The organism is Croceibacterium sp. TMG7-5b_MA50 (assembly GCF_039830145.1).
Lineage (GTDB): Bacteria > Pseudomonadota > Alphaproteobacteria > Sphingomonadales > Sphingomonadaceae > Croceibacterium.
On the sequence record NZ_CP156082.1, the window covers coordinates 1,836,115 to 2,065,153 of the forward strand.

General features: G+C 67.5%; 201 protein-coding genes, 3 tRNA genes and 1 other RNA gene (2 of these 205 running past the window's edge). 91 read left to right on the top strand and 114 right to left on the bottom strand.

Annotation, left to right across the window (positions count from 1 at the left end):
- Together V5740_RS08825 and V5740_RS08830 are read right to left on the bottom strand one after the other, a co-directional pair.
- On the bottom strand, positions 1-1,415 hold the 5' portion of the coding sequence (locus tag V5740_RS08825; RefSeq protein WP_347302115.1) for a heparinase II/III family protein. It extends 940 nt beyond the left edge of the window; 1,415 of the gene's 2,355 nt are visible here — the first part of the coding sequence; the start codon lies at positions 1,413-1,415; its stop codon lies beyond the left edge, outside the window.
- 114 nt (positions 1,416-1,529) lie between these two features.
- Positions 1,530-4,439: a TonB-dependent receptor gene (locus V5740_RS08830; RefSeq protein ID WP_347302116.1), complete on the bottom strand. Its 2,910-nt coding sequence runs from the start codon at positions 4,437-4,439 to the stop codon at positions 1,530-1,532.
- A gap of 298 nt (positions 4,440-4,737) precedes the next feature.
- Here V5740_RS08830 and V5740_RS08835 point away from each other — a divergent pair, with 298 nt between their 5' ends.
- The 4 genes from V5740_RS08835 to V5740_RS08850 all read left to right on the top strand — a co-directional run bounded on the left by V5740_RS08835 (position 4,738) and on the right by V5740_RS08850 (position 8,807).
- Positions 4,738-6,366, top strand: a complete 1,629-nt coding sequence (locus tag V5740_RS08835) for an alpha-D-glucose phosphate-specific phosphoglucomutase (protein ID WP_347302117.1) — start codon at positions 4,738-4,740, stop codon at positions 6,364-6,366.
- A 1,049-nt stretch (positions 6,367-7,415) separates the two neighbouring features.
- Positions 7,416-7,676 carry a type II toxin-antitoxin system prevent-host-death family antitoxin gene (locus tag V5740_RS08840; protein WP_347302118.1) on the top strand — a complete coding sequence of 87 codons (261 nt, stop codon included), beginning with the start codon at positions 7,416-7,418 and terminating at the stop codon, positions 7,674-7,676.
- Positions 7,673-8,056, top strand: coding sequence for a type II toxin-antitoxin system VapC family toxin (locus V5740_RS08845; protein ID WP_347302119.1), 384 nt, complete (start codon positions 7,673-7,675; stop codon positions 8,054-8,056). Before V5740_RS08840 ends, V5740_RS08845 begins: the two co-directional genes overlap by 4 nt.
- Before the next feature lie 133 nt (positions 8,057-8,189).
- Positions 8,190-8,807, top strand: coding sequence for a tyrosine-type recombinase/integrase (locus V5740_RS08850; RefSeq protein ID WP_347302120.1), 618 nt, complete (start codon positions 8,190-8,192; stop codon positions 8,805-8,807).
- Positions 8,808-9,299: 492 nt separating this feature from the next.
- Here the strand turns inward: V5740_RS08850 and V5740_RS08855 are convergent, their stop codons facing one another.
- The 5 genes from V5740_RS08855 to V5740_RS08875 all read right to left on the bottom strand — a co-directional run bounded on the left by V5740_RS08855 (position 9,300) and on the right by V5740_RS08875 (position 14,294).
- A complete protein-coding gene (locus tag V5740_RS08855; protein ID WP_347302121.1) occupies positions 9,300-10,016 on the bottom strand; it encodes an SDR family NAD(P)-dependent oxidoreductase in 717 nt (238 codons plus the stop codon).
- A gap of 10 nt (positions 10,017-10,026) precedes the next feature.
- On the bottom strand, positions 10,027-12,201 hold the full coding sequence (locus V5740_RS08860; RefSeq protein ID WP_347302122.1) for a molybdopterin cofactor-binding domain-containing protein: 2,175 nt from the start codon (positions 12,199-12,201) through the stop codon (positions 10,027-10,029).
- A complete protein-coding gene (locus V5740_RS08865) occupies positions 12,189-12,854 on the bottom strand; it encodes an Isoquinoline 1-oxidoreductase subunit (RefSeq protein ID WP_347302123.1) in 666 nt (221 codons plus the stop codon). Before V5740_RS08865 ends, V5740_RS08860 begins: the two co-directional genes overlap by 13 nt.
- Positions 12,851-13,315, bottom strand: a complete 465-nt coding sequence (locus tag V5740_RS08870; protein ID WP_347302124.1) for a (2Fe-2S)-binding protein — start codon at positions 13,313-13,315, stop codon at positions 12,851-12,853. The genes V5740_RS08865 and V5740_RS08870 overlap by 4 nt, the downstream gene beginning before the upstream one ends.
- A gap of 79 nt (positions 13,316-13,394) precedes the next feature.
- On the bottom strand, positions 13,395-14,294 hold the full coding sequence (locus tag V5740_RS08875; RefSeq protein WP_347302125.1) for an SDR family oxidoreductase: 900 nt from the start codon (positions 14,292-14,294) through the stop codon (positions 13,395-13,397).
- A 98-nt stretch (positions 14,295-14,392) separates the two neighbouring features.
- On the opposite strand from V5740_RS08875, the gene V5740_RS08880 reads away from it, so the two are divergent.
- Complete coding sequence (locus V5740_RS08880; protein WP_347302126.1) at positions 14,393-15,241, top strand: helix-turn-helix transcriptional regulator; 849 nt, start codon at positions 14,393-14,395, stop codon at positions 15,239-15,241.
- Positions 15,238-16,470 carry an MFS transporter gene (locus V5740_RS08885; protein ID WP_347302127.1) on the top strand — a complete coding sequence of 411 codons (1,233 nt, stop codon included), beginning with the start codon at positions 15,238-15,240 and terminating at the stop codon, positions 16,468-16,470. The genes V5740_RS08880 and V5740_RS08885 overlap by 4 nt, the downstream gene beginning before the upstream one ends.
- A 3-nt stretch (positions 16,471-16,473) precedes the next feature.
- Here V5740_RS08885 and V5740_RS08890 read toward each other — a convergent pair whose 3' ends face one another.
- Positions 16,474-17,421 carry an oxidoreductase gene (locus tag V5740_RS08890; RefSeq protein WP_347302128.1) on the bottom strand — a complete coding sequence of 316 codons (948 nt, stop codon included), beginning with the start codon at positions 17,419-17,421 and terminating at the stop codon, positions 16,474-16,476.
- A gap of 71 nt (positions 17,422-17,492) precedes the next feature.
- Complete coding sequence (locus V5740_RS08895; RefSeq protein WP_347302129.1) at positions 17,493-18,416, bottom strand: AraC family transcriptional regulator; 924 nt, start codon at positions 18,414-18,416, stop codon at positions 17,493-17,495.
- 605 nt (positions 18,417-19,021) lie between these two features.
- Here V5740_RS08895 and V5740_RS08900 point away from each other — a divergent pair.
- The 3 genes from V5740_RS08900 to V5740_RS08910 all read left to right on the top strand — a co-directional run bounded on the left by V5740_RS08900 (position 19,022) and on the right by V5740_RS08910 (position 22,048).
- On the top strand, positions 19,022-19,807 hold the full coding sequence (locus V5740_RS08900) for a MipA/OmpV family protein (protein ID WP_347302130.1): 786 nt from the start codon (positions 19,022-19,024) through the stop codon (positions 19,805-19,807).
- 12 nt (positions 19,808-19,819) lie between these two features.
- Positions 19,820-20,995 carry a VTT domain-containing protein gene (locus V5740_RS08905; RefSeq protein ID WP_347302131.1) on the top strand — a complete coding sequence of 392 codons (1,176 nt, stop codon included), beginning with the start codon at positions 19,820-19,822 and terminating at the stop codon, positions 20,993-20,995.
- A 90-nt stretch (positions 20,996-21,085) separates the two neighbouring features.
- Complete coding sequence (locus V5740_RS08910; protein ID WP_347302132.1) at positions 21,086-22,048, top strand: AraC family transcriptional regulator; 963 nt, start codon at positions 21,086-21,088, stop codon at positions 22,046-22,048.
- Here the strand turns inward: V5740_RS08910 and V5740_RS08915 are convergent.
- The 5 genes from V5740_RS08915 to V5740_RS08935 all read right to left on the bottom strand — a co-directional run bounded on the left by V5740_RS08915 (position 22,045) and on the right by V5740_RS08935 (position 30,480).
- Positions 22,045-24,216 (bottom strand): xanthine dehydrogenase family protein molybdopterin-binding subunit, encoded by a 2,172-nt coding sequence (locus V5740_RS08915; protein ID WP_347302133.1) that lies wholly within the window; start codon positions 24,214-24,216, stop codon positions 22,045-22,047. The genes V5740_RS08910 and V5740_RS08915 overlap by 4 nt on opposite strands.
- Positions 24,213-25,232 (bottom strand): xanthine dehydrogenase family protein subunit M, encoded by a 1,020-nt coding sequence (locus V5740_RS08920; protein ID WP_347302134.1) that lies wholly within the window; start codon positions 25,230-25,232, stop codon positions 24,213-24,215. The genes V5740_RS08915 and V5740_RS08920 overlap by 4 nt, the downstream gene beginning before the upstream one ends.
- Positions 25,232-25,870 carry a (2Fe-2S)-binding protein gene (locus V5740_RS08925; protein WP_347302135.1) on the bottom strand — a complete coding sequence of 213 codons (639 nt, stop codon included), beginning with the start codon at positions 25,868-25,870 and terminating at the stop codon, positions 25,232-25,234. The genes V5740_RS08920 and V5740_RS08925 overlap by 1 nt, the downstream gene beginning before the upstream one ends.
- A 680-nt stretch (positions 25,871-26,550) precedes the next feature.
- Positions 26,551-28,734, bottom strand: coding sequence for a P-loop NTPase fold protein (locus V5740_RS08930; protein ID WP_347302136.1), 2,184 nt, complete (start codon positions 28,732-28,734; stop codon positions 26,551-26,553).
- Positions 28,735-29,181: 447 nt separating this feature from the next.
- Positions 29,182-30,480: a hypothetical protein gene (locus V5740_RS08935; RefSeq protein ID WP_347302137.1), complete on the bottom strand. Its 1,299-nt coding sequence runs from the start codon at positions 30,478-30,480 to the stop codon at positions 29,182-29,184.
- Positions 30,481-31,131: 651 nt separating this feature from the next.
- Here V5740_RS08935 and V5740_RS08940 point away from each other — a divergent pair.
- From V5740_RS08940 to V5740_RS08965, 6 genes are all read left to right on the top strand, one after another.
- Positions 31,132-31,719, top strand: a complete 588-nt coding sequence (locus V5740_RS08940; RefSeq protein WP_347302138.1) for an abortive infection family protein — start codon at positions 31,132-31,134, stop codon at positions 31,717-31,719.
- Positions 31,720-32,063: 344 nt separating this feature from the next.
- Positions 32,064-33,182: a hypothetical protein gene (locus V5740_RS08945; RefSeq protein ID WP_347302139.1), complete on the top strand. Its 1,119-nt coding sequence runs from the start codon at positions 32,064-32,066 to the stop codon at positions 33,180-33,182.
- 4 nt (positions 33,183-33,186) lie between these two features.
- Positions 33,187-35,091 (top strand): hypothetical protein, encoded by a 1,905-nt coding sequence (locus tag V5740_RS08950; RefSeq protein ID WP_347302140.1) that lies wholly within the window; start codon positions 33,187-33,189, stop codon positions 35,089-35,091.
- Position 35,092: 1 nt separating this feature from the next.
- Entirely contained in the window at positions 35,093-36,205 is a 1,113-nt protein-coding gene (locus tag V5740_RS08955; RefSeq protein ID WP_347302141.1) for a hypothetical protein, read from the top strand.
- Positions 36,202-38,157: an HAD hydrolase family protein gene (locus tag V5740_RS08960; RefSeq protein ID WP_347302142.1), complete on the top strand. Its 1,956-nt coding sequence runs from the start codon at positions 36,202-36,204 to the stop codon at positions 38,155-38,157. The genes V5740_RS08955 and V5740_RS08960 overlap by 4 nt, the downstream gene beginning before the upstream one ends.
- Before the next feature lie 7 nt (positions 38,158-38,164).
- The gene (locus tag V5740_RS08965) at positions 38,165-39,097 is read left to right on the top strand and encodes a PfkB family carbohydrate kinase (RefSeq protein WP_347302143.1); all 933 of its coding nucleotides are present in this window, start codon (positions 38,165-38,167) and stop codon (positions 39,095-39,097) included.
- An 8-nt stretch (positions 39,098-39,105) separates the two neighbouring features.
- On the opposite strand, the gene V5740_RS08970 is transcribed toward V5740_RS08965, so the two are convergent.
- Positions 39,106-39,618 carry an NADAR family protein gene (locus tag V5740_RS08970; protein ID WP_347302144.1) on the bottom strand — a complete coding sequence of 171 codons (513 nt, stop codon included), beginning with the start codon at positions 39,616-39,618 and terminating at the stop codon, positions 39,106-39,108.
- Between the two features lie 46 nt (positions 39,619-39,664).
- Between V5740_RS08970 and V5740_RS08975 the strand changes: the two genes are divergently transcribed.
- Complete coding sequence (locus tag V5740_RS08975) at positions 39,665-40,021, top strand: helix-turn-helix transcriptional regulator (RefSeq protein WP_347302145.1); 357 nt, start codon at positions 39,665-39,667, stop codon at positions 40,019-40,021.
- Between the two features lie 560 nt (positions 40,022-40,581).
- On the opposite strand, the gene terL is transcribed toward V5740_RS08975, so the two are convergent.
- The 7 genes from terL to V5740_RS09010 form a co-directional block, all read right to left on the bottom strand.
- Positions 40,582-42,114 carry a phage terminase large subunit gene (terL, locus tag V5740_RS08980; protein WP_347302146.1) on the bottom strand — a complete coding sequence of 511 codons (1,533 nt, stop codon included), beginning with the start codon at positions 42,112-42,114 and terminating at the stop codon, positions 40,582-40,584.
- Positions 42,111-42,563 carry a DUF5681 domain-containing protein gene (locus tag V5740_RS08985; protein WP_347302147.1) on the bottom strand — a complete coding sequence of 151 codons (453 nt, stop codon included), beginning with the start codon at positions 42,561-42,563 and terminating at the stop codon, positions 42,111-42,113. The genes terL and V5740_RS08985 overlap by 4 nt, the downstream gene beginning before the upstream one ends.
- The gene (locus V5740_RS08990; protein WP_347302148.1) at positions 42,556-43,863 is read right to left on the bottom strand and encodes a DNA methyltransferase; all 1,308 of its coding nucleotides are present in this window, start codon (positions 43,861-43,863) and stop codon (positions 42,556-42,558) included. The genes V5740_RS08985 and V5740_RS08990 overlap by 8 nt, the downstream gene beginning before the upstream one ends.
- Positions 43,864-43,915: 52 nt before the next feature.
- Positions 43,916-44,236, bottom strand: coding sequence for a hypothetical protein (locus V5740_RS08995; RefSeq protein ID WP_347302149.1), 321 nt, complete (start codon positions 44,234-44,236; stop codon positions 43,916-43,918).
- 790 nt (positions 44,237-45,026) lie between these two features.
- Positions 45,027-46,193 carry a DUF1501 domain-containing protein gene (locus V5740_RS09000; protein WP_347302150.1) on the bottom strand — a complete coding sequence of 389 codons (1,167 nt, stop codon included), beginning with the start codon at positions 46,191-46,193 and terminating at the stop codon, positions 45,027-45,029.
- Positions 46,194-46,197: 4 nt separating this feature from the next.
- Positions 46,198-47,592 (bottom strand): DUF1800 domain-containing protein, encoded by a 1,395-nt coding sequence (locus V5740_RS09005; protein WP_347302151.1) that lies wholly within the window; start codon positions 47,590-47,592, stop codon positions 46,198-46,200.
- A gap of 100 nt (positions 47,593-47,692) precedes the next feature.
- Positions 47,693-48,805, bottom strand: a complete 1,113-nt coding sequence (locus tag V5740_RS09010; protein WP_347302152.1) for an S-(hydroxymethyl)glutathione dehydrogenase/class III alcohol dehydrogenase — start codon at positions 48,803-48,805, stop codon at positions 47,693-47,695.
- Between the two features lie 129 nt (positions 48,806-48,934).
- Between V5740_RS09010 and V5740_RS09015 the strand changes: the two genes are divergently transcribed.
- Positions 48,935-49,948, top strand: a complete 1,014-nt coding sequence (locus tag V5740_RS09015; RefSeq protein ID WP_347302153.1) for an SDR family oxidoreductase — start codon at positions 48,935-48,937, stop codon at positions 49,946-49,948.
- 52 nt (positions 49,949-50,000) lie between these two features.
- The gene (locus V5740_RS09020) at positions 50,001-50,978 is read left to right on the top strand and encodes an asparaginase (RefSeq protein ID WP_347302154.1); all 978 of its coding nucleotides are present in this window, start codon (positions 50,001-50,003) and stop codon (positions 50,976-50,978) included.
- Here the strand turns inward: V5740_RS09020 and V5740_RS09025 are convergent.
- Genes V5740_RS09025 through V5740_RS09035 form a run of 3 tightly spaced genes read right to left on the bottom strand, consistent with a single transcriptional unit; the run spans position 50,975 to position 53,320 of the window.
- Complete coding sequence (locus V5740_RS09025) at positions 50,975-52,375, bottom strand: PepSY domain-containing protein (RefSeq protein WP_347302155.1); 1,401 nt, start codon at positions 52,373-52,375, stop codon at positions 50,975-50,977. The genes V5740_RS09020 and V5740_RS09025 overlap by 4 nt on opposite strands.
- A 39-nt stretch (positions 52,376-52,414) precedes the next feature.
- Positions 52,415-52,807, bottom strand: coding sequence for a hypothetical protein (locus tag V5740_RS09030; RefSeq protein ID WP_347302156.1), 393 nt, complete (start codon positions 52,805-52,807; stop codon positions 52,415-52,417).
- A 48-nt stretch (positions 52,808-52,855) separates the two neighbouring features.
- A complete protein-coding gene (locus tag V5740_RS09035) occupies positions 52,856-53,320 on the bottom strand; it encodes a MaoC family dehydratase (RefSeq protein ID WP_347302157.1) in 465 nt (154 codons plus the stop codon).
- A gap of 89 nt (positions 53,321-53,409) precedes the next feature.
- Here V5740_RS09035 and V5740_RS09040 point away from each other — a divergent pair, with 89 nt between their 5' ends.
- Genes V5740_RS09040 through V5740_RS09060 form a run of 5 tightly spaced genes read left to right on the top strand, consistent with a single transcriptional unit; the run spans position 53,410 to position 58,460 of the window.
- On the top strand, positions 53,410-53,718 hold the full coding sequence (locus V5740_RS09040) for an I78 family peptidase inhibitor (RefSeq protein WP_347302158.1): 309 nt from the start codon (positions 53,410-53,412) through the stop codon (positions 53,716-53,718).
- Positions 53,711-54,748 carry an enoyl-CoA hydratase/isomerase family protein gene (locus tag V5740_RS09045; protein ID WP_347302159.1) on the top strand — a complete coding sequence of 346 codons (1,038 nt, stop codon included), beginning with the start codon at positions 53,711-53,713 and terminating at the stop codon, positions 54,746-54,748. The genes V5740_RS09040 and V5740_RS09045 overlap by 8 nt, the downstream gene beginning before the upstream one ends.
- 42 nt (positions 54,749-54,790) lie before the next feature.
- Positions 54,791-55,732, top strand: a complete 942-nt coding sequence (gene cysD, locus V5740_RS09050; RefSeq protein WP_347302160.1) for a sulfate adenylyltransferase subunit CysD — start codon at positions 54,791-54,793, stop codon at positions 55,730-55,732.
- On the top strand, positions 55,732-57,669 hold the full coding sequence (gene cysN / locus V5740_RS09055; RefSeq protein ID WP_347302161.1) for a sulfate adenylyltransferase subunit CysN: 1,938 nt from the start codon (positions 55,732-55,734) through the stop codon (positions 57,667-57,669). Before cysD ends, cysN begins: the two co-directional genes overlap by 1 nt.
- Complete coding sequence (locus V5740_RS09060; RefSeq protein ID WP_347302162.1) at positions 57,666-58,460, top strand: 3'(2'),5'-bisphosphate nucleotidase CysQ; 795 nt, start codon at positions 57,666-57,668, stop codon at positions 58,458-58,460. Before cysN ends, V5740_RS09060 begins: the two co-directional genes overlap by 4 nt.
- Here V5740_RS09060 and V5740_RS09065 read toward each other — a convergent pair.
- The 9 genes from V5740_RS09065 to bamE form a co-directional block, all read right to left on the bottom strand.
- Positions 58,438-59,769 carry an alkaline phosphatase PhoX gene (locus V5740_RS09065; RefSeq protein WP_347302163.1) on the bottom strand — a complete coding sequence of 444 codons (1,332 nt, stop codon included), beginning with the start codon at positions 59,767-59,769 and terminating at the stop codon, positions 58,438-58,440. The genes V5740_RS09060 and V5740_RS09065 overlap by 23 nt on opposite strands.
- 91 nt (positions 59,770-59,860) lie before the next feature.
- Positions 59,861-62,416: a DNA ligase D gene (gene ligD / locus V5740_RS09070; RefSeq protein ID WP_347302164.1), complete on the bottom strand. Its 2,556-nt coding sequence runs from the start codon at positions 62,414-62,416 to the stop codon at positions 59,861-59,863.
- Positions 62,417-62,419: 3 nt separating this feature from the next.
- Entirely contained in the window at positions 62,420-63,322 is a 903-nt protein-coding gene (locus V5740_RS09075) for a Ku protein (RefSeq protein WP_347302165.1), read from the bottom strand.
- A 61-nt stretch (positions 63,323-63,383) separates the two neighbouring features.
- Positions 63,384-64,406, bottom strand: coding sequence for a phytase (locus V5740_RS09080; RefSeq protein WP_347302166.1), 1,023 nt, complete (start codon positions 64,404-64,406; stop codon positions 63,384-63,386).
- On the bottom strand, positions 64,406-67,222 hold the full coding sequence (locus V5740_RS09085; protein WP_347302167.1) for a TonB-dependent receptor: 2,817 nt from the start codon (positions 67,220-67,222) through the stop codon (positions 64,406-64,408). Before V5740_RS09085 ends, V5740_RS09080 begins: the two co-directional genes overlap by 1 nt.
- 132 nt (positions 67,223-67,354) lie before the next feature.
- Complete coding sequence (gene hslU, locus V5740_RS09090) at positions 67,355-68,656, bottom strand: ATP-dependent protease ATPase subunit HslU (protein WP_347302168.1); 1,302 nt, start codon at positions 68,654-68,656, stop codon at positions 67,355-67,357.
- Between the two features lie 33 nt (positions 68,657-68,689).
- Positions 68,690-69,778, bottom strand: a complete 1,089-nt coding sequence (locus V5740_RS09095) for an FAD-dependent oxidoreductase (protein ID WP_347302169.1) — start codon at positions 69,776-69,778, stop codon at positions 68,690-68,692.
- Positions 69,779-69,806: 28 nt separating this feature from the next.
- Entirely contained in the window at positions 69,807-70,388 is a 582-nt protein-coding gene (gene hslV, locus V5740_RS09100) for an ATP-dependent protease subunit HslV (protein ID WP_347302170.1), read from the bottom strand.
- A gap of 45 nt (positions 70,389-70,433) precedes the next feature.
- Complete coding sequence (gene bamE / locus V5740_RS09105; RefSeq protein ID WP_347302171.1) at positions 70,434-70,919, bottom strand: outer membrane protein assembly factor BamE; 486 nt, start codon at positions 70,917-70,919, stop codon at positions 70,434-70,436.
- Between the two features lie 170 nt (positions 70,920-71,089).
- Between bamE and V5740_RS09110 the strand changes: the two genes are divergently transcribed.
- Both V5740_RS09110 and V5740_RS09115 read left to right on the top strand, forming a co-directional pair.
- The gene (locus tag V5740_RS09110; RefSeq protein ID WP_347302172.1) at positions 71,090-71,611 is read left to right on the top strand and encodes a ubiquinol-cytochrome C chaperone family protein; all 522 of its coding nucleotides are present in this window, start codon (positions 71,090-71,092) and stop codon (positions 71,609-71,611) included.
- Positions 71,608-72,117: a YceD family protein gene (locus tag V5740_RS09115; RefSeq protein ID WP_347302173.1), complete on the top strand. Its 510-nt coding sequence runs from the start codon at positions 71,608-71,610 to the stop codon at positions 72,115-72,117. Before V5740_RS09110 ends, V5740_RS09115 begins: the two co-directional genes overlap by 4 nt.
- Here V5740_RS09115 and V5740_RS09120 read toward each other — a convergent pair.
- From V5740_RS09120 to V5740_RS09130, 3 genes are all read right to left on the bottom strand, one after another.
- Positions 72,059-73,180 carry a DUF1440 domain-containing protein gene (locus tag V5740_RS09120; RefSeq protein WP_347302174.1) on the bottom strand — a complete coding sequence of 374 codons (1,122 nt, stop codon included), beginning with the start codon at positions 73,178-73,180 and terminating at the stop codon, positions 72,059-72,061. The two genes, V5740_RS09115 and V5740_RS09120, sit on opposite strands and share 59 nt — an antisense overlap.
- 128 nt (positions 73,181-73,308) lie before the next feature.
- Positions 73,309-73,500, bottom strand: coding sequence for a hypothetical protein (locus tag V5740_RS09125; protein WP_347302175.1), 192 nt, complete (start codon positions 73,498-73,500; stop codon positions 73,309-73,311).
- Between the two features lie 72 nt (positions 73,501-73,572).
- Entirely contained in the window at positions 73,573-74,583 is a 1,011-nt protein-coding gene (locus V5740_RS09130) for a nitronate monooxygenase (RefSeq protein WP_347302176.1), read from the bottom strand.
- Between the two features lie 71 nt (positions 74,584-74,654).
- Here V5740_RS09130 and V5740_RS09135 point away from each other — a divergent pair, with 71 nt between their 5' ends.
- Positions 74,655-75,437 carry an enoyl-CoA hydratase-related protein gene (locus V5740_RS09135; RefSeq protein WP_347302177.1) on the top strand — a complete coding sequence of 261 codons (783 nt, stop codon included), beginning with the start codon at positions 74,655-74,657 and terminating at the stop codon, positions 75,435-75,437.
- A gap of 208 nt (positions 75,438-75,645) precedes the next feature.
- Here V5740_RS09135 and V5740_RS09140 read toward each other — a convergent pair whose 3' ends face one another.
- From V5740_RS09140 to V5740_RS09150, 3 genes are read right to left on the bottom strand one after another with little or no spacing between them, the layout of a single operon-like run.
- Positions 75,646-76,449 carry a class I mannose-6-phosphate isomerase gene (locus tag V5740_RS09140; RefSeq protein WP_347302178.1) on the bottom strand — a complete coding sequence of 268 codons (804 nt, stop codon included), beginning with the start codon at positions 76,447-76,449 and terminating at the stop codon, positions 75,646-75,648.
- A gap of 17 nt (positions 76,450-76,466) precedes the next feature.
- Positions 76,467-77,777, bottom strand: coding sequence for a glycoside hydrolase family 130 protein (locus V5740_RS09145; protein WP_347302179.1), 1,311 nt, complete (start codon positions 77,775-77,777; stop codon positions 76,467-76,469).
- On the bottom strand, positions 77,728-80,010 hold the full coding sequence (locus tag V5740_RS09150) for a glycosyltransferase (protein ID WP_347304488.1): 2,283 nt from the start codon (positions 80,008-80,010) through the stop codon (positions 77,728-77,730). The genes V5740_RS09145 and V5740_RS09150 overlap by 50 nt, the downstream gene beginning before the upstream one ends.
- Positions 80,011-80,401: 391 nt before the next feature.
- Between V5740_RS09150 and V5740_RS09155 the strand changes: the two genes are divergently transcribed.
- Entirely contained in the window at positions 80,402-81,583 is a 1,182-nt protein-coding gene (locus tag V5740_RS09155; RefSeq protein ID WP_347302180.1) for a two-component regulator propeller domain-containing protein, read from the top strand.
- A 4-nt stretch (positions 81,584-81,587) separates the two neighbouring features.
- Here the strand turns inward: V5740_RS09155 and V5740_RS09160 are convergent, their stop codons facing one another.
- The 3 genes from V5740_RS09160 to gyrB form a co-directional block, all read right to left on the bottom strand.
- Complete coding sequence (locus tag V5740_RS09160; protein WP_347302181.1) at positions 81,588-82,349, bottom strand: alpha/beta fold hydrolase; 762 nt, start codon at positions 82,347-82,349, stop codon at positions 81,588-81,590.
- Positions 82,346-83,500, bottom strand: coding sequence for a DUF3182 family protein (locus V5740_RS09165; RefSeq protein WP_347302182.1), 1,155 nt, complete (start codon positions 83,498-83,500; stop codon positions 82,346-82,348). The genes V5740_RS09160 and V5740_RS09165 overlap by 4 nt, the downstream gene beginning before the upstream one ends.
- Before the next feature lie 112 nt (positions 83,501-83,612).
- A complete protein-coding gene (gene gyrB, locus V5740_RS09170; protein WP_347302183.1) occupies positions 83,613-86,114 on the bottom strand; it encodes a DNA topoisomerase (ATP-hydrolyzing) subunit B in 2,502 nt (833 codons plus the stop codon).
- 98 nt (positions 86,115-86,212) lie between these two features.
- On the opposite strand from gyrB, the gene V5740_RS09175 reads away from it, so the two are divergent.
- Together V5740_RS09175 and guaA are read left to right on the top strand one after the other, a co-directional pair.
- On the top strand, positions 86,213-86,917 hold the full coding sequence (locus tag V5740_RS09175) for a zinc transporter (RefSeq protein ID WP_347302184.1): 705 nt from the start codon (positions 86,213-86,215) through the stop codon (positions 86,915-86,917).
- A 428-nt stretch (positions 86,918-87,345) separates the two neighbouring features.
- Positions 87,346-88,926: a glutamine-hydrolyzing GMP synthase gene (guaA, locus tag V5740_RS09180; RefSeq protein WP_347302185.1), complete on the top strand. Its 1,581-nt coding sequence runs from the start codon at positions 87,346-87,348 to the stop codon at positions 88,924-88,926.
- 28 nt (positions 88,927-88,954) lie between these two features.
- On the opposite strand, the gene V5740_RS09185 is transcribed toward guaA, so the two are convergent.
- From V5740_RS09185 to V5740_RS09215, 7 genes are all read right to left on the bottom strand, one after another.
- Positions 88,955-89,818, bottom strand: coding sequence for an amidohydrolase family protein (locus V5740_RS09185; RefSeq protein ID WP_347302186.1), 864 nt, complete (start codon positions 89,816-89,818; stop codon positions 88,955-88,957).
- A gap of 22 nt (positions 89,819-89,840) precedes the next feature.
- Positions 89,841-90,572: a DJ-1/PfpI family protein gene (locus tag V5740_RS09190; protein WP_347302187.1), complete on the bottom strand. Its 732-nt coding sequence runs from the start codon at positions 90,570-90,572 to the stop codon at positions 89,841-89,843.
- An 84-nt stretch (positions 90,573-90,656) separates the two neighbouring features.
- Entirely contained in the window at positions 90,657-91,328 is a 672-nt protein-coding gene (locus V5740_RS09195) for a spermidine synthase (RefSeq protein WP_347302188.1), read from the bottom strand.
- Positions 91,325-91,651 (bottom strand): DUF6481 family protein, encoded by a 327-nt coding sequence (locus V5740_RS09200; protein ID WP_347302189.1) that lies wholly within the window; start codon positions 91,649-91,651, stop codon positions 91,325-91,327. The genes V5740_RS09195 and V5740_RS09200 overlap by 4 nt, the downstream gene beginning before the upstream one ends.
- 94 nt (positions 91,652-91,745) lie before the next feature.
- Complete coding sequence (locus tag V5740_RS09205) at positions 91,746-92,318, bottom strand: DUF924 family protein (RefSeq protein WP_347302190.1); 573 nt, start codon at positions 92,316-92,318, stop codon at positions 91,746-91,748.
- Positions 92,302-92,733 carry a hypothetical protein gene (locus tag V5740_RS09210; protein ID WP_347302191.1) on the bottom strand — a complete coding sequence of 144 codons (432 nt, stop codon included), beginning with the start codon at positions 92,731-92,733 and terminating at the stop codon, positions 92,302-92,304. Before V5740_RS09210 ends, V5740_RS09205 begins: the two co-directional genes overlap by 17 nt.
- An 89-nt stretch (positions 92,734-92,822) precedes the next feature.
- A complete protein-coding gene (locus V5740_RS09215) occupies positions 92,823-93,104 on the bottom strand; it encodes a zinc-finger domain-containing protein (protein ID WP_347302192.1) in 282 nt (93 codons plus the stop codon).
- A gap of 97 nt (positions 93,105-93,201) precedes the next feature.
- Here V5740_RS09215 and V5740_RS09220 point away from each other — a divergent pair, with 97 nt between their 5' ends.
- Positions 93,202-94,146: an ABC transporter ATP-binding protein gene (locus tag V5740_RS09220; RefSeq protein ID WP_347302193.1), complete on the top strand. Its 945-nt coding sequence runs from the start codon at positions 93,202-93,204 to the stop codon at positions 94,144-94,146.
- 564 nt (positions 94,147-94,710) lie between these two features.
- Complete coding sequence (nadB, locus tag V5740_RS09225) at positions 94,711-96,303, top strand: L-aspartate oxidase (RefSeq protein WP_347302194.1); 1,593 nt, start codon at positions 94,711-94,713, stop codon at positions 96,301-96,303.
- 1 nt (position 96,304) lies between these two features.
- Here the strand turns inward: nadB and V5740_RS09230 are convergent, their stop codons facing one another.
- Positions 96,305-96,508, bottom strand: coding sequence for a hypothetical protein (locus V5740_RS09230; RefSeq protein ID WP_347302195.1), 204 nt, complete (start codon positions 96,506-96,508; stop codon positions 96,305-96,307).
- A 360-nt stretch (positions 96,509-96,868) separates the two neighbouring features.
- On the opposite strand from V5740_RS09230, the gene V5740_RS09235 reads away from it, so the two are divergent.
- The 5 genes from V5740_RS09235 to V5740_RS09255 all read left to right on the top strand — a co-directional run bounded on the left by V5740_RS09235 (position 96,869) and on the right by V5740_RS09255 (position 102,805).
- Positions 96,869-98,833, top strand: a complete 1,965-nt coding sequence (locus V5740_RS09235) for a ribonucleoside-diphosphate reductase subunit alpha (protein ID WP_347302196.1) — start codon at positions 96,869-96,871, stop codon at positions 98,831-98,833.
- A 222-nt stretch (positions 98,834-99,055) separates the two neighbouring features.
- An RNA gene (rnpB, locus tag V5740_RS09240) (RNase P RNA component class A) lies at positions 99,056-99,464 on the top strand.
- A 242-nt stretch (positions 99,465-99,706) separates the two neighbouring features.
- Positions 99,707-100,540, top strand: coding sequence for a WecB/TagA/CpsF family glycosyltransferase (locus V5740_RS09245; RefSeq protein WP_347302197.1), 834 nt, complete (start codon positions 99,707-99,709; stop codon positions 100,538-100,540).
- Positions 100,541-100,548: 8 nt separating this feature from the next.
- Positions 100,549-101,631 carry a glycosyltransferase family 4 protein gene (locus V5740_RS09250; RefSeq protein WP_347302198.1) on the top strand — a complete coding sequence of 361 codons (1,083 nt, stop codon included), beginning with the start codon at positions 100,549-100,551 and terminating at the stop codon, positions 101,629-101,631.
- 73 nt (positions 101,632-101,704) lie between these two features.
- Positions 101,705-102,805, top strand: a complete 1,101-nt coding sequence (locus tag V5740_RS09255) for an acyltransferase (RefSeq protein ID WP_347302199.1) — start codon at positions 101,705-101,707, stop codon at positions 102,803-102,805.
- 9 nt (positions 102,806-102,814) lie between these two features.
- Here the strand turns inward: V5740_RS09255 and V5740_RS09260 are convergent, their stop codons facing one another.
- The 5 genes from V5740_RS09260 to V5740_RS09280 form a co-directional block, all read right to left on the bottom strand.
- Positions 102,815-104,071 carry a hypothetical protein gene (locus V5740_RS09260; protein WP_347302200.1) on the bottom strand — a complete coding sequence of 419 codons (1,257 nt, stop codon included), beginning with the start codon at positions 104,069-104,071 and terminating at the stop codon, positions 102,815-102,817.
- A complete protein-coding gene (locus tag V5740_RS09265) occupies positions 104,068-105,420 on the bottom strand; it encodes an O-antigen ligase family protein (protein WP_347302201.1) in 1,353 nt (450 codons plus the stop codon). The genes V5740_RS09260 and V5740_RS09265 overlap by 4 nt, the downstream gene beginning before the upstream one ends.
- A 73-nt stretch (positions 105,421-105,493) precedes the next feature.
- Complete coding sequence (locus V5740_RS09270; RefSeq protein WP_347302202.1) at positions 105,494-107,893, bottom strand: hypothetical protein; 2,400 nt, start codon at positions 107,891-107,893, stop codon at positions 105,494-105,496.
- A 198-nt stretch (positions 107,894-108,091) separates the two neighbouring features.
- Positions 108,092-109,174 carry a glycosyltransferase family 4 protein gene (locus tag V5740_RS09275; protein WP_347302203.1) on the bottom strand — a complete coding sequence of 361 codons (1,083 nt, stop codon included), beginning with the start codon at positions 109,172-109,174 and terminating at the stop codon, positions 108,092-108,094.
- A 58-nt stretch (positions 109,175-109,232) separates the two neighbouring features.
- Positions 109,233-110,324, bottom strand: a complete 1,092-nt coding sequence (locus tag V5740_RS09280) for an acyltransferase (RefSeq protein WP_347302204.1) — start codon at positions 110,322-110,324, stop codon at positions 109,233-109,235.
- A 192-nt stretch (positions 110,325-110,516) separates the two neighbouring features.
- On the opposite strand from V5740_RS09280, the gene V5740_RS09285 reads away from it, so the two are divergent.
- From V5740_RS09285 to V5740_RS09295, 3 genes are read left to right on the top strand one after another with little or no spacing between them, the layout of a single operon-like run.
- Positions 110,517-111,080, top strand: coding sequence for a polysaccharide biosynthesis/export family protein (locus V5740_RS09285; protein WP_347302205.1), 564 nt, complete (start codon positions 110,517-110,519; stop codon positions 111,078-111,080).
- Between the two features lie 4 nt (positions 111,081-111,084).
- Positions 111,085-112,413 carry an outer membrane beta-barrel protein gene (locus tag V5740_RS09290; RefSeq protein ID WP_347302206.1) on the top strand — a complete coding sequence of 443 codons (1,329 nt, stop codon included), beginning with the start codon at positions 111,085-111,087 and terminating at the stop codon, positions 112,411-112,413.
- An 8-nt stretch (positions 112,414-112,421) separates the two neighbouring features.
- Positions 112,422-114,569, top strand: a complete 2,148-nt coding sequence (locus tag V5740_RS09295) for an AAA family ATPase (RefSeq protein ID WP_347302207.1) — start codon at positions 112,422-112,424, stop codon at positions 114,567-114,569.
- Here the strand turns inward: V5740_RS09295 and V5740_RS09300 are convergent.
- From V5740_RS09300 to V5740_RS09315, 4 genes are all read right to left on the bottom strand, one after another.
- A complete protein-coding gene (locus V5740_RS09300) occupies positions 114,557-115,975 on the bottom strand; it encodes a peptide MFS transporter (protein WP_347302208.1) in 1,419 nt (472 codons plus the stop codon). The two genes, V5740_RS09295 and V5740_RS09300, sit on opposite strands and share 13 nt — an antisense overlap.
- Positions 115,976-116,341: 366 nt before the next feature.
- Entirely contained in the window at positions 116,342-117,721 is a 1,380-nt protein-coding gene (gene der / locus V5740_RS09305) for a ribosome biogenesis GTPase Der (protein WP_347302209.1), read from the bottom strand.
- A gap of 49 nt (positions 117,722-117,770) precedes the next feature.
- Positions 117,771-118,211, bottom strand: a complete 441-nt coding sequence (locus tag V5740_RS09310) for a VOC family protein (RefSeq protein ID WP_347302210.1) — start codon at positions 118,209-118,211, stop codon at positions 117,771-117,773.
- A gap of 131 nt (positions 118,212-118,342) precedes the next feature.
- Positions 118,343-119,176 carry a TorF family putative porin gene (locus tag V5740_RS09315; RefSeq protein WP_347304489.1) on the bottom strand — a complete coding sequence of 278 codons (834 nt, stop codon included), beginning with the start codon at positions 119,174-119,176 and terminating at the stop codon, positions 118,343-118,345.
- A gap of 262 nt (positions 119,177-119,438) precedes the next feature.
- On the opposite strand from V5740_RS09315, the gene V5740_RS09320 reads away from it, so the two are divergent.
- Both V5740_RS09320 and V5740_RS09325 read left to right on the top strand, forming a co-directional pair.
- Positions 119,439-120,239, top strand: a complete 801-nt coding sequence (locus tag V5740_RS09320; protein ID WP_347302211.1) for a metallophosphoesterase family protein — start codon at positions 119,439-119,441, stop codon at positions 120,237-120,239.
- A 141-nt stretch (positions 120,240-120,380) separates the two neighbouring features.
- Complete coding sequence (locus V5740_RS09325; protein ID WP_347302212.1) at positions 120,381-121,406, top strand: calcium-binding protein; 1,026 nt, start codon at positions 120,381-120,383, stop codon at positions 121,404-121,406.
- A 98-nt stretch (positions 121,407-121,504) separates the two neighbouring features.
- On the opposite strand, the gene V5740_RS09330 is transcribed toward V5740_RS09325, so the two are convergent.
- From V5740_RS09330 to V5740_RS09345, 4 genes are all read right to left on the bottom strand, one after another.
- Positions 121,505-123,436: a BCCT family transporter gene (locus V5740_RS09330; RefSeq protein WP_347302213.1), complete on the bottom strand. Its 1,932-nt coding sequence runs from the start codon at positions 123,434-123,436 to the stop codon at positions 121,505-121,507.
- A gap of 359 nt (positions 123,437-123,795) precedes the next feature.
- Entirely contained in the window at positions 123,796-124,299 is a 504-nt protein-coding gene (bfr, locus tag V5740_RS09335) for a bacterioferritin (RefSeq protein ID WP_347302214.1), read from the bottom strand.
- Positions 124,300-124,451: 152 nt separating this feature from the next.
- Positions 124,452-124,643, bottom strand: a complete 192-nt coding sequence (locus V5740_RS09340; protein ID WP_347302215.1) for a ferredoxin — start codon at positions 124,641-124,643, stop codon at positions 124,452-124,454.
- A gap of 94 nt (positions 124,644-124,737) precedes the next feature.
- Positions 124,738-125,547: a hypothetical protein gene (locus V5740_RS09345; RefSeq protein ID WP_347302216.1), complete on the bottom strand. Its 810-nt coding sequence runs from the start codon at positions 125,545-125,547 to the stop codon at positions 124,738-124,740.
- 347 nt (positions 125,548-125,894) lie between these two features.
- On the opposite strand from V5740_RS09345, the gene V5740_RS09350 reads away from it, so the two are divergent.
- Entirely contained in the window at positions 125,895-126,593 is a 699-nt protein-coding gene (locus V5740_RS09350; protein WP_347302217.1) for a hypothetical protein, read from the top strand.
- Between the two features lie 2 nt (positions 126,594-126,595).
- Here the strand turns inward: V5740_RS09350 and V5740_RS09355 are convergent, their stop codons facing one another.
- Positions 126,596-127,828, bottom strand: coding sequence for a dihydroorotase (locus tag V5740_RS09355; protein ID WP_347302218.1), 1,233 nt, complete (start codon positions 127,826-127,828; stop codon positions 126,596-126,598).
- Positions 127,825-128,841 (bottom strand): aspartate carbamoyltransferase catalytic subunit, encoded by a 1,017-nt coding sequence (locus tag V5740_RS09360; RefSeq protein WP_347302219.1) that lies wholly within the window; start codon positions 128,839-128,841, stop codon positions 127,825-127,827. The genes V5740_RS09355 and V5740_RS09360 overlap by 4 nt, the downstream gene beginning before the upstream one ends.
- A gap of 157 nt (positions 128,842-128,998) precedes the next feature.
- Here V5740_RS09360 and sppA point away from each other — a divergent pair, with 157 nt between their 5' ends.
- The gene (gene sppA, locus V5740_RS09365; RefSeq protein ID WP_347302220.1) at positions 128,999-130,891 is read left to right on the top strand and encodes a signal peptide peptidase SppA; all 1,893 of its coding nucleotides are present in this window, start codon (positions 128,999-129,001) and stop codon (positions 130,889-130,891) included.
- 68 nt (positions 130,892-130,959) lie between these two features.
- Positions 130,960-131,034 (top strand) — tRNA-Val (locus tag V5740_RS09370).
- 79 nt (positions 131,035-131,113) lie between these two features.
- On the opposite strand, the gene V5740_RS09375 is transcribed toward V5740_RS09370, so the two are convergent.
- Positions 131,114-131,770: a LamG domain-containing protein gene (locus tag V5740_RS09375; protein ID WP_347302221.1), complete on the bottom strand. Its 657-nt coding sequence runs from the start codon at positions 131,768-131,770 to the stop codon at positions 131,114-131,116.
- A 92-nt stretch (positions 131,771-131,862) separates the two neighbouring features.
- Entirely contained in the window at positions 131,863-132,138 is a 276-nt protein-coding gene (locus tag V5740_RS09380; protein WP_347302222.1) for a hypothetical protein, read from the bottom strand.
- Between V5740_RS09380 and V5740_RS09385 the strand changes: the two genes are divergently transcribed.
- The 4 genes from V5740_RS09385 to V5740_RS09400 all read left to right on the top strand — a co-directional run bounded on the left by V5740_RS09385 (position 132,137) and on the right by V5740_RS09400 (position 139,314).
- Complete coding sequence (locus V5740_RS09385) at positions 132,137-133,663, top strand: pectate lyase (RefSeq protein WP_347302223.1); 1,527 nt, start codon at positions 132,137-132,139, stop codon at positions 133,661-133,663. The two genes, V5740_RS09380 and V5740_RS09385, sit on opposite strands and share 2 nt — an antisense overlap.
- Before the next feature lie 42 nt (positions 133,664-133,705).
- Positions 133,706-134,233 (top strand): hypothetical protein, encoded by a 528-nt coding sequence (locus tag V5740_RS09390; RefSeq protein WP_347302224.1) that lies wholly within the window; start codon positions 133,706-133,708, stop codon positions 134,231-134,233.
- A 101-nt stretch (positions 134,234-134,334) separates the two neighbouring features.
- Complete coding sequence (locus V5740_RS09395; RefSeq protein WP_347302225.1) at positions 134,335-136,134, top strand: YbhB/YbcL family Raf kinase inhibitor-like protein; 1,800 nt, start codon at positions 134,335-134,337, stop codon at positions 136,132-136,134.
- A gap of 216 nt (positions 136,135-136,350) precedes the next feature.
- Positions 136,351-139,314 (top strand): amidohydrolase family protein, encoded by a 2,964-nt coding sequence (locus V5740_RS09400; RefSeq protein ID WP_347302226.1) that lies wholly within the window; start codon positions 136,351-136,353, stop codon positions 139,312-139,314.
- A gap of 48 nt (positions 139,315-139,362) precedes the next feature.
- Here V5740_RS09400 and V5740_RS09405 read toward each other — a convergent pair whose 3' ends face one another.
- On the bottom strand, positions 139,363-142,494 hold the full coding sequence (locus tag V5740_RS09405) for a TonB-dependent receptor (protein ID WP_347302227.1): 3,132 nt from the start codon (positions 142,492-142,494) through the stop codon (positions 139,363-139,365).
- A 307-nt stretch (positions 142,495-142,801) separates the two neighbouring features.
- Here V5740_RS09405 and V5740_RS09410 point away from each other — a divergent pair, with 307 nt between their 5' ends.
- Complete coding sequence (locus V5740_RS09410; RefSeq protein ID WP_347302228.1) at positions 142,802-144,688, top strand: gamma-glutamyltransferase; 1,887 nt, start codon at positions 142,802-142,804, stop codon at positions 144,686-144,688.
- A gap of 3 nt (positions 144,689-144,691) precedes the next feature.
- Here the strand turns inward: V5740_RS09410 and V5740_RS09415 are convergent, their stop codons facing one another.
- On the bottom strand, positions 144,692-145,984 hold the full coding sequence (locus tag V5740_RS09415; protein WP_347302229.1) for a BNR repeat-containing protein: 1,293 nt from the start codon (positions 145,982-145,984) through the stop codon (positions 144,692-144,694).
- Complete coding sequence (locus V5740_RS09420; protein ID WP_347302230.1) at positions 145,981-147,102, bottom strand: glycoside hydrolase family 88 protein; 1,122 nt, start codon at positions 147,100-147,102, stop codon at positions 145,981-145,983. Before V5740_RS09420 ends, V5740_RS09415 begins: the two co-directional genes overlap by 4 nt.
- A 152-nt stretch (positions 147,103-147,254) precedes the next feature.
- Here V5740_RS09420 and V5740_RS09425 point away from each other — a divergent pair, with 152 nt between their 5' ends.
- Positions 147,255-150,518, top strand: a complete 3,264-nt coding sequence (locus tag V5740_RS09425; RefSeq protein ID WP_347302231.1) for a glycoside hydrolase family 2 TIM barrel-domain containing protein — start codon at positions 147,255-147,257, stop codon at positions 150,516-150,518.
- A 3-nt stretch (positions 150,519-150,521) separates the two neighbouring features.
- Here the strand turns inward: V5740_RS09425 and V5740_RS09430 are convergent, their stop codons facing one another.
- From V5740_RS09430 to V5740_RS09450, 5 genes are all read right to left on the bottom strand, one after another.
- Positions 150,522-151,925, bottom strand: a complete 1,404-nt coding sequence (locus tag V5740_RS09430; RefSeq protein WP_347302232.1) for an efflux transporter outer membrane subunit — start codon at positions 151,923-151,925, stop codon at positions 150,522-150,524.
- Positions 151,926-151,933: 8 nt separating this feature from the next.
- Positions 151,934-155,116: a multidrug efflux RND transporter permease subunit gene (locus tag V5740_RS09435; RefSeq protein WP_347302233.1), complete on the bottom strand. Its 3,183-nt coding sequence runs from the start codon at positions 155,114-155,116 to the stop codon at positions 151,934-151,936.
- 26 nt (positions 155,117-155,142) lie between these two features.
- On the bottom strand, positions 155,143-156,354 hold the full coding sequence (locus V5740_RS09440; RefSeq protein WP_347302234.1) for an efflux RND transporter periplasmic adaptor subunit: 1,212 nt from the start codon (positions 156,352-156,354) through the stop codon (positions 155,143-155,145).
- Between the two features lie 240 nt (positions 156,355-156,594).
- Positions 156,595-157,191, bottom strand: coding sequence for a TetR/AcrR family transcriptional regulator (locus V5740_RS09445; protein WP_347302235.1), 597 nt, complete (start codon positions 157,189-157,191; stop codon positions 156,595-156,597).
- A gap of 122 nt (positions 157,192-157,313) precedes the next feature.
- Positions 157,314-157,400, bottom strand: a tRNA-Leu gene (locus V5740_RS09450).
- A 124-nt stretch (positions 157,401-157,524) separates the two neighbouring features.
- Between V5740_RS09450 and V5740_RS09455 the strand changes: the two genes are divergently transcribed.
- On the top strand, positions 157,525-158,541 hold the full coding sequence (locus V5740_RS09455) for a complex I NDUFA9 subunit family protein (RefSeq protein WP_347302236.1): 1,017 nt from the start codon (positions 157,525-157,527) through the stop codon (positions 158,539-158,541).
- Here the strand turns inward: V5740_RS09455 and V5740_RS09460 are convergent, their stop codons facing one another.
- The 3 genes from V5740_RS09460 to typA all read right to left on the bottom strand — a co-directional run bounded on the left by V5740_RS09460 (position 158,542) and on the right by typA (position 161,883).
- A complete protein-coding gene (locus V5740_RS09460) occupies positions 158,542-159,021 on the bottom strand; it encodes an NfeD family protein (RefSeq protein ID WP_347302237.1) in 480 nt (159 codons plus the stop codon). It lies immediately after the preceding gene.
- Positions 159,021-160,004, bottom strand: a complete 984-nt coding sequence (locus V5740_RS09465; protein ID WP_347302238.1) for an SPFH domain-containing protein — start codon at positions 160,002-160,004, stop codon at positions 159,021-159,023. The genes V5740_RS09460 and V5740_RS09465 overlap by 1 nt, the downstream gene beginning before the upstream one ends.
- Before the next feature lie 67 nt (positions 160,005-160,071).
- Entirely contained in the window at positions 160,072-161,883 is a 1,812-nt protein-coding gene (gene typA / locus V5740_RS09470) for a translational GTPase TypA (RefSeq protein ID WP_347302239.1), read from the bottom strand.
- Between the two features lie 299 nt (positions 161,884-162,182).
- Between typA and V5740_RS09475 the strand changes: the two genes are divergently transcribed.
- On the top strand, positions 162,183-163,010 hold the full coding sequence (locus V5740_RS09475; protein ID WP_347302240.1) for a dienelactone hydrolase family protein: 828 nt from the start codon (positions 162,183-162,185) through the stop codon (positions 163,008-163,010).
- A gap of 68 nt (positions 163,011-163,078) precedes the next feature.
- Positions 163,079-163,630, top strand: a complete 552-nt coding sequence (locus tag V5740_RS09480; RefSeq protein WP_347302241.1) for a hypothetical protein — start codon at positions 163,079-163,081, stop codon at positions 163,628-163,630.
- On the opposite strand, the gene V5740_RS09485 is transcribed toward V5740_RS09480, so the two are convergent.
- From V5740_RS09485 to V5740_RS09515, 7 genes are read right to left on the bottom strand one after another with little or no spacing between them, the layout of a single operon-like run.
- Positions 163,621-164,634 (bottom strand): aldo/keto reductase, encoded by a 1,014-nt coding sequence (locus tag V5740_RS09485; RefSeq protein WP_347302242.1) that lies wholly within the window; start codon positions 164,632-164,634, stop codon positions 163,621-163,623. The genes V5740_RS09480 and V5740_RS09485 overlap by 10 nt on opposite strands.
- The gene (locus V5740_RS09490; RefSeq protein ID WP_347302243.1) at positions 164,631-165,587 is read right to left on the bottom strand and encodes a Gfo/Idh/MocA family oxidoreductase; all 957 of its coding nucleotides are present in this window, start codon (positions 165,585-165,587) and stop codon (positions 164,631-164,633) included. The genes V5740_RS09485 and V5740_RS09490 overlap by 4 nt, the downstream gene beginning before the upstream one ends.
- Positions 165,588-165,609: 22 nt before the next feature.
- Complete coding sequence (locus V5740_RS09495) at positions 165,610-166,485, bottom strand: class III extradiol dioxygenase subunit beta (RefSeq protein WP_347302244.1); 876 nt, start codon at positions 166,483-166,485, stop codon at positions 165,610-165,612.
- Positions 166,486-166,488: 3 nt separating this feature from the next.
- Positions 166,489-166,893, bottom strand: a complete 405-nt coding sequence (gene ligA / locus V5740_RS09500; RefSeq protein ID WP_347304490.1) for a protocatechuate 4,5-dioxygenase subunit alpha — start codon at positions 166,891-166,893, stop codon at positions 166,489-166,491.
- An 8-nt stretch (positions 166,894-166,901) separates the two neighbouring features.
- On the bottom strand, positions 166,902-167,207 hold the full coding sequence (locus V5740_RS09505; RefSeq protein ID WP_347302245.1) for a DUF2218 domain-containing protein: 306 nt from the start codon (positions 167,205-167,207) through the stop codon (positions 166,902-166,904).
- The gene (locus tag V5740_RS09510; RefSeq protein ID WP_347302246.1) at positions 167,204-168,229 is read right to left on the bottom strand and encodes an amidohydrolase family protein; all 1,026 of its coding nucleotides are present in this window, start codon (positions 168,227-168,229) and stop codon (positions 167,204-167,206) included. Before V5740_RS09510 ends, V5740_RS09505 begins: the two co-directional genes overlap by 4 nt.
- Complete coding sequence (locus tag V5740_RS09515; protein WP_347302247.1) at positions 168,226-169,014, bottom strand: DUF1932 domain-containing protein; 789 nt, start codon at positions 169,012-169,014, stop codon at positions 168,226-168,228. The genes V5740_RS09510 and V5740_RS09515 overlap by 4 nt, the downstream gene beginning before the upstream one ends.
- Before the next feature lie 175 nt (positions 169,015-169,189).
- On the opposite strand from V5740_RS09515, the gene V5740_RS09520 reads away from it, so the two are divergent.
- Genes V5740_RS09520 through V5740_RS09530 form a run of 3 tightly spaced genes read left to right on the top strand, consistent with a single transcriptional unit; the run spans position 169,190 to position 171,790 of the window.
- On the top strand, positions 169,190-169,864 hold the full coding sequence (locus tag V5740_RS09520) for a 4-carboxy-4-hydroxy-2-oxoadipate aldolase/oxaloacetate decarboxylase (protein WP_347302248.1): 675 nt from the start codon (positions 169,190-169,192) through the stop codon (positions 169,862-169,864).
- Between the two features lie 2 nt (positions 169,865-169,866).
- Positions 169,867-170,928, top strand: coding sequence for a 4-oxalomesaconate tautomerase (locus V5740_RS09525; protein WP_347304491.1), 1,062 nt, complete (start codon positions 169,867-169,869; stop codon positions 170,926-170,928).
- Positions 170,921-171,790 (top strand): amidohydrolase family protein, encoded by an 870-nt coding sequence (locus tag V5740_RS09530; RefSeq protein ID WP_347302249.1) that lies wholly within the window; start codon positions 170,921-170,923, stop codon positions 171,788-171,790. The genes V5740_RS09525 and V5740_RS09530 overlap by 8 nt, the downstream gene beginning before the upstream one ends.
- A 130-nt stretch (positions 171,791-171,920) precedes the next feature.
- On the opposite strand, the gene V5740_RS09535 is transcribed toward V5740_RS09530, so the two are convergent.
- The 4 genes from V5740_RS09535 to V5740_RS09550 all read right to left on the bottom strand — a co-directional run bounded on the left by V5740_RS09535 (position 171,921) and on the right by V5740_RS09550 (position 175,772).
- On the bottom strand, positions 171,921-173,030 hold the full coding sequence (locus V5740_RS09535) for a 5-methyltetrahydropteroyltriglutamate--homocysteine S-methyltransferase (protein WP_347302250.1): 1,110 nt from the start codon (positions 173,028-173,030) through the stop codon (positions 171,921-171,923).
- Positions 173,031-173,115: 85 nt separating this feature from the next.
- Entirely contained in the window at positions 173,116-173,661 is a 546-nt protein-coding gene (ssb, locus tag V5740_RS09540) for a single-stranded DNA-binding protein (RefSeq protein WP_347302251.1), read from the bottom strand.
- A 15-nt stretch (positions 173,662-173,676) separates the two neighbouring features.
- Positions 173,677-175,524, bottom strand: coding sequence for a ferrous iron transporter B (locus tag V5740_RS09545; RefSeq protein WP_347302252.1), 1,848 nt, complete (start codon positions 175,522-175,524; stop codon positions 173,677-173,679).
- A complete protein-coding gene (locus V5740_RS09550; RefSeq protein ID WP_347304492.1) occupies positions 175,521-175,772 on the bottom strand; it encodes a FeoA family protein in 252 nt (83 codons plus the stop codon). Before V5740_RS09550 ends, V5740_RS09545 begins: the two co-directional genes overlap by 4 nt.
- Positions 175,773-175,966: 194 nt before the next feature.
- Here V5740_RS09550 and V5740_RS09555 point away from each other — a divergent pair, with 194 nt between their 5' ends.
- Positions 175,967-176,131, top strand: a complete 165-nt coding sequence (locus V5740_RS09555; protein WP_347302253.1) for a hypothetical protein — start codon at positions 175,967-175,969, stop codon at positions 176,129-176,131.
- Between the two features lie 18 nt (positions 176,132-176,149).
- On the opposite strand, the gene V5740_RS09560 is transcribed toward V5740_RS09555, so the two are convergent.
- Both V5740_RS09560 and V5740_RS09565 read right to left on the bottom strand, forming a co-directional pair.
- The gene (locus V5740_RS09560; protein WP_347302254.1) at positions 176,150-176,839 is read right to left on the bottom strand and encodes a COQ9 family protein; all 690 of its coding nucleotides are present in this window, start codon (positions 176,837-176,839) and stop codon (positions 176,150-176,152) included.
- Complete coding sequence (locus tag V5740_RS09565; RefSeq protein WP_347302255.1) at positions 176,839-177,489, bottom strand: ankyrin repeat domain-containing protein; 651 nt, start codon at positions 177,487-177,489, stop codon at positions 176,839-176,841. Before V5740_RS09565 ends, V5740_RS09560 begins: the two co-directional genes overlap by 1 nt.
- 99 nt (positions 177,490-177,588) lie before the next feature.
- On the opposite strand from V5740_RS09565, the gene V5740_RS09570 reads away from it, so the two are divergent.
- Genes V5740_RS09570 through V5740_RS09595 form a run of 6 tightly spaced genes read left to right on the top strand, consistent with a single transcriptional unit; the run spans position 177,589 to position 181,436 of the window.
- Complete coding sequence (locus tag V5740_RS09570; protein ID WP_347302256.1) at positions 177,589-178,173, top strand: SCO family protein; 585 nt, start codon at positions 177,589-177,591, stop codon at positions 178,171-178,173.
- Positions 178,161-178,664 carry a YcgN family cysteine cluster protein gene (locus V5740_RS09575; RefSeq protein WP_347302257.1) on the top strand — a complete coding sequence of 168 codons (504 nt, stop codon included), beginning with the start codon at positions 178,161-178,163 and terminating at the stop codon, positions 178,662-178,664. The genes V5740_RS09570 and V5740_RS09575 overlap by 13 nt, the downstream gene beginning before the upstream one ends.
- Positions 178,661-179,380 (top strand): M48 family metallopeptidase, encoded by a 720-nt coding sequence (locus V5740_RS09580; RefSeq protein WP_347302258.1) that lies wholly within the window; start codon positions 178,661-178,663, stop codon positions 179,378-179,380. Before V5740_RS09575 ends, V5740_RS09580 begins: the two co-directional genes overlap by 4 nt.
- A gap of 37 nt (positions 179,381-179,417) precedes the next feature.
- On the top strand, positions 179,418-179,849 hold the full coding sequence (locus V5740_RS09585; protein WP_347302259.1) for a hypothetical protein: 432 nt from the start codon (positions 179,418-179,420) through the stop codon (positions 179,847-179,849).
- Entirely contained in the window at positions 179,839-180,807 is a 969-nt protein-coding gene (gene ribD, locus V5740_RS09590; RefSeq protein WP_347304493.1) for a bifunctional diaminohydroxyphosphoribosylaminopyrimidine deaminase/5-amino-6-(5-phosphoribosylamino)uracil reductase RibD, read from the top strand. Before V5740_RS09585 ends, ribD begins: the two co-directional genes overlap by 11 nt.
- Before the next feature lie 11 nt (positions 180,808-180,818).
- Entirely contained in the window at positions 180,819-181,436 is a 618-nt protein-coding gene (locus V5740_RS09595; protein WP_347302260.1) for a riboflavin synthase, read from the top strand.
- 45 nt (positions 181,437-181,481) lie between these two features.
- Here V5740_RS09595 and V5740_RS09600 read toward each other — a convergent pair whose 3' ends face one another.
- The 3 genes from V5740_RS09600 to V5740_RS09610 all read right to left on the bottom strand — a co-directional run bounded on the left by V5740_RS09600 (position 181,482) and on the right by V5740_RS09610 (position 184,522).
- The gene (locus V5740_RS09600; RefSeq protein WP_347302261.1) at positions 181,482-182,666 is read right to left on the bottom strand and encodes an aromatic amino acid transaminase; all 1,185 of its coding nucleotides are present in this window, start codon (positions 182,664-182,666) and stop codon (positions 181,482-181,484) included.
- Positions 182,667-182,739: 73 nt separating this feature from the next.
- The gene (locus tag V5740_RS09605) at positions 182,740-183,519 is read right to left on the bottom strand and encodes a DUF1134 domain-containing protein (protein ID WP_347302262.1); all 780 of its coding nucleotides are present in this window, start codon (positions 183,517-183,519) and stop codon (positions 182,740-182,742) included.
- A 91-nt stretch (positions 183,520-183,610) separates the two neighbouring features.
- Positions 183,611-184,522 carry a hydrogen peroxide-inducible genes activator gene (locus V5740_RS09610; protein WP_347302263.1) on the bottom strand — a complete coding sequence of 304 codons (912 nt, stop codon included), beginning with the start codon at positions 184,520-184,522 and terminating at the stop codon, positions 183,611-183,613.
- A 183-nt stretch (positions 184,523-184,705) separates the two neighbouring features.
- Between V5740_RS09610 and argB the strand changes: the two genes are divergently transcribed.
- The 5 genes from argB to V5740_RS09635 are packed head-to-tail and all read left to right on the top strand — an operon-like array spanning position 184,706 to position 187,871.
- On the top strand, positions 184,706-185,614 hold the full coding sequence (argB, locus tag V5740_RS09615) for an acetylglutamate kinase (RefSeq protein ID WP_347302264.1): 909 nt from the start codon (positions 184,706-184,708) through the stop codon (positions 185,612-185,614).
- Positions 185,615-185,619: 5 nt separating this feature from the next.
- The gene (locus V5740_RS09620; protein ID WP_347302265.1) at positions 185,620-186,147 is read left to right on the top strand and encodes a hypothetical protein; all 528 of its coding nucleotides are present in this window, start codon (positions 185,620-185,622) and stop codon (positions 186,145-186,147) included.
- 43 nt (positions 186,148-186,190) lie between these two features.
- A complete protein-coding gene (locus tag V5740_RS09625) occupies positions 186,191-186,490 on the top strand; it encodes a YggT family protein (protein ID WP_347302266.1) in 300 nt (99 codons plus the stop codon).
- Positions 186,490-187,251, top strand: coding sequence for a hypothetical protein (locus V5740_RS09630; protein WP_347302267.1), 762 nt, complete (start codon positions 186,490-186,492; stop codon positions 187,249-187,251). The genes V5740_RS09625 and V5740_RS09630 overlap by 1 nt, the downstream gene beginning before the upstream one ends.
- Positions 187,252-187,253: 2 nt before the next feature.
- Entirely contained in the window at positions 187,254-187,871 is a 618-nt protein-coding gene (locus V5740_RS09635; RefSeq protein WP_347304494.1) for a MarC family protein, read from the top strand.
- Between the two features lie 21 nt (positions 187,872-187,892).
- Here V5740_RS09635 and V5740_RS09640 read toward each other — a convergent pair whose 3' ends face one another.
- The 3 genes from V5740_RS09640 to V5740_RS09650 all read right to left on the bottom strand — a co-directional run bounded on the left by V5740_RS09640 (position 187,893) and on the right by V5740_RS09650 (position 189,717).
- Positions 187,893-188,117 (bottom strand): hypothetical protein, encoded by a 225-nt coding sequence (locus V5740_RS09640; protein WP_347302268.1) that lies wholly within the window; start codon positions 188,115-188,117, stop codon positions 187,893-187,895.
- A 65-nt stretch (positions 188,118-188,182) separates the two neighbouring features.
- Positions 188,183-188,797, bottom strand: a complete 615-nt coding sequence (locus V5740_RS09645) for an LON peptidase substrate-binding domain-containing protein (RefSeq protein WP_347302269.1) — start codon at positions 188,795-188,797, stop codon at positions 188,183-188,185.
- 11 nt (positions 188,798-188,808) lie between these two features.
- Complete coding sequence (locus tag V5740_RS09650) at positions 188,809-189,717, bottom strand: tetratricopeptide repeat protein (protein WP_347304495.1); 909 nt, start codon at positions 189,715-189,717, stop codon at positions 188,809-188,811.
- A 169-nt stretch (positions 189,718-189,886) separates the two neighbouring features.
- Here V5740_RS09650 and V5740_RS09655 point away from each other — a divergent pair.
- From V5740_RS09655 to V5740_RS09665, 3 genes are all read left to right on the top strand, one after another.
- Positions 189,887-189,961 (top strand) — tRNA-Gly (locus tag V5740_RS09655).
- 152 nt (positions 189,962-190,113) lie between these two features.
- A complete protein-coding gene (locus V5740_RS09660) occupies positions 190,114-190,761 on the top strand; it encodes a methyltransferase domain-containing protein (RefSeq protein ID WP_347302270.1) in 648 nt (215 codons plus the stop codon).
- Entirely contained in the window at positions 190,758-191,363 is a 606-nt protein-coding gene (locus V5740_RS09665; protein ID WP_347302271.1) for a hypothetical protein, read from the top strand. The genes V5740_RS09660 and V5740_RS09665 overlap by 4 nt, the downstream gene beginning before the upstream one ends.
- On the opposite strand, the gene V5740_RS09670 is transcribed toward V5740_RS09665, so the two are convergent.
- Positions 191,352-193,004, bottom strand: coding sequence for an aminotransferase class III-fold pyridoxal phosphate-dependent enzyme (locus V5740_RS09670; protein WP_347302272.1), 1,653 nt, complete (start codon positions 193,002-193,004; stop codon positions 191,352-191,354). The two genes, V5740_RS09665 and V5740_RS09670, sit on opposite strands and share 12 nt — an antisense overlap.
- Positions 193,005-193,036: 32 nt before the next feature.
- Here V5740_RS09670 and asd point away from each other — a divergent pair, with 32 nt between their 5' ends.
- Positions 193,037-193,903 (top strand): archaetidylserine decarboxylase, encoded by an 867-nt coding sequence (asd, locus tag V5740_RS09675; RefSeq protein WP_347302273.1) that lies wholly within the window; start codon positions 193,037-193,039, stop codon positions 193,901-193,903.
- Positions 193,904-193,912: 9 nt separating this feature from the next.
- Here asd and pyk read toward each other — a convergent pair whose 3' ends face one another.
- Positions 193,913-195,382, bottom strand: coding sequence for a pyruvate kinase (gene pyk / locus V5740_RS09680; RefSeq protein WP_347302274.1), 1,470 nt, complete (start codon positions 195,380-195,382; stop codon positions 193,913-193,915).
- A gap of 50 nt (positions 195,383-195,432) precedes the next feature.
- On the opposite strand from pyk, the gene V5740_RS09685 reads away from it, so the two are divergent.
- The 5 genes from V5740_RS09685 to V5740_RS09705 all read left to right on the top strand — a co-directional run bounded on the left by V5740_RS09685 (position 195,433) and on the right by V5740_RS09705 (position 197,904).
- Positions 195,433-195,753: a DUF1244 domain-containing protein gene (locus V5740_RS09685; RefSeq protein ID WP_347302275.1), complete on the top strand. Its 321-nt coding sequence runs from the start codon at positions 195,433-195,435 to the stop codon at positions 195,751-195,753.
- A gap of 78 nt (positions 195,754-195,831) precedes the next feature.
- Complete coding sequence (locus V5740_RS09690) at positions 195,832-196,068, top strand: DUF2312 domain-containing protein (protein WP_347302276.1); 237 nt, start codon at positions 195,832-195,834, stop codon at positions 196,066-196,068.
- A gap of 87 nt (positions 196,069-196,155) precedes the next feature.
- A complete protein-coding gene (locus V5740_RS09695) occupies positions 196,156-197,037 on the top strand; it encodes an SDR family oxidoreductase (protein WP_347302277.1) in 882 nt (293 codons plus the stop codon).
- Positions 197,038-197,098: 61 nt separating this feature from the next.
- Positions 197,099-197,416: a heavy metal-binding domain-containing protein gene (locus tag V5740_RS09700; RefSeq protein ID WP_347304496.1), complete on the top strand. Its 318-nt coding sequence runs from the start codon at positions 197,099-197,101 to the stop codon at positions 197,414-197,416.
- 8 nt (positions 197,417-197,424) lie between these two features.
- Positions 197,425-197,904 carry an arsinothricin resistance N-acetyltransferase ArsN1 family B gene (locus V5740_RS09705; RefSeq protein WP_347304497.1) on the top strand — a complete coding sequence of 160 codons (480 nt, stop codon included), beginning with the start codon at positions 197,425-197,427 and terminating at the stop codon, positions 197,902-197,904.
- Positions 197,905-197,944: 40 nt separating this feature from the next.
- Here the strand turns inward: V5740_RS09705 and V5740_RS09710 are convergent, their stop codons facing one another.
- From V5740_RS09710 to V5740_RS09735, 6 genes are all read right to left on the bottom strand, one after another.
- Positions 197,945-198,814, bottom strand: coding sequence for a WcbI family polysaccharide biosynthesis putative acetyltransferase (locus tag V5740_RS09710; RefSeq protein ID WP_347302278.1), 870 nt, complete (start codon positions 198,812-198,814; stop codon positions 197,945-197,947).
- Positions 198,798-199,775, bottom strand: coding sequence for a GSCFA domain-containing protein (locus V5740_RS09715; RefSeq protein ID WP_347302279.1), 978 nt, complete (start codon positions 199,773-199,775; stop codon positions 198,798-198,800). The genes V5740_RS09710 and V5740_RS09715 overlap by 17 nt, the downstream gene beginning before the upstream one ends.
- A 190-nt stretch (positions 199,776-199,965) precedes the next feature.
- Positions 199,966-200,853 carry a bestrophin family ion channel gene (locus V5740_RS09720; RefSeq protein ID WP_347302280.1) on the bottom strand — a complete coding sequence of 296 codons (888 nt, stop codon included), beginning with the start codon at positions 200,851-200,853 and terminating at the stop codon, positions 199,966-199,968.
- On the bottom strand, positions 200,850-201,095 hold the full coding sequence (locus V5740_RS09725) for a hypothetical protein (RefSeq protein WP_347302281.1): 246 nt from the start codon (positions 201,093-201,095) through the stop codon (positions 200,850-200,852). Before V5740_RS09725 ends, V5740_RS09720 begins: the two co-directional genes overlap by 4 nt.
- Positions 201,096-201,199: 104 nt before the next feature.
- Positions 201,200-202,183, bottom strand: a complete 984-nt coding sequence (locus tag V5740_RS09730; protein ID WP_347302282.1) for an agmatine deiminase family protein — start codon at positions 202,181-202,183, stop codon at positions 201,200-201,202.
- 4 nt (positions 202,184-202,187) lie between these two features.
- On the bottom strand, positions 202,188-203,807 hold the full coding sequence (locus tag V5740_RS09735) for a M28 family metallopeptidase (protein ID WP_347302283.1): 1,620 nt from the start codon (positions 203,805-203,807) through the stop codon (positions 202,188-202,190).
- A gap of 132 nt (positions 203,808-203,939) precedes the next feature.
- On the opposite strand from V5740_RS09735, the gene V5740_RS09740 reads away from it, so the two are divergent.
- The 4 genes from V5740_RS09740 (at position 203,940) to V5740_RS09755 (ending at position 208,686) form a co-directional block, all read left to right on the top strand.
- Positions 203,940-206,579 carry a glutamine-synthetase adenylyltransferase gene (locus tag V5740_RS09740; protein WP_347302284.1) on the top strand — a complete coding sequence of 880 codons (2,640 nt, stop codon included), beginning with the start codon at positions 203,940-203,942 and terminating at the stop codon, positions 206,577-206,579.
- A complete protein-coding gene (locus V5740_RS09745; RefSeq protein ID WP_347302285.1) occupies positions 206,580-207,044 on the top strand; it encodes a peroxiredoxin in 465 nt (154 codons plus the stop codon).
- Positions 207,045-207,057: 13 nt separating this feature from the next.
- On the top strand, positions 207,058-207,846 hold the full coding sequence (locus tag V5740_RS09750) for a ferritin-like domain-containing protein (RefSeq protein ID WP_347302286.1): 789 nt from the start codon (positions 207,058-207,060) through the stop codon (positions 207,844-207,846).
- Positions 207,847-208,002: 156 nt separating this feature from the next.
- Positions 208,003-208,686 carry a M23 family metallopeptidase gene (locus V5740_RS09755; protein ID WP_347302287.1) on the top strand — a complete coding sequence of 228 codons (684 nt, stop codon included), beginning with the start codon at positions 208,003-208,005 and terminating at the stop codon, positions 208,684-208,686.
- 131 nt (positions 208,687-208,817) lie between these two features.
- On the opposite strand, the gene metK is transcribed toward V5740_RS09755, so the two are convergent.
- The 6 genes from metK to hisS all read right to left on the bottom strand — a co-directional run bounded on the left by metK (position 208,818) and on the right by hisS (position 215,972).
- Positions 208,818-210,035 (bottom strand): methionine adenosyltransferase, encoded by a 1,218-nt coding sequence (gene metK, locus V5740_RS09760; RefSeq protein ID WP_347302288.1) that lies wholly within the window; start codon positions 210,033-210,035, stop codon positions 208,818-208,820.
- Positions 210,036-210,071: 36 nt separating this feature from the next.
- Positions 210,072-211,640, bottom strand: a complete 1,569-nt coding sequence (gene lnt, locus V5740_RS09765; RefSeq protein ID WP_347302289.1) for an apolipoprotein N-acyltransferase — start codon at positions 211,638-211,640, stop codon at positions 210,072-210,074.
- A gap of 30 nt (positions 211,641-211,670) precedes the next feature.
- A complete protein-coding gene (locus V5740_RS09770) occupies positions 211,671-212,507 on the bottom strand; it encodes a DUF4167 domain-containing protein (RefSeq protein WP_347302290.1) in 837 nt (278 codons plus the stop codon).
- 235 nt (positions 212,508-212,742) lie between these two features.
- Entirely contained in the window at positions 212,743-213,573 is an 831-nt protein-coding gene (gene prmC / locus V5740_RS09775) for a peptide chain release factor N(5)-glutamine methyltransferase (RefSeq protein ID WP_347302291.1), read from the bottom strand.
- The gene (prfA, locus tag V5740_RS09780) at positions 213,566-214,633 is read right to left on the bottom strand and encodes a peptide chain release factor 1 (protein ID WP_347302292.1); all 1,068 of its coding nucleotides are present in this window, start codon (positions 214,631-214,633) and stop codon (positions 213,566-213,568) included. Before prfA ends, prmC begins: the two co-directional genes overlap by 8 nt.
- Positions 214,634-214,754: 121 nt before the next feature.
- A complete protein-coding gene (hisS, locus tag V5740_RS09785; protein WP_347302293.1) occupies positions 214,755-215,972 on the bottom strand; it encodes a histidine--tRNA ligase in 1,218 nt (405 codons plus the stop codon).
- Positions 215,973-216,024: 52 nt separating this feature from the next.
- Here hisS and V5740_RS09790 point away from each other — a divergent pair, with 52 nt between their 5' ends.
- The 8 genes from V5740_RS09790 to V5740_RS09825 all read left to right on the top strand — a co-directional run bounded on the left by V5740_RS09790 (position 216,025) and on the right by V5740_RS09825 (position 226,265).
- Positions 216,025-217,734, top strand: coding sequence for an MFS transporter (locus V5740_RS09790; protein WP_347302294.1), 1,710 nt, complete (start codon positions 216,025-216,027; stop codon positions 217,732-217,734).
- Between the two features lie 26 nt (positions 217,735-217,760).
- Complete coding sequence (locus V5740_RS09795) at positions 217,761-218,891, top strand: HlyD family secretion protein (protein ID WP_347302295.1); 1,131 nt, start codon at positions 217,761-217,763, stop codon at positions 218,889-218,891.
- On the top strand, positions 218,888-220,294 hold the full coding sequence (locus V5740_RS09800) for an efflux transporter outer membrane subunit (protein WP_347302296.1): 1,407 nt from the start codon (positions 218,888-218,890) through the stop codon (positions 220,292-220,294). The genes V5740_RS09795 and V5740_RS09800 overlap by 4 nt, the downstream gene beginning before the upstream one ends.
- 48 nt (positions 220,295-220,342) lie before the next feature.
- Positions 220,343-222,310 (top strand): peptidase M61, encoded by a 1,968-nt coding sequence (locus tag V5740_RS09805; protein WP_347302297.1) that lies wholly within the window; start codon positions 220,343-220,345, stop codon positions 222,308-222,310.
- Positions 222,311-222,441: 131 nt separating this feature from the next.
- On the top strand, positions 222,442-223,017 hold the full coding sequence (ppa, locus tag V5740_RS09810) for an inorganic diphosphatase (protein WP_347302298.1): 576 nt from the start codon (positions 222,442-222,444) through the stop codon (positions 223,015-223,017).
- 155 nt (positions 223,018-223,172) lie between these two features.
- The gene (lptB, locus tag V5740_RS09815; protein WP_347304498.1) at positions 223,173-223,934 is read left to right on the top strand and encodes an LPS export ABC transporter ATP-binding protein; all 762 of its coding nucleotides are present in this window, start codon (positions 223,173-223,175) and stop codon (positions 223,932-223,934) included.
- A 24-nt stretch (positions 223,935-223,958) separates the two neighbouring features.
- A complete protein-coding gene (gene rpoN / locus V5740_RS09820) occupies positions 223,959-225,437 on the top strand; it encodes an RNA polymerase factor sigma-54 (protein WP_347302299.1) in 1,479 nt (492 codons plus the stop codon).
- Positions 225,438-225,569: 132 nt separating this feature from the next.
- Positions 225,570-226,265, top strand: coding sequence for a response regulator transcription factor (locus tag V5740_RS09825; protein ID WP_347302300.1), 696 nt, complete (start codon positions 225,570-225,572; stop codon positions 226,263-226,265).
- Positions 226,266-226,271: 6 nt separating this feature from the next.
- Here V5740_RS09825 and V5740_RS09830 read toward each other — a convergent pair whose 3' ends face one another.
- The gene (locus V5740_RS09830; protein ID WP_347302301.1) at positions 226,272-226,652 is read right to left on the bottom strand and encodes a hypothetical protein; all 381 of its coding nucleotides are present in this window, start codon (positions 226,650-226,652) and stop codon (positions 226,272-226,274) included.
- A 114-nt stretch (positions 226,653-226,766) separates the two neighbouring features.
- On the opposite strand from V5740_RS09830, the gene mdlC reads away from it, so the two are divergent.
- On the top strand, positions 226,767-228,323 hold the full coding sequence (gene mdlC, locus V5740_RS09835) for a benzoylformate decarboxylase (protein ID WP_347302302.1): 1,557 nt from the start codon (positions 226,767-226,769) through the stop codon (positions 228,321-228,323).
- Here the strand turns inward: mdlC and V5740_RS09840 are convergent.
- Positions 228,320-228,871: a superoxide dismutase family protein gene (locus tag V5740_RS09840; RefSeq protein ID WP_347302303.1), complete on the bottom strand. Its 552-nt coding sequence runs from the start codon at positions 228,869-228,871 to the stop codon at positions 228,320-228,322. The genes mdlC and V5740_RS09840 overlap by 4 nt on opposite strands.
- 134 nt (positions 228,872-229,005) lie before the next feature.
- On the opposite strand from V5740_RS09840, the gene V5740_RS09845 reads away from it, so the two are divergent.
- Positions 229,006-229,039 carry the start of an NAD-dependent succinate-semialdehyde dehydrogenase gene (locus tag V5740_RS09845; RefSeq protein WP_347302304.1) on the top strand. It continues 1,418 nt past the right edge of the window, so only the first 34 of its 1,452 coding nucleotides appear in the window; it begins with the start codon at positions 229,006-229,008; its stop codon lies off the right edge, out of view.

Below are 229,039 nucleotides of genomic sequence, written 5' to 3' on the forward strand. Positions count from 1 at the left end.
GTCGCGACGTTGTGGGCGATGCCCTGCCGGTAGTAGCTGTCATATTCGGGCGTGGCGTAGGACGAATTGCCGGAATCGATCAGCAGCGGCTTGCCATGATGATACAGGACGAACGATCCGGCATCGGCATGGTTGTGGTTCCAGGTGAAGCCCGACCGCACCGCCAGCATGGTCGCATCCTGCGCCCAGGAGCTGCGCATGGTAGCCCAGCCCATGTCTCGGTCCCACAACCAGGTCGGCAGGTCCGGCATCTCCCCCTTCCCGCCCTCTTCGGATGCTAGTGGCAGGTGGGCCAGGTAGCGAGGTTGCCGGCGCAAATCGCCGGCGCCGGCGAACGCATTCACGTACCACAAGTAGCGCGGCTGCCGGTCGCCCGTCAGCCACATATTGGCGGCCGTGCGCGCATACGACTTCTGGTGCCCCCCGTCGCCGAAGTTCACGCTGTATGGGCCGGTACTGGCCGGGTAGAGATTGTGGATCAGGAAATCGACCGCATTCGGCAGCAGGGGGATTGCCGCCGGCGCCTGCTCGAACGTCTCCTGCCACGCGATGCGGTAATTCAGGTAGGTGCCCACCGCCAGCTCGGCATAGTTCACCGATTCCGAAAAGGCCCCCTGCGCTCCGAAGGTGGCGATCTTGGATTCCAGCCGGTTGCCTGCGAAGGCCCACCATTCCGAACCCGCCTGGTCGAGCCGGTCGAGGTAGCGTAGCGCCTCGGGCGCGTCCCGGGCTACACCGATTAGCCCCGCGCCGGTGCCGAACACGATGTGCGCCCACCAATTGTGCCCCATCGTATCGAGCGTGTGGATACGCCGGCGTCCGTCTATCCAGTCGTTGAATACCGGCTGAACCCCGCGCTGCATGAACGATGCGATCAGCTGTTCACGCTCGGCCGGACTCAATGTGTCACGGATATTGGAATAGATCAGGCCGAACATCTCGGCCGTGGTCCCCATCTGCAGGTCTGAGTTCCACGGCGGATCGCGGCGCAGCAGCGGCGCATCGGTGACCCAGTTCTCCACGCCTGCCATCATGAACAGGATGTCGCGCAGCTTGGCAGCATAGCGCGCTTCGCCGGTCATTCGGTATGCGAGGATCAGCGGCTCCGCCTGTTCCGTGATCCGCCGCGGATGGCCGGTGATCGCCGCGGGGGTCTGCCCCAGCATAGTGTCGGCGTCTGCCAGCACCGCGCGCCAGCTGCGCCGCACCTCCGCATTCGTGGCAACCCGCTCGCGAAACTGCGCCATTGTCGCATCGTCAAACCCGAGCTGCCCGCCGCCCGCCTTGACGGTCAGATCCCGCGGCGCGATCACGCTCAATCCGGTGGGCGCCGCCATTTGCCCGCTCGCGGCTCCCGTCGGCGCCATAAGGACCATCGGAACGGTCAACAGCGGCAGAGCAAGCTTCATCATCATGCCAAGTACCTTGCGCCGTCATGAGAGAAAAAGCGGCTCCCGACGGTATCGCCGGGAGCCAGGAGGGGGACCTGAAAGCAAACCGGCGCCGTTTGGCCGGGAGCCTGCGACAACTCAGGAGCCGAAGCTGTAGCGGACCGATGCGCCGAACACCCGGCCGTTGGTGAAGTGCTGCCGCTCGATGGGCGTGGCGTAGCCGTTCGGCTCCCCGACATAGCGGTTAGGCGCGGTGTCGAGCAGGTTGGAGGCCTGCAGGTTGAGGCTCAAAGCCTCGGTCAGGTTCACGCCGATGGAGGCATCCAGCACCCCGAAGCCCTTGATATAGCGCCCGTCGATCGGATTGCCGGTCACGCCGAACAGGATGTGATCCGAACGCCAGGTATAGACCACCCGCGCTTGGATCAGATCGTCCTCGTACAACCCCGTCAGGGAGTAATTGTACTTGGACGTGAACGGCTGCTGCGTGACGATCTCCTGTCCGTTCAGCGTCACCGGCACCTCGGTATCGACATAGGTGAAGGAGGCGGAGGCGCCGAAGCCGTGGAGCGCGGGGGGGACGAAGTCGAAGTCGAAGAAAGTCTGCCCGGCGACCTCCACGCCCTTGGCGTTCCCGGCGCTAGCATTCACGTTGCGGGTGATCCGGTACTGCCCGGCCGGACACGAATTCAACACGCCGGTGGCAGGCGCCGGCGCCAGAGGCACCGTCTGGCACTCCTCGATGCCGGTGAAGAAGCCGTCGATCCACTTGTAGAAGCCGTTCACCGCCACATAGCTACCACCGGTGAAGTAATGCTCTAGCGCGATGTCCACGCTCTCGCCGACCTGTGGCCGCAGGTCGGGATTGCCTTGGGTGCCGAAGCCGGTGGTTTGGGTGACGATCACCTGAGGATTGAGGTTGGAGAAGCTCGGCCGGGTGAGGCCGCGGCCGTAGCCGAACCGCAGCAAGGTGTCGGGCGTCAGATTGTAGACTGCGTTGAAGCTCGGCAGCACGTTCGTGTAGTCGCTCGAACTCTCCACCGGCACGATGTCGCCGCTTGCGGTCCGCACTTGCCCGCGAGCGAAGATGTCGGTCCGCACCACCCGCACGCCGATATTGCCGCGCAGCCGGTCATCGAGCAGCGCGTAATCTGCCTCGGCATAAGCCGCGTAGGTGTCTTCCTTGAAGTACCGGCGCGAGATCAGGTTTTCGGCCAGCGAGTCTTCCGGCAGGATCCCCGCCTGGCTGAACCGCGCCCGGACATTGTCGCCCAGCAACGCCTGTGGGTCGAAGGTCAGGAACCCGCCCGCATAGCCGCCTTCGTGGTCCAGGAAATTATCCGGTGCGAGCGCCAGCAGGTCCTGGAACGCGGCTGCGCTGATGCGGTTGGATCCGTCGGCCGCAGGAGCCAAGCCGTTGGTCGTCAGTTGCCGGTCAAAGGTGTAGTTGCGGTAGCGGTCCGCCTGATAGGCATAACGCAAACCCGCTCTGATCGTGCGCAGTGGACCGTCCGGCAGCTCGTATTCCGCATCGAAGCGGGCGGCCAGGCCATCATCGTCGAAGGTCTGGTTAGTGCCGTTGCTGTAATTGTTGAACACGAAGTTCGCCGGGCTGCTGAGGTCAGGTCCCTCGAACTGCACTCCATGCGGCACCGCGGCGATATCGCGAGTAATGTTCCAGCTGAGACCGGCGACAGGGTCCAGGCGGACGGAGCGGTTATCCTGCGACTGAGAGGCATCGACGTAGGAGATGTCCGTGCTCAGCATCAGCCGGTCGGTGGGACGCCAGACGACATTAGCCGCGATGATCCCGGTCTCATACAGGCGGTGCTCGTCGCCGCCCTGGGTGAACAGGCCGGAATTCAGGAACGTGCCGCCGGCGATGCGCCGCCCGGCAACCAATTCGTTCGGCCCGCCATTGGCGTTCCGATTCGCCAGCCCTTCATCCACGGTGAAGGGGAGCGTGGACAGGTTCTGTACGTACGAACTGTTGCTGGTGACGATGAACTGGTAATCCTGGTCGTACAGGTACGAATTGTAGAGCCCGGTAAGGTTCACCTCCAGATTGCTGCTCGGCTCCCATTGCACGGCAATGTTGAGGCCCTTGCGGGTCCGCTCGTATGACTCAGTGAATACATTGTGCGTGTCGGTGACGGCGGTGAACAGCTCCCCGCGTTGCGCTTCCGACATCGCCAGCGCCTCGCCCAGCGAGACCGGCAGCAGGTAGCTGACATCGGCCCGGCCGACGTAAGCCCGGTTGAGACTGGGATTGGCGGCATATTCGGCGCTGTTGCCGCTGATAGCCCGGCGCAGGTTGAGCCCGCCATTGGCGGCGGTGCTGTCCCCGCGGTTGAAGCTCTGCTGATAGCTGCCGGCCACCAAGATGCCCAGTTCGCCTGCCGCGCCCAGATCGAACTTCTTGGAAATCAACCCGAAATATTCCGGCCGCACGTTCTCGGCCAGGTCGTTGTAGCGCAGGGTGGCGCCGGCCGCCCCCGCCAGATCGTCGCGGAAGTCGAGCGGCTTGCGAGTGCGGATGTTGATCAGCCCGCCAATGGCGCCTTCGATGTGTTCGGCGGTGGGGTTCTTGAACACGTCGAGGCCGGCGACGATACCCGGGATCGCGCCCTCGATATTGAATTCGCGGCTGCCGGCGGTGAAGAAGGCGCGCCCGTCGATGCGGGATGCGGTCAAGTTCGACAGTCCCCGGATGGTCAGCCCGCTGCCCTCGCCCACTGGCGAGGCGGTCTCGCCGCCAAACCGATAGCCCTGGACACCCGGGATACGCGTCAGTGTCTCGGCTACATTGGGATCAGGCAGCTTACCGATGTCGTCGGCCGTGATCGAGTCCACGACCTCCAGCGTGTTGCGCTTGGTCTGCGCCGCATTGGCCAGGCTTTCGCGCAAACCGGTGACGACGATCGCCTCGCCTTCCACCGTCGGCTCCCCCGCTGGCGTGCTTGCGGCCTGTCCATGTGCCGCACCGGTCATCCCGAACATGGTGGAACCCGCCAGGACGCCGGCCAAAACCTTGTATCGCCTAATCATCTTCAATCTCTCCCTTTGGGCCGCCTGCTCTTCGACAGTTCCGACCTGACTAATTGCAGCGTGGCTTTTGCAGACGCTGCGTTCTGCCTCGCCGTGACTCAGATCGCTTGCTTCGGAGATAAATCCATCTGGTATCGATAGCAACGCTGTTTTTGTCCGCTGTAGCGGTATCCAAACGCCAAGTCACTTCATGCTGGCAGAATTTTAAGCTGCGCTGTGAGCTATCGATAACATAGGGGCGAACTGGTATGCCGCCCTGCCCACTTTACCTGTCATGTTAGTCTGCCAAGGTGACGCCATGACCTTGACGATCGCGACCACCCCTTTCGCCGACCAGAAGCCCGGCACCTCCGGCCTGCGCAAGAAGGTGCGGGTCTTCCAACAGCCGAACTATGCCGAAAACTTCGTGCAATCAGTGTTCGACGTGCTCGAGGGCTATGCCGGACAGACGCTGGTGCTGGGGGGCGACGGTCGCTTCCTCAACCGGGAGGTGATCCAGACAGCGATTCGCATGGCGGCCGCAAACGGTTTCGGCCGGGTGCTGGTGGGCCTGCGCGGCATCCTTTCGACCCCGGCGGCCAGCAACGTCATCCGCAAGTACGAGGCGTTCGGCGGCCTGGTCCTGTCCGCCAGCCACAATCCCGGCGGGCCGGACGAGGATTTCGGCATCAAGTACAATATTGGCAACGGCGGCCCGGCACCGGAAAAGATCACCGACGCCATTTACGCCCGGACAAAGGTGATTGATCGTTATCTGACAGTTGACGCGCCCGATGTTGATCTCGACTGCTTGGGCGAGACGCTGGTGGCGGGGATGATCGTCGCGGTGATCGATCCGGTCGCCGACTATGCCGAGCTGATGGAGCAATTGTTCGACTTCGACGCGATCCGCGATCTGATCGCGGGCGGCTTCCGCCTCAGCTTCGATGCGATGCACGCGGTCACCGGCCCCTATGCGCAGGAGATCCTTGAGCGGCGGCTGGGTGCGTCGGCGGGCACGGTGGTGAACGGCACGCCCCTGCCGGATTTCGGCGGTCACCATCCCGATCCCAACACGGTCCATGCGCACGAGCTCTTCGAACGGATGTTCGGAGCCGATGCGCCCGATTTCGGGGCTGCTTCGGATGGTGATGGCGACCGCAACCTGATCCTCGGGCGCAACATCTTCGTGACGCCGTCGGATTCGCTTGCGGCCCTCGCCGCCAACGCTCATCTGGCGCCTGGTTATGCGTGCGGTCTTCGGGGCATCGCCCGATCGATGCCGACCAGCGCGGCGGCCGACCGGGTGGCGCAAGCCCTCGGGCTGCCGTTGCACGAGACCCCGACCGGCTGGAAGTTCTTCGGCAACCTGCTTGACGCCGGTATGGCGACGATCTGCGGCGAGGAGAGCGCCGGGACCGGGTCCAACCATGTCCGCGAGAAGGACGGGCTGTGGGCGATATTGCTCTGGCTCAATATCCTGGCAGTGCGACGCGAGAGCGTGGCCGCGATCATGGAGAGCCACTGGGCTCGCTTCGGACGCAACTACTACGCGCGGCATGATTATGAAGGGGTGGACGCGGTTGCGGCAGAGCGGTTGATCGCCGAGCTGCGGGCGGCACTGTCCATCCTGGTCGGCCGTATGGTTCAGGGCCTGACCGTCGTGAGCGCGGACGAATTCGAATATCTGGACCCGGTTGATGGCTCGCTCAGCCGCAATCAAGGCTTGCGAGTGCAGTTCGAAGGCGGCGCCCGCATCGTATTCCGTCTATCCGGAACGGGCACCAGCGGCGCAACGCTGCGCGTCTATCTCGAACGTTACGAGTGGCCGGACGGCATCCTGGATGCCGACACCACTGTGGCCCTTATCGATCTGGTGGCCGCTGCAGATGACCTTGCCGGTATCACCCGGCACACTGGCCGTTCCGCTCCCTCCGTCATCACCTGACCATCTAAGCCTCGGCACGTTGTCATAGTGCTGACTGGGTCATTAGATAACCGGTCGGTCCATATGAGCGGGGTATCGGCTCAACCCCATAGCGGCGTTCAGGGCGGCCTTGTCGCTTCCCGAAAGCCGCCACTCATTCATGTCACTCGATAGATGACGGGTTCAGGGATTCTGGAGAGGATGGCTTGGGGTCTGATCGAACTGGTTTGGTAGTCGCTGGCTTGGCCGTGCTTCTCACCTTCAATCGTGCGTCGAGGGAAGAACGGCAGAACTTTGTAACTGGGCGCTGCCGTGCGACCATAGGTATAACCCCAAGATAGGACGGCCGTGATGCCGCTCATCGCTACCCTTCTCGCGATTGCCCCGCCGGAGACGGTAAGCCCGCAGCCGACAGTGTGCGAGCAAGTCGCCACCGCCTTTCGGTCAGCGATGAGCTGCAATTCGGAAGCTTGCTACGGCTAGGAACATCCACAAAGAGGCGAGACCAGCCAGGCTGCCACCTGGCTCAAGACTCCCGAGTGGACGTTCAGCACCAGATCGTCGCTTCTCCGAAGCTGCCGTTCATTCAACGCGGTCCTTTGCCCGCCTGTCCGTGCTTGCCATCTCAAACCGAATGAACTCTAAACGAGCCCTACGCTAAGGCAGATCAGAGCTTTATTCCGCGCTTCGCTATCTCTACGACGCAATCGTTGCTCTCGTGGCCCGCGATAAATTTATGAATATGTCAGCGAGGTCGAGAAGATCGTTGTCATCGAGAGCAACGATGGTCGCTTCAATCTCTGCGAGCTGCTTCTTAGCGCGTCTATCCTGATTGGAACGCCAGTATTGTCTATTCTGCACCATGCTCGCTGCCTTAGCACGTCGCCTTGCAATTGGGAGTTGCAAACTCAACGATCCAGCGACCTTGACCCCATTTCGGACGTTCAGGCCAGCCTTCTTGCTCGCCAACTCCGGACGTTTGTTCAGCCCGAAGAATGCGCCGCTACGACCAGGCTCGGAGTTGCTTCGGACCATTAGATGGTCTATTTGCTTGAATGTTCGGAGGACCGATGATGCAGGTATCAGTGACGGATGCGAAGGGTCAGTTGACGGACCTGGTACGCCGTGCCGAGGCAGGTGACGAGATAGTTCTGACGCGTCACGGCCGTGCTGCTGTGCGGCTTGTGCCCATGGAACCGAAGCGCGATGTGGCAGGTCGCCGCGCACTGATGGAGGCCGTACAACGGAGCGCGGCAAGTCATCGCAAGCCCGGTCCGAGCGCCGCGCGCAGCCATGACGATCTCTACGGCGAGGATGGCCTGCCCAAGTGATTGTTGTCGACACGTCTGCCTTGATGGCGATCCTGCTCGGCGAGCCTCAAGCTGATGCCTGCATGGATGCGCTGTCGACCGCTGAAGCTCTGTCGATCTCTGCTGGGACAGTAGCGGAAGCACTGATCGTCGCAGATCGGCGTGGTCTTGGGCCAGAGATGCGCCGCCTGGTGGATGAGCTCGGCTTTACGGTCGCGCCGGTCACACCCGCTATGGCGCGGCATGTGGCCGATGCTTACGGCCGCTGGGGCAAGGGCATCAATCCCGCAGGCCTCAACTTTGGCGATTGCTTTGCTTACGCACTGGCGAATGAGCATGCATCTCCGCTCCTGTTTGTCGGTCACGACTTCTCGGCGACTGACCTGCAATCCGCCATTTAGCCAAGCGGACCAAGTTGCGCGAACCAGATGAAGACTGCGCTTGACGTACACAAGAAAAGCGCGCGCATTGTCTTCCTAGCCGAGCCGATGTCGACTCACATAGGCAAAGAGGTGAGTGATGGGACACTCGTCTATGGATCCGGCTTTTCACGAGCTTCGTCCCTGGAACGAGGGGCGCTTGCTCGGCGCAAAACGCGCCCTCAAGCCGCAGCAGGTCTGGGCCATTCGCTTCTGGCTGGACCAGCACCAGCGCTTGCGTGACCGGGCGCTGTTCGACTTTGCGATCGATAGCAAGCTGCGCGGATGTGACGTGGTCAAAGTGCGCATCGGCGACATCGTCGCTGGCGGGCGCATTCGCGACCGTGCCGTGGTGGTGCAGCAGAAGACCAAGCGACCCGTGCAGTTCGAGATTGTCGAGCCGGCTAGGCGGACATTGTTCGCCTGGCTCGAACGACGCGGTGGCACGCTGAACGACTACGTGTTCCCGAGCCGCAACGACTACATGGACCATATGAGCACCCGGCAATATGCCCGCCTTGTGCGGGAATGGGTCACCGGCATCGGGCTGCAGGCAGAAGACTACGGCACCCATTCGCTACGGCGGACGAAAGCTTCGATAATCTACAAGGCGACTGGCAATTTGCGGGCCGTGCAGATCCTGCTGGGCCATGCGAAGATAGAGAGCACCGTCAGGTACCTGGGCGTGGACGTGGAGGATGCGCTGGAACTGGCAGAGCGGGCGGAGGTGTGATGTAATGACAAGGCTCAACCTGGATCGAAAGCATGATGAAGAAGGCGGTCATGACCACGCTCTTCATGCGCCTTCTCACCTGGCCGAAGAAGCTGACTTTCTCCTACCCGACCTCATCAGGCATGCTCAGGCTCTCGCCAGCAAGTATGCCAACCAGCCGGGCGCTTCCGTTGACGACTTCCTCGCTGATCGCTGTCAAGACAGCGGGGAGTAGCCGGCTTACGCGGCCTCTGGCGAGCAGCAGAACCCCATAGCGGACGCTTAGCGGCTCTTCTTCGCTCACCCGAAGCGGCCCTTCGTTCATTTGGCCTTTTCGCCATCTAATTGGATGGATCGGTAACGCGGAGTCGACTTGTGTTGGAACTTTTCTGCCGCTCTCGTGTGAGTGTCGAACGTGACCAATGCCTCGCTGGCGCGCAGCATGGGTTTGCGGCCGACCATCAGCACCGTCTACCAGGCGGCGGGCGAAGGCTGCTGTAGCCTACCGCGATCCTACCAGGACACGGGGCCTTCAGGGCTGTCGAAGCGGCCGCTGACCGGCTCCGCCGTCAGCGCATAGTGCACCGGCAGCCGCGCCCCCTCCGCCGGACTCATCGTGCCCTGCCCATCGGTCAGGTCGGTCTGCACGAAGCCGGGCACAACCGCGTTCACCGTGACGCTGCTCCACGCCAGATCGGCGGCAAGCTGTAGCGTTAGTAGGTTCAGCGCCGCCTTGGAGCTGTTGTAGCCGACCAGCCGGTACGCGTTGAAGGGTGAGGACGGGTCGCCCGCCACCGCCAGCGAGCCAAGCGGACTGCTCAGGTTGACGATCCGCCCTCCGGCCGAGCGGTGCAGCAGCGGCAACATGGCCTGCGTCACGGCGAGGGCGCCCAGGAAGTTGGTTTCGATGGTTTGTCGCACTGCGGCGATGCAGGCGCGGGCGGGCGTGCCATCCTCTGCGGAAAAGATGGCGGCATTGTTCACCAGGACGTCGAGACGGCCATGCTCCACTGCGATGGTGTCGGCGGCCGCGGCGATGCTGTCGGTTTTGGTCACGTCGAGCGGCAGGAAGGTGGCCCCGGCGATCTCCGCTGCAGCGGACTGCCCCCGTGCCGGGTCACGGGCGCCGAGCAGGACGGTAACGCCGGCTTCGGCGAGTTGCCGGGCGATCTCGCGCCCGATGCCCTTGTTGGCGCCGGTGACGAGGGCGATGCGTTCGAGCTGTGCCATGGATGTCCCTTCAGGCGGTGGTGATATCGAGTTGGATCGCGTGCGTGCCGGTCAGGAACGGCAGTCTGCGGGTCGGCCGGCCGGTCAGCGCGAACAATGCGTTGGCGACGGCCGGTGCGATCGGGGCGACGCCGGGCTCGCCCATGCCGCTGGGCGGGTTGGTGGATGGCATGATGTGCGTCTCCACCACCGGCATCTCGTTCATGCGCAGGACGGGATAGGTGTCGAAATTGGTCTGCTGCACGATCCCGTCCTGCAGCGTCACCGCACCGTACATGGCGGCCGACAACCCGAAGCCGATGCTGCCTTCCACCTGGGCCGCGATCTGGTCGGGCGAGATGGCGATGCCGCAATCCACCACCGCGGTCACGCGGCGGACGATCGGCCGTGTGCCTTCCAGCCTTACCTCCGCCATCTGGCCGACGATCGTGCCGAAGCTTTCGTGAACCGCCATGCCGCGCGCCCAGCCCGGTTCCAGCGGGGTGCCCCAGCCGGCGCGGTCGCATAACTCGTCCAGCACGGCCAGCCTGCGAGTGGTGCCCGCAGCACGATACAGCACCCGCCGATACTCGGCCGGATCGTGCCCTGCCCGGCGGGCGAGCTGGTCGATGATGTGCTCCATCGCCATCGCCGTGTGCGAGTGGCCGACCGATCGCCAGAAGGACACGGGCACCGGCACGTCCGGCGTGCTGATGCGGCAGTCCAGCACCTGCGCGGTCACAAAGTAGGGCGATCCTGCCACACCTTCATAATTCTGTGCGTTAGGCCCGACCGGCAGCAGCCCCTGCGACACGATGTGGTGGCGCCAGTCGGCAGGGTAGCCATCCGGCCGCAGTGCAATGGTCGCGCGATGGTGCACCATGGGTCGATAATAGCCGGCGGCCATCTCGTCCTCTCGCGTCCACATCAGCTTGACCGGGCGGCCTCCGGTGCGCCGGGCGATGCGCATGCATTCCACGACGTAATCGCCCCAGACGACCCCGCGCCGCCCGAAGGAGCCGCCGGCGGCAAGCACATGCAGGTTGACCCGTCCCGGTATGGTATGGGCCGACAGTGCCGCATGCACCTGATCGATGGAGGCGTTGTGGCAGCCCGACCAGATGTTCACATCCCAGCCGTCCACCTGCGCGACGCAGTCCAGCGGCTCCATCGGGGCGTGCGCCAGCCATGGGAAGTCAAGCGTGGTCTTGAAGATGTCGCCCGCCTGGGACTGTTGGAAGTCGCCGCGTTCCTCAAATCGGTCGAAGTCCAGTTCTTCCAGCCCTTCGGCCACTGCGCGATACCAGTCGGCGATCTCGGCGGAGGAGCGGGTCTCCGCTGCGCTGTCATCCCAGCGCAGACTCAGCGCCTCTCGCCCGCGAATGGCCGCGAACGTGTTGCGGGCGACCACCGCCACCCCCGTTTCGATCGCGAATACGTCCACTATGTCCGGAACCTCGCGGGCCGCGCGATCGTCGAAGCCGGCCAAGCGTCCGCCGAACCGCGGCGAATGCGCGACCATCGCCACCAGTATACCGGGCAGGTGGATGTCCTGCGTGTAGACCTGCTGACCGGTGCTCTTGGGCAGGCAGTCCTTCCGCCGGACACGGTCGGTGCCGATCAGGCGATAATCCATGGGATGTTTCAGCACCGGCTGCTGCGGCGGGGTCTGCCGGGCCGCATCCACCAGCAGGTCGACAAAGGTCGCCGATCTGCCGCTCGCCGCGTGCGACACGATCCCGTCCTGCACGGCCAAGTGGCGGGGCGGAACCTGCCAGCGCAGCGCGGCGGCATTGACGAACATCGCACGCGCCGCCGCGCCGGTCTGGCGCAGCCGGTCCCAATGGCTCGCGACATTGTTCGATCCGCCGGTCGCCTGCACGCCGAAGCGGGTGAAATCCACCGGCGCGGTAACGATCCGCACGCGGTCCCAATCGGCGTCGAGTTCCTCCGCGATCATCGCCGCCAGCGCGGCGTGGATGCCCTGGCCCATCTCCTGCTGCGGATTGACGATCGTCACCCAACCATCAGGCTCCACGCGGATGTAGGGGCCGAACGGGCCGGGCTCTGCCTCCGTGCCGCCCGCCGTCAGCGCCGCACCCAGCACCTCCAGCGGGTGCGTGACGGTGTAGCCGACGACCAGCGCGCCGCCAGCCAATGTGCCGCCAAGGATCATCTTGCGGCGGGTCATTTTCATGCGGGGCATGCGGCACCTGTCTCCAGCCAGGCATCGATCAGCGCGCCGAAAGCGGCCTGCGTACCCGGTGCGGGGGTTCGATCGCCGCCGGGGTGCCACGCCCAGGCGACCAGTTCGTCATGCGTCACATGATGCAGCAACTCGGCCCGGGTCATGTGGGAGCGGGCGGGATCAAGCAGCTGGCGGCAGATCTGCCCCAGCGTGCGGCCCTGCCACGCCTGCTCGATGGGTGCGAGCTGCCACTTGGGATTGCCGGGCACGCCCGATGCGGCGAAGTTCGCACTGTTGTGGCAGGTCGTGCAGCGCAGCAGGGGATCGCCGCCATCGTCCGGCCCGCGGGTCACGGCCGGCATGTGCGGGCGCATGGTATCGGTTTGGGTCGGACTATCGCTGCGCGGGTGGCAATTCATGCACCGAGGATGCTGGATCACCCGCCCCGCCTCCTGGAACAGGGCGACGGAACGCATGGCAGGATCGGTGATGCCGGCGAAACTGGCCACGGTGCGGAGCTGCTCAGGCGCGAGCGCGCTCGCCTCCTCCGCCAGCGGTCGGGCCTCCGGCAGGGGAGGCGAGCGCAGGGCGATGATCGCGGCCAGCAGGATGATAGCCAGAACCAGCAGCGTCAGCGGCAGGCAGCCGATCCGGACGCGCCACAGCCTCACGATGCAGCCAGCGCCCTGGCGGCATCATGGATGCCGGCGCGGATACGCGGATAAGTGGCGCAACGGCAGATATTGCCGCTCATCGCCCGGTTGATGGCGGCATCGTCGGGCGCCGGATCGGCCCGCAGCAGCGCCACCGCGCTCATGATCTGGCCCGACTGGCAGAACCCGCATTGCGGCACCCCACGCGCGACCCAGGCGGCGCGGATCGCCTCGGCTTCTGGACCGGCGACCGCCTCGATCGTGTCGATCCGGCGGCCAACGGTGGTAGCTACGGGGATCGAGCAGGAGCGCACCGGCCGCCCGTCCAGATGCACGGTACAGGCCCCGCACTGCGCCTTGCCGCAGCCATATTTTGTGCCGGTCAGCCGCAGCGTGTCACGGAGGACCCATAGCAGCGGCGTGTCGCCATCATCGGTGACCTGATGCAGTTCGCCGTTGACGGAAAGAAGTTGGGTCATGCGCCGATGGTACGGTTTGCAGGATCGGGTGCGAACGCCGGATACTCGGCAAGGCTTGCCCAATCCTACGACCGCGCATTCAGACGGGCGGAGCGGCGTAATTCATCGCCTGCAGGTCGGCGACGAGTCCCGGCCCGTGCGGCTGCCAGTCGAGCTGCGCGCGCGTCCAGGTGCTGCTGGCGGCGCCGTTGCGGCCGATGAAGGCCGCCAGCCAGCCGAAATGGTCGGCCGCATCCGTTGCCGGCAGGGCTACGGCCGGCACGTCCAGCCCTGTGGCAACGGCTTCCGCCACCTGCCGGAACAGCACCCCTTCCTCCGCCGCGGCATGGTAGCGCGCGCCCGCCTTCCCATGCGTCAGCGCCAGCGAGTAAAGGCGGGCGACATCGGAGACATGCCCCGCCGACCAGCGATCCGCCCCTTCGCCGACATAGCCGGCCATGCCGTGCCGGCGGGCATGGTCGATGTAGAAGGTGATCAGGCCCTGCCTCACCGGATCATGGACCTGCGGCAGGCGGACGACGCGCGCGTCCACTCCCATCTGCAGCACGTCCTCCACCGCCCGTTCGGTGGCCGCGCGCGGCGCTGGGGAGGAGGGATCGAACACTGATTCAAGCGCCGGGGCGCCGTCGCCCGCATCGCCTAGCGTGCAGGCGGACGTCACGAGAAAGGGCCGGTCCGACCCCCGCAGCACCGTGCCCATGGCCCGGATCGCTTCCCTATCGGCGGCGCAATTGGCGGCATAGGTGGTGAAGTCGTGCACAAAGGCGGTGTGTATGATCGCGTCGGCCTGCTCGGCACCGGCGCGCAGACTGGCGAGATCCGCGACAGTGCCGCGATGGATCCCGGCGCCGGCCTCAGCCAATTGGCGCGCACCGGCATCGGAACGCGCAAGCCCCAGCACCTGATGACCTGCGGCCAGCAGTTCGGGCACGATCCGCGAACCGACGAAGCCGGTCGCGCCGGTCAGGAAAATGCGCATGTTTGCTTCTCCATTCTTGTCCGAAGCAAGTAATCAGGGCACAGTGCATCCTGTTAAAGTAGTGATCGCATCCTAGTATAACCTTCAACCGGATCGCCATGCCTGCACCCGCTGCCACCCCCCTCGCCACCTTCCTGCGCGATCGCCGCACGCGCATGGACCCGGCCGCATTCGGCTTCGGTGGACGGCGGCGCACGCCGGGATTGCGACGGGAGGAGGTGGCGCAGCGGGCCAACATTTCCGCCACATGGTACACCTGGCTGGAACAGGGGCGTGGTGGCGCGCCATCGGCCGACGTGCTGGACCGGATCGCCACCGGCCTGATGCTCACCGCGCCGGAGCGGGAGCATCTGTTCATGCTCGGCCTCGGTCGCCCGCCCGCGCCCAGCTACCACGCGGATGATGGCGTAACGCCGCGACTGCAGCGGGTGCTGGACGCGCTGACGCTGAGCCCGGCGATCATCAAGACCGCTACGTGGGACGTGCTGGCATGGAACCGCGCTGCGGCGGTGCTGCTGACCGATTATGCGCGATTGCCGCGCGAGGAGCGCAACGTATTGCGGCTGATCTTCACCAATCCGCGCACCCGCGCCGCGCAGGAAGACTGGCTTGCGGTCGCGCGGTATGTCGTGGGTGCCTTCCGCGCCGATGCCGCGCGGGCCGGCGCCGGTGCGGAGATCACCCGGCTGGTGGCCGAACTCTCCGCCGCCAGCTCTGAATTTGCTGCCCTTTGGCGGGAAAACGACGTGGTCGGGGAAGGTGCCGGCCACAAGCGGCTGCGCCACCCGGCATACGGGCTGATCGAACTGGAATTCTCCAGCTTCGCGGTAGAGGGGCGGTCGGACCTGGCCATGGTGGTCTACAATCCGCTCGATCATGCGGCGGCCCGTCGGGTGGAGGCAGTGCTGGCCGCCGCCGCACCTTCCGCCGGTGGGCCGCCGGCGTGACCGGGGCAGCGTACTTCACCGGCCCGCGCGCGGCCGTGCTGCTGGCGGCGCTGTTTGCGATCAGCGTGTTCGCGCAGATCGACCGTATCCTGCCGTTCATCCTGGCGGAGGCGATCAAGGCGGAGCTGGCGTTGTCCGACACGCAGGTCGGTCTCGTCACCGGTCTCGCTTTCGCGGTCTGCTACACCCTACTATTGCTCCCGCTCGCCCGACTGGCGGACCGGGGCTCGCCGCGCGCCGTGCTGGTCGGTTGCACGCTGGTATGGAGCGCGATGACCGCGCTGGGCGGAGCCGCGACGGGCTTCGCCTTCCTGGCGCTGACCCGAATTGGAGTGGCGGTGGGTGAAGCAGGCGCGGTCCCATCCGCCCACGCGCTGATCGCCCGGCGGATCGCGCCGGAGCGGCGCGGCCTTGCCATCGGCATTTTCTCAATGGGCATACCGCTGGGCGCGATGGCCGGCTTCGCCCTGGGCGGCGCGGTCAGCGATGCATGGGGCTGGCGCACGGCGCTGGTCGGCGCGGGTATGCTGGGCGTGCTGGTGGCGCTGTTCGCCCTGGCAGCCGCCGGACCGACGTTGCCGGAGCCCGGTGCAGGCCGGCCGCCCTATCTGCGCGAAAGCCTGCGCCTGCTGGCCGCGCCCGCGTTCCGCTGGCTGTTCGCCGGGGCGATTGCCACCGGCTTCGCCGCGGCACCGTTCTACGCCTTCGTCGCACCGTTCCTGATCCGGGTCCACGGCTTCAGCGCGACGGAGGCAGGGCTGGCGTTCGGCGGATTGCAGGGGCTGATGGGCATCGCGGGCACCTTGCTGGGCGGGCGGGCGTATGATCGGGCGGCCCGCGCCGGGCGCCACCATCTGCGCGGGCCGGCGATGCTGTTCGGACTTGCGGCCGTCACCACCACCGCAGCCCTGCTGGCGCCGGACAGTACGATGGCGGTCGCGCTGCTGGCGCCGGCGATGTTCGCCTTCACCTATGTCCTGCCGCATGCCTTTGGAACTGCGCATCTGCTGGCGGGGCCAGGGCGGGAGGCGATGGCATCCAGCCTGATACTGATCGGGACCGGCCTAGTCGGGCCGGCGCTTGGTCCGCTGATCGTCGGCCTGGTCAGCGACGCGGCGGCCGGCGCGGGCCTGCCGCGCGGCCTGGCGCTGGGTCTGATGATCGTGCCGCTGGCCAGCGCCCTGGCCGCCCTGGCCTGCCGCGCCGCCGACCGACGCATCGCCGCCTGACGATCAGGCGGCAGCGATGCCGACGGCGATCGCCGGGCGACCGAAGCGGACACTCGTCAGCCGTTCGGATTCGTCCCACAATCGCCGGGCCACATCCCGGTCCAGTGCCTGCGGCGGCACCTTGGCTGACGTGGGATGCCCGCGTGTGCCGCCAAGTCGATCCGGCCCGTAATAGCCGCCACCGTCCGCCTGTGATGCAGTCGCCGCATAGAGCGTCGGCAGAGCACCCTGTGCCGCCGGCTGGAACAGAAACGGCATGGTCGTGAGCAGCAGACCGTTGAGGCTGCCCCGGCCCGAACCATTGGGAATCAGCTCGGTGCGGCTGACGCCCGGATGGGCGGCAATGCTGCGGATCGGCCAGCCCGCCGCCTCTGCCCGGCGCTGCAGCTCGAACGCGAACAGCAGGCAAGCAAGCTTGGACTGAGCGTAGACGGGGAAGGGTTTGTAATCCCGCTCCGAATTGAGGTCATGGAAATTGATCGCGCCGCTGGGCGCCGCGATGCTGGACAGGCTGACCACCCGCGAGGACCGCCCATTGCACAGCAGCGGGAGCAGCAATCCGGTCAACGCAAAATGGCCGAGGTGGTTGGTGCCCAGTTGCAGCTCGAAGCCGTTGGCGGTCACCCGTCGCACGGGCGGAGCCATCACGCCGGCATTATTGACCAGCAGATCGATACACCGGCGATCCCGCCCGATCCGCTCAGCAAAGGCGCCGATGGAGTCGAGATCGGCAAGGTCCAGTTGCTCGAAGCTGACGGCGGCCCCCGGCACCGCATCGCGGATGCTGTCGACCGCGGTGGCACCCTTGTCCGGGTTGCGGCCGGCAACGATCACCCCCGCCCCTGCACGCGCCAGGGCAAGAGCTGTCTCGTAGCCGAGGCCGCCAGTGCCGGTGACGATGGCCAGGCGGCCGTTCTGGGACGGAATGTCCGATGCAGTCCAACGGGGCATGACAGGCTCCTTTCACGATACCCGCCAAAGCTAGTGCCGGTGCCGTCCGGCACCATGCCCGATGCCAGCCGTTACATGCCCGATCCTCCGGCGGCGGCGCGCCGCTCCCCCGGCTGGCGTGCGGCGGCCGCCAGCAGCGCGCGGAAGTTCATGACGTCCCGCTTGGGCGCGACACCGAAGGCGCGCGTATACTCACGGCTGAACTGGGACGCGCTCTCGTACCCGACCTGGAACGCCGCCTCCGATACGTTGGCGGCATTGGTCACCATCAGCCGCCGCGCCTCCAGCAGGCGCAGTTGCTTCTGGAACTGGACCGGCGTCATCGATGTCATCTGCTTGAAGTGGTGATGGAAGGACGACGGGCTCATGTTCGCCACCTCCGCCAGTTGTTCTACCCGCAGCGTCTCGGCGAACTTGCGATGCAGCATCTGGATGACGCGGGCGACCCGTTCGGTATTGGTTTCGGGCAAGGCCAGCTTGGCCATCTCGCCGCCATGCGGCCCGGTCAGCAGCCAGTAGCAGATTTCCCGCATGATTGCGGGGTAGAGCACCGGCACGGCATCGGGCGTCTGCGTCAGGCGCACCAGCCGCGTGATGCAATCGGCCAGCGGTTCGTCCACCCGCCCGATGAACACGCACGGCACGTTGGCAGCGGAGGGCACGGGCGGGCTCGCCATCTGCTGCATCACCTCGCGCAGCATGGCGACGTCGAAATCGACGGTGACACCGAGATAGGGCTTTTCTGGAGTGGCGCCGACCATGCGACCCTTGGCCGGCAGCTCCACGCTGACCACCAGGCATTCCATTTCCCGGTAAGCGAGCGCGGTGTCGCCAAACATGATTTCCTTGGCGCCCTTCACCACCACGCAGAGCGACGGACGGTAGATGTTGCGGATCGGCATGATCTCCTGACAGGATCGCACGATCCGCACTGCATCCATCGGCGTAAGGAACTGACCCTCGCCGCCGCCCTGCGCCGCGATCACCTCCATCATTGCCGCCACCAGGGAAGGCGGCGAGAGGCGTGCCCCGCCGTTCTCCGCGGGGTGCGCTTGCCCTGCAGGAAAAGGCAAGATCTTCGCTGTATCTGATATTCTGTTCATCGACCGGTCCCTCTAGCTTGAGCATGCGAAAACCAAGCGGGACGAGAGCATCATGGCAGAACGTCGCTTAAGGTCAATGGTACTTCAAAGTACTGCGGATGATGTCGGCAACAGGCCGGGTCGAAATCTGCATTATGGTTGGCAGATCTTGCCTGTTTACCCATTCCCTATTCTCTTGAATCCTTTGTGCCTATTGCCGGACAAGGGATAGGCTTGGCGCGTTCCTGCGGCGACCCAACCCGATACGATGGCTGCGCACTTTGCCGGCCCTCGAAAGCGACCCGCTGATCTCGTCCGGCAACGACTCATCCTAGCACCGAAAGCGGCAGCGCCAATGGCTGCCGCGCCAAGCCGACCCGTTTCGGCCGGCGATCAGTCACCCCCAACCCGCCGGTCCGATCGGCGCCTGCCTGCCCCGGAGGCGCCGGCCACTGGGGGCTTCCGCCCCATTGCAGCACCCGGTGGCTCCCCTCCCCTGCCCCAAGGAAACTGTCCGTATGCGTCACATCCTTCCCCCTCTGTTCGCCACCTGCTGCGCCATTCCCGCCGCCGCGCAGGAGGCACCCTCCGCCGGAGGCCTGCACGGGCAGGTCGCCGTGGGTGCCGGCGTCGCACCCGAATATGACGGATCGGACGACATGCGGGTCATTCCGCTGCTGTTCGGCGATCTGCAATTGGGCGACGTCACGCTGGAACTGCGTGGCCTGCGTGCCCGGGCCGACCTGATCGCCGATCCGCGCCTGTCGCTGGGTCCTGTCATCGCCCCCCGACTGGAACGCAACGACGTGGATGGGCCGGTCGGCTTGCTGCCGGAGATCGACACGGCAGTGGAGGCGGGCGCATTTGTCGGCTACCGCCTGGGCGGCGATGCGCGCGGACAGGGGGCAGTGCAGGTGGAGCTTACCGCCCTGCATGACGTGTCCGATGTCCATAACGGATCGTTGGTAACCGGCAGTGCCAGCTATGCGGCGATCAGAAGGCTCGACCTGTTCGTGTCTCTGGATGCGCAGGCGACCTGGGCCGACGCCGATTATACCCGAATCTATTTCGGCATTGCTCCCGCCGCCGCAATGGCCAGCAACCTCGCCCCCTACGATCCCGGTGCCGGCTTCCGGGATGTGGGCGCCGGAATCACCGTCGGTTACTACTTCAGCCGGCGCTGGGGCGTGATCGGCCGGGCCGGAGCGAACTACTTGATCGGCGACCCGGCAGACAGTCCGGTCACCGATGAAGGCCGCCGCTGGCAGCCCCTCGCCGGCGTCGCATTGTCGTATCGGTTCTGAGCGGCCACGCCCATGATCGCCGCCGATCCGATCGCCGCCGCGCTGCTGCTGGTGGCCCCGTTGGGCCTGCTTGGCGTGTTCACGCTCTCCCTTGTGGAGCGGGTGGTGCCGGTGCTGCCTTCGCAAGGTCTGTTCGCGGCCATCGGCATGGCATCGGCGCAGGGCCATTGGAACCTGCCTGCGGCCCTGTCGCTATCGGTGCTGGGCAGCAGCGTCGGCGCGGGTGCCTGCTTCGTCGCCGGCTGCGCCATGGCCCGATCGCGCCGCCTGCGCCTGCCGCGCGGACTTCGGCGCCGGTTCGGCCTCGGCCGGAGATTGCCGCATGGGAACGGTGCAACGCTGCCCTTCAGCGCGCAGATGGTGCCGGCCGTGCGCTTACTGGCCCCATTGATGGGTGGCGCAATGCGGGCCGATCCGCGACGATTCCTGCTCTGGACACTGGCAGGGCTGAGCCTGTGGAACGCCGCCTTCATGACGCTGGGCTATCTACTTGCGCAGCCGGGACGGGCACCGAACATGACGCTGGTGTGCCTAATGCTGGGCGCCGCGTCGGGCCTGCTCCTCCTGCTGCTGCGGATTACCGCACGATGGCGCCGACTGACAGCGAGCCGCTGGTCGGACCGCCTGCGGTTCTGGCGGGCGTGGCTGCGCGATCCACTGGCGGTGGCGGCGCTGGCACCGTCGGGCCGCGCACTCGCGGCGCTGATCACGCGGGAGATCGCGCCGGGCACCGGCCCCGTGCTCGAACTCGGCAGCGGCACCGGCGTGTTCGCCCAGGCGCTGCTGGCCCGCGGCGTGCCTGCATCGTCACTGACCCTGGTAGAACGGGATCCGGACCTTGCCGCTCTGCTGCGCCGGCGCTTCCCGGACGCGAGAATCCTGTCGATCGATGCGGCCGCGCTGGCGCAGAACGGCATGACCGGGCCCATGCCGTTCGGTTCCGCCGTCTGCGGCCTGGGCCTGCTCGCCATGCCACCGGCGCAGGTGGAGTCGATCCTGAGAGCGACTTTCGCCCGCCTCGCCCCCGGCGCGTCCCTGTACCTGTTCACCTATGGTCGCCAGTGCTCCGTGCCGGATACCGTCTTGCAGCGCCTCAGTCTGACATCTCGACGCATCGGAACCGCATGGCGCAATCTTCCGCCCGCGACAGTGCATCGCCTGCGCGCGACAAGCCCGCTCGAAGCATGAGCTTTCCAAGGTTCGACCGCCGACAATCCGTCTCCTTGCCACATCCACCCTGCCCTTTGTCGGAAACGACCGAATGCTTCCGCTTGGGCCATGAACGACCACATCTGCGCCATGACCACGCCTGTTCGCCCGTTTGACAATGACCGCCTGCTGGCCGCCGTGCTGCAGCATGCCGACCGCTGTGCCGACGCCGACGGTGTGGTGCTGACGCCTGTGCCCGGCTTGCGCATGATGCGGACCTGGCGCCTGCAGGGTCCGATGCGGTCCATCTACCGGCCGCTGATCTGCCTGGTGCTGCAGGGCCGCAAGTCGCTGCTGGTCGGGCAGGAAGAGCGCCTGCTGCATGCCGGGCAGTCCATCATCGTCGCGGCGCATATGCCGGTCACCGGCCATATCGTGCAGGCGACGCCCGCCGAACCCTATGTCGCTGTCGCCATCGAGCTGGACCTAGCGCTGCTGCACACGCTGGCGCTGGAGATCGGGGATGCGCCGGCGACGGGGTCGGTGAGCACGCCGGTCTTTTCCGAAACGCTGGACCAGACGATCATCGATTGTGCCACCCGGCTGCTGCGCCTGATCGATCATCCGGAGGCGATTGCGCCGGTACAGCCGGCGATCATGCGCGAGCTGCATTACTGGCTGTTGCGCAGCCAGCATGGCACGGCCCTGCGGCACCTGGCGATCCCGAGCGGGGAGCAGCAGCGGCTGACCCGCGCGATCGACCTGCTGCGCCAGCGGTTCCGCGAACCGATCGGCATCGACCGGCTGGCGGCGGCGGCGAACCTCAGCCCATCCGCCTTTCGCCGTCATTTTAAGGAGCTGACCAGCCTGTCCCCGCTCCAGTTCCAGACGCACCTGCGGCTGACCGAGGCCCGGCGGCTCATGATCGCCGAAGCCATGCCGGCCGGGCTCGCCGCGCTGGAGGTCGGGTATCAGAGCGCGTCGCACTTCTCGCGCGACTTCGTGCGGATGTTCGGCGCCCCGCCCCGGCGCGACCGGGTGGCGCGCACCGCGCCCCTCCCGGCCGCAACGCTGGAGCCTGCCGGCAGCTAGAGCAGGTCCTCGATCCGGAACGGCATCTCACGCAGGCGGGTACCGGTGGCGTGATGGATGGCGTTGGCGACCGCTGCGGCGCAGCCGACCATGGCGACCTCGCCAAGCCCCTTGGCGCCAAGGCTGTTCACCACCGGATCGGGCTCGTCGATGAAGCTGACGTCGATCTCCCCGATGTCGGCGTTCACCGCGACCACGTAATCGGCCAGATCGTTGTTCAGCCACCCGCCATAGCGCGGGTCCACCTCCGTTTCTTCCCGCAGCGCGGCGCTGATCGCCCAGGTGACGCCGCCGCGCACCTGGCTGGCGGCGGTGCGCGGGCTCATCACCCGGCCGCAATCGGCCACGCTGACGACGCGCGGCACCCGCACGCGGCACGTGCGCGGTTCCACCCGCACCTCCACGAAGTGCGCGATGTAGCTGAACGTGGTGAAGGCAGGGAAGAACGGCCCGGCCAGCGCCATGCCACCCTGCCGGAAGGTGGCCAGTTCTTCCGCCCCCTGCCCGTGCGGGATATGGGTTACCTCCACGCTAAGCGACGGGCGGCGCACGGCCGCGAGCTGGCGATGGAGGTCCCCCGCGACCTGCCGGGTGGCCAGCAGCTCGGCCATCGCCGCCTTGATCCGGCCTGCCGCCTCCAGCGCGGCCGGCACGACGCTCGCCGTGCCCCACGACCCGGCCGTGGTGTGCTGCGCCGCGGCGGAGGTGTCGCCGATGGCGAGTTCCAGCCGGGCGGGATCGATGTCGAGTTCGCGCACCAGCACCTGCTCGATCGTGGAGCGGATGCCCTGCCCCATCTCGTGCGCCGCGGCGGCGAAGCGGGTGGTCCCGTCCGCCCGCACGGTCAGGGTGGCGATATTGGGGTGGATATGCACCGGGTACGCGCCGGCGGCCACGCCCCAGCCCACCTGCGTCCCGTCCGCCAGCCGCATGGAGCCGGGCGCCGCGCTGCGCCGGTCCCACCCGAACCGGCGCGCGCCTTCGCGCAGGCATTGATGCAGGTGGTTGGACGATTGCGGCCGGTCATGGATCGGGTCGTGGTTCGTGCCGTGGCGCAGGCGGTATGCCACCGGGTCCTGTTCCAGCATCGCCGCCAGTTCGTCCACCGCGCTTTCAAAGGCGAAGCAGGACGGGTGCGGGTGCGGCGCGCGCATGTAGCCCGGCGATTGCGTATCGATCCGGATGTTCGCGGCGGTGCCGTGGAAGTCAGTCAAGCCGTACATCTGCGGCGCCGCCTCCAGATATTCGGCCGGCGAAAACTGCCCGGTGCGCGACTGCTGGTGATCGGCGTCGTAACGGACTGCGATCATCTGCCCCGACGCGTCCGCGCCGATCTCAACCCGGTGGCGGCTGCGCGGGCGGAACGAAGCATTGTGGAAGATCTGCCCGCGCGGCAGGACCAGCTTGACCGGCCGGCCGGTCAGCATCGCCGCATGCGCCACGATGGCGGTCTGCCGCTGGGGGGTTCCCTTCTGCCCAAACCCGCCGCCGATTTGCGGGCTCTTCGCCACCACCTGATCGGGTTCGAGCCGCAGGTTGCGCAGGACCGCACCCTTGGCCCCGCTGGTGCTCTGCGTGCCTTCATGCACGGTCAGCACGCCGTCGCGCCAGAACGCGGTGGTGGACAGCATTTCGATCGGATTGTGATGCTGCGCGGGGGACACGTATTCGGCCCGCAGGCGCGTGGTCGCCCGCGCCATGGCCGCATCCGCATCGCCGGTCGTGACCGGCTCGACCGGCTCCGCCCGATGCCCCGCGCTGTCGATCAGCGGGGCGAACGCATCGTCGGGCGTGTAGCGGGGGCGGATCGCCTCCCCTCCCTCGATCGCGGCCTCCAGCGTCTCCGCCAGCACCAGCGCGACCGGCTGCCCGCGATAGGCGATCTCGGCCGTGATCATCGGCGGGGGTGGCGGCGGGCCTTCGGCACCTGCGGTGGGCGACGGCACGGGCGGTGGAAAGTCCGTGGCGGTCAGCACGCGGACGACCCCCGGCACCTGCAGCGCCGCCTCCACCGGCACCGCATCGACCCTTCCCTTCGCGATGGTAGCGGGAACCATCATGGCGTGCAGCAGGTCGGGGAAGGCGAAATCGGCGGCGTAGAGCGCCGCGCCACGAACCTTCTCGCGCGCATCGACCCGAGCACGATCGGGAAAGGGTGCGATACTCATGCCCGGTTCCTTTCAGCGGCGATCAGAATGGCATCGGCAACCGTGCGTGCTCCCAGTTCGATCTTGAAGCCATTGTGATGCCCGGCCCGCGCGCCCTCCATCGCGGCGCGCCCGGCCGCCAGCACGGCCTCCGGCGTGACCGCCTGCCCTTGCAGCACCTGCTCCGCCGCCGCGGCGCGCCACGGCCGCGTGGCAACCCCGCCCAGCGCGACATGCGCGCGGCGGATCACCCCGCCGTCCAGATCCAGCGCCACCGCAGCAGACGCGATGGCGAAGGCGTAGCTCTCCCGATCGCGGATCTTGTGATAGGTGGAATGGCGCCCGGCACGCGTGGCTGGCACGATGATGGCAATGATCATCTCGCCCGGCAGCAGGGTGAATTCCAGGTGCGGCGTATCCCCCGGCAGCCTGTACAGATCGGCCACCGGCACCGTGCGCGCACCCTCCGGCCCGGCCAGCTCCACCTGCGCGTCCATGGCGGTCAGCGCCACGGGCCAGTCGCCAGGACTGACCGCATTGCACGCGGCGCTCTGCCCCAGCACCGCCTGTCCCCGGTCGATCCCGTCCTGCGCGGCGCAGCCGGCGCCCGGCTCCCGCTTGTTGCAGGGGTAGATGTTGGCGGTGGACGCGCTGCCCGCGCCGTTGCGGTAGTATAGGCACCGCGTGCGTTGCAGCAGGTTGCCGCCGACGGTCGCCATGTTGCGCAATTGTTGCGATGCCGCCTTAGCCAGACTTTCCGCAAAAACCGGATAATCGCGCTGCACCGCGCGGTCTGCCGCCACGTCGCTCATCAGGGCGAGCGCGCCGAAGCGCAGCGTGTCGCCATCCGTGTCGATGTCGTCCATGCCGCGGATCGCCGTGATGTCGATGAGCTGCGCCGGTTGCTCCACGCGAAGCTTCATCAGGTCGTACAGCGTCGTGCCGCCGGCAATGTAGCGGGCGCCGCTGCCCGCCTGCGCAAACACCTCGATCGCGGCGGCGGCGCTGTCGGGCCGGGCATAGCTGAAGGCGCGCATCAGGCCTGCCCCCCTTGCGCCACCGCCTCGATCGCGGCGACAATCCCGACATAGGCGCCGCAACGGCAGATATTGCCGCTCATATATTCGCGGATGCTGTCGCGGCTGGTGGCGTGTCCTTCCTGGACGCAAGCGATCGCCGCCATGATCTGCCCTGGCGTGCAATACCCGCATTGCAGCGCATCGTGATCGATGAAGGCCTGCTGCATGGGATGCAGCTCCTCCCCATCGGCCAATCCTTCGATTGTGGTCACGAACCGCCTGTCCACTTTAGCGGCCAGGGTCAGGCAGGATGCGACGCGGCGCCCGTCGACATGGACGGTGCAGGCGCCGCACTGCCCATGGTCGCAGCCCTTCTTGGCCCCGGTCAGGTGAAGCTGTTCGCGCAGCAGGTCCAGCAGCGACGTGCGCGTGTCGATCTTCATCCGCATCGCCTGCCCATTGATCCGCGGGGCGATCGTCATCGCGATCCCAGCCGGTGCCGCTGCTTCCGCCGTCGCGGCCGCCGCGCCCGCCTGCGCCCGGGCCGCTTGGCCGGTCGCGGAGATGGTTGCAGCCGCGCCCAGTCCGGCTGCGATGACCGTGCGCCGGTCCAGTTCAATCAGCGGGGTGGAAATTTTCTGTCCGGTATCGGTCATCGGTCGCAGTCTCGCAGAGCAATCGGCGTTGATCACCGATCCTAACGTACAACGCGGGAGCACCACATGCCGGAACCGGGCCAATCCTTGCCCGATCGTAGGCGGGCTCTGCGCGAGGCTATTCGAAGGCGGCTCACCGATGGACGCGCTCAAGCCATCGGGCAACACTGACATGGCCAGCACCCGGTAAGAAGCGGCGGAAGAAAGGTGTTGGACCGCTCATTCAGCGAGAGCGTGCAAGATCAGCTCCAGCTCACCTTGAGAAGGCTGACCCCATAGCGGACGCTCAGACCACCGCTTTCGCATCCCAACTTCGGCCATTCGTTCATCACGATCTTACAATTGCTCTCCGGTGCTCTAATCGGGGCAATGAACGGCAAAGTCTGTGTGGTCAGACGCCGTTTGTCCGGGTCACAGAGCAGTGGACCCAAACTCCGGCCGACGGGAACGGTCGATCGACAAACGGGCTGCTCTTCATTTTGAGGTTAGAGCACCACATGGTCACCGTTTCGATGGCCTCGACATAGAGCCATTCAAACAACGAGGTGCTAGTCGATATGTGCGGCACGGTCACCGCACCGCAACCGAGTTGTCGATCTCGTCCTCGTTTCAGGCGTTCATATGCGTCCCAAGGTCAATTGACACGGGAGGTCACGGACAAGCGGGCATGGATGCGATACTTACCCCTTGGCGCGACTGAGACTGGCCAAGCCGGTCGACAGGGCCCTAATCCTGGCGCGCTCGATATCATTTAGATCCTCCGAGTCGATAAAGGCGCGGCATCCCTCCTCGATCGCATCGAGATCATAGAGTTCGTAAAAATCGGACTCTACCGACCGGTAGACGCCAAATCTTGTCGTGGTGCCATCGTGCGAACTGCCGAGCATGCCCTTGGAGAGCTTGGCGAGCGTGTGGCCGTTGCGCCTTGCCTCGTTGGCGAGCCACGCACGCGCCTCTTCCGCACCCCCGAGATGCGACCAAGCCCTTGCCACCTCGTAGTAGTGCGGCAGAGCGGTAAGCTGGCCGGCTTTCGCTGCCGCCTCAATCTTAGGGAGCAGGACGGGTCCAAGCGCCTCAAAGCTTTCGAGGTGCATATAGTCACGCCGGCTGGCCCCATCGGTCTTCATCACGCCGAGCGACCGCGCGAGGTCCACATAGAGGGCGCTTAGCGCTCCGGCGTCCTCCGATGTCGCGAACAGGTCGGCCACGACGTCGCCGGTAGTGCCGGGTCCGAGTGTGCTCATGATCGCATTGACGAGGACATGATGCGCGGAAGCAGGACCGAAGGTCCCGGCCTCGCTGTTTGCCTCGTACACGGCGACACTCTCGTCGACGAGTGCTTTGAACAGCTCAAACTTTGCATCTGGCGAGAGCGTATGAAGGCGGTAGCCGAGCTCCTGGAAGTACTCGCCCACAAGGCTGGCGCCCTGCTCGTCTCTAAGGCCAATCGCATGCGTGATGTATTCGCGGTGCTTCTCGCGGGTGACATCGGCACCCGCTGCTAGTTCGACCATCGCTCTCGGAACGGCGTACGGCGATGGCGAGAGACTGAAATAGGCGGTGTAGCCGGCCTTGGTCGCCAGCCCGCGTCGGGCCGCGGCCTCGTTCCACGTCTCGTGCGACAGGCTCGGCCGGCGGCCGAACACATTCGATCTGTTGGGAAACAGAAGTCGCAGCATCGGGATCGCGTCGGCGCGCGAGTCCTCGCTCAGCGTGCGGCCAAGCTCGTCGGCGGCCGCCTCCTTCTCGTCTTCCGTGCCGAAGGCCGGGTAGCCCTCTCCAAGAAGGAGGTCGCGATTGTCGCGCACCCACTCGAAGAGCTTGCGATCGAAGAGGCGCATCGCCTCCATGCAGAGCACGTCGTAGGAATCGACCTCGTCCTTCAGCGCGGCCAAGGCGAAGTGCATGGCGTTGGAGAGCCGCACGACGTCGCGTGGGTGGCGGATCCAACGGTTCAGGCCGACCTGCACCATCTCGATCCATCTGGCGCCCGTCGGAGTACCCGGCAATTCCGGGAGGCTCGCATCGAGCATGCGCATCAGTCCGGTGCGGCTCGGGACCGGGACTTCGGCCTCGTGCTGCACGATCTTCTCCGCATAGCCTGAGCGCGCGCCTTCTCTGGGCGCGAGCTCCTCGAGGGCGGCCCAGACGATCTGGCGATCGTAGGAAAGGCAGTAGGTGACGTTGGGCAGCCGGCCGACCGTCTTCACCATCTGCATAAGTGATCGGATCTCGGTCGAGGTCAGCCGGTCGATGTCATCGACGAATACGATAAAGCGCTTGCGGGATGCCCTTAGCCGGATGACGAGCTCGTCGTAAATCTTCTGCACGGAAGGCTCGGATAGCCACTTCTCTGCCGCTTTGGCCAACCCCTGCTTGGCAAGGGTGGCGCCGACCTTTGACGCGGTCCCACCGGTATGATCAATCACCACCCCAAGACTCGCGGCGGCGTCGACGATCTTGCCGCCACCGGCTTCTAAGACGCTCTTGGCCACGCGCCTGATTGACGCTTTCCGATCGGCGCCGTCGGAGAGGTGCTCCGACATGACCTTGAAGAACGCCGCCGCGAGATCCTGGTGGCCGGAAACGATCCATGGTTCGAAGGAGAACCAGTCCAGACCATCCACGTCGGCGCTCTCCTCCTCGCGCCACTTTTGAAAATGGCTGCGAACGAAGTTCAGCACAGTGGACTTGCCGGATCCCCACTCGCCGTGCAGGCCGAAGACGTAGCCGTTGGGCGCGCTCTGCCGGGCGAGTGCTTCGGCCAGCCGTCGCGAGAACGGGGCGAACCCGAGCGTGTCCTCACTCCATGGGTTAGACCGTGGAGCGTCGTCTGCGAACTGATGCAATTGGTCCCATGTCATGCGTGTCTGATAATCGCAGACGTCTCTCTGGTGAACTGGCGCAAACGTCGCAGCCACGGATTGCAGATCCCACGCTCAAGGAAACGCCTAGCCTACAAACGGCTGCTGCTCGACTTGATCCATCGCGAGCATAACCTGATGGTACGGCAGGTCGAGGTGGGGGTGCAATGGGGCGAGAACGGCTAGCCAGCTCCGCAGATGGGTGACCCCAAACCGGCCATTCAGCCCTCTTGGCGGAGTGCCCAGCCTCGGACGCTCGTTAATGTAAGCCGCTCGGAACTCTAGGGGTCATATTGAGGACGCGCGGCGGCGAGAAGTGGGACTCACCCGCCATTCTGAAGCGCGGTCAACCACAGCGTTTAGCAACTGTTGGCCTCCAGGCATTCGCTTATTCTGGCCAGTTGAATTAGTAACTTTGGCGGCTTTTTACTGGTTGATATTGATGTTTCAACCCTCTGCAGTTTGGATGGTGCGCTTATAAACCTTCAGATGATGCTCATCTAAAAGTGCCTCTAGATCATAGTCGCTTATTGGGTTTTTGTCGTAAAGCAGGCTTATGAACTCTCGGAAGCCATGGCTGCCGCGAAGGTCTGCTCCGTTATGAGAAGCCTCAAGCACTAGGGCGATGTCTTCGGCAGAGAAACGGTCAGCTAGCGGGTTGGCGAGGCTCGTAGCAAGCGTGTTGGCTTGGTCCCAAGTGACGGCGGTTGCGTAGATTTGAGCGGCGCGTGTGATCATCTCGGGCGTAGGTTCGGGGACGCCAGCCAATTGGTCGGCACTCAACGAGGCGAGAGCCTGTAGAGCTTTGGCACGCCACCAATCTATCTGCAGCGCTCGCTTTATCGCATGACCTTTATCATCGAACGTCTCCTGCAGAAGCCAGGTCTGAAGCACCACCTGGGTGGCGGTGTCGACCTGCTCGCCTGCTTCGCTGATACGCAGGGACGCTGCGCCGGCGAAGAGCACTGCGTCAGGAACACCGCTTTTTACCAACTTCTCAATTGCGGTGATCAACCGAGGCACCGCAATAGGTCGGTGCAATTCGACGGTCGCCTCAATGGCGACAAGCACGTTTGTATTCAGATGATAAGGGTGGGTCGCATCCGGCCACCCGAAAACGAGATCGTCGACAAAGGCGCGCACGAGCGCATCACGGGCATTCCCAATTTCAGCTCCACGCAGACGAGCTACAGCGTCGTCCAAGGCCGTTGGAAAGTAGGGCGATACAATCACTGCTTGAAGGCTCGCGAGTGCTGCTTTGCCTTGCCGCGCCTGCTGCGACAAAACGTAAGTCAGAGCAGAACGGATGTGCAGTCGCGCAAGCTCGGCTGCTGGCGCATAGGGTTGGGCGTCATGTGAGAAGGTTGGGTGGGCGCAGCGGTTGCGGTCAGCCCGGAGCCGACTTAGCTCCTCAAACTCCTGATGGCCGAAGAAGTCGAACTTATCCCTAAAATCCTCAAGCAGGTTGCGCTCAATCTCGAGTAGCCCCTTGATCGCCTGCACGCTTCCGCTTCGCTGCTGCTCTTGGAGTGCATCAAGCTGCGTCACGAGGGTAACGGCTTCTTGGTCCCCATTAGAAGCTAGCCCGCGCAGCTTCGCAATTAAGTCGAAGCATACGGCTACATGCGTCGAGACAATCGCGGCACGATAAGCTCCGGCCTCGTAACAGCGCACAGCTTCCCGAATATGCGCTTTCGCGTCGTCACCGACGCATCGAAGGATCAGTTCTTCGAAGCCAAGTATCACAGCAGCGCCTCATCCGGTGAGTGAAGGCCGCTCGCGCGGCGTCCATGAGCGCTTAGCGCAATGAAGAGTGCTTGTCGCGACAGACGGAAAACTCATCAGGCTTGAGACTCCCGCGTGGCAGTATCACGGGCGGCGCGTTGCCGACCTGCAGCTCGTCGGCAATTGAATGACTTGTTTCCGGCAGGAGCGTTCATTCAGCCTAGATCTTGGAATGGACGAGATTGGTCGCGAGCCGCCCATCGTGCGCCCCTCTGGCATACCCCTTTGCGGCCATTCGCGGCTCGTTTCCGGCTCACCAACTTCAGCCATCCATTCACCAGCCAGGCGAGGCCGATTGAGGCTGGCGGTAACGCCGTTGGATGAGATCATGCTTGGGTGTAACTGCTCTGCAGCGGATTTCATGGGAGTGTACGAATGCCAACAAGCCGACGTGTTCCGAGGCACGTACGTGATGACAGTGGGCTCACAGCTCGATTTCGCGTCAAATTGGCTGAGGCCACAGCTGCACGCCTAGACGTTAGCGAGTGGCGGAAGTTCGTAGTCCTCCATCAACTCGAAGCATGGGCGGAGCATCAGTACAGGTTCTTTCGGAGCATCGAGTGGGGAGATGCTGACGCCGAAGGCAACATCCTGAGGTTGATTTCGTACATAGTGGATCAGCAGAACGATGACGCGGTTCTCGATCTTTTCGAGCGACCGACTGTGCAGCGCTGGTTCAAGCAGAATGACCCGACTTTCCTGGACCTATGGAAAGGGCAACAAGATCCACTGCTTGAAGCGTTAGGCCACGGTCTCGCGGAGATCCAAGACGTTAACGATGTTATCGATCTTAGTCAGTACGCCGCGCGTCTCCGCGCAGCCCTGCCCGCCGACCCTCAGCTGGCAATTGGGACCACCAAAGATCTCCTCGAGGCAACAATGCGTACGATCTTACAGCGTCGCGGCTTCAAAAACCTGGAGGCGCTGGCTTTTCCCGATCTCGCGACGCGGTGTCTCAACGAGCTCGGTCTAGTCGGAACGACTCCGCCAACGACCAAGCGCGAGCGAGCCATACGAAAAATCGCGAGTAGTGCCCGCACCATGATCGACACAGCGAACGAGCTCCGAAATGCAGCGGGAACGGGGCATGGAAAGGTGGTTGATGAAGAAGAGCCGATCAGCGCAGATGACGCCAGCCTTGTCGCGTCAAGCGGGCTGATCCTTGCCGCGTGGCTCATTCGACACGGCAAAGAGACGTAGCTCTACCAACGTTAATCGGGGCGACCCAACGTCGACGTTCAACCCCATTTCGGCTTCCCAATATATACCGTTCGTTCATGCGAAATTCCGGCCTGTGGCGCTCGTAAGACGCCTACCAAGTCGAGCTGCCGGAGTTGGGCCGCTTGCCGCGCGACAGGTTCTGGGTGACAGGCAGCTTAAGCAGACACCCACTTCGGAAATGCTCGGTTTCGTAACCCCGCCGCCGAGCGAAAATTGCATGGTGCTCTTTGAGCAACTCGCTAAGCTCCAGAACCAACGTGCGATGTGCGGGATCAAGGGACGCCCTCGAAACTCAGGGCCGACGGAGGGGTGATTTAGGCTCGATGATTAACGCCCTTGCGCTGAACCTCATTGCAGACGTCATGAGCTGGGATACCGAGGATGCCACAAAGGAATATGCGTGGCTGCGCCTCATGTCCGCTGTCAAGTATGACGGCTACTCGGATTTTCGGGCGGGCGTACGCTTTCTTGAGAACCTCGCTACCTGGCTGCGTCAGTTCCAGCCAACGGACCGGCCTGCCGCTTATGATTTTGTGAAGACGAGGCTCGTCTACCTCTCTCAGGCCGAAATGCAGAGGGTCATCGAGGTTTTTATCCCCGAGACGGTAACGCCGCATCTCAGAAAGGCCGCCGCCGCTGAGGCTGGGATCAAACCATGGGAGGTTTGGGGAAACCAGGGCGGAGTGGCGGCCTTCAATCGGCTGCTTCGCCGAAGCCTGTTCGTCGGTCTCAGCGACGGCAGCCGCATCGACATCCTCCGCCGGGCGAACTCGCCGCGCCTCGTGCAAGACCAGTTCGTACCGATGCTCGACATCGGCGACGAGAAGTGGCTCGATCTAGGTAAGGAGCTGATCGGCTCGCTCGGGCAGGATGCCCGCTTCGACAACGTCTACCTGATCGACGACTTCACCGCCTCAGGCACGACCTTCATCAGGCAGGTCGAGGGCAAGTGGAAGGGCAAGCTGAAGAAGTTCAACGATCTCGTGATCAAGGCGCGGGAATCGATGAAGGAGCAATTTCCCATCGCCGAAGACTACGCCCTCCACATCCACCATTACGTTTCCACCGAGCAGGCGCGGGTGGCGCTGGACGAACGTGTCGCAGACGCCAAGGCCAACCTGGAGAACCGCTCGTTCGACGAGGTAACGATCACCGAGGGCCTTCTTTTGCCATCGAGCCTCAAAATGGTCGGCGGTCACGACACGGCGATACTCGACTTGTGCGAACGCTACTACGACGACCATCTCTATCAGCGTTTAAAGAAGCATTGCGATGAGGCCGGACAGAGCGACATGAAGCGGGGCTACGCGAGTTGCGCCCTACCGATCGTGCTCGAGCACAACGCCCCCAACAACGCCATCCCGCTGCTCTGGGCAGAGACGACCGGTCGCAATGGCCATCCTATGCGCCCCCTCTTCCGTCGCCGCGATCGGCACGGCTAACCATATGGCCAACCCCTTTCTCCGCCGCGCCACCGAGTATGTCCGCGACGACGCCTCCTTTCTGGCGATCGTGAGCCCGGCGCCGCTCACGACATTCCTCGCAAAAAGCAAGCACAAGGACGAGATGTTCGAGCTGCCTGTCCGCATCATCGGCGAACCGGGCAGCGGAAAAACGATGCTAGCGAAGCTCGCCGAATTTCGAATGGTCGACGCGATCGCGCGGGATTTGTCTAGTTCGATCAATCGCGATCTCGCGGGAGCTCTCGGCAATGCGGGCTTTCTGGTTGGCGGCGTGCCGCGCGTCGCGGCCGTCCGCGAGCCAATGGAATCCGACTACCGAGACTTCTGGGAACTGCCCTACGACGAGGCGGTCAAGACGAAGCTCGCCTTCTGGTTCGCGCAGGCGCGATCGGTATTGGGCCTCATCCGCAACCTCACCGTTAACCGTCGGCGCGGCCTATCCGACATCCGGTTCGTCGCACGGGATGCCTCGGAAGCCCAGGTCGAGCAGATCGGCGGTCTCGATCCGGCCGGCATTCGCGAGCGTGCCCTCGAAGTCCAGAAGGCGATCTACTCGGTGGTGGCGGGACTGCGGCCGCCAAGCATCGAGAATCTGCCGCCCGCTGCGACAGCCCCCTACAATCCCTTTGAGGCGATCAGCCAGGTCGAGATTGAATGGAAGGGCGAGACCATCGCCCTCAGTCCGCTCGTCATGTTCGACGACGTCCACGCCCTCCATCCGAAGCAGCGCGACGGCCTGTTCGCCACGCTCGCCCGACGCGAGATCCGCTTCGGCCGATGGCTGATGATGCGGCTCGACGCCCTTAGCCCCGGCGCTGTCCTTGGCCAGCCCGGCGCGCAGGAAACACACAACCTCGCGACCGGCCGGGACTATGTCGAGATCAGGATGCAGGGCACCTCAGCGAGGGGCGCCGAGCGGCGCCAATTTCGGACCATGGCGCTCGATATGGCGAACCGGTACCTGCCATCTGTCCAGGTCCTTAAAAGTCGCGGCGCGACCGACTTCCAGGCTTTGCTGCCCGGTGAGGTCGGCACGATGACGGCGGCCCGGATCAAGGAGCTGGCCGGTCTGGCGAACAAGGATCAGCGCCGGCTCGAGATCACCGAGGCGCGGCGCCGCGAGCTAGAGGCGTTGGTGGACGAACATCTATCCGGCGCATCGTCACACGACCGGTCGGAAGAGCTGAGGCTAGCCATGACTCGGATCCTCATGCACCGCTATGCCAACCGGACGCAGCACCTAACTCCCTCTCTTTTCGAAGCCTTTGACCCGGATCCGAAGACGCCGATAAAGGTCAACGCCGGCGTCGCGGACGGTGCGAGGCTTCAGCTCCACCACGCCTACAAGCGGCCGCTTCACTTCGGCGTTGACGATCTCTGCGACGCGAGCAACGAGAACGCCGAGATCTTCCTCCAGTTCGCCGGAGCCCTAGTCGCCCGAATGGAGACGCGGGCGATCAGGAACCAGACGCCGGCGCTCACGGCATCGATGCAGGAGAGCGCTTTAGTCGAGAAGGCAAACGCGATCATGGACGGCTGGTCTTTCGCCTACGCCGCCAGGATTCGGAGGATGGTCGACGCTATCGCGAAGGAATGCGTGGAGGTCTCGCTCTCGCCGAACGCCCGTCTCGGTGCAGGCGCCAACGCAATCGCGATTCCCGAGGCCGAGATGCAGCAGCTTCTATCCAAAGAGGACGATCTCGCGATCTTGATGAAGCACGCGCTGGCCAACGGCACGATTGTGGTGACGCGCAATTATGGTCAGGGCGGCAAATCCTGGTGCCTGATCGAGCTGTCGGGCACCGTGTGTATCGCTTACGGGCTAACGCTGAAGCGCGGGGGGTTCCTCGAGAAGCGCCTCGCCTATCTACGCGAGGTCAGCGATTAGGATGGCAAGGGACCACTGGAGCAACTGCATCACCCACTTCGACGACGACGTCGGAGCGTTCGTGCGGGATTATTTCGCCGACCAAGGCAGGCGCTGCCTGCTCGTCGCCGCGGCCGGCTTCGACCCCAGATCGCAGGTCATCGCGAAGATGCTGTCCGAGACGCTGGGCGACCGGCTCGGCGCGCTCTTCATACGCGAGGAACGGGGGCGACCCGACGCGAACCTCATCGCCGACGCCGATGCGAACGAAGAGGCCCTCGCTGCGATCGTGCCGAACTATCGCGTTGAGCGGATCAACATATTCGGAGATGACGGCGCCGCCATCGGCGGCTCAAACGTCGCCGCCATGCTGTCGAAGACGGAGGTGGATCCCGCCACTACTGACGTCGTGCTGGACATGAGCGCACTCTCCATCGGTATCGGCTTCCCGGTCGCCAAGCTTCTACTCCTGGATTGCGAAGCCGCCGCGAACAGGGCATTTCACATTCTCATCGTCTCGAACCCCGAACTCGACGATCGGATTTCAAGCGAACCCGCCGAGCGCGCGATGCCGGTGAAGGGCTTCTCCGGTCAGGGCAGCCTCTCGCAGACGCTGAATCCGGCTCGCATCTGGATTCCCCAGCTCGCTCGGGGGCGCAAGGCTGCGCTGACGAACATCAGCCTGCAGGTCGGCGACTGCTACAAAGTCTGCCCGGTCCTTCCCTTCCCCGCCCGTGATCCGAGGCGGGCGGACGCGCTTGTCGGCGAATACGAGAACGAGCTCGTCAACGAGTGGCAGGTCGATCCCCGCGACCTGGTCTATGTGTCGGAGAGGAACCCGCTCGACAGCTACCGGACGATCTCGACGCTCAAGGAACGTTATGATCGCACCGTTGAGGGCACATACGAGCCGCTCGTCATCCTGTCTCCGATTGGCAGCAAGGTCATGGCGGCCGGTGCGTTGATGGCCGCAATCGAGCACGATCTGGCCGTCCAATACATCGAGACGGCACGTTACGAATTTGACGGCGCCGACCGTCGAGAAGATGACCCCAAGGACATGATCGTACACGTGCTACTCAGCGGGCCAGCATACGGTGACTACGGATGCGTCGCCTCCGCCGAACCAGAATGAGCCCGGTTTTCTCCGAAAAGCTCGACGGGCTCGACGATACCGTTCGACTGCTGAAGGCTTTCGACGCCGGCTCCATCTCGGGCGCACTCTCCGAAGGCCGCGGGCGTCATGCGCTGGCCGTCGGCTCGGGTGGATCTGCGATCGCCGCCAGCTTCCTGTCTCGATGCCGCGACACGCTAGGTCTCGGCCCAACGACCATCGAGACCCCGATGGATCTCGTTCTGGGCGGCTACGATCTCAGCGGCTCAGACGTCTGGCTGTTCAGCGCAGGTGCGGACAACGCCGACATCGTTGCAGCGGCGGTCTCGGCGCGTCAGCGGCGGTGCCGACGACTCCATATCGTAACGCGTGGGCCGTCAGGCGCTGCGGCCGAAATCGTGGCGGCCAGCGGTGGCACTGTCCATGCCGTGCCGGCGGCCACCATCCAAGACGGCTATCTCGCCACACATTCCATGATTGCAACCGTCGGCGCTCTCCTTTTGGCGTCGGATGCCGTGGCCCATGACGCACGCGGGCGTGACGAACTCGTGGCCGCCCTGCTTGTCGGGCTTGCCGAGAGCCGTACGGCGGCCGCCCGGTCGGCGATGGCCGAGCGCTTCGCCTCGCTCGGCCGTCGCGACACGATCCTGATCCTCGCGGACCCGCAATTAGGGCCCATTTCGACCCTGATCGACACGTCCATCTGGGAAGCATCCCTCTGCTCCGTCCAAAGGGTCGATTTCAGAAACTTTGCGCATGGACGGCACGGCTGGATCCATCATCGGGCGGACGAGACGCTAATCGTCGCGCTCACCGCCATGGAGACGCGGGAGGTCTGGGCGCCGATCGCCTCCGTGCTCCCGCCGACGATCCGGGTGCTTAGCTTCGACCTCGGCGATGGCGGACGTCTATCGAACGCCCTCGGCATCATCGATGGTCTCACGATGATCGAGGCAATGGGCCAAGCGGTCAGCGTAGACCCGGGAAAGCCCGGATATGGCCAGTTTGGGCCAGCGATCTACGACAATCGCTCGCTTGAGGCGGTCGCGAGCGGTATGCCGGCAAGCGTTCGTCACAAGCGCGCCGCAATGGCCCGCTCTGACGAGAGGGGTGCCGCACCGGATCCGCTCCTGATCCATGCCCGGAACCGTCTCGAAAAGCTTGTCGCCGCGACGATCGGTGGTCTCGTCTTCGATTATGACGGCACCCTCGTCGCCACGGCCGAACGGTTCTCCCCACCCAGGGCGGAGATCGTCGAGCAGCTCGTCAGGCTCGATGCGGCCGGTGTCAGGCTCGGCATCGCCACAGGTCGAGGCAACTCGGCGGGCAAAGATCTGCGGAAGGTGCTTCCGCCAGACATGCATCCTCGCGTAGTAGTAGGTTACTACAACGGCAGCCACGTCGTGCCGCTCGATGTGGACATCGAGCGCGAGCCGCCAATCGCAGATCCGATCATTGCTGCGACGGCCGACTGGTTGCGCTCGCACCAAGACCTGTTCGTCGCCTCGAACTATAAGGTGGGGCCGCTCCAGATCACAATCAACGCGGAGCTGCTTCGGCGCCCCTACCGGTTCCGGCGCGACATGGTTGAATGTCCCCTCATTCAAACCGGTCAGGTGCGGGTCACTGGATCAGGCCACAGCTTCGACATCATCGCCGCTACGGCAACCAAGCTCAGGGTGGTAGAGACGATCCGGAATGCGCTCTCCAGAGAGAAGGAAATCCTCTGCTTCGGCGACAGCGGCTCAAGGAGTGGAAATGATCATGCGCTCCTCTCCCACCCTTTCGGGATCAGCGTTGGAGAGGTATGCGGCGCGCCAAACGGTTGCTGGTCCCTGTTCGGCGACCATCCCTCCGGGCCCGATGCGCTTCTTAATGCGCTCTATGCTCTGGTACCCTTCCCACCTGATGACGGGATTCGACTCGATGTCCACTCGATGGCTCTCGACACCCCATATGCAAATGGAACATAATAAGAACATGGGCGCAGCGACTCGTTTTAACCATTGTGTCGACATAGCGGGGACGGGCTTCACGGTGCTCGATCGCATCTACGCGGACGGCGCCCTGGCCGACGAGAGTCTAGGCGGCTCGTGTGGCAACGTGCTCCTCTCCCTCGCAATGTTGAACCGTCAAGTGGCTCCCGTTCTCACTCTTGGTGACGACGACGAAGGTGAGCGGCTTGTCTGTGAGTTCGTCAGCGCTGGAGCATCAATCGAGTACATACACCTGCGGAACGATATTCGGTCGCCCGTTCTCGCCCAGGAATTGGACACCGCCTCCGGCATCCACGGGTTCAGCTTTGTGTGTCCTGAGACGAGGGTCCAGCTTCCGCGATACCAACCGATCGGCCAGGCCGAGCTTGCGCTTGCCCTGCCCGTCCTCACCCACTGCTCGGTCTTCTATGCCGACAGACTGTCCGACAGCATCATCGAGGCGATGAAGACGGCGTGGTCCGCTGGCGCGATCATATTCTTCGAGCCGTCCGAGATCGAGGATGACACGATGTTCGATGAGGCGATGCGTATGGTCTCCGTTCTCAAATATTCGGTAGACCGGCTCGGCGAGCGGCTCTCCAACATCGCGCACCACTGCGTGTGCATCGTCACGCACGGCGCGGCGGGTCTCGAAGTGAAGCACGGCGAGATCGCCCGCTGGTGCCACGCCATCGACGCCCCCGTCGTCCTCGACACCTGCGGTTCCGGCGACATGGTGAGCGTGGGGGTCATCGACTGGATGATCTCCAATCAGATAGGGCCAGAACGTCTGACCGCCGTCGACTTAATCGGCGGGATCGTCGCCGGGCAGCGGCTTGCGGCAGAGAACTGCGCCTATGCCGGTGCCCGTGGAGTCTTTCGAAAGCGCGGTGCTAGTTACGTTCGGCAAATGCTCTGCGAAAACACCTCCTTCTGATCGTCGCGCTATTCCGCGGCGACCATGTATGGGGTCGCATCGCCGCCGGCCTCTGCCGGTGTCTGTTCCTCGGATCGAAGCTCGGCGCGAAGCTCCATCAACATCACGCCCAGCATATTCTTGCCGACGCCGCCGACCTCACCCCATAGCCGGTTGACCTCGTTGTCGACCGTCGCGCTCTCAACCAGGCGAGCGTGGCCCGTGGATAAAAGCAGATCGCGAAGATCATCGTGCTGGGTGAACTTGGCGCGAAGGACTGCCCGCATCCGGTCGAACTTGGTCTTCGACCAGCCGGGAGCCACATCCCAGTAGTAGAGCCCATGGGCCGCCATCGCGAGTAGCGATGGGGACGGTGCCTCCATGAGCCATCGACGGACACTCGGCTTCCTGGCCTTGCCTGCTTGATAGGCATGCTCGCTTGTCGCGAACTCCTCCCCCTCGAACTCGATCATACGCCGGTAGAGATTGCTGAACGGGCCGTAGGGCTTGTCGCTAGCCCGGTAGAAGCGGATCTCGTCCATTAACATGTCCTTGCAAATCTGCAGTGCTCTAGCCATGCTGATTTGCATGAAACCAAGCAACAAGCAATTAGAGTTGGTGTCCGATTCGATCGCGGCGGCCTATGCCGACCAGAAGCTGTCGAACGCGGAAATCGGTAGAATTGCTGGCGTTCACCCGAGCCAGGTCGGTCGGATCTGCTCCGGGAAGTTCAAGACGTTCAGCCATAACGTCGTGCAGATCTGCAAGGCGCTAGGCGTGAAGGTGCCACGCTTGGAGCCTGATGCTGGCGAGACAGATCCCGAATGGGCGCAAGCGCAGTCTAGCATGCGCCGCGTATGGGACGAGACCCCCGAGGGTGCGCGGGTTATCGCACGGATGCTCAACGCGGTCGCCGAGTTGCAGGCGAAAAGCGATCCTCGGTAAATCTCACGCGATTAGAATAAGCCTCTGCCCTTCGATCACGCCCGAAATAATGAACAGGCACCCGTTTTCATGCATGGCATCGGCAGCAATGAATGACGACAAATGGGGCGCCTAGCTGCCGTGCATAGGTGCGCCAACTAATGTCCGCTCCCCGGGGAGCCGCTCCAACCCGGTCAGTTCGCAATTGATCCCCGCTAGGGTTGGAGCTCCCTGCTCCCCGCCTGAACAGAAGTCCGCTTACGCCGGCCAAGCGCTCAAAAGCAGCCGTTCCGCTTCCCACCCGGTGAGCCATGCAAAGTGCTCTATTCCAAAGTGATTGAGAGGAAGGCCGACCGGTACGATAGCTGGCATGCAACGGCTGATGAAGCCCGAACGCTGCCGATGCCGGCTCTATCGGAGCCGGTCTGCTGGGAAGACTATCAAAGCCGTGCCACCCGCCCGGTCCGGGGCGTTAACGACCGAGCCGCGTCGCCACAGGAGCTACGATCTAGTCGCAGAACGCGTCCTCCGTGTGGTTCATCTCGCAACCGCGAGATGCCGCTGCAGGTTGTCGCTTATGCCTACAGCCAAGGATCATTGGGACGGATGTTCTCGCTAGCAAAGGCGTCCTCCTCGCTGCTGTGGGTCACACCATCCTCATCTGCATAAATTAGGATTGGACCTGCAAAGATGTACTCTGAATAGTGCTGATCGCGCAGCGCCCAGCTCATCAGCTGCGTGAGCGCATCCACCTGGTCGTCATGGCGACCAGATGGGAAACTCAGCAGCTCGCTCTTGAACTCCGCGAGCCAAGGCGCATCGCGGGGCAGCAGCAGCTGCCCCCCTTCAATCTGGCCGGAGACACCTAGCATACGCGACAGCTTGTCGCCTTCGGGCTTGCGCGCGATCGGCGCAGGAACATGCCGCGGCTTCTCGGCGCGCAGGGTCTGGATAAGCTGCTGGCCGGAGGCCTGATCCTCGATCAGCAGCACGGTTGCGTGGTGATGCTGCGCGAGCCGGATCACGTGTCGTTTGAGCTCGGGGAAGTTCAGCTTGCGGCGGAACACATCCAGGATGCGGACCATACCCCGGTGCACATGGGCGGTGATCCCGACCGAATAGTCGTTGAGCGCGCCGTCCTTGGAGGCGGTATCCCATGATTGCACAATCCGTCCGGCAGAGGCCGGATCGAAGCTGTCCTCATAAGATCGAAGCCAGTCGGCCTTGACCACGTTGCCCTCGGCCGGAACCGGGGTCTGCTGGTACTGGGCCTCGAAGTACACCGATCCCTGCAGACGCTTGATGTCCATCAGCGCGGCCAAGGGCTCATGTGCGGCGTGAAGCACCTCGCCGCTCCGGCGATGGTAGGTACGCCCTCTGGTGAGCGAAACCGTAACGGGCTCCGGCGCTATCGCGGGCAGAGACAGATGGTCCCAGCCACCAGCTTCAAGCAACATCCCGGCCAGATCATACTGGTGCAGGCGCTGCATGACGGTGACGATCGCCCCGCGGCTCTTGTCATTGAGCCGGGAGGCCAAGGTGGAACCGAACCAGTCATTCACCCCGTCGCGTAACGTTTGCGAGTTGGCCTCCTTGGGATTGATCGGGTCATCCAGGATGATGATGTCGCCACCGCGCCCCGTCAGCGTGCCGCCCACCGAGGTTGCTAGCCGGCCCCCAATGCGGGTCGTCTCGAAATCATGCACCGCCGAGCGGTTGGACGCGATCACGGTCCCGGGGAATAGCGCCTTGTACCAACGGGTCTGTATCAGCGAACGGCAGTCGCGCGCGTGTTTCAGCGCCAGCTCCTGCGAATAGCTCACGCACACGAAGCTGAGCGTGGGGTCCCGACCCAGGCACCAAGCAACCCAAGCCACCGACACCATCACCGACTTCAGATTGCGCGGCGGCAGCGTAATCAGCAGCCGGCGCGAGACGCCGCGGTGAACCTGGTCAAGCTGGTGCGATATAGCATCATGGTGCCAGTTGCTGAGGAGATTGGCCCCGCCATGGATCTTGGGAAAAGCGCCGATCAGGAACGAGCCGAAGTCGCGGCGCTGTAGTTCCTCGATGAAGGCCTCGGCGTTGCCGATGCCGGGCGGGAGCGGGCTCATGCCCGCCTGTCCCCATCCGCGTCGTCGTGCTCGTCGCCTCCTGCCGCTGGCAACGGCTCGGCCGCATTGCCCTCGGCCGCGTGGCCGGTGAGGAACTGCTCCAGGATCAGGGCCTCCGTATCGGACAGGCGGCGCTCAGCGGGCCGCTCGTCTTCAAAGCCTTCTGCCTGGATGACGAGGGAGAGGAGCTTGTCGGCGGCCGCCACATTGCCCTTCGCCGCCTTGGCAGCGAGCGCCTTGATGATCAGGCGGCGCTTGCGCAGCCGCCGTGGCCGGCCGTTCTCCGTCACAGTCACATATTCATCGAGCTCGGACTTCAGCTCCGCCTTCAACCCTCGCGCTCCGCGGGGACGACCCTTGGGGTTGCCGGAAACGCCCGGCTGGAACCGGCTGTGCCGGGGCGGCTTGCCGTAGCCAACCTCGTAGCCGTCCTCGCGATCATCAGCCACGCGCCGCCTCCCCGCTGGCGCGGGCGGCCGCAACTTCCTCGAAGCTGCGCCCATCGGCATGCTGCGGCTGTAGCCCCGTCGCTTGCGTCAGCCGGCGGAGCGCCACATCGACATAGAGCGGATCGAGTTCGATCGCGGCACCGCGCCGCCGGGTCCGGTGCGCTGCAAGGAGCGTGGTCCCCGAGCCACTGAACGGGTCGAGGATCAGGTCACCGTGATTCGAGCAGTCAAGTATGGCATCGGCCACCAGCGCGACCGGCTTCACGGTGGGGTGATCAGCGAGGTCCTGCGCGCGGCCCTTGCGGAAGGTGTTGGCGCCGGCGACCTCCCACACATTGGTGCGGTACCGGCCCTTCTCACCGAGCCCGAAATTGTTGATGTGCTTGCCGGTCCCCGACTTGAACACGGATACGAGCTCATGGCGTGAACGGTAGAAGGTGCCCATGCCGGCATTGTTCTTGACCCAGACCACCAGCTGCTTGAACTCGGTATAGACACCGTCGCCAGCATCAAACACCTCGCGCAGGTGGCGCCAGTCCATGCAATGATAGTGGATCGAACCCGCTACGGAGAACCGGGCGCACAGGCGGAATACCACCCGCAGGAACCCAGTGAACTCGGCCGGGCTCATCTCGCCGGCCGCTTCGAGGAACTCGCGGTGCTGCACCGCGCCCAGCCCGGAGACGTGACCGGCGATCGGCACGTTATAGGGCGGATCGCTGAACACCATAGTGGCGCGTTCGTCCACGAGCAGCGCCTCGTAGCTGGCCGCATCCCGCGAGTTGCCGCAGTACAATCTGTGCTCACCGATCAACCACAGGTCGCCGGTGCGCGACACGGCCACGGCATCGGCCATGGGCAGTTCGACCGGCGGCTCGGGCTCGTCGGTCGTGACCCCGAGATCCAGATCGCCGAGCGAGAAGCCGGTAACATCGAGATCGTAGTCCTGTTCGAAGAGGAAAGTGAGCTCACCCTTGAGCGCCTCGTCATCCCAATCCGACAGCTCGGCCAGGCGATTGTCTGCCAGCGCAAAGGCTCGGCGATCGGCTTCGCTGACGAACCTGACGCGGATCACCGGCACCAGCTCGAGCCCGCGCAGGAGCGCTGCCTGTCGGCGGCCGACGCCCGCGGCGATAACGCCTTGGTCATCGATGATGATGGGGACGATAAAGCCGACCCGGTCGATTGCCCGCGCGATCTGCTCGATCTGCTTGCCGCTGTGCTTGCGGGCATGGGTCGACGCCACCTGCAGGGTGGCGGGATCGACCATCTCGATCCGGGGGTGGTTCAGGCCGTGCATGATCTGCTCCTCACAAGGGGAGCGAGCCAGTTACGGCACGGACGAAGGCAGCTTAAGAAGAATAAATCGGCGTTATCGGCACGAATTGCTCCACGCGGTAGCCTGGTCCGGGAACAGGCAGCCCGGTCTCAGGATCAATGCTGCCGCTTTCGAAGGGGAAGAAGTCCTCGAAGCGCTTGCCCTTCACCGCCCCGGTTGCGTGCGCATCCTTCACGATGTTCGCCATCGCTGTGAGCGTAGCGCGCTGGTCAACTGCGTGGAATATCTGCAGCAGCACTTGGTCTATCGGTGGGGCGAAGCCAGGCTCGTACGCACCATCCTTCACAATCCTGGCGCGCAGATCGCTCCCGCAAGTCTGTCGATAGAGCGCCATGAATGCGTGCAGATGCAAGCGAAGCAGGTAATTCGCTGGCCGGCCGCGTTGGGGCGCGAGCTCCTTCACCAGCTCGGACGCAGCTTGCCTGACATCTTCGCCCTCCAGTTTGGGAGCCAGAGGATCGCGGGCGCTGGCCAGCTGGAGCCCACGGTGGTTGATCGCCAGCTCGAGAGCGGGATTGATGCGCGTGCGTTTGGAGCGCCGCCGAGACCGCGGGTTCAGCTGTCGCTCTGCGTCTGCTAGCGACTCGTTGAAGGTGGGCCTGCCCTGCTGTGCCGTGAACGCAGCGGCGAAACTCCTCTGCAAATAGTGCAGGCGACCTCAGAACTGCGCCCCGAGGCGAGCCTCTCGCTGCTCCGGAGTCTCCGAGATTGCCGTGGCCGGCAAAACGGCCATCGTAATCACCTCCTCGTGCCAATTAAGTGTTGCTGTGAGCGGCTGCTAGCTGCCTGCTTTCTAATCCTAGATCCCTGTTAACCGGGCTAGGGAATTTGCCGTGAGAACCGCACTTTCTCGGGGATAGCGCCTCACCGTTGCGTCCAAACCTGGCCCGAAATCTCGACCTTCTCTGTTTGTACCCTGCAAAACAGCGATATGCATGCGAGACGGGTTCGCTCCAGACTGCAAGCCGCACCATGGAACATCGGACAGCCCTCACTTTGACCTGCACGCGGGCCACCGTCGTTTCGGCAGGCCGTAGGCTGAGCCACAGTGCCGCGCCACATCTTGCTTGTCCTAAACAGCTCGCGCGCTTGTGCTCATTCGTCCGCCATATTGCGCGCGCAAGTCAGGCTGCCACCAACCCTGCGATCGCCCGCTCGCCGGTGGCGTTGGGGAACAGTCCGGGCATCGCCTGCTCCGGTTCGATGCCATATGCCCCGGCAACGGCACCGGCTATCAGCGCATCGAGCCGCATGGTGGGCCTGAGATCGCGCTCCTCGTACAGCTGACCTGGCGCAAGGCCCGGCCAATCGGCCAGCACGCGCCCGCCGGCGACCCGCCCGCCCAACAGCATCGCCGCGCTTGCCGTACCGTGATCGGTGCCGCCGGTGCCGTTGACCGCCACCGTGCGGCCGAACTCCGTGGCGATCAGCACGATCGTGTCGGCCCATGCCGGACCAAGACCTTCGCGCAACGCCGCCACCAGCGCGTCCAGCCCGCGCAGATTGGCTGCCAACCGCCCCTTCTGCTGGGCATGGGTATCCCACCCGCCGGTCTCGATCATGGCGATCCGCGCGCCGTCCGCCGGCTGCAGCAGCCGCGCCGCCAGCGCGCCGGTCGCGGCGGCGTTGCGGCCATTGTCGCCCGCAAGATCGCCGGTCAGTTCGCGCGTGGACAGCGCCTCGCTCCACAGCCCGTGCAACTGGCTGTCGCCTTCGTACAGCATGGCGACACGCGCCAGCAGGTCGTCCGATGCATCAGGCAGCGCCGACGGGGCGTAGCTCGCCACCGGCTGCGGGCCACGCAGCGCCAGCGGAACCGTTGCGGTGATCGCGATCGCGCGCGCCTGTTCCTCCGGCAACAACGCCAGCATCCGGTTCAGCCAGCCGTCCTTCAACTGGTAGGCACTGGCCCCGCCGGTCTCCAGCACGTTCTGCCCGTCGAAGTGCGATCGTTCGCGGTAAGGACTCGCGACAGCCTGCGCCAGCAGCGCCTGTCCTTCGCCATACAGGGTGGACACGGTGCCGAGCGCCGGGTGCAGCGCGAACATGCCGTCCAGCTTCGGCGCCGCCAGCAACTCCTCCGCCAAGGCGCCGCGATGCCCGGCATAGGCCGGGTCACCAGTCGGGGCGACGATGTGCAGCCCGTCTGCGGCGCCCCGCTGTATGATGAATACGAAGCGCCGGTCGGTCGCCGCGCGGGCGAATGCCATGCGCGGCGCAACTCCCATGGCGAGTGCGGTGGCGCCGGCGCTGACGAGCATGGTTCTACGATCAAGGGTCGTGGGGATCATCGGACTATCTCCGCATCATCTCGGGCGCGACCAGCAGCAGCGCCACGGCCTGGCTGCCGCTTTCGGCGCGCGCGATCGCCTGCGCGGTGGCGGGCGAGAGGGCATCGGGGAACAGGCTGGCGGCGAGCGCGCGCGCATCCGGCTCACCGGCGCGGGAAGCCAGCCGCTCGGCCGCCTCCACCCGGCGCATGATCGCGTCCGGCCCGGCCCAGCTCGGTGCCAGATCGTCATATCCGACCGGCTGCCCCGGCCGCCAAACCGGCTGGCCCAGTTGCGTCATCAGCCCCGCCATCGCGCGCGGCTGCACCTCGCCGATACCCAGCGCGCGATGGGTGCCGATCGCCCATTCCCAAGGGTTGCGGAACTTGGCTGGCGCGGGTGTCCATGCTTCCGGACTGGCAACCAGCGCGCGGTATATCGTGGGCAGATCGCCCCCACTCGCCGTCCAAGCCGCCTCCAGCCGGTCCACCATTGGTCCGGGGGGCGTGTCGCCGGCGAAATGCCGCGCCAGCTTGGTGGCGAGATGACGGGCGGTGGCGGGGTGCGCGGCGAGGTCCGCCAGCACTGCCTGCCCCTGCTCCTCGCCACCGGCGGCATAGCCCTTGTCCATGATCGTGCGCCCGCCCGGCTGGTGGATTCGGCCGTCGAACATAAAGCTACCCGGCTCCGCTTCGCGCTGCCGCGCACCGCCACGGCGGGCCAGACCGCCAACCGTCCAGCCGGTCAGCGCGCGCGCCAGTTCGGTCACATCCGCCTGGGTATATCCGGTGCGCACGCCCAGCGTGTGCAATTCCATGATTTCGCGCGCGAGATTCTCGTTCAACCCACGCTGGCGCTGGCGTCCCGCCGCACGCTGCCCCGCCGGGCTGTCGGGACCGACGGACTGCGCCTGATCCAGATAGAGCAGCATCGCCGGGTGCCGCTCCACCGCATTCAGCATGTCGCCAAAGCGGCCCAGCAGATGCGGGCGCACCGCCTCGAACTCCAACGGGCCGGCGAGGCCGTTCAGCTCCAGCCGGTCGGCGGAGACCGCGAAGTGATTGGCCCAGAAATGCACCAGCCGCTCCGCAAACGGCGCGGGGCTGGTCAGGGCGGCATTGGTGCGCGCCGCGACGGCAGCCGCGTAATCGCCCCGCGCGTCCTGCGCCGCCTCCCGCCGCGCAGCCATCTGCGCGCTGCGATCATCGCCCGCCTGGCCGCGCAATTCACGCTGGCGGGAACGGAAGTCAGCAATGTTGCGTGCGGCATCGGCGCTGCCGGGCGCGGCGGCGATGGCCGGCGGGCGGGGGTCATAAAGGTCAAGCTGGTCGATCAGCCATTGGCGTGGATTAGCCGGCGGAGCCTGGCCCGGGATGGCACCCAGGCCGAAACGATTGAGGGCAATACTGGCCTCGCTCATGCGCGAACCTCCTTCCACCGCCCGGTCAAGCCAGATCGGCGTGCTGCTCTCCTTCCCGCTCTCCGTCTACGCCGCCCAATGTGAACCCAGCCTGCCGATGTCAGTAGACGACGACGCTGCGGATGCTTTCCCCCGCATGCATCAGGTCGAAGCCCTTGTTGATCTCCTCCAGCGTCAGAACGTGGGTGATCATCGAGTCGATCGCGATCTTGCCGTCCATGTACCAGTCGACGATCTTGGGCACGTCGGTCCGCCCCTTCGCGCCGCCGAACGCCGTGCCGCGCCAGTTGCGTCCGGTGACGAGCTGGAATGGCCGCGTCGCGATCTCCTTGCCCGCCTCGGCGACACCGATGACGATGCTGGTGCCCCAGCCGCGATGGCACGCCTCCAGCGCGGTGCGCATTACCTCGGTGTTGCCGGTGCAATCGAAGGTGTAGTCGGCCCCGCCATCCGTCAGCGCGACGACCTGCGCCACGACCTCGTCCCGGCTCATCCCTCTGGTGTTCAGGAAATGCGTCATGCCGAACTGCCGGCCCCACTCTTCGCGGTCGGGATTAATGTCGACGCCGACGATCATGTTCGCGCCCGCCAACCTAGCACCCTGAATGACGTTGAGGCCGATCCCGCCGAGGCCGAACACCACCACGTTGTCGCCCACCTGCACCTTGGCGGTGTTGACCACGGCGCCGACGCCCGTGGTGACGCCGCAGCCGATGTAGCAGCTGGTCTGGAACGGTGCGTCCGTGCGGATCTTCGCCACGGCGATCTCCGGCAGCACGGTGAAGTTGCTGAAGGTCGAACAGCCCATGTAGTGGAAGATCGGCTGCCCCTTGTGGCTGAAGCGCGTCGTCCCATCCGGCATCAGCCCCCGCCCTTGCGTCGCGCGGATCGCGGTACACAGGTTCGTCTTGCCCGACAGGCACGACTTACACTGCCGGCATTCGGGGGTGTACAGCGGGATCACATGGTCGCCCGGAACCACGCTGGTCACGCCCGCCCCGACCTCGCGCACGATGCCGGCGCCTTCGTGGCCCAGCACCGACGGGAAGATGCCCTCGCTGTCGAGACCGTCCAGCGTGTAGGCATCGGTATGGCAGATACCGGTCGCCATGATCTCCACCAGCACCTCGCCGGCCTTGGGACCTTCCAGATCCAGCTCGACGATCTCCAGCGGCTGCTTGGGCGCAAAGGCGACGGCGGCACGGGTCTTCATGGGGCAGGTCCTTCCAAAGTGCTGCCCCGCGGGTACCCCCGCGCCGCGCCCCTCGCAAGCACGTCACCCGGACACTTGTGCCGCGCCCGCCGTTTACCCTGCCGACACAGATAGTTGGCGGAGCGAGAGATGCAGGATTACGAGACCACGCGCCGCACGGTGCTGGGCGGCACGGTGCTGGGGCTGGCGGCGGGCGCGATGGGTGCGGGCCCGGCTGCGGCGCAGGAAGGCGGCGCACCGGGGTCGGGCGGGGCCGGGCAGCGCCGGCTGCGGGATCCCCGCAACGCCTATACCCGCGAACCCTTCCCCGAACAGAAGCAGGAGTGGCCCGGCCTGGCCAGCCAGATGACGCCCCGCCCCGATCATGGGGAGACCAGCTATCGCGGTTCGGGCAAGCTGACGGGGCGCCGCGCGCTGATCACCGGCGGCGACAGCGGCATCGGCCGGGCCGCCGCCATCGCTTTCGCCCGCGAAGGGGCAGACGTCGCCATCAACTACTACCCGACGGAGGAGCCCGATGCGCAGGAGGTCAAGCAGCTGATCGAGCAGGCGGGCCGCAAGGCGGTGCTGCTGCCCGCCGACATCCGCACGCTGGCCGCATGCGAGCAGACGGTGGCCAAGGCGATCGAGGCGCTGGGCGGGCTCGACATCCTGGTAAACAACGCCGCCTACCAGCAAAGCAAGGCCGACATCCTGGAGATCAGCGACGAGCAGTTCGTCCGCACCTACGAGACGAACATCTTCCACACCTTCCGCTTCAGCAAGGCGGCGATCCCGTCCATGCCGCCCGGTGCCGTCATCATCAACACGATCAGCCAGAACTCCTACGACCCGGAAGAGGAGATGATCGATTATGCCAGTACCAAGGCGGCGATCCAGAACCTGACGCGCGGCATGGCCAAGCAATTGGCGAAGAAGGGCATCCGGGTGAACGCGGTCAGCCCCGGCCCTATCTGGACCCCGCTGCAGGTCGCGGGCGGGCAGCTGCCGGGAACGATGGGCGAGTTCGGGCAGGACACGCCGCTGGGCCGCGCGGGGCAGCCGGCCGAACTGGGCGCGCTGTATGTCGCGCTGGCCAGCGACGAGACGACCTTCTCCACCGGCACCGCCGTCGGCGCGCACGGGGGCAGCGGCAACCCTTGAGCCCGGGCGGCGCAGGATGCATGGGCGATCCCGTTGTTGAAGGGGATTGCCCATGACCGCCGAACCCGCATTGCTGCTGATCGATGCCGGCGGCACCATCGCCTCCGTGCCGGACGACCACGGCGTGCTGGTCGGCCGCGAAGGCAGCGCCGGCCTCACCGCCGCGCTGCCGCCGGTGCCGTATCGGCTGACGGAGCGGCAGGCCTATGCCGGCCTCAGCGAGGACATGGCCTTGGCCGACGCGCTGCGGATCGCCGACATGGTCGCCGTGGCGGAACGGGAGGGCCTGGCTGGCGTGGTGGTGGCGCACGGCACCGACACGATGGAGGATGTCGCCTTCCTCATCGACCTGCTGCATCCCGGCGCGATCCCGGTGGTGTTCACCGGCGCGCAGCGGGCGCCCGGTGCGCCCGGGGCGGACGGGATGGCCAACCTGCTGGATGCCCTCGCCGTGGCGGCGCATCCGGCGGCGCGCGGCATCGGCAGCGCGATCGTGTTCGGAGGGCGCATCCTGTCCGCGCCCGTTGCCATGAAGCTGGACAGCAGTGGGCCGGAGGCGTTCGGCCCGCAAGGCGCCGCCATCGGCCGGGTGGACGAATATGGCGTCCGGCTGGAACTGCTGCCCCGCCGCCGTCCGCCCTTCGATCCGGTCACGCCCGAACCGGAGGTGGAGATCGTCGCCCTGGGCCTTGGCAGCGGCGGGCGGCAGGTGGACCTGCTCGTGCAGGCGGGCGTGCGCGGCATCGTCGTGCAGGGCTTCGGGCGGGGCAACGTACCCGGCGAAGTGCTGCCCGCGCTAGAACGCGCCAAAGCGGCGGGCGTGCTGCTGGGCATTGCCACCCATTGCATCGGCGGCGGCACCGCGCCGTCCTATGCCTCCGGCGCCGCGCTGGCCCGACTGGGCGCGGTACCCGCCGGGCTGCTCAGCGCCCGCAAGCTGCGGCTGCTGCTGGCCGTGGCGCTGGGCGATGGACGCCCGGCTGCCGAGGCGGAGCGGCTGGCGCGTGATTGGCTGGCGCCGCAGGCCTAGCCCGTCCGCAGGCCCAGGAAGCGGCTGGCCCGGGCGGACCGGCGCAGCACGCTTTGTTCCAGCGCCACCAGCACCGCCAGGCTTATCCCGAACAGCGGCACCACGAAGCCGAGCAGCACCGTCAGCGCCACCAGCGCCCAGCTATGGCGCAGCTGCCCCTGCGGCGGCGGCGCGCCCAGTCTGCCGGTGGGCCGCCGCCGCCACCACAGGACGAGGCCGGCCACCGCCATGAGTGACAGGCCGGCTACCACCGCCAGGCCCAGCAACTGGTTGGCCCAGCCGAACAGCGCGCCTTCATGGATGGCGATGCCATAGCCGACCGCGCGGTCGATCGGGTGCCGGTCGGCGAAATCGAGCCTGCCGACGACCTGCCCGGCGGTGCCGTCCACCTCCACCGCGTCACGCAAGGGGCGATTGACGGAATTGCTGGCCGCCCGCCAGATCATGCTGCCGGCCTCCGCCGGGGGAGTGACATGGACGGGGCCGGCGAGATCCAGCCCGGCCACCGCCGGCACCACCTGGTCGAGCTGCGCCAGCGCTGCGGGCGCGGCAGGCTGCACCATCCCGTGATGCGCGTGATCGTCCGCCCGTGCGCCACGCGCCGCGCGGTCCAGCGCGGCGCGGCTGGCGGCCTCCGCCGCGGAGCCTTGCGACCAGTCCACCGGCCCGGCGCTCTGTCCCGTGACCTGCCGCACATGTGCTAGGTAATCGCTCCAGCTCAGCGCCCAGGGCAGGCCCGACAGGATCAGGAACGCGGCGGCGAGTGACAGCCAGACGCCCGTCACCGCGTGCAGGTCGCGCCACACGATCCGCCCGCGTGCGGTCAGCCGGGGCCACAGCACGCCGGCCCAGCCCTTGCGCCCGCGCGGCCACCACAGGAACAGGCCGGACAGCAGCAGAATCACCGTCCAGCTCGCCGCCAGTTCCACCAGAGCGGAGCCGGGGCGACCCGCCTTCAGCTCCCCATGCAGGCGCGCGATGAAGCGCATCAGCCGCGCCTCCTCCGCCACCCGGTACAGCACGGCGCCGGTCGCGGGGTGGAGGTAGACCCGCGTCTCCACCGCGCCCACGCCCACGATCACGCGCTGCGCGTCGTCCGGTTCGTCGGGCAGGATGAAGCTGTGCAGCACCGACCCCGGCACCGCGCCTTCCGCCCGCAGCGCCAGTTCGGATGGCGGCAGGCGCGGCCCCTCCAGCCGGAGCGTGTCGTATGGCCGGTCCAGCCACGCCTCGATCTGCGGTTTGAACAGGTAGATCGCGCCGGTGGCGGACAGCCACAGGATGAACGGCGCGGCGAACAGGCCGGCATAGAAGTGCCAGCGCCACACGGTGGCATACCAGCGTTCCGCGCGCATGGGCGCGCGCTCGGACGGGGAGGACATGAGAAAGCGATCCACTACTGACGGGAACACGGGCCGCGCACCGGCGGCAGGCGGTCAGTGGTGGGGCGGGGGTCCGGTGGCGGGCGGTGGCGGGGCGGCGAGGCCGCGGCCGATCATCACGGATCGCGGCAGCGGCGGCACACCCATGTCCGGGAACGATGCGTCTGACAGCGCGACGGGCGGCGATGGCAGCAAAGCGGCGGATGGCAACGCGGCATGGGGGCAGGTCTTGCCGTCCGCATCATCGGCGCCGTCATCGTCCAGCGCCGCCGCCAGCAGGCTGTTCGCGGCCGCCAGTGCCTGCTCCCGCGCTTGACCGTGCAATCCGGCGGAGCACAGCGTGATCGTCACGCCGGCGGCGGAGGCTCGCGGCATCCACCCGCGCGGCACAGCAACGCCCGCCAGCACGGCCAGCAGCAGGAGCACCAGCCCGCTACGCCGCACCACGCCAAGGATCGCTCCGTGCCCCATCGATCGGTGGTCTAGCCGGTGCTGCTACGCCTGACCATCCACCGGGCGGCAGCGTTGCAACCCGGTGCGGCGGCACTGCGCCACCAGCTCGCCGCGCTGGTTGAAGGCCCGGTGCGCGAAGGTGACGATACCCTGATCCGGCCGCGACCTGCTGGGCCTCAGTTCCAGCACCTCCGTCTCGATCCGCAGCGTGTCCCCGACGAACACTGGCCGCGGGAACCGCACCTCGTCCCATCCTAGATTGGCGACCGCGGTGCCCAGCGTCGTGTCGCCGACCGACACGCCCACCATCAGCCCCAGCACGAACACCGAATTGACCAGCACCTGCCCGAACTCGGTACCCGCCATGTATTCCGCATCGAGGTGCAATTGGGCGGGATTGTGCGTCAGGGTGGAGAACAGCAGGTTGTCCGTCTCCGTCACGGTGCGGCGGATCGGGTGGGCGAAGACCTGCCCCACCGCCAGTTCGTCGAACCACAGGCCCGCCATTGTCTCGCCTCCATCTCCCGTGCCAAGGCGTTAGCCTGGGGGGAGCGGGCGCGCCACCCATGCGTTGCCGCTGCCAAAGGAGAACGATCATGACCAACCGGCTGCCGCTGATCCTGCTTGCCGCCCTGTCGCTGACCGGCTGCAAGGCGCACTGGGACAATGTGCGCGAGGAAATGGCCCATACGCGGGACGATCCCGCCTGCGATGCCAGCGGGGTGCAGGGGCTGATCGGCCAGAAGGTCGACACCGCCATGGGCGAACGCCTGCGCAAGGGGACCCGTGCGAAGGACCTGCGCTGGGCGCCGCCGAACTCCGCCCTGACGATGGATTACCGGCCCGACCGGCTGACCGTCGCCTATGACGAGGATATGGCCATCACGCAGATCACCTGTGGCTGACAGAAGCGGGGTCGGCATCTGGCGGCAGGGCGCCGTCGGGCGCATCCGGCTGGCGCGCGGCGGGGCGCTGAACGCCCTTACTCCGGCGATGGTCGCGGCGATGACGGCGGCGCTGCTGGAATGGTGGGATGACGATACGCTCGGCACCATCATCCTGGATCACGACCCGGCCCATCGTGGCTTCTGCGCCGGGGGCGACGTCGCCTGGATGCGGCGGCAATTGCTGGCGGGTGAGCGGGCGGAGGTGCGGCGGTTCTTCCGCGACGAGTACCGCCTGAACCACCTGCTGCACACCTGTCCCAAGCGGCTCGTCTGCTTCATGGACGGGCCAACGATGGGCGGCGGCGTGGGTCTGGCGCTGCCGTGCCTGTACCGCATCGCCACCGAGAACACGGCTCTCGCCATGCCGGAAGGATCGATCGGCCTGTTCCCCGATGTCGGCACCGGCTGGTACCTGCCGCGCCTGCCACATCATATCGGGGCCTTCCTGGCGCTGACCGGCGCACGGCTGGACGGGGCGGAATGCCTGTGGGCTGGCCTTGCCACCCACTACCTGCCGGCGGCAGCGCTGGAGGACGCGATCGCCGCGATCACCGCCGATCCCGACGCGATAGAGGATGTGCTGGAACGCCTTGCCGCCGAACCCCCGCCCGCGCGGCTGGCGGGCAATGCCGAGAAGATCGAGCGGCTGTTCGCCGGCAGGTCGCTCACCGCGATCCGCGCCGCACTGGCGGCGGACGACAGCCGCTGGGCCGGGAAGGAACTGGCGGCAGTGGATGCGCGGTGCCCCACCAGCGCCGCGGTCGCGCTGCGGCTGTTCGCCACGCAGGTGCCGGACTTCGCCGCGCAGATGGCGCAAGACTACCGGATCGCCATCCGCATGATCGACCGCCCCGACTTTGCGGAGGGCGTGCGCGCGGTGCTGGTGGACAAGGAAGGGGAGCCGCTCTGGCAACCTCCGCCGAACGCGGCGGAGCTGGAAGCGCTGTTCGCGCCGCTGGCTGACGGGGCGGAGTGGACGCCGCTGTAGCGCCCTTGCCCGCCCCCAAGAAAATCTGCCCTGCCCGCCCGCTTGTGCAACGGCTGCGCAAGCGGCACTTCGCGCCCCGATATGCACCGCCTGACGCACCTCCAGCGGCTTGAGGCCGAATCGATCCACATCATGCGCGAGGTCGTGGCGGAGGCGCAGCGACCGGTGATGCTGTATTCCATCGGCAAGGACAGCGCGGTGATGCTCCACCTCGCCCGCAAGGCCTTCCACCCCGCGCCCCCGCCCTTCCCGCTGCTGCATGTCGACACGACGTGGAAATTCCGCGCCATGTACGCCATGCGCGAACGCGCGGCGGACGCGGCGGGCATGCAATTGCTGGTGCACCACAACCCGGAGGCGATGGAGCGCGGCATCAACCCGTTCGACCACGGCCCGCTGCATACCGACATGTGGAAGACGCAGGGGCTGAAGCAGGCGCTCGACAAATATGGGTTCGACGCGGCCTTCGGCGGCGCCCGCCGGGACGAGGAGAAGTCCAGGGCGAAGGAGCGCATCTTCTCCTTCCGCACGGCGAACCATGGCTGGGATCCCAAGAACCAGCGGCCGGAACTGTGGAACCTCTACAATGCGCGCAAGCACCGGGGCGAGAGCATCCGGGTGTTTCCGCTCAGCAACTGGACCGAGCTCGACATCTGGCAGTACATCATGGCTGAAGGGATCGACATCGTTCCCCTCTACCTCGCCGAACCGCGCCCCACGGTGGAGCGTGACGGCATGCTGCTGATGGTGGATGACGACCGCTTCCCGCTACTGCCGGGGGAGGAGCCGGTGATGCGTTCCGTCAGGTTCCGCACGCTCGGCTGCTACCCGCTGACGGGCGCGGTCGAGAGCGGGGCCGCGACGCTGCCGGAGGTCGTGCAGGAGATGCTGCTGACCACCACCAGCGAACGGCAGGGCCGCGCCATCGACAAGGACGAAGGCGGCGCCGGCATGGAGAAGAAGAAGCAGGAGGGGTATTTCTGATGGCCACCCTCCCCGACGAGACCCGCGCCTACACCCCCGACGCCCTGATCGCGGAGGATATCGGCGCCTACCTGCAGCAGCACCAGAACAAGGGGCTGCTGCGGTTCATCACCTGCGGCAGCGTGGATGACGGCAAGTCCACGCTGATCGGCCGCCTGCTATACGACAGCAAGATGATCTTCGAGGATCAGCTCGCCGCGCTGGAGGCGGACAGCGCGCGTGTCGGCACGCAGGGGCGGGAGATCGACTTCGCCCTGCTGGTGGATGGCCTCGCGGCGGAGCGCGAGCAGGGCATCACCATCGATGTCGCCTACCGCTTCTTCTCCACGGAACGGCGCAAGTTCATCGTCGCCGATACGCCGGGGCACGAACAATACACCCGCAACATGGTGACCGGCGCCTCCACCGCCGACCTGGCGGTGATCCTGGTCGATGCGCGCAAGGGCGTGCTGGTGCAGACGCGGCGCCATTCCTTCCTGTGCCAGCTGCTGGGCATCCGTCATCTGGTGCTGGCGGTGAACAAGATGGACCTGGTCAGGTACGATCAGCCCACCTTCGACGCGATCGTCGCCGATTACCGCGCCTTTGCCGCCAGCATCGGGGTGGAACAGTTCACCGCCATCCCGCTGAGCGGGTTCAGGGGCGACAACATCACCGCTGCCCCCTCCGCCAACACGCCGTGGTATGCCGGGCCCAGCCTGATGCACCACCTGGAAACGGTCGAGGTCGGCAACGATGTGGCGCAGGAACGCGCCTTCCGCATGCCGGTGCAATGGGTCAACCGGCCCAATCTCGACTTCCGCGGCTTCGCCGGGCAGATCGCCAGCGGCGTGGTGCGTCCGGGTGACGCGGTGCGGATCGTGCCCTCGGGCCGCACCACCACGATCAAGGCGATCGAGACCTTCGATGGCCCGCTGGACCAGGCGGTCGCTGGCCAGTCGGTCACGCTGACGCTGGCGGACGAGGTCGATTGCAGCCGCGGCGACGTGATCGCCGCGGCGGAGCATCCGCCCGAAGCGGCCGAGCAGTTCAAGGCCAGCATCGTGTGGATGGGGGAGGAGGCGATGATCCCCGGCCGCGCTTACTGGCTGAAGCTTGGCACGCAGATGGTCAGCGCCAGCGTCGCCGCCCCCCGTTACGAGATCGACGTGAACACGCTGGAACATCTGGCCAGCCCCACGCTGTCGTTGAACGGCATCGGCGTGGCGGAGGTCACGGCCGACCGGCCGCTGGTGTTCGAACCCTATGCCGACAGCCGGGCGCTGGGTGGCTTCATCCTGATCGACAAGCTGACCAACGCGACCGTCGCCGCCGGCCTGTTGCAGAACGCGCTGCGCCGCGCGCAGAACATCCACTGGCAGGCGCTGGACGTGGATCGCCACGCCCATGCCGCGCTGAAGGGGCAACAGCCGCAGGTGCTGTGGTTCACCGGCCTGTCGGGCAGCGGCAAGTCGACCATCGCCAATCTGGTCGAAAAGAAGCTCCACGCCGCCGGGCGCCACACCTTCCTGCTGGATGGCGACAACATCCGCCACGGGCTGAACAAGGATCTGGGCTTCAGCGAGGTCGACCGGATCGAGAACATCCGCCGCGTGGGCGAGGTCGCCAAGCTGATGACCGATGCCGGGCTGATCGTGCTGACCGCCTTCATCAGCCCCTTCCGGGCGGAGCGGGAGCTGGTGCGCGGCCTGATCCCCGATGGCGAGTTCCTGGAAATCTTCGTCGACACCCCGCTGGAAGTCGCCGAGGCGCGGGATACCAAGGGGCTGTACCGTCAGGCACGGGAGGGCAAGCTGCCCAATTTCACCGGCATCTCCAGCCCGTACGAGGCGCCCGAGCGGCCGGAACTGCGCATCGACACCACCCGTATCACGCCCGAACAGGCGGCGGAGATGATCGTCGCGCGGGTGCTGGGCGAATGGAGCCCGGTTCTTTGACCCCGGACCTTGCCGCCGACGCCGAACTCGCCGCGAAGCTCGCCCGTGCGGCGGGGCGCATCCTGCTCGAAGTGCGCGGCTGCGATCTGCTGGGCGGCAAGCCGCTGGGCGGCGCCGGGGACAAGGTGGCGAACACCTGGCTGGTGGAAACGCTGCGATCCCTGCGGCCGGATGACGGCCTGCTGTCGGAAGAGACGAAGGACACGCCCGACCGCCTGACGAAGGATCGGGTATGGATCGTCGATCCGGTGGACGGCACCCGTGAATTCGGGGAGTCCCGCTGGGACTGGGCGGTGCATGTAGGGCTGGCGGTGAACGGCGTCGCTGCGGCGGGTGCGGTGGCCCTGCCCGATTGCACCGGGCCGGAATGCGAGAACGGCCGCGGCCTGGTCTTCTCCTCCCACGCACCCGTACCGCTGCCTGCCGCGCAGGCCGTTCCGCGCATGGTCGTCAGCCGCACCCGCCCCGCGCCCGAGGCGCTGGCCGTCGCCGAGGCGATCGGGGCTGAGCTGGTGCCCATGGGCAGCGCCGGGGCGAAAGCCATGGCGGTGGTGCGTGGGCAGGCGGAGATTTACCTCCATTCGGGCGGGCAGTACGAATGGGACAATTGCGCCCCCGTCGCCGTGGCACAGGCCCACGGTCTGCACTGTTCGCGGATCGACGGCAGGCCGTTGCACTACAACAATCAGGACACCTGGTTGCCCGACCTGCTGATCTGCCGCCCCGAATGGGCGGACCGGGTGCTGGAGATCGTGGCCGGGCTGGCGCTTACGCCGTCCACGGCCCGGTAATCGCCACCGTCTTGGCCGGGCTGTAGAAGTTCACGAACAGCGTTCGCCCATCCGGGCTGAAGCAGGCGCCGGCCAGCTCGGTCTGTTCGCGCAGGAACGCGATGGGGTAGGCTTGCCCGTCCGGCGTGATGCCGCGCAGGTGGTTGGCGACCACATCCGTGTACTGGTCCTCGCACACCACCAGATGGCCATTGGGCCCGACCGTCAGGTTGTCGCCGTAATCGAACTGGTCCTTGCTCTCGCTTTCGAAGAACAGGTCCAGCGTGTCGCTGGTCCCATCCGCCGACGGACGCAGGCGGAAGATCTGCCCCAGGCCGGCCGCGCCGCCGCTGGTGCAGCAGAAGAACAGCTCGCCCTCGCCCATGTGGATGCCCTCTCCCCGTGCGAAGATCGCCGCGCCGGCGGCAGCGCCGCGATGGCGCAGATCGTCCTGCGGGCTTTCCACATTGTCGAGGTCGATCCAGCGCACGGCGCGGGCCTGCCCGCGCACGGCACCGGTCCGCCCTTCCCAGTTGCGCGTGTCGGCCGGCCCGTCGACCAGCGCCAGCGCCTGCAACTGCCCGCCATCGGCCAGCTTGCCGCGCGTGGTGGGGACGAAGCGGTACAGCAGGCTGTCCTTCACATCTTCCGTCAGGTAGACGAAGCCGGTCGCCGGATCGACCGCCGCCGCCTCGTGATTGAAGCGGCCCATGGCCTTCAGCGGCACCGGATCGACCAGCCCCGTGGCATTGGCCGGCACTTCGAACACCCAGCCATGGTCCTGGTTGATCTTGCCGTCGGCGCGCGCGACGTTCTCCTCGCAGGTCAGCCAGCTGCCCCACGGCGTGATGCCGCCCGCGCAATTTCGGATCGTGCCCGCCAGGCTGCGGTGCTGGCCCTGCAATTCCAGCGTCGCGGCATCCAGCACCAGCGTCGTCGTCCCGCCCGGCAGTGGCACCAGGCTGCGCGCCTGCGTGTCGAAGGCCGGCCCGGCCACGCCGCCGCCATCATTGGTCGGCATCAATTCGTGGTTTCGCACCAGCGCGATGCGGCCATTGCCGAGGTCGAAACAGCCCATGCCGTCCGCCCGGTCGGGCACGGTGAAGCCGTCGTCCATCGTGTCGCCCAGGCTGGAGATCACCCGATAGGTGAAGCCCCGTGGCAGATCGAGCAGCCCCGCCGGATCGGGCTGCAACGGACCGTAGCTGAAGCCGGCACCGGGCGCGGTCGTTGCACTCAGCGGCACCCGCATGCAGCCGCTGGCTGCCAGCGCGGCAAAGGCGCTGCCGGTAGCGGCAAGGAAGCGGCGGCGATCGGCGGCGAAGGTCATGGCAGCATTTTTCCGTGAGATGATGTGCGACGCGAACGGTTTCGTTAGCGCGGCGCCATGAACCGGCCATGTGTCAGGATCAAGAAGCCAGCTAGATCTCCGGCAGCGCCTGCTCGGCAAAACCCCATCCGGCCAACGCCTTGCCCCGCGCGCGGGCGAGCAGTTGCCGCGTGTCGCCGATGCCGAACGGGTGCGCGTGGTCAAAATCCTTCAGCTCTCCCCAGGCGATCGGCACCGCCACCGGCGCACCGGCGCGGGCGCGGGCGGAATAAGGCTGCACCGCCGTGCTGCCGCGCTGGTTGCGCAGGTAATCGATGAAGATCCGGCCAACCCGCTTCGCCTTGCTGAGGTTGGCGGTGAACCGTTCAGGCTCCGCCATGCTCAGCGCCTCGGCGAAGCGCTTGCTGAAATCCTTGTGCGCGTCCCACGAATGGCCCGGCGTCAGCGGCACCACCACATGCACGCCCTTGCCGCCCGACAGCATGGCAAAGCTGGCAAGGCCGATATCGGCCAGCCGGTCACGAATGTCGGTCGCGGCCTGCTTCACGTCAGCGAAGGCCAATCCTTCGTCCGGGTCGAGGTCGAACACCATGCGGTCGGGCGCCTCGACATCGGCGATCCGGCTGCCCCAGCCATGGAATTCGATTGTGCCCATCTGCACGCAAGCGGCGAGGCCGGCGGCATCCTCGACATACAGGTAATCCTCCGTGCTGCCGTCCTTCTCCCGGATCGGCACATGGTGGACGTGGTCGCCGAAACTGCCGCTGTCATGCTTCTGGAAGAAACACTTCTTCGCCCGGCCCTGCGGACAGCGGACCAGACTGATCGGACGCCCTGCGGCAAAAGGCAGCAGCAGAGGGGCGATCGTGGCATAATAGTCGGCCAGCTCGCCCTTCGTCTGGCCGCTTTCGGGAAAGATCACCCGCTCGCGGCTGGATATCCGCACCGCCTCCTCCGCCGGGGCGGGTTCGGGCGTTTCCGGCGCGACATCGGCTACCGGCTTGTCGCCGCGCAGGCCCAGGAAGCTGCCATGCCGGATCGCGCCCTCCCCAGTGAACTCGGCGAAGGCGACCTCCGCCACCAGCTCCGGCTCCACCCAGGTGACGCCGCGGCTGGCTACTCGATCCACCTCCGCCGGGGCGGTCTTGCGGGTCAGCTTCGCCATGCGGGCGGCGAGATCATCCAGCGTGGCAGCGTCGAAGCCGGTACCGACATTGCCCTTGTAGACCAGCTTGCCGCCTTCATGCTGCGCCATCAGCAGGCTGGCGAAGGGCCGCGCCTTGGCGCTCGACTTCTTCCAGCCGATGATGACAAATTCCTGCCGCCGGGTGCATTTCACCTTCACCCACGCCTTGCCCCGCGTGCTGCTGTACTTGCCGTCGATCCGCTTGGAGATGATGCCCTCCTGCCCGGCGGCGCACATCGCCGCCAACAGGTTCTCGCCCGCACCGATCACATGATCCGCCACATGGACGGGCGGCTTCGCACCGGCGAGCAGCGCCTCCAGCCGTTCCTTGCGCTCGATGTTCGTCAGGCCGGTCAGGTCCTCGCCCTCCACCCCCAGCAGGTCGAAGGCGTGGAAGCTCAGCGCATCCTTGTCGGTCTGCGCGCCGTGGCCACGCTTCAGCACCGCCTGCAGGGTGGAGAAATCGGGATTGCCGTCCTTGCCATAGGCGACGATCTCCCCATCGATCAGGCAGGGCGGCAGGTCCAGCGCCTGCAACTTGGCCACCAGCGGCCCGAACTTGTCCGTCCAGTCCAGCCCGTTGCGCGTGTACACCACCACCTGCTGCCCGGCGGCGGCGACCAGCGCACGGTAGCCGTCGAACTTGATTTCGTGCAGCCAGCCATTGCCGGTGGGCACGCTGTCCACCAGCGTGGCGAGTTGGACTTTACGGAAGGCGGGCGGCTTGCCGGTGGCCTTCCTGCGCTTCATCCCCGGCTTGACCGCTGCCTTGACCTTGCGAGCGTTACGCTTCGCCGCCTGCGTCATCTCCGCGGTGAAGGCATCGCCCTTCTTGCCCGCCAGCGAGTAGGCACCCGCCGTATCCGCGGCGATCTCCGCCATGGAGCGCCCGGTCAGCACGCTGGTGAGGCCGCGTTCCACCAGCATGTCGCCTTCCTGCGCATGGGCATCGGCGATCTTGCGCAGCAGCCAGTTCTCGCGCTTCTCCCCCGGGCGGGGCTTCAGCCGGATCAGCAGCCACTCGCCCTGCATCCGTTCGCCGTCGATGATGAAGTGCAGGTGCCCCTCGTCCAGGTCCTTGGCACTCTTGCCCGCGATCGGCGCCCAGGTGCCGCGATCCCACAGCATCACCGTGCCGCCGCCATATTCGCCCTTGGGGATGACGCCCTCGAACTCGGCATAGGATAGCGGATGATCCTCGGTCCGCACGGCCAGCCGCTTGTCGGCGGGATCGGGCGAAGGGCCGCGCGTCACCGCCCAGCTTTTCAGCACGCCGTCGACCTCCAGCCGCAGATCCCAGTGGAGACGGGTGGCGTCATGCTTCTGCACAATGAAGCGATTGCCGGTGCCGGGTGCGACTTTTCCCGAAGGTTCAGCCGTCTTTGTAAAATCGCGCTTGCGGTTGTATTCGGCCAGCAGGTCGGCGGCGGGGTCAGCCTTTTTGCGTGCCCGCGTCGCCATGGCTCAGGCGCTCTTGCGGGTGCGGGATGCGGCGGGTTTTTTCGCCGCCACCGCCGGCTTCTTGGCCGCCGCTTTCTTCGCGGCGGGCTTGGCCGGGGCCTTCTCCGCCCCGGCGCCGCTGCCGACCGATTTCTTCAGCGCCGCCATCAGGTCGATCACGTTGGACTTGCCCGATGGCTTGCCGTCATCCGGGTCCTCGACGATCCGCTTGTTGCCCTTCGCCTTGGCCTTCTTCTCGATCAGCCGCATCAACGCGTCGGCATAATTGTCGTGGAAGGTGGCGGCGTTGAAGGGCGCGGTCTTCTTGTCGATCAGCGTGGTGGCAAGGTCCAGCAACTCCGCATCGGGCTTAACATCGTCGATGTCGCTGAAGAAGGACTGCCCGCCGCGCACCTCATCGGCATAGCGCAGCGTCTCCATCAACAGGCCCTTGCCGCAGGGCTTGATGGCGACCAGCTGCTCCTTGCCGCGAATGGACAGCTGCCCCAGCGCGATCTTCTTCGCCCGGCGCAGCGCCTCGCGCAGCACGACGAACGCCTCCTCCGCCAGGTCGTCCTGCGGGGCGACGTAATACGGCTTTTCGAAATAGAGCGGGTCGATCTCGTGCGCCTCGACGAACTGGACCAGTTCCAGCGTCTTGCGGCTCTCGATCTTGACGCTCTCGATCTCCTCGTCATCCAGCAGGACGTAATTGCCCTTGGACAACTCGTAGCCCTTGATGATCTCGTCCCGGTCGATCGGGCCGATGCCTTCGACCACCTTTTCGTAGGAGACGGGCTTGCCGCTGGGTTCGTGGATCTGGCGGAAGCTGATCTTCGACGCGGTCTTCACCGCGGAATAGACCTCCACCGGGATCGACACCAGCGCCAGACGGATCTGGCCCTGCCAATAGGCGCGTGCTGCCATGCGCTGACCTCCTTTGCAGGCGAGTCAGCGCATGGCGCGGTGAATCGTTTCCGTCAGCCGATCAGAGGCCCAGCGCCGCCCTGATCGCAGCCCACGACACCAGCTTGAAGTTCTGCGCCGCGGGCTGGTTGTGCCCGTCCTGCGCGATGAACAAGCCCTCCGGATAAGCCGGGCCGAAATCGCCGGCGATCACCTCCAGTCCGTCCGTTTCCTCGCTGCCGCCGATCGTGCCGGGCACCACGGCGAAGCGGCCGGTCGGCGCCATGTCGGGCAGGCGGAACAGGGCATAGGCATTGTCGCCCTGGCTGCTGGCGACCAGCCAGCCGCCATTTGCGTCTTCCGGCACCAGGCCCAAGCCTTCGACATCGGCGACGAGGTAGCGATTGTCGACCGCGGCGACCATCTCGCCCGTCCCTGCGCCGGAACGGAAGCGCCAGATGCCGGCATCCTCCTCCCCCACATACAGCGTGCCGTCGCGATGATCGACCACGCAGCCTTCGGGCTGGGTCGCGACCTTCAGCGTGCGCAGATTCTCCGCCGTCAGCGTGGCGCCCAGCGTGATCCGCTGTTCGTAGATCGCGCCTTCCTTCACCGGGCTGTAGATCAGCAGCGTACCATCGCGGCCGGTGGCGCACATGCCATAAGCCTCCCCCGCGCCGACCGGGAGGATCGCCAGCTGGGTCAGGGTGGCCGTTGCGGGATCGAGGCGGAACAGCTGCGCCTTGGCCGCGGTCACGTCGTTGCGGTCGCTGGCGATGACGATGATGCCCTGCTGCCCCATGTCTACCAGGTCGACATTGTTGACCCGGCCGCTATCCGTGAAGCTGCGGATCGCCCCATCCAGGCCATAGACATACAGGCCCGCCTTCTTGTCGGTCGCCACGATCAGGCTGGCGGCGGGGTTCGCCGCATTGCGCCAGATCGCCGGATCGTCCGCCGCGTCGGCATTGTTGGTGCCGACGGGCGCGGTCTCGCCTGTCGCGGTGACGGGCACCGGCGGCAGGCCGGTGATCGCCGGCGTCGTTGCGCAGGCCCCGGCCAGCATGGGCAGCAGCCCGGCGGCAAACAACGGCAATACCCGCATCAGAAGCTCACCCGCATGCCGGCCTTCATGGTCCAGTTGTATTCCTCGTACTGCAGCAGGTTACGCCGCTGGGCGACGTTGTTGTAGGCGAAGTACTTGGCGTTGTTGATGTTGATCCAGTCATAGAACAGCTGGATGCGGTCGCTTGCGCGGTAGCGGACGGTCAGGTCCACCTGGAAGTGGTTGTCGACGATGCGATCCTCCTCCGCCGTGGCGCCCAGCTCGTCCAGGTACTTGTCGCGGTACGTTCCCGCCAAGCGGAAGGAGACCGGCCCCTTGTCGTAGCCGAGCGCGGCGTTGAAGGTGTGGCGGCTCGTCGACGGCAGCGTGATCTGCCGCAGATTGGCCGGATCGCCATCCACCGGCACGTCGCCGGTCGCGTCCGTCCAGGTATAGTTCAACTGCGTGATCAGGCCGTCCAGCGCACCGGGCAGCATGGTCCATTGCTGCGCGAAGCCGACCTCCACGCCATAGATCGTGGCGCTGTCGCCGTTGATCGGCAGCGTCGCCTCGTCCACCGGTACGCCGGCATATTCGGTTTCCTGGATCAGCGTGTCGACGATGTAGTCCTTAACGTCCTTGTAGAAACCAGCCACCGTCAGCGCGCCGTTGCTGGTCATGTACCATTCGGCGGAGGCATCGAAGTTCCATGCGCGATACGGGCGCAGGTTGGGATTGCCGAACTCGCCCTCGCGCTCGCCGCCATCCGATTCCTCGATCACGAACCGGGGCGCCAGTTGCGCCAGGCCCGGCCGCACCAGCGAGCGGTAGCCCGCGGCGCGCAGCACCAGGTCTTCGCTGGCTTCGAACCGTACGTTCAGGCTGGGCAGCCACTGGTCGTAATCGCGCTGGAACAGCACGGGGGCCACGGTCACGGTATCCTCGTCCTCGCCCTCGATCAGGGTGACGGTGTTGCCGCGGATGACGTTGTCGGTCCGTTCGTAGCGGACACCGCCGATCACGCGCAGCGTGTCGCTGTCCCACCGCCCCAGCAGGTAACCGGCGGCGATATCCTCCTTGATGGAGTAATCGGACGCCGCACTGTCTAACGCGGTATCGACCGGCTCCACCTCGAATGCGTCGTTGTTCGCCGCCAGGAAGCGGCGCGGCGACAGCTTGTCGACCACCGGCCCCATGTCGACCAGGCGGTAGGTCTGCCGGCCACCGAAATCGGCGAGCGTGATGTCCGCCCCTTCGATATGGGTGGTGTTGTTGTTGTACCGCTTGTCGCGCCAGCGCATCTTGCCGCCCGCCTGCACGGTGAAGCTGCCGCCCGCCATGGGGAAGCTGCGGGCGACGTCCAGCCGCCCGGCCCATTCGGTATCCTCCGCATCGGACAGGCTGGTGATCTGCACCTCGTCCAGTTCGTAGGACGAAGGGTCGAGGGCGTCGTTCGGCCCGGCAGCGATCGAATAGATCGGCACGCGCACGTCGCTGTAGTCGGCGTTCACCGCCAGCCCTTCTCCGGCGTAGTCGCGGGCGAAGGTGATCGGGTCGATGGAGCCGTCCTCCAGTTCCGTCGACCGGGCCCAGCTGCCCGAATATTCAACATGCCAGGTGTCGGTGTCGGTCTCGCCGCCGACCACCACGGTGCGGACGCGCTGCGTCTCGAAGCGGTCCTTCAGGTCGCGCTCGATCGTCAGCTCATATTCGTCATCCGGGCTGGCGGCATCGCCATCGGCGAAGGTGACGCCGGTCGCGCCATTGGCGGTCACGAACGCATCACCCGTGCCGAAGATGGTACGGCGGCGGTACTCGTGATCCTCGAACTGGCTGTACAGGCCGCGGGCATACAGCGTGGTGGTGTCCGTCGCGCGCAGGTCAAGGTTCAGCGAGGCGCTGGTCCGTTCGCGCTGCACGTCGTAGTCGCGGTATTCCAGCCCTTCGGCATAGATCGCGCCGTCGTCACCCTCGACCCAGTCCTCCGCCTCGACATTGTCGCTTTCGAAGCGGCGCTGGTAATAGGACAGGCCGCCGCTAATCCCGAAATCGGGCGTGACGCGCACGGCGAAGTCGACCGCGCCCTTGGGCGTCACTTCACCGACATAATCGTTGTAGCTCGCCTCCGCAGAGACGTTCAGCGCATCGCGACGGCGGGCGAAGGCGCTGGTCGTCTCGATATCGATGGACGCGCCGATCGTGTCGGCATCCATGTCCGGGGTCAGCGACTTGGTGATCTCCACGCTCTGGATCACATCGCTGCTGATGACGTCCAGCGCCACGCCCCGAATGTCACCCTCGGGCGAAGGCACCCGCACACCGTTCAGCGTGGTGGAGTTGAGGTTGGGGTCGAGCCCGCGGACGGAGACGAAGCGCCCCTCCCCCTGATCGTTCAGCACGTTGATGCCGGGCAGGCGGCGGATCGATTCCGCGACGTTCTGGTCGGGGAATTGCCCGATCGCGTCGCGCGTCAGCACGTCGCTGACCCGGTCGTTCTCCCGCTTGCGCGACAGGGCGCTGGCCTGGTTCGCGCCATAGCCGGTGACCAGGATCGCACGATCCGCGTTGCCCAGCGCGAAGTCGGCGCGCACGGTGCCGGTGGCCGGCACGGTCAGGGTCAGTTCCTGCGTTGGCGCGCCGACATAGGTGGCGACCAGCGTATAGGTACCCGCGGGCACTTCACCGAAGAGGAAGGATCCGTCCGCACCCGTCACCGCCTCTCGCCCAAGCTCGGCGATGCGGATGTTCGCGGACCGCAGCGCGATCGTGTCGGTGGCGTCCGTCACCGTACCGGCGACTTCCCCGGCGATCGCCGGCGCGGCGATCAGTGCAAGGGCGATGCTGCTGCTGGCCAGCAGCGGGCGGATAAGATGCATGTGCGTGTTCCCCGATCCAATGACCGGGGCCGCTAACCAGCATCAATGACGGTTACGGGGCAGAACCATTACCGATTTATGGCAGCGGATGGGTGTTGCTGCACTGCACCACCCATCCGTTCCAGCGAGAGGTCAGAGGATGTACTTGCTGAGGTCGGCATTGCCGGCCAGCTCGCCCAGCTTCTCCGCCACATATGCCTCGTCGATGGTCACCGTCTCGCCCCGGCGATCCTCCGCCTCGAAGCTCAGCTCCTCGAACAGCTTCTCCATCACCGTCTGCAGGCGGCGGGCGCCGATGTTCTCGACGCTCTCGTTCACCTGCGCGGCGATCCGCGCGATCGCGTCCACCGCCCCCGGGGTGATCTCCACCTGCAATTCCTCGGTCCCCAGCAGGGCGCGATACTGCGACACCAGATTGGCGCGCGTGTCGGACAGGATGGCGACGAAATCCGCCTCCGTCAGCGCCTTCAGCTCGACCCGGATCGGCAGGCGGCCCTGCAATTCGGGCAGCATGTCGGCGGGCTTGGCCACATGGAACGCGCCGCTGGCGATGAACAGCACATGGTCGGTCTTCATCGGCCCATGCTTGGTCGATACGGTCGTCCCCTCGATCAGCGGCAGCAGGTCGCGCTGCACGCCTTCCCGGCTGACGGAGCCGCCGCGCACGTCGCTGACCGCGATCTTGTCGATCTCGTCCAGGAAGACGATGCCGTTCGTCTCGGCAGCGGTGATGGCGGAGCGGGCGACATCGTCCTGGTCCATCCGCTTCTCGGACTCCTCGTCCACCAGCTTGTCCCAGGCATCGGGCACGCGCAGCTTGCGGCGCTTCATCGGCGTCTTGCCAAATGCCTTGCCCATCATGTCGCCCAGATTGATCATGCCGACGCCGCCGCCCATGCCGGGGATCTCCATCGGCATGGCGGGGGCTTCCTCCACCTCGATCTCGACCTCAACCTCGTTCATGGCGTTTTCGGTGATGCGGCGGCGGAAGCTCTCGCGCGTCGCCTCGCTGGCGCTGTCGCCGACCAGCGCGTTCAGCAGGCGCTCCATCGCGGCCTTGCTGGCGGCCTCGCGCACGGACTCACGCCGGCGCTCCTTCTCCAGCCGGATCGCCTCCTCCACCAGGTCGCGGGCGATCTGCTCCACGTCGCGGCCGACATAGCCGACTTCGGTGAACTTGGTCGCCTCCACCTTCACGAACGGGGCATCGGCCAGCTTCGCCAGTCGGCGGCTGATCTCCGTCTTGCCGCAGCCCGTGGGCCCGATCATCAGGATGTTCTTGGGCGTAACCTCGTCGCGCAGCTCGGCCGGCAGGCGCTGGCGGCGCCAGCGATTGCGCAACGCGACGGCGACGGCGCGCTTCGCCTCCCGCTGGCCGATGATGTGTTCGTCGAGGGCGGAAACGATCGCCTTGGGCGTCAGATTGTCATTCATCGCGGGCGAAATTGGGGTGGCGCCCGACCGGGTTCAAGCCATGCAGGCTTGCGAGTTGACGCGGGTATGGGTGGCCATGATCCGCGCGATCCCTTCGGGCGTGGTCACCGCGTCCCACTGCCCCTGCTCCCATGTCCCGCCCAGCAGGATGCCGTCGGCCCGCGGAAACATGTATCCACCCAGCATGTAGGCATAATCGATTTCCGCCTGAGGCAGCAGCACCGCCAGCTGCCCGCGCTTGGGCCCAAGGTGCGCGTCGTCGAACAGGTGATGGCTGCCAAGCCCGGTGCAGTTGAACACCAGCCGCTCGGGCAGCGCGGCGACATCCTGCGGCGTGGCGAAGCGCCGAACCACGATGCGCCCGCCCGACGCCAGGAACTCGGCGGTGAGATAGCGCAGGAACCGGCCGACCTCGACATACATGGTCTGGTAGCGGCTGACGGGACGGCCAAACGGGCTGTCGGCGGCGGACAGCACTTCGCGCCCGGCCATGAACCGCGCCATCGTGGGGGAACTCGGCGGGCGCGTCCCCTCGTCATAGGTCGCCAGCCAGCGGACGCCGGTGTCGCTGCCGGTCAGCAATTGCCAGCGATGCCAGGTGAAGGCGCACGCCGCCTCGAACTGCGCCAGCCACGCGGCATCGACATGCTCGCGCTCGAACACGCTGGCCGGCACGATCTGCCCGCCAGCGATGTTGCTGGTGGTATCGGGCGGCAGCGCGGCGGCGTAAATCGTCACCTGCCGCCCACGTTCCTGCGCCAGCCGTGCGGTGGTCAGGCCCGCGATCCCCGCGCCCAGCACCACCACGGCGCCTTCCCGCGCCGGCAGGCCGATCTCGGTCGCCAGACTGGCGGTTCCCCAGGACAGCGTGATCCCGCCGCCCCCATGACCGTAATTGTGGACCACCAGCGTCCCGCCCAGCGGCTCCGCCCGGACCACGAAGCCGCTGGGGCGATAGGGGCGCAGGCCCGCGATCGTGCGGATCACCCGTTCGGGCGAGACCATCACGCGCGGCAGGCAAGCCCCGCCAACCTGCCCGGCCACAAGTGCCGGGCGAATGGTGGTGCAGCCGCCAAGCAGGCCCGCTGCGGCGAAGGCGGAAAGGAAGTGGCGCCGGTCCATAGGTGGACCAGCCTAATGCGCGCGGGCGTCAGCCGCCAATCGTTTCAACCGTCACCCGGTCATTGGTGAACACGCACACCTCCGCCGCGACGGCCATGGCGCGCCGGGCGATCACCTCGGCATCCTGCTCGTAGTCAGACAGCGCCCGAGCCGCGGCGAGCGCGTAATTGCCGCCGCTGCCGATCGCGGCGATCTCGCCCTCCGGCTCCAGCACGTCGCCATTGCCGGTCAGCACCAGCAGCGTATCAGCATCGGCGACGATCATCAGCGCTTCCAGGTTGCGCAGGTACTTGTCGGTGCGCCAGTCCTTGGCCAGCTCCACCGCCGCCCGCAGCAACTGGCCGCTGTGCTGCTCCAGCTTGCGCTCCAGCCGTTCGAACAGGGTGAAGGCATCGGCAGTCGCCCCGGCGAAGCCGGCGATCACCTTGGGCACACCGTCCGGCCCGGCGGCACCGATCCGGCGCACCTTGCGCGCGTTCGGCTTCATCACCGTGTTGCCCATCGACACCTGCCCGTCGCCCGCGATCACGGTCTTGCCGTTCCGCCTGACGCCGATGATGGTGGTTCCGTGCCACTGAATCAGGCCGTGGCTTGCCCTGCTATCGTCCATGGCGCGGCATATGGGGCCACGGCCGGACGCTTCAAGCAACCTGCCTTACGGGCCGGTCGCGCCACCCGGCTGCTGCCCGCCCATCCCGGCCGCGCCCACCTGGCCGATATTGCCGAACAGATCCTCCAGGAAGCTGCGGTCACGGCCGAGCGTCGGGGTAGCGGCACCATCGGGGCTCAGCCGCACGACATCGTCCATCCCGCTCCGCTGCGCGCTGGCGACATTGCCCGCCTCGTCGAAGGTGACGGCAAGGACCGTGTGCTCCACGAAGCGCGGGTCGGTGAACGGCGCCTGCGCCGTCGTGCTGCCGATATAGTACCACACCGGCTGCCCGAACTGGCTGGTGAAGGTCGGCTGGCCCAGCGTCCGTTCGACGGACACGCGGTTGTCCACGCCCGGCTGGACCGACCCGATCAGCACCGGATCGGTGATGTAGCCGCGATGCTGACGAATGGAACTGCACCCGCCTGTCGCCAAGGCCATCGTCCCGGCCAGCGCCAGCAGCAGCCCAACCCGTGTCACACCCTGCATCGCTCGCCTTCCAACGCTTCCGTCACCAGCCCCGTCACCTATATAGGTGCCGCCTATATCGGGAAAGCGCCGGCCATAGAGGCGGGCCTGCCCTGTGGCAACACACGGGTAAACCCTGCCGTTGCGAGGCGCGCATTGAACCACCGGTGAATAGGAGGCAAAGCCGCCCGATGTCCGCCCTCTCCCGCCTGTTCCGTCCCCGACCCGACCCGCGCGGGCAATTGCGGCCGCTGTGGCATCGCGTCGTGGAGGTCTCCCGCGCAGAACGCTGGTACCGGCAGGGCGGCGTCGCCGACAGCGTCCCCGGCCGGTTCGACATGATCGCGACGATCCTGGCGCTGGTGCTGCTACGGCTGGAGGCGGCGGATGCCCCGCCCGAACATGGCGTTCACCTGACCGAACTGTTCGTGGCCGACATGGATCGGCAATTGCGCGAGAGCGGCGTCGGCGACCTGGTCGTCGGCAAGAAGATCGGCCGCCTGGTCGCCGCGCTCGGCGGGCGGCTGGGCGCGCTGCGCGATGCCTTCGCCCCCACGGCCGATCCCGCGCTGCTGGAGGATGCGGTGCGCCGCAACGTCACCCTGAACGATGGCGCGGAGGCCACGCCGCTGGCGGATCTGCTGCGGCAGTACCACGCCGCGCTCGCCACATATTCGCCCGATACGATCCTCGCCGCGGAGCTGCCGCAATGACCGACGCGCCCGAACTGTCCCGCATCATCGACCGCCGCCACCTGACCGCCCGCCCGGTGCGGGTCGAGGCGGATGCTGACGAGCGCAAGCGGCTGGCCACCCGCTTCGGCCTGGTCGCCGTCGACCGGCTGGAGGCGGAGCTGGCCCTGGTGGCCGAAGGGGAGCGGGTCACCGCCACCGGCCGCCTCACCGCTGCCATCGTGCAAAGCTGCGCGGTCTCCGGTGACGACCTGCCGGCGACGATCGACGAGAAGCTGACGCTGGTCTTCGTGCCCGAGCAGCCGATCGAGGCGGAGGAGGTCGAACTGGAAGAGGCCGAGTTGGACGAGATCGCCTATACCGGCACCACCTTCGACTTGGGGGAAGCGATGGCGCAGAGCCTGGCGCTGGCGATCGACCCCTATGCCTGCGGGCCGGAAGCCGATCGCGTGCGGGAGGAGGCGGGCCTCAACCAGCCGGGTGCGGGTGGACCGTTCGCGGCGCTGGCGCAGCTGCGGAAGAACTGAGCGCCGCGTTCCGGGCCGCCTCCAGCCGCTGCTGCCGCGCCTCCCGCCGGCGCTTCAGCACGGCGAAGCCGGTGATCGCCGCGGTTCCGGCCAGGCACATCGTATCCTCCACCACGCCGACAGGCAGGTCGCGCCCCAATGCGCGGGAGGCGAAGGCGCGCACGCGGTAGCCGAGGTACGCCCCGGCAACCGCACCCGCCGCGCCGATCAGCGCCGCCTGCGTCCGCTCCTCCGGCCGGGCGATCGCCGCCGCCGACAGGGCCGCGCCCGCCATTCGCCCGCCGATCGCCATCGGGTCGGTCCGGTCGGGCGTGCCCGGCTGCACATCGACGTAATATTCCGCCGCCGCGCCGATCGTGAACAGGCCGGCGGTCAGCGGATGCGCCAGGAAGGCGAGACGGCTGCCGTCCAGCTTCAGCGCGCCACTCGCCGCCGCCAGGCTGACGATGGCCGGCGGCGTCATCGTGCGCTGGCCATTGGCCATGCCCAATGCGAAGGGCAACGCGGCCTCCTCCAGCGGCAGGGGCGTGTAGTCGCGGCTCTCGGCCGCATCGGGCCGATCGCGTAGTGCCCGGCGCACCGCCTCCGTCGCCATGCCGAACACGACGTGGGACAGGTAGGCATAGGCGTGGGTGCGCAGGCTGTAATGCCAGGCCGGCCGGGCAAGCCCGGTCAGCGGCACGGCCAATTGGTCGATCAGCGTGGCGCTGGCGATCCCGAACAGCGCGCCGCGTCCGGCGGTCGCAGGACGATACCGCTCCGCCAGCAGGCCGTACACGGCCCCGGTCAGCCCGCCGATCACGTAATGCACAGCGCTGCCGGCGGCGGCCCGATCGCGCTTGGGCACGTCGCTGCCGCTCACCAGCCGGGCGACGATATTGGCCGCCTTCTCCGGTGCGGGCGTCTGGTCGCCGTGATCGGGGCCCGACGGCTGGAACAGCGGGATCACCGCGCTCTGGAACCGGTCCATGGCCCACGACGCGGCGAGGCCCGCCGCGAGGCCGCCGGCCGTACCGCGCATGTCGTCCAGCGCGCGGGGTGCCGGGATGGGATTGCTGGCCATGGGAGAACTCCTGCTGTGTGGCCTGTCTACCCGGCGGAGAGGCGGCGGTTCCGCCGCCATTCAAACAAGAAAGGGCGGCACCCTCGCGGATGCCGCCCAGTCCTGTATTGCGCGGATGGCAGGTGCGATCAGCGCTTCTTGCCCATCTGGCTGGCGGCATAGCCACCCAGGGCCAGCGCCACCAGCTTGAACGGACCGACGCGCCGGAGCAGCGGAACCGCCAGCGCGCCGACCAGTGCACCACCGGTGCCGCCGATCCCGCCACGCGCCTTTTCCGCCACCCGCGCGCCGATCGCGGCGCCAATCATCTTGCCGATCATGCACAGATCTCCTTCGATTACCTGTGGCAAGCGCGGGCCGTGGCGTTTGGTTCCGGCAGGATGCGTGATGCCTCAGCGCCGCAGCAGCGCGGCCTCGCACTGATCCATCAGCGATTGCATGATCGTGGCCACCGGCTCCTCCTGCGTGACCATGCCGACGGATTGCCCGGCCATCAGGCTGCCATTCTCCACATCGCCGTCGATCACCGCGCGGCGCAGCGCACCGGCCCAGTAATGTTCGATCTGCAATTGTGCCTCGGCCATCTCCAGCGCCTCGGAGTCGAGTTGCCCGGCAACCTCGCGCTGCTTGGCGGTGAACAGCTCCGTCCCCTTGTTGCGCAGCGCCCGCACCGGGATCACCGGCAGGCGGGCATCCACCTGCACACTCGCCACCGCATCGCGCGCGCCGGCGCGGAAAAACGCCTTCTTGAACGCAGGATGCGCGATGCTCTCGCTCGCGCAGGCGAACCGGGTGCCGAGCTGCACGCCGACGGCGCCCATCTCCAGATAGCCGGCGATCGCCTCGCCCCGGCCGATCCCGCCGGCGACGAACACCAGGTGATCCTCGGCCAGCGCGGGCAGGAATTCCTGCGCCAGCACGCTGGTGGACACGGGGCCGATATGGCCGCCCGCCTCCATCCCCTCGATCACCAGCGCATCGCCGCCGCTGCGCAGCAGCTTCTTGGCCAGGGCCAGCGTGGGCGCGAATACGATCACCTTGCCGCCGAAGGCCTTGATCGCCTCCACGCTGCCCTTGGGCGGAATGCCGCCCGCCAGCACGACGTGGCCGACCTGATGGCGACCGCAGACCGCGATCAGGTCGGTCAGCTGCGGGTGCATGGTGATGAGGTTCACGCCGAACGGCTTGTCGGTCAGCGCCTTGGTCGCGGTGATCTCCGCATCCAGCAGGTCCGGGCTCATCGCCCCGCAGGCGATCACGCCGAAGCCGCCGGCATTGCTGATCGCGGACACCAGGTTGCGTTCCGACACCCAGCTCATCGCCCCGCACAACACCGCGTGTTCGGTGCCCAGGAACGCGGCCCCGCGGCGCATCAGCGCATGGGATTTGGGATAGGCGGACATGATTTGACCTCGACACAAGGAAGCCGCGCGCCTTAGGCAGACGCGGCGCACAGGGCAAGGAGAAGGCAGCGATGGCCGATTACCGCACGATCAAGGTCGCGACCGACGGTGCCGTCACGATGGTCACGCTGAACCGGCCGGAGGCGCTGAACGCGCTCTCCTCCGCCGTGCTGGAAGACCTGATCGCCGCCTTCACCGCGTTCGAGGCAGACGATACGCAGCGCTGCGCGGTCGTGACCGGCGAAGGCAAGGCGTTCGCCGCCGGCGCCGACATCAAGGAACTGGCCGCGACCTCCGCCGCGCAGTTCTACGCCAGCGACGGTCTGTCCCGCTGGCAAAGCCATCTCGTGCGCGCCACGCGCAAGCCGTGGATCGCCGCGGTCAACGGCTTCGCACTGGGTGGCGGGTGCGAGCTGGCGATGATGGCAGATCTGATCATTGCCGCCGACAGCGCGAAGTTCGGCCAGCCGGAGATCAAGCTGGGCACCATTCCTGGCATGGGTGGCACCCAGCGGCTGACCCGCGCGGTGGGACAGGCCAAAGCCATGGAACTGATCCTGACCGGCCGGATGATGGATGCGGCAGAAGCGGAAGCCGCCGGGCTGGTCGCCCGCGTGGTGCCCGCGGCGGAGCTGATGGACAATGCGCTGGAGACCGCCCGCACCATCGCCGCCATGCCCCCGCTGGCGGTGCTGGCGGCCAAGGAAACCGTCCACGCCGCCGCCAACCTGCCGCTGGAGGACGGCCTGGTGCTGGAACGCCGCCTCTTCCACCTGCTGGCCGGAACGGAGGATAAGGCGGAAGGCATGGCCGCCTTCATCGAGAAGCGCAGCGCGAAGTGGCAGGGGCGGTAGGCTTGCACCTCCTCCCTCGCCGGGGAGCTTGACGCCCACAATCGGGTTAAGGCTGTCCTACATTCTGCAGTGCTGACATAGCAGGCCGATGCCGCGCTATCCCCTCTCCACGCCTGTTGTCACCCGCCGACTGCCGCGTCATCCCGGCGTCAGGGAGGTGTAAACTTAGTGTCAACTTCCGGCGTAAGTGGCCGGTTTGCGACGATTATTACGCCAGCGGCTGCGTGATCAGGCAGCTGCCATCCGCAGCGAAGCGAACCGCCTCGATCGACGATGCCAGCGCGCAGCCGCCCGGCTCCACGCTCTCGCCATCAACCACCGCCACGCCTGCGCGCGGGATCACCAGCAAGGGGCCCGAATACCGTGCGCCCGTCGCCGCGTCTGGGGTGCCATCCACCCGGTCCACCCGGAAGTGCGGCCCATCCACCAGCGCCACGTCGCCATGGTCGGGCAGATGCAGCCGGTTGGCAGGATCGTGCACTCCGGCCTGCGCCACTGCCACGCCATCGTCCAGGTGCAGCTCACGCGGGCGGCCGTAATCGTACAGGCGGTAGGTGATGTCGCTGTTCTGCTGAACCTCGATGATCGAGACCCCGCCGCCGATCGCGTGCACCGTGTTGGCGGGGATGTAGAAAAAGTCGCCCGCCTTCACCTGGTGCCAGACCATCTTCTGCTCGATGGAACCGTCTTCCGAAGCCGCCCGCAACTCGTCATCGCTCAGCTGGTGATCGAAGCCGATACCCAGTGTCGCGCCCTCGTCGGCATCGATCACCAGCCAGCATTCCTCCTTGCCCTGCTGGCCCAGGCCCATGGCCTGCGTCTGCGTGTCGGAGGGGTGGACCTGGATCGACAGCTTCTCGCCGGCGAAAATGTACTTCACCAATAGCTGCGGCAGCTCGGCTGGCGGGTCGAACCAGATCTCCCCGATGCGCTTGCCCTCGGGCGCGGTGAACGGCGCGGGCAGCGTGTCCATGCCCCAGGGCTTCTCGACCGTCTTGGTGGGCAGCAGCATCCTCGTCCCTGTTCTCGTCAGCGCATCAAGCGCAGCAGTTCGTCGATCTCGACCGTGGCGAAGCCGACCGCGCTGTCGGAGATGCCGTAGGGGATCAGCAGCCGCTCCCCCACTTGCAGCGCGCCACAGGTATAGACCACGTTCGGGACATAGCCCGACCGGTCTGCATCCACCGCCGTCAGCACCGGCTCCGGCGTGCGGCCGATCACCTTGCCGGGATCGTCGAGGTCCAGCAGCGCTGCGCCCAGGCTGTACTTGCGCATCGCGCCCACGCCATGGGTGAACAGCAGCCAGCCGGCATCGGTGCGGATCGGGCTGCCGCAATTGCCGATCTGGATGAACTCCCACGGATATTTGGGCTCCATCAGCAGCGTGCCCTCGTCATCCCAGCGGTCTAGCCGGTCCGACTTCAGCAGGAACAGGTTCTTGCCATCTTGCCGGCTGACCATGGCGTACTGCCCGCCAATCTTCTCGGGAAACAGCGCCATGCCCTTGTTCCGGGCGGCGCGGCCCTGGATGGGTTCCAGCAGGAACCGGCGGAAATCGCCGGTGCGCAGCAGTTCCGACCGGATCGAACTGCCGGAATAGGCGGTGTAGGTCCCGATCCATTCGTACTCGCCGCCGCCATGGTCGAACCGGACCATGCGCAGGTCTTCCAGCCCGTTGCGCTGCTGTTCGGTGATGGGGAAGATCACCGTGTTGCTGAGGCTGGAGTCGGAATGCCGATGGACAGTGACGCCCGCGTCGCTGTCGCTCAGCGTCGCATCGTCAAGCTCCACGCTGGTGGCGAAGGTACTCTGCGGCCAGAGGCTGAAGCGGCCGTCCGTTTCCACGATCCCTTCGCGAAAGGCGATGGAGCTGATGTGCCCTTCCCCGACGGCGCGCAGTGTCATGACGAAGCGGCAGGCGCCATCGACCATGCCGGACTGGTCCGGATGCGGAACGATGGACGGGTTCATCAATGCCGCCGCGGCATAGGTGTATTCGTGGCAGAAATAGGCGCCGACCAGACGCCTGCGGGCGAGCGAGAAGTCGCAGCACTGTTCCGGCAAGGTCTGCTGCACGTCGGCGAAGCGTTCCTCGAACATCTTCTCCGTCTGCCAGTGCCGCGCCACGAAGTCGCGACGGACGCGGGCATATTCCGCATCGACCTCCGCATCCGAAAGCGCGGCGATATCCTGGACCAGCTTCAGCGCACGCCCGCCCGGGGCGTTCCATGCCGACCAGCCGAGATGGAAGGGCCGTAGCACGACCCGCGAGGGGTCGGCATGCAGGCGCTCATCCAGGATTTGCAAAGGACTGTTCTGCCAGCCGCCCTCGAAACCCACACTCATCTCCCGTCGAATCACGCAATTCCGCTCCGGCCAGCGCTAGAACGGAATAATGGGCCAATTGGAAGGCGAGGATCGATTCCGCCCCGCAATTGGCGTTGGCGCCGCGCGGGTTGATCCCGTCACGGCAGCGTCCGCTGGCAAGGTCGGCCAGCACCGCGCCGCGATCATTGGCGCCGAAGAACCAATTCCAGGCGCACCGGGCATGATCGATCCACTTGCCATCCCCGGTGGCGGTATAGGCCGATCGCGCCGCTTCGATCGCGGCCTGCGCCTCCAGCGGTTGCTGGTCGAACGGCAGGTGGCCGTGCTCCGTCCCGAAGGTGTCCGATCCGATCGGTCGGAAATGACCGCTGGCGGCGATCTGCTGTCCCGCGATCCATTCCAGCGTTTCCACGCCATCGGCCGTCCAGGCGGGGCTTTCCAGCAGCAGGCCAGCCTCGATCAGGGCCTGAGACAGGCGCGGATTGTCGTAGCCGAGCACGGTCTCGAACCACGCCCAGTCCGGTCGGCGCGCGCCGCCCAGCAGGCGGTGCAGGAAGTCGGCACCGGCGGCCAGCGCCTCCCGCGAGGCGCCGTGATCCGGCCGCGCCCGCAGCGAACATGCGGCACCCAGCATGGTGAAGGCGATCGCCCGCGGACTGCCGAGAGCGCGCATATGCGGCAGCGCGGTGTCGAACATCCACAACGCCCATTCGCGCATGTCGGCGGTAGGCGCATGCTCCAGCGTGTGGCCCAGGGCCCATAGCGCACGGCCGTTCGAATCCTCCGATCCTGCATCTTCGCACCAGCTCCGGTCGAAGCGCATGAAGTTGCGGAACAGTCCGATGTCGGGGTTCCATGCGTGATGCATGAAGCTGCCGTAGGTCATCGACCAGCGCAGTTGTTCCGCCCCATCCAGCCCCTCGGCGACATTCATCAGCATCAGGGCGCGGGCATTGTCGTCCAGACAATAGCCGTGGCGGCGATCGGGCACGATGCCGATCGCATGCTGGAACATGCCGGTCCCGTCGCTCATCTGCAGCACACCCGACAGACCGGGCGTGGCAGTGGCAGGCGGGATGCGGCCGACGGGTGCAACCGCCGCCTCCACCAAGGCCGCGGCGCCATCGGCGAAGCGGGGCCAGATCGTCTCCCGCCCACGGGCATAGGCGCGGCGCTGCAGTGCCAGCAGCTCTTCCGGCGCGTCCAGCAGGCGGTTGACGGCGTTGGCGATGGCCGGTGCGCTGCCAGGTTCGATCAGGACGCCGGCATCATCGGCCAGCAGCTCCCGCGCATGCAGGTATGGCGTCGACACCACCGCCTTGCCCAGCGCGACCGCGTAGCTGAGCGTGCCGGATGTCGATTGCTGCAAGCCGGGATACGGCGTGACGTAGATGTCGCACGCCTCCAGCTGATCGAGCAGCTCGTCGTTGTCGAGGAAGCGATTGTCCCACACGATGTGGTCGGCAACGCCCAGTTCGGTGGCGAGGGCGACCAGTCGCTCACGATAAGCCTCGCCTTCCCGTGCCACCAGGTTTGGATGCGTGGCACCGACAATGCGGTAGACTATCTCCGGATGCCGTCCGGTGATGGCGGGCAGTGCCTCGATCACCTTCTCCAGCCCCTTGCCCGGTCCGAGCAGGCCAAAGGTCATCATCACCTTGCGTCCGTCCAGGCCAAGCTGCTGCTTGAAGGCGCGATTGCGGCCGAACGGGCGATCGGGCGCGCCATGGGGGATGACCTGCAGCAATTCGTGCGGCGCGCCATAGATGCGCGCCAGCAGGTCGCGCGAATGGCTGCTCATCACCATGATGCGGCTGGCCCGCGCAATCAGATGCGTCAGGATCGCCCGTTGCCGCTGCCCCGGATCGGCCAGCACGGTGTGCGGCGTCAGGATCAGCGGTGCGGCGATCCGGTCGACAAAGGCGCTGACCATCTCGCCATCGACGCCGCCGAATATGCCGTATTCGTGCTGCAGCCATACCGCATCCACGCCGCTCTCGTTGATGCGCCGCGCCGCGCGGGCATAACTGGCGGGATCGTTGCGATCGATGGTACCGCCGATGCCCGTATATGCCAACGGACTTTCCGGATCGTCCAGCGCCCAGACATCGACCTGGATGCGCGGGTGAAATTCACCCAGCTTGTCGAATACATCGCTGGTGAAGGTGGCAATGCCGCACTTGCGCGGCACGAAATTGCCGACAAGCGCGATGCGCCGGACCGGACGCCGACCCGACGTCAGCATCCCGTCCGCATCCGCCCGCCCCGCGGCACGCGGAGCGGAGAAGATCGACTGAACCTGTCCGCCAGGCAGGTGCTGCTGATCACCCATGCTCGCAATAATCCTCGAACCCCTTGCACTGTCCCGGCTTCCCACCTCCGCCAGAGGGTTTATGCTGCATCGCACCACAGACCTTCTGCTGGATCAAGAACGTTGCACCGGGAATGGCGACAACAAACTGCCAACACATGCAAAATAGCGATCAGATCGCGCCGGAGGCTCTTTCGCAGCCGCACAATCATCTCTTGATTAACGCAACCGTCAGCAAAGCCATTCGGTTCCTGTAGGCTGGCGCAGCTTACGCCCACCTGCCAGTGTGGCGGGGCTGACCGCAAGATTCGCCAAAGGACCCGCCATGCTGCGTCGCATCCTGCCGATCACCGCCTTGCTCGCCGCCTCGCCTGCAATGGCCGACACGCTGGTGCCGATCGCCGCGGAGAGACTGAACGATGCGGTGCCGTTCCCCACGTTCCAGGCTGACGCCAGCTGGCCCCGGGTGCCGGACGACCTGATGATCGGGCAGGTACCGGGCGTCGCGGTGGCGCCGGACGACACGATCTGGGTGCTGACGCGCCCCGGATCGCTCACCGCCACGGATGTCGGGCTGGAGACGGACCCGCCGCAGGCGCTCGGCTGCTGTCGTCGAACAGGCCACCTGCTGCGCTTCGACCAGGATGGCAGGCTGATCGCACAATGGGACGGCACCAGCGATGCGCCGGTGATCGACGGCGTGTCGCAATGGCCCGAAAACGTCCACGGGCTGCACGTCGACAAGCAGGGCACGCTGTGGATCGGCGGCAATGGCGAGGGCGACCACGTCATCGTCAACTATACGCCCGACGGCAAGTTCATCCGCCAGATCGGCCGGCGCGGCGTGACGGAGGGCAATCTGTCGCAGACCGCGCTTGGCAACCCGACCGATGTGAACGCCGATGGGGCCAGCGTGCTGGTGTCGGACGGCTACATCAACAAGCGGGTGATCGGCTTTTCGCCCGGCAATCTCGACTTCGTCGGCTTGATGGGTGCTTACGGCCGCCCGCCTTCCGCTCCCGTGCGAGAGGGCGCCTTTGACCAGAGCCAGGCGACCTCCACTGGTGATGGTGGCCCCAATCCGGCCAGCGAAAGCTTCGGCGACATCGTCCACTGCGTCGTCCGCGGGCCTGACAGCACGCTGTATGTCTGCGACCGGCGCAACAATCGGGTGCAGCTGTTCCGCGAAGGAGAGGACGGCGCGGTCGAGTTCGTGCAGGATATCGTGATCGGCGACGGCACCGGCGGCACGCGTACGGCCACCGATGTCGGCTTCAGCCCCGACGGCACCTATGTCTATGTCGCCGACATGATGAACGGGCGCATCTGGGTCCTGCTGCGCGCCACGCACGAGGTCCTGGGCTGGATGGGCAAGAACGGCCGCTATCCGGGGGAATTCATCTGGCTGCATAGCCTGGACGTGGACAGCCAGGGCAACATCTACACAGCGGAAGTCTCGACCGGCCGCCGCGTACAGCGCTTCGTGTTCACCGGACTCGCGGACTGAGCCGCTATTCCGCCGCCGTCGCCCATGGGCGGGAACGACGCGCGGTGCGGACCATCTCCTCCACCCAGCGATTCAGCAGCGTCTTGTAGATCTGGCGATGTTCGGGCGTACGCATCGCGTGATCGGCGCCGCGGATCACCCGGTGACTGAGCGAACTCGCCCGCTGGAACGCACCCATATATGACGCGATTGCAGTATGCGGGACATGGTTGTCGAATTCGGATTCGACGATCAGCGCATCCCCCTCGAACTCCGCGCAGGCATGCAGCGCCCGGTCGCGCCGCGGGGTCTGGAACCGGTTGCGGTATGCCCATACCTTCTGCTTGTCGAGCAGCGCCTTGGGCGTCTTCCAGTCCTTGTCGGGATAGAGCGCCGGGACGCGCAGCGCCAGCCAGCGGACCGGCCGCTGCGCCGTCAACAGGGTGGACAGGTAAGCGCCGTAACTGACGCCGATCACCCCGATCGCCCGCCGGTCCACCAGCGGATGGGAGACGAGGTGATCATAGGCCGCGATCACGTCCTGCAAGCCATCTTCGCGCGTGACCTCGCTCTTGGCGGCATCACTGGCCGAATGGCCGCGTAGATCGAAGGTGAAGCACAGACAGCCCAGGCGCGCGATATCCTCCGCGCAATCGAGGTCATCCTCCTGCTTGCCGCCCCAGCCATGCACGAACAGGAAGCCGGGGATCAGCATGTCGGGGGTCAGCAGCGTCCCCCGCAGATGCTGGTCGGCAATGCGAAAATCGACTGGGCCTTCCTCGATCATGCGATGCGCTGTGCCCACTTCGCCATCCGGCCGACATGGGGATCGATACCGTTGAAATACACGGTGGCGCCATCGGGTATCACGGCCTCGCCATGGACCTCCACCGTGGCGGTGGTGACGCAAGTTAGAGTCGGATCGGCGGCGAAGGCCTCCATCGCCGCGAGCTCCGCCCCGCTCGCCCCGCCGGCGCGCCATGATTGCTCCAGCAGCGCGACGCGCCGGATGCCGAGTGCATCTGTACCTTCGATCACGTCATAATTGCGGCGGGAGAGGCACAGGCCGGGATAGACCTCCTGCGCAACGCGGTCGAACTGCGCCGCCTGAGCTACGACGTGGCGGATCAGCGGATCGGGCGCCGCGTCGAGCAGCGTGGCCAGGTCGCCCGGCACTGCATGCAATTCACTGCCGCCATAGACCTCCTCGCCATGGCGGTTGGTGGTGAGGCTCTGCGTACCCCAGTAGCTGATCCGGTGTTGGCCAATGATGGCCACGCCCACAGAGTAGGTCACGACGTCCGTCAGGTTCTCCTCCAGACAAAGGCCATATTCAGCCAGCTCGTCCGGGTCATGCGCGGCGACCACAGCCGCAAGATCACCGGCATTCTCCACCACCACCTGCCCGACGCCGGCCTTGCCGCGCACCGGCTTGACCCGAACGGGTCCACGCGCGAGCAGCCGCTCCCCCGCGATCGCCGCGTCGGCGGCGTCGAACACGGTGAAGCCGCACAACACCGCCTCGTGGATCGCAAGCGTCATGGCGTCGGACCAACCGGTGGGACGGGTCGCGGCGGGCGAGACCAGACCATGCGTGATGGCCTTGGTCCCGGCGAACGGAAAAGGCACGACCCCACCAAAGAAACGCTTAGGATCGCGCAGCTGGAGCGCATGGCCCTCCTCGGCCTCCAGCGTATCGGCAGGCACCAGGTACAGCGCACCCGCCGCGCCATCCGCCGGATAATGCCGACCCACGAACGGGACGCCCAGCAGGCTGGCAATCCGGGTTGACAGCACCTCAAGGGTGTCATGCTCATGGGTGCCCGGATTGGACCGACTGGCGATGGGCAGCATTGCCAAGCCGACGACGCCTTCCGGATGGATCGAGGCGCGGGGCTGCAATACGCCACCGGTGGCGTGGAACGCATCGGGGATCATGGCATCTCCTACCAATCAACACCCTGCAAACGATCGGGTGCGCAATTGGCACCCGATCGGCAAACAATGCTGGGACGAGGCGGGCCGCAGGCCGATCGCCCGTGCCGTGCCGCTATACGTCCAGGTTGGCGACGTTCAGCGCATTCTCCTGGATGAAGTCGCGCCGCGGTTCGACCACATCGCCCATCAGACGGGTGAAGATCTCGTCCGTGACGTCAGCGTCCTCCACCTTCACCTGCAGCAGCGCGCGGTTTTCGGGGTCGAGCGTGGTTTCCCACAGCTGGTCCGCATTCATCTCGCCCAGGCCCTTGTAGCGCTGGACCGACAGCCCCTTGCGCCCGGTCTCGAGCACCGCGTCCAGCAGCTGGCTGGGGCGGGTGATGGTGCCGTCAACCGGCCGAGCCGGCTGCGCCTCGACCGCGCCGGGCTCATCCGTCTCCGGTTCGGCGGCTTCCTGTTCCGGTGCCGAAGCGCCCTTGGTCAGGCGCGCGGGGAAGGCGTAGGCCTCCGCCTGCTCACCCGCCAGACGGTGCAGCTTGCGCGCCTCCGCACTGCCGATGAACCCGCCTTCGATGAGGTGCGCGTCCGTGACGCCGCGCCATACCCGGTCGAACCGGATCAGCCCGTCACCCCGTTCGCTCGCGCTCCAGTTCGCCTCCGGATCGCTTAGCTGGAGCTGCGCCGCTGCGCGCTGGAGGGCGGCGGCGCGGGTCGCGCCATCCGCCTCCGGATCGAGTGCGCCGGCCAGCGCCATCGCCTCCACTACCGCCGAGTCATACCGGCGCGGCACGAACGCCATCAGGTTCTTCATGCGCAGCGCGTGTTCGACCAGCGCGGTCAGATCCGGCCCGCTGCGCGCACCGCCAGCGCCTTCCAGCACCCGGCCTTGCAGCCCGGCCTCTATCAGGTAGCGGTCGAGCGCGGCCTGATCCTTCAGATAGACCTCCGACCGGCCTTTCGCGACCTTGTACAGCGGCGGCTGCGCGATGAAGAGGTGCCCGGCCTTTACAATCTCCGGCATCTGCCGGTGGAAGAAGGTCAGCAGCAGCGTGCGGATATGCGCGCCGTCCACGTCGGCGTCCGTCATGATGACGATCTTGTGGTACCGCAGCTTGTCGAGGCTGAACTCGTCGCGCACGCCCGTACCCATCGCCTCGATCAGCGTGCCGACCTCCTTCGACGAGATGATCCGGTCGAACCGCGCACGCTCCACGTTCAGGATCTTGCCCTTCAGCGGCAGGATCGCCTGCACGTGGCGGTCGCGGCCCTGCTTGGCCGAGCCGCCCGCGGAGTCACCCTCCACCAGGAACAGTTCGCACTTGCTGGGGTCGCGTTCCTGGCAATCGGCGAGCTTGCCCGGCAGGCTGGCGATGTCCATCACGCCCTTGCGCCGCGTCAGCTCGCGCGCGCGCTTCGCCGCCTCGCGCGCTGCGGCGGCGTCGATCACCTTGCCGATGATCTCCTTTGCATGGCCGGGGTTCTCCTCCAGCCATTCGGACATCTTGTCGCCCATCAGCGCTTCCAGCGGCTGGCGAACCTCGGAGGAGACGAGCTTGTCCTTCGTCTGGCTGGAGAACTTGGGGTCGGGCAGCTTGACGCTGACGATGGCGGTCAGCCCCTCGCGCATGTCCTCTCCCGAGAGCGTCACCTTCTCCTTCTTCATCAAGCCGGAGGAAGCGGCATAGCCGTTCAGCGTGCGGGTCAGCGCGGCGCGGAATGCAGCCAGATGCGTGCCACCGTCGCGCTGCGGGATGTTGTTGGTGAAGGCGAGGACGTTCTCGTAATACGAGTCATTCCATTCCAGCGCCACGTCGATGCCGATCCCGTCCTTCTCGGCCGAAATGGCGATCGGGTCCGGCATCAGCGCCTGCTTGTTGCGGTCCAAATACTTCACGAACGCCCCAATGCCGCCTTCGTAGAACAGGTCGTGCTCCACAGGCTCCTCGTGCCGCTTGTCACGCAGCAGGATGCGCACGCCCGAATTCAGGAACGCGAGCTCGCGGTAGCGGTGCTCCAGCTTCTCGAAATCGAACTCGGTGACGTTCTTGAACGTGTCGGTGGACGGCAAGAAGGTAACCTTGGTGCCCTTCTGCCCGGGCGCCGCGTCGCCGCGTACCTCCAGCGGCCCTTCCGCATCGCCATGGCGGAAGCGCATCCAGTGCTCCTTGCCGTCGCGCCACACTGTCAGCTCCAGCCATTCGGACAGGGCGTTCACCACTGACACGCCGACGCCATGCAGGCCGCCCGACACCTTGTAGGCGTTGTCGTCGCTGGTGTTCTCGAACTTGCCGCCCGCATGCAGCTGGGTCATGATGACCTCCGCCGCGCTGACGCCCTCTTCCTTGTGAATGTCCACCGGTATGCCGCGGCCATTGTCGGTCACGCTGACAGACCCGTCGGGATTGAGTTCGATCAGCACCAGGTCACAATGACCGGCCAACGCCTCGTCAATGGCATTGTCGCTGACCTCGAACACCATGTGGTGCAGGCCCGATCCGTCATCGGTGTCGCCGATATACATGCCGGGCCGCTTGCGCACGGCATCCAGCCCCTTCAGCACCTTGATCTGGTCGGCGCCGTAACTGTTCGACTTGGTGTTCTCGCTCTCGCTCATGCCCATCATATAGGAATCCGGCGCCCCGGGGGAAAGCGCGAACCGCCCTGGTCCACAGCCTTTTGACAGCGCTGGCACCTGCGCGCATCACCCACGCCATGATGATGACGCTGATCGTGGTGCTGGTCGTCTCCGGCGCCCTGCTCGCCGGCGCGGCATGGGGCCTGTTCGGCCGGCTGCACGAACGCACCGAAGGCTTCCTGGTCGCGCTGGCCGGCGGGGCGCTGCTACTGTCCGCCGTCAGCGAGCTGATCGTCCCCTCGATTGAGAGAGGCAGCCTGTGGAGCGCCACGCTGGGCGTCGCGGCGGGGGCGATCGTCTTCACCCTGGCCGATTACTGGATCGACGTGAAGTGGGGACGGGAGTCAGGTGGCGGGCTGCTCGCCGCAATCACGCTGGACGGCATGCCGGAGAACCTGGCGCTGGGCGTGGCCCTGATCGGCGCCGGCGCGCCGGAGGTTGCGGCGCTCGCCGGATCGATCCTGCTGTCCAACCTGCCCGAAGCGGCCGGCAGCGCGCGGCAGATGGCAGACGATGGACGATCCAAGGGGCGCGTGCTGGCGCTGTGGGGCGCGACGGCGGTGCTGCTCTCGCTCTGCACCATCGGCGGCTATACCCTGCTGGAGACTGCGGGCGAGGAGGTGCTGGCGACGATCCGCTGCTTCGCCGCCGGCGCGGTGATCGCCAGCCTGGCGGTCGAGGTCTTCCCGCAAGCCTATCGCGAGGATCGCCATTGGTCGGGCGTGGCAACGGCGATCGGCGTGATCCTGGCCCTGGCGCTCGACACCATGTCTAACGGGTGAGGCGCATACGAAAACGGCCGCCCCTGTTGGGGCGGCCGTCGTCCGCATCAAGTTGCGACTAAGTCGCTCAGTGCGGCCACATCATCGGGTGACGATGCGCACCGGCGCTGGTGATGTAGGCAACAAGCATGCGCTTCAGAAACTTGGTCATGATACTACCTCCTGCGAAATGATGCCGCGGCTGTTACCGCTGGCATCTTGCTGTTTGCTAGCCAACCCGATCGATCCCGCGATCAGGCGAAGCGTTGTCTCTCGATCGTCTATCTGGCGCAGGGGACACGAATACTCAAATGCGAAGAGGCGCACGCCTGTTGCAAGCTTTGCAACACCTTTGCGTGACAGTACGTAAGGCGGCGTTCACGACGTTTGCATTTGGTGGCGCGGCGGTGCTGGACAGCGGCGCCGCACTCCGCCTAACCGCTGCCGCCATGACCAGCATCGCCGACTCCCAGCCCGATACCATCCTGATCGTCGATTTCGGCAGCCAGGTGACCCAGCTGATCGCCCGTCGCGTGCGCGAGGCCGGCGTCTACTCCGAGATCGCCCCCTTTACGCAGGCGGAGGAGGCGTTCCACCGGCTGGACCCAAAGGGCATCATCCTGTCTGGCAGCCCGGCCAGCGTCCCGGCGGATGGCAGCCCGCGCGCACCGCAGGTGCTGTTCGATAGCGGCCTGCCGATCCTGGGCATTTGCTACGGCCAGCAGGTGATGACGCATCAACTCGGTGGAGAAGTCCGGCCGGGTCACGAGACCGGCGAAGGTGGTGAATTCGGCCGCGCATTCCTGACCGTCACCGAACCCTGCGTCCTGTTCGACGGGCTGTGGCAGGTGGGTGAACGGCACCAGGTGTGGATGAGCCACGGCGACAAGGTCACCCGCTTCGCCCCCGGCTTCCGCATCGTCGCCACCAGCGACGGGGCGCCTTTCGCGCTCATCGCCGATGATGAGCGGCGCTATTACGGCACGCAGTTCCATCCGGAGGTGTTCCACACACCCGATGGCGCGCGCCTACTCGCCAACTTCGTGCGCCATGTCTGCGGCCTTGCCGGCGACTGGACCATGGCGGAGTTCCGCCGCGCCAAGATCGAGGAGATCCGCGCGCAGGTGGGCGATGCCCGCGTGATCTGCGGCCTGTCTGGCGGTGTCGATTCGGCGGTGGCGGCAGTGCTGATCCACGAGGCGATCGGCGACCAGCTTACCTGCGTGTTCGTCGACCACGGCCTGCTGCGGCAGGGCGAAGCGGAACAGGTCGTCGGGCTGTTCCGGGGTCATTACAACATCCCGCTGGTCCATGTGGATGCGGAGGCGCAGTTCATGGACGGCCTCGCCGGCGTCACCGACCCGGAGGCCAAGCGCAAGTTCATCGGCAAGACCTTCATCGACGTGTTCGATGCAGAGGCCAAGAAGATCGGCGGGGCCGATTTCCTGGCGCAGGGCACGCTCTACCCCGACGTGATCGAATCGGTCAGCTTCACCGGTGGCCCATCGGTGACGATCAAGAGCCACCACAATGTCGGCGGCCTGCCCGAACGCATGAACATGGCGCTGGTCGAACCCTTGCGCGAGCTTTTCAAGGACGAGGTGCGCGAACTGGGCAAGGAGCTGGGTCTGCCGCCCGCCTTTGTCGGCCGTCATCCCTTCCCCGGCCCTGGCCTCGCCATCCGCATTCCGGGCGAAGTGACGAAGGAGCGCTGCGACATCCTGCGCAAGGCCGACGCCATCTACCTGGAGGAGATCCGCGCCGCCGGGCTGTACGATGCAATCTGGCAGGCGTTCGCCGTACTGTTGCCGGTCAAGACCGTGGGCGTGATGGGCGACAGCCGAACCTACGACAATGTCTGCGCCTTGCGAGCCGTAACCAGCACTGACGGGATGACCGCCGACGTATACCCCTTCGACGGCCAGTTCCTGAGCCGGGTATCGACCCGCATCGTCAACGAGGTGCGCGGCATCAATCGCGTGGTCTACGACTACACCAGCAAGCCGCCCGGCACGATCGAGTGGGAGTGATCCCGACGGCGATCAAGCCCGCCCTGCGCTAGTCGCCGACGGGCGCCGCCGCCTCCAGACCAAGCAGGCGCCTGGCATTGCCGGACCGGATTAGTCCGATCTCGTCCTTTTCCAGACCCAGTTGCTCCAGCGCGGCGATGTTCGCCGCGAGCGAGTATTGCGGGTAGTCCGAACCCAGCAGCACGTTGCGGATACCCACATTGCGCAGCGTCCACACGAATTCGTCCGCTACCGGGGAGCCGGCGACCAGCGTCACGATGGCGGACGGGTCGAAATGGATATTATCGCCGACCAGTCCGTCAGCCGTACGGGCCGCCGCCAACACGTTCCAGAAGCGGAAGTTCATGCCGCCGATGTGGGCGAAGATGAACCGGGTGCGCGGGTTCGCCAGCGCCAGGTTGAACAGCTTCTCGCTATCGCCGGGCAGGATATTCGCATTGTCGAACAGCACGATCAGGTCCAGCTGCCCGGCCTGTTGAACGACGGCTTGCGTGCGCGGATCGGTCACTTCGAACCGCTGGGTATGGGGGTGCAGCTTCAGGATGCGGGCACCGCGCGCCGCCACGCGCGTCAGTTCCTGCAGCGCTGCATCGCCGTCATATGGATGCACCGTGACGACCGGGATCATGCCGGGATGCCGGCCTGCAAGGTCCAGGATCGAATCGTTGGCTGCTCGGATCGCCGCCGGATCGCTCGCTGGCGCGCCATTCGGGCCACCGAACCACATCGCGGCATAGCGCGGTCCATCTGCCTCGCCTTCCAACGACGCTTCGTAGGCGTCCAGCGACGCCTCCCCATCGTGCAGGTGGACATGCACGTCGAAGGCCGGCGCCTCAGCCATCGCCGGTGCGGCGATAAGCGACAGCGCGGGGACGAACAGCAACGATCTCATCGACGATTTCGCATCATGTCCGTCAGCCCACGGCGAACGAGTCATTGTCCGGATCGTCGTTCCAGGCGTATTCGGCGCGGGCCGCCGCCTCCACCGCGGTGGGGCGATCATAGAGCTGCTCGACCAGCGCCAGCGCCATGTCCGTCCCTGCCGACACGCCGGAGGAGGTGATGTACTTGCCATCCACCACCCAGCGCGCACGCCCCTGCCATGCGACCTTGTCGGACTGGCCGCGCACCCAGTCGAACGCCCGCTTGTTGGTGGTTGCTCGCCGACCGTCCAGCACGCCGGCCCGCGCCAGGATCGCCGCGCCCGTACAGACGGAGGTAGTCCAGGTGGTGCCCACATCCTGCCGCCGCACAAAATCGAGCAGGCGCGCATCATCCACCAGCCGCCGCGTTCCCATTCCGCCCGGCACCATCAGGACGTCGAACTGCGGGGCCGAGGCGAATGCATGATCGGGTACGATCTGCGTACCCTGCGTGGAGCGAACGGGGCCACCATCGGCCGAAACCATTGCGATGCCGTGATCGGGCAGCCGCGCCCACATCTGCACGGGTCCGAACACGTCCAGCGTCTCGAACCCGTCGAACAGCGCGATGCCGATCCGGCGAGCTTTGGCGGCACCCTCCGCCGTTTCGCTCACCACCTGCGATTGTGCCCTTGCCGGCACGGCGGCCAGCCCGGTCAGCGCCGTTACCGCCGCGGCCGACCGGATCATGCCCCGGCGCGAATACTCGTCAGCGATCGACATGGGCCCTATTCCTTGCTGCGCATGCAATGTGCAGATGCAGCGTAACGCAAAGAAAAGGGGAGCGGGAGTCCGCTCTGCAGGCTCTCAGCCGCGCTGCGCGAACCACAAGGTATGTTGCGGCCCCTTGCCGTTCTCCCGCGCTCGCACGCGCTGCTCTTCCACCTGAAAACCCGCGCGGCCCAGCCGGCGGGTGAAGGCGGGATCAGGTGCGGCCGACCACACGGCCAGGATGCCGCCCGGGCGGAGCGCCCGGCGGGCGGCGGCCAAGCCGTCCGGCGTGTAGAGCACGTCATTGTCCGGCCGGGTCAGCCCATCGGGGCCGTTGTCCACGTCCAGCAGGATCGCGTCGTACTCCACACGCGCCGTAGCGATCGTCCAGCCGACATCCACCATGCGCAGGTCCACTCGCGGATCGTCCAGGCAGCCGTCGGCAAGGTCCTGCATCGGCCCACGCGCCCAGTCGATGATGCCGGGCACCAGCTCCGCGACTACTGCCTTGCCACTTGTGCCCAGGCGGGCGAGCACGGCGCGCAAGGTAAAGCCCATGCCGTACCCGCCGATCAGCACCGCCGCACCAGGCGGATTGCCCAGCCGGTCCAGCGTCATGGTCGCGAGCGCCTTTTCCGACCCGCTCATCCGGCTGCTCATCAGCTCGTTACGTTCGAGCATGATGATGAAGTCGCGCCCGTGACGGATCAGCCGGAGCGGCGGGCCACCCGGCACCTCCGCCACGCCGATCTCCTCGCGCGGGATCACTTCTTGCGGGCTTTTCTCGCGGCGTAGCGCGCGTCGCGCGCGGCCTTCAATTCCTCGGCCGTCTTCTTGGGCTTGGGCGCATTGGCCTTGGCCCGCTCTTCCTTGGCGGCCTGCTTTGCGGCCTTTTCCTCGGCCAGCTTCTGCTGGCGGGCCGCGCGCTTCTCAGCCTCGGCAGCTTCCTTCGCCTCGGCCGCCTCACGCTGCTTGGCGAGCGTCTCCGGGTCGATCGGCGCCTTGTTGCGCAGCTTTTCCAGCGCGCTTTCCTTGGCCGCACGCGAGGCGGCGGCACGATCCTGAAAATCGGGGGCCTTGAAACCGGCCATGTACTATCTGCTCCTGTTCATGCCGACCTGATCGGTCGTCGCGGGCGCCCGTAACAGAAAGGATCGGGCATTGCTGCCCCCTAAGTAACGGCGGCTACCAGGCGAAACCCTGTTCCACGGCCCGCCGTTCCGCCGCCGTGCTGGTCCGATCCAGCGCGGCATTGCGGTGCGGAAAGCGACCGAAGCGGGCAATCATGCGATAATGGTCTATGGCAAAGGCCCGGTTCTCTGTCCGGCCAAGCGCGGTGAAGTAGCGAACGGACAGCAGCTGATCTGCGATCTGTTCGCTATGCATCAGCGGCATAGCCAGGAACATGCGCTGTTCGGGCCGCAGCGGGCGGTCGAACCCGCGCGCCAGTGCCCCGTGCGTTACCCGCCGCGCCAGCGGGTCGAAGGCGAAAGCCGTTGCGGTGCCGCGGAACAGGTTGCGCGGCACTTGATCGAATAGCAGCACGGCGGCGAGCGCGGTGTGCGGATCGGTCAGGAAGCTTTCAGGCGGCTGCGTCCATAGCGCCGCCAGATCTTGCGCGAAGCGGTGATGCAGTTCCGCATCCACCGCTTCGCTGGACCCGAACCATTGCGCGGGGTTCAGGCGGCGGAACCAGAAATGCTCCAGCTCCGCCGCCCAGCGCCGCTGCGCCCGGCAAACTCTATGATCGGCCTTCATCCGGCTTGGTGTAGGGGACAAAGCCTTCGATGGCCACGATGCCGCTCAGAATACCGCTGTTCCGGTCGACCGTCTGGCGGATATCCTGCTTGCAAAGCTGCCCGCCGGAAAATCGCTGGATCAGCACGATGTCGTTCGGCCCCAGTACGGATGGATCGATCGGCCGCGCGACATAGATCGTGCCGCCGCCGTCATAGACGAATCCGACGCCTTCGATCGTATCCAGCCGGTTGGCATTGGGGGCGTAGATGCAGCTGACCGGCTCCCCGGCGATGCGGCCCGCCAGCCGTTCGGCTAGGCGCGCCTCGTTACGCGCGACGCGGCTGTTCGGCTCGGGAGCGTCCTGTGCCGCGGCGGGCAGAACGCCGATCCCCACGGCCAGGGCAGCGGCGGCAATCAGATGAGGGAAACGCATCGAACTCACACTCCGTTTGACAGGAGAATTAGCGGTTCTTGCGTTAACCCGTGCTGACCCGGTTTGGTGCCCCGATCCGCATCAGCGGATCAGCGTGCGATGGGGGTGGGGTCCAGCCCTGGCCCGGTTTCCACCAGATCGCCGGGCTGCACCTCGTGCCGGTCACGTTCCTCCGCCGCGGGACCGTCCGCCAGGATGAAACGCCGGTCGCAATAACCGCAATCGACGAAGCCCTTCTCGTCGATTTGCATGTAGACCCGCGGATGGCCGAGCGAGGCGGAACGGAAGTTCGGGCCAGAACGGATGTCGCCCGATCCGTCGCACCACACACGGCGGGTTTCCACGATCGTCGTTTCGGGTGCGTTGTCCATGGGGCAGGTCGCATATCGTGCGGCGGGGATCGTTTCAATCCGCAACATTGCCGCGGCGCCGTTGCAATGCACGCGGCGCTCCGCCACATCGCCACCCATGCCAGATCCCGCCGCGATCGAGATCCGCGATCTCGCCAAGACCTATGCCGCGCAGAAGAACCAGCCGGCGAAGCACGCGCTGCAGGGCGTCAGCCTGGACGTGCCCGCCGGCGGCATCTTCGGCCTGCTCGGACCCAACGGGGCGGGCAAGTCGACCATGATCAACATCATGGCGGGCCTCGTGAACAAGACCGACGGCACCGTGCGCATCTGGGGCCACGACATCGACCACGACCACCGCAACGCGAAGCTGTCGATCGGCATCGTTCCGCAGGAAATCGTGTTCGACCCCTTCTTCACCCCGTTCGAGGTGCTGGAGAACCAGGCCGGCATGTATGGCGTCGCGACGACGCTCCGCCGGTCGGAGGCACTGCTGCGCGCGGTCCACCTTGCGGACAAGCGCAACGCCTATGCCCGGTCCCTGTCAGGCGGCATGAAGCGCCGGCTCCTGATCGCCAAGGCGATGGTCCATGCCCCGCCCGTGCTGGTGCTGGACGAACCGACGGCCGGCGTAGACGTCGAATTGCGTCGGCAATTATGGGAATTGGTGGGCGAGCTCAATGCCGGCGGCGTGACAGTGGTGCTGACGACGCACTACTTGGAGGAGGCGGAGCAATTGTGCGACCGCATTGCCATCATCAACCACGGCCAGCTCGTCACCAATCAGCCCACCCGCGAACTGATCGCCATGGCGCGGGACAAGATTGTGCGCGTCACGGTGGAAAGCGACATCACCGCCCCGCCCGCCGATCCGCTGCTGGGCAAGGCGCAACTGATCGACCCGCGCACGCTGGAGATCACCTATGACCGCGACAAGACCAGCGCCGGGCAGGTGCTGGCGATCTTGCAGCGCGAAGGCTACTCCATCCAGGACGTGACCACGCGCGAGGCTGACCTGGAGGATGTGTTCGTGCAGCTGACCATGCAGCGCGCGGCAGCGTAGCGATTGGGGCGTTAGCGTTCCGCTTACGGGTCCGTGCCATTTTGGCCGGGTGACGGAGCGACGTTTCCTCGCGGGCCTGTTCGGCCTGCCGGTGCTGGCGGCAGCGGTGCTGATCGCCTAGCTTACACCACGCTATGTGCCGAGCGATAGTTTGATCAGTGCGGCCGCGTCCACCACCTCCACCGAGATTGCACAGCGGCGAATCCTCGCAAGCTTCGTGCGGCGCTGCCGCATCTCATTCGGCCGAACCCCACTCTGGTTGAACCGCCCCGTGACATTGTATTCGTGGGAGAACGATGTCGGCTTGCTTGCAAGAACGGTGATCGCCTGTAGTCCAGGAGCGCCATGCACGATCACCGCTACGGCGCTGCTGGCTCCGCTTCTGCCGTCGCATCTGGACGGCAGGCCGCTGCCAAGGCGTGTCTTTGGCTGCGGTCGGGCGACGCCCGATTGGCGCAGACGGTCTGACATTCGTTCATGAGTCTGCATGCGGGCGGGCAATGGCTGTCGACTGAACATCCATCAGCTTGCGAAGGACCTGTTGCGGGCCCATGAGCCTGCCCCATGGCAGACCCCCGGCACGAACACGACGTCCTCATCATCGGCTCCGGCGCGGCAGGGCTGACCGCGGCGCTCTCGCTCGCGGGTCATTGCCGCGTGCTGGTGCTGGCCAAGGGGCCGCTCACCAGCGGGTCGACCGCCTGGGCGCAGGGCGGCATCGCCGCGGTGTTGGATGCCGGCGACACGTTCGAGAACCATGTGCGCGACACCATGGTGGCGGGCGCCGGGCTCAACCGGCGCGAGACCGTCGAATATGTCATCGCACAGGCCCCTGCCGCGATCGACCGGCTGTGCGACCTGGGCGTTCCGTTCAATCGCGAGGAAGGCGAACTGCACCTGACGCGGGAGGGGGGCCATTCGCACCGCCGCATCGTGCATGTCGCCGACGCCACAGGCTGGGCGGTGCAGGCAGCGCTGCTGAAGGCGGCGGAGGAGCACCCCAATATCACCCTCCTGCCCGATCGCACCTGCATCGACCTCATCACTGGGCGGCATGAGGAACGGTATTCTGGATCGGGCCGCGTCTGGGGTGTCTACGCGCTGGACGCGTCTACGGGCGAGGTGGAGGCGCATGTCGCCCGCGCGACCATATTGGCGAGCGGCGGGGCGGGGCGCGTCTACCGCTTCTCCACAGCGCCCAGCGGCGCCACCGGTGATGGCATCGCGATGGCCTGGCGCGCGGGTGCGCGCGTCTCCAACATGGAGATGATGCAGTTTCATCCGACCTGCCTCTACAATCTGGAGGTCAAGAACTTCCTCATCACCGAAGCCGTGCGCGGCGAAGGCGGGCGGCTGATCAATCCGCGCACCGGCAAGCGCTTCATGGAGTTCTACGATTCGGAGCGAATGGAACTGGCCCCACGCGACGTGGTCGCCCGCGCCATCGATGCGGAGATCAAGCGCTTCGGCCTCGATTACGTCCATCTCGACATCAGCCACATGCCGGCGGACTTCGTGCGCGAACACTTCCCCAACATCCATGACAAGCTGCTGGGCTTGGGCATCGACATGACCACGCAGCCGATCCCGGTCGTGCCGGCGCAGCATTACACCTGCGGCGGCGTGCTGATCGACCTCGACGGCCGCACCGACCTGCCGGGCCTGTATGCCGCCGGCGAGTGCACCGAAAGCGGGCTACACGGCGCCAATCGCCTGGCCAGCAATTCGCTGCTGGAATGCTTCGTCTTCGGGGAGGCTGCGGCGCAGGACATCATCGCCCGCTGGGACAGCTTCGATGCCCCGCCCTCAATCCGACCTTGGGATGCCAGCCGCGTGACCGATTCGGACGAGGAGGTCGTCATCAAGCAGAACTGGACGGAGATTCGCCGGTTCATGTGGAACTATGTCGGTATTGTGCGCACCACCAAGCGGCTGGAGCGCGCCGCACACCGAATCACCCTGCTGACAGGTGAGGTGGAGGATTATTACGGCCACTTCCGCGTGACGACCGATCTCATCGAACTCCGCAATCTGCTGCAATGCGCCGACCTGATCGTCCGATCGGCCCTGAAACGGCGCGAGAGCCGCGGACTGCACTTCACGCTCGACTATCCGGAGATGGCGGCGGAGGCGGTCGACACCGTGCTGGTGCCCTGACCTAACCGGGCGGCAGGCGGGTCAGCCCGCGTTCCACCACCCGCTCCTGCGCATCGGCCATGTCCTCGGCGCCATCGGTGTCGGCATCCTCCTCGATCGCGGACCGCGATGTGCCACGCTGCTCCTTGTCACTTTCGCTCTCTGATCCGCCATCACGCGCCAAGTCATCGGCGGTCACCTTGCTGTTCACCTTGGGGGGCTGCATCGGCCTGCTCCTTGTCCTGCCAGGGGAACGCGCAGGGTGCGCAAAGGGCGCGAAAAAATACCTGAAAGGCGCTTGCGCTCGCCGCCAGCCAAGGAAATCCGCCGCGTCGCGCTGTGTTGGTCGGGCCGGACACTCCCGTTCTGCCGGGGATACCCACAACCCACCTATTGCGCCGCGATTCGCTCGCGGCCACAAGGGGTTGTGGTCTGCACGGCGCGCCCCGATTTGGGGACTGCCGCAGGCCAACGGAACAAACCGGGGATGAGTATCTTTCGGGAGGGTGCCTGCAAGGGTTAGGCTGGATGCTCCGGCCGACTCATGTGGCGCCCGCATCAGGGCGGCAGCACAGGATCGACCGATATGGATTTCAGGAACGACGAGGCAGCCATGGGTGCGGCAGGCGGCAACGACGGTGCGGTGATGGAACGGACGGTGGACGAGCGCGCGCTTGCGGGCGCGGCGCTGGCGATGGCAGCCGCCACCACGAAGCAGCCGGAAGATTCCAAGACCATCAATGCGCGCCGCTTCACCATCCCGACCGATCCGTCGCGCGATGCGCTGCTGACGGAATTCGGCAAGGACACGCTGACCGACCGCTACCTGCTGCCGGGTGAAAGTTACCAGGATCTGTTCGCCCGCGTGGCTGATGCCTATTCGGATGACGAGGCGCATGCCCGGCGCATCTACGACTACATCTCCAAGCTGTGGTTCATGCCAGCCACCCCCGTCCTCTCGAACGGTGGCACCGGGCGCGGTCTGCCGATCTCCTGCTACCTGAACTCCGTGCCCGACAGCCTGGAAGGGATCGTCGGCACCTGGAACGAGAATGTCTGGCTTGCCAGCCGGGGCGGCGGGATCGGCACGTATTGGGGCAATGTCCGCGGCATCGGGGAGCCGGTGGGCCTGAACGGCAAGACCAGCGGCATCATCCCCTTCGTCCGTGTGATGGACAGCCTGACGCTGGCAATCAGCCAGGGCAGCCTGCGCCGCGGCTCGGCCGCCTGCTACCTCGACGTCTCCCACCCGGAGATCGAGGAGTTCCTGGAGATCAGGAAGCCGTCGGGTGACTTCAACCGCAAGGCGCTGAACCTGCATCATGGCGTGCTGCTGACGGACGAGTTCATGGAAGCGGTGCGCGCCGGGGCCGAGTTCCAGCTGCGCAGCCCCAAGGACGGATCGGTGCGCAACACCATTGATGCGCGCAGCCTGTTCCAGAAGCTGGTGGAGACCCGCCTGCAGACAGGGGAGCCCTACATCGTCTTCGCCGACACGGTGAACCGGATGATGCCGCGCCACCACCGCGAACTGGGCCTGAAGGTGTCGACATCGAACCTGTGTTCGGAGATCACGCTGCCGACCGGGCGCGATCACCTGGGCAACGACCGCACCGCCGTGTGCTGCCTCTCCTCGCTCAACCTGGAGACGTGGGACGAGTGGCAGGGCGACAAGACCTTCATCGAGGACGTGATGCGCTTCCTCGACAACGTGCTGCAGGACTATATCGACCGCGCACCGGAGGAGATGGCGCGGGCCCGCTATTCCGCGATGCGCGAGCGCAGCGTCGGCATGGGGGTGATGGGCTTCCACTCCTTCCTGCAGAAGAAGAACATCGCCTTCGAAAGCGCGATGGCGAAGGCGTGGAACCTCAAGATGTTCCAGCACATCAATGCCAAGGCGAACGAGGCGTCGATGTTCCTGGCCAAGGAACGCGGCCCCTGCCCCGATGCGGAGGATGTCGGCGTGATGGAGCGGTTCAGCTGCAAGATGGCGATCGCGCCGACTGCGTCGATCTCCATCATCTGTGGCGGCACCAGCGCGTGCATTGAGCCGATCCCGGCCAACATCTACACCCACAAGACGCTGTCGGGCAGCTTCGTGGTCAAGAACCCGTATCTGGAACGGGTGCTGCAGGCCAAGAGCAAGGACTCGGCCGCCGTGTGGAACTCCATCCTGGAGAAAGGCGGATCGGTCCAGCACCTCGATTTCCTTACGATCGAGGAGAAGGCTACCTTCAAGACCAGCTTCGAGATCGACCAGCGCTGGCTGCTGGAATTTGCCGCCGATCGTACGCCCTTCATCGACCAGGCGCAGAGCCTGAACCTCTACATCCCGGCGGACGTGGACAAGTGGGATCTGATGATGCTGCACTTCCAGGCGTGGGAGAAGGGCATCAAGTCGCTGTACTACCTGCGGTCCAAGAGCGTGCAGCGCGCCGGCTTCGCGGGCAGCGGCGGGGTGGAGGCGGACAACACGCCCGACCCTGCCGTGTTCGAGATGGGCGCCAACGGGCAGACCGATTACGAGGAATGCCTCGCCTGCCAGTGACGTCGGGCATCGGAACCGGCGGAAGTTGACACTAAGTTGACACCTCCCCTGTGACGCTCTCCGCTTCAGTTTGCCCGCGTTCAGGTGGGCAAGCTGAAGATGATTCGAGAGTGCTGGCGCGGTGGTACATGGGCCGGGTTGAGCCATGCGCGGGCCGTGTAGGAAAGCCGTTTGTGCGGCCGCCTCTTGCCCTGGGCCCCGCCCCGTGCTGAAAGCCGGGTGCCAGGGGGCTGGGCAGCCGCGGCGCTGATGCGTCGAGGAAAGTCCGGGCTCCACGAAACAAGGGTGGCGGGTAACGCCCGCCCACGCCTGCCGGTCCGCCGGCCGGCGTGAGGGACAGTGCCACAGAGAGCAGACCGCCGATGACGCCGATTCCCTGAGTCGGTGTACAGGCAAGGGTGAAAGGGTGCGGCAAAAGCGCACCGGGGCTGCCGGCAACGGCGCCCGCGACGGCAAACCCCACCCGGAGCAAGACCGAATAGGGGTCTCGCGCCTGTTCGCAGGCAGGGGTGTTTCGCCCTGAGAGGCCCGGGTTGGTTGCTAGAGCGCGCCGGGCAACCGGCCGCCCAGATGAATGGCTGCCCCTCGTTTTTTACGAGGACAGAACCCGGCTTACAGGCCCCCTGGCACCAGCCGTGGCGACAAATTGCTCCTGGTCGGAACAAGCCCGACCTGTTTCTAATTGAAACAAGCCTATCACACCCAGCGTCGATGCGTTCTGCTACTCGTAACTCTATGTTAGGCGACGGGCACTAACTTGCTGCGAGCCGTTCGATAATTCCGGCGAACAGCTTGGTCACGCCATCAGGGCGGGAGAACACGGACATGCAGCCTGGCATTCAGACGATTGTCGAACCGGCATGCCGAGCATCCGTGGCAGCCTGCCCGCCGGCCATCCGCGGCGAGGCGCTGTCCGGTGCCGGTGCCTGGGTGCGCACGCCGGCGGCGAATGACCTGCTTTATCCGATCCGCCGTATCCTGGACGTGGATGTCGCCGTGTTGCAGCAGGCCGATGCGATCGCGCTGGTCCAGCAGGCGGTCGCGCAGCAGAGTGGCGCCGTATTCGCCTTCTGCAACGCGCATACCGCCAACCTGGCGCGGAGCGATGCGGCGCTGCGGACGGCGCTGGCGCAGGCGACCGTGTTCAATGATGGGATCGGCGTCGATCTTGCCAGCGAGCTGCTGTACCACACGCCCTTCCCCGACAATCTCAACGGTACCGACCTGACGCCGACCCTGCTGGCCAGCCTGCCCGCCGGTACGCCGGTGTTCCTGCTGGGCAGCGCGCCCGGCGTGGCGGAGAAGGCCGGCGCGCTGCTGGCGGACCATCACGGCATCACCGTCGCCGGCACGTATCACGGCTTCTTCGCCGAGGCGGACGAGGCTGCCCTGGCGGAGCGCATCAGGGCATCCGGCGCCCAGTTGGTGATCGCGGCGATGGGCAATCCGCGGCAGGAAGTGTGGGCGACGCGCAATGCCAAGCAGCTTGGCATGCCGGTCCTGTGCGTCGGTGCCTTTCTCGACTTCACCGCCCGGGTGGTCAGCCGTGCGCCGGCCGTCGTGCGGCGGCTGCGGCTTGAGTGGACCTGGCGCCTGCTGTTAGAACCACAGCGCATGGCGCGTCGTTACCTGGTCGGCAATGCCACCTTCCTGCTGGCGGTGCGGCAGCAGCGCGGCGCGCTGCGCCATGCGGCGATGGCGACCTGAGCGCCACCATGCACGTCCTGATCCTGGGCGGGTCGCCGCGCCATTTCGGCGGGGTGGAAACCTTCTGCAGCCGCGCGATCGCCGCGCTGGGCGAACACGCGCCTGACATCGATGCCCGGCACGGCGGCACCTACACCGCGTATCTGCGCCCCCGGACGCTGCCCCAGATGGTGCGCGGCATGGTCGACGTGGTGCGTTTCCGGGCGGAGGGCGGCGGGCTGGTCTGGCTGCAATGGGTCAACCTGCCCGACCTCGCCTACATCCTGCTCGCCCGCATGCTGGGCCTGCGGGTGCTGGTGACGCCGCATCTGGGCAGCAATTGGCGGTCGCAGCGCAGCGGCCTGCTGCGTGGGCTCAGCCGCTGGTTGCTGGGCCGGGCACATGCCATCGCCCTGCTCGCGCCCACGCAGGCCGAGGAAGTGGCCCTGCCGGCGAACGTGGCGCAGACGGCGATCACCACTTTCCTGCCGGCCGCGATCCTGGCGCCCATGGCGACCCCCACGCATGACGGGCCGCTGCGACTGCTGCATGCCGCGCGCCTGTCACGCGAAAAGGGATCGTTCCGCGCGGTCGAGGTCGCCGCCGGGCTGAAGGAGCGCAGGGTGCCCTTCACGCTGGAGATCGCCGGCAGCGCGGACGAGAACACCTTTGCCGCCCTGCGCCGGTCGATCGCCGAAGCCGGGCTGGAGGCGGAGGTCACGCTGACCGGCTGGATCGATCCCGACCGGCTGAGTGACCGGCTGCGCCAGTCGGACGTGCTGGTGCATCTGTCCACCATCGATTCCTACCCCCTGATCGTGCTGGAGGCGCTGGCCTGCGGCATGTTCCCGCTGGTGCTGGACCTGGCCGGCGCGCGCGACATCGTCGGCCGGTTCGACGGCGTCGTCGTGCCGCAGGACGATGCGGTGCCCGGCGCGGTCGACGCACTGGCCGCGACTTCGACGGAGGAACTGCGCGCGCGCGGACGGGCGCAGATGCAGCCGCTGCGCGACCGGCTGGGCTGGCCCGCGGCGACGGCGCAACTGGCCGGGTCACTGCGCGAAACGGCCAGGGCCGCGCCGCAGCGCCTGCCCGCACCGTCACGCGCCTGAACACACGCGATCATGAGCGGAACGCCGGCATCCATCCGGCAGCACGAGCAGGCAGAAGAGGTTCATGCCGTCGATGACTAAGCTGGTTCACCTGCAAAGCCTGCGCGCGGTTGCCGCGTCCGCCGTGGTGGCGACGCATGCGCTGGAATATCCCGTGCGGCGCGGGCTGCTGGATCCCGACGCCTACCGCCTCGCCTGGGCAGTGGGCTGGTTGGGCGTCGCCGTGTTCTTCGTCATCAGCGGCCTAATCATGTGGGGCAGCGCGGCGGGCCAGTTCGGTTCGGCCGAGTCCGCCCGCCGCTTCGCCACCCGGCGGATCGTGCGCGTGGTGCCGATGTACTGGCTGGCGACGATCCCCTTCGCGTTCGCCTTGCTGGCCCGGGGCGAGGCGCTGACCACCGACATGCTGGTGCGATCGCTGCTCTTCATCCCCTATGCGGCCCCCGGCATGGAGGCGGCGCGCCCGATCGTGGGCCAGGGCTGGACGCTGAATTACGAGATGCTGTTCTATGGCGTGTTCACGCTGGCGCTGCTGTGTCGCCCGCGTGTCGGCCTTGCGCTGGTGCTGGGCACCTTCCCGATGCTGGTGGCGGTGCGGTCGTTTGTCTGGCCGTTGATCCCCTACGCCGATCCGGTCAGCCCGCTGCCGTTCTGGACCGATCCGATCACGCTGCTGTTCGTTGCCGGCGTGCTGCTGGGCCTCGCCCGCCAGCATGCCGCCCGCTGGCACACGGTACCGCATCCCGCGGCCGCGAGCATCGCGGTACTGGCGGGCGCCGTGGCGCTGTTCCTGGCGAGCGGCGCGAGTTTTCCGTTGCAGATCGGCTGGCAGGCGCTGTTCGCCATCGCCGCGGTCGCATGCGTCTGGCTGTGCTCCAGCACTGCGGGCCATCGCTGGCCGCGCGTCGGAACCGGGGCGGAAGCGCTGGGGGATGCTTCCTACAGCACGTACCTGTTCCACCCGCTGATGCTGATGGTGATGTATGCGGTGTGGGAACGCACCCCGCTTGCCGCCCTTCCGCCCGTAATCGGCACGGCGCTGTTCGTGGCGGCGGCGCTGGTCGCGTGCAATATCGGCGGCTGGGTGATCTTCCGCACGGTGGAACGCCCGCTGACCCGCAAGCTGGCCGATCTTACCGGCCGGCGCCGCCCCGTCCTGCCGGTCGCGGCTTAGGCGCGGGGACTAGCTGCGCCGCGCCGCCAGCCAGCGCCGGGCATACAGCCAGGTCCACGCCAGGTAGACCGCCGCGCCCGCGACCACGCCGGCGATCGACCACAGCGTGCCGGCAGTCACCAGCAGCAGCGTCACCGCCGCCACGCTGGCGATGCCTGACCAGACGCTCGCCATCGCCAGGTCGCGGAACTCGCCCGCCGCCTGCAGCAGGGTCGATTCGGGCGTCTGCAGCAGCCGCAGCAGCGCGAACAAGGCCCACAACGCGGACGCCCCCATCAGGAAGTCGAGCGGGTAGGCCGGCGGGAACAGCAGCCGGGGCGCCGCCACGAACAGCAGCACGCCCGCCGCCACTGTACCCGCCCACAGCGCCAGCAGCGCCAGCCGGAACACCAGCAGCGACCGGCCGAGCGATGCGGGCGTCGCGCCCGAGCCGATCGCCCGCGCCAATTGCGGCCGCTCGAAATCGGTGAGCGCGTTCTGCGCCACGTTGACTGGGCGCAGCAGCAGCGCGCTCGCCGCGATCGGCGCATAGGCGGCGGCGCCGGCCAGCGCCGCCACCAGGTAGACATGCGCATTGGCGGTCGCCTCCGTCGTGCCCACGCCAAGCAGCGCCCAGCGCGACTGCCCCTGCCAGATCGGGCGGTAACGGCCGAGCAGCCCGCCCTCTCCCCAGCGCAATTGGCTGAGGTAATGGGTGCCGAACGGCAGCAGGCCGGCGACGGCGCCGGTCAGCAGCGCCAGGTAGCAGGCGAGCTCCAGATCGAGGCCAAGCCCCCAGCCCGCGCCCAGCAGCGCGACGCCGACACTGGCGCTGTAGGCGAGGTCGGACGCGACCGTGCGCAATTGCTGCCCATGGACATAGGCAAAGGCGCGGCCGAACCAGCGCAGCAGCGATACCCCGCCGAACAAGGCGAAGATCGCGGCGGCGGCCGGCGGCAGGTCCAACGCCCAGCCCAGGCCCGCGAACACCGGCACCGCCGCCAGCGCGCCGCGGGCGTTGCCCTGCAGCAACGTCGCCTCCCCCGATGCGCGCGCGGCCGGGTCGTCCTGCGTCAGGAACACGGGCAATGGCGCGCACAGCAAGGCGGACCAGATGCCCCAACCCAGTTGCACCACGACCAACAGAGCGGAAAAGCTGCCAAAGGCGGCGGGGGACAACAGCTGCAACAGTGCCAGTGACAGCCCGAAATGCGTCACCGCCACCGCGACCGGCCCCGCCGCCGCCAGGGCATAACGGACGGGCTTCAGATCCAGCCAGTGCTTCACGCCGGACGCGGGTCCGTGGCGGGCGGCGCGGTCCGCGCGCGGCGCCGGTAGGATGCCGGTCGCTCCTCCGCATGCGGGCGGGTGAGCTGGCGGATGCAGGCGATCGCCAGCAGGATCGCCACCTGCCCCGGGTGATCGGGGACCAGGATGCTGGACTCGGTTAGGTTATGGCACAGCGCGAAGACCAGCAGGGCCAGGCACAGGCCTGCCAGGGTCCGGTCGCGGGCCGGGCTCAGCAGCAATCGGCCGATCGGCAGGACGAACAGCACCAGCAGGGCCAGCACCGCCCCGACAATGCCGATCTCCATCAGCAGGTCGAGATAGCCGTTATGCCCTTCCGCGATCATCCGGGTGATCCATGGGGAACTGGTGTAATCGTAGATGGGCGAGGTCGGCCCCACGTTCCAAACCGAGCCGTAGCCGGCGCCAAGCCACGGACGATCCCCGATCGCGGCGACCAGCACCCGCCAGATCTGGATGCGGCCGGTGAAGGCGGACAGGCTGCTGTCGAGCTCATCCAGCCATGGCGGCACAAGGTACCAGGCGGCCAGGGTCACGGCCACCAGGACGATTGCCAGCGCCGGCAGCAGCAATGGGCGCAGCTGCGGACGGTAGAGCTGGAACAGCGCCCCCGCCAAAAGGCCCACGCCGACCAGCGCGATCGAGGTCTTCGACCGGGTGCCCAGCAGGAACACGGCGGCGAGCACGATGAAGCCGAAGCGCAGCAGCAGGCCCAGGCGCCCCACGCCGAAGCACAGCAACAGCAGCGTGGTGGCGGTCAGCAGGCCCGCGCCGTTCTTTTCCGGCATGACCCCGCGCCACGCGCCGACGATCGAGTCGTCCAGGATCGCACCGCGCAGCCGGTGGATCGCGCCGGGATGGACCGCCACCGCCGCCAGGTTCGCCAGTAGCAGGCCAAGCGCGACATACAGCACCACCGCCAGCGCGCGATCCGGGCCGAGATCATCAACGGTGCGATGGACCAGCCACACGACCACAATGGCGAGAATCAGCCGCCGCACACCCACCTGCGGCGCGACCGACCAGGTCATGCTGGCCGCGCACCAGGCGAGCAGCAGGAGCAGCGGCACGCCCATCGCCAGCAGCCGGTCCGGCTTGTTGAGAGGGTCGGCGCACACCAGCATGATGGCGACGCCCGCCAGGTAGAGCAGCTGCCGCGTGGTGTTCCCCGCGCCGGTGAAGTCGCCGACGAACAGGACGTCGCCCGGCAGCAGGTTCAGTCGGGTGGCGCTGATGAACATGATCCCGCCCAGCACCAGCATGGCCAGGAACTGCCGCAGATCCTGCGGCTGGAGGCGGCGCCAGGCGCGCAGGTCGGGTCCGTGCATAGCCATCGCGCGTAGCACCGGGGCGCGGGAGCGACAATCTGCCGCCACCGCCCCCAATGGACCTGTCTCGTTCTCAGCCGAGCAGCAGGTCGCCCGCGCCAAGCTGCAGATTGGCCTCCAGCTGTGCGACGGCCACGCCGGCGGCGCCGCCCGGCCCGTCACTGTCGAACAGCACCAGCCCGCTCGCGGCATCGTAGACCAGGCCAGAATTGCCCGCCATCCGCGCCTCGCCCGATCCCAGTTCCAGCACCAGCTTGTCCTGCCCGGCCTTGAACCCGATGACCGTCAGGATGTCGTCCGCGCCGAAATCGGTCACATGGAAGATGTCGGTGCCGTGGCTGGCAGTCACGGTATCGCGGCCGCCGCCGGTGAACAGCTCGTTATGGCCCACGCCCAGTTGCAGCGTATCGTCGCCGCCGGTCCCATGATAGGTGCGGCCGGTCAGATGCCAGCGTGCATCGTAATCGGCCTGTACGGTGATGCCGTCATCCTGCACCCAGCGCTGCACCGCGCCCAGGTGCTGGCCCGCGCCGTCGAAGCTGCGCACGGTCAGCACGCCCGTGCGATCCACCTCGCTCAATTGATAGCCGGTCAGCTTGCCGTCGGCATCCAGCTGGTCGATCCGGGCAACGAAGCTGCCGGACCGCGTCGTCACGGTGCTGCCGGTCAGCGCGCCTGCCGCGTCATAGGCATGAACGGTGGTGACATCGCCGCGCACCAGTTCGACCGTGCGGCCGGTCACCTGCCATTGCCGGTCGTAGACCAGCGATTCCTTGCTGTCGTCGCCGTGCCAGATCTCCCGCGCATAGCTGGTGAGCGTGGCGGTCGCGTCATAGGCGGCCAGCGCCAGTCCATCCGCCTGCACGAAGGATGCGTCCCAGCCGATCTGCACGCCGCCCGCGGTGAAGTGCTTGGTGAAGACGTGCCCCTCGGGCGCGGTGCTGATGATGTCCCAGCCGGTCAGTACCCCGCCCAGGTCGTAATGCCGGATCAGCGGGTCGCCGACCGCATCCTTGCCCTCGCTGATATAGCCGGTGACGAGGCCGAAGGCGTCATGCACGGCCACCATCGCGCTCGTGTCCTCGCCCGCGCCATCATCGGGTCGCGCCGGCTCCACCACCTCCAGCACATGCGCGCCGGTCCCGTCGATCCGCGTGGTGGTCTGCACGCCGGCATCATCGGCGGCAGTCATCTTCACGTCGAAGCCGCTGATCGTGACCTCGCCCGCACCGCCGATGATCTCCGCCCCGAAATGCACGGAGGCGAGCCATTCATCGGGGCTGACGATGCCCAGCTCGCCAAGCCGGGCAAACAGGTCGAGCAGGTCGATCTCGCCCGCCAGCACCGTTTCGCCCAGGATCACCGCGGTGTAGACATCCATGTTCCAAATTTCGGCCGTGACGCCCTGGTATTCCCAGGTGCCGACCTTTTCGCCCCACGGCTGATGCTCGTGCGCGTGGGTCCAGATCATGATCTCGTTGGTGACGTTGCCCGGCCCGCCATTGGGCACATCGGTCAGCCAGATGTCGTAGGCGACGTTGAAGCTGCCGGTGCTGCCCGCGATGCTGGTGTCCCAGCTGGTGGTCAGCGCACTGACGTCGGACAGCTGCACGGGGAAGGTGCGGGTCGTGTCCGCCGCATTGATCGTGTCGCCCCATGGCGCCGCGCCGAAGAACAGTTCGGGATAGCCGCGCACGGGGGCATAGGGATCGGTGGTTGTGGGGAAGTCCCACCGGAACGTCGTCGCCTTGGCGAAGTCGTTCTTGTCGTAAGTGCTGTCGATGAAGAAATCGACGCCTTCCTTCAGCTCGCCCGCGCCCCAGGCATTGTTGTGGACGTACAGGCCGTTCATCGCGACCGTGGCGATCCCGTCCATCAGCGTCAGCCCGGCGGGTGCCGGGGTGCCCACGCTGGAATAGCCGAAATCGGCCGCCTGCAGCCCGACCAGGGTGACATCCGCCAACGTCAGCCGCTCCCCACCGCCGAGGTCGATCACCAGGTTCGCGCCGTCCTGGCGGGCCTTGCCCGCGATGTCGGCGAAGCTGGCGAAGGAATAGCCTTCCAGCCGGATCGTGTCGAAGCCGCTGACGAAGCCGATCAGCGTGTCGCTGCCATTGCCGCGCTCCACCACGAAGACGTCCGCGCTGGCGCCGCCATACAGCACGTCATCGCCGCCCTTGCCGTTCACCGTCGTCATGACGCCACCGGCCTGGATCAGGTTGGCGGAGCTGTTGCCGGTCGCTGCGACGCCCGCCCAGCTCAGCATGTACATCGCCTCGAACCCTTCGGGCATGATGTACGCGCCCCAATATCCGACATGGAGCGTGTCGTAACCTTCGCCGGCCTGCTCCACGACTTGGGCCGTGGGCGACCACAGGTAATAGGTGTCGTTACCCAACCCGCCGATGGTCAGCGTATTGTCGCCGGCGTGAAACAGGTTGTCGCCGTCCGTACCGCGAATTACCTCGACCATAATTAGCGCTCCGAAATTGCCTCCGCTTTCTCGGTTGTTACCGGCGCGTGAGTATGCGCCGGGTGACCAGCGTCGGTTAACCGCGTTTCATTATGATTAGTGATTTGTATCTACTTGGAGAACGGACGTAGGGGCTTTCCCCTAATCAACAATGTTGTCCAGACGACTGTCGGATGGACAACAATCCGTATTTTCTGTTTAATAATGCGCCAGCAGGTCGTCCGCGATGACGTTCCAGTCCAGCTGCTCCGCAGCCGTGCGTGCCGCGCCCGCCTGCAGGGTCCGGCGCAGTTGCGAATCGCCTGCCAGCCGCGCCAGCGCGCCGGCCAGCGCATCCACGTCGCCCGGCGGGACCAGCAGCCCGTTCACCCCGTCCTGGACCGTGTCGGGGATGCCGCCCACGGCCGAGGCCACGGCGAAGCGGCCGTTGGCCATCGCCGCCGCCAGCACCCCGCTCTGCGTGGCGCTGTGATAGGGCAGCACCAGGCAGTCCGCCGCCCCGATCCGTTCCACAAGGTCGGCGGAGGTAATGTAGCCGCGCCGGACGGTGACTTGCGGCAAGGCGGCGAAATCGTCGCCCAGCCGGTCCAGTTCCGGGCCGGAGCCTGCCAGTTCCAGCGCGATGGGCACACCGTCCGCCACCAGCCGGCGCATGGCCGCCAACAGCACGTCCAGCCCCTTGTACGCCTCCATCCGGCCGAACATCAGCACGCGGAAATCGGTCGGGGGCGGCACCGGCGGCCCGGCCAGGATGGTGCCGTGGACGGTGAGCTGCACCCGATTGTCCCGGTGCGGCGGCGGCAGGTATTCCGCCAGGTACTGCGCCCGGCACAGTCCGCCATGCACGAACAGCACCTGCGCCCGTGCGCGGGCGAAGCGGCGCACCGGCGCCAGCCGCGCAGCGATCTTCGCATCCCGGCCGCTGTGCGGGACAGCATCGTGGATGGTCATCGCCGTGCGGCAGAACGGGCGCGCCGCAACCAGCGTCACCGCCGCCATGACCGCCTTCACCAGACCGGAGGGTTCCTGCCAGTGCAGCACGTCCGGGCGAAAGCGCGCGATCGCCTGCATCAGCCCGGGCAGTTCCGCCGGGCGGAAGTCGCAATGGCGCAGCGTCACGCAGGGGGCGTCGGGCTGCGGCCGGTCGGCGAAGTCCGCCCCCAGCCGCGCGGTGTCGATCACCAGCAGCACCTTGGCCCGACGCGCCAGCGCGCGCGCGAGCAGGAAGGCGTATTCTTCGAAATGCGGGGCGACCATCACGATCCGCTGCGTGTCATTCATCGTGCTGCTGCCCCGGTCCGTTGATGCGATAAACTGATGCGGCACTCCGCCGCCATGCTCAAGAGGGCGGCTCGAGCGGGCCGGAGACGAGGTTGGTGCGCGCGGCCACCGGCGGGTTGCGCCGCATCAGCCACATCGTCGGCACCTCCACCAGCCGCCATGTCGCGATGGCCGCGCCGCAGCATGCAACCAGCGTGACCGCACCATAGAAGAGCAGGCCGGCCATACCGGTCCAGCCCGTCACCTGCCATGCGCGGGTCGCGGCGGACAGGACGATGGGATGGGTCAGGTACAGGGAATACGACACCGTCCCCAGCAGCAGCGGCAGTCGCCACCGCGGCAGTCGCTCGCGCGCTTCCAGCGCCAGCGTCCCGGTCATGATCGCGGTCGCGGGCAGGCCCCAATAGAGGAACCTGCCGCCGACCGCTTCCGGCAGGATCAGCATCGTCGCCAGGCCGGCGACCACCAGCAGGGCGGCGACCGGCGGGGCGATGCGCGCCAGCCACCCGGTGCGCGTCCACATCCAGCCCAGCAGGACGCCGCAGCCGAATTCCAGCACCAGCGGCGCGGTGTAGAAGGCCAGCGCCGACAAGGGCGCCGTATCGACCATCCGGCCCAGCGCGACCGCCGCCAGCAGCGCCGCCGCCACCGCCAGTGCCCGCCCCCGCCCCGACAGCGGCAAAGCCAGCGCGAACAGCAAGTAGAACGCCATTTCGTAATTCAGCGTCCAGCCGGGCACCACCAGCGGATACAGCCCCGGCACCGTCGGGTTGGGCCACGGCACGAACAGCAGCGATGCGATCAGGTGGACATCATCCAGCCGGCTGGTCCGCAGCAGGCCAGGGGCGATCAGCGCCACCGCCGCGGTGAACAAGGTCACCGCCCAGTACAACGGCACCACGCGCACGATCCGGCGGAACATGAACCGCCCCGGCGTCTGCGGCCGCCCGTCCGTGGTGATCCACATGATCGCGCCGCTTATGACGAAGAAGATGTCCACGCCGCCCGCCAGTCCAACCGGCAAAGACGGTGTGACGCCGAATGCCGGCACCTGCAGGTCCAGGTGGAACACCACCACCATCAGCGCCGCCAGTGCCCGCAGATATTGTATTCCGACCAGTTCGCCCCCGCCGGCCCGCTTCGTGCGCATCAGAACCCCTCTTCCATCGGCATGGCGGCAATGCGGGTAGCTTACCAGTGATTAAGAAGATGTCGCCTATGACGATGCCCCGAAATGGGGCGCTGCGCCGCCCAATTCGCCGGGCAGCCGCTTGGGCAGAACCTTGCCTCGCCCGTGTGCCAGGACTACGGCTTAGGTCACAAGAGAGTGGGGATTCTAATTGTGCGCTTGCTGATCTGCATGCTGGCCCTGCTGGTCGGCGCCTGCGCTTCCGTCGACACTGCGACCATCGCTAGCGGACCGCGCTATACCGATCAGCAGATGGACGAGAACTACCCGTTGGGCGTGGGCGACAAGGTTCGCCTGACCGTCTACCGGGAAGAGAACCTGTCGGGCGAATTCCCCGTCGGCCCGGCCGGCACGATCTCCGTGCCGCTGATCGGCACGGTGCCGGTGACCGGCGAAAGCGCGGATGCGGTCGCGGAAGCGATCCGGATGCGCCTTGCCGACGGCTACCTCAAGGATCCGCGCGTCAATGTGGAGCTGGTGCAGCTGCGCCCCTATTTCATCCTGGGCGAGGTGAGCGATCCTGGCCGCTATGAATATGCCTCCGGCCTGACGGCGCTGAACGCCATCGCCACCGCCGGAGGCTTCACCCCCCGGTCGGAGAAGCGCGTCCTGTATATCCGGGCGGCCGGGACCGAAGGGGAACAGGCCTATCGCCTGACCGCGGACTTGCGCATCCGGCCGGGTGACACGCTGCGCGTCGGCGAGCGGCTGTTCTGACATCATGCCGCGCCTGTCAGGTCCGCGAAAGCCTGCCCTTGTCGCGGCACTGCTGGCCGGGTGCGCCCTCCAGCCCGGTACGGCGTACGGGCAGATTGCGGTGCCGGGGCAGGACGGCATCCTGATCCAGCCGGTGCTGCCGTTCGATTACGACCAGGACCGCAACACCTCCCTGCGGCAGCAGATCCAGCTCGATTATGGCGGCATCGGCCTGCGCAGCGGCACGGTGCTGATCTCCCCACGCGTCACGGTGGGCGGGGGCGCATCGGATAACCCGCTGCTGTTGCCCGGCGACAATCCGGGCGATGTCTATGGCCGGGTGACCTCCGCCGTGGATGTACGCAGCGACTGGGCCCGCCACCGGATCGGCCTGTCCGGCAGCGCCGTGCTGACCCGCTTTGCCGAGGTCGAGCGGCTGAACCGTACCGAGTGGGACCTGGGCGCCGATGGCCGCCTGGACGTGGGCGATTATGCCAGCGTCACGGCGGAGGCGCGGCTGTCCCGCGTGCAGGAGGATCCGTTCGTCAGCGGGCTTGATTCATCCGTCGCCATCCTTTCCCGCTACCGCCGGGCGTTCGGCGCGCTGCGCGGCACCCGGCAGTTCGGCCGCACCCGGATCACCGCCACCGCCGCCATCGAGGATTTCACCTTTGCCGACCTGACCCAGTCGGACGGCACGGTCATCAGCCAGGATGCGCGCGACCGGCACGAACAGACCTACGCCGCGCAGCTCGAATACGCCTTCTCCCCCGGTCTCGTCGCTTATGCGCAGGGCAGCTATCGGGCGACCGGCTTCGACCTGCCGGGCACGCCGCTCCGCCCCGTGCGCGACGGATCGGGCTGGCGCCTGCTGGCAGGGGCCAATGCCGACCTGCCCGGCCGCCTGCGGGGCACGCTGGCCGCCGGCTTTACCCGCCGCACCTTCAACGATCCGCAGTTCCAGCCTGTTTCCGGCTTCTCCGCGCAAGGGGAGGTCACCTGGTTCGCCAACCCGCTGACCAACGTGACCCTGTCAGCCCGTCGGCTGCTGCAGGAACCGCCGTTGGCCGGCGGCGACATCTTCTTCGAGAACAGCGCCCGGCTGACGCTGGAACGCCGCGCGCGCCGCGCCCTGCTGCTGGGGCTCAGCGGCTATCTGGGGCAGGTGGACTATGTCCGCTCCCCCGTGTCGTTCAACGTGCGGCAGGCCACCGCCAGCGCCGAATATTTCGCCCCCCGCTGGTTCGACGTGCGGCTCTCCGCCAGCTGGACGCGGCGTGAGGGATCGCAGGCGACGATCAACGCCGACATGCGCGAACTCGCCGCAAACCTGACCCTCACCTTCCATCCTTGAGGCATTCCATGGCCACGCAGAGCATCGACAATACCGCAGCGGAGCGCCCCCGGCGCGGCGGCGGGCGCACGGTCGCCGGAGTGATCGGTGGCCTGGGCAGCGCGCTGCGCCGGCGCTGGCGGCTGGTGCTGGGGGTCGCGGCGGCGATCTTCATCGCCGCGCTGGTGGCGATCACACTGATGCGGTCCGACTACCAGGCCACCGCGCGCATCCGCGTCGACCCGACGCTGAACCCCATGGAACAGGAAGGCGCACAGAGCCTGCTGAACGCGGAAGCGATCGAGACGGAGACCGGCCTCATGTCCTCCCGCGCGCTGGCGGAGGCGGTGGTGCGCGACCTGGAGCTGTACCGCGATCCCGAATTCGCCGGCGACGATGCGCTGCAGGCGGGGGAGCCTTCCGCCGACCTCGTGTCCCGCACTGTCAATGCGGTGCGTCGCAAAACCGCGATCGGCCGCGACCAGCTGTCCTACATCATCTCGCTGTCCTTCACCGCGAAGGATGCAGAAAAGGCGGCGCGCATCGCCAACGCCATGGTCGAGACCTATATCGACTTGCGCGTGCAATCGAGCAGCGGATCGTCCGAACGGCAGGCGGAATTCTTCCGGGCGCGCCTGGGTGAGCTGGCGGGACAGGTGAACGCGGCCGAATCGCGCCTGGCCGATTACCGGGCCAGCACCGGCCTGCCGCAGACCAGCGAGATCGGGACCGTCGCCGACCAGCAGATCGCCACCTTGTCGGGCCAGCTCGCCGCGGCAGAGGCGGATGCCGCCGCCGCGCGCAGCAATGCCTCTGTCGCCAGCCAGCAATTGTCCGGCGGCAATGTCGATGCGGTCGCCGCGGTGCAGGGCTCCAACGTGATCCGCGACCTGCGCGCCCAGCGCGCGACGATCCTGCGAGAACGCGACGAGATCGAGACCCGGTACGACAGCCGCCATCCGGAGGCGATCCGCGTGCGCGACCAGCTGGCGGGCATCGACCGGCAGATCCTGGACGAAGGGCAGCGCGTTGTAACCTCGTTGCAGGCGCAGGCGCGTGCCGCCGATGCGGAAGTCGGCGCCTTGCGTTCGCGGATGGGCGCGCTGGAAGGGCAGCGCGCCAGCAACACCCGCAACACCGCGGATGCGGAACGGCTGGAGCGGGACGCGGCCAGTGCCCGCGCACAATATGACCGCATGAACGAGCTGTCGCTGGAAAGCACCCAGTCCACTGGCGCCGCTATCGCGCAGGTGGAGGTGGTGGATTCCGCGCAGCCGCCGGTCAGCGCCGATGGCCCGCCCCGTTCCGTCCTGCTGGCGCTTGCCGCGATCGTCGCGCTGGCGGGCGGCATCGGCAGCGCCTTGGCGGTGGAGATGGCGCAAGGGGGCCTGCGCACGACCGGCGACATGGAGGAGGTGCTGGGCCTCCGCCTGCTCGCCTCCCTCCCCTTCGTCGGCAAGCGCCCCGGCCGCTGGCACCAGCGCACCGGCCCCGATCCGGCCGACACCATCTCCGCCGGCACGGCGACCCTGTATACGGAGGCGGTGCGGAACCTGCGCGCCTCCATCTCCCGCGCCGGGGGCGGCCGCGGCAAGGTCGTCGGCTTCACCTCCGCCATCCCGGGGGAGGCCAAGACGGAGACGGCGCTGTCCTATGCCAGGCTGCTGGCGGTCAATTCGGCATCCGTGCTGCTGATCGACTGCGACCTGCGCAATGGCCGCCTGTCCCGCCGCCTGCCGCACCGGCCGGAACACGGCCTGGTGGAGCTGCTGAACGGGGAGGCGACGTTCGACGGGATCGTGTCGGCCGACAAGGGCTCCGACCTTGCGATCCTGCCCGTCGCCGCGGCGCACTTCACCTCGCAGGACCTGTTCGACGGTGACGCCATGGAGCAGCTGCTGACCTTGGCGCGCCAGCGCTACGACTATGTCGTGCTGGACCTGCCGCCGGTGCTGGCCGTGGCCGATGCGCGCACCATTGCCCGCCATGCGGACGGCGTGTGCGTGGTGATCCGCTGGGGCCATACCAAGCCGGCCGCGACCATGCAGGCGGTCGACCAGTTGCACGATGACGGCGTAAACGTACTGGGCGGCGCCTTCACCATGGTCGATCCCGATGCGGAGGTGATGGCCGGCGGCTATTTCACCGGCGCGCTCTACCGCCGCTACTTCGCCTGAGCCGGTGACGCCCCGATCAGGCGGGGCGCCACCAGCAGCTTGAACAGCACGAACACGATGCCGGACGCCGCGGCGAAGCCGGCGTGGAGCAGCCAGAAGCGTTCCACCGGCATCGTTTCGAACCAGGTGCCGACGCGCCCGACCAGCGCATTGCCGCTGAAGAAGGCGAGGTAGTACAGCCCGATCACCGTGGCGTTCAACGCCGCCGGGGCCAGCCGCGCGAACAGCGCCAGGCTGACGGGCAGCAGGTGCGCGAACCCGATCGAGTTCACCAGGTGGAACGCGACCGGCCAGGCGAGGCCGATCTTCTCCCCCGCGGGCGTGGTCGCCGCCGCCGCCCACAGGCACAGCATGCCCCCGATCGAGAAGGCCGAGCCGATGATCATCTTGGTCAACTCGTCCGGTTCCCGCCGGGTGCGACCCCACCAGCGCCAGAACAGCGCCACGAGGGCGAGGAAGCTGACCGACACGATCGCGTCCAGCGTCACCAGCCAGGTGGTCGGCAGCCGGGTGCCGAAGAAGGTAAGATCGAAGTCGCGGTCGCCCCAGATCAGGTAGGCGTTGAAGATTTGGTTGTTGGGCACGATCGCCACCGCCATCACCGGGATCAGCAGCAGCACCGCCAGCAGCGCGGGCCAGTCGGCACGCGTCAGCCGGGCCGGGCCGTCGCCATCGCTCTCCTGCGCGGTGGTCGCGTCGCGGCCGCGCTGGGGGGCGAAGTGCTCCACCGGCAGGTACTTCTGCCCGGCGACATAGATGGCGAGGCCGATCAGCATGCCGACGCCCGCCGCGCCAAAGCCCCAGTGCCAGCCGACCGTCTCCCCCAGCGTGCCCACCACCAGCGGCGAGGCGATGACGCCCGCATTGATGCCGAGATAGAAGATCTGGAACGCATCCGCGCGCCGGAGATCACCCGGCTGGTACAGCGCGCCCACCTGGCTGGCGATGTTCCCCTTGAACAGCCCGCAACCGATGACAAGGCAGGCGAGCGCGAACAGGAAGGTCAGTTCGAACGCCATCAGGAAGTGCCCGGCCGCCATGATGATCGCGCCCGCCAGCACCGTGCGGCGCTTCCCCAGCACCCGGTCGGCCAGCAACCCGCCCAGGATCGGGGTGAGATAGACGCTGGCCGCATAGGTGCCGAAGATGGCGGAGGCGAGCGCCTGCCCCTCCAGCCCGCCATACAGCCGCTGGAACGGCTCGAACAACGCCACATTCTCCCGATGCCCGGGCAGCAGCAGCTCCTTCGTCATGTACAGCACCAGCAGAGCCTGCATGCCGTAGTAGGAGAACCGCTCCCACGCCTCGGTGAAGGCGAGATAGGCGAGGCCCTTGGGATGGCCGAGGAAGGCGCGGTCGGCATGGTCCGCGATGGAAAGGTCGGGCGTGGCTTCGACTGTGGTCATGCGGGGTATTGAGGCAGATCGGGGCGTGTGGCGCAAGGTGCAGACCGCCCCGCCAAGTCTGGAAGTTTACACTAAGTTGACACCTACCACGGCCCGGTTTTTTGTTCAGGAAACGGGCGGGATGGGGCGCGCGGGTGGGAATGGAGAGGCATGGCAGATGCGAACGGTGTAGGACAGCGCAGGCGTTGACGCGAAGGCTGGTCGCTCCCCTTCGGGCATGCCGCAAACGCCCCGTTAGCGGACCTTCAATCCTCCCCATGAGCAGCATGGGGAGGATCAAGACGCCGCGGCTACAAAGCAATCACCGCGATTAGTCGTGACCCCGGATGAAGTTTGGGACGACGATGGAGGTAAGCGGAGCGCCCCTCAATCCTCCGCAAAGGGGTTCTTCGGGCTGCGCAGCGACAGGCGCACGGGCACCGCGCCAAAGCCCAGTTCCTTGCGGATGCCGTTCACGAGGTAGCGTTCGTAGCTCGTCGGCAGCTCGGAGAGCCTTGTGCCAAAGATCACGAAGCGCGGTGGGCGGGTGCCGACCTGGGTGATGTAGCGCAGCTTGATCCGCTTGCCGCCGGGCGCGGGCGGCGGGTTCGCCTCCATCGCGGCGTCGAACCAGCGGTTGAGCCCGGCGGTGGAGACGCGCCGGCTCCAGTCCTCGCGCACCTTGAAGGCGGCCTGCAGCAGCTGGTCGGTGCCCTTGCCCGTCATCGCGCTGACGGCCACCAACGGCACGCCGCGCAATTGTGCGAGGCCTTCCTCCAGCGCGGCGCGGATGCCGTTGAACAGGCCGCTCGCATCCTCCGCGATGTCCCACTTGTTGATGGCGACGATCAGCGCGCGGCCTTCCTCGATCACCATGCTGGCGATCTTCAGGTCCTGCACCTCGAGGCCCCTGGTCGCATCGAGCAGCAGGACCACGACCTCCGCGAAATCGACCGCGCGGCGGGCATCGGCGACGCTCAGCTTCTCCAGCTTGTCGTCGACCTTGGCCTTCTTGCGCATGCCGGCGGTGTCGACCAGCTTGACCTGGCGCGTCACGCCGGCGGCGCGGTCGTGCCATTGCCAGTCGACCGCGATGGAATCGCGGGTGATGCCCGCCTCCGGCCCGGTCAGCAGGCGATCTTCACCCAGCAGCCGGTTGATCAGCGTGCTCTTGCCCGCGTTGGGCCGGCCCACGATGGCGAGCTGCAGCGGAGCGGCGGGATCGGCGTCCTCGCCCGGCTCGGCAAGGTCGGGCGCCTCCCACCCTTCCACGATGGGCTGCAGCGCCTCGAACAGGTCGGCGACGCCTTCGCCGTGTTCGGCCGAAAGCGGCACGGGTTCGCCCAGGCCCAGCGAATAGGCTTCGAGGATGCCGTTATCGCCGCTGCGCCCCTCCGCCTTGTTGGCGACGAGCACCACCGGCACGCTCTGTTCGCGCAGCCAGCGGGCGATCTCCTCGTCCAGCGGGGTCACGCCCACGCGTGCATCGATCACGAACATGGCGCCCTGCGCGCCCTTCAGGCTGACCTCCGTCTGCGCGCGCATCCGGCCGGGCAGCGATGCCTCGTCCTCATCCTCCCACCCGGCGGTGTCGACCGCCTGGAACTTCAGGCCCAGCAGGGTGACATCGCCCAGCCGCCGGTCGCGCGTGACGCCGGGCTGGTCGTCGACCAGCGCCAGCTTCTTGCCGACCAGGCGGTTGAACAGGGTGGACTTGCCGACATTGGGTCGGCCGATGATCACCACTTGCGGCAGGGGCTTGGACATGGGCCTGCCGTGGAACCTCACCCGCCGCTTGGCAAGCGAAAGGCGGCTCTCACCATTCGCCGGTGTTGGGCATGGAGGCCCACGGTTCGGCCGGCGCCAGGTGCTCGCCTTCCTGCAGGATCTCGATGGAGATGCCGTCGGGCGTGCGGGCAAAGGCCATGTGCCCATCGCGCGGGGGGCGGTTGATCGTGTGGCCGGCGTCCATCAGGCGCTGGCATGTCTCGTACACATTCGCGACGCGATAGGCGAGATGGCCGAAATTGCGCCCGCCGGTGTACTGCTCCGCCGGGCTGCCGTCCTCCGGCGGCCAGTTGTAGGTGAGTTCCACCTCCGCCACGTCCTTCTGCCCGGGCGCCGCCAGGAAGATCAGCGTGAAGCGGCCCTTCTCGCTTTCGGTGCGCTTCACCTCCTCGAGGCCCAGCAGGTTGAAGAAGGCGATCGTCGCGTCGGGATCGGTGACGCGGATCATGGTGTGGAGGTATCGAACCATGGGCGGGGCTCCTGTGGGGGCAGAGGGGTTGTTCGGCCCGCCAGATAGGGCGCCCCGTCCCCCGTGCCAACGAAAAGGCCCGCGCCAGATGCCCGGCGCGGGCCTTTCCCCCCTCTAGCTCGTGCGCCGGGTCAGAAGCCGGCGGATACCGAGAACACGACCTGCGCGCCCGCGATGTTGCTGCCGTCTTCCGTGTTGGAGAAATTGGGCAGCAGGTAATCGTAATCGTCATACTGAAGGTTGGTGTCGGTGTAGGCGACACCCAGCGTCAGCGGGCCGACCGCGGCGTCGAGGCCCAGCATCCAGTCGATGTATTCGCCGGTCGGCGCCACGCTGGTGCCGTTGGGGCCAAGGCCGGGATTGCCGTTGGAATAGCCAGCATGGGCCTTCGCCGTGAACGGCGAGTTGGGGATGCCGGTGGAAAGGTCGGTCCAGATGTAGAGGTTATCCTCCTTCTGGCCGCGGCTGTACGGCGTGGCGGAGAAGTTGCCCAGCGCCTCCTGCTTGGGGGCATAGGCGACACCCACCAGGGCGGAGACCGGACCATAGTCGGTCGACAGCTTGACGTAGGGTTCGGCGAAGTCGGTGTCGTCGGCGCCGCCCGGATACATGTACCAGGTCAGGCCCGCGTCCAGCGTCACGCCGCTGTCGCCCAGCGGCACGGCGTAGCCGGCGAACAGGTCCAGTTCCATGTTGGCGCCGCCGAACGTGCCCCAGCCCGCCAGGTTGGACGCCCAGGTGCCGACATAGGCGCCGGACGCATGCGCCACGGTGATGCCGCCCTGCACCGCCATGTTCTCGTCCGTCTGCGACACGCCGCGGAAGCGGTAGTCGGAGACCAAAGCGACGGAACCGCTGACGGTCAGGTCGCTCGGCGGATCGACGGCATCCTGCGCGTGAGCGGGCAGCGCCACCAGCGCGGTCGCGGCGAGGAAGGTGGAAGCGGCGAGGCCGCGAAGAAACATGGACATGTAATGGATCCCTCTGATCAGATGATCGAACGGCTCCATCCTGCGCGACGCCGATCCGCTTTCTGTCCGGTGACGAAGCGGTATCCGATGTCGTGAGAGCAATCTGCGCGGTTTTGCCGCACTGCACAAGCGGGGTTCGTGCTGCGGCGCAGAATTCGTGCGCAGACTGTGTTGGCGTTGCAACAATCATTGATGATTTTGCAACTACCACGTTGCTAGTCCGTTCAGCCGCCAGCAGCTAGACACGACCGCAGCCATGTTCGCATCCCTGAAGCAGATCTTCGCCCGTCCCGCTCCGGCCGACCTGCCCGCCATTCCAGCGGGCCAGCGGGTCTATGCCATCGGCGACGTCCATGGCCGGCTCGACCTGCTGGACGCGCTGCTGGCGACCATCGCGGCGGACGAGGCCGGATCCGCGCCGGCGGAGACCACGCTGGTGTTCCTGGGCGACCTGATCGACCGCGGCCCCGACAGTGCCGGGGTGATCGCCCGCGTGCGCGACCTGCAGCGTCGGCGCGACGTGCGCGTGCTGGGCGGCAATCACGAGGAGATGTTCCTCGCCAGCCTGCAGGATACGGAGGTGTTCCGCTCCCTGCTGAAGTTCGGCGGCAAGGAAACCGCGTGGAGCTTCGGCGTGGACCACGCGGCGTTCCGGGCGGCGGAGATGGAGGAGGCGCAGGCGATGGTGCGGGCGGCGGTGCCGGCCGACGTGGTCGCGTGGCTGCAGGCGCTGGAGGACATGGTGGCGATCGGCGACTACCTGTTCGTCCATGCCGGCATCAATCCGGCGGTGCCGCTGGCGGAACAGTCGCCGCGCGACCTGCGCTGGATCCGCGAACCTTTCCTGTCGTACGCTGCCGCGCACCCGCTGATGGTGGTTCACGGCCATACGATCAGCGAAGAGCCGGAGGAGCGGGCCAACCGGATCGGAATCGATACCGGCGCCTACCGTACCGGCCGGTTAACGGCGCTGAGGTTAGAGGGGTCGGACCGCCGGTTCCTGCAAGCGAGCGAGCAAACGATCGGCGATACAGCGGTCGTATCAGTCGCACCATGAGGCAAATAAAGGAGATACGCTCCCTTATCGGGACAACGTCCAGTTGTGGGACGTCGCGTTTCCAGTCTCCCTGATTGAGCAGTTTTGCCTCCTGCGCCACCCCGCGCGTCAGTATCAACGACGACCTGGGGGATTTTTCCGATGTTCTGGTTCCTTGACCGTGACCTGACGCTGAACACCAGCTGCGACTGGCAGATCCTGATCGGCTTGAACGGCAATGATCGCCTGTCCAGCAAGCACAACAACACCACGCTGATCGGCAATGGCGGCAACGACACCCTGACCACCGACATGATCCGCGGCTTCAACTACACCCGCGACGTGCGCGGCGCGCAGTTCGGCGGCAGCGGCAACGACAAGCTGTTCTTCCAGTCGGCCACCGCGTCCAAGTATGTCGGCGTGGTGCAGGACGGTGGTTCGGGTGACGACCTGATCGAATCCTATACCTACCTGCTCGGCAACGGCACGCTCCAGTGCGAGAAGTCGCTGATGGAAACCTGCGTTTCCGGCGACAGCGGCAACGATGTGATCAAGATCGAGGCCACGCTGCAGAAGGCCGACGGCCATATCAGCAACAAGGCGTTCGGCGGCAGTGGCAATGACAGCATCTACCTGTCGGCCGACACGCTGGACAGCGTCGCCGGCTCCACCGGCAAGAACTACGCCGAGGGCGGCACGGGCAACGACACCATGGTCGCGCGCGGTTATGGCTCCACGCAGGACAGCCTCGTGAACGTGCTGTACGGCGAGAGCGGCCACGACACGCTGACCGCCTACATCTTCAACAAGATGGGCGCGAGCCTGCTGTATGGCGGCGAAGGCGACGACACGCTGAGCACGTTCGGCGGCAAGGGCAACAAGCTGTTCGGCGGCAGCGGCAACGACAAGCTGATCGGCGGCGAAGGCGACGACATCCTGATCGGCGGCACCGGCAACGACACCATGAGCACCGGCGAGGGCCTGGACCTGGTCGTGTTCGGCTGCAATTCGGGCCAGGACGTGCTGACCCAGTTCTGCATCTACCGCGACAAGATCGTGTTCGAGGACGGCCAGAGCTTCAAGTCGCTGTCCGTGGGCGCGGAAGGCACCACGCTGTTCTTCAACGACGGCAGCAGCGTGCTGGTCATGGGTGAGTTCACCACCGACCTGACCGCCTACTTCGGCTGATCCGCCAGCGGCCGCAGAGCCGCACGGATACCATCGCACCGGGCTGCCCCATCGCAGCCCGGTGCTTTTTTATGCGCGTTCGCGGCTATGGCGCAGGATCAGCCGGGCTGGACAGTCGCGCTGGCGACCGCCGCGGCGCCGATCGGGCGCCAGCCTTCCAACTGGTTCAGGATGTCGCCCGCGATCTGCTCCGTCGAATAGCCGGTCAGGTCGCGCGGCCGCCCTTGCACACCGGTCTGGGCGGAAAGGGTCCAGGTATTGCTCCGCCGTGCTTCCGACGCCTCCAGCGCGGTATAGGCAGCGAGGGGGCGGGAGCGCGGTTCAAGCCGGTATGTGAACACCCGGTCGGGCGCGAAGCTGATGGTCAGCACAATCCGCTCGTCCTCCCGGTCGATATGGCTGTCGGCCCAGCCTTCCTCCTGCATCGCCTCGCACACTGATCGCAGCGCCGGTTCGCCCTTGCTGGCCATCTGCCGCAGGATCTCCGCCTTGCTGGCAGGGACGAACAGCCGCTTCAACTGCTCACCGATCGGAGGGGCCTCTTCCGAGATGGCGATGCCGGCAAGGTCGGCGCCGGTCTGGCGCACCAGCCCCACCGCCAACAGCAGCATGATGCAGGCGAAGGGCAGCGCAGCCAGCAGCGTCGCGGTCTGCAACGCGCCAAGTCCGCCCGCCATCAGCAGCAGGGTCGCGGTCGCGCCCAGCAGCAGGCACCAATACACCCGTTGCCAGCGGGGCGTGTCCTCCACGCCGCCCGATGCCAGCGTGTCGATCACCAGCGCGCCTGAATCGGCCGAGGTGATGAAGAACACCGCCACCAGCACGATCGCCAGCGTGCTGGTGAAGCCCGCCCCCGGCAGGTAGTCCAGGAACTTGAACAAGGCAGTGGACAGGTTCTCGCTGACCGCCGCCGAAATGCCGCCGGCTGCCCCGCCCAGATCCAGCGCGATGGCGGTGTTGCCGAACACCGTCATCCACAGGAAGGTGAAGCCGGCCGGCACGAACAGTACGCCGATCACGAATTGCCGGATTGTCCGCCCGCGTGAAATGCGGGCGATGAACATGCCGACGAACGGTGACCAGGCGATCCACCACGACCAATAGAACAGCGTCCAGTCAGCCATCCACGCCCGCGGTTCGTAGGCGTACAGGGTGAAAGTCCGCGATACGAAATGGTCGAGATAGAGGCCAAAATTCTGCACCAGCGCGCGCAGCAGGAACAAGGTTGGCCCCCACAGCATCACGAAGATCATCAGCAGCACGGCCAGCATCAGGTTCAGTTCTGACAGGCGCCTGACGCCCTTGTCCGCCCCGCTCAGCACCGACAGCGTGGCCGCGCCCATCACCACGGCGATGACGATGACCTGCACGGTGATCGTGTCGGGCAGCCCGTAGTTGAATGCCAGCCCCGCGCTCATCTGCGCGACGCCGAAGCCGAGCGAGGTGGAGACGCCGAACACCGTGCCGCACACGCCGAAGATGTCGATCGCATCGCCCAGCGGGCCGTTGATCCGCTTGCCGAAGATCGGGTGCAGCCCAGACCGCAGCGTCAGGGGCAGGCCCTTGCGGTGGGAGAAATAGGCAAGGCTGAGGCCGACGAGTGCATACACCGCCCAGGCATGAATACCGTAATGGTGGAATGTGATCGCCATCGCCTCGCGCGCGGCGTCGAAGGTGCGAGGCTCCACGTCAGGGGGCGAGGTGAAGTGCTGGATCGGCTCCGCGACGGCGAAGTACATCAGCCCGATGCCCATGCCTGCGGCGAACAGCATCGCCAGCCAGGAGGCATAGGGGAAATCGGGCTCCGCATCGTCCGGCCCCAGCTTCAGCCGACCCGCCGGCCCGAAGCCAAGCACCAGCACGACCACCACGAAGGCGGCCACGGCCGACACGTAGAACCAGCCAAAGGTCCGGATCACCCAATCCTGGGCGACGCTGAAGACTGCATCCGACGTGCCCGGCGCCAGCAGCGTACTGCCCAGCAGGATCGCGATGATGGCGGACGCGCCCCAGAAGACACGCGGGTTCATGGCTGTGCGTTGCATCGCCCGCCGTTAGCCTTTGTTAGGCCAAAAGTCAGTGCCGCACAAAAAACCCGCCGAGACGCAGCATGGCGGCCGCATCACCCAGCCTGATGGCTGGTTAGGCGATCGATAATGGCCGGTCCGTGTTCCAACACAAGACGCGCAAGCAGCCCTTCTTAAATCGCCTGGGGCTGATCGTGGCGATCCAGTTGGGGCTGACCATCGGCTTCCTGCTGCCCTGACCTATAAGCGGACACGCCCGATGACGCCATCCTGCCGCCCACAATGCGGTCGGGGGCGCCAGGCTGTGGCCTGCCGCCCCCGATCCACTATGCCGGACCGCGCACGGCGCGGCCGGCAACAGATCAATGCTCCCCGGCGTTGGCCATCATCTCCGGCGCGGGGGCGCTGTTCAGCTGGACATAGTTCTGCAGGCCCATGCGCTCGATCATGTCTAGCTGCGTCTCCAGGAAGTCGACATGCTCTTCCTCGGATTCGAGGATGCGCTTGAACAGCTCACGGCTGACATAGTCGCGCACCTTCTCGCAACGCTCGATCGCCTCGCGCAGCAGGGGCACGGCCTCCTCCTCCAGCGCCAGGTCGGCCTTCAGGATCTCCTCGACCGTCTCGCCAACCTTCAGCCGGTGCAGCTGCTGGAAGTTGGGCAGACCGTCCAGGAACAGGATGCGTTCCGACAGCCAGTCGGCATGCTTCATCTCGTCGATGGATTCGTGCCGCTCATGCTCGGCCAAGCGCTGAACGCCCCAATGCTGCAGCGCGCGGTAATGCAGCCAGTACTGGTTGATGGCGGTCAGTTCGTTGGTGAGTGCCTTGTTCAGGTACTCGATGACGATGGCGTCACCCTTCATGCTGCGGCTCCATGCGAAATCATGGTGCAGCAAATGGACCTGCCCACACCAAGTGGCAAGACAATTGATCGAAAAAACCGAACTAAAACGCTGGTTTGAGAGTGATTGTCACTTACCCGGCAAGTGATTGTCACTCGCTTTTGTACAGGCGCTCAGGCGGCGACCTTCTGCTGGCAGGCGGCGGCGCGATATTCTTCCAGCATGTCCTCTGCATCGTCCAGGCACTGCCCGCATTGGGGCCGCTTGCCGAGCCGCTGGTACACACCCGACGCGTCGCACCCGGCACCGAGCGCGGCGGTCCTGAATTCGCATTCGCGGATGGCATTGCAGATACAGATATACATGGAAGCTCGCGATTCCCGTGTCCTGCCGACGACGCTAATGAGAGCACGTCGCAGGAGCAAGCCTTTTCGCGAATTGTTTGCAGCTTCGATGCTGTCAGCCGGCCTGTGGTCCCGGTGGCGACTCGCCGACCGCAGCCGGTGTACTCTCGGCAGACGCATCCTCGCCGACCGGGCGCGTCGGGGCGCTGGGCAGCAGCCACAGCTTCTCCTGGGCGAAGTCGATCAGCAGGACCGAGTTGCGGAACATCGGCAGGCCGATGGCGATCTCCGCCTCGCCATCCTCAACCGGGGCGATAACCAACGGCGGGTCGCGCCCGCTCAGCGGGCCGATCCGGACGGTACCATCCAGCTTGCGGGTCGGATTGACGCGCGTGGTAGGCAGCGCGTCGGGTTGCAGCCGGGCATAGGCCGCGGGCGACACGTGGATGCCCGCGCCCAGCGCCAAGTCCAGCACCGCCCGCTCCGTGCCGCCGCGCACCTCCAGTTCCACCAGATTGCTTCCCTGCGTCAGCACCAGCGGGGACGGGCCGCCCGTCGCCCGGCTCGAACCGCCGGGCATGATCTTCGCGCTGCGCTGGCCGGTGTCCAGAAACAGGAACATCGATGACAGGATGTTCCGGCCCAGCACGAAGCCGATCTCCCGCTGGTGCAGCGCGGACAACGGCTGAAGATCGACCGCGGCAAGGGCCGGCATTCGCGTGTCGAACTGGCCAGGGATCGCCACCGGCACGTCCAGCACCTGCCGCTTCTCCACGCGGCCGGTCGGCCCGGGGAACGTGCCTGACGGCGCACGCATCTCCAGATCCGCCGCTTCAGCCAGCGCCGTGTCGATCACGCTGAATTCGGATCGGTTGTCGATCAGTCCCCAGACCTCACGCCCGGCGATCGTCACGGGGAACAGCACGACGCCACGGCTGAGGATGATATTGTCCCTGGCAGGATCCGTTCGGTGAAAGCTGATCGCGACATTTCCGGCCGCGGGCACCTCAGTTCCAACCGACGCCGCCGGTGCGCCCTCCTGCGCCCTGGCGGGTGGAGACGCGACAAGCGCCAGCATCGTGGCAAGGCAGCAGGCAACCCGCATCCATGATCTCCCGCAAGGCGCTGGCCTGCTTGTGTTCTGCCGCGCGTTTTGGGTCATCCGGCAGCGCGCGGCAAGCCGCATGTCGGGACTGTCGCTCACTACACCCGGCGATGCCCCGATCCCGGCGATTTACGCTCCCTTCACCTGCCGCGCCTGATGAGTGCGCCATGCAGCTGCCGCGTTTTCCCTTCCGCCCGCTTGCCGCCCTGCCCGCTCTGATGCTGCTCGGCGCTTGCACCGTGCCGCTGGGGCATGGTGCGCGACCCGATCCGGCAGCCGCGGCCGTTGCGATGGCGCAGCGGGCCGTTGCCGCCGCGCCCGGTGATGCGCAGGCGCTCGCCACGCTGGGTCAGGCGCAGCTTGCCGCCGGGCGTTTTGCGGCAGCGGCGGAGAGCTTCGCGGATGCCCGCGCGAAGGGTGAGGGCGGCGGGCGCACCCTGCTCGGCCATGCGCTGGCGCTGGCAGGATCGTGGCGGCACGAGGAGGCGGCGGAACTGTTGCTGTCCCCCGCGGCACAGGCGCTGCCCGCCGGCGATCGCGGCCTGGCCCTGGCACTCGCGGGGGAGCCGGAGGTGGCGGTGCGGATGCTGGTGCTGGCGGTGGAGCAGACGCCCGACAGCGCCGCCTTGCGCCAGAACCTGGCATTCGCCTTAGCCATGGCGGGCCGCTGGGCGGAGGCGCGCCAGCTCGCCGCGCTGGATGTCGCGCCGGATGCCCTGCCCGCTCGCCTCGCGCATTGGGCGCGGATGGCGGGCGCCGGCCCCACACCGCAGCGCATGGCCGCGATGCTGGGCACGGCACCTGCCACCAAGGCCGCACCCGCGATGGCCTGGCACCGTCCGCGCTGGGCCGGCGCCCGCTGGTAGGCTCAGCCCGCGATCCGGGCACCGCCCTTCCACAGCATCAGCACCCGGCCCTGCACCGGCTGCCGGTCGAACGGCGTGTTGCCGGCGGTGGCGGCCATCTTGGCCGAATCGACCACCCATGGCCGTTCCGGATCGATCAGCGCCACGTCGGCTTCCGCCCCGGCGCGCAGCTCGCCCGCCGCCACGCCCAGCAGGCGCGCGGGATTGCGGGCCAGCAGGTCGAAGGCGCGCGGCAGGTCAATCACGCCGTCGCGCACCAGCGACAGGGTGCATGGCAGCAGGGTCTCCGCCCCGGCCATGCCCGGCGCCGCGTCGGCGAAGGGCAACCTTTTGTCCTCCGCCCCGCGCGGATCGTGGCCCGATGCGATCACGTCGATTGTGCCGTCACCGGTGGCGGCGATCACCGCCTGTCGGTCCGCCTCGCTGCGCAGCGGTGGCGACAGGCGGGCAAAGGTGCGGAAATCCTTGATGGCGAGGTCCGACAGCATGAAGTGCGCCGGCGTTACCCCCGCCGTCACCGCCAGCCCCTTCGCCTTGGCGGCGCGCACCAGCGCCAGCCCGCCGCGCGTCGTGACCTGCCGGAAATGGATCGGCGCGCCTGCCAGCTCCGCCAAGGCGATGTCGCGCGCGATGGCCAGCGCCTCCGCCTCCGCCGGCGCGCTGGGCAGGCCCAGGCGCGTGGCGATATCGCCGGCGGTGGCGACGGCATTGCCGGCCAGCCCCGCATCCTCCGCATGGGTGACCACCACCATATCCAGCATCGCGGCATATTGCAGCAGCCGCAGCATGGCGCCGGAATCGCCAATCCAGCGGCGGCCGGTGGCGACCCCGCGCGCGCCAGCGTCGCGCATCAGCGCCAGTTCGGCCAGCTGCTCGCCCGCCAGCCCCACGCTGGCCGCTGCGAGCGGGTGGACCCAGAAATCGGGTTTCCCGCTCTGTGCCGCGAAGCGCACGCGGGCGGGATGGTCGAGCGGGGGGGCCTGGTCGGGCATCAGCGCGGCGCGGGTGATGCCGCCGAAATGGAACGCCGGCTTGTCGATGGCGAAGGTGCCGTAATCGACCAGCCCCGGCGTCACTAGCGCACCGCGCGCATCGACCACCTCGTCCCCGTCCTGCGGCGCCACGTCCCCGGCGGCGGCGGTGATGAAGCCGTCCGCACAGCGGAGCGATCCCGGCCGTACGCCGACGGGCGTTACCAGCTGGCCGCCGGTGATGGTGAGCGGACGCGCCTTCATGCCCAGCCCTCCACCTGCCGCGCCCGGCGGGTCAGCACCTCTAGGCAGGCCATGCGGATGGCGACGCCCATCTCCACCTGCGCGGTGATGAGCGACCGGCCCACGCTGTCGGCCACATTGCTGTCGATCTCCACCCCCCGGTTCATCGGGCCGGGATGCATCACCAGCGCATCGGGCGCGGCGCGCGCCAGCCGTTCGGGCGTGAGGCCATAGAGGTGCCGGTATTCGCGGGGGGAAGGGATGAATTGCCCGTCCATGCGTTCGTTCTGGAGGCGCAGCATCATCACTACCTCCGCCCCGTCCAGCGCGCGATCGAAGTGGTGGAACACCTCCACCCCCATCGCCTCGATCTCCGCCGGCATCAGCGCAGGGGGCGCGCAGACCCGCACCACCGCACCCAGCGCCTGCAGGCACAGGATGTTCGATCGGGCGACCCGGCTGTGGCGGATGTCGCCGCAGATCGTCACCACCAGCCCGTTCACCATCCCGTCGCTGCTGGCGCGCCCCGCATCGCGCAAGGCATGGCGCAGCGTCAGCGCGTCGAGCAGCGCCTGCGTCGGGTGTTCGTGCTGCCCGTCGCCCGCGTTCAGCACCGGGCAGTCCACCCGGTCCGCGATCAGTTGCACCGCGCCCGAACTGCCATGGCGGATCACGATCGCATCGGCGCGCATCGCGTTCAGCGTCATGGCGGTGTCGATCAGCGTCTCCCCCTTCTTCACGCTGGATTGCGCGGCATGCATGTTGACGACATCCGCCCCCAGCCGCTTGCCCGCGATCTCGAAGCTCAGCAGCGTTCGCGTGGAGTTTTCGAAAAAGGCGTTGATGATCGTCAGGCCGGCCAGCAGGTCGGTATGCTTGGCCGGGCGGCGGTTCAGCGCCACCCATTGTTCCGCCTCGTCCAGCAGGAACAGGATCTCGTGCGTCTGCAGCTGCGCGATGCCGAGCAGGCCCCGGTGCGGGAAGGCGAGCGCGCCGGCGGGGTAGCGGGCGCGGGTGGTGGGTTCGATGGCCATCAAAGCCTGCGCCTACCGCAGCGGCGCGCCGCCCTCAACCCGCCGCCCCCCATGCCTGTTGGCAATCGCCGTCCCTGCGTCGTGCATGCTTGTTGGCAATCCGCGCCAGCGCGTCTTACAAGGGCAATACACGAAGTCAGGTTGCATTGGACGGTTCATGGGTTTCGCGCGCAAGGTCTGGCATCTGCTGGTGGGCATCAAGGATGCCCTGGTGCTGCTGTTCATGCTGTTGTTCTTCGCAGCCCTGTTCGCGGCGCTGTCCGCCCGGCCCAGCACCGATGCCGTGCGCGAGGGTGCGCTGCTGCTGCGGCTGGACGGCACGGTGGTGGAGGAGGTCGCCCCCGCTGACCCGTTCAACCTGCTGCTGCCATCCGCCGCGCCGGTCCGCGAATATCGCGCGCGCGACCTGGTCCGCGCGATCGACGCGGCAGCGGGCGATGCGCGGGTGAAGGTGCTGGCCCTCGACCTGTCGACCTTCCTTGGCGGTGGGCAGGTGCACATGCTGGAGGTGGCGGGCGCGATGGACCGCTTCCGCAAGAGCGGCAAGCCGGTGCTGACCTACGCCCTTGCCTACACCGACGATTCGCTGCTGCTGGCGGCGCATTCGACGGAGGTGTGGGTGGACCCGATGGGGGGCGCGGTGGTGCGCGGACCCGGTGGGGAGAACCTGTATTACGGTCCCGCGCTGGAACGGCTGGGCATCGAGGCGCGGGTATACCGCGTGGGCACGTACAAGAGCGCGGTGGAGCCGTGGGAGCTGGCCGGCATGTCGGAGCCTGCGCGCGAGAACGCGCAGCAGCTGTATGACACGATCTTCGCGCGCTGGCAGGAAGATGTCGCCGCCGCCCGGCCGAAGGCGCAACTGGCGCGCGCGTCGCAGCAATTGATCCCGCTGGTGGCGGCGAATGGCGGGGACACCGCCCGCGCCGCGATCGCCGCCGGGCTGGCCGACCGCGCCGGCACGCTGGACGAATGGGGCAGCCGCGTGGCGGAACGCGCCGGGGCCGACCCGCTGGTGAAGACGCCGGGCGCCTTCGCCCATACGACCCTGGACGCGTGGCTGGCCGACATGGGGCAGGAGGGCGCCGGAATGGGATCGGGCCGGATCGGCGTGGTGACCATCGCCGGGGAGATCACGGACGGCGATGCCGGGCCGGGCTCCGCCGGGGCGGAACGCATCGTCAAGGCACTGGACGAGGCGCTGGACGACGACCTTGCCGGACTGGTGGTGCGTGTCGATTCGCCGGGCGGCAGCGTCAGCGGGTCGGAGGCGATCCGCCGCGCGGTGCTGCGCCACAAGGCGAAGGGCATTCCCATCGCCATCTCAATGGCCAACATCGCCGCCAGCGGCGGCTATTGGATCGCCACCACGGGCGATCGCATCTTCGCGCAGCCATCCACCGCGACCGGTTCCATCGGTGTGTTCGGCGTGATCCCCACTTTTGACGAGGCGCTGGCCCGCTGGGGCGTCACCAGCGACGGTGTGCGCACCACGCCGCTGTCAGGGCAGCCCGATCCGATCGGCGGCTTCACGCCGGAGATGGATTCGCTGCTGCAGGCGACCGTCGGCAACACCTATGGCCGGTTCCTGGGCCTGGTGGCGCAGAGCCGGGGCATGACGCCGCAACGGGTCGACAGCCTGGCACAGGGCCGGGTGTGGGACGGCGGCACCGCCCGGCAGCTGGGTCTGGTGGACCAGTTCGGTGGCCTTGACGAAGCACTCGCCTGGGTGGCCGGCCGCGCCTCGCTGGCGGACGGTGAATGGGCGCCGGCCTTCCTGGGCGAGGAGCAGAGCGGCCTGCGCGCGGTGCTGGCCGGGATGATGCAGCCGGAGGAAAGGGCACGGGTCGTGGCGCCGGACCTGTTCGCCGCCCTCTCCGCCGATGAGCGGGATCGGCTGGGTCGTGCGCTGACCGACGTGACCCGCCTGCTGGGCACGCAGGGCGTGCAGGCGCGCTGCCTTGCCTGCCCCGCCGTGCCCCGGGCGGCACCGGGGCAACCGGGGGTGGATGCATGGGCGGCGCTGCTGCGTGCAGTTTCGCTGAACTAAGGCGCTTGCATCCCCCGCGCCTCTCTGGCAGAGGCCCGCGCCTGTCACCGGCCGATCGCGGCCGCGACGGGCGCGTAGCTCAGTGGTAGAGCACACCCTTCACACGGGTGGGGTCGCAGGTTCAATCCCTGCCGCGCCCACCACGCCTCTGGCTCATGCGCCTGAGGTGTGGCTTTGCCCGAGCTTTCCAACTCTTCAAAATCGCCGACCCGCCCGGCCGTCCTATTGAGCAGGCAGTTCGCGCGTGAACTGGTCGGGCGTCAGCGCCGCCGCCGTGAACCGCGCTGACAACACCGCACCATTGAAATAGTCGCGCCGATTGATCCGGGTGCCGAGCGAGGCATAACCTGCCCCCTGTGGCTGGAACGCGATGTCCGCCTCCGCCTGCAGCACCCCATCGACATAGCTGCGGTAAGTGCGCCCGTCATAGACCTGCGCGACATGGTACCAGCGCCCGACCGGAAAGGTCTTCTCCGGCACGATCAGCGCCTTGTTGTAGCCCGGCCCGGTGGTGAACGCGTCGAGGTACCAGCTCGTCCCCACGACCCGAATCTCGAACAGCATGCGCGGCCCGCTCGGCGGGACCGGGGGGTAGGCTCCCTCCGGCGCGTCGGCGGTTTGTTCCGCCAGATGCAGCCAGCGTTGCGCGAACTCCCCACCGTCGGGGCGGAAGACCGCCTCGACCGTGAACTGCCTCGCACCCGCCAGCGGGTGCGATTCGATGAACAGCGCGTCGTCCGCCCCGTCGAAGCGTACCGCTGGACCAGCATCCGTGCGGACGATCTGCGGATCGCCCTCCACCCGGACCGGCGCCCCGCCGATGCGCCGGAGATCGTCGAAGCGCCAGATCGTCGCCAGGGGAGCGGCTGCTTCATGCATTGACGGCGCCGATACACAGCCGGAGCCGGAGACGGCGAGCGACAGGACGGCGCAAAGTTGCAATCGGATCATCCGGCACCTCTCTCCACAGCTCATGCGGCTGAAAAAATAGCGTTCGCGTAGTTGCGGCGGGCGGTTCTGCCGGTCCAGCACTTTCGAGCCGCGCCGAAGGGCGCCGGCGTTTTTTGTTCTTTCGCCAAACCGTGGTTGCACAACGCTTTTCGTATCGGATAGCGCATGCAACCGAAGCTTCGCCCTTGCGGAACGAAGCTGCCATTCGAAAAAGGCGAGCCACCGAACAGGTCGCCAGATACGGGAGAAAAGCGCATGATCAGTCGCCGCCATCTGTTGGGGAGCGCCGCGGCCATGTCGCTCGTCCTGCAACTGGAGCCCGCCTTCGCCGCCGCGGCGCCCAGCCGGGCGCAGATCCTGGAGACGATGCGCCGTGCAACGCACTTCATGGTGGAGGATCTGGCGACCAATGGTGGCTATGTCTGGTCGTACCTGCCCGACCGGTCACGTCGCTGGGGCGAGATCGAGGCGACGCCGACCATGATCTGGGTGCAGCCGCCGGGTACCGCGACGATGGGGCACGTCTATCTCGACGCCTATCACGCGACCGGCGACGAATATTACTACTCCGCGGCGGAGCAGGTGGCGGGCGCGCTGATGGCGGGACAGCACCGGTCAGGCGGGTGGAACTACTTCATCGATTTCGCCAGCCCGGCGGCGACCAGGCACTGGTACGAGACCGTCGGCAAGAACGCGTGGCGGATGGAGGAATTCCAGCACTATTCCGACAATGCCACCTTCGATGACATGGGCACGTCCGAAGCATCGCAGTTCCTGCTGCGCATGTATGTCGAGAAGCGCGATGCGAAGTACCGCCCGGCACTGGACAAGGCGATCAGCTTCGTCCTGGACAGCCAGTATCCGATCGGCGGGTGGCCGCAGCGCTGGCCCTACGACCCGTCCTACCCCGATTATCAGCGCTACATCACCTTCAACGACGATGTGGCGGCGGAGAATGTCCGGTTCCTGCTGATGATCTTCCAGACGCTGGGCGATGCGCGCGTGCTGGACCCGATCGTGCGCGGCATGAACCTGTACCTGGTGACGCAGATGGGTCAGCCGCAGCCCGGCTGGGCACTGCAATACACGACCGACCTGCGCCCGGCGGGTGCCCGCACCTACGAACCCAACGCGCTGCACACCCCCACCACCGCCAGCAATGTCCGGCAGCTGATGGAATTCTATCGCCTGACCGGCGAGACCAAGTTCCTGGCGCGCATCCCCGAGACGCTGGACTGGCTCGACTCGCTGCGGCTGGCGGAACCGGTGAAGGGGCGCAATTTCCCGACCTTTGTGGAGTTCGGCAGCAACCGGCCGATCTTTGTCCACCGGCGCGGCTCCAACGTGGTGAACGGCGAATATTATTGGGACTACAGTTCGGAGGCGACGCTGGGCCATTATTCCGGCTCCGCCTCCATCAACGTCCCCGCTTTGCGCGAGGAGTACGAGGCGGTGCGTGCGATCCCACCGGCGGAGCTGCTGGCGAAGTCACCGCTCTACGGGTCGGGTACGCAGGCACTGCCGCGCTATTTCGTCAGCGGCGGCCGGTCGGGTTCGGACCTCAATGCCGGGGAGCGGGATGCGGGCATCGCGCAGCTTATCCGGTCGCTGAACCGGGAGGGCTGGTGGCCAACCGAACTGCGCGCGACCAGCAACCCCTACCAGGGCGAGGGTCCGGCGGAGCCGACACCCGGCGATTACCGCACGACCCATGTGGGGGACGCGTTCGATACTTCGCCCTACACCACCGACCAGCCGGTGACGGGCATTTCCACCTCCGCCTATATCGACAACATGGCGCGGCTGATCGCGGCGCTGTAAGTCATGGGCCAGCATCTGCGGCGGCAACAAGGAAGGAACGTCATGAACAGGATCCTTATCCTCTCGCTGGCATGCGCGGCATGCGCCTGCTCGCCCACAGAGCGGGCCGAGCAGACGGAAGCGACCGGCCGGGCCGTCGCCACCAGCGGCAAGGCGGACGTGCCGATCGCGGAGGTGCCCGCACCGGTGCTCGCCGCCGCCAGCGCCGCGCAGCCCGGCTTCACCCCGACGGAGGCGGAGGCGGAGACGCGCGACGGACGCCGCTATTTCGACCTGGGCGGGACACTGGCCGACGGCAGCGAGGTCGAGTTCGACATCATGGAGGAAGGCGGCAAGTGGCGCGTGGTGGAAACGCAGCGCGACATCGCCTTCGCCACGGTTCCGGCGCAGGTACGCGCGGCGAACGATGCGGCATTCACCCCCACGCGGGTCATCGAGAGCACGCAGGCGGACGGCATCGTCATCTACGAATTGTTCGGCGAGGCGGATGGCGACCCCCAGGGCCGCAAGGTGGAGATCAAGTGGGACGGCCAGCGGGCGGAGCGGCTGGCCGACGAGTGGGAACACTGACGCACCTGCCCGCCTGACAGGGGCGGAGCAGATCACCGCCGCCTCGCGGGAGCGTCCTTGCAAGTCAGGCATTTAGCGTGGGTCACAGGGGACCCACGCTCATGAAATCGACGCTGCTGCTTGCTTCCGCCTGCCTTGCCATTGCTCACCCTGTGCTTGCGCAAAGCAGCCCGGAAGATGCGGACAAGCGTCCGGTGGAGGCGCATTATTTCGAGCCCACGCCGCTCACGCCGCCGGACGATTTCGCCGGGACGTTGAAGGTACCCGCCGGCTACCGTGTCAGCGTCTGGGCCGAAGGCTTGGGCAATACCCGGATGATCGCGGTGGCGCCCGACAACAGCATCTATGTCAGCCGCCGGTCGGAGGCGGATATCATCCGGCTGACCGATGGCGACGGGGACGGACGGGCCGATGGCGCACCGCAGGTGATCGTCAACCGGCCGGGCCTGCACGGCCTGACGATCCATGACGGGCAACTCTACTTCATGACCGCGCGGGAGGTGTTTCGCGCACCATTGCAGGCCGGCGGGGCCATCGGCGCGGTGGAGACGCTGATCGACGACCTGCCCGATGCCGGCCAGCACCTGAACCGCACGCTGGCGGTCGGGCCGGACGGCATGCTCTACATCAGCGCGGGATCGACCTGTAATGCCTGCGACGAGTCCAGCCAGGAGAACGCGGCGCTGCTGCGCGCGAAGCCCGACGGCTCCTCCCGCGAGATCTGGGCCACGGGGCTGCGCAACACGATCGGCTTCGGCTGGCACCCGACCACCGGCGATCTGTGGGGCTGGGACCAGGGTATCGACTGGCTGGGCAACGACCTGCAGCGGGAGGAGCTGAACCGGATCGAGCGCGGCAACCGCTATGGCTGGCCCTACGTGTTCGAGGATGGGCAGCGCAACCCGCAGGACGAGCCCCCGGGCGGGCTGACCGCCGCGGACTGGATCGCCGCCTCCACCGATCCGGTGCTGATGCATGTGGCGCATTCGGCCGGCATGCAGTTGGCGTTCCATCCCGGCGGCGGCTTCGGGCCGGACGTCGCGGGCGATGCCTTCGTGGCGCTGCGCGGCAGCTGGAACCGGCGGCCGGCATCGGGGTACGAGGTCGTTCGCATCCGCTTCGACCCACACGGGCAGGCGCAGGCGATCGAACCATTCGTCAGCGGCTTCCTGGCAGCGGATGGGGCCAGCCATTACGGCCGGCTGGCGGGGATGGCCGTGCTGCCGGACGGATCGTTGCTGTTCTCCGACGATGCCAATGGCGTGCTGTACCGCGTGACGTATGAGGGCGCGGCAGGTGTTGCCGGTCCGCTGCAGCCGCCCGCCGGACCGATGGAGCAGCAGGCGGCGATGGGCAGCGGCGTGCCGCTGGCGCTCGCCCGGCCGGAAACGCGCAGTCGCCGCCGTGCGCAGCCGGTAACGCTGACCTCGCCCGCCTTTGCGGCCGATGGCGCGATCCCGCGCGATCACAGCGAATACGGCCTCGGCATCTCGCCCGCGCTGCAATGGGCGGGAGTGCCGGGCGTGAAGAGCTGGGCACTGGTCATGGAGGATCCCGACGCAGCAGAGGGCGCGCCGGTAGTCCACTGGACGGCGTGGAACATCCCCGCCGCCACCACCACCCTGCCCGCCGGGCTGAACGAACGCGACCGGCTGAGCGGCGAGGCCGTGGACGGGATGATGCAGGGCGCGACCAGCCATGGCAGCACCGGCTGGTACGGGCCGCGCCCACCGGCGGGTGACCGGCCGCACCGCTACCATTTCCAGCTGCTGGCGCTCGACCGGATGCTCGACCTGCCGCTCGGCGCGACGCGGGACCAGCTGCTGGCCGCGGCAGCGGGCCATGTGCTGGCGCGCGGCGAACTGGTCGGAACCTATGCGGAAGGTGGACCTGCGCGATGATTGTCGGCGAGGGGCCGCCGCGCCCAGAGACAAGGACCACGGCGGAATAGGGCAATACGCCACGGCCGGGTTGCCAAGCAGCCCGGCCGTGTCCACACTGCGCCCGCAACAACCGGTGCGCATTGTTCCTCCGGTGGGCAAGGCTGAGGGTTCCCGACTGGCTCGGCGCGCACACTTCTTGCGCGTGCCGTGATTATCGGGGGACGCAGCATGGCATTGACGGGTAGATGGGCTCTGGCGCTGGCAGGTACGGCCGCGCTGATGACGGGCACGGCGCTGGCGCAGGTGCCGCCGCCATCCCCGGTCGAGCTTCCCGCCGGCGAGCATGTGACGTTCGACGTGAACGAGGGAACGTCGATGGCGCTGTCGCTGTCGCCTGACGGGCGGCGGATGGTCATCGACCTGCAGGGCAGCCTGTGGATCCTGCCGGTGGGCGGCGGACGCGCCCGGCGGATCACCGACTATTTCAATGATGCCCGCCTGCCGGTGTGGTCGCCCGATGGCACAACCATCGCCTTCTCCGGCTATCGCGACGGAACGTGGGACCTCTACACGATCAAGCCGGACGGCAGCGACCTGCGCCATGTGACGCAAGGCGCGGCCGACGACCGCGAACCCGCCTGGTCGCCCGACAGCCGATCGCTCGCCTTCAGTTCCGACCGCAATGGCAGCACCTACACGATCTGGACGGTGGACCTCGCCAGCGGCACGCTGCGGCAGGTCAGCCCGGGTCTGGGCGAGGACCGGATGCCGAGCTGGTCCGCCGATGGAACGGAGATCGCCTATAGCAGCCAGCGCGCCACCAGCAGCCTGAAGGCCGTCGCATCCACCGGCGAGGGAGAGGAACGGGTGCTGCGCGAAGGGGCGGTCCGCTACGATGCGCCGGTCTGGGGGCCGGACGGGCAGTTGGCCTATGTCGCCTATGACCCCGCCGGCAGCCGGCTTGAAGTGGACGGCGTGCCCGTCAGCGGCAGCGAGAACGTCTTCCCGTTCCGCCCGGTCTGGCGCGGAGAGGCGCTGTTCTACACCAGCGACGGCCTGATCCGCCGGCGGCAGGGCAGCCGGATGCGGACAGTGCCCTTCACCGCCCGACTGGAGGTGGTGCGACCGCAATATCAACGCGCCGCGCGCGACTGGGACAGCACGGCGCCGCAACAGGCGCTCGGCATCCTGAAGCCGACGCTGTCACCCGATGGGCAGAGTATCGCCTTTGTCGCACTGGGCGACCTCTACACCGTGCCGGTCACCGGCGGCCGGCCGACCAATCTCACCACCGATCACGCGATGGATGCCGATCCCGCCTGGTCGCCTGACGGCAAGTGGATCGCCTGGTCCAGCGACCATGGCGGCGGGCTGCCGCAATTGTGGCTGCGCAACGTGGCGAGCGGAGAGACGCGGCGGCTGACGAACCTGACGACGCAGCCGCTGGGCGCGGCCTGGTCGCCCGACGGCAAGCGCATCGCCTTCATCGACGTGGACGGGCGCTGGGGTGTCGCCGGGTTGCAGGTGGTGGACGTGGCGACGGGCGCCGTCACCCGCCTGTCCGCCAGCCTGCCGCAACCCGGGGAGCCGAGCTGGTCCGCCGATGGGCAGCATGTCGCCATTTCCCTGTCGCGCACGCTGTCCCGCAGCTTCCGCGAGGGCACCAATCAGGTGGTCGTGTTCCGCGCAGACGGCACGGGGGAGCCGGTGTGGCACGAGCCGCAGCCCGGCACCGGCATCGATACGCGCGGCGGCGGCGGACCGGCCTGGTCGCCTGACGGCACGCGCATGGCGGCGATCTACGAAGGGTTGCTGAAGGTCTGGTGGGTCGGCCCGGACGGCACCCCGCAGAGCGTACCGCGCGCGCTGAACGACGAGATCAGCCATTATCCCACATGGAGCGGCGATGGCCGCACCATCCTGTACCAGAATGCCGAGAAGCTGAAGCTGATCGACGTGGAGACCGGCGCGATCCGCGACGTGCCGCTGGACCTCAGCTACACCCTGGCGCGTCCGGCCGGGCGGACGATCATCCGCACGGGCGCGCTGGTCGACAGCGTGACGGATGCGACGCAGGCGAACAAGGACATCGTGATCGAAGGCAACCGGATCGTGGCGATCCGCGACCGGGATCCGTCACAGGATGCCGGCGCCACGGTGATCGATGCCAGCACCCTGACCGCGATACCCGGCCTGATCGAGCATCATTCCCACGCGCAGAAGGATTTCGGTGCCGCCGGGCACCGCGCCTGGCTGGCCTATGGCATCACCACGGTCCGCGACCCCGGCAATCAGGTGTATAGCGGGATCGAGGATCGCGAGGCGCAGATGGCGGGTGTGCGCATCGGGCCACGTATCTACGCCAACGGCCCGCTGCTGGAATGGCAGCGCGTATTCTACAAGATGGGTGTCGCCGTCGCCAACCCGCCGCATCTGGAACGGGAACTGGACCGTGCCCGCCGGCTGCGCTTCGACGTGCTGAAAAGCTACGTCCGCATGCCCGACCTGCAGCAGCGCCGGATCGTGGAGGCGGCGCATGCGATGGGCGTGCCGGTTACCGGGCACGAGATCTTCCCTGCCGCGCTGAACGGCGTCGATGCGACGGAGCATACCGGCGCCACCAGCCGCCGCGGCTATTCCCCCAAGCAGGGGCCGCAGGGCCGGTCGTACCAGGATGTGATCCAGCTGTTCGGCCGCAGCGGCCGGACCATGACGCCGACGATGTTCGGATCGCTCGGCCCCTATCTGCAGAAGCATCCGGAATACCGCAGCGACCCGCGCGCGAAGCTATATCCGCAATGGGCGCAGGCGACGGTTACCGGCGATGATCCGATGGCGGCGCTGATCGGACCGCTGATGGCCGGGTCCATGCAGTTGGTGAAGGATGCGCATGATGCCGGCGCGCTGATCGCGGCGGGCACCGACACGCTGATCGCCACGAACCTCCATTCGGAAATCGCCACCTATGTCGATGCCGGCCTGACCCCGTTCCAGGCGCTGCAGACGGTGACGGTGAACGCGGCGAAGTCCCTGAACCTTGATGCCGGCACGCTGGAGCCGGGCAAGCTGGCCGACATTGTGCTGCTGGACGGCGATCCGCGCAGCGACATCGCCAACACCTTCAAGGTCAGGCAGGTGATGGTGAACGGCGTGCTTTATACAGGGGAGCAGCTGCTGACCGAGGATTCCGACGATTAGACGATCCGATCTTCCCCATCATTGACGATGGGGAGGATCGGACTGACATCAGAACTCCTTGCTCAGGCCCACATACCAGTATCGCGCCTGCGGCTGGTACAGACTGCTGAGGTACCCGCCGGAGGCGAAAGGCGGGTTCTTGTCGGTGAAGTTGCGCACGCCAAGCTGCACCGTGGTGCCATCCAGCGACCCGGCAGTCTCGTCGAAGGCGTACTGGACATAGGCGTTCGCCGTCGTCTGCCCCTTCACGATGAATGGGTTCGCCTGCGCGTCGCGCACCGCGTTCTGGTACACATCGTCGATGAACTGGGTGAACAGGCCGATTGTAACCGCGTCCTTCCTCCAGGTGAAGGTGCCCGACAGGCGCCAGGCGGGCTGCCCATCCTGCCCGACCACGTCGCCGCCGCCCTGCACCGGCACGCCGATATTGATCTGGCCGGCCCCCTGCGCGGCGATGATCTGCTGCACCGGCGCCGGCGCATCGACAAAGTACTCGATCAGGTGCGCGGCGTTGACGTTGAACGAGAAGTCACCCGCATTGTCGGTGCCGATACGATAGTCGACGTTGATGTCGAGGCCCTGCACCGTCACCGGCAGCAGGTTCTCGAAATTGGCGACCACGTACAGCAGCTCGCCCACGGGCTGTAGCCCGGTCCCGGCGACCAGTGCGATGTCGTCCGCGGTGGGATCGCGACGAACCACGTTGGGGTTGCTGCTGCCAGCCACCCGCAGCGCGTAATCGAGGTTGAGCCCGTTCTGGTAATCCAGCAGGCCAACGACGTTGTTCTGCCGGATGCGCCAGCGATCGACCGTCAGCGTCAGGTCGCCCCAGCCCGCCGGCAGCGGGGGAGTCAAAACCGCGCCATAACTCCAGCTGGTGGATTCCTCGGGCACCAGGTTCGGGTTGCCGCCCGAGCGGCGCAGGACGGAGATGTTGCGGTTGCATTGTGAGAAGTTGGCGATCCGCCCGGCGCGCAGGTCCGCCTCGCACAGGGTGTAGTCGATGCCGGTGTTCACCCGGTCCAGCGTGGAGGTGTTGATCACCTCCAGGTTTGGCGCGCGGAAGCCTTGCGACCATGACCCGCGCAGGCGCAAGCCATCCACCACCTCGACAAAGCCGGCGACCTTGGGCTTGGCCACGCTGCCGACGTCACTGTAATCCTCGTACCGGCCGGCCAGCTGCAGTTCGAGCGAACGGATCGGCCATTCCATTTCCGGGCTGATCAACGGCACGGCCGCTTCCAGATAGGCGGATTTCACGTTGCGCTTACCATATACGTCCGGGCTGGGGCTGTGGCCGATCAGGTCCGAACCGTAGAAGATGCCGGTGACCGCATCGGTGTAGGTCGTGTCCACGCCGGCAATGCCGCCCTGGTACGTGCTGCGATCGTCGCGGTAGCTTTCGCGGCGCCACTCGATGCCGGCGGCAAGGCCGATGCTGTTGCCGCCCCACAAGTCCAGCAGATCAGGCCGCGACAGCTTCAGGTCCCACAACGCCAGCGTGGTCTTCGTGCGGCGCGTTGCCGCGATCTGGAAGCTGGCGATCGTGGCGGGGTCGTTGATCGAGCTGTCGCCCACCCCCGGGTTAAGCGGATCGCCGCCGTTGAACGGGTTGTACGCGTCGGGCGTCGTGCGGTTGATCGCCCGTTGCAGCAGCGTGTTGGAGATGCCCTCTGCCGTGTCCTTCGCCGTGGCCCAGCTGTAGAGGCCGGCGGTTTCCCAGTCGAACCCCAGCACCTCGCCCCGCAGACCGCCCAGGAAGCGGTACTGGTTGTTGGTCACGCGCACGTCTCGGGGGCCGGAATCGACGTAGTTGAGGGAGGAGATCGTCACCGGCAGGCCTGCGGCGGGGATGTTCAGCCCCGGCAAGCGGTTGGGGGAGCCGACCGGGCCGAGCGGGTTCCAGTAGGCATTCGCCGCCACGGTGATCGGGATGTTCGCCAGGCTGGCGCCTGACGCGATGACCGCGTTCGTCTGCGCGGTGTAGAAACCGCTCTCGCCGAAGAACTCCACATCATCGGTCAATTCGTATCGGCCGAACAGGAAGGCGTTGAACCGCTCCACCGAAGGCTGCGTGGTCAGTTCGGGGAAGGTGGCGGCGGAATCGAAGCGGAGGTTCGCATCAACGTTGGCCATCTCCGTGGTGCCGACGCCGTTGTCGTAACACACGCCGGGCGTACCGCTGGCCGCGACGCAGCCGGGATTGCCGGTCGGCTGGTTGTGGAACTGGCGGCTGGCATTGGTCAGCGCGGCGCCATTGCTGGTGATGATCCCGCTGCCCGCCGCACGGAAGGTGCCCCACGGGGTGCTGGTGCCGGTGCCGTTGAAGGCCGCTCCATTGGCGAACGGCGTTCCCGCCACGCGATAGCGGCGGTCGGAGATGGCGGTGTATTCCTGGTCGCTCTGCAGTAGCTGCGACTTCGTGGCATAAGCCAGCGTCAGCGTCACATTGCCGCGCCCGTCGGCGAAGTCGGTGCCACCCACGCCGCTGACCTGCAATTCGCGCAGGGAGGTCCCCTCCGCCAGGCCGAGCTGCGAGTCCAGCCGGAGACCGGTATAATCGGTCCGCAGCACGTTGTTGACGACACCCGCCACTGCGTCAGATCCGTAAAGCGCAGCTGCACCGTCACGCAGCACCTCCACCCGCTGGATGGCGGGCACGGGGATGGCGTTGGCGTTGTACCCGAAGGTGGGCACGCCCGAATCGATCACCCCGGTGATCGCCTGGCTGGTCGGGTGCAGCACGGTCCGCCGGCCGTTCAGCAGCACCAGCGTGTTGCCCTGCCCCAGACCGCGCAGGCTGATGGTGGACACGTCGCCGCGCGCGGCGTTGGCGTTGCCGCCGCCCAGCACCTGTTCGTTGAAGGTGACGGAGCCCAGCTGCGGGATGGAGCGGAACAGGTCTGCGCCGGACACCGCCGCCACCGCGTCGATCTGCTCCTCCCCCACGACATTGATCGGCAGCGCGCCCGCCAGGTTGGCACCGCGGATCTGGCTGCCGGTGACGATGATCTCGTCCAGCGCCGTCTCCTCCTCCGCCATGTCGGCCGGGGGTGCGGTGGAGGGGACCGGCAGATCCTGCGCGGTCTGCGCCGCTGCGGGTAGCGCGGTCGCCATCCCGGCGACGGCGAGCAGGCTGGCGCCCGCCAGGGCGGAGGTGCGGAGGCGTGTGTGTTGCATGGCCGAAGGTCACCCGTTGCGGCGCGATCGCGTGCCCCAACCCGCGACGGCGATAAGAACATGGCGGTGGGACCCGCGCTCCTGACGCGGGATCCCGACATCCCCCTGCAGCCCGCTGCTGCCCCCTGTTTCGGTGGCGATCGCCTGCCCCAGGCGAATCAACCCCGTTGCGGCAAAGATCACCAGATTGTGCAACTAATCAACAAATTTCAGAAGATATTTGTTTCTAGCTTGCCTTGTTGCGACGGTTTTGCGCATGTTAATGGCCGAAGGCGGGTGAAACATCCCGTCATACGGGGGCGCGCAGATGGACGGTTTGGATACACGACACGGGTGGAGCCGGCGGCAGATGGGCGCGCTCGCGCTGGGCAGCGGCATGGCGGCCATGTTGGCGCCCTCCGCCGGGCTGGCACAGGCCGGCCCTACCGAAACCGCCCCGCAGCCGGCCGAACCCACCCGGCTGGTCAGCGCGGGCGAGACGCTGAGGCCGGAGATCGTGGGTCAGTTCGGCATTGTCGCCGCCGGGCGGCATTATGCGTGCGCGGCGGGCATGCGGCTGCTGATGGCCGGCGGCAACGCAACGGATGCGGGCGTCGCCGCCGTGTTTGCCGCCGCCGTGACCGAGATCAGCCATTTCGGCTTCGGCGGGGAAGCGCCGACGATGATCTTCGATACCGCCACCAACCGCGCCGTCGCCATCAGCGGCCAGGGCACTGCGCCCGCGCTCGCCACGCCGGACCGCTTCGCCGCCGCCGGGATCATCCCCGGCAATGGCCCGGATGCCGGCACCGTGCCGGCCGTGGTCGATGCCATGGCGCTGGCGCTGGAGGTGAACGGCACAAAATCGCTGGCGGAGGTCATGCAACCGGCGATCGAGTTGGCCGACGGCTTTGTCATGTACAACTTCCTGGCGGAGGTGTTCGCCAGCCAGCAGCGGGCGACATCCCGCTTCGCCGATGCCTACCGCACCTACTACCCCCAGGGTAAGCTGCCGGTGGTGGGGGAGCTGTTCCGCCAGCCCAGTCTGGCGCGAACGCTGCGCACCATCGCACAGGCGGACGCGGCGGTGCTGGCGCAGGGCGGCGACCGGCTGGCGGCGATCCGTGCCGGGCGCGACGCCTTCTATACCGGCGACATCGCCCGCCGGATTGGTGCTGCGGTGGAACGGGATGGCGGGGCGATGCGCTATGCCGACCTTGCCAGCTATCGCGGCAAGGTGGAGGAACCGCTGCGCGCATCCGTCTTCGGGCACGAAGTGCTGAAATGCGGCTGGTGGAGCCAAGGGCCGGCCTTGCTGATGGCGCTGAACATCGCGGAGGCGGCCGGCATCGCGCAGATGGAGCCGGGCAGCGCGCGCTACCTCCACACGCTGGCCGAGGCCATCAAGCTGGCATTCGACGATCGCAACGCCTTCTTCGGCGATCCCGACTTCGTGGCCGTGCCGGGCGATGCGCTGCTGTCCAAGGATTATGCCCGCGCCCGCGCGGCCCAGATCGGCCCGCGCGCCTCCGTCGCGCATCGCTATGGCGATCCGTGGGCGATTGAGGGCGGCACGCGGCCGGTGGCCTTCGTGCCGCGCCGGCTGACCCCGCCCGCCGGTCCCACCGCCGATACCACGGCGATCGAGGTCGTCGATGCGGCGGGCAACCTGTTCAGTTGCACACCCAGTTCCGGCTGGCTGCTGGGCGGCGCCTACATCGCCGGTGATACAGGCGTGCCGCTGAGCAATCGCATGACGATCTTCGACCTCGATCCTACCAGCCCCAACGTTCTGGCCCCCGGCAAGCGGCCGCGCACCACCTTGTCGCCCACGCTGGTGCTGAAGGACGGCAAGCCGCATCTGGCGATCGGCACGCCAGGCGGGGACAACCAGGACCAGCAGATCGCCAACGTCCTGCTGCGGACCATGGCATACGGCCAGCCGCTGCAAGCCGCGATCGAGGCGCCGCGGATCAATTCCAACCATTTCCACGGCTCCTTCGGCGCAAAGGTCGACGCACCGGGAGAGCTGGAGATCGAGGATCGCGTGCCGGCGGAGGTGCGGCAGGAGCTGACCGCGATGGGACACAAGCTGGATGTGCTTGGCCCCTATGGCGTCAGCACCGGGATCGTCGCGGCGGGCGTGGCGCCGGGCATGACTACCCTGCGCGGCGGTGCGGACGTGCGGCGCGAACGCTACGTCTTCGGATGGTGACGCTCACGGCATGACAAGGCGCAGCACGGTGGGTTCGCTGATGTCCTCCCGCGCGAGATCGCGGTTGGGCGGCAAGGTGGCCCAAGCGATGGCGATGCCCGATCCGTCCTCCACCGTGTTGAGCACGTTACCCGGTGGCACGGCGATGCTGCCAGCAAGCCGCGTGGCAAGGCGCGTGCCCGGCCGCTCCTCGATCCGCGCCAGCGTCGCGGCGTCCAGCACCAAGTCGATCGGCTGCCCGTCCCGCGCCACCGATACCAGCACCCGGTCAGTCCCTTCAGGCTTCGCGCCCGTGACGAACAGCCGGCTGTCGAGCGAGCCACCGCCGCCGAAATCCCAGCGGAAGCCCTGCCAGTCGCTCACCTGCGCGTGTCGCCACCCACCCGGCTCGCGCCGGGCAAGAAAGATCTGCGTGTCGCCGGCCGCGTCGAATTTGTGGTAGGTGATGGTTACCCGGCCCGCCGGGTCGAAGCCCACCACCGTGTTGTTGTTGATCATGCCCCCGCCCACCGGCACGGGATCGACGATTTCTGCGTCCGCCAGCCGGATCGGCAGGCGCAGCGGCGTACCATCCGACCGCTCCCACCGGATGAGATCGCGGCTGCGGGCATATGATAGGTCATGGTTGGTGGCCGCGTCCGGCGTCTCGCGCCAGACCCAGGCCAGATGGAACCAGCCGCCCGGGCCCAGCGTCGGCCCCACGAAATAGGCGTTGCGCTGCCCCTCCCCATCCACCAGCGGCGTGGCGAGCAGCGGCTGCCAGTTACCGGTCGCTGGGTCGTAGCGATTGTATATCTCGTTCCCGTTGCCGCTGCCACCGTCGCGGTACTTGAAGATCAGCCGGCCATCGGCGTCGCGCAGGAACACCGGATAGGTCATCCGGCGCTCCAGCCCGGCATCGGCCATCACCGCCACCCGGTGCAGCGTGCGCACATCGCCCCCATCGTTGGTGCGGTAATAGACAAGCGGATCGTTGTGCATGTTGGCGATGACATGCACCACGCCCGCCGCATCCACGGCCATCGCAATGGCATTGTGACTGTCCCAGCCGGTCCAGCTGTCGACCTTGTGATAGGTCCAGTACGATCCGTCACGCGGTCGCCGGGCAACGGTCAGCTGGCGATTGGCATCGTAATAGGCGACGAGGATCGCCCGGTCGGTTACGGCAAGGGCGAACGGCACATAATGCGCCGACCAGACCCGATCGATCGCCTCCATCCCGCTTGGCGGCGCGGCGGCGCCAGCCAGTGCGACCATCGCGGCAATGGCCAGCAGCGCGCGGCCCGCCCGCTTCACGGCAGTTCGGCGACCGCCCTGGCCGCCAGCAGGAACGCGCCTACGCCGTAATATTGCGTGTCGCTGGCCGCGACCTTGTCCGGACGGTCGCTGACCTGCTGCACCCAGCCGAGGCTGCCATCGGGCTGGATCGCGCTGGTCAGCGCGGCCCAGCCCCTGTCGACCACCGGCCGGTATTCCGCCGCATCCAGCAGGCCCGCCTTGATGCCCCACGCCATGCCATAGGTGTAGAAGCCGGTTCCGCTCGACTCCGGTGGCGAGTCCTCCGGCGCCAGCAGCGACGGCGCCCAGTATCCGTCCGTCTTCTGCAGGTCGCGCAGCCGGGCGGCCATTTTCTTGAACAGCGCCTCCATCCGCGTCCGGTCGGCGCTGCCTTCGGGCAGCAGCGGGATCATCCGCGCCATGCCGGCGAACACCCAGCCATTCCCGCGGCTCCAGAACTGCTTGCGCCCCTTTCCGTCACGCCGGTCGGAGAAGCGGCTGTCGCGGTAGAACAGGTGCTCCACCGGATCGTACAGGAAGTCGGTGGTCGCCCACCATTCGGCCGTGGCGTAATCGCGGTAGCGCGCATCGCCCGTCTGCCGGGTGAGTTCCGCAAAGGCAGGCGGCGCCATGAACAGCGCGTCGCACCAGCACCAGCGGACCAGGCACTCCGTCGCGCCATAGCCTTCCGGCGGCACCACGAAGGCGAGCGTTGAGACGGGCGGGTTGTCCAGCACATGGTCGAACGCCCGCTGCGTGGGCGCGCGTGCCGCGGCACCGGCGCCGTTCTCCGCCGCCCACAGGTAGGCCTGCGTGATCACATGATCGTCTGCGAAGAAGGGCCGTTCCCCCGGCTGCCAATCATTGCGTCCGCCCATCGCCATGATCGCCTCCGCAATGTGCGGCGGTGCGCCGTCCATCTCCGCCAGCGCGGTCATGCCGACCCAGAACACGCCCTGCTCCCACGCCCGCGGGTTGCGCGTCTCGCTGGTGGCGGCGCCGATATGCGCGGCGTCGAGGCGGGCAAGCTGCCAATCCGCCATGCGCACGGCTGCGGCGCGGATCGCGGCGGGATCGCGCAGGGTCGCCTCCGTCGCAGGTGCCTGTGCCAGCGCCGGCGAAGCCGGGGCGGCCATTGCCAGAACGAACGCCAGTGCATGTCGCCAGTGCCGCAAACCGCCCATCCCGCTTCTCCCAGTACCCGCCAGCCGATCATGCAGCTGCCTTGGCAGGTATGATAAATGGTCGTACCCGGTGGACAAGGACAAAGAAGACAAGGGGACCAGCGATGATGGGCACATACCGGTACCGGCTGATTTGTACGACCAGTGCTCTCGCCGCGGCGCTGGCCGGCACGCTGCCCGTATCCGCACAGGACCAGACCCGTGTCGCCGCCGTGCAGGTCGATCCCGGCCGTCCTGATTGGGAGAACCCGGCGATCAATTACCAGGGCCGCGAACCGGCACGCGCCAGCGGCTTCCCGTTCGAAAGCCGTGCGGCGGCACTGGACGGCGATCCGGCCTCTTCCGCCCGCTACCTATCGCTGAACGGCACCTGGCAGTTCCACTTCGCGCCCAACACGACCGACCTGCCGCAGGGGTTCGAACAGCCGGAATACGACCCCGCGGGCTGGAGCGAGATCGCCGTTCCGGCCAATTGGCAGGCGGCAGGCTTCGGCCGGGCACGCTACAACAACATCCTGTACCCCTTCCCGGCGAACCGCCCGCTGGTGCCGCATGACGACAACGAGGTGGGATCGTACCGCCGCACCTTCACCGTACCGGCGGGCTGGGACGGCAGCCACGTGATCCTGCATATCGGCGCGGCGGGCTCCGCCTACACCGTCTGGGTCAACGGGCAGCGCGTCGGCTATGCCGAGGATTCCAAGCTGCCGAGCGAGTTCGACATCACCCCTCACCTGCGCGCCGGCGAAAACGTCGTCGCCATGCAGGTGATCCGCTGGTCCGACGGCTCTTACCTGGAGGATCAGGATTTCTGGCGCGTGTCGGGGATCGAGCGGGACGTGTACCTTTACGCCGCGCCGCCCACCCGCATCCGCGACGTGTTCGTCCATGCGGGCCTCGACGCCGGCTACACCGATGGCGTCCTATCGGCCGAGCTGGCGGTGACGCCTGGTGCAGCCACGCGGGCGCGGTACGTGCTGCTGGACGGGGAGCGAGTGGTCGCAGAGGGGCAGGTGCGAGTGCCTGCAGGCGAGGAGGAGCGGCGGGTCACGCTGACCGGCGCAATTCCCGCGGTGCGCCGGTGGACGGCGGAAACGCCGAACCTCTACCGGTTGGTGGTCGAGTTGACCGATGCGCGCAGCCGCGTGCTGCAATCGACGCCGATGGACATCGGCTTCCGCAGCGTCGAGATCAAGGACGGCCTCGTCAGCGTGAACGGTCGCCCAATCACCATCCGCGGCGTGAACCGTCACGACCACGATCCGGAGACGTTCCACGTCATCAGCCGCGAATCCATGGAACGGGACATCCGCCTGATGAAGCAGGCGAACATCAACGCGATCCGCACCAGCCACTATCCCAACGATCCGTACCTGTACGAATTGGCGGACCGGTACGGCCTCTACGTCATGGACGAGGGCAATATCGAGAGCCACGAATATATGGACACCGGCAACAAGCAGCCGGAGAAGCGGGCCTATTACCAGATCGGCTTCGACCCCGCCTGGCGCGACGCGCATGTGGACCGGGTGATGAACATGGTGGAGCGGGACAAGAACCACCCGTCCATCATCTTCTGGTCGCTCGGCAACGAATCCGGCATCGGCCCCACCTTCTCCGACGCGGCGCTGAGCGTGAAGGCGCGCGATCCGGGGCGGCTGGTCAGCTATCTTGGCTGGGGCACGTGGGACGGGATCAGCGATCACCGGCCCAACTGGTACGCGGACATCTACGCGCCGATGTACGACCCGGCGGTGAAGATGGCGGACTACGCCACCAACTGGGATTACCGCCAGCCGATGATCCAGTGCGAATACCTGCATGTGCAGGGCAATTCAGGCGGCAACGTCAAGGAATATTGGGATACAATCCATGCCCATCCGCACAAGTTGCAGGGTGGTTTCGTCTGGGACTGGGTCGATCAGTCGGTGTACCGCTACACGCCCGACGGCCGCCGCTACTGGGGCGACGGCAGTTCCTTCGGTGCGCAGCCGCGTGACGTGATCGAGTTCGGTGACGGCATGATCCAGTCGGATCGCACGCCCAATCCGCATTTCTTCGAGGTGCAGAAGGTCTACGCCCCCGTGCAATTCGAAGGGTTCGATCCGGCGAGCCTCACTGTCACTGTCGTGAACCGGCACGATTTCGTCGGCACTGCGGGTTACGATTTCGGCTGGCATGTGCTGGAGGACGGCGTCGCCGTAGCGCAGGGCACGCTGCCCGTGGAGAACATCGCCGCGCGCAGCAGCACGGCGGTACCGCTCAATCTGCAGGGCTTCACCCCGCGCGCCGGGGCCGAGTATTTTGTGACGGTAATGGCGCGCGCGCGCGAAGGTACTATCCCCGGCGTCACTGCCGGCCAGGTGATCGGCTGGGAACAGTTCGCACTGGCGGACGCGCAGGTCACGCCCACACTGCCGGCCGGCGGGTCGGGCCGGGTCACGCTGGCGGAGCGGAGCGGCACGCTGCGCCTTTCGGCTGCGGGGATGGAGCTGGCGATCGACCGGGCGGGCGGTCTCGTCACCAGCTACAGCCAGAACGGGCAGCTGCTGCTGACCGGCGGCGCGCCGCATTTCACCCGCGCACTGACCGACAACGACCTCGGCGTCGGCGGCACGCGGCGCGACCCGCCGTGGCGCAAAGCCAGCGAAAGCCGTGTGGTGGAGGCGGTCGAAACCGGGCAGCTTCTTGATGGCCGGCGGACCATCACCGTCCGGCACCTGACCGGCGGCGATGTGGCGCGGGTGCAGACCCGCTACGCCATGGCGGCAGACGGGCAAGTCGAGGTGACCGCCACGGTCACCCCGTTGCGCGACGATCTGGGCGATCCGCTACGTATTGGCATGGCTTTCACCACGCCCGCCTACCAGACTGTGCAGTGGTATGGTCGCGGACCGCACGAAAGCTATGCCGACCGTAAGACTTCCGCCCCGATCGGCTTGTGGCGCGGTGCGCTGGCGGAGCAGCACCACGACTACATCCGCCCGCAGGAAACCGGCAACAAGACCGATGTCCGCTGGCTTGAACTGGTGCGCGGGGGCGCGGGCGGGGGCCTGCGCGTGACCGGCGCACAACCGCTGTCGATCAATGCGCTGGCCTTCCCCTATGCCGACCTCGACCGGGCGAAGCCCGGCACCCGCCGCAGCACCGACATCGTTCCCGGCGATACCGGCACGCTGCTGGTGGACGCGGCACAGTCCGGCGTCGGCGGCGACACCGCATGGAGCGATTTCGGCCGCCCGCTGCCGCAGTATCGCATCAACGTCGCGCCGGTGACCTACAGCTTCACGCTGTCGCCGGTGGACGGGCAGGGCCAGGCGAACGGCGCCCGCCCGGCCAGCGCAACTGGATCGGTGCCGATCGACTGACCCTCAGGTGGCGGACCAGCCGCCGCCGAGCGCACGGAACAGGTCGATCTGCGCGGTGGAGACCAGGGCATCCTGCGCCGCCAGCGCGGCGCGGGTTTCCGCCAGCGTGCGTTCCGCATCCAGCCGTTCTAGCGAGTTGATGCGGCCTTCCCGCTGCTGCGCGCGCACGATGGTGGCGGCGCGTTCGGCCTGCAACGTCGCCAACTGCAACGCGCTCCGCCGCTCCAGCGCGCCGGCGTAGGTGGCGAGCGCGGTCTCCGTTTCCTGCAGGGCGGTCAGCACCGTCCCGTCGAAGGCGGCGAGGCGCCCTTGCGTGTCCGCTTCCGCCGCGTCGATCCGGGCGCGCACGGCCTCGTTGTTCGGGAACGTCCAGCTCAGCAGCGGGCCGAGCAGCCAGCGGAACGGCCCGCCGGTGAAGAAATCACCAATGTCGGTGCCGGTGGAACCGACCCCCGCCGCCAGCGAGATGCGCGGGTAGAGGTCGGCCGTCGCCACGCCGATGCGCGCGGTGTCCGCCGCCACTCGCCGCTCCGCCGCGCGTATATCCGGTCGGCGGGCGAGCAATTGCGCCCCGTCGCCCACCGGCAGCGGTTGCGTGATCTCCAGCACCAGGGAGCGTTCGCCAGCGACCGCCGGCAGTTCGGCCGGCGCCCGCCCGGTCAGCGTGGCGAGGCGGAACAGCGCACCCGCGCGTGCCGCCTCCAGCGCCGGGATCTCCGCCACGCGCTGTTCGCGCAAGGTGGCGATGCGCGACACGGCTAGGCCGGTCTCGAATCCTTCGTCATACCGGCGCTGCGTCAGGCCGAGAGACTGGTCGAGCAACGCGACGATATCCTGCGCCACGGCGATCCGCGCGGCGAAACCGGCCGCATCGGCGTAGGCGCGGGTGGTTTCTGCAACCACCATCACCCGCACCGCGTCGGCATCGGCATCCGCCGCGGCGAGGTCGGCGCGTGCCGCCTCCACATTGCGGCTGACGCGGCCGAACAGGTCGACCTCGTACGAGACGTCGAGCCCGCCATCGATCCGCCACTGCTCCCGATAGAAGCCGGGCAGAGTCTGGATCTGCGGCACCCGGTTGTAGGTCGCGCCCGCGCCCACCTGTGTCTGCGGCAGGCGGTCCGCACCCACGCCGCGCAAAGCGGCACGGGCACGGGCGATGCGCGCCACCGCCTGTCTGATGTCGGTGTTGGCGGCCAATGCGTCGGCCACCAGGCCGTCCAGCACAGGGTCGTCATACATCCGCCACCAGTCCGCCGGCAGCGGCTCGGGCGTGAAGTTCACGTTGTCGGCGGCGATGAACGGGCCGGACTCCACCGCGCGGGGGGTGGATGCGGTGTAGTCCGGCCCCACGGCGCAGCCCGACAGGGCAAGCGCGGTGACGGCGAGAAGCGAGTTGCGGATCATGACGGCACCTATTCGGCAGGCTGCAGCAACGGGTCGCTGCCGGTGTTGGGCTTGCGGCGCATGGCGGCGAGGTGATCGCCCAGCGCGCGGCTGACGACATAGAAGGTCGGCGTGAAGAACAGGCCGAAGCCGGTGACGCCAAGCATGCCGAAGCACACCGCCGTCCCCAGCGCCTGCCGCAGTTCCGCCCCCGCGCCGGTCGCGGTCACCAGCGGCACCGCACCCAGGATGAAGGCGAAACTGGTCATCAGGATGGGGCGCAGCCGGGTGATCGCCGCCTCCACCGCAGCCTCGACCGGGGTCATCCCGTTTTCCTCGCCCTGCCGCGCGAACTCCACGATCAGGATCGCGTTCTTGGCGGCGAGCGCGATCAGCACGACCAGGCCGATCTGCGTCAGCACATTGTTGTCCATGCCGCGCAGGTTCACGCCGATCATCGCCGCGAGCAGGCACATCGGCACGATCAGGATGATCGCCAGCGGCATCACCAGGCTCTCGTACTGCGCCGCCAGCACCAGGAAGACGAGCAGCACGGCCAGCGCGAACACCACCGCCGCGGTGTTCCCGGCAAAGCGCTGCTGATAGGCGATGCCCGTCCATTCATAGTCGTAGCCACCGGTCAGCGTCGCATCGGCAACCCCCTCCATAGTGGCGAGCGACTGCCCGCTGGAATAACCGGGCGCGGTGTCGCCATCGACGGCGACGGCCGGTGCCAGGTTGTAGCGGGTGACGCGGTACGGCCCGGTCGTGTCGCTGAGGTTCGCGACCGATCCCAGCGGCACCATGGCCCCGTTGTCGCTGCGGGTCTGCAGCTGCGCCACGTCGCTCGCGCTATCGCGGAACGGCGCGTCGGCCTGCGCCGTCACGCGGAACGTGCGGCCGAGCAGGTTGAAGTCGTTCACGAAGGACGACCCCAGATACACGCTCAGCGTCTCGAACACGCGGGCCGGCGACACGCCCAGGATCTGGGCCTTATCACGGTCGATGTCGGCGCGCACGCGCGGGGTGGCGGTGTTGAAGAAGGTGTAGACGCCGGCCATCCCTTCCTGCTGGTTGGCCTGCGCGATCACGGCATTGGCCATCTTCTCCAGCTCCCGGTAACCGGCGCCGTTACGGTCCTGCACCATCATGCGGAAACCCCCGGCGGAGCCGATGCCGCGGATGATCGGCGGCTTTACCACCATCAGCCGGGCACCCTGGATGTCGGCGGTGGCCTTCATCGCCTCGCCCATCAGCGCATCGACCGTCTGCCCCTTGGCGGCGCGCTCCTCGAAATCGTCAAGCACCCAGTAGGCCGCGGCGGAGCTGGCGCTCTGCGTCTCGGACGTGCCGTCGAAACCGGACAGCATGACCGTATTGCTGATGCCGGGGATCTTCAGCATGCGCCCGGCGATGTCCTTCATCACGGCATCGGTGCGGCTGGTGGCGGAACCCGGCGGCAACTGGATCACAGTCAGGAAGTAACCCTGATCCTGCTGCGGGACGAAGCCGGTGGGTGTCGCCGACAGGGCGAAGCCGGTCAGGCCGATCAGCACCACATAGGTCGCCATCACCCGGCGTGGCATGGCGACCAGCCGCGCGGTCCACCGACCATAGGCGGCGCTGAACCGGTCAAAACCGCGGTTGAAGCCATCGCCCGCACGCTCGATCCATTGCTGCCAGCGCGGGGCACTGGCAGGCAGGTGGCGATGCGGACGCAGCAGCAGGGCCGACAGCGCGGGCGACAGGGTCAGCGACACCACCAGCGAGATGATCGTCGCGGCCGAGATGGTGACGGCGAACTGCTGGTAGAACGCGCCCGACAGGCCGCCGATGAACAGCGTCGGCACGAACACCGCGCACAGCACCAGCACGATAGCGATCAGCGCGGCGCCGACCTCGTCCATCGACCGGCGCGCCGCCTCCAACGGGGACATGCCTTCCGCCAGGTTGCGCTCCACATTCTCGACCACCACGATCGCGTCATCGACCACGATCCCGATCGCCAGCACCAGCCCGAACAGCGACAGGTTGTTCAGCGAATATCCGAGCATCGCCAGCACCGCGAAGGTGCCGATAAGGGAGACCGGAATGGCCAGCACGGGGATCACCGATGCGCGCCATTTCTGCAGGAAGACGATGATGACCAGCACCACCAGCACCACCGCCTCAATCAGCGTGTGAACCACGGCATCAACGGATTCCTGGATGAACTCCGTCGGGTTGTAGACGATGCGATATTCCAGGCCCGCCGGGAAGTCGGCGGCGATCTCCTCCATTTCGGCCTGCACTTCTTCGGCACTGGCCAGCGCGTTGCTGCCCGGCTGTTGCAGGACGGGGATGATGACCGAATCGCCGTTACCCAGATAGGCGCTAGTGCTGTAATCCTGCGCCCCCAGTTCCACGCGGGCGACGTCGCGCACACGGACCTGGCGCCCCTCCGCATCGGTGCGGATCACGACATTGCCGAACTGCGCGGGATCGGTGAAGCGGCCCTGCGTCTCCACGTTCAGCTGGAATGCGGCGCCGGGGCTCGGCGACTGGCCGATCTGGCCGGCGGCGACCTGCACGTTCTGCGCCCGCAGCGCCTCCACGATGTCGCCGGCGGCGAGGCCGAGACCGGCGGCACGGCCGGGATCGATCCACACCCGCATGGCTAGCTCGCGCTGGCCGAACAGCTGCACGTCGCCCACCCCTTCAATCCGGGCGAGCCGGTCGCGGATGCGCGTCTGGGCGTAGTTCGACATGTAGGCCCGGTCGAGCGACCCGTCGGGAGAGACGAGGTTCACCAGCAGCAGGAAGTCGGGCGTGGTCTTGCGGGTCACGATGCCCAGCCGCTGCACCTCTTCCGGCAGGCGCGGCGTGGCGATGGCCACGCGGTTCTGCACCAGCACCTGCGCCTCGTCGAGGTCGGTGCCCTGCTGGAAGGTGACGGTGATCGTGGTGCGCCCGTCACCTGTCGATTCGCTCGACAGGTAGAGCATGCCGTCGACGCCGTTGATCTCCTGCTCGATCGGGTTGGCGACGGTCTCCGCCACCGTTTCGGCCGACGCGCCCGGATAGGTGGCGGTCACCTGCACGGTGGGTGGCACCACCTCCGGATACTGGCTGACCGGCAGGAAGAAGTAGCTGATGGCACCCACCAGCGTGATGATGACAGCGACCACGGCCGCGAAGATCGGCCGGTCGATGAAGAAGCGGGACAGGCGCATGGGAAAGGTCCTGGATTCGCGCGCGCTTACTGCGCGGCGCTGATGCGGCCATTACGGGTCTGAACAGAGCCGCCGGGCATGGCGAGCTGCGTGCCATCGATGACCACCCGGTCGTTGGGGGCGAGTCCACCGGTTACAACGCGCAGGCCATCCACGATCGGGCCGAGCGTGACGGGCTTGCTCGCCACCTTGCCGTCTTGCCCGACCACCAGCAGCAGCTTGCGCGTCTGATCCGTCTGCACGGCGGTGTCGGGCACCAGCAGGGCGTCGACCTGCCCGCCGCCGCTCGCCATCCGCATGTTGCCGAACATGCCGGGGCTGAGGAAATTGTCCGGATTGCGGATGATGGCACGGGCGCGGATCGTGCCCGATTGCGGGTCCAGGCCGTTGTCGGTGAAGTCCAACGTGCCGCGACGGCTGTATTCCGTCTCGTCCGCCAGGCGGATCTCCACCGGCGCGCCGTTCGCCAGGCCGTCGCGCCGCCCCTGCAGGAACGATGCCTCCGATCCGTCGAACGTGAAGTAGAGCGGATCGGTCGCGTTGATCGTGGTCAGCAGCGTGGCACTGCTGCCCTCGCCCGCGGACACCAGATTGCCGGGATCGATCCGCCGGTCGGAAATGCGGCCAGCGATCGGTGCGCGGACGGTGGTGAACTCCACATCCAGCGCCCGGCTCTGCACGCGGGCGCGGGCAGCCTCCACCGCGGCGCGGGTGGCGGTGACACGGGCGCGCAGGGCATCGAGCTCGCTGCGGCTGACCGCATCATCCTCGACCAGCCGCTGCGCACGGGCGAGGTCCGCCTCCGCCAGGGACAGATCGCTGCGGGCGGTGGCGACGCCTGCCTGCGCCTCGGCCAGAGCGGCGCGGTAGGGACGCGGATCAATGGTGAAGAGCGGCTGCCCGGCACGGACGATCTCGCCGTCGGTGAAATGCACCGCCGTCACCTGGCCGGAGACGCGGGGGCGCAGCTCCACGCTGCGGCTTGCCTCGAACCGGCCGATGTAATCGTCCCACAGCGTAACCTGACGCTGCAGCGGGGTGGCGACGGTCACCACCGGCTCCAGCGGAGCCACGGCCGGCGCCTCGCGCCCGCCGAGCAACCACCAGGCGAGCACCAGCACCGCCAGGATCGCGGCGATCCAGCCGGCAAGGCGCAGGCGTGGGCGCGAAGCGCCCGGCACCGTTCCCACGGTGTCGCGGGGCAGGTCGCTGATCGGGATGGGGGTCATGTCGCTCATGGCTCTCTCGCGGATAGCGGGCACGGCACCGCGCCTCCGAAAGCCAGGGGCTGACGGGCGGGACGGGGCAGCACTGCGGTATGGGTCGTCGTGGCTGGAACACACGCGATCACTGCCGGACCGGGCACAACCCTTCTGTCCGTCAGCTCACCCGCTGTTCTATACTGCTAAGTATGTAATCAGCCGTTCAGGCGCAAGAGCCTTTTTGTACCGGCCAGTATTTTTCTGGCGAGATAACGCTCAGCGCCCCGGCCAAAGCGCCAGCGTGGCGTCGGCGACCTTTTCCAGATCCTCCCGCGGAACGCCCTGACTCGCCTGCATGGCGATACCCTGGAAGACGGCGGACAGGTAACGGGTGATCGCCTCCGCCTCGATCGGGACGGTGAAGTCGCCTTCGTCGATCCCGCGCTGCATGCGCGCGACGATCGCCTGACGCGATGATTCGGCGCGGCACTGGATATGGTCACGGATGCCCGCCCCATCGCCATTGCAGGTCATGGTGGCGATCACGCCCAGGCAGCCGGGGCAGTCGCTGGTGATGTTGGCGATGTTCCCGCGCAGCAACCGCTCCGCCACGGCGCGGGCGGTGGGCGCCTCCAGCGCGGCATGGACATAGGCCATCTTCTCCGCCTCGTAGAGGTCGAGTGCCTGCTTGAACAAGGCTTCCTTGTTGCCGAACGCCGCATACAGGCTGGGCCGGGTGATCCCCATCGCCTCCGTCAGATCGGTCAGCGACGCAGCATCGTACCCCTTGCTCCAGAACACGCGCAACGCGGCGGCCAGCGCCTCGTCCGTATCAAATTCGCGCGGTCGACCTCGGGTGGCAAGCTTTTCCATATCAAGCAGTATGTAATAGCGATCGCCTGCAAGTCCAGCAGGTTACCATCACGCCTACGGCGGATTTGTAGCAGCATGACACGGGATCGGCGCCGGGCGGGCCATGATCGCCCGCCGAAGAATGGTGCCCAGAAGAGGACTCGAACCTCCACGCCCTTGCGAGCGCCAGCACCTGAAGCTGGTGCGTCTACCAATTCCGCCATCTGGGCACGGGCGCCTCGGTCATCGCTGCCGGGGCGCTAGGTAGGAGCGGGCCACTAGCCGCGCCATCGCGGGCCGTCAACACGGCAAATCAGATTTCCTGCGCGCTTGCAGCATTGCAGGGCTTGCGGCATGGCACCGGGCACATTCGCAAGGGCCCGCCCCATCGCGGCGGCGGCGCAGGACAGTTTGGAAATGGGCATGGCGCAGCGCGACGATCTTCAGAACAAGCTGGTGGTGCTGATCGGCGGCAGCGGCTTCATCGGCTCGCACGTGGCGCAGGATCTGCTGCGCCGGGGTGCGCGGCTGCGGATCGCGGCGCGCAATCCCGAACAGGCGTACAATTTGCGTCCGCTGGCCAATCTGGGCCAGATGCAGTTCGCCCGCTGCGACGTGACGAAGCGCGACAGCATCGCCCATGCGATGCAGGGCGCTGATGCCGCCGCCTACCTGGTCGGCACATTCGGCAAACAAGCGCAGGCGCTGCAGGCCGATGGTGCCGGGATGGCCGCATCCTACGCCGCGCAGCAGGGTGCGACGGCCTTCACCTACGTTTCCGCCATCGGGGCCGAGGCGGGCAGCGACAGCCTGTATGCCCGCAGCAAGGCGGATGGAGAGCGGCAGGTGCTGGAGGCGTTCCCCGCCGCCACGATCCTGCGCCCCTCCGTGCTGTTCGGGGAGGATGACCAGTTCATCAACATGTTCGCCCGGCTGATCAGCCAGTTCCCGCTGCTGCCGGTGTTCGGCGCCGAAGCCCGCCTGCAGCCGGTGTGGGTCGATGACGTCGCCGCCGCGGTCACCGCGGCGCTCACCGATCCGCAGCAGCATGGCGGCAAGACATACGAGCTGGCCGGGCCGGACGTGCTGACCATGGGCGAGATCAACCGGCGCCTCGCCGCGGCGCAGGGGCGCGACCGCAAGTTCTGGAACGTGCCGGATGGCCTCGCCGGCGTGTTCGCCAGCCTGCCGGGTACGCCGATGGGCCCAGACCAGTGGAAGCTGCTGCAACGTGGCAGTGTGGCCAGCGGCGCCATGCCGGGTCTGGCGGACATGGGCATCACCCCCCACCCGCTCAGCCTGTTCCTCGAGCGCTGGATGCTGCGCTACCGCAAGGCGGGCCGATTCGGGATCAAGACCGAAAGCGCCTGATCAGGGGATCAGCGGCGTTCCCGTGCTCTCGGGCTTCGCCAACGGTTCCACGACGAGCACCGTGCCGCGCACCCCGGTGACGCGGACGCGCTGCCCTGTCGGCAGGTCGGGTCCTTCCGCCAGCCACTCGCCATCGCCCAGTCGCACCCGGCCCTGCCCGTCCGTCAGCGGCTCCACCACCAGCGCGACCTGTCCGATGGCTTGTGCCCCACGCCGGTTCAGCAAGGGATCGGGCCCTTCCAGCGGCTGCCGCTGCAGGAAACGGCGGGCGGAGAATACGGCGATGAGCGACAACGCGACGAAATCAATCACCTGCATGGGCAGGCTCGGCTCCACGAAGGCGGTCAGCACGCCGGTGGCGATGGCGGCGAGGGCCAGCCAGATCAGGTAGACGCCGGGCACCAGCATCTCCGTACCCGCCAGCACCAGCCCCAGCGTGATCCAGACCCAGTGCGCCTCGATCCCGCCGAAACCGTCCATCAGCGGCGCACCACCGGCACCCCGGCCGGGGACGCGGCAGATGGCGGCGGGGCGGACACGTTCTGCCCGGCAGGATCACCCTTCCCCAGCACCTCCTTGGCCAGTTCACCGATGCCACCCAGAGTACCCATCAGCTGGGTCGCCTCCATCGGGAACAGGATGGTCTTGGCATTGGGTGATTCGGCGAACTTGGCGATCGCGCGGGTGTATTCCTGTGCCACGAAGTAGTTGATCGCCTGAGCACCCGATTGGCCGATCGCGTCGGAGACGAGCTGCGTCGCCTTGGCCTCCGCCTCCGCCCCGCGCTCGCGCGCCTCGGCCGCGCGGAAGGCGGCTTCGCGCTTGCCTTCCGCCGACAGGATGGCGCTCTGCTTCTCGCCCTCGGCGCGCAGGATGCGGCTGGCGCGGTCGCCTTCGGCCTCCAGGATCTCGGCGCGCTTCAGCCGCTCGGCCTTCATCTGGCGGGCCATCGCCTCGCTGATGTCGATCGGCGGGCGGATATCCTTGATCTCCACGCGCGTGATCTTGACGCCCCAAGGGCTGGTCGCGTGGTCGACGACGCTCAGCAGCTTGGCATTGATCTCGTCACGCTTGGACAGGGTCTCGTCGAGGTCCATGCTGCCCATGACGGTGCGCAGGTTGGTGGTGGTCAGCGCCATGATCGCGGTATTGAGGCCGTAGACCTCGTACGCCGCCTTGCCCGCGTCCAGCACCTGGAAGAACACCACTGCATCGACGCCGACCATCGCGTTGTCGCGCGTGATGATCTCCTGCCCCGGGATATCGAGCACCTGTTCCATCATGTTGATCTTGCGCCCGACGCGATCAACGAAGGGCACGATCAGGTGCAGGCCAGGTTCGGCGGCCAGAGTGAACTTGCCCAGCCGTTCGACCGTATAGACGTAGCCCTGCTGGACCACGCGCACCGACATGAATAGGAACACCAGCAGCACCAGCACCAGTGCCACGAGCGCATAGATCATCGTAATTCCTCCACCCTACCCCCGGCATGGTAGCCAAGGGCGGGGTAGGGGCAAGTGAAACCGGCGATCAGTTGCCGGAGCGCGAGGCGCGCTTGCGCTCGTTCGGGTCGAGGTAGCGCTTGCGCAGGCGGACGCTTTGCGGCGTGACCTCCACCAGCTCGTCGTCCTGGATGTAGGCGATGGCCTGTTCCAGCGTCATCTTGCGCGGCGGGGTCAGGCGGATGCCCTCGTCCTTGCCGCTGGCGCGGAAGTTGGTCAGCTGCTTGGACTTGAGGGGGTTCACCTCCAGATCCTGCGGCTTGGCGTTCTCGCCGATGATCATGCCTTCGTACAGCTTCTCGCCCGGGGAGACGAACAGCACGCCGCGATCTTCCAGCGCGTTCAGCGCGTAGGCGACGGCCTCGCCCTGCTCCATGGAGATCAGCACGCCGTTCTGGCGGCCGCTGATCTGGCCCTTGTAGGGGCCGTACTTCTCGAACAGGCGGTTCATGATCCCGGTGCCGCGCGTATCGGACAGGAATTCACCGTGATAGCCGATCAGGCCGCGGCTGGGCGCGGAGAAGGTGATGCGGGTCTTGCCGGCGCCGCTGGGGCGCATGTCGGTCATCTCCGCCTTGCGGTTGGCCATCTTCTCGACGACGGTGCCGCTGAACTCCTCGTCCACGTCGACCACGACCGTCTCATAAGGCTCTTCGCGGTTGGCGCCTTCGCCCTTGAACAGCACGCGGGGGCGGCTGATCGACAGCTCGAACCCTTCGCGGCGCATGTTCTCGATCAGGACGCCCAACTGCAGCTCGCCGCGGCCGGCGACCTCGAAGGCGTCCTTCTCGGCGCTCTCGGTCAGACGGATGGCGACGTTGGTCTCGGCCTCGCGCTCCAGCCGGTCGCGGATCACGCGGCTCTGCACCTTGTCGCCCTCGCGCCCGGCATAGGGGCTGTCATTGACGGCAAAGGTCATGGAGAGGGTCGGCGGATCGATCGGCTGCGCATGGACCGGCACGCTGACGGTCGGATCGCACAGCGTGTTCGACACGGTGGCGACGGTCAGACCGGCGATGGCGACGATGTCGCCCGCCTTGGCGTGCAGCACGGGCACACGCTCCAGCCCTTCGTAGGAGAAGATCTTGGTCGCGCGGCCGGTCTCCACCACCTTGCCGGTGACGTCCAGCGCCTTGATCGGCATGCCCACTTCCAGCCGGCCGCTTTCCACGCGGCCGGTCAGGATGCGGCCAAGGAAGTTGTCGCGGTCCAGCAGGGTCGCCAGCATGGCGAAGGCGCCGTCCTCGTCGAGGTCCGGCGCGGGGACGTGGCTGACAATCTTCTCGAACAGGGGCAGCAGGTCGCCCTCGCGCACGTCCTCCGTCAGGCCGGCATAGCCGTTGCGGCCGGAGGCGTAGAGGACGGGGAAGTCGAGCTGTTCGTCATTGGCGTCGAGGCTGACGAACAGGTCGAACACCTCGTCCAGCACCTCCGTCGCGCGGGCGTCGCTGCGGTCGATCTTGTTGACGACCACGATCGGCTTCAGGCCCAGGCCCAGCGCCTTGCCGGTGACGAACTTGGTCTGCGGCATCGGCCCTTCGGCGGCGTCCACCAGCAGGATCACGCCATCGACCATGGACAGGATCCGCTCCACCTCAGCGCCGAAGTCGGCGTGGCCGGGGGTGTCGACGATGTTGATGCGGTGGCTGCGCCATTCGATGCTGGTCGGCTTGGCGAGAATCGTGATCCCGCGTTCCTTTTCCAGGTCGTTCGAGTCCATCGCGCGTTCTTCCACGCGCTGATTCTCGCGGAAGGTGCCGGACTGGCGGAACAGCTGGTCGACAAGGGTGGTCTTGCCGTGGTCGACGTGGGCGATGATCGCCACGTTGCGCAGGGACATGCGTTGTATGCTTTCGGTAAGGGAAGGAGTGCTGGCGCGCCCCTTAGCCGCGATGTCGCGATGCAACAAGGGCGGTGGCACAAGCGGAAGTTGACACTAAGTTGACACCTCCCGCACGGCCCGGCCGTCATGAACGGCCGGACGTGGGAGACCGCAGCGGGTCATGCCACACCGTGTATCGCGGCGCAGGGGTGTAGGAAAATCCGGCGGTGCCTTGCCCTGCCCCGCACGCCCGCTAGACCAAGCGGCAGGCAGCCAGAGGATTACGGGCGATGTGCGAGCAGGATCATGTTGCAACCATGCGCGCCGGGCTGAGCCGGCGGCAGTTCGGCGCGATGGCCGGCTTCGGCGTGCTGGCAGCCTGCGCCACGCCGGAAGCGGGCGCCGCGGCCGGCCTGACCGAACGCACCGTCACTTTCCCGGCCGATGGCGCGACCATGGACGCCTTCTGGGTCCATCCGCGCGACGGCCGGCATCCGGCGGTGATCCTGTGGCCGGACATTGCGGGCCTGCGCCCGGTGTTCGAGATGATGGGCCGGCGGCTCGCCAGTGAAGGCTATGCCGTGCTGGTGCTGAACCCCTATTTCCGGGACCGCCCCGCGCCCCAGTTCGCCGATTTCGCCGCCATTCTGGAGGCGGGCATGGCAACAGTCGCCCCCTGGCGCGCGAAGAACGATGCGGCGGGCGTGACGCGCGCGGCGCGCGACGTGGTGGCCTGGCTGGACACGCAGGAGGCGGTCGATACCACGCGCGGGATCGGCAATCAGGGTTATTGCATGGGCGGCCCCTACACCGTGTGGACCGCCGCCGCCGTACCGGCGCGGTTGAAGGCGGCGGCGAGCTTCCATGGCGGCGGCCTCGTCACCGATGCGCTCACCAGCCCGCATGCCGTGCTGAAGGACACGCAGGCGCAGTACCTGATCGCCATCGCGCAGGACGATGATGCCAAGGCGCCGGACGCCAAGGGCGCCTTCCGCACGGCGGCGGATGCGGCCGGCCGCCCGGCGCAGATCGAGGTATTCGCCGGCGACCATGGCTGGACCGTGCCGGACAGCCCCAAATATGCCGAGGCGGAGGCTGAGCGCGCCTGGGCGGCGCTGCTGGCGCTGTACGAGCGGTCGCTTTGACCGAGCGACCGGCAGGTGACGGCGCTGTCGTAACCCGTACGACCACTGATTTGCCGACCATCGCCGCCATGCTGGTGTCGCTGGTCGGCATTGGCACGATCTTCCTGTTCAACGACCCGACGCCATTGCTGCTGGCGCCTGGGCCGGACCTCGACTGGCCGCTGGGCCTGTTCGGCGCCGCAGCCGGATTATGGGCGGCGCTGCGTATTGGCCGGTTGCCCAACGTTCGGCGTCAGACGCTGGGCCGCATCTCGCTGATTGTCATGATCCCGTTGCTCCTGGGCTACGGAATGGCAAATGCCGGCAGCCGCCTGCAGGAAGCCTTCGCGTTCCGGCAGGGAACGACGATGGAGCAGGTCGTCGTCAAGGTGCTGACGACCGACCGGCGGGAAGGACGCAAGTTCCCCCGGAAGCGATATCACACGGCGACTGTGGCGAATCCGTTGCAACCGGGGAACTTCGAGATCGACATCGATGCGGCGACGTTCGGTCGGATCGAGCCGGCGGGTACCTGTGCCCGGATCATGATCGAACGCGTGCCGAGCGGGGCCGCGCGCCTGATCCGGCCGCTTGACTGGAACGTGGCCTGCCCTGGCGCGAGCGGGCCCGCTCAGGCGTAGGCGCCCGACATGTCGGCGAACTCCTCGGTATCGATCGTCGCCCGGATGCCTTCGCCATAGCGGTGGCCACGGACGGTGGCCTGGTTGATGAGCACGCCGGCTTCCGCCAGCACCTCCTCCGACACGGTTACCGCCGGCGCGGCGTAATTGTCGGAGAGGTGCGTCAGGCTGGTGGTGCCGGGGATCGCGTGGACGTGACCGCCCTGCCGCAGCAGCCAGTGCAGCGCCAGTTGCGCGGGCGTCACCCGTGCCTCCGCCGCGAGCGCCGCGAAGCCCTGCACCAGCCGCAGGTTCTCCGGCCAGTTCTCCGCGGAGAAGCGCGGCATGGTGTGGCGCAGGTCCTTGGGGTCCAGCGTGGATGGGTCGGTCAGTTCGCCGCCCAGCGCGCCGCGGCCCACCGGGCTGAACGCGACCAGCGCGATGCCGAGATCGGCACAGGTGTCCTTCACCGCGAGTTCGACGTTGCGGGTCCACAGCGAATATTCGGTCTGCACCGCCGCCATGGGGTGCACGCCATGCGCCTCCCGAATGTGGGCCGCGCCCCATTCGGACACGCCATAGGCGCCGATCTTTCCCGCAGCGATCGCGTCGGCCAACGCGCCTACCATGTCGGCGACCGGCACTTTCGGATCGAACCGGTGCATGTAGAACAGGTCGATGTGGTCGGTGCCGAGCCGCTTGAGGCTGTCCTCCAGCGAGCGGGTCATTGCTGCCGGGCTGCAGTCGATCGCGCGCCGGGCACCATCGACCACGATGCCGGTCTTGCTCGCCAACAGGAACTCGCCTCGGCGGTGCATGATTGCGCGGGCCAGCAGCTCCTCGTTCGCGCCGCCGCCATAGATGTTGGCGGTGTCGAGGTGATCGTAGCCGAGGTCCAGTGCGCGGTTCAGCAGGCGGACCTTGCCGTCCTCATCCGGCGGGGAACCGTAGGCCCAGGACAGGTTCATGCAGCCAAGGCCCACCGAATGGACCGGCCGACCGGCGAGCAGGCGCTTGGTCGTCACGACCAGCCGTCCTGCCCTTCCAGCTGGCGGGCCAGGTCGCCGATCACGCGGTAGCAATCGAGCACCTGTTCCACCGAGGAGTTCGGCTGGCGCCCTTCCCGGATCGCGGCGACGAATTCGCGGTCCTGCAGTTCGATGCCGTTGTTCGATACGGCCACGTCGGTGAGGTCCACCGGCTCTTCCTTGCCCGTCACCAGATCGTCGTAGCGGGCGATGTAGGTGGCGGTGTCGCCGATATAGCGGAAGAAGGTGCCGAGCGGGCCGTCATTGTTGAACGACAGCGACAGGGTGCAGATCGCCCCGCTTTCGGCCTTCAGCTGGATCGACATGTCCATCGCGATGCCGAGGTCCGGATGCCGGGGCCCCTGCATGGCATTGGCGGCTACGATGCGGCCCGCCTGATAGGCGAACAGGTCGATCGTATGCGCGGCGTGGTGCCACAGCAGGTGGTCGGTCCACGAACGCGGCTGCCCCTTGGCATTCATGTTCTTGCGGCGGAAGAAGTAGGTCTGCACGTCCATCTGCTGCACGGCGAACTCGCCCGCGACGATGCGGTTATGGACGTATTGATGGCTGGGATTGAAGCGCCGGGTGTGGCCGACCATGCAGGTGAGGCCGGTCGCCTGCGCCTTGTCCGCCACCGCCTGCGCATCGCCCCAGCTGTCGGACAGGGGAATTTCCACCTGCACGTGCTTGCCCGCCTCCATGCACTGGATCGCCTGTTCGGCGTGCATCTGCGTGGGAGTGCACAGGATCACGGCGTCGACTTCGGGCAGCGCCAGCGCCTCTGCCAGCTCGGTGCCCGAATGGACCGCGCCGTACTTCGCGGCGACCTCCGCCGCCTGCTCGGCGCGGCGAGAGATGACGGAGGCGATCGTCACCCCGTCGATGTTCCTGAGGCCATCGAGATGCTTTTCGCCAAAGGCGCCGGCGCCGACAAGGGCGATACGCATGGGGGTACTCCTGTGTGGGGGTTCAGGCGACGGGGGTGTCCGCCACCTCGTTCTTCAGCACCAGGTGGCCCAGCGCCGTGTTGGAACAGGGGACATGGTAATGGCGGTGCAGTTCGGTGACGGTGCCCTGCAGCGCGCCGCGCATGATCAGCCACATGACCATCTCGATCCCCTCGCTGCCGGTCTCGCGCAGATATTCGATATGCTCGATCGTGCGCAGCTTTTCCGGGTCGCTGGTCATCAGGTCCAGGAAGTTCTGGTCCCATTCCTTGTTGATCAGGCCGGCGCGCGGGCCCTGCAGCTGGTGGCTCATGCCGCCAGTGCCCCAGATGTGGATGTTCAGATCCTCCGGATAGCTTTCCACCGCGCGGGCGATCGCCTCCCCCAGCATCCAGCAGCGATTGCCGGACGGCGGGGGATAGGTGACGACGTTGACCGCGACCGGCACGACCTTCACCGGCCACTTGTCCGGCGTGCGGTTGTCCGCGCTGTCGAAGATCACGTCCAATGGCACGGTCAGGCCGTGGTCCACCTCCATCTCGTTGATGATGGTGATGTCGAATTCGTCCAGGATGCAGCTTTGCGCGATATGCCAGGCAAGGTCGGCATGGCCGGGCACCGGCGGCACCGGGCGCGGGCCCCAGCCCTCGTCGGCGGGACGGTATTCCTCCGCACAGCCGATGGCGAAGGTGGGGATGATCTTCATGTCGAAGGCGGATGCGTGGTCGTTATAGACCAGGATCACGACGTCGGGCCGCTCCTGCGCGACATATTGCTTGGTCCAGTCGTAGCCGGCGAAGATCGGCCGCCAATACGGCTCGTCCGTGCGGCCTTGGTCGATCATCGCGCCGATCGCGGGGATGTGGCTGGTGGCGATGCCGTGGGTAATGCGTGCCATGGTTCAGTACTGCCCCTTGATCGAACGCTGCCCATGCGGGGAGCGGCCGCCGCCCACCATCATCTGGAAATATTCCTCCTTGGTCATGCCCGTCATGGTGCTGACCGCATCCTGGAAGCTCAGCCGGTCGGTCGAGAACAGCTTGGCCAGGAAGTAGATGTTGCCGCCAAGGTCCAGCAGGCGGTTGTAGTCGCGGTCGATCACCGCCTGCTTGATCTCGTCCGAGAGCTGCCATTCGTCGAGATAGGCGCGCTGGTCGGCCAGGAAGCGGGTGCGGTTGTCCTCCTTCATCAGGCTCATGGCGAACTGGTTCAGGTGGTATCCCTGCCGCGCGCGGCGGGCGGTGTAGACGCGGGTGCCGGGAATGTCGTCGAATTCGGCGAGGTAGGCCGCCACGTCGCGCGGCATGGTCTGTGTCACGGCTTGCTCTCCCAGGTGTACTGAAGCGGCGCCTCGCGGAAAGCGAAGCGGTCCAGGTGCCGCTCGATCACGCCGCGCAATTGTTCGTTGCGGTCGGCATCGCCCGTCACCAGCGTGATGGCGATGCCGTCACTCTGTGCGGTCATCACCGCATTGTCGTGCTCGGCGAAGGGGAAGGCGGCGACCTGCCCCTCCCCATCCCAGCTGGCGGCCATCTTGTGACCCCAATGCTTCACCAATTGCTGCAGGTAGCGCGCCGGTTGCGTGCACGGGGCGAAGCCGGTGGCGACAAACCCCGTCACAGCCCGCGCGCCGTCAGCAGCGCGTCCAGCCGAGGGTAGACCCGGCGGACATTCGCTTCAAAAATGGCGTGCTTGTCCGCCGCCGGGATGTCGAGCGCGTCGACGTAGCGCTTCGTGTCGTCGAAATACTGGCCGGTCTCGGGGTCGATGCCGCGCACCGCGCCGACCATCTCGCTGCCGAACAGGATGTTCTTGGTCGCGATCACCTTGGCCAGCAGGTCGATGCCCGGCTGGTGGTAGACGCAGGTGTCGAAGAACACGTTGTTCATCAGGTGATCGGCCAGCGGCGGCTGCTTCAGCATGTCGGCCAGGCCGCGATATCGGCCCCAGTGATACGGCACCGCGCCGCCGCCGTGGGGAATGATGAAGCGCAAGGTCGGGAAGCGGCTGAAGAGGTCGCCCTGCAGCAATTGCATGAAGGCGACGGTGTCCGCCGCCAGGTAATAGCCGCCGGTCGCGTGCATCGCCGGGTTGCAGCTGCCCGAGACGTGGATCATCGCCGGCACGTCCAGCTCCACCATCGCCTCGTAGATCGGGAACCAATACGGATCGGTCAGCGGCGGATGGTCGAAGTAGCCGCCGCCAGGATCGGGATTGAGGTTGCACACGACGAAGCCCAGTTCCGTCACGCAGCGGCACAGTTCGGTGACGCTTTCGGACAGGTCGGCACCCGGGCTCTGCGGCAGCATGCAGCCGCCGACGAAAGTGTCGGGGAACAGCTGCGTCACGCGCCAGATCAGGTCGTTGCAGCGCCGCGCCCATTCGGCGGCCACGGCCTGGTCGCCGACATGCGGTTCCATCGCGCTGGCGCGGGGGGAGAAGATGGTGAGGTCGGCGCCGCGTTCGCGGATCAGGCGGAGCTGGTTGTCCTCGATCGTCCGGCGGATCTCGTCATCGGTGATCTCGGGATAAGGCGGCGGCGCCTCGCCCGCCTTGAACGCGGCCTTCTGCGCCACGCGCCATTCGTCATGCGCCTTGGGCAGGACGGTGTAGTGGCCGTGGCAGTCGATGATCAGCGTCATGCGGGTTGCGATCCCTTGCTCGCGCCGGCGCGCCGCTGCAGCCGGACGGTGCCGCCGGTCATCACCGGCTCCACGCCCAGGTCCGCCAGTGTGCGCGCGGCCTCCTCCATCTCCGCCGCGCGGCGCAGGCCGTGCGTCGCCATCCGCTCCCGGTTGTAGGCGATCCGCTCCGCCCAGGGCAGCGGCTTCTCCGATGCGTCGAGCGAGGTCATCACCTCCTCGAACACGCCGGCCGCGTCGGCGGCGGCAGCGCATTCGTGGCTAAGTGCCTCGAGCCCCTTCACCATGACGGAACGGATCATCTTGATCGCGGAGGCACGGCCGACCGCGTCGCCCACGATCCGCCGGCGGGTGAAGCCGAGCCGCGCCAGCAGTGCATCGGCCCGGCCTGCTGCGGGCCCGGCCAGCAGCAGCGGCACGGCCAGGTCATGCCCCACGGGCGCCATGACCGAGACATCGACATAGGCCCCGCCCGCCGCCTCTACCGCGGCGGCGGCCGCCTGCTTGGTCGCGGGCGCGACGGAGTTCATGTCGCACCACAGCGCGCCCGCCGGCAACAGGGCGGCGTAATCGCGCGCCGCGTCCAGCGCGCCGTCCGCGGTCACCAGCGACAGCACGATCTCCGCCCCGGACAGCGCCTCACCCGGATCGTCGGCCGGCGCCATGCCGAGCGACGGCATCAGCGCGCGCCGCGCGGGCAGCAGGTCCCAGCCCCGCGCCTGCCCCGCCCAGCCGCCGACGCGGGCAAAGCGGGAACCGGCCTCGCCGAAGCCGATCAGCGTCACGCGCGGATAGGGTGATGGGGATGCCAGACTCGTTATCCTCTCTCTTTGCGCCACTCTACTCAAAGCCGAAGCGGCTTACAAGATATTGCATTAGCGTATAGCAAAACCGGCTTGACGTGAGACCCCGGGCGGGTCCACCCCGCATTGCATAAGCAACAAGGCAGGAGAGTCGCCGGTGGCAGGTGTCGTTGTCCAGAACATCGAACGCGCGGACGCCGGGATCGTCGCCGCGCTGGGCGCATGCGGCGTCGCCACCGTACACGAGGCGCAGGGGCGGATCGGTCTGCTCGCCAGCTATATGCGGCCGATCTATGCCGGTGCGCGGATCGGCGCGTCGGCCGTCACCATCTCCGTCCCGCCGGGCGACAATTACATGGTCCATGCCGCGATCGAGCAATGCCGGGAAGGCGACGTGCTGGTGATCGCGCCGACCTCTCCGTGCGAGGACGGCTATTTCGGGGACCTGCTGGCGACCAGCGCGCAGGCGCGCGGGGTGCGCGGCCTGATCATCGATGCGGGCATCCGCGATGTGCGTGACCTGACCGAGATGGGCTTCCCCGTCTGGGCCAAGCGGGTCTTCGCGCAAGGCACGATCAAGGCCAGCCTCGGCAGCGTCAATGTGGACGTGGTGTGCGCGGGCGCGTTCATCCGGCCCGGCGACGTGATCGTGGCCGACGACGACGGCGTATGCGTGGTGCGGCGGGAGGATGCCGCCGACGTGCTGGCCAAGGCACAGGCGCGCGAGGCAAACGAGGAAGCCAAGCGCCAGCGGCTGGCCAGCGGCGAGCTGGGCCTGGACATGTACGGCTTCCGCCAGAAGCTCACCGACATGGGGCTGAAGTGGGTCTGACGATGGCGCGCGAGGCACCCGTCATGTGGATGCGCGGGGGCACGTCCAAGGGGGCGTTCTTTCTCGCATCCGACCTGCCGGCGGACGCGGGCGAACGCGACGCCTTCCTGCTCGCCATCATGGGCAGCCCCGATCCGCGGCAGATCGACGGCATGGGGGGGGCCGACCCGCTGACCAGCAAGGTCGCGGTGGTCAGCCGGTCGGAGCGCGAGGGCGTGGACGTCGATTACCTGTTCCTGCAGGTCTTCGTGGATCAGGCGCTGGTCAGCGACCAGCAGAACTGCGGCAACATGCTGGCGGGCGTGGGCCCCTTCGCCATTGAGCGCGGGCTGGTCGCGGCCACAAGGGACGAGACCCGCGTCGCCATCCACATGGACAATAGCGGGCAGACCGCCATCGCCACGGTGCAGACGCCGGACGGTGTGGTGACTTACGCCGGGGATGCCCGCATCGACGGCGTGCCGGGCAGTCACGCGCCGGTGCCGCTGGAGTTCCGCGATACCGCCGGATCGAGCTGCGGGGCCTTGCTGCCGACCGGCAATGCGGTGGACGTGATCGAGGGCGTCGCCTGCACGCTGATCGACAACGGCATGCCCTGCATCGTCTTCAGGGCGGCGGACGTGGGCGCCACCGGCACCGAGACGCGCGAGGAACTGGAAAGTGATGCGCTTGCGCCGGTGCGCCAGCGGATCGAGGCGATCCGCTTGGCCGCAGGCGAGCGGATGAACCTGGGCGATGTGGCGGACAAGTCGGTGCCCAAGATGATGCTGGTCGCGCCCCCGCAGCATGGCGGCGCGGTGACGGTGCGCAGCTTCATCCCCAAACGCGCCCATGCCACGATCGGCGTGCTGGGCGCGGTGACCGTCGCCACGGCCTGCCTGCTGGACGGCAGCCCCGCGGCGGAGGTCGCCGAGGTGCCCGACGGCGCGAGGAAGTCGCTCTCCATCGAGCATCCGACCGGGGAGATGACCTGTGTGCTGGAGGTGGACGAAGGCGGCGCCGTCACCAGTGCCGCCCTGCTTCGCACCGCGCGCAAGCTGATGGATGGAATTGTCTATGCCTGATCGCATTACCAGCTGGCACGCCGAACCGTCGAAGCCCGGCTTCGTGCCGCCGCCCGGCGCGGTGGACGCGCATTGCCATGTGTTCGGCCCGCAGGCACGCTTCCCGTTCAGTCCCAAGGCGAAGTACCTGCCCGAAGATGCCGGGCCGGACATGCTGTTCGCGCTGCGCGATCACCTGGGCTTTTCACGCAACGTCATCGTGCAGGCGAGCTGCCATGGCACTGACAATGCCGCCACGCTGGACGCCATCGCCCGGTCCGACGGCAAGGCGCGCGGTGTCGCCGTGGTCGATCCGGCGATCGACGAGGCGGAGCTGCACGCACTGCACGATGGCGGCATGCGGGGCATCCGCTTCAACTTCCTGAAGCGGCTGGTCGACAACGCGCCCAAGGACAAGTTCCTGGAGGTCAGCGGCCGCCTGCCCGCCGGCTGGCACGTCGTGATCTATTTCGAGGCCGACATCCTGGAGGAGCTGCGCCCGTTCATGGACGCGATCCCGGTGCCGATCGTCGTCGACCATATGGGGCGGCCGGACGTGACGCAGGGACCGGACGGCCCCGACATGCTGGCGTTCCGCCGCCTGCTCGACAGCCGGCCCGACATCCATTTCAAGCCGACCTGTCCCGACCGGCTGGACCCCACGGGCGACCCGTGGGACGCCTTCACCGCCGCGGTGCGCCCGCTGGTGGAGGATTATCCCGATCGCTGCATCTGGGGCACGGACTGGCCGCACCCCAACATGCAGGACCGGATTCCCGATGACGGGCATCTGGTGGACATGATCCCGCGCATCGCCCCCACGGCGGAGTTGCAGGGGAAGCTGCTGGTCGACAATCCACACCGGCTCTACTGGGCGAATTGACGCCGCCGGAACCAGCACGCCCCGCAACAATTATTATAATTGAACCATCTGGGCGGCAATTTCCGACCCACCCAGCCGGTCAGGTGGTCTTGCGGGGCGGGCCTTGTCCAGGCGCCGCCCCGCTCCCCGTTCAGCGGCCCCACACCTCCGCCGCGACGTCCACCACCAGGCGGATCTTGGCGGCCTGCTGTTCCACGCTGATGTCGTTGCCATGCACCGTGGAGGCGAAGCCGCATTGCGGGCTGAGCGCCAGATTGTCGATATCGGTGAACTTGGCGGCCTCCTCGATCCGGCGCAGCACGTCGTCCCGGTTCTCCAGCTCGCCCAGCTTCGTGGTGACGAGGCCCAGCACCACCGTCTTGCCCTTGGGCAGGAAGCGCAGTGGTGCGAAGTCGCCGGAACGCGGATCGTCATATTCCAGGAAGAAGGCGTCGATCGCCAGCTCGTTGAACATGATCTCCGCCACTGGTTCGTACCCGCCCTCCGCGGCCCAGCTGCTGCGGAAATTGCCGCGGCACAGGTGGACGGCGCGGATCATGTCGGCCGGCGCGGAGGCGAAGCTGTCATTGATGAGCTGGGCGTAGCGGCGGGGCGTCGCGTCCGGGTCGATCCCGCGCGCGCGCGCATCCGCCCGCTGGCTGTCGTCGCACAGATAGGCGAGGTTGGTGTCGTCCATCTGGATGTAGCGGCAACCCGCCGCCGCCAGACTGTCCACCTCCGCCCGGTAGGCGGCGGCGACGTCGGCGTAGAAGTCCTCCATATCCGGGTACACATCGGCCGGGATGCCGTCCCGCCCGGCGCGGAAATGCAGCATGGTGGGGCTGGGGATCGTCACCTTAGGCGTGCGCGTGGTCTGCCCGGCCAGATAGGTGAAGTCGGCCAGCTGGATCGGTGCGCGGTGCGCGACCTTGCCGGTGACGACCATCTTGGGCGGGGCGAAGTGGACGTCCTTGCCCGCGTCGTTCTTGAACGCCTTGGCCATGCCGCCCTGTTCCTCGACCCCGTCCAGTTGCAGCAGGAAGTCGGTGTGGAAGAAGTAGCGGCGGTATTCCCCGTCGGTGATCGCCTGCAGGCCAAGCCCTTCCTGCCAGCGCACCAGGTCGGCGATGGCGGCATCCTCCACCTCCCGCAGGGCGGCGGCATCGGTCGTTCCCGCGGCGCGGCCATCGCGCGCCTCGATCACGGAACGCGGACGCAGGAAGGAGCCGACGTGGTCGGCACGGGAAGGCAGCTTGGTCATGATGGGCACCCGGTTGACGTGAAGCGCGCGCCATAAGCAGGCGACCGCGCCCCGTGCAACCGGGATGGCCGGTCAGGCCGGGGGATCAGAACGGGATGTCGTCGTCCAGATCGTCATAGCCGCCGCTGCTGCCGCCCCCACTGCCGGAGGTCTGGCCCCATTCGCCGCCCTGGCTGCCGCCGCGACCGGACGATCCGCCGCCCCCGCCCCCGCCGCGGCCGTAATCGCCGCCGCCGGAACGCTGGCCACCACCGCCGCCGCCGCTACCGCCCTGGCCGCCGCCCGGCCCGTCCAGCATGGTCAGCGTGCCATTGAAGCCGCGCAGCACGATCTCCGTCGAGTAGCGATCATTGCCCGACTGGTCCTGCCACTTGCGGGTCTGCAACTGCCCTTCGACGAATACCTTGCTGCCCTTGCGCAGGAAGCGTTCGGCGACGCTGACCAGCCCTTCGGAGAAGATCGCCACGGTGTGCCATTCGGTGCGTTCCTGCCGCTGGCCCGACTGGTCCTTCCAGTTTTCGGTGGTGGCGATGCGCAGGTTGCACACCTTGCCGCCGTTCTGGAAGCTGCGCACTTCCGGGTCCTGCCCCAGATTGCCGATCAGCATGACCTTGTTGAGGCTGCCCGCCATTGTTCTTCCCTTGGATCAGAGGCCGGCAGCGACCGCCAGCCAGTAAGTGACGCCGGCCGCCATGTAGGCGAGCACGAACAGGTAGATTAGCATCACCAGCGGCCACTTCCACCCGTTGGTCTCCCGCCGGGCGACCGCGATTGTGGACAAGCATTGCGGCGCGAACACGAACCACGCCAGGAAGGCCAGCGCCATCGGCAGGGTCCAGCGTGCCGCCAGTTGCCCTTCAAGCGCGATCGCCGCCGCATCCTCGTCCTCCGCCGCGACGGCGTAGGTGGTGGCGAGGGAGGAGACCGCCACTTCGCGCGCGGCCATCGCGGGGATCAGCGCCAGTGCCATGTCGCGGTTGAAGCCGATCGGTTCCACCACCACGGCAAGGCCGTTGGCGATGTGCCCGGCGATGCTGGCGTCCACCTGATCCTCCCCCGGCGCGGCCTGGGGGAAGCTCAGCAGCAGCCACAGCGCGACCGTGACGGTGAAGATGATCGTGCCTGCCCGCCGCAGGAAGATCCACGCGCGCTGCCACAGGCCGATGGTGATGTCGCGCAGCGATGGCCACTGGTATCGCGGCAGTTCCATGATGAAGCCGCTGGCGCCACCCTTCGCCACGCTGCGGCGCATGACCCACGCCACCAGCAGCGCGCCGACGATGCCGGCCACATACAGCGCGAACAGCACCAGGCCCTGAAGCCCGATGCCCGGCCCTACGCTGCGCGCCGGGATGAACGCGGCGATGATGACGGCATAGACCGGCAGGCGCGCCGAACAGGTCATCAGCGGGGCAATCATGATGGTGGTCAGTCGGTCCTTGGGATCGGCGATCGCCCGCGTCGCCATGATGCCGGGGATGGCGCAGGCGAAGGATGACAGCAGCGGAATGAAGCTGCGGCCCGACAGGCCCACGCCCGCCATCAGCCGGTCCATGATGAAGGCGGCCCGCGCCATGTAGCCGGACTGTTCCATCAGCAGGATGAAGGCGAACAGGATCACGATCTGCGGTAGGAACACGACCACCGATCCCACGCCCGCCAGCACCCCTTGCGTCAGCAGGTCGCGCGGCAGGCCGGCCGGCAACACCGCCTCAGCCTGCGTGGAAAGCCAGCCGACCGCCCCCTCCAGCCCGTCGGCGAAGGGCGTCGCCCAGGCGAACACCGCCTGGAACATCACGAACAGCAGGGCGAACAGGATGGCCGGCCCGGCCCAGGGATTCAGCAGCAGCCGGTCCAGCCGGGTATGCAGGCGGTGCGCCCCGCTTTCCGCCAGCACCGCACGGCCCGCCATCATCCGCGCGGCGAGGCGCCGCTCCGTCGCGCCAAGCTCCCGCACGTCGGCGCGCGGTTCGGCCGGGCGGCTGCGCGCCACGTCGAGCGCGGCGACCAGTTCCTCCAGCCCGCGGCGGCGCACGGCGACGGTCGGCACGACCGGCACGCCCAATGCCGTGGCGAGGGCGGCAGGGTCCAGCACCAGCCCGTCGCGTTCCGCCATGTCGATCATGTTCAGCGCCACGACGGTCGGGCGGCCAAGGGCGATCACCTCCTGCGCGAAGACCAGGTGCTGTTCCAGATTGGCGGCGTCCAGCACGATCACCAGCACCTGCGGCTGCGCCTGCCCCGGCTGTTCGCCCAGCACGACGCGGCGGGTCACCTCCTCGTCCGGGCTGGCGGCATCGAGCGCGTAGCTGCCGGGCAGGTCGAGCAGTTCGGCAGGTTCGCCGCTGGGCAGCACCAGCCGACCCGCCTTGCGCTCCACGGTGACGCCCGGATAGTTCGCGATCTTCTGGCGCGCGCCGGTCAGGGCGTTGAACAGCGCGCTCTTGCCCGCATTGGGATTGCCGACCAGCGCGATGGTGAGCGGCACGCTCATGCCCCCGCCCCGTCGCGCGACACGGTGATCGCGCAAGCATGTGCGCGGCGCAGCGCCACCACCATGCGCCCAATTCGCAGGGCCAGCGGATCAGCCCCGGCGAAGATGCCGCGATGCGCCACGCTGATCGTGGCGCCCGGCTCCACCCCCAACGCGCGGAGGCGCTTCGCCTCCTCCGGCACGAACGCAGCCCAATCGACCGCGGTGATGCGCGCGGGCTGTTCACGCGGCAGCAGGTCGAGCGTCAGGGAGTCACGAGCGATGGGGGGCGCAGAACTGTCCATGTGCCGGTGGCGCGTGGCACAGGCGGTCGCTTCCTGCAACCGGCTCGCAGCAAACGCCTATCGTCAGAAATTTTGTTGCGCCATCTTGTGCAACCAAATGGTTAATCTAACGTTTAGGTTAGAGAAGGATGCTTGTTAGCAAAGGTTTAGAGAACGCCATGAGCGCGCCCCGTACCGTCACTGCCACCCGTTATGATCCCAAGCCTGATCTGATCGGTGCGATGCATGGCAAACCCGGGCAATGGTCGGGCCTGACCCGACTCGGCGTGATCGCCGGCCTGTGTGTGCTTGGCTGGTCGGCGATCCTGATCCCGATCCTGTAAGGGCGATCGTCGACGCCCCTATCGCGCAGGATACCGCAACCGCCCTAGAAAACGCACCGGATCGAAACGCTCGCGCGGGCGCAGCAGTTGCGCCTTGATCTTCTCGAACCGCATCACCCCGTCCAGCCGCCGATCCAGGAACGCGCGCGTTTCCGCCTGTTCATCGCTGTCGTCGTTCACGAACACGGCCAGCGTGCTGCCATAGACGGCCAGCAGCGTCGTCCGCTTCGTATAGTAGTTATAGTCCGTGGCGGTGTCGCCCGCCATGCGCCACATCAGGTCCGCGCTGTTCCAGCCGGCTTTCAGCGAGCGCGCGGCATTCTGCGGCAGGGCCTGGACGGCGATCGCCCGACGCAGCGCCTCCCGCTGGTGGCCGGCCGCCTGCAGCCGGAACAGCACCAGGGCGCGGATTCGCTCGCGCACCTTCATTGCCGCCAGGGTCTCCGCCGGGAAGGCAGCCTGCATCGCCACGTCGATGGAGGCGATCCAGCCGCCGATCATGTCGATCGCCCCACCGGGGTAGGCGAGCCGCGCCACCGCCAGATCGACACCGGCCATCTCCGCCGCCGACACCAGCGCCACGTCGCTCCATCCGTCGAACGCGGCCATGTCGGCGATCAGCGGGGCGAGCGCCACGGCAAGCTCGTCCAGCGTCATCTCCGCCATGGAAGTGGTGTCGATCACCGTCATCGCCCCGGCACCGTCCATCAGAAGCTCGGCCCGTAGGATGCGCGGGCGCCCTCCCGCTCCTCCGGCGGCTTCGCGCTGCGCTCGATCTCCGCCAGCGTGACGCTGTTGTTGCCGTCAAGCTCCGCGTAATCGCGGGCGGAGCGGCCGGAATTGTCCACCCGGTCTGGGTCGGCGCCCGCCTGCAGCAGGGTGCGCATCAGCCCGGTGTCGCGTTGGTGGACCGCGGACATCAGCGGGGTTTCCCCAGCCGTATTCTGCTCATCGACGCGCGCGCCCGCGCGCACCAGCGCCGCGACGCCTTCGTCGAAGCCGATCTGCACGGCGCGCAACAGCGGCGTCACCCCGCGATTGTTCGCCATGTTGGCATTGGCGCCCCGCGCCGTCAGGAAGTTGATCCAAGTCACGTCCCGCCGGTCCACCGCGATGTGCAACGCATTGTGCCCGTCCGTGATGTCCCGCGAATTGATGATGGTCGACCCGCCCGGGCCAGCCAGCATCTCGATCACCTTGGTGCCGTCCTTCTTCTTGACGGCTTCCAGGAACTGGTAGCCCGGGGAATAATTTTGCGCCGCGGCCGGCAGGCTGGTCAGCGCCACGCCGCCGGGCACCAGCAGCGCCGTCGCCAGCACGCCCCGTGTCACCATCGCCACCCTGTTCACCGCGCGCATCACACTCTATCTCCGTGTCCTCATGGCAGCACGAGATGGTCGCCCATCCGCTGCCCGCAACCCTTGATGTGTCCCTTGTTTGCCGGGTGTTAGCAGAGCATGAACCGTACCGCCATGACCGCCCTGCTGCCTGCCGCGCTGCTGTTGTCAGCCTGTGGCGGGGGTGCCGAGGAACCGCCCCTGGCAGGTGCCATGATCGGCGGCCCGTTCCAGTTGACGGGGGAGGATGGGCAGACCGTCCGGTGGGACGATTTCGCCGGCAAGTACCGCATTGTCTATTTCGGTTATGCCTATTGCCCCGATGTCTGCCCCAACGACGTCAGTTTCCTGATGAGGGGGTTCGGCGCTTTCACGGATCGGCACCCCGACCTCGCCGCCAGGGTGCAGCCGCTGTTCATCACCATCGATCCCGCGCGCGATACACCTGCCGTGGTGGCCGAGTTCACCGATGCGTTCAGCCCCGACCTGCTGGGCCTGACCGGCACGCCGCAGCAGATCGCCGACGTGGCGAAGGCCTTTGCCGTCTATTATCAGAAGGGGGATCAAAGCGCGGGCGGCGGCTACCTGATGGATCACAGCCGCGCGGCATACCTGTTCGGTCCTGACGGCAAGCCGATCGCGCTGCTGCCGGCCGAACGCAGCCCGGAAGCCGTGGCGGAGGAGCTGGACCGATGGGTGAGCTGAGGCCGCGCTTCTGGGAGCTGCCGCTCACCAAGCTGACGCGCCCCGAGTGGGAGGCGCTGTGCGACGGGTGCGGCCGGTGCTGCCTGCACAAGCTGGAGGATGAGGATTCCGGCGCCGTCATCGAGACGAACGTCGCCTGTCGGCTGCTCGACACCGGTACCGGGCGCTGCCGCGACTATCGCAACCGCCGCGCCTTCGTGCCCGACTGCATCCGCCTCACCGCCGATCTGGTCGGCCGGCTCGCCTGGCTGCCGCCGACCTGCGCCTACCGCCTGCGCGCTGATGGTGACCCGCTGCCGGACTGGCACCCGTTGCTGACCGGCGGAGATGCCGCGATGCACGCCGCCGGCGCCAGCGTGGCCGGGCGCGTGATCGGGGAGGACGATGCCGGCCCGCTGGAACAGCACATCGTGGACTGGAACGGCGGCGAGGACGACGATGATTGGGAAGAGGACGAGGAGGACGGCACGCCCGTGTTCTTCGTTCGATGATCGACTGGCTGCGCCGCGCGCCGCCATCCACCATCACGCTGGGTGATCGGGAGCTGCCGCTGGTGGTCCGCCACCTGCAGCGAGCCACCCGCCTGACCATGCGCCTGGCGCCCGACGGGTCGGAGGTGCGCGTCACCGTGCCCCGCTGGGTTTCCGCCACAGATGCCGCCGCCTTTGCCCGCAGCCGGCAGGGCTGGCTGCAGCAGCAGCTCGCCCGCGTGCCGCGCCACGCCCCGCCGGTGCCGGGCGGTACGCTGCTGCTGCGTGGAGCGGCGCTGCCGATCGACTGGCACCCCGCCCATCCGCGCAGCGTGCGCCTGACGGACGATGCCGTGCGTTGCGGCGGGCCGGCCGATACGCTTGCCCTGCGGCTGGCGCGCTGGCTGGGCGCGGAGGCGGAGCGGCTGCTGACGGCGGATCTGGCGCATTATTGCGCCCGCGCGGGCGTGCCGGTGCCCGCCCTGCGGCTGTCGCGCGCGCAGCGGCGGTGGGGCAGTTGTTCCACCGGCGGCACGGTCCGCATCAACTGGCGGCTGGTGCAGGCGCCCGATCAGGTCCGCCGGTCCGTGGTCGCGCACGAGGTCGCGCATCTCTTGCACTTCGACCACTCGCCGGCATTCCATGCGGCGCTGCATCGGCTGTATGACGGCGACCTTCCCGCCGCCGATGCCTGGCTGAAGGCGCATGGGCGCACGCTGTACGCAGCCTTCGGGTGACTGGCGCTTCGCCGCCGCAGCCCCTATCTGCCGACATATGAGCTTCTGGCGACGCATCTCGCCGCGCCGTGCGGTGGAAGATTTTGCACATGAATGGCGCCAACCCGCCCCGCACCGGTGGAAGGTGCTGGGCGTGTCGGTCGCCGCGACCTTCTTCATCGGCATGATGTTCGTGCCCAAGAGCCAGCGGATCGAACCGCGCCCGCCGGAGGTGACGTGGATCACCAGCTACGCCGCCGACCGCAGCGATGCGGAGATTGCGGCCAGCAACCTCGCCAACCAGCAGCGGCAGGACGAGATCGCCGCCCGGCTGGCGAAGCGGGAGGAGATCCGCAAGAACCTGTACCGCGAACTGGGCCGCGCGACCTTCCTCGACGTGGACGAGATGGAGCGCAAGATCGCCGCCGACGAAGCCGCCGCCGCGGCGCGGGCCAGCGAAGCCGCCACGGGCGCCGCCCCTGCCAACTGACGACCAGCGCTGGCTCGCCGCCGCCGCCGCCCTGGCGGAGCGTGGCCGACCGCTGAGCCGGCCCAACCCGGCGGTCGGCGCGCTGCTGGTGGCTGATGAACGGGTCGTGGGCCGTGGCTGGACGCAGGCGGGCGGGCGCCCCCATGCTGAAGCGATGGCGCTGGCCGAGGCTGGCGCGCTGGCGAAGGGCGCGACCTGCTACGTCACGCTGGAGCCCTGTGCTCACGCCTCCGAACGCGGTCCCGCCTGTGCCGACCTGCTGGCGGCAGCCGGCGTCGCACGCGTGGTGGCGGGTGTCACCGATCCCGACACGCGCACCGCCGGACGGGGCAAGGCACGGCTGCGCGCGGCCGGCATCACGGCGCAAAGCTGCGGCGACCCGGCAGCCGCGGCCAGCCTTTCCGGCTATCTGGCGCGCGCCGCGCTGGGTCGGCCGCACGTGACGCTGAAGCTCGCCACCTCGCTCGACGGGTGTATCGCGCTGGCGGACGGCACCAGCCGGTGGATCACCGGGCCGGTCGCCCGCGCGCATGCCCATCGGGAACGGGCACGCGCCGATGCCATCCTGGTCGGCGGCGGCACGCTGCGCGCCGATGCGCCGAAGCTGGACGTGCGCCTGCCGGGCCTTGAAGATCGCGCACCGCGACGGCTGGTGCTGACCCGGCAGGCTGTGCCGGACGGCTGGACCGCCCTGCCCGACCCGGCCGCGATCCACGATCTGCCGGACGTGCAATATCTGTTCGTGGAAGGCGGGGCGGAGGCTGCCGCCGCCTTCCTGCGCGCCGATCTGGTGGACCGGCTGCTGCTGTACCGCGCGCCGGTGCTGCTGGGCGGTGGGTTGCCGGCGCTGGCCGATCTGGGGCTTGCCGGGCTGTGGCAGGCGCACGACCGCTGGGCGCTGGCCGACCGGCGCCACTTCACGCCCGACACCCTCGAAATCTATACCCGCACACGCTAAGGCCCCCGCCCATGTTCACCGGCATCGTCACCGCCATCGGCACCATCGCCCAGGCAGAGCAGCAGGGCGACCTGCGCCTCGTCATCACCTGTCCGTGGGACCCCGCCGGCATCGCCATCGGCGCATCCATCGCCTGTGGGGGCGTGTGCCTGACGGTGGTGGACCGGGGCGGCGTGGCGGGCGACGCGTGGTTCGCGGTGGACCTGTCGGCGGAAACGGTCAGCCGCACCGCGCCCGGCATGTGGACGCAAGGCCGCCGGCTGAACCTGGAGCCGTCGCTGCGCGTGGGCGATGAACTGGGCGGTCACATCGTGTCCGGCCATGTCGATGCAACGGGCCAGGTGATCGCGGCGGAGCCGGTGGGCGGTTCCACCGTGCTGACGCTGCGCGCGCCTGCCGACCTCGCGCCGTTCATCGCGCCCAAGGGTTCGATCTGTGTCGATGGCGTATCGCTGACGGTGAATGCGGTGACGGACCTGCCGGACGGCGCGGCCGACTTCACGCTCAACATCATCCCGCATACCGGGGAGGTGACCACGCTGGGTCCGCTGGCGGCGGGCGACACCGTCAATCTGGAGATCGACACCGTCGCCCGCTATCTGCGCCGGCTGGAACTGCTGCGGCGTTGATCGCGCATATCGTCCCGACCTGCGCCGGGACGATACCTTTCAGCCTTATGCGACCACCGTCTGCGTCACCGCCGCCAACGCGCCGGTGAACTTGTCGATGTTGCCCGGCGTCAGCCCGGCGATGTTGATCCGTCCACTGCCCGCCATGTAGATCGAGTGATCGGCCCGGAGCGCGGCGATCTCAGCCGGGGTCAGCGGCAGCATGGCAAACATGCCCTGCTGCCGGCCATAGGGGGTGAGGTCGAGCGATCCGGCCGTGCCATGCGCGGCCAGCGCCTGCCGCACGCTGCGGATGCGATCGCGCATACCCTCCAGCTCCGCCAGCCAGTCGGCGGTCAGCGCCTCGTCCTCCAGCACCAGCCGCACGGCGGCGGCGCCGTGATCGGGCGGCATGGACCACGCGGCGCGCGCCAGGGCATAGCCGTTGCTGGTGGTGCGGGTGACGCTGTCCGCATCCTCCCCCTGCCAGTAGAGCGCGCCGACACGGTCGCGATAGAGGCCGAAATTCTTGTCGCAACTATAGGCGACCAGCGCCTCCGCCACGGCGGCGAGCACGGCGCGGGCGCCGTAGGCGTCCTCCTCCATGCCGGCGCCCAGCCCCTGATAGGCGAGGTCGACGATCGGCAGCACGGTGCCGGCGGCCAGCGCCGCGACGATCCGGTCCCATTCCGCGGGCGTGTAGTCCACACCGGTCGGGTTGTGGCAGCAGCCGTGCAGCAGCACCGCGGCGCCCTCTCCAGCATCGCCCAGCGCCGCCAGCAATGCGTCCACATCGGCGACGCCGTCGGGCGTGGCATGGTTGAAGGCGACCAGTTCCAGGCCGAGGTCGGCCACGATTTGCGCGTGGTTAGGCCAGGACGGCGTGCCCATCAGCACCCGCGTCACGCCGGCCCGCTTCGCCAGCGCCAGCGCCAGCCGCACAGCGCCGGTGCCGCCCGGCGTCTGCATGCCGCCCAGCAGCGGGCTGTCGTGCCGGTCGCCGAAGATATAGGGCATCAGCCGGTGGACGAAGCCCATGTCGCCTTCCGGGCCGAGATAGGACTTGCTGTCCTGCCGCTCCACCAGCAGGCGTTCCGCCGCCTTGATCGCGCCGAACACCGGCGTCGCGCCGCTTTCCGTGCGGAACACGCCCACGCCGAGGTCGATCTTGTCGGGCGCGGGATCGGCGTCGTACAGCTTGATCAGCGCCAGCAGCGCATCGGGCGGTTGTTGAGTCAGACGGTTCAGCATAGCGGGTGCGCCCATGCCCCCCGCAAACGTCGTGGGCAACCGCTTTATTGCGTGATGGCGCCGCCGCACGCCATCAGAACGGCACCCAGGTCTGATCCTCGGTAAATTTCATGTAGCCGACATTGACCCCGGCCCGCAGGCCCGCACCGACGCGGATCGGGATCAGCACCGTGTTCCCCTTGCGCAGGTAGGACGCGGTGAAGCCGCCCACGAAATAGGCCTGCCCCTCGCCCGCCGGGAAGCGACCATACAGTTCGTCCGTGTCGAACAGGTTGTAGACGAGCACGAAGGTATTGCCGGCATTCGCGCCCGCGTCGAACCCGACGGACGGGCCGGTCCAGTATACGTCACGCTCCCCCTCCACCTTGTGGAACAGCTTGCCCGAGCCATAGCGCGCGCCGACGATGAAGGCGGCGCTTGCCTCCCGCCCGACGATGTAGGCGTTGGGCTGGCCCTGCTTCTTCAGGATGTCCTGCATCATCCGGGCGAGCCCTTCCGCACCCTGGCCGAACAGCCCTTCGGCCGCGCCGATCAGGTCGTCTTCCTGATAGGTGTCGGCCGGATCGGCGGCTGCCCGTGGCGCGGCAGCGGCAGGCGCGGCGTAGGGATCGACCGTGGTGGCCGGCGGCTGCTGCACCGGAGGCGTCGGCACCGTGCCGTCGGCCGGCGCCAGTTCCCCGCCATTGTAGGCGGGCGGCGGGGCCGCGTTGCCGTCCAGATCGCCGTCGATCGCGGCATCGGGATCAATCGTGGTCACGCCTTGCGCCGCGGCGGGCAGTGGCGCGACCAGCAGGGCCGCCAGCGCCAGGACGGCGCCCCATGGCCGCCCGCGAAGGATCGAATTTGCAAGCATCGGACCTGTACCCATCCCGGTGATTTCATGAACCGGCAGCATCAAAGCCGCCCGGCCGTTAAGCCGCCCTGAACATTCTTGTCCGCGAAAGCTACCCCGCTGCGGCCAGCAGCGTCTCCGCACAGGCCTGCACATGTTCGGCGATCAGGCGAAACGCGCTGTCCATGCTGGATTGCCGCCGCCAGGCGAGCGCGAGCGAGCGGTGCCGCTGCCACCCGGTGACCTTCAGCACGGCCAGTCCCTCCCGCCCACCCGCCGGGGAGCGCAGGTACAGGCCGGGCAGGACCGTCAGGCCAAAGCCGCTGGCGACCATCTGGTGCAGGCTGTCGAGGCTGGTGCCGTAATAATCGGGCACGACCACCATGTCGTGGGCCGCGGCGATGTCGGTCACCTGCTGCGACAGGTGGTGTCGGGGGTCGAGCGTCAGCATGGCGGCGCCCGCCAGTGCCTCCGCCGGCAGTTCCGCGCCGCTCGCCAGTGGATGATCCGCCGCCGCGACCAGGTACAGCGGCTCGCGCACCAGCGGCTCCACCTCCAGCGCGTCGCCCGACATCGGCAGCGGCCCCAGCACGACGTCGATCGTGCCGCGCGGCAGGCCCAGCAGGTGGTCTTCCGGAATGCCTTCGCGCACATGCAGCCGCAGGCCGGGCGCGACGCGGTGCAGTTCCGCGATGATCGGCGACAGCAGGTAGGGCCCGATGGTGGAGGTGGTGCCCAGCCGCAGCGTGCCGGTCAGCGCGTCCTGCGCATCGTCCGCCAGCGCCCTGATCTCCCGCGCGTCGCGCAGCATGCGGCGGGCAGTGATGACGATCGAACGGCCGATGGGGGTCAGCACCGCGCCCATCGGCCCGCGGTCCAGCAGCCGCACCCCCAGCCGATCCTCCAGCGCGCGGACCTGCTGGCTCAGCGTGGGTTGCGACACCTGCGCCAGCCGCGCCGCCTCCACGAAGGATTGTGTGTCGGCCAGGGTGACGAGGTATTCCAGTTGCCGCAGAGTAGGCATCGTTCGCCTTTATAACCATATAGGATGACCGGCTGGCAACCACCCACAAGCGGTCAAGTTGCTCAACCGACGGGACAAATCGCCCGGTTGACGGCAGAGCGGGGTCGACGGCCATGGTTGCAGGGCCGATCGGGCGGCGCGAGGCGGTGACAGTGCCGCAGGCAGACGCTAAGGCTCCTGATCATGGAAGCTGACACGGAACGGCAGAACCTCGCCAAGGCGGAAGTGCTGATCGAGGCGCTGCCTTACCTGCAACGCTATGCCGGGCGCAGCTTCGTGGTGAAGTATGGCGGGCATGCGATGGGCGATCCCGCCATGGCGCGCGCCTTCGCGCATGACATCGTGCTGCTGAAGACGGTCGGCATCAACCCGGTGGTCGTGCATGGCGGCGGCCCGCAGATCGGCGCCATGCTGCAAAAGCTTGGTGTGGAGACGCGCTTCATCGACGGCCTGCGCGTGACCGACCGCGCCACGGCGGAAGTGGCGGAGATGGTCCTGTCCGGCGCCATCAACAAGGAACTGGTCGGCTGGATCGCGCGCGCCGGGGGCAAGGCGCTGGGCTTGTCGGGCAAGGACGGCAACCTGGTGACTGCAGCCAAGCTGACGCGCACCTCCATCGATCCCGACAGCCTGATCGAACAGGCGATCGACCTCGGCTTCGTGGGGGAGCCGTGCGAGGTCGACACCACCATCCTGGAAACCGCCAGCCAAGCGGGCATGATCCCGATCGTCGCCCCGATCGGCGCGGGCGTGGACGGGGAGACGTACAACATCAATGCCGACACCATGGCGGGCGCGCTGGCCGCGGCACTGGGTGCGGCGCGGTTGTTCCTGTTGACCGACGTGGCGGGCGTGCTGGACGCGAACAAGCAGCTGGTGACCGACCTGACGCCGGCGGACATCAGCCGCCTCACGGCGGAAGGGGCGATCAGCGGCGGCATGATCCCGAAGCTGGAAACCTGCGTCCACGCGGTGAGCGCCGGGTGCGAGGCGGCGGTGGTGCTGGACGGCCGCGTGCCCCATGCCATGCTGCTGGAATTCTTCACCAGCCGCGGCGCGGGCACGCTGATCCGCGCCGCGCGGGAGGCATAAGCGCCATGAAGCACCTTGCCTTGGCCACCCTCCCGCTGCTGCTCGCCGCTTGTGGGGGTGAGGCGCCGGTGCCCGACGACAACCCGATGGAGGAAGCCGCCCATTCCGACCCGCTCGCCATTCCGGTTACGTTGCCGCCACAGGTAGCGGACTTCCCCGCGCTCTCCAGCCGTACCTGCATCGATGTTGTCCGCTTCTATGGCGAAGCGTTGGCCGCCGGGCAGTTCGCGGGCGCCGCCCTCGCCTGGGCCGATCCGGTGATCGATGGCGAGCGGCTGCGCAGCCTGCTGGCGGGGTACGAGCGGCCGAGCTTCACCTGGGGACAGCCGGGCGAGGAGGGAGCCGCCGGCTCGCTCTATTGCACCGTACCCGGCACGCTGACCGACGCCGCCGATGGCGCCAAACCGCCGGTCACGGGCGAGATCGTGCTGCGCCGGGTCAATGACGTGGACGGCGCGACGCCTGAACAATTGCGCTGGACGATCCGCTCCTCCACCTTCGTGGAGCCGCTGGAACGGTCCGCCCGCTCCTGACGCCAAGACCCTGGCGCCAGCCCTCTAACGAAAGTCCTGCCCCGTGTTCCTGCTCACCCTGTCGCAGATCATCGGCTACCTCATCTCCATCATCATCGTGCTGGTGATCGTGCAGTTCGTGCTGAGCCTGCTGCTGTCGTTCAACGTCATCTCCATGCGCAGCAACTGGGTCGCCGCCATCTGGCAGTCGGTGAACGCGCTGCTCGATCCGATCCTGTCGCCGATCCGCCGCATTCTGCCCAATACGGGCGCAATCGACTTCTCGCCGCTGGTGCTGATCGTGGTGCTGAACATCATCAACATCGTGCTGCGCAACCTCGCCTACAGCCAGATGGCCGGCTGATGCGCGGCCGGGCTGCGCTGCTGCTCGCCCTGGTGCCCATGCTGGCCGTCGCCGCGTGCAGCGGCGGGCCGGGTGGTGGCGGGGGGATGCGCGGCAATCGGCGGCCGCCGCCGATGCGCCCCTATGCGCAGCCCACCAACGTGATCGCGGCGGAGATCGCGCTTGCCCGCGCCGCGCGGGAGAACGGGCAGTGGACCGCATTGGCCGAACGCGCGCAGCCTGGTGCGCAGATCGCCTGGAACGGCCCGCCCGCGCCCGCCGCCGCCTGGCTGGCCGGCCGCACGGCACCCGCGACGCCGGACCGCTGGCAGGCGCGCGAGGCATGGACCAGCTGCGACGGATCGGCAGTGGTGATCGCCGGCGTCGGCCATGACGCCGCCGGTAACTGGAGCCGCTTCACCCGCGTTTGGGAGCGCGCCGGGCGCGAGTTCCGCTGGGCCGTGACCGTGTGGCAGCCCGACGCCGAACTCACCGCCATGCGCCGGGCGGAGGCAGCGCAGCGCAGCGCCGATGCGGAGGACGACGCCATCACCGTGGAGGCGCTGAACGCCATCCGCGCCCGCACCGCGCCCTGTCCGGCGGACCGCGCACCTGCCACCCGGGATCGCGACGCCGGCAATCCGGTCACGCCCGGGCTGGCGCGCGACAACACGCTGCGCTGGACTGCCGACCTTGTCGATCCGGCCGCCTTCACCGCCTGGTGGCAGGCGGCGGACGGGTGGGAGCAGGTCCATGCACAACCCGTGACGGGGACCCGCTGATGCTGTTCGACCTGTTCCTGTCCGCCTTCGCCACGCTGTTCGTGGTCATCGACCCGCCCGGCTGCGCGCCGATCTATGCCGGGCTGACCGCAAGGTTCGACCGCGCGGCGCGTCGCACCATGGCGATCCGCGCCTGCGTGGTCGCAGGCGCGATCCTGGTGTTCTTCGCGCTGTTCGGGCAGCGCCTGCTGGGCGCCCTCCATATCGAGCTGAACGCCTTCCGCATCGCAGGCGGCATCATGCTGTTCCTGATCGCGCTCGACATGGTGTTCGAGAAGCGCACCCAGCGGCGCGAACAGCGGGCCGAACAGGTCATGGCCGACCCGGCGCAGGATGACGTATCGATCTTCCCCATGGCCATGCCGATGCTGGCCGGTCCCGGCGCCATCGCCTCCGTCATGCTGCTGCAGAGCAATGCCGATGGCCTTTCCGGCACGCTGGTGGTGCTGGGCGCGCTGACGCTGGTCATGGCGCTGACGCTGGCCGCCCTGCTCGCGGCCGGTCCGCTGATGAAGGCGGTGGGACCGAGGTTCGAGGCGGTGCTGACGCGGCTGCTAGGCGTGTTGCTGGCGGCACTGGCCGCGCAGTACGTGATCGACGGGCTGCGGGGGAGTTTTTAACGCCGGATCATCAGGAGGTGGTCAACCGCCCTCCGCGTGAACGCCCCACATGATCGATCGCCAGGAGCGGCGATTGACGAACCGCTGATACAACAGAACCCCTGCCAAGGTGACGAGCAGGGCAGCCATGACGATCGAGAAGTCGATCCAGATCGACGCCAAAGACGCCAGCGCCAGCAATGGAGTGAACAGCACCAGCCAGCGCAGCCATGCTCTCTGGATCAGCCTGCGTCCTTGTTCGTCCACCTGCGTTCCCCGCGCTTTTCACAAGGCCGGCCTTCGCGTCACGCTAGGCCGGGCCTGGCCGGTTGTTACTGCAACGTCACCCGATCCTCGTCCGGGTCGCTGCGGCCGAAGAATTGCATCAGCTGGATCAGCAGCTCGCACCGGGTGGACAGGTCGCCTGCCTCCAGCAGCGCCTGCTTGGCCGCCGAATCGAACGGGGCGATCTGGCTGACCCCGTTGATCAGGCTGGCATCGTCCAGCCGCTCGACCGAGTTCCAGTCGACCTGGTAGCCTTGCAAGTCGGCGAAGCGGTGGGCCTCCTGCTCGAACGCAGCGCGCTCGATACTGCTCAGCGCCTGATCCTCGCTGTCGGCGATCAGTTCCGCCTCCACCTGGCGGAAGGCGGTGGTGACATCCAGCTCGCGCAGCAGGCGGAAGCGCCGCTCCCCTTCCAGCACGATGTTGTAGCGGCCGTCGGGCAGCGCCTCGACATCCTCGATCCGGCCGACGCAGCCGATCTCGAACAACGGCGATCCTTCGGCCACCGCGCGCGGCTGGATCATGCCGATGCGCCGGTCCTTCGCCAGTTGCGTGCCGACGAGGTCGCGGTAGCGCGGCTCGAAGATGTGCAGCGGCAGTTGCAGGCCGGGAAACAGGATCGCGCCCGTCAGCGGGAAGATGGCGAGGCGGAGGGCGGCCATCGGCGGATCGCTCAGCCGAACAGCAGCAGCGACAACCGCCGCCGCGTGGCGGACACCCACGGGTCCTCCATGCCGACAGCCTCGAAGATCTGCAGCAGCTTGGCCTTGGCCGCGCCCTCGTTCCATTGCGGATCGGTCCGGATCATGCCGAGCAGCGTGTCGGCGGCATCATCGCGCAGGCCGGCGGCGAACGCCCCTTGCGCCCAGGCGAACTGCGCGTCCATGTCAGCCGGCCGCTCCGCCGCTGCGGCGCGCAGGGTCTGCAGCTCCGACTGGTCGACCCCGCTGCCGGCCAGGGCCAGTGCGGCGGCGGCCTGCGCCACCAGTGGGTCCTTCTGCAGGTCGGCGGGCAGCGCATCCAGCGCGGCCTGCGCCTCTTCCGCGTGGCCGGCGGCGGCCAACGCGCGAATCATACCGGACTGCACCGCCGCATCATCGGGCGCCATGTCGGCGATCTGCGCGAAGATACCGGCGGCCCGTTCCGCATCGCCATCCGCCAGCACCTGCTCGGCCATGGCGACCAGCGGCGCGATGTCGGGCGCAGCTTCCTCGCCCGCGGCGCCCGCCGTCACCGGCAGCTGCGCCAGCAGGGCGTCGAGCGCCTGCTTCAACTGGCTTTCGGTGCGCGCCGGCGTCAGGTCGGCGACGGGCTGACCCTGGAACATGGCATAGACCGTCGGGATCGACCGGACCTGGAACTGGCTGGCGATGAACTGTTCCTCGTCCACGTTCAGCTTGGCCAGGATCACGCCCTTGTCGGCATATTCGGCGGCGACCTTTTCCAGAACCGGGGTCAGCGCCTTGCAGGGCCCGCACCATTCGGCCCAGAAATCCAGGATCACCAGCTTGTCGCGCGATGGCTCGACCACGTCCTTGCGGAACCGGTCCACCGCCTTCTGCTCGTCGATGCTGAGTCCCATGCTTGCCAAGTGTGCCGCTCCCTATCGCTGCGCGTACGTGTCCTATGTGGCCCGACGGGCGCGTTTGCCAAGGGTCGTGTTTTTGCGCTTGCAGGGTCGATGCCCCTTTGTTACTGGCGCGCCTCCCCACCGGGAGCGGCCCTTCGCAGCCACCCGGTGAAGCGCCAGAGCGGGCGTAGCTCAGGGGTAGAGCACAACCTTGCCAAGGTTGGGGTCGAGGGTTCGAATCCCTTCGCCCGCTCCAGCGGTTCTCGCTGCACCGGTTTCGCCAGATCGGCGTCACAAACTTGCAGCCCTTCCCCGAACTGTAACCAAGCTGCCGCGCAAGCGTCATCTGCCCCTGCGATGACGGTTCCGTCACAAGACGGAAAAAAGCTTCTCGCCATGGCATTGCAGATGAGCACCGCGGGTGTCGCCCGCGCCTATGATCGCTGGGCCCCGGTCTACGACCTGGTGTTCGGCCCGGTCTTCCGCCGCGGCCGCTCCGCCGCGATCGTCGCCGCCGAACGGGTCGGCGGCCGGATCATCGAGGTGGGCGTCGGCACCGGCATCTCGCTGCCCCAATATTCGCGCGATGTCAGAATCACCGGCATCGACCTGTCGCCCGCCATGCTGGACAAGGCCCGCGCGCGTGTCCGCGAACAGGCGCTGGGTCAGGTGGAAGAGCTGGCGGTCGGCGATGCCGAGGCGCTGCACTACCAGGACAACAGCTTCGACGCGGTGGTGGCGCAATACGTGGTCACCGCCTGCCCTCACCCGGAACGGGCGCTGAGCGAGTTTGCCCGAATCTGCCGGCCCGGTGGCGAGATCATCATCACCACCCGCGTCGGCGCGGGACAGGGCCTGCGCGGCGCGATCGAGCGGACGTTGATGCCACTGACCAGCCGGCTGGGCTTCCGCACCGAATTCCCATGGAGCCGGTACGAGAACTGGGCCGCCACCCGCAGTGACGTGCGCTTGGCCGAGAACCGCCCGCTGCCGCCGCTCGGCCACTTTTCGCTGGTCCGTTACCAGAAGCTCGGCCCGCAGGAGCAGACCCGATGACCGGTTTCCGCGCGCAACTCGCCGAACAAAGGTGGGATGACCACCGGTTCTATCACCACAGCCTGGTGAACCAGAGCCTGCACTTCGTCAGCGCCTGCACCTTCATAACGGCCTATCTGATCCTGTGGGTGGACCCGGCGGTCGCCAGCCTGCTGGCCTGGGGCGTCGCCATGACCAGCCGACAGGCGGGGCATTTCTTCTTCGAACCCAAGGGCTACGACCACGTCAACGACGCGACGCACGACCACAAGGAAGAGATCAAGATCGGCTACAACCTCCAGCGCAAATGGGTGCTGATGAGCCTGTGGCTGGCTGTTCCGGTCGTCCTGCTGCTGCAGCCGACGCTGTGGGGTACGCTGCTGCCGCCAGATGGCGCGGAGGGGTATCTGCGCCATGTCGGCATCGGCTGGCTGATCCTGGGCGTGGGCGCGATCGCCTTCCGCTCCATCCACCTGTTCTTCATCCGCGACGTGGAAACTGGGCTGGTCTGGGCGACCAAGATCGTGACCGATCCGTTTAGCGATTTTCGCCTGTACAAGGGCGCGCCCCGCCGGTTGCTGCGGGGTGAGCGGATGGATTATCCGGACGGTTCACCGGCGTAGCAGGCGAGCCGCCGCGGCGCGCGCCAGGACGCCGCGGCGCAGCGCCTTGTCCGTCAGGCCGGCGGGGGTGTCCCACCAACCATCCGCCGCCATCGCCTGCGCTGCGGCAACGAAGCGGCGGACGATCTCGGCAAACAGGGCATCGTCGATATCCAGGCTGAAGATCAGCCGGCCCGTGCCAACCCAGCTCAGCGCCAGCCCTTCGGCGCGGAGGTAGTATTGCAGCATCCAGTTATACGCCGCAGCCTGCGTGTAGAGCACGGTCCACACCGTCTGCAGATGGGCCACCTGCACCGGCACGCCGGCGGCGGCCAGCGCCTGATTCATGGCGGCGGCACGCGCATCCCAGCGGGCGTCGAGGCCGTCATAGAGCGACCGGACCTCCGCCGTGTCCAGCCGCTGCAGGAAGGCGTTCATCGCGCCCATGACGTAGGGATGCGCGTTGAAGGTGCCCCGGGCGAAGCAGATGTCCAGCGGGCGATCATCGCGCCAGCGCCGCATCAGCGCCGCGCGGCCTGCCAACACGCCCACCGGCAACCCACCGCCCAGCGTCTTGCCATAGGTGACGAGGTCCGGTCGCACGCCGAAATACTCGGCCGCGCCGCCGGGCGCCAGGCGGAAACCCAGGAACACCTCGTCGAAAATCAGCACGATGCCGTTCGCCCGGCACACCTCTGCCAACCGGTGGAGCCACTTGCGGTAGGCGGGAAGGTCCGTACCCGCGCGCCGGCCGCTGTCGACCAGCTGGTTGTCCGACGGGGCGGACCCGTTGGGGTGCAGCGCCTGCAGCGGGTTCACCAGCACGCAGGCAATATCTCGCCGCGTGGCGAGGACGTGCAAGGTCTTGTCGGACAGGTCGGCCAGCGTCAGCGTGCGGTCGGCCGCAACCGGATTGCCGATGCCCGGCTGCACATCGCCCCACCAGCCGTGATAGGCGCCGGCGAAGCGCACGATCCGCTGGCGGCCCGTATGGTATTGCGCCAGCCGCACGGCCTGCATCACCGCCTCCGTCCCGCTCATGTGGAACGACACCTCGTCCATGCCGGACAATGCCAGCAGGCGATCGACGTTGTCGGCCAGCAGCGGGTGATACGCGCCCAGTACCGGGCCAAGATCGGCGACCGCCGCCGCCCCTTCGGCAATGGTCTGCTTGTAGAGGTCGTAGCCGAACAGGTTCACGCCGTAGCTGCCCGTCAGGTCGATCAGCCGGTTCCCGTCGAGGTCGGTCACCCATGGCCCGTCGCTTGCCTGCAGGAACGCGCCGGTGCCCAGCACTTCGCGCACGCGCCGGGCAAAGGGGAACGGCACGCGGTAGCTGCCGGTGAATTGCAGGTCGGACAGGCCGGGCCTGACCTCCCGCGTCAACGCCAGCGTCTCCCTGTACCGTTCGGCGAACAGCACGCCCAGGCGGTCGAAGCCAGCCTGCCGACAGCGGGCGATATCGTCGGCCGCACCATCGGCGGCGAAGAAGCTGTCGGCCGGCTGGTCGAACGCGCCGACCTGCCCTGCCACCCGCTTCGCCATGCGCACATGGCCGCCCAGCGATTTATGCTTGGCGCGCGACAGGGCAAGCCGGCGGCGCCCCTTGGTGAAGGCGAGCAAGGCGGTCGAGCCCAGAAGGGCGGCAAGGATCGGAGCCATGCCGGCTTTCACCGCAACGGAGTGACACCGGCGTGACAGCCCCTGCCAGCCTGATGCGCCTGCTGCTGCAGGAAGATCTGAATTTCCTGCTGACCAACCGCCTGCCGCGCCGCTGGGCGACGCGGATCGTCGGGCGGATCGCCCGCAGCGAACATCCGCTGATCGCGCGCCCAGCGCTGGCGCTGTGGCGCTTCTTCGCCGGGGTCGACTTATCCGACGCAGCGGCCACGAGCTTCCGGTCCCTGGGCGAAGGCTTCACCCGCCCGCTCAGGGCCGGTGCGCGGCCCTTCCCCACCGATCCGGGCGTGATCGCCAGCCCGTGCGACGCGATCGTCGGCGCGCATGGCCGCGTAGCGGATGGCACCGCCTGGCAGGTGAAGGGCTACCCCTATCGCCTGAACGAACTGCTGCCCGACCCGGCGCTGGCGGCCCGCTATGCTGATGGCTGGTTCGTCACCCTGCGCCTGACCGCGGGCATGTACCACCGCTTCCACGCGCCCACCGACCTGACGATGGAGGGGGTGACATATCAGTCCGGCGATTGCTGGAACGTCAATCCGATCGCGCTGAAACGGGTCGAGCGGCTGTTCTGCCGTAACGAGCGTGCGGTGATCGAGGCACGGCTGGCGGACGGCACGCCGCTGCTGCTCGTGCCCGTTGCCGCAATCTTGGTGGCGAGCATCCGGCTGACCTTCCTCGACACCCCGGCCCTGCTGCGCGACGGAGGCGCCGGGCGGCGAGCTGTGAACGCAAAGCTGCCGGCGGGGGCGGAGATGGGCTGGTTCGAGCATGGCTCCACCATCCTGGTGTTCCTGCCCGCCAACGCCCCGCTGCTGCACGACCTGACGGAAGGCCAGCCGATCCGCGCGGGCATGCCCCTGGCGCGGATCGGCGGGTAAGGCCGTCCGTCAGCCCCCGTGCTGCTCCAGCTCGTCGCCCTTCAGGGTGACGACGTGGAGCAGGTTGGTCGCGCCGGCGACACCGAAGGGCACGCCCGCCAGCACCACCAGCTTGCTGTCCTTGGTGGCCATGCCGTGGCGCAGCGCCATGCGCTTGGCCTTGCCGATCATCTCCTCGAAGCTGCCGATGTCCTTGGTCGCCACCGAATGCGCGCCCCATACCAACGCAACGCGGCGAGCGACGGCCACCGACGGGGTCAGCACCATGACGGGCACGCTCGGCCGTTCGCGCGACACGCGGCGGGCGGACACGCCCGTGCTGGTGAACACGGCGATGGCGCCGATGCTGACCGTGTCGGCGATTGTCATGCAGGCATGCGCCAGCGCATCCGCCGTGGTCGGATCGGGTGGGGTGGCCAGCATGCGGACGCGGCCCTGGTAGGCATCGTCGCGTTCCACCTGACGGGCGATGGCGTCCATCATCAGCACCGCTTCCTCCGGCCACTGGCCGGCGGCCGTCTCCGCCGACAACATGACGCAATCGGCCCCGTCATAGACCGCGTTGGCGACGTCGGAGACCTCCGCACGGGTCGGCGCGGGGCTCTCGATCATGGACTCCAGCATCTGCGTCGCCACGATCACCGGCTTGCCCAGCAGGCGGGTGGCGTTGACGATCTTCTTCTGGAGGGGCGGAACCTCCTCCGGGTTCAGCTCCACGCCCAGATCGCCGCGGGCGACCATCACGCCGTCGGCCAGCTCGATGATCTCGGCCAGCCGCTTGATCGCCTGCGGCTTCTCGATCTTGGCGCACAGTGCGCCGCGCCCGCCCATCAGCTTGCGCGCCTCCACCAGATCTTCCGGCCGCTGCACGAAGCTGAGGCCGATCCAGTCGGCGTTCTGCTCCATGGCGAAGGCGAGGTCGCGGCGGTCCTTCTCCGTCAGCGCGGGGATCGGCACTTCCGCATCGGGCACGTTCACGCCCTTGCGGTCGGAGATGACGCCGCCGACCTCCGCCGTGCAGGTGATCGCGTCGGCACTCGCCTCCACCACGCGCAGGCGAATCTTGCCGTCATTGATAAGGAGGCGCTGCCCCTTGTCCATCAGGCCGAACAGTTCAGGGTGCGGCAGTTGCACGCGGGTGGCATCGCCGGGTGTCGGATCGCGGTCGAGCGTGAAGCGCGCCCCGTGCGGGATCAGTGCGCGCCCTTCGGCGAAGGCGCCGACGCGCAGCTTGGGTCCCTGCAAATCGCACAGGATGGCGAGCGGGCGGTGCAGTTCCTTTTCCAGCGCGCGGATCGCGGCGATGGAGCGGGCATGCGTCTCGTGCTCACCATGGCTGAGGTTCACGCGGAAGGCGTCGGCGCCGGCACGGACCAGCCGGCGCAGCATGTCCGGATCGGCGCTCGCGGGGCCGATCGTGGCGAGAATCTTGACCTTCCGGGCACGCGGCCCGAGCTTCCTGGGATCGATCGTCGTCATGGTTAACGGCTATGGCGATCAATCACGACAAGACAAGGACGAAGCACATCGTGGAAACTACGCACGGGATCGACCCGTTGGAAACCCTGCCCGATGCGGTCGCCGCTGCCGCCTTCCGCCGGTTGGTGCATCACCTGCAGCACCGGACGGATGCGCAGAACATCGACCTGATGGGGCTGGCCGGGTTCTGCCGCAATTGCCTGGCCGACTGGATCCGCGATGCCGGCTATCCCGGCGACAAGGAAGCCGCGCGCACGCTGATCCACGGCATGCCGTCCGCCGAGTGGAAGGCCCGCCACACCACCCCCGCCACGCCGGAGCAGCTGGCACGGATGGATGCGAGCATGAAGCTGAACGCGCCTGACCATTAAGCGTCCCGGGGACCTTCACGGGCGGGCGCTGGCTGGCTATCAGCCGCGCCTTCCCTGATTCTGTTGGAGCATCCCTTCATGGCCGAAACCACCGACGACCGCCTGCGCCTGCTGATCGAGCGGGTGGAGCGCCTGGAGGAGGAAAAGAAGGGCATCAGCGACGACATCCGCGACGTCTATGCGGAGGCGAAGGCCGTCGGCTACGATGCCAAGATCATGCGGCAGATCGTACGCCTCAGGAAGATGAAGCCCGACGACCGCAAGGAAATGGAAATGGTGCTCGACACCTACAAGGCGGCGCTTGGCCTGGGCTAGGGTACGCCTGGGATAGGTCAGGATCGGAACGGTTCGCGGCGGGCGGCGATTGAAGGGCAGATACCTTCGCACCAAGGATTGCCCGCCATGAGCACGCCCCCGCCGCCCGCAACCGAACAGGCCTTCATCGAGCCGATCCCCGAAGAGCCCGGCTTGCCCGGCCACGAAAGCACGCTCGACCCGCAGCCCGACTACATGCCCCGATATGCCGGAGCGAACCGGTTGCGGGGCAAGGTGGCGATCGTCACCGGGGGTGATTCCGGGATCGGTCGGGCAGTCGCCATCCTGTTCGCCCGTGAAGGCGCAAACGTCGCCATCGCCTACCTGAACGAGCATGACGACGCCCACCAGACCGAAGCCCTGTGCAAGGCTGAAGGGGCGGAGGTCATGCTGTCCGCCGGCGATCTGGGCGATCCGCGCCATGCCCACGGCTTCGTGCGCGCGGTCATCGATCGCTGGGGCAAGCTGGACATCGTGGTGAACAATGCCGGGGAACAGCATCCGGACAAGGACATCACCGAGATCACGCCGGAACAGCTGCAGCGCACGTTCCAGACCAACATCTTCTCCATGTTCTACCTGGTTCAGGCGGCGCGTCCGCATCTGCAGGAAGGCGCGGCCATCGTGAATTGCACCAGCGTGACCATGTACCAGGGCAGTGGCGAACTGCTGGACTATTCCAGCACCAAGGGGGCGATCACCGCCTTCACCCGGTCCCTGTCCGAAAACCTCATCAAGCATGGCATCCGCGTGAACGCGGTCGCGCCCGGCCCGATCTGGACCCCGCTGAACCCATCCGGCGGCGCCACGCCCGAAAAGCTGGCGACCTTCGGCGAAGGCACTCCGATCGGCCGCCCCGGCCAGCCCAACGAGGTCGCCCCGTCCTTCCTGTTCCTGGCATGCGAGGATTCGTCCTACATGTCGGGGCAGGTGCTACATCCGAACGGCGGGACCGTCGTCAATGGTTAGTCCCTGGGCCAGTGCCGGGCGCGGCGATGACGGCGACGATCATTACCGCGCCGCCACCGCCATGATCGTCACCACCACGCCCACGATCGAAGGGCGGCCGGTGCGCGATTACCTGGGCGTGGTCACGGGGGAGGCGATCATCGGCGCGAACATGTTCCGCGACCTGTTCGCCAGCATCCGTGACATCGTGGGCGGCCGTGCCGGATCGTACGAGCGGGTGCTGAAGGACGCGCGCGAACAGGCCATCGCCGAACTGCAGGCGGAAGCGGCAAGGCTGGGCGCCAATGCGGTGGTCGGCGTCGACCTCGATTACGAGGTGATCGGCGATACCGGTTCCATGCTGATGGTCAGTGCCAGCGGCACGGCGGTACGCGTCTGACTCCGCTGCTGCGACCGGCGCTCGCCAGCGACGCCGCCGCATGCCGCGCGCTCTACGCGCCGCATGTGATGGACAGCTGGGTCAGTTTCGAACTGGAATTGCCCACCGTGACGGAGATGGCCCGCCGCATCGATGATTACGCCACCAGCCACGCTTGGCTGGTGGCGGAGGTGGATGGCGCGATCGCCGGCTACGCCTACGGCTCCCCCCATCGCACCCGCGCCGCCTATGCCACGTCCTGCGACGTCGCGATCTATGTCGGCGCGCGGTATTCCCGGAACGGCATTGGCCGCACCCTGTACCAGGCACTGTTCCCATTGCTGGCGGCGCAGGGCTGCCACGCCGCCTTTGCCGGCATCGCCCTGCCCAATCCCTCCAGCATCGCCCTGCACGAAGCGGTCGGCTTCACGCCCGTCGGCATATATCGGGAGGTCGGCTGGAAGCTGGGCGGCTGGCGCGATGTCGGCTGGTGGCAGCGGCTGTTGTAACGCCGCCCACCGCCGCGCCCGCGGGCATCAGGCTACCCAGCTACAGCAATGTCCTGATATGCCGCACCTGCTCCCGGAACTCGTGAAACGGCTCGGTGTCGGCCATCTGCAGCGTCGCATACAGGGCAAAGCATCGATCGACATAGTCCCGCAAGGGGATCGACCGGTAGGTTCCGGCAGGGCGGAAGTCGCTTTGCCCATAGACCCCCAGCGTTTCGCCGATTTCCGGATAGACCGGGAAGATCGCGCTGTTGGCCAGATTGTCATGCGGCAGCAGGTCCGACCGGCGAGGGACCATGCCAAGGTGTGCCAGCACCGCTGATGCCATGTCGTAAAGCGGGCGGATGCGCGGGTGGTTATACGAATACATGAACGCGGCGCGCCGCCCCCAATCGCGGAAGTAGGGCCGAATATCGAGCCCCTCCGCCGCGAATGCGCCAAGCAGGCGATCCCGCTCCGCGTCCCACAGGCCGAGGTAGCCGCAGCGTTCATAGAAGCCGCCGTTGAAATAACCGATCGCATCGGCCGCGCCGATCCCTTCCAGATAGCAAGCGAAGGCGATGGCCGAATGATAATGGCTGATCGGCCCGCCGAGCGGCCGCCCCCGATGATGCAGGTAGATGAGATCGGGGTGGTAGGCGCGGAAGGTGATGATCGGCAGTCGGATGTGCGTCGCGATCCGGTCCATCCTCGCGCGGGGCATCTCGGCCTGAACGGGTGGGTAGATCAGCAGGCGATCGAAGCCCGCGATCTGCGCATTGGGTCGCCAGCGCCGTTTGTTGAACTTGCCGGGATCGAGCGGAACGACCGACACATCCGGCGCCTGCGCCTGGATGCAGTTCGCCACACCGACCGTCTGGCAGTTGGAGACGACCAGCCAGCGTTCCACCGCCTCAACCCCTCGCCGCATCGAGCACGTCTTCGTCGCAAAGCACGTTTTGGCTTGCCTGATGATCGACGAAGAGGGCATCGTTCACCGGCACGGTATCTTCGCCCCCGGCAATGTAGTGCCGCATGAAGCAGCGCATTGCATGAGCGACGCCGAGCGCATTCACCTCCCGGTGATCGGCCTCGTAATACAGCCCTCCTGCAAAACTGCCGGTGATGATCTCATAGGACGGAAAGTAGGCGACCCAATCGTGCTCCTCGACCGCCATCTCCGCAACGACCCGCAGCACGGATTTGCTGTAGCTGTTCGCGACCAGGACGGATCTGTCGCTGAACGTGGCCATTAACGGCACCGGGGAGACCGTCAGCACCACCTTCACGGCAGGGTTAACCTCCCTGAGCTTCGCCAGAAACTCCCGCAACGCGGCGTAGCTTTCCTGAACCGAGAAGTTCACGAATTCGTGCTTCGCCGGGTCGAACGTTCCGGCGACTACGCCGGGTGCCGCCGAGAAGACGGTGCCGTCGGTCCGTGATCGCCACGCTTCCGTCAGACCCAGGGTGAAGATGAACAGGTCGGCCTGCTCGAACATGCGGCGGACCTGCGGCAGGTGCCGGGCCCGATCCTGGGTAACACAGTCCGGCGTAGCGAAGCCGCGTGGTTCGACCTGCTGCCGCAGGGAATCGACATACCGCCCATCCGGGCGCTGCCATGCCTCCGATGGGGCATCGCGCTTGCCGAAGGCCTCGTCGAACAACTGGAGCAACTGCACGGTCGTGTAGATATTTCCGAACCGCGCCGGGAAAACGCCGTAGCCGCCGGCAGTCCGTTCCTCTGCCGGCAAATCGGCGCCGTCCTCCGTCACCAGGTAGCGGTACCCGCTTTGGCTGATCCTGCGGGAAATATGCTGGGCGAAGCAGCTGCCGGCCGTGGCGACACGCGCATCCCTGTCGATGGTGAAGCGAACATCAGTGACCGGGTCCACCCGGTGCGCCTCCACCGCGGCGATCGACCGCCGCCAGAACTTGTGTTCCGGCAGATCGCGATAGGGATGGGGCTGGCTTGAAGGCGGCATGCTGGCTCCGGACTGGTCTTGCGCCCTCGGTGGACACCGGTGTCGCTAGCCCGGACCTGCCTGTCCCTTCAAGGCGTCGGGTCGTTCATGCCGGCGCTGTCTACCACAGCACACCGTCCGCATCGGGCTGGATTGGCGGTGGCGCGTCCTCGCCAATTGCTTGCAGCAGGTCGATTTCGATCGTGCGGCACATCTGCGTCAGCGGCAGGTCGTGGACCTCCCCCGCGAACGGATCGACAAGCTGGTCGCCGATGATGAGCACCGCCAGAAACATGACGCCCGCCAAAGTGGAGCCGAGCGGCGTCGCATACTGGAGCGTCTCGACCAGGCCGATCGGCAGCAGTACGCAGAACAGGTGCGTGAACACGGTCGGTAACCAGCGATATTGATGCGGCAGCGGCGTGTTCTTCAGCCGCTCCATCCCGCCCTGCGCATTGGCGATGTCGACCAGCACCGCCTCCATCTGGGCCTGCTGGATCGTGTCGAGCCAGCCTTTGTCCCGCGCCTCCGCAATCAGCCGGCCATTGCCGTCGAGCACGCCGTTGGCAACGTTGACGCGGGACAGCGCCTCGTCCGTCTCGCCCTGGCGGAGGTAGCGGTGGACCACCTCCTCCTGCGGCTGGCGGCGCAATTGGCAGCGCAGCGCGTTGACATAGGCGATCTGCCGGCGGACCAGCCGCTGCTTCAGCCCGACCGCCTCTGGATCGGGCAGGAAGTTTACCGCCGCGCGTGCGATGTTGCGGCTGGCATTGATCATCAGACCCCAGAGCTGGCGCCCTTCCCACCAGCGGGCATAGGCCGAATTGCTGCGAAACCCCAGGAACAGCCCCAGCACGGTGCCGAACAGCGTCACCGGCAGGCCAGGCGCGGTGAACGGCAGCAGGTAATATGTGACGGTGACGATGACGTCCCACACAAACAGCAGCGCCAACGGGCGCCACACCCCGGCGATGATGTGCCCCAGCCGGGGTGCGGGCGTGACGATCATCGGGCGCTGCGTTCCTGCAGCTTTCGGCCGAGCTTGTTATCGACCTTGCTGGCAACCTCCGTCAGCTCCGCGCGAGCATGGGCGGCGGTGAGCCACGGCACCCGGTCCTTAGCCACCAGGAAGCCCAGTACGCTGCAGCCGAACAGGAACAGCAGCACAGTGCCGAACCAGGCTTCGCGCCGCTGGGCGCGCATCGCGCTCTGCAATCCCATGTCTGCCAATCTCACATCATCTGCGACCATTCATGCTGCTATATGCGCGATGTGTGTGAGATTTCCCGGACGCTAATGTAACTTATCTTTGCTGCACTGCACAAAACGTGCGCGCATTGCGGTAGAGCGTTGTTTCAGGCGCTCGGCATCTGCTGGCTGGCGCAGTGGAAACTGCCACCGCCGCCCAGGATGGCATCCGCCCACAGGCCGATCGCCTCTCGATCGGGAAACATCGCGTTAATCGCCGCGACTGCCGAATCATCCAGCGGAGAGCCGTAGGTCGGCACCACGACCACGCGGTTGCAGATGACGAAGTTCATGTAACTTGCCGGTTCCGCCTGGTCGCCTTCCCCCATCCATCCGGGGGAGGGGACGGTCAGCACCTCCAGCCCCGCCGCTTCCGCTCGCCGCCGCGCATCGGCAAAGACATCGCGGTTCGGATCGTCGGGCGCGCTCGCCTGCGGCAGGGCCAACCGGCCCGGCGCGACGAAGCGGGCGAGGTTGTCGACATGCCCATCCGTATGGTCGCCCAGCAGGCCGTCACCCAGCCACAGCACCCGGTCGAAGCCGAGATCGGCCGCCAGGCGGTTCTCGATCTCCTCGCGGGAGAGGTGCGGATTGCGATTGGGGTTCAGCAGGCACTGCTCGGTCGTCACGACCAGACCGGTGCCGTCGCCATCGACGGCACCCCCTTCCAGCACCCAGTCGGCGGTGCGCACCGGCAGGCCGGCATCACCCGCCAGCTCCGCGCCGATTGTCTCGTCACCAGCCATCAGGAACTTGCCGCCCCAGCCATTGAAGCCGAACCGCTGCCCCAGCCGCCTGCCGCCCCCATCGCGCAGCACCAGCGGTCCGGTGTCGCGCAGCCAGACATCGCCGAACTCGCGCCGTTCCAGCCGAACGGCACCATGGGTCAGCGCCCGCGCGCGCTGCTCGTTCGCGGCGTCGCGCACCAGCAGGCGCACCTCCTGCCCGCTTTCCGCCACCGCGCTGGCAAAAGCGGCGAGCTGCACCTGCGCGGCCGCCAAATCGGGCCATTCGGCCGGATCATGCGGGAAGCCGATCCACAGCCAGTCCTGCGGCGCCCATTCGGGCGGCATCTGCCATCGCGTCGTCATCCGCTCAGCACCCGGCCGCGCTGGCGGCGCAGCTCTGGTCACGGATGCGGCGGAATTCATCGTCGGGGTACCAATTGGGCCAGGTCGTGCCATCCGCCAGCGTGCGGCCAAGCCGATAGTAGAGGGCGACGTCAGCGGTGACCCCGTCCCACGTCCAGTTCGGATCGTATTCGTCCTTCGGTCCGTGATAGGCCTTTTCGCGGTAGGCCGCGTCCCATGCCGCGCCGGCGGCGGTGCCCCCGTTCACCAGGTCCTGCCCACCATCGATGTAGAACATCGGCACGCCCCGCTTCGCCAGGCTGAAATGGTCGGAACGGTAATAATAGCCCGCTTCCGGCGCGGCGTCGGGCGTAATCCTGCGCCCGCTGGCGGCCAGCGCCTGTTCCAGCACCGCGTCCAGCTCGCTCTTGCCGCCGCCGATCACCGTGACGTCGCGCGCCGGGCCGGCCATGGCAATCGCATCCATGTTTACGCCGCCCACGGTCTGCGCCAGCGGAAACACCGGGTTGGCGCCGTAATACTCGCTCCCCAGCAGCCCGGATTCCTCCGCCGTCACGGCGAGGAACACCTGGCTGCGCGCGGCGGGGCCGGCGGCGCGGTTCGCCTCCGCCAGGGCGACCAGTGCGGCGATGCCGGTGGCATTGTCGATCGCGCCGTTGCAGATGTCGTCGCCATCGGGCGCGGGAGTGCAGCGGCCCAGGTGATCCCAGTGCCCGGAATACAGCACATATTCGTCCGGCCGCTCCGCCCCTGGCAGCAGGCCGACGACATTGCGCGACTGGAACCGGCGGATGCTGTTGTCAAAGCCGGTGCCGACATTGATCCCCAGCGGCATCGCCCCGAAGCCGGGCCGCTGCGCCGCCGCGGCCAGCGCGGCGAGATCCCCGCCGGTCGCGGCAACGATCCGTTCCGCCACGCCTTTCTGCACCCAGCCGTTCATCAGCGTCTGGCTGGCGCCCTTGTCACCCCGCGCGGCATGCGCCTGCGGCCCGGTCCAGCTGCTTTCGACGACGTTCCAGCCGTAGGAGGCCGGGAACGTGTCATGCACGATCAGCGCACCCGCGGCGCCCTGCCGGGCCGCTTCCTCAAACTTGTAGGTCCAGCGGCCGTAATAGGTCATCGCCCGGCCACCGAACGGGCCATCCAGTCCCTCGTGCTGGTAATCGGGGTCATTGACCAGGATCAGCGCCACCTTGCCGCGCATGTCGATCCCGGCATAATCATTCCAGTCCCGCTCCGGCGCGTTGATGCCATAGCCGACGAAAACCAGCTCCGCATTGTCGAGGTCGATGCGGTCCTGTTCCCGGTAGGTGACGCCCACCCAGTCGGTGCCTTGCGTGAACTGCATGTCGCCGACGCGCAGCTTCTCGTGATTGCTCGCGGTGATCTCCGCCAGAGGCACGTCCTGGTACCAACTACCCTTGTTGCCGGGCTGCAGCCCGGCCGCCGCGAATGCCTCCGCGATGTAGGTAACGGTCTTCTCCTCGCCCGGCGTGCCGGGTTCGCGCCCCTCGAACTCGTCGGAGGAGAGCGTGCGGACGACATCCTGCAAGGTGGTGGCGCTGATCGCCGGTGCGCCGGCCGCGCCGCCCGCATCCATGGTGGCGCAGCCGCTTAGCATCATTGCCAGACAGCCCGCCGCCAGACCCATTCGCACCATGACAGTCCCCTGAATATCTGCCGGCCGTACTGGCAGGCACGCCCCGGTGGTTCAAGGCCTTGCGCCCACCGCCACCGCCGCCATAGGCTTCGCCCGATGGAGCATGCCTGGACCGACGCACTGGCGCGCGCCCGGCGCCACTCCCCCTTCCTCGCCCGCGCGCTGGAGCGGCAGCCGGCCCTCGCCGCGTTGCTGGCAGAGGGGCGGGGCACGGAAGCACTGGCGCAGGCCAAGACGATTGTCGCACCCGATCTGGCCACCGAATTGCGGCGGCAGCGGCTGGCGCTCGCCACCGTGCTGGCGGTGGGCGACCTCGCCGGCGCATTTCCGCTGGCGCAAGTCATGGGCGAACTCAGCGCCTTTGCCGATCGCGCGCTGGACCGGGCAATCGCCCACGCCATCACCGCGCGCGTGCCGGACGCCGCGCCGGCGGGCTTCGTCGCGCTGGCGCTGGGCAAGCAGGGCGCGGGCGAGCTCAACTACTCGTCCGACATCGATCCCATCCTGCTGTACGATCCCGCCACCCTGCCCCGCCGTTCGCGGGACGAACCGGCGGAGGCGGCGCAGCGCTATGCCCGCGCCGTGACGGAGATGCTGGGGCGGCAGGATGCGGACGGCTACGTCTTTCGCGTCGACCTCCGCCTGCGGCCCGCCAGCGAGGTGAGCCCGCCCGCCATCTCCTTCGATGCGGCGCTGAGCCACTACGAAAGCAGCGCGGTGGCTTGGGAACGGGCCGCTTTCATCCGCGCGCGCGCGGCGGGCGGCGACATCCTGGCGGGGCAGCGTTTCCTGCAGGCGATCACCCCGTTCGTCTGGCGACGCAGCCTGGATTTCACCGCGGTCGAGGACATCCGCCGCCTGACCCGCCGCATCCGGGAGGCCTATGATGGCCCGCGGCAGCCTGGCCCCGGCTTCGACCTGAAGCGTGGGCGCGGCGGTATCCGGGAGATCGAGTTCTTCGCCCAGACGCATCAGCTGGTCCACGGGGGGCGGCGCCCGGCATTGCGCCTGCGCGGCACCCGCGCTGCGCTGGATGCGCTGGCGACGGAGGGGCTGATCGCCGCCGACACGGCGGACGCGCTCGGCACCGCTTATGACCGGCTGCGCACGGTCGAGCACCGGCTGCAGATGGTGGACGACCGGCAGACGCATAGCCTGCCGGGCACGGTGCCAGCGCTGGACAATGTGGCGCAACTGGACGGCCTGCCCGACGGAGCGGCGCTGGTGTCGGAGCTTGCGGAACTGACCCGGATTGTTGCCGGCCATTACGACTCCCTGTTGGGGGAGGATCGCGCCGCGCCGTCCGTGCCAGCGTTGGCACAGCACCACGCGGACCGGGTCGCAGGCTGGCGCGCCACCCTGCGCGCCTTGCGCGGGGTGGAAGCGCGCGCGGCGTTCGATGCGGTGCTGCCCTGGTTGCTGGACGCATTCGACAAGGCGCCCGATCCGCCGCAGGCGATGGCCCGGTGGGAACGGCTGCTGACGCGTCTCCCCTCCGCCGTGAACCTGTTCCGCCTGTTCGAGCAGCGCCCCGGCCTGCTGGACGAGGTGCTGCGCCTGTTGACGCTGTCGCGCCCGCTGGGCGATGCGTTGGCGTCGCGGCCGGCGCTGCTCGACCGGCTGATCGATCCATCCGCGCGCGACCTGCCCCCGTCCGTGCCGGCGCTGGCACAGCAAATGCGGCCCGCCGACACTGCCAGTGATCTGGAGGCGCGGCTTGACCGTATCCGGCAGGTAGTGGGGGAGGAACGCTTCGCCCTGGGCGCGCAGCTCGTCGCTGCGCGGCACGATGCGGTCGCCATCGCCGAAGGGCTGGGCCGCGTGGCGGAGGCGGCGCTGGGCTGCGCAGGCGAGGCAGCGATCGCCGCTTTCGAAGCGGCGCATGGCCGTGTGCCGGGCGGCAGGCTGGTGATCCTGGGATTGGGCCGGCTGGGCGGTGGGGCGCCGACACATGCCAGCGACCTCGACCTCGTCTACCTGTTCACCGGCGGCATCGGCGTGGAATCGGATGGGCTGCGCCCGCTCACCGCCTCGCTCTACTTCAACCGGCTGGCGCAGCGGGTTACTGCGGCGGTGAGCGTGCCGACCGCCGAAGGCGCGCTGTACGAGGTCGATACCCGCCTGCGGCCGCAGGGCGCGCAAGGACCGCTGGCGGTGAGCATGGACAGCTTCGCCCGCTACCAGCGGGAGGAGGCGTGGACGTGGGAGCACATGGCGCTGACCCGCGCCCGCGCGCTGTTCGGCACGGCGCAGGACCGGGCCGATGTTACCGCGCTGCTGGGCGAGGTCCTGCGCATGCCGCGCGACGCGGCCGACCTGCGGGCGCAGGTGCTGGCCATGCGGGCGGAGATGGCCGCGCACAAGCCGGCGACCGGGCCGCTGGATGTGAAGTTGCTGCGCGGTGGCCTCGTCGATCTGGAATTCGTCATCCACTTCCTGCAATTGCGCGGCGGCGTCGCGCTGCACCCGCAACTGGGCCTGGCGCTCGCGGACCTGATTGCACTGGGCCTGCTGCCAGCCGCACTTGCCGACCACCATGCCGTGCTGGCCCGGGTGCTGGTGGCGCAACGGCTGTTCGCGCCGGATGGCGGGGAACCGGCAGAGGTTGCCCGCCCTGCCCTCGCCGCCGCATGCGGCCTTGCCGATTACCCTGCCCTGCTGCAGGCGAGCGCACAGGCACGCGCAGCCGTGGCGCAGGCCTGGCACGATGTGCTGCAAGTGGATCTGGAGGTTTGAATGGCCGACATTGGTGACGCGATGCCCGACGTGGCACTGACCGGTGTAGACGGCGCCACGGTGCGCCCCGCCGATTTCGCCGGGCGCAAGGCGGTGCTGTTCTTCTATCCCAAGGATGACACGCCAGGCTGCACAACGGAAAGCCTCGACTTCTCCGCCCTGCTGCCGGACTTCGCCGCAGCGGGGATCGCGGTGCTGGGGATCAGCAAGGACCCGCCGGCGAAACATGCCAAGTTCACCGCCAAGCATGGCCTCACCGTCCCGCTCGCCTCCGACGCGGCGGAGAACGGCCTCAGCGATGCGATGGGCATCTGGGGAGAGAAGAGCATGTATGGCCGCACCTATATGGGTATGGAGCGGGCCACCTATCTGCTGGACGCCGACGGCCGCATCGCGCGAATCTGGCGCAAGGTGAAGGTGAAAGGCCACGCGGCGGAGGTGCTGGCGGCGGCACAGGCCCTATGAGCTTCCCGGCAGCATGACCTCCATTTCCGCCGGGATCGCCAGCGCCCTCACCAATGGAGAGCCGCGCGTCAAGGCGATGGAGGTTCGCGCACTGGTACGGGCGTGGCGCAAGGGTGCGCTGGATTGGACGTGGGAGACGCCGATGCCCGATCGGCCGGCGGTGCCTGCCGGCCTGCGCCTGCTGCCGCCTGCACAGATGCCGCCCCGCCGCAAAGCCGGGTCCGCCGCGACGCGCATCGCCCTGTGGCACTCGGTTGCGCATATCGAATACGTTGCCATCGACCTGGCGCTGGATGCCGCCGGCCGTTTCGGCGAAGCGCAGGGGCCCGAGTTTGTCGGCGACTTCCTGGCCGTCGCCACGGACGAGGCGATGCACTGGGCGCTGATCGCCCGCAAGCTCCACACCCTTGGCAGCCATTACGGCGCGCTGTCGGCGCATGACGGCCTGTGGCAAGCGGCGGAGGACACGAATGGCGACGTCGCCGCGCGGCTGGCTGTCGTACCGATGGTGCTGGAAGCGCGCGGGCTGGACGTGACGCCGGCCATGCGTGACCGAGTGCGGGCGAGCGGTGACGAAGGCGGCGCGCGCATCCTGCAGCGAATCCTTGACGATGAAGTCGGCCACGTCGCCGCCGGTGCCAAGCACCTCGATTCTGTCGCCCGGGCTCGCGGACAGACTTATGAAAACTACTGGAAAACCCTTGTTCAGCGGTACTTTCGCGGAAGGTTAAAGCCACCGTTCAACGACTCAGCGCGGCAAGCTGCCGGTCTGCCGCGCAGCATCTATCACGCCCTTGCGTGACGCGAGTTCCCCCGGTTACCCATCAAGCATCGAGACGGCGGGGGGTTCCGACCTTCTCTAAAACCAGAACAAGCCCGTAGCTGGCGCAATGTTGTTGCGCCGTAACGCAGCTCTTCCGTCCAGCGTGGCGGAGCAGAAGGACGGATCGCAAGACCCATGTTCAGCAAGCTCGCCATTGCCGCCGCCGGGATCGCCGCCATCCTGGCGTCGCCCACCATGGCCCAGGAAAGCACCGCCGCCGCCACCCAGCTGACCAGCGCGCAGATCACCGGCGTGATCGAGGCGCCGGCCGCCACCGGCACCGGCGATGCGGAGTTCAGCGAGCTGTTCGCCAGCTGGCAGCAATCGGGCGCCGTGCAAACCGCGGCCGCCAGTGGCCTCGCCATCGCGCCGACGCAGCGCGTATCTGTCCCGTCCCGCATGCCGCTGGATGCGATGCGGCTGAGCAGCAATTACGGCATGCGTTCCCACCCCGTGATCGGTGGCCGCCGGCAGCACAATGGCGTGGACCTTGCCGCGCCGACGGGCACCCCGGTCTATGCCCCGGCCGACGGGCTGGTCAGCCGCGCGGATGCATGGGGCTCCTACGGCAATTACATCGCGCTGGAACATGGCGGCGACCTGCAGACGCGCTTTGGCCATCTGTCCGGGTTCGCCGTGACCGCTGGGGAGCGGGTGACCAAGGGGCAGCTGATCGGCTATGTCGGCAGCACCGGCCGCTCCACCGGCCCGCACCTGCATTATGAAGTGCGTGTTGCGGGCGAGCCGGTCGATCCTCGACCCTACATGCTGGACAATGGTGCTGCGCACGAAAGCCCAACCGGTCGCATCGCTCTGTAAGCGACCTGCCACCAAATTTCCTGACCTGAAAGCAAGAAGGGCGCCCACGGGGCGCCCTTTCTCGTTCCGGAACAGGGTCCACGCTGCCCGTCATTGCGGGCGTTACACCCGCAATGACGAGGTGGTCGTGGTCAGCGCCCCAGTGCCGCCTTCAGCTCGTCCGCCAGGTCGGTCCGCTCCCACGGGAAGGCGTCACCTTCAGGCGTCCGGCCAAAATGGCCATAGGCTGCGGTCTGGCGATAGATCGGCTTGTTGAGCTGCAGCTTGGTGCGGATCGCGCGCGGGGTCAGGCCGCCCAGCGAACCAAGCGACTGGATCGCCTGTTCCAGCCCGGCATCGGTTACGCCGTCGGCGCAGGTGCCATGCGTATCGACATACAGCGACAGCGGCTGCGACACGCCGATCGCGTAGGCGATCTGGATCGTGCAACGCGTCGCCAGGCCCGCGGCAACCACGTTCTTTGCAAGATAGCGGGTGATGTAAGCGGCGGAGCGATCGACCTTGGTCGGGTCCTTGCCGCTGAACGCGCCACCGCCGTGGGGCGCGGCACCGCCATAGGTGTCGACGATGATCTTGCGCCCGGTCAGCCCGGCATCGCCGTCAGGTCCGCCGATCTCGAACGCGCCGGTTGGATTTATGTGGTATTGCGTGCTGTCCGACAGCAGCCCGGCAGGCAGGATGTCGGCGACGACACCCTTCACATAGGCCTTGAGCTCGGCCTCCTCGGCCCCGGTGTGGTACCCGCGGGCATGCTGGGTGGACACGACAATCGCCGGGCAGGCCACCGGCACGCCGTTCTCGAACCGCAGCGTCACCTGGCTCTTGGCGTCCGGTTCCAGGAACGGGGCGGCGCCGTTCTTGCGGTCGGCGGCCATGCGCTGCAGGATTTTGTGGCTGTAATCCAGCGTCGCGGGCATCAGGTCCGGCGTCTCGCTGCAGGCGTAGCCGAACATGATGCCCTGGTCGCCCGCGCCTTCATCCTTGTTGCCGCTGGCATCGACGCCCTGCGCGATTTCAGCCGACTGCCCATGCAGCCGGTTCTGGAAGGTGAACTTCTCCCAATGGAAACCGTCCTGCTCGTACCCGATGTCGCGCACGGTCTCGCGCACGGTACGCTCGATCTCTTCCAGCGCGCCCGGCGCCCATTCGCCGTTCTCGTACACGCCCTTGCAGCGGATTTCGCCCGCCAGTCCGACGAACTGTGTCGTGGTCATCGTCTCGCAGGCGATCCGCGCCTCCGGATCCTTGGACAGAAACAGGTCGACAATGGCATCTGAAATCTGGTCCGCGACCTTGTCCGGATGACCTTCGGACACGCTTTCGGACGTGAACAGGTAGTTCTGACGCATGATTGACTTTCGTTCACTCGCAACAAGGGCGTCGGTCTAGGGGCGGCTCCGACGCATGGCAACCAGCGAGCCCCCAAGAAAAAGCACGGCCCACGCAAAGCCGATCATGTTGCCGAGCCGGCCGAACAATGTCGCCGGCAGAGCGGCGGGAATGGCGGTGTCGATGCGGCCCGCGACGCCGGTGGCGAGGTGCTCGCGCACGATGCCCCGCGCGTCGATCACGGCACTGATGCCGGTGGTGGTGGCGCGCAGAACCGGCAGCCCTTCCTCGATCGCCCGCATGCGTGCCTGTGCCAAGTGTTGCGGCGGACCGAAGGCGCCGAACCAGCCATCGTTTGACGGGTTGAAGATGAAGTCGGGTCGGTCACGCCGATCGGCGACCTCGCCCGAGAACACGATCTCGTAACAGATCTGTATTCCGGCGCGGCCATGCTGTCCCAGCGCCAGGGTGCGCGGGCCGGGGCCGGGCAGGAAGTCGATCGCGCCCGGCACCAGGCGGCTCAGGCCGATCGGCTCCAGGACCTCGCGCATGGGCAGGTACTCGCCGTAAGGCACCAGATGCGCCTTGGCATACCCGCCCCGGATCGTGCCGCCGGCATCGAGTGCGGTGACCGAGTTGTAAGCGCCGACGGCGCGGCCCCGCGCGATCTCCAGGTCGACCGCGCCGGTCAGCAGGAGGGAGCCGGGCCCGATCAGCCGGCCGATGCGGCGACGCGCAAAATCCGGACTGCCGAGTGCCGTGGTCGCGTTGTAGAACCGCTGCGGATAGCCGGGGCGCAGGTAATCGGCGAGGCCGCTTTCGGGCCACAGTACCAGCCGCGTCGAACCGGGCCGCGACGGGCGCGAGAGGCTGGCGAGCTGGAGGTAGTTTGCTTCAAAGAACTGCGGTTCGGCCAACCGCTCCTGCGGCAGGTTGGGCTGCACCAGCGTGACCGGCACCGTGCCGTCAGGACCCGTTCTGCCCGGCGCCAGCATGGCCGCGATCACGCCAGCCGCCAGCGCACATGCCGGCAACCAGCGTCGCCGCAGTGCCAAGCCGGTGGTCAGCGCCGCCAGCAGCACGGCCAGCCCGCTCAGCGCATAGGTGCCCATCCACGGCGAAAACACGGCGAGGCCCGGCCGGTCCCATCCACCCAGCACTGCCATGGCGAACGGGTTCCAGGCATAGCCGGTGAACACGCTGGCGCGCAGCAGCTCCGCCACGGTCCAGCAGCCGGCGAACGCCAGCGCGAAGGCGAAGGGGCGGCCGCGCCCGACCAGCGCGCGTGCGCCCAGCGTGGCGATGGCAGGATAGACGGCCAGATAGATGGCCAGCAGCGGCACCGCCGCCCAGCCCAGAACCGCAGGCATCTCCGCCTGATGGGTGAAGGCGGTGGCGATCCAGTTGTTGCTGAAGGTGAAATGCGCCCAGCCGAATAGCCAGCCAAGCCACGCCGCCCGGCCCACGGTTTCGCTGCGCGCGGCAAGAGCGGCGAACAGGCCCATCGCGACCAGCGCGATGGGCCAGTAATGCAAGGGTTCGAACCCGATGGCCGCGCCGACGCCCAGCGCCAGCGCGGCAAAACTACCGGCCCGGCCGGTGAAGCGGTCGGTCGCGTTACGCACGGGCTGTCAGGTCCGCCTTGGGAGTCAGCCTCAGCCGACGGCTTCGAGCGGCTCGCCAGTGCCGTCCTCACCGCCATTGCCTTCGGTAGCGGCAGCGCGGCGGCGCGGACGAGCCGGCGCCTTGCGCGCGCGGGGTGCGGGGGCCGGGTCGACCTCGCCCTCGGCACCGTCCGCATCGGCATCGGTGCGCGGGATGGACGGCGGCAGGATCATGGCGTTGAGGCCAGTTTCCGCTTCGGGCTCCGCCGGCTGAGCGGCGGCGCGTGGCGGACGACCGCGACCACGGCCGCGCCCTTCCGCGGCAGGCGCCTCTCCAGCCTCGGCCGTGCGGCTACGGCGACCGCGACGGCCTGCGTCGCGGGTGAAGGGGTTCTCGTCGGCGGCGACGTCGATCTCGTCACCTTCCACGCCGCGCTGTTCCATGATGGTGGCGGCAGGCGCCTCGACCTCGGCCGGCTCGGCCTCGCGCCGGGAGCGATCCTGCCCATTGTCACGCGGCTGATCGCGGTTCTGGTCGCGCCCGCGGGTCTGGTAGCGGGGGGCGGCGTCGAACTCGTCCTCCTCTTCCTCGTACTCGTCGAAGGACTGGCCTCGGTCGCTCTGCTGGCGGCCGCGCACCTCGTCCTTCTGCTGGCGAGAATCGGCCAGAACGCGGAAATAATGATCGGCGAACTGCAGGTAATATTCGGTCTGCACCCGGTCATCGTTCAGCGAGGCGTCGTGCGCCAGCTTGCGATACTTCTCCAGCAGCTGCGGCGCATTGCCGCGCGCCCGGCTGTCGATCCGGTTGCCGCCGCCATTGCCCCCGTTCGGCCCACGATTGTTGTTGCGGCCGCGACGGCGATTGTTGTTGCGATTGGTGTTCAAGGGAATTCGCTTCCTCACTGGGGACCGGTCGCGCCGGTCGCATCGCCCCCGTTCACGCCGGAGCCCCGCCATGCGGGCGCCTACCGGCGCGATCCGCACTTGCAACCTTCGCCCGGCGAACGCCGCCGGACCTTCATGGCAAATGCTGGATGTGGTGCCTGTGTGCCGGAAACCGTTTCCGCACCCCAAGGCCTACATTCATTCAGGTAATTACTCGTCACCCCTTTGCCAAGCGTTAATTGCGCCGCAGCACCAGAGCGCGGGGGCGGCCGGCAAGGTCGCGGTGGAGCGTGGTGGCCATGCCCGCCCTCGCCGCCAGCGCAGTGACGGCGGCGGCTTGCGTCCAGCCGATCTCCAGTACCGCGACACCGCCCGCCGTGAGCAGGCCCGGCAATTGCGGCACGATCACGCGGTAATCGTCCAACCCGTCATCGCCCGCGAACAGCGCCCCGGCAGGTTCCCACAGGCGCACGTCCGGCGACAGGTCGGCCGCAGCCTCCACGTATGGGGGATTGGCGAGAACGAGGTCGAACCGGCCCAGCGTGTCAGCCCAGCCGAACCGGTGCCAGTCACCGCCGATAATCCGCGCCTTCGGGGCGATGGCGGCGGCGTTGGCGGCGGCGATCGCCCGCGCCTCTGCCGAACGCTCCAGCCCGACACCCTCCGCTGCCCCGCTCTCTGCCAGTACCGTCAACAGCAGCGCGCCTGATCCGGTGCCGAGATCCAGCACCCGTTGTGGCGTCGGGCAGGCGGCAAGCGCGGCCTCCACGATGGTCTCGCTGTCGGGGCGGGGGATCAGGACGCCGGGACCGACGCGGAAGGGACGGCCGTAGAAGTCCTGCACGCCGGTGATGTAGGCGACCGGCTCATGCCCCGCCCGGCGCCGCACCAGCGCGGCGAAGGCAGACGGCGACGGGTCGGCCATGTGCCGCAGCAACACGGCGGAGCGCGTGGTGCCGAGCGCGTGGGCCATCAGCAGTTCCGCATCCAGCCGCGCGGTGTCGCTGGTGGCGGCGAGGTTTGCGGCGGCGTCGCGGATCGCGGCGGCCACCGTCACCTCAGCCATCCAGCGCGGCCAGCCGCTTCGCCTGGTCCTCCGCCGTCAGAGCATCGACCAGTTCACGCAGGCCCGGCCCTTCCAGCACCTCCGCCAGCTTGTGCAGGGTCAGGCCGATGCGATGATCGGTGACGCGGCCTTGCGGGAAATTGTAGGTGCGGATCCGTTCGGAGCGGTCGCCGCTGCCGACCATCGCCCGCCGCGCCTCCGCCTCCTGCCCTTGCGCCTCGTCGCGGGTCTTCTCGTACAGGCGGGCGCGCAGCACCTGCATCGCCTTGGCCCGGTTCTTGTGCTGGCTACGTTCGTCCTGCTGCGTCACCACGATGCCGCTGGGCAGGTGGGTGATGCGGACCGCCGAATCGGTGGTGTTGACGTGCTGCCCCCCTGCGCCGCTGGCGCGGTAGATGTCGATCTTGAGATCCTTGTCCTCGATCTGCACGTCCACCTCGGTCGGTTCGGGCAGAACGGCGACGGTGGCGGCGCTGGTGTGGATGCGGCCGCCGCTTTCCGTCACGGGCACGCGCTGCACGCGGTGGACGCCGCTTTCGTACTTGAGCCGGGCGAAGACGCCGGTGCCGGTGACGTTGGCGACGATCTCCTTGAAGCCGCCCACTTCGGCGGCGTTCATGCTGACCGGTTCCACCCGCCAGCCCTGTTCGGCGGCGAAGCGTTCGTACATGCGGTAGAGGTCGCCGGCGAACAGGGCCGCCTCGTCCCCGCCCGTGCCGGCGCGGATCTCGAGCATGGCGGGCCGCTCGTCGGCGCTGTCACGGGGCAGCAGGGCGATGGCGAGGCGATGCTCCGCCTCCGGCAGGCGCTGGCGCAGTTCGCCCAGCTCCTCCCCGGCGAGCGCGGCCATTTCGGGGTCCTGCGTCAGCGCGGCGAGTTCGGCGATCTCCGCCCGCATCGCCCGCACTTCGGTCACGGTGCGGGCGACCGGTTCCAGCTCCGCATAGTCGCGGCTGGCGGCGACGAACGCCTCCCCCTCCAGCTGGCCGGAGGCGAGGCGCGCCTCCAGCTCCGCGAAGCGGTTGGCGATCTGGGCCAGGCGGTCCTCTGGAATGGTCATGCCGGCTGGAAGTTTACACTAAGTTGACACCTGAACACGGTGCCTGCCGGGTCTACCTTGCGGCTAAACTTGCGCGACTTTACAACCATATAGGTTAGTTCCAGACGCCTGTCAATTGCGGTCACGCTGTACCCCCGATCGCCTGCCCGACCTGGGCCAGCAGGTCGGCATCGCCCTTCGTCCGCACGCCTTCGCCGGACAGGGCGAACAGGGTCAGCGCGCCGCCCTTCACCGCCTTGTCGAACCGCTTGCGGGGGGAGCCGCTGGCGACGAGTTCGGCGGAGAAGCCGGCGCGGCGGATGGCTGCAACCATTGCGGTGCCCTGCGCCAGCAGTGCGTCATCCTCGACCACGACGGCGGCCTGCGCGGGTGCTTCGGCCGGCGTGCCGACCAGCATCGCCAGCCGCTCGATCCCGGCGGCCCAGCCCACGGCCGGCGTCTGCGGCCCGCCCAAGCTTTCCATCAGCCCGTCATAGCGGCCACCGCCCAGCACGGTGCCCTGAGCGCCGAGCCGGTCGGTCACGAATTCGAACGCGGTGTGGCGGTAATAGTCGAGGCCGCGCACCAGCGCCGCATTGCGCGTCCACGCCACGCCCGCCGCGTCCAGCCCGCCGGTAACGGCGGCGAAGAAGTCCTGCGCCTCCGCGGAGAGGAACTGGTCGATCTGGGGCGCGTCGGCCACGAAACGGCGGTCGCGTTCGTCCTTGCTGTCGAGGATGCGCAGCGGGTTCTTCTCCAGCCGCTCCTGCGAATCCTCGCTGAGGTCGGCCCGCACACCCCGGAAGTGCTCCACCAGCGCGGCGCGCCAGGCATCGCGGCTGGCGCCGTCGCCCAGCGTATTGAGGTTGAGCGTCACGCCGCCCGCGATGCCCAGTTCCTTCAGCAACTGATCCGCCATGGCGAGCAGTTCCACGTCCGCCTGGGGCTCGGCCGCGCCGATCACCTCGGCATCGATCTGGTGGAACTGGCGATAGCGGCCCTTCTGCGGGCGTTCGTAACGGAACAGTGGGCCGTGGGTGGCGACCTTCAGCGGGACGTACTGCTTCCACCCGTCGGTGAGATAGGCGCGGCCGATGCCGGCGGTGAATTCCGGCCGCAGGGTCAGCGATTCGTCGCCGCGGTCGTTGAAGGAATACATCTCCTTCGAAACGACATCGGTGGTTTCGCCCAGCGAGCGGCTGAACACCTCCGTCCGTTCGAACACCGGCATCTCGATCCGGCGGAAGCGGTACAGGCGGCGCACCCGTTCGAACGTCCCGACCACATGGGCGAAGGCTTCCGCCTCGGCGCCGAAGATGTCCTGCGTGCCGCGCACGGCCTGGGGTGTCTTGATGCTCATGATGGGCGCGCGCTTAGACGGTCACAGCTGTTGCGAAAAGAGCGGCATTGGCGTGGCCGCAAGGGACTGGCGCCGCCGGGCCGATCGGGATTACAGCCTGTCCATGAACGCCCTGTCTCGCCTGCGCGAATTCCTCGCCGAGGAGCGGTGGGAGTTCGCCCCGCACGAGCGGCCGATGATGCCCGGATCGCCCGGGTCACCCGATCACCCCAACCGGCGCCGGGTGTTGTACGGGCTGGTGGCGGTGCTGGTGGGGCTGACGGGGGGCCTGGGCAACGGGCTGATAAGCGCGAACACGACCATCCTGGGCGGGGCATTGGGCTTGGACCCGGTGGAAGTCGCCTGGCTGCCGACGATCTACGTGGCGACCAATGTTTCCATCAACCTGCTGCTGATCAAGTTCCGCCAGCAATTCGGCCTGCGCCCGTTCGCCGTGGTGTTCCTGGCGCTGTACCTGCTGCTGACCGTCGCCCACCTGTTCGTGCAGGATTTCGCCAGCGCGCTGCTGGTGCGCGCGGCGAGCGGCATGGCGGCGGCGCCGCTGACCACCTTCGCCCTGTACTACATGATGCAGGCGTTCCCTGCCAAATGGCGGCTGCGGGCCGTGGTGCTGGGCATCGGCCTGCCGCAATGCGCGACGCCGCTAGCGCGGCTGTTCTCCCCCGAACTGCTCGCCATGGACCAGTGGCGCGCGCTGTACCTGTTCGAATGCGGGCTCGCCGCACTCAGCCTGGCGGCGGTGCTGCTGGTGCGGCTGCCGCCGACGGAGCGGATCAAGGCGTTCGAGCCGCTGGACTTCGTCACCTTCGTGCTGTTCGGCAGCGCGGCGGCGCTTACCGCCTCCGTGCTGGGGCTCGGCCGGATCGTATGGTGGACCAACGCGCCATGGATCGCCTGGGCGCTGATCGGCGCCATTGTGCTGTTCGCCGCGGCCGTCCTGATCGAGCATCATCGAACCAACCCGCTGCTCAACACCCGCTGGCTGGCGAGCGCCGACATCATGCGTTTCGCCATCGTGACCATGATGGCGCGCATCGTGCTGTCGGAACAGAACGTCGGCGTGGTCGGCCTGCTAAACACGCTGGGCCTCAACAATGACGAGCTGGGACCGTTCTTCCTGGTGCTCCTCCTCGCCAGCGTCGCCGGCGTGGTGCTGAGCGCGGCGACGCTGGACCTTGCCCGCCTCAGCCACCCGGTGGTGCTGGCGATCGGGCTGGTGGCGGTGGCTGCCTTCATCGATTCGCATTCGACTAGCCAGACCCGCCCGCAACAGCTGTACCTGACGCAGGCGACCATCGCCTTCGCCGGCACCTTCTTCCTGGGCCCGGCGCTGATCTTCGGCATGTTCCGCGCGCTGAAGGAAGGGACCGGACACATCATCAGCTTCATCGCGCTGTTCGGCATCGTCAATTCGCTGGGCGGGCTTGCCGGGTCGGCGCTGCTGGGCACGTATCAGGTCGCGCGCGAGCAGGAGAACAGCGCCGCTCTGGTGGAGACGGTCGTGCCGAGCGATCCGCTGGTGCAGCAGCGCCTGCGCGCCGGGGCGGCGGGACTGGCGCCGGTGATCGGCGACCCCACATTGCGCGGTGCGGCCAGCGGGGCGCAGCTGAGCGGGGCCGTGCGGCGGGAAGCCAACGTATTGGCCTATAATGACGTGTTCCGGCTGATCTCCGTCCTGGCTGGCCTCACATTCTTCTACATGCTGTTCCTGCTGCTGCGGCGGCACTGGCGTGAACGGCGCGACAAGGCGGCTGCCCTATGAGCTCCACCCCCGTATCCCCGACCCCAATGACAGAGGCAAAGGCCGCAGCCACCGATGGCCCGGTCACGGCCGCGGCCACGGAGCCAGCCACGCCGCCGGCCGGTTCGGGCTGGCGCCCGCCGCGCCTGCAATGGCGCACCGTCGCCGTGATCGCGGCGCTGGCCCTGCTCGGCATCTGCCTGGTGCTGGCCGCCTGGCGCATCTGGCCGTTCGCCAGCGCGGCGGAGCAGACCGACAACGCCTATGTCCGGGGCCGGGTGACAGTGATTGCGCCGCAGGTGCCCGGCTATGTCACCAAGGTGCTGGTGCGCGATTTCCAGGACGTGACCGCCGGGCAGTTGCTGGCGGTAATCGATCAGCGGATCTACCGGCAGCGGGTGGAGCAGGCGCAGGCGAACCTGGATGCGGCGGAGGCGGAGCTGGCGAACAATCGTCAGTCGCTGGCCGGGCGTACCGCAGGGCTCGCCAGCCAGGACGCGGCGCTCGCCAATGCCCGCGCGCAATTGCAGCGCGCGCAGGCGGACATGGCACGGGTCAACGACCTCGTCACCGATGGCTCCGTCTCCCTGCGCGAACGGGACCAGACGCTGGCCGCGCTGCGCCAAGCGGAGGCGGCGGTGCGGGCGGCACAGGCGCAGCGTGAGATCGCCCGGCAGGAGATCAGGGCGGTGGAGGTCGGCCGCGGCGGGCAGGCGGCGAGTGTGGCCGGGGCGGAGGCGGCGCTGAACCTGGCGCGCATCGACCTCGCCAATACGGAGATCCGCGCGGCGGAGAATGGCCGCCTGTCGGAAGTGGACGTGCGGGTCGGGCAATATGTCACCGCCGGCAGCCAGCTGATGTTCCTGGTGCCGCCCGAGGTCTGGGTGATCGCCAATTACAAGGAAGGGCAGACCGCCCGCATCGCGGTGGGCCAGCGCGCCAGCTTCACGGTGGACGGCCTCGCCAATGCCCGCTTCACCGGGCGGGTGGAGCGGATCAGCCCCGCCGCGGGCAGCGAGTTCGCGGTGCTGGCGGCGGACAATGCCACCGGCAACTTCACCAAGGTGCCGCAGCGTATCCCCATCCGCATCCGCATCGATCCTGGCCAGCGTGGCGCCGACCGCCTGCGGCCGGGCATGTCGGTGGAGGCGCGGATCGATACGGCGGGCGCGCCATGATCCGCCCCGCCCCCCTGCTGGCTGCGCTTCTGCTGGCGGGCTGCACCCTGCCCGGCCCGCGCGCGGCGCTGCCGCCGCAAGCCGCCTTCGTGCCGCCGCCCGGCTGGCGCGCGGCGATCGGCCCCGATGCGGGCGGCGCTCGCCCGATCGAGGCGCAATGGTGGCGCGCCTTCGGCGATGCCGAGCTCGATGCGCTGGTGGCGCGGGCGCTGGCCAACAACACCGACATCGCCTTGGCGGCGGAGCGGGTGGAGGAAGCGCGCGCGGCAGAGGCGCTCGGCCGCGCGCAATCGCTGCCGCAGGTGAACGGGCAGGTCGCGGGCACCGGCGGGCAGACGCTGGGCCCGCTTGGCAGCCCGAGCGATGCGGTATCGGCGCAACCAGCCCTCGTGGCCAGCTTCGATACCGACCTGTTCGGGCGCCTGCGGCTCGCCTCCCGCGCCGCGCGCGCGCAATTGCTGGCGAGCGAGGCCGCCGCCGATACGGTGCGGCTGGCGGTCGCGGCGCAGACCGCCAGCGGTTACATCACCCTGCGCGCGCTGGACCAGCGGCTCGCCATTGCCCGCGACACGCTGGCCGCGCGGGCGGAGGCGCTAAGGATCGCGCGCCGCCGGTACGAGACCGGCTATTCCGCGCGGCTGGAGCTGCGCCAGGCGGAGGCGGAATACGCCGCCACGCAGCAGCTGGTCCCGGCGGCGGAGCTGGCGATCACCCGGCAGGAGAATGCGCTGGCGCGCCTCACCGGCGATGCACCGCGCGCGATCGGGCGCGGGCAGGCGATCGACAGGCTGGCGGAGCCGGCGATCCCCGACGGGCTGCCGGCTGACCTGCTGCGCCGCCGCCCGGACCTGTTCCAGGCAGAACAGGCGCTGGTTGCGGCGGACCTGACGCTGGACAGCCAGCGCGCGGCCATGCTGCCCAACCTGACGCTGACCGGCACCGCGGGCGTGGCGCTGTCCACCGCGCTGGCCGATCCGGTCGGCCTGCTGAATGCCGGCGGCAGCATCCTGGCCCCGCTGTTCGACGGTGGCCGGCTGCGCGCGCAGGAACAGGTGGCGACCGCACGGCGAGACCAGGCGGCGATCGCCTATCGCGGGGTCGCGCTGACGGCCTTCCGCGAGGTGGAGGATGCGCTGGCGGGGGTCGCCCGATCGCAGGAGCAGGCCCGCGACTTCGCCGCGCAGGCGGAGGCGGCATCGGGGGCGCTGGAGAATGCCTCCGCCCGGTACCGCGCCGGCTATTCCGCCTATATCGAGCAGCTGGACGCGCAGCGAAACCTGCTGACGGCGCAATTGTCACTGGTGCAGGCCTTCGCGGACGAGCTGACCAGCTATGTCGCGCTGTATCAGGCGATGGGCGGCGGCTGGTCGGCGGCAGAGATCGAGGCGGTGAACCGCCCCTGAGCGGCGGCGAACCTTGTACGCGGCGAAACATCGTTGCATGACAAGGTCATGATCCACAAGCTCCCGCGCACGTCGCTCATCGCCGCCCTGCTCCTCGCCACCATCAGCCAGCCGGCCCTTGCGCAAGGGGTCGCCCGGTCCGCCCCCGTGGCCGCGCCGCTGCCTGCTCCGGTGCCCGATGCGCAGGATGTCGCCTATCCCGGCACGATCACGCTGGACATCGATGCGAGCGATATCGTGCGCAACCTGTACCGGGTGACGCAGACCTTCCCGGTGCAGCGCGGCACGCAGGAGTTGATCCTGCAGCTGCCCGAATGGCTGCCCGGCAATCATGGCCCCAAGGGGCCGCTGAACCAGATCGCGCAGATCAGCTTCACCGTCGATGGCCAGCCGGTCAACTGGGCACGCGATCCGGTGGAGGTCTACGCCTTCCGCATCCCGCTGCCCGCCAATGCGCGGGAGGTGACAGCCCGCTTCATCCATACCAGCCCGATCGACGGGCAGGGCCGCATCAGCATGACGCCGGAAATGCTGAACCTGCAGTGGGAGAAGATGAGCCTGTATCCCGCCGGCCACTACGTGCGCCAGATCACCATGAAGCCGACCGTGACCTTCCCCGAAGGCTGGACGGTCTACACCGCGCTGGACGGCCAGTCCGCCGCGGGCGGGCGCGGCAACCGGGTGACCTGGTCGCCGACCGATTACGAGGTGCTGGTGGATTCGCCGGTGTTCGCCGGCAAGCATGCCGAAAGCTGGCAGATCGGCCGCGCCATGGAGATGAACGTGATCGCGGACGAGGCGCGGCTGCTGGCGATCAAGCCCGAGAACATGCAGACCTACAACCGCCTGATGGACGAGGCCGTCACCCTGTTCGGGTCGCGCCCGTTCGACCATTACGAGTTCCTGCTGGGCCTGACGGACCGGCTGGGCGGCATCGGGCTGGAACACCACCGGTCGAGCGAGAACACCTACGAGCCGACGACTTTCATCGACTGGGACACGATGGGGTGGGACCGCAACGTGATCGCGCACGAGCTGGTGCATAGCTGGAACGGCAAGTACCGCCGTCCCGCCGGCCTGTGGACGCCCGATTACCGGGAACCGATGCGCGACAACCTGCTGTGGATGTATGAAGGGCAGACGCAGTTCTGGGGCCTGGTGCTGGCCGCGCGTTCGGGCATCCAGCCCAAGGACGTCGTGCTGGGCGCGATGGCGACCAGCGCCGGCTATTACGCCCGCCAGCCGGGCCGGGCCTGGCGGTCGGTGGAGGACACCACCTTCGACCCCATCATCAACAGCCGCCGCGCACGCCCCTTCACCTCGATTCACCGGGACGAGGATTACTACAACGAAGGGGCGCTGATGTGGCTGGAGGCGGATCAGATCATCCGCAACGGTACGAACGGCGCCAAGGGCCTTGATGATTTCGCCAAGATCTTCTTCGCCGCCACCGAAGGCGATTATGGCCAGCGGACCTACGATTTCGACGAGATCGCCGACACGCTGAACCAGGTCTACCCGCATGACTGGCGCACCTTCCTGACGCTGAACATGCGCACCGCCGGCCTGCCCGCTCCCGTGGAAGGGATCGAGGCCGCCGGTTACCGGCTGGTGTGGAAGGAGGAGCCGAACCCCGCGCGCGCCGGGCAGATGGCTTCCACCGGCTTCCTCGACCTCATGTATTCGCTGGGCGTGAACCTCTCCTCCTCCGGCCAGGTCACCGCGACCTTGTGGGACGGGCCGGCCTTCAAGGCGGGGCTGGTCGACGGCATGACGATCGTGTCCGCGGACGGGCAGGAATATAGCGGCGACGCCATCAAGGCGGCGATCACCAATGCGAAGACGTCCGACCAGCCGATCCGCCTGATCGTGAAGCGTGGGGAAGCGATCACCCCGCTGGAGATCGCCTATGACGGCGGGCTGCAATATCCCTGGCTGGAGCCAGCGGGCGAAGGCGAGCAGCCGTTGGACCGCCTGCTAACCGCCCGCGCGACGGAAGGTGCCGCCACCCGGTAGGAAGCATTTTAATGGGGGCGTCGCACTTTGATGCAGTGCAGCAGATGCCCCCTCGTCAAGCGATACCGCCCGCGTTAATTGAAGATCAACTGAGGCAATGACGCAGCCGACCGGCTGGTCAGGGAGATACTATGCGCATCGAACATATTCCCACCGGGGACAATCCGCCCGAGAACCTGAACGTCGTCATCGAAGTGCCCGTCGGCGGGGAGCCGGTTAAGTACGAGTTCGACAAGAAGTCCGGTGCGCTGTTCGTGGACCGCATCCTGCACACGCCGATGCGCTACCCCACCAATTACGGCTTCGTGCCCCACACGCTGTCGCCCGATGGCGATCCGCTCGACGCGCTGGTCGTCGCCCGGTCGCCCTTCGTGCCCGGCTGCGTCGTGCGCGCCCGGCCGATCGCGGTGCTGAACCTGGAAGACGAGCACGGCGGCGACGAGAAGCTGGTCTGCGTGCCGATCGATTCGACCTTCCCCTATTACAGCGACGTGCACGAGAAGGACGACCTGCCGGAGATCCTGTTCGCGCAGATCGAGCACTTCTTCACCCACTACAAGGACCTTGAGAAGGAGAAGTGGGTGCGCGTCGGCACCTGGGGTACCGCCGCCGAGGCGCGCCAGATCGTGCTGGAGGCGATCGAGCGGGCCGCCGAAGCGGGCAAGGACGCGCCTGCCGGTGACGGCACGACCACGCCCAGCGCCTGACCTGAGAGGGGGCGGCGCGGCCTGGCCCGGCCGCCCCCATCGGATACGACCATGCACGTATCCTGCCAGCCGGGTCTTCACTCGGACCGCGGCCATGCTAGATAGGCGCGGCGATGGCTGACCAATTGATCGATACGGACGCGCTGGCCCACAGCATGGCGGAAGCACCCGCCAATGCCGCGCCGCCCATTCCGCAGGGCGGGCTGGAGGTGATCTCCATCGCCAAGAGCTACGACAAGCGGCCGGTCCTGACCGACATTTCCCTGTCCGTCGGCAAGGGGGAGGTGCTGGGCCTGCTCGGCCCCAATGGCGCCGGCAAGACCACCTGCTTCTATTCCATCATGGGCCTGGTACGGCCGGATTCGGGCCGTATCCTGATGGACGGCGTCGATGTGACGCGCCTGCCGATGTACCGCCGCGCGATCCTGGGCCTGGGTTATCTGCCGCAGGAGACCAGCATCTTCCGCGGCATGACGGTGGAACAGAACATCGCGGCCGTGCTGGAACTGGTGGAGCCGAACAAGGCGACCCGCTTGTCTGAGCTGGAGCGGCTGCTGGACGAGTTCGGCCTCACGCGCCTCCGCTCCAGTCCCGCTATGGCGCTGTCGGGCGGCGAGCGGCGCCGGTGCGAGATCGCCCGCGCGCTGGCCGCCAAGCCTTCCATCATGCTGCTGGACGAACCGTTTGCCGGCATTGATCCGCTGTCGATCAGCGATATCCGCATGCTGGTGAAGGACCTGGCGCAGCGCGGCATCGGCGTGCTGATCACCGACCACAATGTACGCGAGACGCTCGACATCGTGGATCGCGCCTGCATCATCTATGGCGGGCAGGTGCTGTTCGCCGGTTCTCCCGAAGCGCTGGTGGCGGACGAGAATGTCCGCCGGCTGTACCTGGGCGAGGACTTCACGCTGTGACCCGCTTCCGCAGGTAGCTTGGCGATGGCGCTCTCCCCGCGGCTCGACCTGCGGCAGTCGCAATCGCTGGTAATGACGCCGCAGCTGCAGCAGGCGATCAAGCTGCTGGCGCTGTCCAACCTGGAGATCGAGACCTTCGTCGCCGACGCGCTGGACAGCAACCCGCTGCTGGAAGCGGGCGAGCTGCGGATGAAGGAAGCCACGCCTGCGCCGGCCGGCCCCGAACCCGATGGCCCGCCCGATCCGCCCACCGCGGACGAGCTGATCGGGCGCGGCGCGGGGGAGGCGGACGCGCCGCTCGACATCGACCCGACGGCGCTGGACCGTGACCGCGACACCGGCGACTGGGCGGCGGGCGGCGGCAGCGGCCCGCTGGGCGACGAGCTGCCCGCCGATTTTGGCGAGCGCGATGCCGGTGCGCCGACCCTGGTACAGCATCTGGAAGAGCAGATCGGCGCGGCGGCTGGCGATCCGCAGACGCTGTTCGTCGCGCGCCACATCATCGGCCTGCTGGATGATGCGGGCTACCTCGGCACCCCGCTGGAGGAGATCGCCGGCGACCTCGGCATCGATCGCCGGTGTGCGGAGCGGGCGCTGGCGGCGGTGCAGTCGCTCGACCCCACAGGCGTCGGCGCGCGCAGCCTGGCCGAATGCCTGGCGCTGCAGGCGAAGGAGGCGGACCGCCATGATCCGTGCATGGCGGCATTGCTTAACAATCTCGACCTCGTCGCGCGCGGCGCTTTCCCGCAATTGATGCGGTTGTGCCGGGTGGACGAGGAGGATTTCGCCGACATGCTGCGCGAACTGCGCCGGTACGACCCCAAGCCCGGCCTGCGTTTCGCCGGCGCGGAGCCGGTGGCGGTGGTGCCCGACATCCTGATCGCGCCGCTGCCACCCGGTTGGGACATCCGCCTCAATCCCGCCAGCCTGCCCCGGCTGGTGGTCAACCGTCCCTATGCATTGCAGCTGAAATCCTGCGCCGATGCCAAGGTGCGCGCCTGGCTGGGGGAGAAGCTGGCCGACGCCAACTGGCTGATCAAGGCGCTGGACCAGCGGCAGAAGACTATCCTGAAGGTCGTGGCGGAGATCGTGACCCAGCAGGAAGGCTTCTTCCGCCATGGCGTGTCGCAGCTGCGCCCGCTGACGCTGCGCCAGGTGGCCGATGCAATCGGGATGCATGAATCGACCGTGAGCCGCGTCACCAGCGCCAAGTACCTGCAGTGCCATCGCGGCCTGTTCGAACTGAAGTACTTCTTCACCAGCGGCGTCGCCACCGCCGATGGCGAGGGCGCCGCCAGCGCGGCGGCGGTGAAGGCCGCGATCCGCGCGCTGTGCGATGCCGAAGCGCCCGATGCGATCCTGTCCGACGACACGCTGGTCGACCTGCTGAAGGCCAAGGGCTTCGACCTCGCCCGCCGGACCGTCGCCAAGTACCGGGAGGCGATCGGCATCGGCTCCTCCGTCCAGCGGCGGCGGCAGAAGAAGATCGCCCGCGTGGCGTGACCGTATTGTGCCCGCCTGAACGCTACGCACGATTACGGATGATTTACCTTTTTCATTGAGAATCGGGTTGGTTAACGCGCAACTGGCCGTGCACCACAGATACCACAGGGGTATGCAAAGGGGGGCTGTTCAATGCGCGTGCTGCTGATCGAGGACGAGCCGACGACCGCCAAGGCGATCGAGCTGATGCTGACCACCGAAAGCTTCAACGTCTATGCCACGGACCTGGGCGAGGAAGGCCTCGATCTGGGCAAGCTGTATGATTACGACATCATCCTGCTGGACCTGAACCTGCCCGACATGCACGGATACGACGTGCTGAAGAAGCTACGCGTCGCCAAGGTGCAGACCCCCGTGCTGATCCTGTCGGGCATCGCGGAACTGGACAGCAAGGTCCGCTCGTTCGGCTTCGGCGCGGACGATTACGTGACCAAGCCGTTCCACCGGGACGAGCTGATCGCTCGCATCCACGCGGTCGTGCGCCGGTCCAAGGGGCACAGCCAGTCGATCATCCGCACCGGCAAACTGGCGGTGAACCTCGATGCCAAGACCGTGGAGGTCGATGGCGCCCGCGTCCACCTGACGGGCAAGGAATACGCGATGCTGGAGCTGCTGTCCCTGCGCAAGGGGACGACGCTGACCAAGGAGATGTTCCTGAACCACCTGTATGGCGGCATCGACGAGCCGGAGCTGAAGATCATCGACGTGTTCATCTGCAAGCTGCGCAAGAAGCTGTCCGCCGCCTGCGCGGGCGAGAACTACATCGAGACCGTATGGGGCCGCGGCTACGTGCTGCGCGACCTGCAGGACAGCGCGCTAGCCGCGTAGGGTGTGCTATTTGATCCCGGCCACTTGCAGGCAGGCCGGCATCATGCGCACCAGCTGACCTTCTGCCGCCAGTTCCTGCCCGGCATTCATCACCAGCGCGGCGATCTGTTCGCGCGAGAGCCCCGCCTCCGCCATCAGCCGGGCGGAGGATTGGACAAAGAATTCCCGCCCCTGCACCGCCAGGGGTGGCCAGGCGGCAGCCTCCGGATCGTTCGTCCGCTGCATATGCTCGCCCAAGGCGAAAGCGGTGGCGCAGCGCAACACCGTGGTCTGTTCCAGTGTCAGTGCCGGCAAGTCGGCCGGTGCAGCCGGCGGGGCCTGATCCTGCGCGTGGGCCGGCAGGACCAGCAGGGTGGCGGCGAGCAGGGCGAGAGGGCGACGGATCATGCCGCCAGCCCTACCCCGCTGAATCTGAACCGCAAGCATCCGCTGGCAAGGCGCCGGTCGCTGGCGTAACCGCGGCCACGTCCTGTCAGGAGATGCGCCATCACCAGCCAGCCCTTGCCACCCGGTACACAGACGACTGTACGCGAGGCCGCCTTTGCCGTGTTTGCGCATTGGGGCGTGGACCGGCTGTTCGGCAATCCCGGCAGCACGGAACTGCCGCTGCTGCGCGGCCTGCCTTTCCCCTACGTGCAGGGCCTGAACGAGGCGGTCGTGCTGGGGATGGCGGATGGTTATGCCCGCGCCAGCGGGCGGGCGGCGCTGGTCAATCTGCACAGCGCGGCGGGCACGGGTCATGCCATGGGCAACCTGTTCACCGCGTGGAAGAACAATGCGCCGGTGGTGGTCACCGCCGGGCAGCAGGCGCGACCGATCCTGCCCTTTGATCCCTTCCTGTTCGCCGAGCGCGCGACCGAGTTCCCGCGCCCTTACGTCAAGTGGTCGGCGGAGCCGGCGCGGGCGGAGGATGTGCCGCTCGCCCTGGCTCGCGCCTTCGCCGTGGCGTTGACGCCGCCGATGGGACCTGTCTTCGTCTCGATCCCGGTGGACGATTGGGACCGGTCATGCACGATGCCGGCGCTCCCATCGCTGGTCACCCGCACCGCCGCCGATCCGGCCGCTTTGGCGCCGCTGGCGACGATGCTGGCAGAGGCGCGCAACCCGGCGCTGGTGCTCGGCACCGGGATCGCCAATGCCGGGGGGTGGGATGCGGCGATCGCCCTGGCGGAGGCGAGCGGCGCCGCCGCGTGGGTCGCGCCCTATGCCGCGCGGGAGGTGTTCCCGGAGGATCACCTGAACTTCGCCGGCTTCCTACCCGCCTGGCGGGACCGGTTATCCGCCCTGTTGCAGCCACATGATGCGATCCTGGTCGTGGGTGCGCCGGTGTTCACCTGGCATGTCGAGGGCAGCGGACCATTCTGGCCGCCCGCCGCCACGCTGGCCCTGCTGAGCGACGATCCGCAGCACCTCGCCGCCCTACCCGGCGGCCAAGGCGTGCTGGGGGACCCGGCGCTGGGCCTGTCGGCATTGGCGAACCTGCTGCAGCCGCAGCGCCGGCACCTGCGCGCCGCCCGGCGTGTCGACCCGCCCGCTCCCGCGATGGCACCCGACCACGTCATGTCGCGCATCGCCGCCTTGCGGCCAGCGGACGCCATGATCGTGGAGGAGGCGCCCACGGCACGCGGCGCGATGCACGATCACCTGCCAATCACCCGCAGCAGCGGCTTCTACACCTGCGCCAGCGGCGGGCTGGGCCACGGGCTACCCGCCGCGATCGGTGTCGCGCTGGCGCAGTCCGCCCGCGTGATAGCATTGCTGGGCGACGGGTCCGCCATGTACGCCATCCAAGGCCTCTATGCCGCGCGTAACGAGCGCGCTGCCGTATCCTTCGTCATCCTCAACAATGGCGGATACGCCGCGCTGACCGGCTTCGCCGGGGAATTCGGCCTTAACCACGTGCCAGGCTGCGACCTCAGCGGCATCGACTTCGTGCAACTGGCGCAGGCGCAAGGTGTGCCCGGACGCCGGGTGGAGCGGGTGGACCAGCTCGACGAAGCGCTCGACTGGAGCTTCGCCGAGACCGGGCCGACCCTGCTCGACCTCAGACTGGCCTAGCCGGCGGTAAACACGCCGCAGGCGATCCGCCCGCCGCTTTCGCCCGACGGGTCGGTCTGCTGGTCGTCGGCATCGGCATGCACCACGAAGGCCGATCCGTCGGCATCCATCAGCCCGGCAAAGGTGGCGCCGCCTTCCAGCGTGTATTCTAGCGTGCCGGTGCCCTGCGGCGTGACCGTCAGGTTCGGCATGTCGCCTGCGTGCTGGCCGGCCGCCCCTTCCAGCCCGTGCGTCTGGCTGGTCGGGTTCCAGTGCGCGCCGGCGGTGGTGAAGTCGGGCGCGTCGCAGCGGCCGACCATGTGGACGTGCACACCATGTTCGCCCGCGGGCATGTTCTGCACCGCGACCACCAGCATCAGCGCATCACCGGACACGGTGGCGGTGGCTGTACCGGCAGGCTGCCCGTCGGACGTTTCCAGCGCGGCGACGGCCTGTTCGCCGGCAACACCGGTCTCGGTCTCCTCCGGCGCGGCGGGCTGTTCGGGCGATTCGCTGCATGCGGCAAGCATCAGCGGGGCGGCGACGATGGCGGGAAGGAGGCGGAGCATGTGATCGGTTCCTCTGCTGCTTTACCTGCAACAGGCACGGACGCAGCATTCGGTTCCGCGCCGCCTCCTCCCCAACCGTGCGGTTGCGACCTTCACCAGCCGCCCCACATGGCACCGCAAAGGAGAGCTTCGGCATGCAGGACAGACTGACGGATCGCGGATTGTGGC

Excerpts from the sequence above, each read along its gene's own strand:
- V5740_RS09430 (WP_347302232.1), bottom strand. The coding sequence starts at position 151,925 with ATGATCCGCAACTCGCTTCTCGCCGTCACCGCGCTTGCCCTGTCGGGC.
- V5740_RS09395 (WP_347302225.1), top strand. The coding sequence starts at position 134,335 with ATGAAATCGACGCTGCTGCTTGCTTCCGCCTGCCTTGCCATTGCTCAC.
- V5740_RS09595 (WP_347302260.1), top strand. The coding sequence starts at position 180,819 with ATGTTCACCGGCATCGTCACCGCCATCGGCACCATCGCCCAGGCAGAG.
- V5740_RS09630 (WP_347302267.1), top strand. The coding sequence starts at position 186,490 with ATGCGCGGCCGGGCTGCGCTGCTGCTCGCCCTGGTGCCCATGCTGGCC.
- V5740_RS09295 (WP_347302207.1), top strand. The coding sequence starts at position 112,422 with ATGGCCACGCAGAGCATCGACAATACCGCAGCGGAGCGCCCCCGGCGC.
- V5740_RS08880 (WP_347302126.1), top strand. The coding sequence starts at position 14,393 with ATGCCTGCACCCGCTGCCACCCCCCTCGCCACCTTCCTGCGCGATCGC.
- V5740_RS09805 (WP_347302297.1), top strand. The coding sequence starts at position 220,343 with ATGATCCACAAGCTCCCGCGCACGTCGCTCATCGCCGCCCTGCTCCTC.
- V5740_RS08965 (WP_347302143.1), top strand. The coding sequence starts at position 38,165 with ATGGGCGCAGCGACTCGTTTTAACCATTGTGTCGACATAGCGGGGACG.
- V5740_RS09495 (WP_347302244.1), bottom strand. The coding sequence starts at position 166,485 with ATGGCACGCATTACCCACGGCATCGCCACCAGCCACATCCCCGCGATC.
- V5740_RS09115 (WP_347302173.1), top strand. The coding sequence starts at position 71,608 with ATGACCGACGCGCCCGAACTGTCCCGCATCATCGACCGCCGCCACCTG.
- V5740_RS09315 (WP_347304489.1), bottom strand. The coding sequence starts at position 119,176 with ATGTTTCTTCGCGGCCTCGCCGCTTCCACCTTCCTCGCCGCGACCGCG.
- V5740_RS09565 (WP_347302255.1), bottom strand. The coding sequence starts at position 177,489 with ATGCGCGCGGTGAACAGGGTGGCGATGGTGACACGGGGCGTGCTGGCG.
- V5740_RS09720 (WP_347302280.1), bottom strand. The coding sequence starts at position 200,853 with ATGATCGTCACGCCCGCACCCCGGCTGGGGCACATCATCGCCGGGGTG.
- V5740_RS09015 (WP_347302153.1), top strand. The coding sequence starts at position 48,935 with ATGCAGGATTACGAGACCACGCGCCGCACGGTGCTGGGCGGCACGGTG.
- V5740_RS09175 (WP_347302184.1), top strand. The coding sequence starts at position 86,213 with ATGATGATGACGCTGATCGTGGTGCTGGTCGTCTCCGGCGCCCTGCTC.
- V5740_RS09190 (WP_347302187.1), bottom strand. The coding sequence starts at position 90,572 with ATGTCGATCGCTGACGAGTATTCGCGCCGGGGCATGATCCGGTCGGCC.
- ligA (WP_347304490.1), bottom strand. The coding sequence starts at position 166,893 with ATGCCGCGCGACGTGGCGGCCTACCTCGCCGAATTCGACGACATTCCC.
- typA (WP_347302239.1), bottom strand. The coding sequence starts at position 161,883 with ATGTCCCTGCGCAACGTGGCGATCATCGCCCACGTCGACCACGGCAAG.
- lptB (WP_347304498.1), top strand. The coding sequence starts at position 223,173 with ATGGCGGAAGCACCCGCCAATGCCGCGCCGCCCATTCCGCAGGGCGGG.
- V5740_RS09010 (WP_347302152.1), bottom strand. The coding sequence starts at position 48,805 with ATGAAGACCCGTGCCGCCGTCGCCTTTGCGCCCAAGCAGCCGCTGGAG.
- V5740_RS09250 (WP_347302198.1), top strand. The coding sequence starts at position 100,549 with ATGCACGTCCTGATCCTGGGCGGGTCGCCGCGCCATTTCGGCGGGGTG.
- V5740_RS09490 (WP_347302243.1), bottom strand. The coding sequence starts at position 165,587 with ATGCGTATCGCCCTTGTCGGCGCCGGCGCCTTTGGCGAAAAGCATCTC.
- V5740_RS08910 (WP_347302132.1), top strand. The coding sequence starts at position 21,086 with ATGAACGACCACATCTGCGCCATGACCACGCCTGTTCGCCCGTTTGAC.
- pyk (WP_347302274.1), bottom strand. The coding sequence starts at position 195,382 with ATGACGACGATCGATCCCAGGAAGCTCGGGCCGCGTGCCCGGAAGGTC.
- V5740_RS09610 (WP_347302263.1), bottom strand. The coding sequence starts at position 184,522 with ATGCCTACTCTGCGGCAACTGGAATACCTCGTCACCCTGGCCGACACA.
- V5740_RS09360 (WP_347302219.1), bottom strand. The coding sequence starts at position 128,841 with ATGGCCATCGAACCCACCACCCGCGCCCGCTACCCCGCCGGCGCGCTC.
- der (WP_347302209.1), bottom strand. The coding sequence starts at position 117,721 with ATGTCCAAGCCCCTGCCGCAAGTGGTGATCATCGGCCGACCCAATGTC.
- V5740_RS09660 (WP_347302270.1), top strand. The coding sequence starts at position 190,114 with ATGAGCACCGCGGGTGTCGCCCGCGCCTATGATCGCTGGGCCCCGGTC.
- bfr (WP_347302214.1), bottom strand. The coding sequence starts at position 124,299 with ATGAAGGGTGACGCCATCGTCATCGAGTACCTGAACAAGGCACTCACC.
- V5740_RS09000 (WP_347302150.1), bottom strand. The coding sequence starts at position 46,193 with ATGATCCCCACGACCCTTGATCGTAGAACCATGCTCGTCAGCGCCGGC.
- V5740_RS09300 (WP_347302208.1), bottom strand. The coding sequence starts at position 115,975 with ATGACCACAGTCGAAGCCACGCCCGACCTTTCCATCGCGGACCATGCC.
- hslV (WP_347302170.1), bottom strand. The coding sequence starts at position 70,388 with ATGGACGATAGCAGGGCAAGCCACGGCCTGATTCAGTGGCACGGAACC.
- V5740_RS09065 (WP_347302163.1), bottom strand. The coding sequence starts at position 59,769 with ATGACCTTCGCCGCCGATCGCCGCCGCTTCCTTGCCGCTACCGGCAGC.
- V5740_RS09650 (WP_347304495.1), bottom strand. The coding sequence starts at position 189,717 with ATGGGACTCAGCATCGACGAGCAGAAGGCGGTGGACCGGTTCCGCAAG.
- V5740_RS09555 (WP_347302253.1), top strand. The coding sequence starts at position 175,967 with ATGAGCGCGCCCCGTACCGTCACTGCCACCCGTTATGATCCCAAGCCT.
- V5740_RS09185 (WP_347302186.1), bottom strand. The coding sequence starts at position 89,818 with ATGAGATCGTTGCTGTTCGTCCCCGCGCTGTCGCTTATCGCCGCACCG.
- V5740_RS08850 (WP_347302120.1), top strand. The coding sequence starts at position 8,190 with ATGGATCCGGCTTTTCACGAGCTTCGTCCCTGGAACGAGGGGCGCTTG.
- V5740_RS09420 (WP_347302230.1), bottom strand. The coding sequence starts at position 147,102 with ATGGCCGCCCCGGCTTCGCCGGCGCTGGCACAGGCACCTGCGACGGAG.
- V5740_RS09035 (WP_347302157.1), bottom strand. The coding sequence starts at position 53,320 with ATGGCGGGCCTGTGGTTCGACGAACTGGCGGTGGGGCAGGTCTTCGCC.
- V5740_RS09460 (WP_347302237.1), bottom strand. The coding sequence starts at position 159,021 with ATGGACGGTTTCGGCGGGATCGAGGCGCACTGGGTCTGGATCACGCTG.
- V5740_RS09275 (WP_347302203.1), bottom strand. The coding sequence starts at position 109,174 with ATGAATGACACGCAGCGGATCGTGATGGTCGCCCCGCATTTCGAAGAA.
- V5740_RS09220 (WP_347302193.1), top strand. The coding sequence starts at position 93,202 with ATGCCAGATCCCGCCGCGATCGAGATCCGCGATCTCGCCAAGACCTAT.
- V5740_RS09290 (WP_347302206.1), top strand. The coding sequence starts at position 111,085 with ATGCCGCGCCTGTCAGGTCCGCGAAAGCCTGCCCTTGTCGCGGCACTG.
- cysN (WP_347302161.1), top strand. The coding sequence starts at position 55,732 with ATGGCCACCCTCCCCGACGAGACCCGCGCCTACACCCCCGACGCCCTG.
- argB (WP_347302264.1), top strand. The coding sequence starts at position 184,706 with ATGGAAGCTGACACGGAACGGCAGAACCTCGCCAAGGCGGAAGTGCTG.
- V5740_RS09350 (WP_347302217.1), top strand. The coding sequence starts at position 125,895 with ATGCAGCTGCCGCGTTTTCCCTTCCGCCCGCTTGCCGCCCTGCCCGCT.
- V5740_RS09575 (WP_347302257.1), top strand. The coding sequence starts at position 178,161 with ATGGGTGAGCTGAGGCCGCGCTTCTGGGAGCTGCCGCTCACCAAGCTG.
- V5740_RS09525 (WP_347304491.1), top strand. The coding sequence starts at position 169,867 with ATGGCGCGCGAGGCACCCGTCATGTGGATGCGCGGGGGCACGTCCAAG.
- V5740_RS09130 (WP_347302176.1), bottom strand. The coding sequence starts at position 74,583 with ATGTCCGCCTATCCCAAATCCCATGCGCTGATGCGCCGCGGGGCCGCG.
- V5740_RS09535 (WP_347302250.1), bottom strand. The coding sequence starts at position 173,030 with ATGACCAAGCTGCCTTCCCGTGCCGACCACGTCGGCTCCTTCCTGCGT.
- V5740_RS08990 (WP_347302148.1), bottom strand. The coding sequence starts at position 43,863 with ATGCACGGCCTGAACCACCCCCGGATCGAGATGGTCGATCCCGCCACC.
- V5740_RS09340 (WP_347302215.1), bottom strand. The coding sequence starts at position 124,643 with ATGTATATCTGTATCTGCAATGCCATCCGCGAATGCGAATTCAGGACC.
- V5740_RS09390 (WP_347302224.1), top strand. The coding sequence starts at position 133,706 with ATGAACAGGATCCTTATCCTCTCGCTGGCATGCGCGGCATGCGCCTGC.
- V5740_RS09745 (WP_347302285.1), top strand. The coding sequence starts at position 206,580 with ATGGCCGACATTGGTGACGCGATGCCCGACGTGGCACTGACCGGTGTA.
- V5740_RS08900 (WP_347302130.1), top strand. The coding sequence starts at position 19,022 with ATGCGTCACATCCTTCCCCCTCTGTTCGCCACCTGCTGCGCCATTCCC.
- V5740_RS09825 (WP_347302300.1), top strand. The coding sequence starts at position 225,570 with ATGCGCGTGCTGCTGATCGAGGACGAGCCGACGACCGCCAAGGCGATC.
- prfA (WP_347302292.1), bottom strand. The coding sequence starts at position 214,633 with ATGACCATTCCAGAGGACCGCCTGGCCCAGATCGCCAACCGCTTCGCG.
- rpoN (WP_347302299.1), top strand. The coding sequence starts at position 223,959 with ATGGCGCTCTCCCCGCGGCTCGACCTGCGGCAGTCGCAATCGCTGGTA.
- V5740_RS09425 (WP_347302231.1), top strand. The coding sequence starts at position 147,255 with ATGATGGGCACATACCGGTACCGGCTGATTTGTACGACCAGTGCTCTC.
- V5740_RS09355 (WP_347302218.1), bottom strand. The coding sequence starts at position 127,828 with ATGAAGGCGCGTCCGCTCACCATCACCGGCGGCCAGCTGGTAACGCCC.
- V5740_RS09265 (WP_347302201.1), bottom strand. The coding sequence starts at position 105,420 with ATGCACGGACCCGACCTGCGCGCCTGGCGCCGCCTCCAGCCGCAGGAT.
- V5740_RS09380 (WP_347302222.1), bottom strand. The coding sequence starts at position 132,138 with ATGGCCGCGGCGCTCCCCAACAGATGGCGGCGACTGATCATGCGCTTT.
- V5740_RS09215 (WP_347302192.1), bottom strand. The coding sequence starts at position 93,104 with ATGGACAACGCACCCGAAACGACGATCGTGGAAACCCGCCGTGTGTGG.
- V5740_RS08870 (WP_347302124.1), bottom strand. The coding sequence starts at position 13,315 with ATGACCCAACTTCTTTCCGTCAACGGCGAACTGCATCAGGTCACCGAT.
- V5740_RS09530 (WP_347302249.1), top strand. The coding sequence starts at position 170,921 with ATGCCTGATCGCATTACCAGCTGGCACGCCGAACCGTCGAAGCCCGGC.
- V5740_RS08955 (WP_347302141.1), top strand. The coding sequence starts at position 35,093 with ATGGCAAGGGACCACTGGAGCAACTGCATCACCCACTTCGACGACGAC.
- V5740_RS09755 (WP_347302287.1), top strand. The coding sequence starts at position 208,003 with ATGTTCAGCAAGCTCGCCATTGCCGCCGCCGGGATCGCCGCCATCCTG.
- V5740_RS09270 (WP_347302202.1), bottom strand. The coding sequence starts at position 107,893 with ATGGTCGAGGTAATTCGCGGTACGGACGGCGACAACCTGTTTCACGCC.
- V5740_RS08860 (WP_347302122.1), bottom strand. The coding sequence starts at position 12,201 with ATGCCCCGCATGAAAATGACCCGCCGCAAGATGATCCTTGGCGGCACA.
- V5740_RS09160 (WP_347302181.1), bottom strand. The coding sequence starts at position 82,349 with ATGATCGAGGAAGGCCCAGTCGATTTTCGCATTGCCGACCAGCATCTG.
- V5740_RS08895 (WP_347302129.1), bottom strand. The coding sequence starts at position 18,416 with ATGATGGAGGTGATCGCGGCGCAGGGCGGCGGCGAGGGTCAGTTCCTT.
- V5740_RS09840 (WP_347302303.1), bottom strand. The coding sequence starts at position 228,871 with ATGCTCCGCCTCCTTCCCGCCATCGTCGCCGCCCCGCTGATGCTTGCC.
- V5740_RS09120 (WP_347302174.1), bottom strand. The coding sequence starts at position 73,180 with ATGGCCAGCAATCCCATCCCGGCACCCCGCGCGCTGGACGACATGCGC.
- V5740_RS09480 (WP_347302241.1), top strand. The coding sequence starts at position 163,079 with ATGCTGGTGTCGCTGGTCGGCATTGGCACGATCTTCCTGTTCAACGAC.
- V5740_RS09510 (WP_347302246.1), bottom strand. The coding sequence starts at position 168,229 with ATGACGCTGATCATCGACTGCCACGGCCACTACACCGTCCTGCCCAAG.
- V5740_RS09125 (WP_347302175.1), bottom strand. The coding sequence starts at position 73,500 with ATGATCGGCAAGATGATTGGCGCCGCGATCGGCGCGCGGGTGGCGGAA.
- V5740_RS09740 (WP_347302284.1), top strand. The coding sequence starts at position 203,940 with ATGGAGCATGCCTGGACCGACGCACTGGCGCGCGCCCGGCGCCACTCC.
- V5740_RS08995 (WP_347302149.1), bottom strand. The coding sequence starts at position 44,236 with ATGGCGCTCTATCGACAGACTTGCGGGAGCGATCTGCGCGCCAGGATT.
- V5740_RS09080 (WP_347302166.1), bottom strand. The coding sequence starts at position 64,406 with ATGCGGGTATTGCCGTTGTTTGCCGCCGGGCTGCTGCCCATGCTGGCC.
- V5740_RS09095 (WP_347302169.1), bottom strand. The coding sequence starts at position 69,778 with ATGGACCGGCGCCACTTCCTTTCCGCCTTCGCCGCAGCGGGCCTGCTT.
- V5740_RS08945 (WP_347302139.1), top strand. The coding sequence starts at position 32,064 with ATGATTAACGCCCTTGCGCTGAACCTCATTGCAGACGTCATGAGCTGG.
- V5740_RS09320 (WP_347302211.1), top strand. The coding sequence starts at position 119,439 with ATGTTCGCATCCCTGAAGCAGATCTTCGCCCGTCCCGCTCCGGCCGAC.
- V5740_RS09385 (WP_347302223.1), top strand. The coding sequence starts at position 132,137 with ATGTCGCTCGTCCTGCAACTGGAGCCCGCCTTCGCCGCCGCGGCGCCC.
- V5740_RS09075 (WP_347302165.1), bottom strand. The coding sequence starts at position 63,322 with ATGGCAGCACGCGCCTATTGGCAGGGCCAGATCCGTCTGGCGCTGGTG.
- V5740_RS08890 (WP_347302128.1), bottom strand. The coding sequence starts at position 17,421 with ATGCCCCGTTGGACTGCATCGGACATTCCGTCCCAGAACGGCCGCCTG.
- V5740_RS09830 (WP_347302301.1), bottom strand. The coding sequence starts at position 226,652 with ATGATCCGTCGCCCTCTCGCCCTGCTCGCCGCCACCCTGCTGGTCCTG.
- V5740_RS09410 (WP_347302228.1), top strand. The coding sequence starts at position 142,802 with ATGGACGGTTTGGATACACGACACGGGTGGAGCCGGCGGCAGATGGGC.
- V5740_RS08875 (WP_347302125.1), bottom strand. The coding sequence starts at position 14,294 with ATGCGCATTTTCCTGACCGGCGCGACCGGCTTCGTCGGTTCGCGGATC.
- V5740_RS08975 (WP_347302145.1), top strand. The coding sequence starts at position 39,665 with ATGAAACCAAGCAACAAGCAATTAGAGTTGGTGTCCGATTCGATCGCG.
- ppa (WP_347302298.1), top strand. The coding sequence starts at position 222,442 with ATGCGCATCGAACATATTCCCACCGGGGACAATCCGCCCGAGAACCTG.
- V5740_RS09710 (WP_347302278.1), bottom strand. The coding sequence starts at position 198,814 with ATGCGGCGAGGGGTTGAGGCGGTGGAACGCTGGCTGGTCGTCTCCAAC.
- V5740_RS09200 (WP_347302189.1), bottom strand. The coding sequence starts at position 91,651 with ATGGCCGGTTTCAAGGCCCCCGATTTTCAGGATCGTGCCGCCGCCTCG.
- V5740_RS09155 (WP_347302180.1), top strand. The coding sequence starts at position 80,402 with ATGCTGCGTCGCATCCTGCCGATCACCGCCTTGCTCGCCGCCTCGCCT.
- V5740_RS08960 (WP_347302142.1), top strand. The coding sequence starts at position 36,202 with ATGAGCCCGGTTTTCTCCGAAAAGCTCGACGGGCTCGACGATACCGTT.
- V5740_RS09235 (WP_347302196.1), top strand. The coding sequence starts at position 96,869 with ATGGATTTCAGGAACGACGAGGCAGCCATGGGTGCGGCAGGCGGCAAC.
- V5740_RS09730 (WP_347302282.1), bottom strand. The coding sequence starts at position 202,183 with ATGACGACGCGATGGCAGATGCCGCCCGAATGGGCGCCGCAGGACTGG.
- V5740_RS09600 (WP_347302261.1), bottom strand. The coding sequence starts at position 182,666 with ATGCTGAACCGTCTGACTCAACAACCGCCCGATGCGCTGCTGGCGCTG.
- V5740_RS08840 (WP_347302118.1), top strand. The coding sequence starts at position 7,416 with ATGATGCAGGTATCAGTGACGGATGCGAAGGGTCAGTTGACGGACCTG.
- V5740_RS09150 (WP_347304488.1), bottom strand. The coding sequence starts at position 80,010 with ATGCTGACGTCGGGTCGGCGTCCGGTCCGGCGCATCGCGCTTGTCGGC.
- nadB (WP_347302194.1), top strand. The coding sequence starts at position 94,711 with ATGGCAGACCCCCGGCACGAACACGACGTCCTCATCATCGGCTCCGGC.
- V5740_RS09210 (WP_347302191.1), bottom strand. The coding sequence starts at position 92,733 with ATGCGTTTCCCTCATCTGATTGCCGCCGCTGCCCTGGCCGTGGGGATC.
- V5740_RS09570 (WP_347302256.1), top strand. The coding sequence starts at position 177,589 with ATGAACCGTACCGCCATGACCGCCCTGCTGCCTGCCGCGCTGCTGTTG.
- V5740_RS09280 (WP_347302204.1), bottom strand. The coding sequence starts at position 110,324 with ATGCGCACGAAGCGGGCCGGCGGGGGCGAACTGGTCGGAATACAATAT.
- V5740_RS09725 (WP_347302281.1), bottom strand. The coding sequence starts at position 201,095 with ATGGTCGCAGATGATGTGAGATTGGCAGACATGGGATTGCAGAGCGCG.
- V5740_RS08925 (WP_347302135.1), bottom strand. The coding sequence starts at position 25,870 with ATGACCGATACCGGACAGAAAATTTCCACCCCGCTGATTGAACTGGAC.
- V5740_RS09700 (WP_347304496.1), top strand. The coding sequence starts at position 197,099 with ATGATCGTCACCACCACGCCCACGATCGAAGGGCGGCCGGTGCGCGAT.
- hisS (WP_347302293.1), bottom strand. The coding sequence starts at position 215,972 with ATGAGCATCAAGACACCCCAGGCCGTGCGCGGCACGCAGGACATCTTC.
- V5740_RS09040 (WP_347302158.1), top strand. The coding sequence starts at position 53,410 with ATGACCAACCGGCTGCCGCTGATCCTGCTTGCCGCCCTGTCGCTGACC.
- V5740_RS09110 (WP_347302172.1), top strand. The coding sequence starts at position 71,090 with ATGTCCGCCCTCTCCCGCCTGTTCCGTCCCCGACCCGACCCGCGCGGG.
- V5740_RS08835 (WP_347302117.1), top strand. The coding sequence starts at position 4,738 with ATGACCTTGACGATCGCGACCACCCCTTTCGCCGACCAGAAGCCCGGC.
- V5740_RS08830 (WP_347302116.1), bottom strand. The coding sequence starts at position 4,439 with ATGATTAGGCGATACAAGGTTTTGGCCGGCGTCCTGGCGGGTTCCACC.
- V5740_RS09605 (WP_347302262.1), bottom strand. The coding sequence starts at position 183,519 with ATGCTTGCAAATTCGATCCTTCGCGGGCGGCCATGGGGCGCCGTCCTG.
- V5740_RS09020 (WP_347302154.1), top strand. The coding sequence starts at position 50,001 with ATGACCGCCGAACCCGCATTGCTGCTGATCGATGCCGGCGGCACCATC.
- terL (WP_347302146.1), bottom strand. The coding sequence starts at position 42,114 with ATGAGCCCGCTCCCGCCCGGCATCGGCAACGCCGAGGCCTTCATCGAG.
- V5740_RS09455 (WP_347302236.1), top strand. The coding sequence starts at position 157,525 with ATGGCACCGGGCACATTCGCAAGGGCCCGCCCCATCGCGGCGGCGGCG.
- V5740_RS09620 (WP_347302265.1), top strand. The coding sequence starts at position 185,620 with ATGAAGCACCTTGCCTTGGCCACCCTCCCGCTGCTGCTCGCCGCTTGT.
- V5740_RS09405 (WP_347302227.1), bottom strand. The coding sequence starts at position 142,494 with ATGCAACACACACGCCTCCGCACCTCCGCCCTGGCGGGCGCCAGCCTG.
- V5740_RS09795 (WP_347302295.1), top strand. The coding sequence starts at position 217,761 with ATGACAGAGGCAAAGGCCGCAGCCACCGATGGCCCGGTCACGGCCGCG.
- metK (WP_347302288.1), bottom strand. The coding sequence starts at position 210,035 with ATGCGTCAGAACTACCTGTTCACGTCCGAAAGCGTGTCCGAAGGTCAT.
- V5740_RS09325 (WP_347302212.1), top strand. The coding sequence starts at position 120,381 with ATGTTCTGGTTCCTTGACCGTGACCTGACGCTGAACACCAGCTGCGAC.
- V5740_RS09665 (WP_347302271.1), top strand. The coding sequence starts at position 190,758 with ATGACCGGTTTCCGCGCGCAACTCGCCGAACAAAGGTGGGATGACCAC.
- hslU (WP_347302168.1), bottom strand. The coding sequence starts at position 68,656 with ATGAATGACAATCTGACGCCCAAGGCGATCGTTTCCGCCCTCGACGAA.
- V5740_RS09135 (WP_347302177.1), top strand. The coding sequence starts at position 74,655 with ATGGCCGATTACCGCACGATCAAGGTCGCGACCGACGGTGCCGTCACG.
- V5740_RS09310 (WP_347302210.1), bottom strand. The coding sequence starts at position 118,211 with ATGGTTCGATACCTCCACACCATGATCCGCGTCACCGATCCCGACGCG.
- V5740_RS09465 (WP_347302238.1), bottom strand. The coding sequence starts at position 160,004 with ATGATCTATGCGCTCGTGGCACTGGTGCTGGTGCTGCTGGTGTTCCTA.
- V5740_RS09140 (WP_347302178.1), bottom strand. The coding sequence starts at position 76,449 with ATGCTGCTGCCCACCAAGACGGTCGAGAAGCCCTGGGGCATGGACACG.
- V5740_RS08930 (WP_347302136.1), bottom strand. The coding sequence starts at position 28,734 with ATGACATGGGACCAATTGCATCAGTTCGCAGACGACGCTCCACGGTCT.
- guaA (WP_347302185.1), top strand. The coding sequence starts at position 87,346 with ATGACCAGCATCGCCGACTCCCAGCCCGATACCATCCTGATCGTCGAT.
- V5740_RS09670 (WP_347302272.1), bottom strand. The coding sequence starts at position 193,004 with ATGGCTCCGATCCTTGCCGCCCTTCTGGGCTCGACCGCCTTGCTCGCC.
- sppA (WP_347302220.1), top strand. The coding sequence starts at position 128,999 with ATGGGTTTCGCGCGCAAGGTCTGGCATCTGCTGGTGGGCATCAAGGAT.
- V5740_RS09230 (WP_347302195.1), bottom strand. The coding sequence starts at position 96,508 with ATGCAGCCCCCCAAGGTGAACAGCAAGGTGACCGCCGATGACTTGGCG.
- V5740_RS09005 (WP_347302151.1), bottom strand. The coding sequence starts at position 47,592 with ATGAGCGAGGCCAGTATTGCCCTCAATCGTTTCGGCCTGGGTGCCATC.
- V5740_RS09800 (WP_347302296.1), top strand. The coding sequence starts at position 218,888 with ATGATCCGCCCCGCCCCCCTGCTGGCTGCGCTTCTGCTGGCGGGCTGC.
- V5740_RS09475 (WP_347302240.1), top strand. The coding sequence starts at position 162,183 with ATGCGCGCCGGGCTGAGCCGGCGGCAGTTCGGCGCGATGGCCGGCTTC.
- V5740_RS09690 (WP_347302276.1), top strand. The coding sequence starts at position 195,832 with ATGGCCGAAACCACCGACGACCGCCTGCGCCTGCTGATCGAGCGGGTG.
- V5740_RS09445 (WP_347302235.1), bottom strand. The coding sequence starts at position 157,191 with ATGGAAAAGCTTGCCACCCGAGGTCGACCGCGCGAATTTGATACGGAC.
- V5740_RS08905 (WP_347302131.1), top strand. The coding sequence starts at position 19,820 with ATGATCGCCGCCGATCCGATCGCCGCCGCGCTGCTGCTGGTGGCCCCG.
- V5740_RS09735 (WP_347302283.1), bottom strand. The coding sequence starts at position 203,807 with ATGATGCTAAGCGGCTGCGCCACCATGGATGCGGGCGGCGCGGCCGGC.
- V5740_RS09440 (WP_347302234.1), bottom strand. The coding sequence starts at position 156,354 with ATGAGCGACATGACCCCCATCCCGATCAGCGACCTGCCCCGCGACACC.
- V5740_RS08920 (WP_347302134.1), bottom strand. The coding sequence starts at position 25,232 with ATGCGCGCCTTCAGCTATGCCCGGCCCGACAGCGCCGCCGCCGCGATC.
- V5740_RS08915 (WP_347302133.1), bottom strand. The coding sequence starts at position 24,216 with ATGAGTATCGCACCCTTTCCCGATCGTGCTCGGGTCGATGCGCGCGAG.
- V5740_RS09255 (WP_347302199.1), top strand. The coding sequence starts at position 101,705 with ATGACTAAGCTGGTTCACCTGCAAAGCCTGCGCGCGGTTGCCGCGTCC.
- V5740_RS09330 (WP_347302213.1), bottom strand. The coding sequence starts at position 123,436 with ATGAACCCGCGTGTCTTCTGGGGCGCGTCCGCCATCATCGCGATCCTG.
- prmC (WP_347302291.1), bottom strand. The coding sequence starts at position 213,573 with ATGGCTGAGGTGACGGTGGCCGCCGCGATCCGCGACGCCGCCGCAAAC.
- V5740_RS09435 (WP_347302233.1), bottom strand. The coding sequence starts at position 155,116 with ATGCGCCTGTCCCGCTTCTTCATCGACCGGCCGATCTTCGCGGCCGTG.
- V5740_RS09695 (WP_347302277.1), top strand. The coding sequence starts at position 196,156 with ATGAGCACGCCCCCGCCGCCCGCAACCGAACAGGCCTTCATCGAGCCG.
- V5740_RS09750 (WP_347302286.1), top strand. The coding sequence starts at position 207,058 with ATGACCTCCATTTCCGCCGGGATCGCCAGCGCCCTCACCAATGGAGAG.
- V5740_RS09645 (WP_347302269.1), bottom strand. The coding sequence starts at position 188,797 with ATGGCCGCCCTCCGCCTCGCCATCTTCCCGCTGACGGGCGCGATCCTG.
- bamE (WP_347302171.1), bottom strand. The coding sequence starts at position 70,919 with ATGCAGGGTGTGACACGGGTTGGGCTGCTGCTGGCGCTGGCCGGGACG.
- V5740_RS09580 (WP_347302258.1), top strand. The coding sequence starts at position 178,661 with ATGATCGACTGGCTGCGCCGCGCGCCGCCATCCACCATCACGCTGGGT.
- V5740_RS09585 (WP_347302259.1), top strand. The coding sequence starts at position 179,418 with ATGAGCTTCTGGCGACGCATCTCGCCGCGCCGTGCGGTGGAAGATTTT.
- ssb (WP_347302251.1), bottom strand. The coding sequence starts at position 173,661 with ATGGCGGGCAGCCTCAACAAGGTCATGCTGATCGGCAATCTGGGGCAG.
- V5740_RS09375 (WP_347302221.1), bottom strand. The coding sequence starts at position 131,770 with ATGCATGAAGCAGCCGCTCCCCTGGCGACGATCTGGCGCTTCGACGAT.
- V5740_RS08855 (WP_347302121.1), bottom strand. The coding sequence starts at position 10,016 with ATGGCACAGCTCGAACGCATCGCCCTCGTCACCGGCGCCAACAAGGGC.
- V5740_RS09545 (WP_347302252.1), bottom strand. The coding sequence starts at position 175,524 with ATGAGCGTGCCGCTCACCATCGCGCTGGTCGGCAATCCCAATGCGGGC.
- V5740_RS09560 (WP_347302254.1), bottom strand. The coding sequence starts at position 176,839 with ATGGACGGTGCCGGGGCGATGACGGTGATCGACACCACTTCCATGGCG.
- V5740_RS09085 (WP_347302167.1), bottom strand. The coding sequence starts at position 67,222 with ATGCATCTTATCCGCCCGCTGCTGGCCAGCAGCAGCATCGCCCTTGCA.
- V5740_RS09165 (WP_347302182.1), bottom strand. The coding sequence starts at position 83,500 with ATGATCCCCGATGCGTTCCACGCCACCGGTGGCGTATTGCAGCCCCGC.
- ligD (WP_347302164.1), bottom strand. The coding sequence starts at position 62,416 with ATGGCGACGCGGGCACGCAAAAAGGCTGACCCCGCCGCCGACCTGCTG.
- V5740_RS08970 (WP_347302144.1), bottom strand. The coding sequence starts at position 39,618 with ATGGACGAGATCCGCTTCTACCGGGCTAGCGACAAGCCCTACGGCCCG.
- V5740_RS08950 (WP_347302140.1), top strand. The coding sequence starts at position 33,187 with ATGGCCAACCCCTTTCTCCGCCGCGCCACCGAGTATGTCCGCGACGAC.
- gyrB (WP_347302183.1), bottom strand. The coding sequence starts at position 86,114 with ATGAGCGAGAGCGAGAACACCAAGTCGAACAGTTACGGCGCCGACCAG.
- V5740_RS09205 (WP_347302190.1), bottom strand. The coding sequence starts at position 92,318 with ATGAAGGCCGATCATAGAGTTTGCCGGGCGCAGCGGCGCTGGGCGGCG.